The organism is Sorangium sp. So ce185 (assembly GCF_051526825.1).
In the GTDB taxonomy this organism is placed as follows: Bacteria; Myxococcota_A; Polyangia; order Polyangiales; family Polyangiaceae; genus Sorangium; species Sorangium cellulosum_D.
This window is the reverse complement of record NZ_CP150316.1, coordinates 6,430,001-6,660,686: the sequence shown is the minus strand read 5'-3', so window position 1 is coordinate 6,660,686 and position 230,686 is coordinate 6,430,001. Positions and strand designations below refer to the sequence as shown.

167 protein-coding genes (2 of these 167 cut by a window edge) are annotated in these 230,686 nt (G+C 71.7%); 81 read left to right on the top strand and 86 right to left on the bottom strand.

Annotated elements, in window-relative coordinates:
* The 8 genes in view from WMF26_RS24435 to trpA are tightly spaced (at most 14 nt apart) and all read left to right on the top strand, a layout consistent with a single transcriptional unit that may run on beyond the window.
* Positions 1 to 163, top strand: the 3' end of a protein-coding gene (locus WMF26_RS24435) for a DegT/DnrJ/EryC1/StrS family aminotransferase (protein ID WP_438002256.1). Its footprint begins 947 nt before the window's first position; only the last 163 of its 1,110 coding nucleotides appear in the window; its start codon lies beyond the left edge, outside the window; its stop codon occupies positions 161 to 163.
* Positions 156 to 1,025: a sugar phosphate isomerase/epimerase family protein gene (locus WMF26_RS24430; protein WP_438002255.1), complete on the top strand. Its 870-nt coding sequence runs from the start codon at positions 156 to 158 to the stop codon at positions 1,023 to 1,025. The genes WMF26_RS24435 and WMF26_RS24430 overlap by 8 nt, the downstream gene beginning before the upstream one ends.
* Complete coding sequence (locus tag WMF26_RS24425; RefSeq protein WP_438002254.1) at positions 1,022 to 2,344, top strand: M20/M25/M40 family metallo-hydrolase; 1,323 nt, start codon at positions 1,022 to 1,024, stop codon at positions 2,342 to 2,344. Before WMF26_RS24430 ends, WMF26_RS24425 begins: the two co-directional genes overlap by 4 nt.
* Positions 2,341 to 3,462 carry an Ldh family oxidoreductase gene (locus tag WMF26_RS24420; RefSeq protein ID WP_438002253.1) on the top strand — a complete coding sequence of 374 codons (1,122 nt, stop codon included), beginning with the start codon at positions 2,341 to 2,343 and terminating at the stop codon, positions 3,460 to 3,462. Before WMF26_RS24425 ends, WMF26_RS24420 begins: the two co-directional genes overlap by 4 nt.
* Positions 3,463 to 3,476: 14 nt before the next feature.
* Complete coding sequence (locus tag WMF26_RS24415; RefSeq protein ID WP_438002440.1) at positions 3,477 to 4,796, top strand: Gfo/Idh/MocA family protein; 1,320 nt, start codon at positions 3,477 to 3,479, stop codon at positions 4,794 to 4,796.
* 1 nt (position 4,797) lies between these two features.
* A complete protein-coding gene (trpD, locus tag WMF26_RS24410; protein ID WP_438002252.1) occupies positions 4,798 to 5,832 on the top strand; it encodes an anthranilate phosphoribosyltransferase in 1,035 nt (344 codons plus the stop codon).
* 8 nt (positions 5,833 to 5,840) lie between these two features.
* Complete coding sequence (trpB, locus tag WMF26_RS24405; protein WP_438002251.1) at positions 5,841 to 7,793, top strand: tryptophan synthase subunit beta; 1,953 nt, start codon at positions 5,841 to 5,843, stop codon at positions 7,791 to 7,793.
* A 2-nt stretch (positions 7,794 to 7,795) separates the two neighbouring features.
* Positions 7,796 to 8,593, top strand: a complete 798-nt coding sequence (gene trpA, locus WMF26_RS24400) for a tryptophan synthase subunit alpha (protein WP_438002250.1) — start codon at positions 7,796 to 7,798, stop codon at positions 8,591 to 8,593.
* A gap of 35 nt (positions 8,594 to 8,628) precedes the next feature.
* On the opposite strand, the gene WMF26_RS24395 is transcribed toward trpA, so the two are convergent.
* The 4 genes from WMF26_RS24395 to WMF26_RS24380 form a co-directional block, all read right to left on the bottom strand.
* Entirely contained in the window at positions 8,629 to 9,528 is a 900-nt protein-coding gene (locus WMF26_RS24395; protein ID WP_438002249.1) for a DMT family transporter, read from the bottom strand.
* A 210-nt stretch (positions 9,529 to 9,738) separates the two neighbouring features.
* Positions 9,739 to 12,510 (bottom strand): beta-propeller fold lactonase family protein, encoded by a 2,772-nt coding sequence (locus tag WMF26_RS24390; RefSeq protein ID WP_438002248.1) that lies wholly within the window; start codon positions 12,508 to 12,510, stop codon positions 9,739 to 9,741.
* Positions 12,511 to 12,837: 327 nt separating this feature from the next.
* Positions 12,838 to 14,295 carry an NCS1 family nucleobase:cation symporter-1 gene (locus WMF26_RS24385; protein ID WP_438002247.1) on the bottom strand — a complete coding sequence of 486 codons (1,458 nt, stop codon included), beginning with the start codon at positions 14,293 to 14,295 and terminating at the stop codon, positions 12,838 to 12,840.
* Between the two features lie 184 nt (positions 14,296 to 14,479).
* Entirely contained in the window at positions 14,480 to 15,430 is a 951-nt protein-coding gene (locus WMF26_RS24380) for a PAS domain S-box protein (RefSeq protein ID WP_438002246.1), read from the bottom strand.
* 345 nt (positions 15,431 to 15,775) lie between these two features.
* Here WMF26_RS24380 and WMF26_RS24375 point away from each other — a divergent pair, with 345 nt between their 5' ends.
* Positions 15,776 to 16,858 (top strand): transaldolase family protein, encoded by a 1,083-nt coding sequence (locus WMF26_RS24375; protein ID WP_438002245.1) that lies wholly within the window; start codon positions 15,776 to 15,778, stop codon positions 16,856 to 16,858.
* Positions 16,859 to 16,984: 126 nt separating this feature from the next.
* Here WMF26_RS24375 and WMF26_RS24370 read toward each other — a convergent pair whose 3' ends face one another.
* The 12 genes from WMF26_RS24370 to WMF26_RS24315 form a co-directional block, all read right to left on the bottom strand.
* Positions 16,985 to 17,878 (bottom strand): MurR/RpiR family transcriptional regulator, encoded by an 894-nt coding sequence (locus WMF26_RS24370; RefSeq protein WP_061627857.1) that lies wholly within the window; start codon positions 17,876 to 17,878, stop codon positions 16,985 to 16,987.
* Entirely contained in the window at positions 17,879 to 19,378 is a 1,500-nt protein-coding gene (locus WMF26_RS24365) for a CoA-acylating methylmalonate-semialdehyde dehydrogenase (RefSeq protein ID WP_438002244.1), read from the bottom strand.
* Between the two features lie 31 nt (positions 19,379 to 19,409).
* Positions 19,410 to 20,198 carry an SDR family NAD(P)-dependent oxidoreductase gene (locus WMF26_RS24360; protein ID WP_438002243.1) on the bottom strand — a complete coding sequence of 263 codons (789 nt, stop codon included), beginning with the start codon at positions 20,196 to 20,198 and terminating at the stop codon, positions 19,410 to 19,412.
* 7 nt (positions 20,199 to 20,205) lie between these two features.
* Positions 20,206 to 20,979, bottom strand: coding sequence for an SDR family NAD(P)-dependent oxidoreductase (locus WMF26_RS24355; protein WP_438002242.1), 774 nt, complete (start codon positions 20,977 to 20,979; stop codon positions 20,206 to 20,208).
* A 9-nt stretch (positions 20,980 to 20,988) separates the two neighbouring features.
* Positions 20,989 to 21,606 carry an ATP-binding cassette domain-containing protein gene (locus WMF26_RS24350; protein WP_438002241.1) on the bottom strand — a complete coding sequence of 206 codons (618 nt, stop codon included), beginning with the start codon at positions 21,604 to 21,606 and terminating at the stop codon, positions 20,989 to 20,991.
* Positions 21,603 to 22,292, bottom strand: coding sequence for an ABC transporter ATP-binding protein (locus WMF26_RS24345; protein WP_438002240.1), 690 nt, complete (start codon positions 22,290 to 22,292; stop codon positions 21,603 to 21,605). Before WMF26_RS24345 ends, WMF26_RS24350 begins: the two co-directional genes overlap by 4 nt.
* Positions 22,285 to 23,034, bottom strand: a complete 750-nt coding sequence (locus tag WMF26_RS24340; protein WP_061627852.1) for an ABC transporter ATP-binding protein — start codon at positions 23,032 to 23,034, stop codon at positions 22,285 to 22,287. Before WMF26_RS24340 ends, WMF26_RS24345 begins: the two co-directional genes overlap by 8 nt.
* The gene (locus tag WMF26_RS24335) at positions 23,021 to 23,998 is read right to left on the bottom strand and encodes a branched-chain amino acid ABC transporter permease (protein ID WP_438002239.1); all 978 of its coding nucleotides are present in this window, start codon (positions 23,996 to 23,998) and stop codon (positions 23,021 to 23,023) included. Before WMF26_RS24335 ends, WMF26_RS24340 begins: the two co-directional genes overlap by 14 nt.
* A 72-nt stretch (positions 23,999 to 24,070) precedes the next feature.
* Positions 24,071 to 24,976 carry a branched-chain amino acid ABC transporter permease gene (locus WMF26_RS24330; protein WP_438002238.1) on the bottom strand — a complete coding sequence of 302 codons (906 nt, stop codon included), beginning with the start codon at positions 24,974 to 24,976 and terminating at the stop codon, positions 24,071 to 24,073.
* 3 nt (positions 24,977 to 24,979) lie between these two features.
* Positions 24,980 to 26,269, bottom strand: coding sequence for an ABC transporter substrate-binding protein (locus WMF26_RS24325; protein WP_438002237.1), 1,290 nt, complete (start codon positions 26,267 to 26,269; stop codon positions 24,980 to 24,982).
* A complete protein-coding gene (locus tag WMF26_RS24320) occupies positions 26,266 to 27,165 on the bottom strand; it encodes an NAD(P)-dependent oxidoreductase (RefSeq protein ID WP_061627849.1) in 900 nt (299 codons plus the stop codon). The genes WMF26_RS24325 and WMF26_RS24320 overlap by 4 nt, the downstream gene beginning before the upstream one ends.
* Before the next feature lie 325 nt (positions 27,166 to 27,490).
* The gene (locus WMF26_RS24315; RefSeq protein ID WP_438002236.1) at positions 27,491 to 27,730 is read right to left on the bottom strand and encodes a hypothetical protein; all 240 of its coding nucleotides are present in this window, start codon (positions 27,728 to 27,730) and stop codon (positions 27,491 to 27,493) included.
* Positions 27,731 to 27,753: 23 nt separating this feature from the next.
* Between WMF26_RS24315 and WMF26_RS24310 the strand changes: the two genes are divergently transcribed.
* Positions 27,754 to 29,130 carry a porin gene (locus WMF26_RS24310; protein WP_438002235.1) on the top strand — a complete coding sequence of 459 codons (1,377 nt, stop codon included), beginning with the start codon at positions 27,754 to 27,756 and terminating at the stop codon, positions 29,128 to 29,130.
* 69 nt (positions 29,131 to 29,199) lie between these two features.
* Here WMF26_RS24310 and WMF26_RS24305 read toward each other — a convergent pair whose 3' ends face one another.
* Entirely contained in the window at positions 29,200 to 29,523 is a 324-nt protein-coding gene (locus WMF26_RS24305) for an ArsR/SmtB family transcription factor (protein ID WP_438002234.1), read from the bottom strand.
* 143 nt (positions 29,524 to 29,666) lie between these two features.
* Here WMF26_RS24305 and WMF26_RS24300 point away from each other — a divergent pair, with 143 nt between their 5' ends.
* Together WMF26_RS24300 and WMF26_RS24295 are read left to right on the top strand one after the other, a co-directional pair.
* Positions 29,667 to 30,401 (top strand): TetR/AcrR family transcriptional regulator, encoded by a 735-nt coding sequence (locus WMF26_RS24300; protein ID WP_438002233.1) that lies wholly within the window; start codon positions 29,667 to 29,669, stop codon positions 30,399 to 30,401.
* Positions 30,402 to 30,407: 6 nt separating this feature from the next.
* Complete coding sequence (locus tag WMF26_RS24295; protein WP_438002232.1) at positions 30,408 to 31,622, top strand: cytochrome P450; 1,215 nt, start codon at positions 30,408 to 30,410, stop codon at positions 31,620 to 31,622.
* Between the two features lie 66 nt (positions 31,623 to 31,688).
* On the opposite strand, the gene WMF26_RS24290 is transcribed toward WMF26_RS24295, so the two are convergent.
* The 3 genes from WMF26_RS24290 to WMF26_RS24280 form a co-directional block, all read right to left on the bottom strand.
* Complete coding sequence (locus WMF26_RS24290; RefSeq protein WP_438002231.1) at positions 31,689 to 34,424, bottom strand: bifunctional acetate--CoA ligase family protein/GNAT family N-acetyltransferase; 2,736 nt, start codon at positions 34,422 to 34,424, stop codon at positions 31,689 to 31,691.
* 280 nt (positions 34,425 to 34,704) lie between these two features.
* Positions 34,705 to 36,231: a hypothetical protein gene (locus WMF26_RS24285; RefSeq protein WP_438002230.1), complete on the bottom strand. Its 1,527-nt coding sequence runs from the start codon at positions 36,229 to 36,231 to the stop codon at positions 34,705 to 34,707.
* A 250-nt stretch (positions 36,232 to 36,481) separates the two neighbouring features.
* Positions 36,482 to 38,164: a hypothetical protein gene (locus tag WMF26_RS24280; protein ID WP_438002229.1), complete on the bottom strand. Its 1,683-nt coding sequence runs from the start codon at positions 38,162 to 38,164 to the stop codon at positions 36,482 to 36,484.
* A 314-nt stretch (positions 38,165 to 38,478) separates the two neighbouring features.
* Between WMF26_RS24280 and WMF26_RS24275 the strand changes: the two genes are divergently transcribed.
* On the top strand, positions 38,479 to 39,114 hold the full coding sequence (locus WMF26_RS24275) for a hypothetical protein (protein WP_438002228.1): 636 nt from the start codon (positions 38,479 to 38,481) through the stop codon (positions 39,112 to 39,114).
* Positions 39,115 to 39,189: 75 nt separating this feature from the next.
* Here the strand turns inward: WMF26_RS24275 and WMF26_RS24270 are convergent, their stop codons facing one another.
* Positions 39,190 to 40,017: a TetR/AcrR family transcriptional regulator gene (locus WMF26_RS24270; protein WP_437339369.1), complete on the bottom strand. Its 828-nt coding sequence runs from the start codon at positions 40,015 to 40,017 to the stop codon at positions 39,190 to 39,192.
* 1,095 nt (positions 40,018 to 41,112) lie between these two features.
* On the opposite strand from WMF26_RS24270, the gene WMF26_RS24265 reads away from it, so the two are divergent.
* Positions 41,113 to 44,499 carry a glycosyl hydrolase 115 family protein gene (locus tag WMF26_RS24265; protein ID WP_438002227.1) on the top strand — a complete coding sequence of 1,129 codons (3,387 nt, stop codon included), beginning with the start codon at positions 41,113 to 41,115 and terminating at the stop codon, positions 44,497 to 44,499.
* Positions 44,500 to 44,734: 235 nt separating this feature from the next.
* The gene (gene uxuA / locus WMF26_RS24260; protein WP_438002226.1) at positions 44,735 to 45,808 is read left to right on the top strand and encodes a mannonate dehydratase; all 1,074 of its coding nucleotides are present in this window, start codon (positions 44,735 to 44,737) and stop codon (positions 45,806 to 45,808) included.
* A 145-nt stretch (positions 45,809 to 45,953) separates the two neighbouring features.
* Here the strand turns inward: uxuA and WMF26_RS24255 are convergent, their stop codons facing one another.
* Both WMF26_RS24255 and WMF26_RS24250 read right to left on the bottom strand, forming a co-directional pair.
* Positions 45,954 to 46,670, bottom strand: coding sequence for a hypothetical protein (locus tag WMF26_RS24255; RefSeq protein WP_438002225.1), 717 nt, complete (start codon positions 46,668 to 46,670; stop codon positions 45,954 to 45,956).
* 215 nt (positions 46,671 to 46,885) lie between these two features.
* Positions 46,886 to 47,359 carry an SH3 domain-containing protein gene (locus WMF26_RS24250; protein WP_438002224.1) on the bottom strand — a complete coding sequence of 158 codons (474 nt, stop codon included), beginning with the start codon at positions 47,357 to 47,359 and terminating at the stop codon, positions 46,886 to 46,888.
* Between the two features lie 645 nt (positions 47,360 to 48,004).
* Between WMF26_RS24250 and rnk the strand changes: the two genes are divergently transcribed.
* From rnk to WMF26_RS24230, 4 genes are all read left to right on the top strand, one after another.
* Positions 48,005 to 48,427, top strand: a complete 423-nt coding sequence (gene rnk / locus WMF26_RS24245) for a nucleoside diphosphate kinase regulator (RefSeq protein ID WP_438002223.1) — start codon at positions 48,005 to 48,007, stop codon at positions 48,425 to 48,427.
* Between the two features lie 218 nt (positions 48,428 to 48,645).
* Positions 48,646 to 49,626: a mechanosensitive ion channel family protein gene (locus tag WMF26_RS24240; protein ID WP_438002222.1), complete on the top strand. Its 981-nt coding sequence runs from the start codon at positions 48,646 to 48,648 to the stop codon at positions 49,624 to 49,626.
* A 136-nt stretch (positions 49,627 to 49,762) separates the two neighbouring features.
* Positions 49,763 to 51,442, top strand: coding sequence for a protein kinase domain-containing protein (locus WMF26_RS24235; protein ID WP_438002221.1), 1,680 nt, complete (start codon positions 49,763 to 49,765; stop codon positions 51,440 to 51,442).
* 73 nt (positions 51,443 to 51,515) lie between these two features.
* Entirely contained in the window at positions 51,516 to 52,997 is a 1,482-nt protein-coding gene (locus tag WMF26_RS24230) for a PEGA domain-containing protein (RefSeq protein WP_438002220.1), read from the top strand.
* A 110-nt stretch (positions 52,998 to 53,107) separates the two neighbouring features.
* On the opposite strand, the gene WMF26_RS24225 is transcribed toward WMF26_RS24230, so the two are convergent.
* On the bottom strand, positions 53,108 to 56,764 hold the full coding sequence (locus WMF26_RS24225) for a hydantoinase B/oxoprolinase family protein (protein ID WP_438002219.1): 3,657 nt from the start codon (positions 56,762 to 56,764) through the stop codon (positions 53,108 to 53,110).
* Positions 56,765 to 56,954: 190 nt separating this feature from the next.
* On the opposite strand from WMF26_RS24225, the gene WMF26_RS24220 reads away from it, so the two are divergent.
* The gene (locus tag WMF26_RS24220) at positions 56,955 to 57,770 is read left to right on the top strand and encodes a hypothetical protein (protein ID WP_438002218.1); all 816 of its coding nucleotides are present in this window, start codon (positions 56,955 to 56,957) and stop codon (positions 57,768 to 57,770) included.
* A gap of 130 nt (positions 57,771 to 57,900) precedes the next feature.
* Positions 57,901 to 59,535: a protein kinase domain-containing protein gene (locus WMF26_RS24215; protein WP_438002217.1), complete on the top strand. Its 1,635-nt coding sequence runs from the start codon at positions 57,901 to 57,903 to the stop codon at positions 59,533 to 59,535.
* Positions 59,536 to 59,553: 18 nt separating this feature from the next.
* On the opposite strand, the gene WMF26_RS24210 is transcribed toward WMF26_RS24215, so the two are convergent.
* A complete protein-coding gene (locus tag WMF26_RS24210) occupies positions 59,554 to 60,510 on the bottom strand; it encodes a LysR family transcriptional regulator (protein WP_438002216.1) in 957 nt (318 codons plus the stop codon).
* A gap of 160 nt (positions 60,511 to 60,670) precedes the next feature.
* On the opposite strand from WMF26_RS24210, the gene WMF26_RS24205 reads away from it, so the two are divergent.
* Positions 60,671 to 61,525, top strand: a complete 855-nt coding sequence (locus tag WMF26_RS24205) for an SDR family oxidoreductase (protein WP_061625151.1) — start codon at positions 60,671 to 60,673, stop codon at positions 61,523 to 61,525.
* Positions 61,526 to 61,549: 24 nt separating this feature from the next.
* On the opposite strand, the gene WMF26_RS24200 is transcribed toward WMF26_RS24205, so the two are convergent.
* Both WMF26_RS24200 and WMF26_RS24195 read right to left on the bottom strand, forming a co-directional pair.
* Positions 61,550 to 62,494, bottom strand: coding sequence for a bifunctional methylenetetrahydrofolate dehydrogenase/methenyltetrahydrofolate cyclohydrolase (locus tag WMF26_RS24200; RefSeq protein WP_438002215.1), 945 nt, complete (start codon positions 62,492 to 62,494; stop codon positions 61,550 to 61,552).
* Positions 62,495 to 62,760: 266 nt separating this feature from the next.
* A complete protein-coding gene (locus tag WMF26_RS24195) occupies positions 62,761 to 63,567 on the bottom strand; it encodes a hypothetical protein (RefSeq protein WP_438002214.1) in 807 nt (268 codons plus the stop codon).
* A gap of 692 nt (positions 63,568 to 64,259) precedes the next feature.
* Between WMF26_RS24195 and WMF26_RS24190 the strand changes: the two genes are divergently transcribed.
* Positions 64,260 to 69,188, top strand: a complete 4,929-nt coding sequence (locus WMF26_RS24190; RefSeq protein WP_438002213.1) for an MG2 domain-containing protein — start codon at positions 64,260 to 64,262, stop codon at positions 69,186 to 69,188.
* Positions 69,189 to 69,240: 52 nt separating this feature from the next.
* Here the strand turns inward: WMF26_RS24190 and WMF26_RS24185 are convergent, their stop codons facing one another.
* Complete coding sequence (locus tag WMF26_RS24185; RefSeq protein WP_438002212.1) at positions 69,241 to 70,812, bottom strand: endo alpha-1,4 polygalactosaminidase; 1,572 nt, start codon at positions 70,810 to 70,812, stop codon at positions 69,241 to 69,243.
* A gap of 252 nt (positions 70,813 to 71,064) precedes the next feature.
* On the opposite strand from WMF26_RS24185, the gene WMF26_RS24180 reads away from it, so the two are divergent.
* Complete coding sequence (locus WMF26_RS24180; protein WP_438002211.1) at positions 71,065 to 72,594, top strand: sigma 54-interacting transcriptional regulator; 1,530 nt, start codon at positions 71,065 to 71,067, stop codon at positions 72,592 to 72,594.
* A gap of 18 nt (positions 72,595 to 72,612) precedes the next feature.
* Here the strand turns inward: WMF26_RS24180 and WMF26_RS24175 are convergent, their stop codons facing one another.
* The 6 genes from WMF26_RS24175 to WMF26_RS24150 all read right to left on the bottom strand — a co-directional run bounded on the left by WMF26_RS24175 (position 72,613) and on the right by WMF26_RS24150 (position 80,019).
* Complete coding sequence (locus WMF26_RS24175; protein ID WP_438002210.1) at positions 72,613 to 74,166, bottom strand: M12 family metallopeptidase; 1,554 nt, start codon at positions 74,164 to 74,166, stop codon at positions 72,613 to 72,615.
* 591 nt (positions 74,167 to 74,757) lie between these two features.
* A complete protein-coding gene (locus WMF26_RS24170) occupies positions 74,758 to 75,612 on the bottom strand; it encodes a formylglycine-generating enzyme family protein (RefSeq protein ID WP_438002209.1) in 855 nt (284 codons plus the stop codon).
* Positions 75,612 to 76,682, bottom strand: coding sequence for a hypothetical protein (locus tag WMF26_RS24165; protein WP_438002208.1), 1,071 nt, complete (start codon positions 76,680 to 76,682; stop codon positions 75,612 to 75,614). The genes WMF26_RS24170 and WMF26_RS24165 overlap by 1 nt, the downstream gene beginning before the upstream one ends.
* Before the next feature lie 4 nt (positions 76,683 to 76,686).
* On the bottom strand, positions 76,687 to 78,480 hold the full coding sequence (locus tag WMF26_RS24160; protein ID WP_438002207.1) for a serine/threonine-protein kinase: 1,794 nt from the start codon (positions 78,478 to 78,480) through the stop codon (positions 76,687 to 76,689).
* A 329-nt stretch (positions 78,481 to 78,809) separates the two neighbouring features.
* On the bottom strand, positions 78,810 to 79,289 hold the full coding sequence (locus WMF26_RS24155) for a hypothetical protein (protein WP_438002206.1): 480 nt from the start codon (positions 79,287 to 79,289) through the stop codon (positions 78,810 to 78,812).
* Between the two features lie 334 nt (positions 79,290 to 79,623).
* Positions 79,624 to 80,019: a VOC family protein gene (locus WMF26_RS24150; protein ID WP_061626224.1), complete on the bottom strand. Its 396-nt coding sequence runs from the start codon at positions 80,017 to 80,019 to the stop codon at positions 79,624 to 79,626.
* Between the two features lie 275 nt (positions 80,020 to 80,294).
* On the opposite strand from WMF26_RS24150, the gene WMF26_RS24145 reads away from it, so the two are divergent.
* The gene (locus tag WMF26_RS24145; protein ID WP_438002205.1) at positions 80,295 to 81,299 is read left to right on the top strand and encodes a hypothetical protein; all 1,005 of its coding nucleotides are present in this window, start codon (positions 80,295 to 80,297) and stop codon (positions 81,297 to 81,299) included.
* Positions 81,300 to 81,371: 72 nt separating this feature from the next.
* On the opposite strand, the gene WMF26_RS24140 is transcribed toward WMF26_RS24145, so the two are convergent.
* The 3 genes from WMF26_RS24140 to WMF26_RS24130 are packed head-to-tail and all read right to left on the bottom strand — an operon-like array spanning position 81,372 to position 85,066.
* Positions 81,372 to 82,346, bottom strand: coding sequence for a formylglycine-generating enzyme family protein (locus WMF26_RS24140; RefSeq protein ID WP_438002204.1), 975 nt, complete (start codon positions 82,344 to 82,346; stop codon positions 81,372 to 81,374).
* Between the two features lie 6 nt (positions 82,347 to 82,352).
* Complete coding sequence (locus WMF26_RS24135) at positions 82,353 to 82,943, bottom strand: hypothetical protein (RefSeq protein WP_438002203.1); 591 nt, start codon at positions 82,941 to 82,943, stop codon at positions 82,353 to 82,355.
* Positions 82,940 to 85,066, bottom strand: a complete 2,127-nt coding sequence (locus WMF26_RS24130; RefSeq protein WP_438002202.1) for a hypothetical protein — start codon at positions 85,064 to 85,066, stop codon at positions 82,940 to 82,942. Before WMF26_RS24130 ends, WMF26_RS24135 begins: the two co-directional genes overlap by 4 nt.
* 232 nt (positions 85,067 to 85,298) lie before the next feature.
* Between WMF26_RS24130 and WMF26_RS24125 the strand changes: the two genes are divergently transcribed.
* Together WMF26_RS24125 and WMF26_RS24120 are read left to right on the top strand one after the other, a co-directional pair.
* Positions 85,299 to 86,165: an alpha/beta fold hydrolase gene (locus WMF26_RS24125; protein ID WP_438002201.1), complete on the top strand. Its 867-nt coding sequence runs from the start codon at positions 85,299 to 85,301 to the stop codon at positions 86,163 to 86,165.
* 90 nt (positions 86,166 to 86,255) lie between these two features.
* A complete protein-coding gene (locus tag WMF26_RS24120) occupies positions 86,256 to 87,446 on the top strand; it encodes a cytochrome P450 (protein ID WP_438002200.1) in 1,191 nt (396 codons plus the stop codon).
* A 15-nt stretch (positions 87,447 to 87,461) separates the two neighbouring features.
* On the opposite strand, the gene WMF26_RS24115 is transcribed toward WMF26_RS24120, so the two are convergent.
* On the bottom strand, positions 87,462 to 88,328 hold the full coding sequence (locus tag WMF26_RS24115) for a fibrinogen-like YCDxxxxGGGW domain-containing protein (protein ID WP_438002199.1): 867 nt from the start codon (positions 88,326 to 88,328) through the stop codon (positions 87,462 to 87,464).
* Positions 88,329 to 89,108: 780 nt separating this feature from the next.
* Between WMF26_RS24115 and WMF26_RS24110 the strand changes: the two genes are divergently transcribed.
* From WMF26_RS24110 to WMF26_RS24060, 11 genes are all read left to right on the top strand, one after another.
* Complete coding sequence (locus WMF26_RS24110; protein WP_438002198.1) at positions 89,109 to 90,428, top strand: CmpA/NrtA family ABC transporter substrate-binding protein; 1,320 nt, start codon at positions 89,109 to 89,111, stop codon at positions 90,426 to 90,428.
* Between the two features lie 62 nt (positions 90,429 to 90,490).
* Positions 90,491 to 91,288: a nitrate ABC transporter permease gene (gene ntrB, locus WMF26_RS24105; protein WP_061624617.1), complete on the top strand. Its 798-nt coding sequence runs from the start codon at positions 90,491 to 90,493 to the stop codon at positions 91,286 to 91,288.
* A 5-nt stretch (positions 91,289 to 91,293) separates the two neighbouring features.
* Positions 91,294 to 92,124, top strand: coding sequence for an ABC transporter ATP-binding protein (locus WMF26_RS24100; protein ID WP_061624619.1), 831 nt, complete (start codon positions 91,294 to 91,296; stop codon positions 92,122 to 92,124).
* Positions 92,121 to 93,002 carry an ABC transporter ATP-binding protein gene (locus WMF26_RS24095; RefSeq protein WP_438002197.1) on the top strand — a complete coding sequence of 294 codons (882 nt, stop codon included), beginning with the start codon at positions 92,121 to 92,123 and terminating at the stop codon, positions 93,000 to 93,002. The genes WMF26_RS24100 and WMF26_RS24095 overlap by 4 nt, the downstream gene beginning before the upstream one ends.
* A gap of 290 nt (positions 93,003 to 93,292) precedes the next feature.
* The gene (locus WMF26_RS24090; RefSeq protein ID WP_438002196.1) at positions 93,293 to 95,062 is read left to right on the top strand and encodes a hypothetical protein; all 1,770 of its coding nucleotides are present in this window, start codon (positions 93,293 to 93,295) and stop codon (positions 95,060 to 95,062) included.
* Positions 95,063 to 95,118: 56 nt separating this feature from the next.
* Positions 95,119 to 96,357 (top strand): vWA domain-containing protein, encoded by a 1,239-nt coding sequence (locus WMF26_RS24085; RefSeq protein ID WP_438002195.1) that lies wholly within the window; start codon positions 95,119 to 95,121, stop codon positions 96,355 to 96,357.
* Between the two features lie 374 nt (positions 96,358 to 96,731).
* Positions 96,732 to 101,792, top strand: coding sequence for an AAA family ATPase (locus tag WMF26_RS24080; protein ID WP_438002194.1), 5,061 nt, complete (start codon positions 96,732 to 96,734; stop codon positions 101,790 to 101,792).
* Between the two features lie 173 nt (positions 101,793 to 101,965).
* Positions 101,966 to 103,006 carry a sugar-binding protein gene (locus WMF26_RS24075; RefSeq protein ID WP_438002193.1) on the top strand — a complete coding sequence of 347 codons (1,041 nt, stop codon included), beginning with the start codon at positions 101,966 to 101,968 and terminating at the stop codon, positions 103,004 to 103,006.
* Positions 103,007 to 103,083: 77 nt separating this feature from the next.
* Positions 103,084 to 104,607 carry a sugar ABC transporter ATP-binding protein gene (locus tag WMF26_RS24070; protein ID WP_438002192.1) on the top strand — a complete coding sequence of 508 codons (1,524 nt, stop codon included), beginning with the start codon at positions 103,084 to 103,086 and terminating at the stop codon, positions 104,605 to 104,607.
* Positions 104,608 to 104,643: 36 nt separating this feature from the next.
* Positions 104,644 to 105,792, top strand: a complete 1,149-nt coding sequence (locus tag WMF26_RS24065) for an ABC transporter permease (RefSeq protein WP_437339332.1) — start codon at positions 104,644 to 104,646, stop codon at positions 105,790 to 105,792.
* A gap of 433 nt (positions 105,793 to 106,225) precedes the next feature.
* Positions 106,226 to 108,811: a glycoside hydrolase family 15 protein gene (locus tag WMF26_RS24060; RefSeq protein ID WP_438002191.1), complete on the top strand. Its 2,586-nt coding sequence runs from the start codon at positions 106,226 to 106,228 to the stop codon at positions 108,809 to 108,811.
* A 26-nt stretch (positions 108,812 to 108,837) separates the two neighbouring features.
* On the opposite strand, the gene WMF26_RS24055 is transcribed toward WMF26_RS24060, so the two are convergent.
* From WMF26_RS24055 to WMF26_RS24035, 5 genes are all read right to left on the bottom strand, one after another.
* Positions 108,838 to 109,923: an NAD(P)H-dependent flavin oxidoreductase gene (locus tag WMF26_RS24055; protein ID WP_438002190.1), complete on the bottom strand. Its 1,086-nt coding sequence runs from the start codon at positions 109,921 to 109,923 to the stop codon at positions 108,838 to 108,840.
* 9 nt (positions 109,924 to 109,932) lie between these two features.
* Positions 109,933 to 110,310 (bottom strand): hypothetical protein, encoded by a 378-nt coding sequence (locus tag WMF26_RS24050; RefSeq protein WP_438002189.1) that lies wholly within the window; start codon positions 110,308 to 110,310, stop codon positions 109,933 to 109,935.
* Positions 110,311 to 110,518: 208 nt separating this feature from the next.
* Entirely contained in the window at positions 110,519 to 111,688 is a 1,170-nt protein-coding gene (locus tag WMF26_RS24045; RefSeq protein WP_438002188.1) for an ATP-binding protein, read from the bottom strand.
* Positions 111,685 to 112,965 (bottom strand): sensor histidine kinase, encoded by a 1,281-nt coding sequence (locus WMF26_RS24040; protein ID WP_438002187.1) that lies wholly within the window; start codon positions 112,963 to 112,965, stop codon positions 111,685 to 111,687. Before WMF26_RS24040 ends, WMF26_RS24045 begins: the two co-directional genes overlap by 4 nt.
* 187 nt (positions 112,966 to 113,152) lie before the next feature.
* On the bottom strand, positions 113,153 to 114,652 hold the full coding sequence (locus tag WMF26_RS24035) for a cobalamin B12-binding domain-containing protein (RefSeq protein ID WP_438002186.1): 1,500 nt from the start codon (positions 114,650 to 114,652) through the stop codon (positions 113,153 to 113,155).
* Between the two features lie 208 nt (positions 114,653 to 114,860).
* On the opposite strand from WMF26_RS24035, the gene pucL reads away from it, so the two are divergent.
* The 12 genes from pucL to WMF26_RS23975 all read left to right on the top strand — a co-directional run bounded on the left by pucL (position 114,861) and on the right by WMF26_RS23975 (position 133,355).
* The gene (pucL, locus tag WMF26_RS24030; RefSeq protein WP_061627932.1) at positions 114,861 to 115,706 is read left to right on the top strand and encodes a factor-independent urate hydroxylase; all 846 of its coding nucleotides are present in this window, start codon (positions 114,861 to 114,863) and stop codon (positions 115,704 to 115,706) included.
* 33 nt (positions 115,707 to 115,739) lie between these two features.
* A complete protein-coding gene (locus WMF26_RS24025; RefSeq protein WP_438002185.1) occupies positions 115,740 to 117,416 on the top strand; it encodes a lipase maturation factor family protein in 1,677 nt (558 codons plus the stop codon).
* Between the two features lie 250 nt (positions 117,417 to 117,666).
* A complete protein-coding gene (locus WMF26_RS24020) occupies positions 117,667 to 119,379 on the top strand; it encodes a DUF1592 domain-containing protein (protein WP_438002184.1) in 1,713 nt (570 codons plus the stop codon).
* A 1-nt stretch (position 119,380) separates the two neighbouring features.
* Complete coding sequence (locus WMF26_RS24015; RefSeq protein WP_438002183.1) at positions 119,381 to 120,757, top strand: DUF1552 domain-containing protein; 1,377 nt, start codon at positions 119,381 to 119,383, stop codon at positions 120,755 to 120,757.
* Between the two features lie 491 nt (positions 120,758 to 121,248).
* Complete coding sequence (locus tag WMF26_RS24010) at positions 121,249 to 122,406, top strand: GNAT family N-acetyltransferase (RefSeq protein WP_437948435.1); 1,158 nt, start codon at positions 121,249 to 121,251, stop codon at positions 122,404 to 122,406.
* Positions 122,407 to 123,175: 769 nt separating this feature from the next.
* Positions 123,176 to 123,319 (top strand): hypothetical protein, encoded by a 144-nt coding sequence (locus WMF26_RS24005; protein WP_437948434.1) that lies wholly within the window; start codon positions 123,176 to 123,178, stop codon positions 123,317 to 123,319.
* 299 nt (positions 123,320 to 123,618) lie between these two features.
* Positions 123,619 to 124,524, top strand: a complete 906-nt coding sequence (locus WMF26_RS24000; RefSeq protein WP_438002182.1) for an iron-containing redox enzyme family protein — start codon at positions 123,619 to 123,621, stop codon at positions 124,522 to 124,524.
* Positions 124,525 to 124,540: 16 nt separating this feature from the next.
* Entirely contained in the window at positions 124,541 to 125,533 is a 993-nt protein-coding gene (locus WMF26_RS23995) for an iron-containing redox enzyme family protein (protein ID WP_438002181.1), read from the top strand.
* Positions 125,534 to 125,652: 119 nt separating this feature from the next.
* Positions 125,653 to 127,185: a hypothetical protein gene (locus WMF26_RS23990; protein ID WP_437948431.1), complete on the top strand. Its 1,533-nt coding sequence runs from the start codon at positions 125,653 to 125,655 to the stop codon at positions 127,183 to 127,185.
* A gap of 174 nt (positions 127,186 to 127,359) precedes the next feature.
* On the top strand, positions 127,360 to 128,538 hold the full coding sequence (locus WMF26_RS23985) for an HlyD family secretion protein (RefSeq protein ID WP_438002180.1): 1,179 nt from the start codon (positions 127,360 to 127,362) through the stop codon (positions 128,536 to 128,538).
* 6 nt (positions 128,539 to 128,544) lie between these two features.
* Entirely contained in the window at positions 128,545 to 131,229 is a 2,685-nt protein-coding gene (locus WMF26_RS23980) for an ATP-binding cassette domain-containing protein (RefSeq protein WP_438002179.1), read from the top strand.
* Entirely contained in the window at positions 131,226 to 133,355 is a 2,130-nt protein-coding gene (locus WMF26_RS23975) for an ATP-binding cassette domain-containing protein (RefSeq protein ID WP_438002178.1), read from the top strand. The genes WMF26_RS23980 and WMF26_RS23975 overlap by 4 nt, the downstream gene beginning before the upstream one ends.
* A 21-nt stretch (positions 133,356 to 133,376) precedes the next feature.
* Here the strand turns inward: WMF26_RS23975 and WMF26_RS23970 are convergent, their stop codons facing one another.
* Entirely contained in the window at positions 133,377 to 133,850 is a 474-nt protein-coding gene (locus WMF26_RS23970; RefSeq protein WP_438002177.1) for an SDR family NAD(P)-dependent oxidoreductase, read from the bottom strand.
* A 250-nt stretch (positions 133,851 to 134,100) separates the two neighbouring features.
* Here WMF26_RS23970 and WMF26_RS23965 point away from each other — a divergent pair, with 250 nt between their 5' ends.
* A complete protein-coding gene (locus WMF26_RS23965) occupies positions 134,101 to 135,108 on the top strand; it encodes an NAD-dependent epimerase/dehydratase family protein (protein WP_438002176.1) in 1,008 nt (335 codons plus the stop codon).
* 114 nt (positions 135,109 to 135,222) lie between these two features.
* Complete coding sequence (locus tag WMF26_RS23960) at positions 135,223 to 136,917, top strand: RICIN domain-containing protein (protein WP_438002175.1); 1,695 nt, start codon at positions 135,223 to 135,225, stop codon at positions 136,915 to 136,917.
* 61 nt (positions 136,918 to 136,978) lie between these two features.
* Here WMF26_RS23960 and WMF26_RS23955 read toward each other — a convergent pair whose 3' ends face one another.
* The 4 genes from WMF26_RS23955 to WMF26_RS23940 all read right to left on the bottom strand — a co-directional run bounded on the left by WMF26_RS23955 (position 136,979) and on the right by WMF26_RS23940 (position 144,300).
* Positions 136,979 to 137,617, bottom strand: a complete 639-nt coding sequence (locus WMF26_RS23955; protein ID WP_438002174.1) for a hypothetical protein — start codon at positions 137,615 to 137,617, stop codon at positions 136,979 to 136,981.
* A 6-nt stretch (positions 137,618 to 137,623) separates the two neighbouring features.
* A complete protein-coding gene (locus WMF26_RS23950) occupies positions 137,624 to 139,027 on the bottom strand; it encodes a selenium-binding protein SBP56-related protein (protein WP_438002173.1) in 1,404 nt (467 codons plus the stop codon).
* Positions 139,028 to 139,311: 284 nt separating this feature from the next.
* On the bottom strand, positions 139,312 to 141,309 hold the full coding sequence (locus WMF26_RS23945; RefSeq protein ID WP_438002172.1) for a hypothetical protein: 1,998 nt from the start codon (positions 141,307 to 141,309) through the stop codon (positions 139,312 to 139,314).
* Between the two features lie 510 nt (positions 141,310 to 141,819).
* Entirely contained in the window at positions 141,820 to 144,300 is a 2,481-nt protein-coding gene (locus tag WMF26_RS23940; protein ID WP_438002171.1) for a heavy metal translocating P-type ATPase, read from the bottom strand.
* Between the two features lie 188 nt (positions 144,301 to 144,488).
* On the opposite strand from WMF26_RS23940, the gene WMF26_RS23935 reads away from it, so the two are divergent.
* Complete coding sequence (locus tag WMF26_RS23935) at positions 144,489 to 145,094, top strand: cadmium resistance transporter (RefSeq protein WP_438002170.1); 606 nt, start codon at positions 144,489 to 144,491, stop codon at positions 145,092 to 145,094.
* Positions 145,095 to 145,439: 345 nt separating this feature from the next.
* Complete coding sequence (locus tag WMF26_RS23930; protein ID WP_438002169.1) at positions 145,440 to 146,231, top strand: hypothetical protein; 792 nt, start codon at positions 145,440 to 145,442, stop codon at positions 146,229 to 146,231.
* A gap of 22 nt (positions 146,232 to 146,253) precedes the next feature.
* Here the strand turns inward: WMF26_RS23930 and WMF26_RS23925 are convergent, their stop codons facing one another.
* Positions 146,254 to 147,561 (bottom strand): sigma 54-interacting transcriptional regulator, encoded by a 1,308-nt coding sequence (locus tag WMF26_RS23925; RefSeq protein WP_438002168.1) that lies wholly within the window; start codon positions 147,559 to 147,561, stop codon positions 146,254 to 146,256.
* Positions 147,562 to 147,750: 189 nt separating this feature from the next.
* Complete coding sequence (locus WMF26_RS23920; protein ID WP_438002167.1) at positions 147,751 to 149,316, bottom strand: serine/threonine-protein kinase; 1,566 nt, start codon at positions 149,314 to 149,316, stop codon at positions 147,751 to 147,753.
* A 73-nt stretch (positions 149,317 to 149,389) separates the two neighbouring features.
* On the opposite strand from WMF26_RS23920, the gene WMF26_RS23915 reads away from it, so the two are divergent.
* The gene (locus WMF26_RS23915) at positions 149,390 to 153,616 is read left to right on the top strand and encodes a protein kinase domain-containing protein (protein WP_438002166.1); all 4,227 of its coding nucleotides are present in this window, start codon (positions 149,390 to 149,392) and stop codon (positions 153,614 to 153,616) included.
* A gap of 166 nt (positions 153,617 to 153,782) precedes the next feature.
* Complete coding sequence (locus WMF26_RS23910) at positions 153,783 to 154,634, top strand: hypothetical protein (protein WP_437948414.1); 852 nt, start codon at positions 153,783 to 153,785, stop codon at positions 154,632 to 154,634.
* 317 nt (positions 154,635 to 154,951) lie between these two features.
* On the opposite strand, the gene WMF26_RS23905 is transcribed toward WMF26_RS23910, so the two are convergent.
* Positions 154,952 to 155,752: a DeoR/GlpR family DNA-binding transcription regulator gene (locus tag WMF26_RS23905; protein ID WP_437948413.1), complete on the bottom strand. Its 801-nt coding sequence runs from the start codon at positions 155,750 to 155,752 to the stop codon at positions 154,952 to 154,954.
* Between the two features lie 187 nt (positions 155,753 to 155,939).
* On the opposite strand from WMF26_RS23905, the gene WMF26_RS23900 reads away from it, so the two are divergent.
* Positions 155,940 to 157,169, top strand: a complete 1,230-nt coding sequence (locus WMF26_RS23900; RefSeq protein ID WP_438002439.1) for an MFS transporter — start codon at positions 155,940 to 155,942, stop codon at positions 157,167 to 157,169.
* 72 nt (positions 157,170 to 157,241) lie between these two features.
* Here the strand turns inward: WMF26_RS23900 and WMF26_RS23895 are convergent, their stop codons facing one another.
* Together WMF26_RS23895 and WMF26_RS23890 are read right to left on the bottom strand one after the other, a co-directional pair.
* Positions 157,242 to 157,862 (bottom strand): class I SAM-dependent methyltransferase, encoded by a 621-nt coding sequence (locus tag WMF26_RS23895; protein WP_438002165.1) that lies wholly within the window; start codon positions 157,860 to 157,862, stop codon positions 157,242 to 157,244.
* Positions 157,863 to 157,911: 49 nt separating this feature from the next.
* A complete protein-coding gene (locus tag WMF26_RS23890) occupies positions 157,912 to 158,763 on the bottom strand; it encodes an alpha/beta fold hydrolase (protein WP_438002164.1) in 852 nt (283 codons plus the stop codon).
* 290 nt (positions 158,764 to 159,053) lie between these two features.
* Here WMF26_RS23890 and WMF26_RS23885 point away from each other — a divergent pair, with 290 nt between their 5' ends.
* The gene (locus tag WMF26_RS23885) at positions 159,054 to 159,812 is read left to right on the top strand and encodes a class I SAM-dependent methyltransferase (RefSeq protein ID WP_061626499.1); all 759 of its coding nucleotides are present in this window, start codon (positions 159,054 to 159,056) and stop codon (positions 159,810 to 159,812) included.
* Between the two features lie 29 nt (positions 159,813 to 159,841).
* Here WMF26_RS23885 and WMF26_RS23880 read toward each other — a convergent pair whose 3' ends face one another.
* Positions 159,842 to 162,133 carry a response regulator gene (locus WMF26_RS23880; protein ID WP_437339302.1) on the bottom strand — a complete coding sequence of 764 codons (2,292 nt, stop codon included), beginning with the start codon at positions 162,131 to 162,133 and terminating at the stop codon, positions 159,842 to 159,844.
* A gap of 744 nt (positions 162,134 to 162,877) precedes the next feature.
* Here WMF26_RS23880 and WMF26_RS23875 point away from each other — a divergent pair.
* Together WMF26_RS23875 and WMF26_RS23870 are read left to right on the top strand one after the other, a co-directional pair.
* On the top strand, positions 162,878 to 163,777 hold the full coding sequence (locus WMF26_RS23875; RefSeq protein ID WP_020736745.1) for an S-adenosylmethionine decarboxylase: 900 nt from the start codon (positions 162,878 to 162,880) through the stop codon (positions 163,775 to 163,777).
* Between the two features lie 596 nt (positions 163,778 to 164,373).
* Positions 164,374 to 165,846 (top strand): serine/threonine-protein kinase, encoded by a 1,473-nt coding sequence (locus WMF26_RS23870; RefSeq protein WP_438002163.1) that lies wholly within the window; start codon positions 164,374 to 164,376, stop codon positions 165,844 to 165,846.
* Positions 165,847 to 165,856: 10 nt separating this feature from the next.
* Here the strand turns inward: WMF26_RS23870 and WMF26_RS23865 are convergent, their stop codons facing one another.
* Positions 165,857 to 166,654, bottom strand: a complete 798-nt coding sequence (locus WMF26_RS23865) for a helix-turn-helix domain-containing protein (protein ID WP_061623445.1) — start codon at positions 166,652 to 166,654, stop codon at positions 165,857 to 165,859.
* A 121-nt stretch (positions 166,655 to 166,775) separates the two neighbouring features.
* Between WMF26_RS23865 and WMF26_RS23860 the strand changes: the two genes are divergently transcribed.
* Positions 166,776 to 167,174, top strand: coding sequence for a hypothetical protein (locus WMF26_RS23860; protein WP_438002162.1), 399 nt, complete (start codon positions 166,776 to 166,778; stop codon positions 167,172 to 167,174).
* A 13-nt stretch (positions 167,175 to 167,187) separates the two neighbouring features.
* Here WMF26_RS23860 and gstA read toward each other — a convergent pair whose 3' ends face one another.
* From gstA to WMF26_RS23825, 7 genes are all read right to left on the bottom strand, one after another.
* Positions 167,188 to 167,793, bottom strand: a complete 606-nt coding sequence (gstA, locus tag WMF26_RS23855; protein WP_437948405.1) for a glutathione transferase GstA — start codon at positions 167,791 to 167,793, stop codon at positions 167,188 to 167,190.
* Between the two features lie 27 nt (positions 167,794 to 167,820).
* A complete protein-coding gene (locus WMF26_RS23850) occupies positions 167,821 to 168,327 on the bottom strand; it encodes a GNAT family N-acetyltransferase (protein WP_438002161.1) in 507 nt (168 codons plus the stop codon).
* A 146-nt stretch (positions 168,328 to 168,473) separates the two neighbouring features.
* Complete coding sequence (locus WMF26_RS23845; RefSeq protein WP_438002160.1) at positions 168,474 to 169,166, bottom strand: Uma2 family endonuclease; 693 nt, start codon at positions 169,164 to 169,166, stop codon at positions 168,474 to 168,476.
* A gap of 191 nt (positions 169,167 to 169,357) precedes the next feature.
* The gene (locus WMF26_RS23840) at positions 169,358 to 169,960 is read right to left on the bottom strand and encodes a TlpA family protein disulfide reductase (RefSeq protein ID WP_438002159.1); all 603 of its coding nucleotides are present in this window, start codon (positions 169,958 to 169,960) and stop codon (positions 169,358 to 169,360) included.
* A gap of 4 nt (positions 169,961 to 169,964) precedes the next feature.
* The gene (locus WMF26_RS23835; RefSeq protein ID WP_438002158.1) at positions 169,965 to 173,114 is read right to left on the bottom strand and encodes an efflux RND transporter permease subunit; all 3,150 of its coding nucleotides are present in this window, start codon (positions 173,112 to 173,114) and stop codon (positions 169,965 to 169,967) included.
* 9 nt (positions 173,115 to 173,123) lie between these two features.
* Positions 173,124 to 174,518 carry an efflux RND transporter periplasmic adaptor subunit gene (locus WMF26_RS23830; RefSeq protein ID WP_438002157.1) on the bottom strand — a complete coding sequence of 465 codons (1,395 nt, stop codon included), beginning with the start codon at positions 174,516 to 174,518 and terminating at the stop codon, positions 173,124 to 173,126.
* A 1-nt stretch (position 174,519) separates the two neighbouring features.
* Complete coding sequence (locus tag WMF26_RS23825) at positions 174,520 to 174,864, bottom strand: hypothetical protein (RefSeq protein ID WP_438002156.1); 345 nt, start codon at positions 174,862 to 174,864, stop codon at positions 174,520 to 174,522.
* A gap of 214 nt (positions 174,865 to 175,078) precedes the next feature.
* Between WMF26_RS23825 and WMF26_RS23820 the strand changes: the two genes are divergently transcribed.
* The 3 genes from WMF26_RS23820 to WMF26_RS23810 all read left to right on the top strand — a co-directional run bounded on the left by WMF26_RS23820 (position 175,079) and on the right by WMF26_RS23810 (position 180,906).
* Positions 175,079 to 175,411, top strand: coding sequence for a YnfA family protein (locus WMF26_RS23820; protein ID WP_437339291.1), 333 nt, complete (start codon positions 175,079 to 175,081; stop codon positions 175,409 to 175,411).
* 902 nt (positions 175,412 to 176,313) lie between these two features.
* The gene (locus tag WMF26_RS23815; RefSeq protein ID WP_438002155.1) at positions 176,314 to 179,028 is read left to right on the top strand and encodes an RICIN domain-containing protein; all 2,715 of its coding nucleotides are present in this window, start codon (positions 176,314 to 176,316) and stop codon (positions 179,026 to 179,028) included.
* A 534-nt stretch (positions 179,029 to 179,562) separates the two neighbouring features.
* The gene (locus WMF26_RS23810) at positions 179,563 to 180,906 is read left to right on the top strand and encodes a tyrosinase family protein (protein WP_438002154.1); all 1,344 of its coding nucleotides are present in this window, start codon (positions 179,563 to 179,565) and stop codon (positions 180,904 to 180,906) included.
* Positions 180,907 to 181,085: 179 nt separating this feature from the next.
* Here WMF26_RS23810 and WMF26_RS23805 read toward each other — a convergent pair whose 3' ends face one another.
* Positions 181,086 to 182,720, bottom strand: coding sequence for an amidase (locus WMF26_RS23805; RefSeq protein WP_438002153.1), 1,635 nt, complete (start codon positions 182,718 to 182,720; stop codon positions 181,086 to 181,088).
* Between the two features lie 118 nt (positions 182,721 to 182,838).
* The gene (locus WMF26_RS23800; protein WP_438002152.1) at positions 182,839 to 183,954 is read right to left on the bottom strand and encodes a hypothetical protein; all 1,116 of its coding nucleotides are present in this window, start codon (positions 183,952 to 183,954) and stop codon (positions 182,839 to 182,841) included.
* A gap of 261 nt (positions 183,955 to 184,215) precedes the next feature.
* On the opposite strand from WMF26_RS23800, the gene WMF26_RS23795 reads away from it, so the two are divergent.
* Entirely contained in the window at positions 184,216 to 184,479 is a 264-nt protein-coding gene (locus tag WMF26_RS23795; RefSeq protein WP_438002151.1) for a hypothetical protein, read from the top strand.
* 92 nt (positions 184,480 to 184,571) lie between these two features.
* Positions 184,572 to 185,705 carry an acyl-CoA dehydrogenase family protein gene (locus tag WMF26_RS23790; RefSeq protein WP_438002150.1) on the top strand — a complete coding sequence of 378 codons (1,134 nt, stop codon included), beginning with the start codon at positions 184,572 to 184,574 and terminating at the stop codon, positions 185,703 to 185,705.
* A 21-nt stretch (positions 185,706 to 185,726) separates the two neighbouring features.
* Here WMF26_RS23790 and WMF26_RS23785 read toward each other — a convergent pair whose 3' ends face one another.
* The 3 genes from WMF26_RS23785 to WMF26_RS23775 all read right to left on the bottom strand — a co-directional run bounded on the left by WMF26_RS23785 (position 185,727) and on the right by WMF26_RS23775 (position 194,055).
* A complete protein-coding gene (locus WMF26_RS23785) occupies positions 185,727 to 191,747 on the bottom strand; it encodes an AAA family ATPase (RefSeq protein ID WP_438002149.1) in 6,021 nt (2,006 codons plus the stop codon).
* 61 nt (positions 191,748 to 191,808) lie between these two features.
* A complete protein-coding gene (locus WMF26_RS23780; RefSeq protein WP_438002148.1) occupies positions 191,809 to 192,795 on the bottom strand; it encodes a response regulator in 987 nt (328 codons plus the stop codon).
* A 651-nt stretch (positions 192,796 to 193,446) separates the two neighbouring features.
* Positions 193,447 to 194,055: a TolB family protein gene (locus tag WMF26_RS23775; protein ID WP_438002147.1), complete on the bottom strand. Its 609-nt coding sequence runs from the start codon at positions 194,053 to 194,055 to the stop codon at positions 193,447 to 193,449.
* Between the two features lie 143 nt (positions 194,056 to 194,198).
* On the opposite strand from WMF26_RS23775, the gene WMF26_RS23770 reads away from it, so the two are divergent.
* The 3 genes from WMF26_RS23770 (at position 194,199) to WMF26_RS23760 (ending at position 199,848) form a co-directional block, all read left to right on the top strand.
* Entirely contained in the window at positions 194,199 to 196,001 is a 1,803-nt protein-coding gene (locus WMF26_RS23770) for a hypothetical protein (protein WP_438002146.1), read from the top strand.
* A 526-nt stretch (positions 196,002 to 196,527) separates the two neighbouring features.
* Positions 196,528 to 198,516 (top strand): transketolase, encoded by a 1,989-nt coding sequence (gene tkt / locus WMF26_RS23765; RefSeq protein ID WP_438002145.1) that lies wholly within the window; start codon positions 196,528 to 196,530, stop codon positions 198,514 to 198,516.
* Positions 198,517 to 198,900: 384 nt separating this feature from the next.
* Positions 198,901 to 199,848, top strand: a complete 948-nt coding sequence (locus tag WMF26_RS23760; protein ID WP_438002144.1) for an AEC family transporter — start codon at positions 198,901 to 198,903, stop codon at positions 199,846 to 199,848.
* 159 nt (positions 199,849 to 200,007) lie between these two features.
* Here the strand turns inward: WMF26_RS23760 and WMF26_RS23755 are convergent, their stop codons facing one another.
* Complete coding sequence (locus tag WMF26_RS23755) at positions 200,008 to 201,558, bottom strand: Hsp70 family protein (protein ID WP_438002143.1); 1,551 nt, start codon at positions 201,556 to 201,558, stop codon at positions 200,008 to 200,010.
* 46 nt (positions 201,559 to 201,604) lie between these two features.
* Between WMF26_RS23755 and WMF26_RS23750 the strand changes: the two genes are divergently transcribed.
* The 3 genes from WMF26_RS23750 (at position 201,605) to sigJ (ending at position 203,373) form a co-directional block, all read left to right on the top strand.
* The gene (locus WMF26_RS23750; RefSeq protein ID WP_438002142.1) at positions 201,605 to 201,847 is read left to right on the top strand and encodes a hypothetical protein; all 243 of its coding nucleotides are present in this window, start codon (positions 201,605 to 201,607) and stop codon (positions 201,845 to 201,847) included.
* Positions 201,848 to 202,010: 163 nt separating this feature from the next.
* A complete protein-coding gene (locus WMF26_RS23745) occupies positions 202,011 to 202,442 on the top strand; it encodes a carboxymuconolactone decarboxylase family protein (protein WP_438002141.1) in 432 nt (143 codons plus the stop codon).
* A gap of 1 nt (position 202,443) precedes the next feature.
* The gene (gene sigJ / locus WMF26_RS23740) at positions 202,444 to 203,373 is read left to right on the top strand and encodes an RNA polymerase sigma factor SigJ (protein WP_438002140.1); all 930 of its coding nucleotides are present in this window, start codon (positions 202,444 to 202,446) and stop codon (positions 203,371 to 203,373) included.
* A gap of 9 nt (positions 203,374 to 203,382) precedes the next feature.
* Here the strand turns inward: sigJ and WMF26_RS23735 are convergent, their stop codons facing one another.
* On the bottom strand, positions 203,383 to 204,216 hold the full coding sequence (locus tag WMF26_RS23735) for a helix-turn-helix domain-containing protein (protein ID WP_438002139.1): 834 nt from the start codon (positions 204,214 to 204,216) through the stop codon (positions 203,383 to 203,385).
* A 208-nt stretch (positions 204,217 to 204,424) separates the two neighbouring features.
* Here WMF26_RS23735 and WMF26_RS23730 point away from each other — a divergent pair, with 208 nt between their 5' ends.
* Both WMF26_RS23730 and WMF26_RS23725 read left to right on the top strand, forming a co-directional pair.
* Positions 204,425 to 205,297 carry an NAD(P)-dependent oxidoreductase gene (locus WMF26_RS23730; RefSeq protein WP_438002138.1) on the top strand — a complete coding sequence of 291 codons (873 nt, stop codon included), beginning with the start codon at positions 204,425 to 204,427 and terminating at the stop codon, positions 205,295 to 205,297.
* 19 nt (positions 205,298 to 205,316) lie between these two features.
* A complete protein-coding gene (locus WMF26_RS23725; protein WP_438002137.1) occupies positions 205,317 to 206,099 on the top strand; it encodes an SDR family oxidoreductase in 783 nt (260 codons plus the stop codon).
* Positions 206,100 to 206,597: 498 nt separating this feature from the next.
* Here WMF26_RS23725 and WMF26_RS23720 read toward each other — a convergent pair whose 3' ends face one another.
* Together WMF26_RS23720 and WMF26_RS23715 are read right to left on the bottom strand one after the other, a co-directional pair.
* Complete coding sequence (locus WMF26_RS23720) at positions 206,598 to 207,518, bottom strand: transposase (RefSeq protein WP_438002136.1); 921 nt, start codon at positions 207,516 to 207,518, stop codon at positions 206,598 to 206,600.
* A 483-nt stretch (positions 207,519 to 208,001) separates the two neighbouring features.
* Complete coding sequence (locus tag WMF26_RS23715; protein WP_438002135.1) at positions 208,002 to 208,406, bottom strand: PEGA domain-containing protein; 405 nt, start codon at positions 208,404 to 208,406, stop codon at positions 208,002 to 208,004.
* Between the two features lie 403 nt (positions 208,407 to 208,809).
* On the opposite strand from WMF26_RS23715, the gene WMF26_RS23710 reads away from it, so the two are divergent.
* Positions 208,810 to 209,403 carry a hypothetical protein gene (locus WMF26_RS23710; RefSeq protein WP_438002134.1) on the top strand — a complete coding sequence of 198 codons (594 nt, stop codon included), beginning with the start codon at positions 208,810 to 208,812 and terminating at the stop codon, positions 209,401 to 209,403.
* Between the two features lie 484 nt (positions 209,404 to 209,887).
* Positions 209,888 to 211,336 carry an amidohydrolase family protein gene (locus WMF26_RS23705; protein WP_438002133.1) on the top strand — a complete coding sequence of 483 codons (1,449 nt, stop codon included), beginning with the start codon at positions 209,888 to 209,890 and terminating at the stop codon, positions 211,334 to 211,336.
* 140 nt (positions 211,337 to 211,476) lie between these two features.
* Here WMF26_RS23705 and WMF26_RS23700 read toward each other — a convergent pair whose 3' ends face one another.
* The 5 genes from WMF26_RS23700 to WMF26_RS23680 are packed head-to-tail and all read right to left on the bottom strand — an operon-like array spanning position 211,477 to position 214,836.
* A complete protein-coding gene (locus WMF26_RS23700; RefSeq protein WP_020736711.1) occupies positions 211,477 to 211,851 on the bottom strand; it encodes a hypothetical protein in 375 nt (124 codons plus the stop codon).
* Positions 211,852 to 211,903: 52 nt separating this feature from the next.
* On the bottom strand, positions 211,904 to 212,464 hold the full coding sequence (locus WMF26_RS23695) for a hypothetical protein (protein WP_437339267.1): 561 nt from the start codon (positions 212,462 to 212,464) through the stop codon (positions 211,904 to 211,906).
* Entirely contained in the window at positions 212,436 to 213,239 is an 804-nt protein-coding gene (locus tag WMF26_RS23690) for a ParA family protein (protein ID WP_437339266.1), read from the bottom strand. Before WMF26_RS23690 ends, WMF26_RS23695 begins: the two co-directional genes overlap by 29 nt.
* A complete protein-coding gene (locus tag WMF26_RS23685; protein WP_437339265.1) occupies positions 213,236 to 214,111 on the bottom strand; it encodes a DUF4388 domain-containing protein in 876 nt (291 codons plus the stop codon). Before WMF26_RS23685 ends, WMF26_RS23690 begins: the two co-directional genes overlap by 4 nt.
* Complete coding sequence (locus WMF26_RS23680; protein ID WP_438002132.1) at positions 214,111 to 214,836, bottom strand: tetratricopeptide repeat protein; 726 nt, start codon at positions 214,834 to 214,836, stop codon at positions 214,111 to 214,113. Before WMF26_RS23680 ends, WMF26_RS23685 begins: the two co-directional genes overlap by 1 nt.
* A 691-nt stretch (positions 214,837 to 215,527) precedes the next feature.
* Between WMF26_RS23680 and WMF26_RS23675 the strand changes: the two genes are divergently transcribed.
* Positions 215,528 to 216,286 carry a hypothetical protein gene (locus WMF26_RS23675; protein WP_061623771.1) on the top strand — a complete coding sequence of 253 codons (759 nt, stop codon included), beginning with the start codon at positions 215,528 to 215,530 and terminating at the stop codon, positions 216,284 to 216,286.
* Positions 216,287 to 216,622: 336 nt separating this feature from the next.
* On the opposite strand, the gene WMF26_RS23670 is transcribed toward WMF26_RS23675, so the two are convergent.
* The gene (locus WMF26_RS23670) at positions 216,623 to 217,006 is read right to left on the bottom strand and encodes a VOC family protein (RefSeq protein ID WP_061623770.1); all 384 of its coding nucleotides are present in this window, start codon (positions 217,004 to 217,006) and stop codon (positions 216,623 to 216,625) included.
* Positions 217,007 to 217,380: 374 nt separating this feature from the next.
* Positions 217,381 to 218,079: a fatty acid desaturase gene (locus WMF26_RS23665; RefSeq protein ID WP_437339263.1), complete on the bottom strand. Its 699-nt coding sequence runs from the start codon at positions 218,077 to 218,079 to the stop codon at positions 217,381 to 217,383.
* 197 nt (positions 218,080 to 218,276) lie between these two features.
* Between WMF26_RS23665 and WMF26_RS23660 the strand changes: the two genes are divergently transcribed.
* The gene (locus WMF26_RS23660) at positions 218,277 to 218,654 is read left to right on the top strand and encodes a hypothetical protein (RefSeq protein ID WP_438002131.1); all 378 of its coding nucleotides are present in this window, start codon (positions 218,277 to 218,279) and stop codon (positions 218,652 to 218,654) included.
* A 102-nt stretch (positions 218,655 to 218,756) separates the two neighbouring features.
* On the opposite strand, the gene WMF26_RS23655 is transcribed toward WMF26_RS23660, so the two are convergent.
* Complete coding sequence (locus WMF26_RS23655; RefSeq protein ID WP_438002130.1) at positions 218,757 to 219,194, bottom strand: hypothetical protein; 438 nt, start codon at positions 219,192 to 219,194, stop codon at positions 218,757 to 218,759.
* A gap of 636 nt (positions 219,195 to 219,830) precedes the next feature.
* Between WMF26_RS23655 and WMF26_RS23650 the strand changes: the two genes are divergently transcribed.
* Positions 219,831 to 221,666 (top strand): M2 family metallopeptidase, encoded by a 1,836-nt coding sequence (locus WMF26_RS23650; protein ID WP_438002129.1) that lies wholly within the window; start codon positions 219,831 to 219,833, stop codon positions 221,664 to 221,666.
* Positions 221,667 to 221,703: 37 nt separating this feature from the next.
* Here the strand turns inward: WMF26_RS23650 and WMF26_RS23645 are convergent, their stop codons facing one another.
* The 5 genes from WMF26_RS23645 to WMF26_RS23625 all read right to left on the bottom strand — a co-directional run bounded on the left by WMF26_RS23645 (position 221,704) and on the right by WMF26_RS23625 (position 226,839).
* Positions 221,704 to 222,504 (bottom strand): GNAT family N-acetyltransferase, encoded by an 801-nt coding sequence (locus WMF26_RS23645; protein WP_061623766.1) that lies wholly within the window; start codon positions 222,502 to 222,504, stop codon positions 221,704 to 221,706.
* Between the two features lie 265 nt (positions 222,505 to 222,769).
* Positions 222,770 to 223,408: a hypothetical protein gene (locus WMF26_RS23640; RefSeq protein WP_438002128.1), complete on the bottom strand. Its 639-nt coding sequence runs from the start codon at positions 223,406 to 223,408 to the stop codon at positions 222,770 to 222,772.
* Between the two features lie 237 nt (positions 223,409 to 223,645).
* Positions 223,646 to 223,951: a DUF3817 domain-containing protein gene (locus WMF26_RS23635; protein ID WP_438002127.1), complete on the bottom strand. Its 306-nt coding sequence runs from the start codon at positions 223,949 to 223,951 to the stop codon at positions 223,646 to 223,648.
* Positions 223,952 to 224,111: 160 nt separating this feature from the next.
* A complete protein-coding gene (locus WMF26_RS23630) occupies positions 224,112 to 225,344 on the bottom strand; it encodes a ferritin-like domain-containing protein (protein WP_438002126.1) in 1,233 nt (410 codons plus the stop codon).
* A gap of 97 nt (positions 225,345 to 225,441) precedes the next feature.
* Entirely contained in the window at positions 225,442 to 226,839 is a 1,398-nt protein-coding gene (locus tag WMF26_RS23625) for an alpha/beta fold hydrolase (RefSeq protein ID WP_438002125.1), read from the bottom strand.
* A gap of 248 nt (positions 226,840 to 227,087) precedes the next feature.
* Between WMF26_RS23625 and WMF26_RS23620 the strand changes: the two genes are divergently transcribed.
* On the top strand, positions 227,088 to 228,020 hold the full coding sequence (locus tag WMF26_RS23620) for a LysR family transcriptional regulator (protein WP_437339256.1): 933 nt from the start codon (positions 227,088 to 227,090) through the stop codon (positions 228,018 to 228,020).
* Between the two features lie 51 nt (positions 228,021 to 228,071).
* On the opposite strand, the gene WMF26_RS23615 is transcribed toward WMF26_RS23620, so the two are convergent.
* Complete coding sequence (locus WMF26_RS23615) at positions 228,072 to 228,776, bottom strand: DUF1349 domain-containing protein (RefSeq protein WP_438002124.1); 705 nt, start codon at positions 228,774 to 228,776, stop codon at positions 228,072 to 228,074.
* A 141-nt stretch (positions 228,777 to 228,917) separates the two neighbouring features.
* Here WMF26_RS23615 and WMF26_RS23610 point away from each other — a divergent pair, with 141 nt between their 5' ends.
* On the top strand, positions 228,918 to 229,358 hold the full coding sequence (locus WMF26_RS23610) for a hypothetical protein (protein WP_438002123.1): 441 nt from the start codon (positions 228,918 to 228,920) through the stop codon (positions 229,356 to 229,358).
* Positions 229,359 to 229,395: 37 nt separating this feature from the next.
* On the opposite strand, the gene WMF26_RS23605 is transcribed toward WMF26_RS23610, so the two are convergent.
* Positions 229,396 to 230,686, bottom strand: the 3' portion of a protein-coding gene (locus WMF26_RS23605; RefSeq protein ID WP_438002122.1) for a hypothetical protein. It continues 242 nt past the right edge of the window; the window shows 1,291 of its 1,533 coding nt (coding positions 243–1,533); its start codon lies beyond the right edge, outside the window; its stop codon occupies positions 229,396 to 229,398.

The following is a 230,686-nucleotide window of genomic DNA, read 5'->3' as shown; positions in this document are numbered from 1 at the left end:
CCTGCACCTGCAGCCGTGCTTTGCCCACCTCGGGCACGTGGCAGGCGACTTCCCCGGTGCCGAGACGCTCTCGCGCGAGGCGCTGGCGCTGCCCCTCTATGCAGAGATGACGGACGCCGAAGCGGATTACGTCGTCTCCGCGGTCAGGAGCTTCCATGCGTGAGGCGCCTCCCGTGCTCCTCGCCGGCGTGGGCGACGAGGCCTCTCCGGACCTCGACGGCCAGCTGGCGGCGCTGCGCCGCCTCGGCTTTCGGGGCATCGAGCTCCGCACCCTGGACGGCGTCGCCGTCGCCGACCTCGACCCCGCGCGCTTCTCCGCCGCCGCGCGCCGCATCGCGGACGACGGGATGAGCGTCGTGGCCCTGGCGAGCCGGATAGGCGGCTGGGCGCGCCCGGTCTCTGGGCCGTTCGGCCGCGACCTGGGAGAGCTCAGGATCCTCGCCGACCGCGCCCACGCGCTCGGCTGCAGGTTCATCCGCATCATGTCCTATCCGAACCAGGGGCTCGACGGCGCCGGCTGGCGCCGCGAAGCCATGCGTCGGGTCGCCGAGCTCGTCGAGCTCGCCGCGGCGCTCGACGTCACGCTCCTCCACGAGAACTGCTCGGGCTGGGCCTCCCAGGGCGTGGAGCAAACCCTCGCGATGCTGCGCGAGATAGCGAGCCCCCATCTGGGGCTCCTGTTCGACGTCGGCAACGTGCGCGTCGCGGACCAGGACCCCGTCGCGTTCCTCGGTCGCGTTCTCCCGCACGTGCGCCACGTCCACGTCAAGGATGTCGTTTGGGACGCCGACGGCGCCGCCCAGTTCACCTGGCCGGGCGAAGGTGAAGCCCAGCTCGCCGAGTGCCTGTCGATGCTCGAGGCGGCGGGCTATGCCGGCGCCATCGCCATCGAGCCGCACCTGGCCCACATCCCTCACCTCGGCATCACCGCCGACACAGCCACGCTGCGAGAGTGCTTCGTCGAGTTCGGCGGCCGCTTCGAGCGCATCGCCCGGACCGTCTGGCGCGCAGGGAGGAGTCAATGAACGATCCGCAGATCCGTTTCACCCCCGAGCACCTCGAGCACCTCCTCGGCTTGCTTGCGATCGACACGACGAGCCCCATGGAGACCGGCGTGCCGAGCGACATCCCGGACGCTCAGCGGGCCTTCCGCGACTTCGCGGTTTCCCGCGGCTTCACCGAAGCTTACCTGGGCGCTCCGTGCGCATCGGTCCTGAGCGGCGCGCACGTCCCGGTCTCCGTGCGTGAGGTGGCCGCGAGGATGGGCGGCGCGTTCCTCGCGTCGCAGCCGAACCTGGTCCTCCGCGCCGGAGGAGGCCGCCCGGCGGCTCGCACCGTGATGTTCAACCTCCACATGGACACGGTCGCTGGGCACGTCCCCGTCGCGTGCGAGGACGGGATCGTCACCGGCCGCGGCGCCGTCGACATGAAAGGCCCCGGCGTCGCGGTGCTCGCCGGCATCGAGGCGGCCATGCGCCAGGATCCCCGCCTCGCGGGCGAGATCCAGGTGCTCGTCCAGTCGGTCGCCGGCGAGGAAGGCGGCGCCATGGGCGTCTACGGGACCAAGGCCCTCGTGGACCTCGGCTACGTCGGCCGATTGAACGTCTTCGCCGAGCCGAGCGAGGGCCACTTCTTCGACCGTTCGACCACGTCGATGACGGCCCGCGTCTCGGTCGAGGGGGTCGGCTCGACCGACGACGCGCCCCACGCCGGCCAGAACGCCACGGTCATCCTCGCCGCCGTCTCCCTGCGGTTCGCCCGCGATCTGGTCGCGGACGTGCGTCGCATCGGCGGCAAGATCTGTGTCGCCGGCATCCACACCGGCAGGATGCATAACCGGGTTTACGGCGAGGGGGCGCTGCTCGTCAACTTCGCGTACTCCACGATGGCCCAGGCCGAGGCGATCGAGGAGGCGACCGAGATCCGCTTCGCGGAGGCCCTCCAGGGCCTCGCGACCGATTTCGCCGGCTCCGAGGTCCTCGGCGCGACGGCCTCGGCCGCGCGCGCCGTGACGCGGCTCGAATGGCTCAAGCGCCGCCTCCCGACGCTCGACAACCGCGATGAGGCCATGAGGCGCGTCCTCGCGGCGGCCGGCATCGGCCGGACGCCGCCCGCGCTCGCGCATCGCGCGTTCACCTGCGACGCCATGTGGGCGCAACGCCCCGACCGCTACACGGTCGTCTACGGCCCTTGCAGCCTGGAGCACAACCGCGCGCACGCCGACGGCGAGTTCATCGCCGTGGCCGACCTCGAGCGGTTCGCCCGCGAGGTCGAGGCCATCGTCCTCGCCTTCGGCGACCACTGTCGCAGCGGCGCCGCCCTTCTCGATGAGGAGTCGATATGAGCAAACTGAACATCTCTCTCGATGAGCTGCGGCGCTTCGCGGCCGACGCCCTGACCCGGGCCGGCCTCGCGCCGGCGCACGCCCGCATCGCGGCCGAGCCGCTCGTCTACGCGGACAAAAAGGGCTTCGATACCCACGGCATCGCCAATCTCGGCCGCATCTACGTGGCCAAGCTGAGGAGCGGCCGCATCCGCGGCGACGCCGAGCCGCGCATCCTCAAGGACGAGGGCGCGACGGCGCTCATCGACGGTCAGGACGGCCTCGGCCTCGTGACCGGCGTCAAGGCGATGCGCCTCGCGATGGACAAGGCGGCGGCGTACGGCGTCGGCGCCGTCGCCGTGCGCCGCAGCTCCCATTTCGGTCCGGCCGGCTACTACGCCGAGCTCGCGCTCGAGCGCGGCATGGTCGGTATCGCCATGTCGAACCTCGGCTCCCAGACGATCGCTCGCCCGCCGCATGGCGGGGCGAAGATCGTCGGGACCAACCCGATCTGCCTCGCCGCCCCCGGCGGGGAGATGCCGGCCTTCGTCCTGGATATGAGCACGACCGTCGTCTCGACCGGCAGGGTCCGCGCCGCGGCCCGCCTGGGCGAGCGCATCCCCGAAGGCTGGCTCGTCGACGAGCACGGCGCTCCGGTCACCGATCCGGCCTCGTACGACGCCGGCACGGGGCACCTCCAGCTGCTCGGCGGCCAGCCCGAGACCGGCGGGTGGAAGGGTCTGGGCCTGGCCCTCTGGGTGGACATCCTCTGCGGCGCCCTCGCCGGCGCCGCGGCCGGCCCGGATCCAGACCTCTTCGGCCCCTCGGGCGAGGCCCGCTCCCGCGACGATCGCGACGTCGGCCACTTCTTCCTCGCCCTGGACATCCGCCGCTTCGGTGAGCTGTCGGAGTTCCAGCGGCGAATGGACCGGATCCTCGCTGGCGTCGTCGAGTGCCCGGCCAACGGGCCGGGCCGGCGCGTCACTTACCCTGGATATCTGGAGCACGAGCGCCGCCGCGCCCTGCGCGTCGACGCGGTGAGCGTGGATTCCGACCTGCTCGCGGCGCTCGGCGGGCTGGCCCGTGAGCTGGGGATCAAGCCCCTCGAGACCCTCGTTGAAGAAGGAGATGCAGCGTGACGGTGCGTATCGGTATGATCGGTATGGGAGTCATCTCGAAGTTCTATGTCGCGGGCTTTCCGCGCGTGGACGGCGCGAAGCTGGTCGCCGTGTGCGACCTCCGGAAGGAGCGCGTCGCGCCCTTCGAGGCGCGCGGCATCGACGCGACGCTCGATTACCGGGAGCTCTTGGCCCGCGACGACATCGACGCGGTCATCATCAACGTCCCCAACGACGAGCATTACGCCATCTGCCGCGACGCGCTGGCGGCCGACAAGCATGTCTGCTGCGAGAAGCCTCTGACCATCCGCCGCGCGGACGCCGAGCGCCTCGTCGGCCAGGCGCGCGCCGCCGGCCGGACGTTGTTCACGGCGTTTCACCGCCGCTACAACGCCAACGTCGTGCGCGCGTTGCCGCAGCTCGCCGACCGGTCGCGCATCGCCGCGGTCACCGCCCACTACCTCGAGAAGATCGAGGAGCACGCGGGAGACGACCGCTGGTACCTCGATTCGCGCCGCTGCGGCGGCGGCTGCCTCGCCGACAACGGCCCGAACGTCTTCGACACGCTCGCCTCGTTCCTCGGCCGGATGGAGGTCACCCGCGCCGCGATCGAGCGCGACGGCGCCGGCATCGACCGCGAAGCCGACGTGGACCTCGTGAGCGCCGATGGCATCCCGGTGCACGTCCGCCTCGACTGGGCCTACCCGCGCGGCGAGCGAAAGGACATCGAGGTCTCGCTCAAGGGCGGCGAGCGCATCGCCATCGACATGCTCGCTGGCTTCGACGAGTTCAAGGGCTCTCTCTGGCACGAATACGAGGAGATCCTGCGCGACTTCGTCGCCACGATCGGGGCGGGCGGCTGCCACGGCGAGGACGGCCTCGACGCCGTGAGGCTCGTGAACGACGCTTACGCCGCGGAGGGGCCCGCCCGCACGGCGCAGGCGCGCAAGCGCGCCGTCCCGACGACGGTGGTGAAGCTCCTCCAGCACAAGCGGAGCGATCGCGGCTTCGTCATCGAGCGACACGCGACGCGCTGCGTGCGCGCCGGCGAGGTCCACGAGCTCGTCACCACCGATCAGGCGACCGCCGGGCCGGGCGACCGCGTCGACCGGGTGGGATTCCTCGGCTTCGTCGAGGCGCGCGCCGCCGGCGTCATCGAGCGCGGCGACCTCGTGGTCCACGGCGGCACCGTGATCGGCAGGGTGCTCGGCTTCGACGCCTGCCATTTCCCGAACCATTACAACGTCCTCGTCGCCGCCGCGGCGCCCGTCACCGCGGGCGAGCTCGGTCTCGCCGTCGAGGACACCGTGAAGTTCCTGCCGGGCGAGCCGTCGTCCGAGGGCGAAGGGCGCTGAGATGAAACCCATCGAGGTCCTGACGCGCGCTGCCGCCCGCGAGCACCTCCTCGCGAGCGAGGCGCGCGACGCCATGCTCGCGCTGCTCGACGGCGCCTTCACGCCGGCGCAGGCGGCGGCGTGGCTGTCGCTGCTCGCCTGCAAAGGCGAGACGGTCGCCGAGCTCGAGGGCTTCTTCGCCGCGCTGATGGCGCGCGCCGTCCGTGTCCCGCAGAGGGCCGATGCGATCGACACCGCCGGCACCGGCGGCGACCGCCACGCCAGCTTCAACGCCTCCACGGCCGCCGCGCTGATCGCCGCCGCCGCGGGCGCCGTCGTCGCCAAGGCGGGCAACCGCGCCGCCTCGAGCCGCTGCGGCAGCGCCGACCTGCTGGAGGCAATGGACATCGATATCGAGCTCGGGCCTGCGGAGGTGGACCGGTCGCTCGACGAGACCGGCTTTGCCTTCCTGTTCAGCCAGCGCTTCCACCCGGCGCTCCGCGGGCTCGCGCCGCTGCGCCGCGAGCTCGGCCTGCGGACGGCGCTCAACCTCCTCGGGCCGCTGGCCAACCCAGCCGCCCCCGCGCGCCGCGTCCTCGGCGTCGCCAAGCCGGCCCTCGTCGATCTCTACGCCGAGTTCCTCCCGGCGATCGGCGTCCAGCGCGCGCTGATCGTGCACGCCCGCGACGGCCTCGACGAGCTGAGCCTCGCCGCGCCGACCGACATCGCCGAGCTGCGCGACGGCGCCCTGCGCCGGTTCACGGTGACGCCGGAGGACCTCGGCCTCGCCCGCTGCGACCTCGCGGCGTTGCGCGGCGCAGGTCCGGCCGAGAACGCGGCGCTGCTCCGCGCGCTCTGCCGGGGCGAGCGCGGGCCTCTTCATGATTTTTGCGCCGCAAATGCAGCCGCGGCGCTGTACCTCGCCGGCCTCGCGAGCGACCTGCGCGATGGAGTCGAGGTCGCCCGGCGCGCCATCCGGTCGGGGGCGCTGGCTTCGCTTGTGGACAACCTGATTGCACGCTCGGCGACGCGCCGGAGCGCGGAAGGACTGCGATGATTCTCGATGTGATCCTCGAACACAAGCGCGGCGAGATCGCCGCCAAGGAGCGCCGCGTCCCGCGCGCCGCGCTGGAGCAGCGGGCCAGGGCGGCCCGACCGCCCCGGAATTTCGCGGGGGCGCTGCGCAAAGCTGGCGTGTCCGCCATCGCCGAGATCAAGCTGAAGTCGCCCTCGAAAGGCGTGTTCCGCGAGGGCTTCGACCCGGTGGCCATCGCCCGCGCCTACGCGGCGAACGGCGCCCGCGCCATCAGCGTGCTCGCCGACCGGGAGTTCTTCGGCGGCGGCCCCGAGATCGTCGAGGCCGTGGCGAACGACGCGGGGGTGAATGTCCCCGTGATGTACAAGGAGTTCGTCGTCCACCCGTACCAGGTGATCGAGGCCCGCGCCGCCGGCGCCGACGCCGTGCTGCTCATCGCGCGCGGCGTCGACGCGGCGCTCCTCACCGAGCTGATCGCGCTCGCGCGCTCGCTCGGCATGGAGGCGCTGGTCGAGACCTTCGACGCCGGCGAGATCGAGCGGGCCGTGCAGGCCGGCGCTCGCATCATCGGCGTCAACAACCGCGATCTGTCGACGTTCGCGGTCGACCTCGACAGGTCCCGCGCGCTCCGCCGGCTCATCCCGGCCGACGTGCTCGCGGTCAGCGAGAGCGGCCTCAAGAGCGCCGCGGACGTGGCCGCCGTCGCCGGCATGGGGTTCGACGGCATCCTCGTCGGCGAGGCGCTGGTCAGCGCGCCCGATCCCGGCGCGGCCCTCAGGTCGCTCCTTGGCTCCGCGGGGCCCGCGCCGGGGGTGTTCGGCGCGTTCGGCGGCCGCTTCGTCGCCGAGACGCTGATGCGCAATCTCGAGGAGCTCGAGCAGGGCTTTCTCCGCTACAAGGACGACGCGGAGTTCAACCGGACGCTCGGCGACATCCTCACGAGCTTCGTTGGCCGCCCGACGCCGCTCACGCCGCTCCTGCGCCTCAGCGAGTCCCTCGGCGGCGCGCGCATCTATGCCAAGCGCGAGGATCTCGCCCACACCGGCGCCCACAAGATCAACAACGCCGTCGCCCAGGCGCTGCTCGCGGTCCGGCTCGGCAAGCGCCGCATCGTCGCAGAGACCGGGGCCGGCCAGCACGGCGTCGCCATCGCGACAGCGTCGTGCCTGCTCGGGCTCGATTGCACGGTCTACATGGGGGCCGTCGACGCCGAGCGCCAGGCGATGAACGTCCAGCGAATCCGCATGCTGGGCGCCGATCTCCGGTTCGTCCACGCCGGCTCGAGGACGCTGAAGGACGCGAGCAACGAGGCCCTGCGCGACTGGATCGCCAACGTCGACTCGACGCATTACCTGCTCGGGTCCGCGGTGGGACCGCACCCGTTCCCCACCATCGTTCGCCACTTTCAAACGGTGATCGGCGCCGAGTGCCGGGCGCAGGTGCTCGAGCGCGAGGGGCGCCTGCCCGACGCCGTGGTCGCGTGCATCGGCGGCGGCAGCAACGCGATCGGCATCTTCGCGCCGTTCCTCGACGAGCCGTCGGTCGATCTCATCGGCGTCCAGGCCGCCGGCGGGGGCCTCGCGAGCGGGCTGCATGCGGCGTCGCTCCTCGCGGGCAAGGTCGGCGTCCTCCAGGGCTCCAAGACCTATGTCCTTCAGAATGACGACGGCCAGATCCTCGAGACCCACAGCATCGCGCCGGGCCTCGACTACCCGGGCGTCGGCCCCGAGCACGCCCACCTGCGCGACACGGGCCGCGTCCGGTACGTCGGCGTCGACGACGCGCGCGCCCTCGAAGCGTTCCAGACGCTCTGCCGCATGGAGGGCATCCTCCCGGCGCTCGAGTCCTCGCACGCGGTCGCGCACGCCCTTGAGCTCGCCCCGAGCCTCGGGCGCGACGCGATCCTGGTGGTGAACATCTCCGGCCGCGGCGACAAGGACCTCGCCTCGGCGATCGAACACATGCACAGAGAGAAAGCCTGATCATGAGAAAGCTCGAAGCTCGGTTCGCGGAGCTCTCTCGCCGCGGCGAGCGAGCGTTGATCCCCTACGTGACCGCCGGCCACCCGTCGCGCGAGTCGCTCATCCCGCTGCTCGCGGCGCTCCAGCGCGCCGGCGCTGACGCCATCGAGGTCGGCGTACCGTTCTCGGATCCGGTCGCCGACGGCCCGGTGATCCAGAAGTCCAGCCACGACGCGCTGGCCAATGGCGCGAGCCTCGCCTGGCTGCTCGCCGAGATCACCCGTGCCCGCGCGGCTTCCGTGTCGGTGCCGATCGTGCTGATGGGTTACAGCAACCCGTTCCTCGCCTTCGGTCTGGACAGGCTCGCCGCGACGGCGGTCCAGGCGGGCATCGACGGCCTCATCGTCCCCGATCTGCCGGCCGACTCCGCCGACCCCTGGCTCGACGTCCTGGGTGCCCACGGCCTCGGCGTCGCCTTCATCGCCGCTCCGACGACCAGCCCGGCTCGCCTCCGCGCGCTGGGCGAAAAGGGTCGCGGCTTCGTCTACTGCGTCTCCTTGAACGGCGTCACCGGCGTGCGGGACCGCGTGGCGGACGGGGTCGAAGCGCTTGTCGACCGCATCCGGTCCGCCACGGCGCTCCCGGTGGCGGTCGGCTTCGGCATCGGGACGCCGGCCCACGTCCGCCAGGTCACGCGCTGCGCCGACGGCGCCATCGTCGGCAGCGCGATCATTCGCCTCCTCGACGCGACGCCGGCGCCGGCGCGGCTGGCCGCGGTCGAGGGGTTCGTCCGCGAGCTCAAGGAAGCGACGCTCGGTTAGGGTGCTCGGGGCTGCCCCGAGCAGCCCCACACGCGCTAACGCTGCCGGGCCGCGCACAGGATCCCGCCGAAGATCAGCAGGATGCCGAGCCCGTGCGCGGCGCGGAGCTCCTCGTGCAACACGAGGTGGGACAGGATCAGCGCGCTCACGGGCAGGACTCCCGTGAAGACCGCCGCCGTGGCAGCGGAGACCTTGCTGACGCCCCGGTACCACAGGACGAAGCCGAGGACCGTGACGGCCAACGCGTAGTGCGCGATCGACAGCCAGCCAGCCATCGAGGCCCGCGAGAACGAGAACGAGCGGGCCTCGTAGACCGCCAGCGGCAAGAACAGCATGAAGCCGAAGGCGACCACCATGGTCGAGACCGCGAGGGGGCTGAGCTTCGCGGTCATGACCTTCCCCAGGATCGTGAACAGGCCCTCGCACACGACCGCTCCCAGGATCAGGACCGTGCCGAACAGGTGAGCCGAGCCGCGGGCGCCCTCCGCGCCGCCCTCTCCGCCGGAGCCGAGCTGGAGGGCGGCGATCCCGGCGACGCAGAGGCCGACGCCGGCCCATTTCCAGCGATTGAGCTGCTCACCGAGGATCAACGCGGCGAGGAGGGCGGTGACGCCCGGTGTCGTGCTGGTGATGATGCCGCTCTCGGAGGACGTCGTGTAGCGCAGCCCGTACAGGAGAAAGAGGCTGAACAGGAACACCCCCGTCAGCGCCTGGAGGAAGAGCACACGGTAGTCGCGCCAAACGAGGGCCGGCATGCGCTTCTCCTTGGCGAGCAGGAGGAGAATGAGCACGGGCATCGCCAGCCCGAAGCGCAGGCCCGAAGCCAGGAATACCGGGAACTCGCGGGTGATGATCTTGCCGGCCACGACGGAGCTGCCGACGAGGGCCATGGCGAGGGTGAGATCCAGGAACGGTCCAATGCTGCTTCTCTTCATGTTCCCGCGCTCTTCGGGCCGTGGAGAGGCCAGTCCGAGAGCGGTTGATGCAGATTGCAAACCGCACGCCATCGAGGCGTACGCCTCTCCAGGCCCCGTGGCCGCGCGGGCAGCGGCGCTCTGGTCTGGACGCGCTCGTCGGGTCGACGGCGATGGCCGCCCCGGCGCGTGCGCCCACGACGTGAGCGCACGCGCGGGCGCTGTCCCTGCTCAGCCTCCGGGGTGGCTCGCCGGATCCGCCGGATCGGTCTCCGCGTCCTCCTCGTCGCCGTCGAGCGCTCCATCGCCGTCGCGGTCGAGCGCCATCCGCACTCCCGAGCCCGGCGGCGCGCAGGTGTACGTCAGCGCGTGCCCCGGGGCCGCGAGCTGGCGCAGCGCCGCCGCGCCGATCGCCGCGCTCCCCGCCCGGTTCCGGCGGAACGTGCCGTCGCCCTGGTAGAGGAAGCCCGCCTCTTCGCCCTGCATGCGGCCTCTCACCACGAGATCGCACTCGCCCGCGCCGGCGCGCGCGATCAAGAGGTCCACGCGCTGCTCGGCCGCCGTGTCGCCGGCGCCGGCGAGCGTCGCCTGCTGGCCCACGATGGGCGCCAGGTTCGTATCGAACGCGTGCAGATACGAGGTCACCTGCCGGCGCAGCACGTCGCCCGCCTCGCCCGGAGGGAAGCCGGCGACCCCGGGCGCCTCGTTGAAGCCGCGCTGATCGTGGAAGCGGAAGATCGTATCCATCGTCCCGTCATGGCCGAAGCCGAACCCGCGGATCTGATCGCCCTGGAACTCGACGTCTCGATCGTTGAAGCGGGGGTTCTGCACCATGCCGAACATCCCCACCTTCTGATAGACGTTGCGCAGCTGGGCGACCTTGAAGCTCTGGAAGATGAAGTCGAACGTGTAGCGCCCGTCGGACCCGAAGAAGCCCGGGAATGGAACCCCATGCTCGGCGTTGCCCGCGGGATCGAGCACGTGGCACGTGCTGCACGCGCCGCCCGGCTCGGTGAAGAAGGCCTTGCCCGCCTCCTGGTCGGGGGTGAGCGTGTTGTCCAGCCGGCGAATGGGGTTGGGCGGATACATCACCTGGAGCATGAAGTCGGTGAACGCCTGCATGTCCGCCTCGGGGATGGGCGCGCTGCGCCCGAGCAGGCCGACGAAGGCGACGTTGAACTTCTTGAACGCCGCCTCCTCGTCGAAGGTGCCGCTGTCCGGCTGCGCGCTCGGCGCGTCGTTCCCGCCGGTGCGGTCCCCCCGCCAGTGCATCGGGCCGTGGTTGGCCATCCCGCGCAGGCTCTGCGTCGTCATCGGCCCCTTGAGGGCGGCGAACTCCGCGGGCTGGCCGAAGAGCGTCGGATCGAGGACGAAGGGCCCTGGCATCGGCGTGGTCGCCGCGTCCGGGTCGCCGAGGTCCCACGCCAGGCTGTCGACGTCGCCGAAGACATGGCAGCTCGCGCAGGCCGAGTCGCCGTGGCTCGACGAGGACGAGGCGTCGTAGAGGAAGCGGCGGCCGCGGACCACGCTCTCCGGCTCCGGGCTGTACATGGGCACGTGGGCGATCTCGGCCCGGGCGTCGAGGTCGATGACCGCGATGGAGTTGTCGAACCGCGTGAGGGCGTAGAGCTGCTTGCGCTCTTCGTCGAGCACCACGCCGGTCGGCCCGCCGCCGGAGACCGGGATCTGGCTCGCGCGCCTGGGCACGAAGGTGTCGGCCTCGAGCGCCGCGGTCGAGAAGACGCCGATCTTGTCCGAGCCGAGCGCGGCGACGTAGAGCTTCTTTCCGTTCCCCGAGACGGCCATGCCCTGCGGCAGCGCGAGGCTCTTCCGGCTCTCGGCGTTCGGGACCGGGGCGCAGCACGCGCCGTAGTCGATGTGCTTGTTCAGGTGCCGCGGGGCCACGGCGCCCGTCGTCGGATCGAGCACCGTGATGCGGTTGTGGTTGAAGCGGCCGCGCACGCTGTGGCCGGCGAAGACGCCGGGGCCCTCGAAGCGCTCCTCGTTGAACGCCTCGGTGTTGGCCACGTAGACGCGCCCGCTCACCGGGTTGACGGCCATGTTGTAGAGGACCGTGCCCACGCCCTGGAAGGCGCCCGCGGGGCCCGCGAGCTGCGCCGGCGGGTCGGCCATGGCGTCGAGGACGAAGACGTCCTTGTCGGGCAGCGCGAGGTTCACCTTGTCGTCCCAGGCTCGATTCAGCTCGTCCACCCAGTGCTGGCCGTTGAATTTGACGATGAGGGGCGCCGACGGCTGCGCCACCCCGGCGGCGTTGGTGGTCGGCGGGGGCAGGCCGAGGCCCAGGTTCACCACGTTGGTCTCGATCACCGTGGTGCGGTTGCCCGAGTGGAAGGCCGCCGCGTAGACGCGCGCGCCGTCGGGCGTGGCGGCGAGCGCGCGCGGCGTGTCGCTGAACAGGGTGACGATGGTGAGCGGCGCGGCGCTCTGGCTCGCCGCGGAGAAGACCCAGACGTCGGCGCGGCCCACGCCCGGCGTGGTGAGCGCCGGGTCGACAGGGCTGTTCTGGCCGCGGTGCGCGGTGGTGATGAAGGCGCGGTCCTTGCCAGGGCCGGCGAACACGATGTCGCGAGGCTCGTCGCCGACGAGCAGGGTGCGCGCCACGCGGGGCCTCCCGGGCCTCGAGACGTCGACCACGCTCACGCTGTCGGAGAGGTGGTTGACGACCCAGACCTCGTCGTCGCTGCGGGCCGCGACCGCGACGGGCTCCAGGCCGACGGCGACCGAGCCGCGGTGCACGAGCGTGCCCCGCCTGACCTTGAAGATCTCCAGCCTGTTGTCGGGCGTGTTGACGGCGAAGAGCGTCGACCCGTCGGGCGAGAGGGCGAGAGGGCGAACCTGGCCGCTCTCGAAGAGGGTGTAGGGCCGGGCGGGGGCGAGGGCGCTCGGGGCGCTCGCGGCGGCTCGGGATTCATCCACGGATGCGCCGGTGTCGCCGCAGGCGGCGAGGGCGAGCGCCGAGAGCGACAGGAGAAGGAGCTTCATGATGGGCACCTCGAAGGTTACGGGAACATTCAAGGATACCACCGACATCCAGGCTCCGAGCAATAGCGCCGAATCAGAATGAGATACGATTGTTTGGCAAGACACCTTTCAAGGGCGACAGCTCCTCGTGAATGGAATGCTCCACAATGTGCTACAGGTCCTCTGCGGTAGGGGCCTGGCCCACCAGGGCGATGCGATCGCGAAGGCGCCCTGTCGCCGTGGCGAGGGAGGGCGCATGTTGCGGCGCGGGCCGCGCGTCAGGGGCGCAGACTTGGCCGCCGGTCTCGGTCGGCGCTGGGCGTCGCGCCTCGGCTCGCGCGGCGAGGGTCACGCGGCGGCGGGCGTGGCCGGGCGGCGAATCAGCGAGAGGGCGACGTAGACTACGAACGAGATCGAGAAGCCCGAGAACCACGCGTAATGGTAGAAATCCATCCATGCGGCGGAGGCCGTCAAGACACCGACGGTGCCGAGGAAGCCGGGCAGATTGGGCAGGACGCCGGCGACGAGGGCGACGATCGCGATGGGGTTCCACCCGTTCGTGTACCAATAGGGCCCCTCTCGCTTGTAGAGCTGGGCGAGATCGAGCTTGGTCCGGCGGATCACGTAGTACTCTGCGATCAGGATCGCGCCGACGGGGCCGAGCAGCGCGGAGTAGCCGACGAGCCAGGTGAAGATGTACCCCGTCGGATCGCTGACGAGGCGCCAGGGCTGCATCAGGATCCCGAGGATGCCGGTGATGAGGCCGCCGGTGCGGAAGGAGATCCGTGACGGCCAGAGGTTCGAAAAATCGTTGGCGGGGCTCACCACGTTCGCGGCGATGTTCGTCGCCAGGTTGGCGATGCTGAGCGCCGCGAGCGAGACGATCAGGACGACGGGGCTCTCGAAGCGGGTGATGAGGACGACCGGGTCCCAGATGGTCTCCCCGTAGATGACGACCGTGGCCGACGTGACGGCGACGCCGATGAACGAGAAGAACGCCATGGTGGGCGGCAGGCCGACGGCCTGCCCGAGGGCCTGATCGCGCTGTGAGCGCGCGTAGCGGGTGAAGTCGGGGATGTTGAGCGCCAGCGTCGACCAGAAGCCGACCATCCCCGTGAGCGCGGGGAAGAAGAATGTCCAGAGCTGGCCCTCCTTGGGCTGCCCCGCCGCGAAGGACGAGGGCTTCTCGAGCATCGGGCCGAACCCGCCGGCGCGGCCATGCGCCCAGAAGAGCAAGAGCAGACCGAGGGCGATCAGCAGGGGCGCCTTGATGTTCAGCAGGATCCGGATCGACTCGATGCCCAGGTGGATGATCCAGACGTTGATGCCCCAGAACAGCAGAAAACAGGCGAGCTGGGCGGCGTTGATGCCGAGCGGCGTCGCCGGCATCTGCTCGATCGACGGCGCGAAGACGGCGACGATCTTGTAGATGGCCCACCCGCCGAGCCATGTCCCGATCCCGAACCAGCCGCACGCCACGAGGGCCCGGAGCACCGCCGGCACGTTGGCCCCTCGGACGCCGAACGCGCTCCGGCAGTAGACGGGAAACGGAATGCCGTACTTCGTGCCCGCGTGCGCGTTCAGGATCATGGGCAGGAGCACGATGACGTTGCCGAGGAGGATCGTGAGCTCGGCCTGAGCCCAGCTCATCCCCTCGGCGATCAGGCCCGAAGCGAGCATGTACGTGGGAGTACAGGCGCACATGGATATCCACAGTGCGGCGATGTCCTTCATCCCCCATTTGCGCTGATCGAGGCGCACGGGCGCGATGTCCTCGTTGATGTAGCGAGGGTCGACCTCTTCCATACCCCGTGAGCCGCCGCGAGCATTCTCGTTGGCGGCGGATTGCACGTCGGGCTGAGCGATCGTTTGCGCCATGATCGATCAGGCTACACGACGCGACGTGGGATTGGATAGAGGGTCGGAGATTCCTTGCTTCAATCCATGGGTTGCGCGGAGCCGAGAGCGGCCGCGTCGCGGAGGAGCCTTGCTAGCGGGCTTGACGCCCCGGGCCGGCGAGGCCGCGCTTCAGGGCGAACGCGATACCCTCCTTCAGGGTCCGCAGCGTCACGACGCCGCCTACACCGACGCCCAGCTCGACCAGCGTCTGCGCGATCCGCGGCTGGATGCCGGTGAGCACCACCTGCGCGCCGAGGAGCCGCACCGCCTTGGCCAGCCGGATCATCGCGTCCGCTACCTGGGTGTCGATCACGGCCACGCCGGTGATGTCCAGCACCACCGTCGTGGCGCTGTGCGCGATCACCCCCTGGAGGAGCGTCTCGAGCGCCGCCGCGGCGCGGGCGCTGTCGAGGAAGCCGATCAGCGGCATCGCGATCACCTGATCCGCCACCGGCATGAGCGGGGCCGACAGCTCGCGGACCATCTGCTCGAGCTTCATCGTCTTCTCCGCCACGCGCAGCTCGAGCTCGGCGTTGAGTCGCCGCACCTCCTCCTCGGCCTCCCGTCGATCGGTGACGTCGACGCCGACCGCCTGGAACTCGGCGCTCGCGCCCCCCTCGCCGAGCGGCGCGCGGTTGGTCCAGTGCAGCCAGCGGATCGACCCGTCGGGGCGCACGACCCGGTGCTCGGTGTGGACGATCGGGTTCTCGGGGCCGAGCTTCGCGAACTGGCGATCGAGGACCCGCTGATCCTCGTCGGGGACGAGCGGCGTGAAGCTATGACCGATCAGCTCCTCCCGCGTCTTGTCGAAGTACCGACAGTACACGTCGTTGACGAAGGTCAGCGTGCCATCCATCCGGAAGCGGCAAATGAGCTCGGTCTGGTCCTCGACGATGCCCCGGTAGCGCGCCTCACTCTCGCGCAGGGCGGCCTCCACGCGCCCTTTCTCGGCGAGCTCCCGCTCGAGCTCGGCGTTGCGCCGGCGGAGCATCTCCAGTTCCACCTCCGCTGTACTGCCACTCCTCGCTTCGCCATCGTTCATGATCCCGTGGCCCCTCGGAGCGCCGACGGACGGCGCCGTTCTCCGCCAGCGTACCAAAAGCACGGTCGGCTCGGGTGAACTTCGTCCGTGCGCTCGCCCTGCGCAGCGCCTCCGACCCCGCACGACCCGCACATTCGATCGACGCACGCGAGCGCACCGTCACCCAGCTTCGTGGCTCACGGCGGCCGTCCCCGTCCTCTCTCCGAGCGACGTTCGTCTCCTGTGTTGGCTGCTTTACCTTCTCAACCGCGCCGTCCTTCTCCTCGAGGCTGCGGCCGGGCTCCCTGATGTGGAATTTTTATTCTGACCATTGCCGTTGTTTAGAAAATATGTTCCAATGTCACCATGTCCACCAAGTTTCGCAGCCCCCTGCACGAGATGGCCTCGACCACCCCCACGGACTTCTGGTGCGACTCTTGCGCGGTGGGCGAGCTCAAGTACGCCCTCGAGCACGGCGCGGTCGGCGCCACCAGCAACCCCACCATCGTCGCCAGCGTGCTCAGGACCGAGTTCGGCGCCTGGAAGGCGCGCGTGGAGGAGCTGATTCAAGCGCAGCCTACGTGGACGGAGGCGCACATCGCCTGGGAGGTGATGGAAGCGATGTCCGTGAAGGCTGCCAGCCTGCTCACACCCGTGTTCGAGCAGACGGGAGGCAAGAAGGGCTGGTTGTCGATTCAAACCAACGCGGAATTTCACAAGAGTCCTCATGCGCTCGTGAGCCAGGCGCTCCGTTTCGCGTCGCTCGCCCCCAACCTGCAGGTGAAAATTCCGGCCACGGTGGCCGGCATCCAGGCCATCGAGGAAGTGACGGCGGAGGGGGTCAACGTCAACGCCACCGTCTGCTTCACGGCGCCGCAGGCCGTCGCCGTCGCCGAGGCCGTCGAGCGAGGGCTCAAGCGCCGTGAGGCAGCCGGACGTCCCACGGACGACATGGTCCCGGTCTGCACCATCATGGTCGGCCGACTCGACGACTGGCTCAAGGTCGTGTGCGAACGACAAGGCAAGGTGCCGACCCCCGGCACGCTGGATTGGGCCGGCATCGCGGTGTTCAAGAACGCGCTCAAGACGTTCAAGCAGTCAGGTTACCGCACGCGCCTGCTCGCCGCCGCCTATCGTCATCACCTCCACTGGTCGGAGCTGGTGGGCGGGGACGTCATCCTCACGATTCCGCCGGAGTGGCAGCGCAAGTTCAACGCCTCCAAGCTCCCGGTCACCCCGCGCATCGACAACCCGGTTCCGCAGCAAGCCATGACCGAGCTCTCCGAGCAGCTCGAGGACTTCCGGCGCGCCTACGACCCCAAGGGTATGACGGTGGCCGAGTTCGACGGCTTCGGCGCCACCCGTCGCACGCTGCGCACTTTCCTCGATTCGTATTACGGGCTGCTCAGCTTCATCCGCGACCTGCGCATCCCGAATCCGGACGCGTGAGCTGACCAGCGCCGGCCGGCGGCTGGAGCGGGCGGGCTGCCGCGTCGCAGCTCGCCCCGCCGGCTGCCCCCGCGTCGCCGCACCTCACCCGGACGCTCGCCCAACGCCCGGCGGTGCGCGAAGCCGTCAGGCCGATCGCTTCGACTTCTTACCGTTGCCGTGGCTGCGCTTGGCTTCCACGGCGCGGCCGACGCCGACGACGAGCGCGACGGCCAGCGTCATGGTGACGGCGAGCGAGCGGAACATGCCGACCGAGGCTTGCTGTACCTCCAGGCTTACGTCGGCGTGCTCGGCGAGCGGGCTGAGCGGGCTGTCGGTCAAGGCGACGATCTTGACGCCACGCTGCTTGGCTTCACGCACGACCTGCGCCACGTCCGGCGAATAAGCCTTCGAGCTGATGGCGATGATGACGTCGCGATTCGTGGCATGGCCGACCTGCTGCATGAACATGCCGCCCACGCCGTCCACCAGCACGTTGCGCACGTTCATCTGGCTGAAGGCGTAGGCCAGGTAGCAGGCGATCGGGAAGGAGCGGCGGTGCGCCACCACGTACACGATCTCGGAGTCCGTGATCAGCTTGTAGGCCTGGTCCAGCAGCGGCCCCATCCGCCGCTGCTGCTGCAGCCGGCGCAGCCCGACCATGTCCGCTTCGACGAACTGGTCGAGCAGCGCCCTGGCGTCGCCCCTGACCTCTTCGCTCGGAGCGCCCTCGGTGCCGTCGAGGGAGCGCAGGCGCTCCTTGTAATCCGGCATGGCGTCGGTCAGCCGCGTGCGGAACACGCGCTGCATGTCGCTGTAGCCGGAGAAGCCGAATTCCTGGGCGAAGCGGATGAGGCTGCTGGGTTGCACGCCGGCGCGCTGCGAGACCTGCGCGATGGTATCGAGCGCGAGCTCACTGGGGTTGTCGAGAGCGTGGCTGGCAATCTGCTGGAGACGTTTGCTCAGGCTGGGGAATTGTTTGATGATCGCTTTTTCCAGCTGATCGTACGTCTCCGGATGCGTAGCTTCGCTCTTCTTCATTCATTTCACCGTGGGCATCGCGAAGCTCGCCCCGACGCTGGCCCCTCGCGGCCAGCGCGACGTGACGGTCTTCAGGCGCGTGAAGAATCGGACACCCTCCGGACCGTGCATGTAGTGATCGCCGAACAGCGAGCCCTTCCAGCCGCCGAAGCTGTGGAACGCCATCGGCACGGGGATCGGCACGTTCACGCCCACCATGCCGATCTGGATGCGCTTGGTGAACTCATCCGCAGCCTCGCCGCTGCTGGTGAAGATGGCGCCGCCGTTGCCATAGCGGTGGGCATTCACCAGCTGGATGGCGGCGTCAAGCGTCGGCACGCGGACGACGGCGAGCACCGGGCCGAAGATCTCTTCCTGGTAGATCTTCATGGACGAGGTGACGTGGTCGAACAAGCAACCACCCAGGAAGAAGCCGTCCTCGGCTCCGGGAACTTTGAGGCCGCGCCCGTCGACCAGCAGCCTGGCGCCTTCCTTGACGCCGAGGTCCACGTAGCCGGAGACCTTCTCGAGGTGCTGCTTGGTGACCAGGGGCCCCATGTCCAACCCCGGCTGGTCGCCGGGTCCGATCTTGAGCGCCTTGATCTTGGGGATGAGCGCGTCGACCAGGCGGTCGCCCGTCCCGGGGCCGACGGCGACCGCCACCGAGATGGCCATGCAGCGCTCGCCCGCCGAGCCGTAGGCGGCGCCCATCAGCGCGTCGACCGTGTGGCTCAGGTCGGCGTCCGGCATGACGATCATGTGGTTCTTGGCGCCGCCCAGAGCCTGCACCCGCTTACCGGCTCGCGTCGCGCGCTGATAGACGTCCTCGGCCACGGGCGTGGAGCCGACCAGGCTGATGGCCGCGACGTCCGGATGCTCGATGAGAGCGTCGACGACCTCCTTGTCGCCGCTCACGACGTTGAACACGCCCGGCGGCAGCCCAGCCTGCGTCCACAGCTCCGCGAGGCGCAGCGACAGCGACGGCACCTTCTCCGACGGCTTCATGATGAAGGTGTTGCCGCAGGCGATGGCGATCGGCGCCATCCACAGCGGGATCATGGCCGGGAAGTTGAACGGCCCGACGCCGGCGCACACGCCGAGCGGCTGGCGAAAGGACCAGCTGTCGACGCCGCGCGCCACGCCCTCCGAGTACTCACCCTTGAGCAGCTGCGGAATGCCAGCGGCGAACTCGACAACCTCCATGCCGCGCGTCACGGAGCCCCGCGCGTCGTCGAGCACCTTGCCGTGCTCGGCGGTGACGAGCGCCGCCAGCTCGTCTATATGCCGGTCGATCTGGCTCTTCAGCTCGAACATGACGCGCGCGCGCCGCACCGGCGGCGTCGCCGACCAGCTCTCGAAGGCCCGCTTGGCGACCGCCACGGCGCTCGACACCTCGCCGGCCGTCGACATCGGCACCTGGCTCGTGACGGCGCCGAGCGCCGGGTTGAAGACGTCGCCCCACCGCTGCGTGGAGCTGTCCGTCATCTTGCCGCCTACGTAGTTCTGCAGTTTCTTGATCATGGCTTCATTACCTATCGAGGCCCGTGCCGCCCTATTGGCAGGCCGTCAGGCCTCCGTCCACGTACAGGATCTGCCCGGTCACGAAATCGCTGCCGGGGCCGCAGAAGAACAGCGTCGGTCCGACGACGTCCTCCGGCTCCGCGACGCGACCGAGCGGGATGCGCTCGAGCAGCTTGGCTCGTTGCTCGGGGCTCTTGAGTACATGTTGCGCCATCTCGCTCTGCACGAAGGTCGGCGCCACGCCGTTCACGTTGATGCGATGCGGCGCGAGCTCCACCGCGTGCTGTCGGACGATCATGGCCAGGCCGCCCTTGCTCGAGGTGTAGGCCGAATAGCCTTTACCCTGCAGGGCCAGGGAGGCGCGCACGGACAGGATGTGCACCTGGCGTCCGCCCTGTCCTTGCTGCACTTGACGCCGCGCGACGGCCTGCCCCAGGAACATGGCCGCCTTCAGGTTGAGGTCGATCACGCTGTCGAAGCTCTCCTCGGTCGCCTCGAGCACGCGCTGCTCGCGATGGATGCCGACGGCGTTGACCAGGATGTCGCAGCGCCCGAAATGGTCGCAGACCGCGTCGACCGAGCGCCCGATGTCCTTGACCGAGCGGGCGTCGAAGGCGACGCCCTCGGCTTCCGCCCCGGTAGCGAGCACCGAGTCCGTCACCGCGCGCAGCTTGCGCTCGTCGGTGCCGCCCACGACCACCTTGGCGCCGGCGTGGCCCAGGCCGCGCGCGATCGCCGCGCCGAGCACTCCGGTGCCGCCCGGTACGTACGCGACCTTGTCGAGCAGGGCCCTCGAGAGCTGGGGCGCGGTGGTCGTCATGGTGGCCTCAATCCAGGTGCAAACCGCCGTTGATATCGAGCAGCTCCCCGGTGATGAAGCCAGCCAGGGGCGAGGACAGGAAGACCACGGCGTGCGCGATCTCCTCCGGCTCGCAGAAGCGACCGACGGGGATCTGCTTCAGCGTCTGCTGCCGCTGCTCCTCCGTGAGCTGCTCGGTGATCATCTTGGTCTTCACGTACGCCGGCGCGATGGCGTTCACGGTCACGCCGTGCGGCGCCAGCTCTCGGGCGAGCGAGAACGTGAGCCCGCCGAGCGCGCCCTTGGACGCGGTGTAGGCGGTGCCGGCCGTGAGCCCGCCGGTCTTCATGGCCACCGAGCACATGTTGATGATGCGGCCCCACCTGCGCTCGCGCATGGAGGGCGCCCACGCGCGGCTCAGGTGGTACGGTCCGTCCAGGTTGACGGCCATGATCTTGCGCCACTCCTCCGGCGTGGTCTCCGCCAGCTTGTGATTGGAGAGCACGCCCGCGTTGTTGACCAGGATCTCCACCGCCCCGACGCGCTCGCGCACGTCGGCGCACGCGGCCTCGACCTGCGCCGAGTCGCTCAGATCGAACAGGATCGGGTAGGCGCCATCGCCCAGGGAGGCCGTCACCGCATCGAGCGCCGCGCGATCCGCGTCCGCCAGCACCACGCGGTGGCCTTCGGCGAGCAAGGAGCGCGCGATCGCCGCGCCCATGGCGCCGCCGGCGCCCGTCACCATCGCGACGCGGCTCGGGTTGTTCGTCTTGTCCTTCGTGTCGATTCTCGTTGGAGTCATCTTCGTTGCTCAACAATCCGCGAGCGCGCCCAGGTAGTCGCGCACGCCCGTATGTTCCAGCAGCCTGCCGTACGTCGGCAGCTCCGCGACATGACCACCGGCCACGAACAGGAAGCGCTCGCAGTGGTCACGCATGATATCGATGTGAAACGGCTCGTAGGGATGCACGCACAGCATGACCACGCGGCCGCTGGCGCGGAGCTGCTTGAAGAAGCTCAGCATGAAGCCGATGTACCCGTCTTGCGTGCTGAACTGCGGCTCGTCGAAGATGTGCACCAGCGGGTAGTCGGAGCCCGCCGGCTGCAGCATGAAATCGGGCTTGGTCTTCTTGACCGAGCGCACCTGATACGACTGGTGATAGTGAATGACCATGCGGTCACGCTCGCGGTACTTCACCGTTTGAATATCGCGCCCGCCGCACAGGATTTGCCCGCTGGTCGGCGCGTTGCTGCCCGACAGCATCTCGAACAGGGTCGTCTTGCCGGCGCCGTTCGGCCCCATCACGCCGATGATCTCCGGCCCTTCGATCGTGAACGAGGCGCTGAGGCTGAACGTCTGCTTCCTGGCGAACAGGCCGCGCGAGTACGTCTTCTTCAGGTTCCGCACCTCGAGGACCGGCGTCGTCATGACAGCTCTCCCAGCAGGCGTGCGTCCTCTAGCAACGCCTTGGCCGGCCCGTGGTGCACGACGCGGCCGCCGCGGATGATGTACGCGCGATCGCACACCGCCAGCGCGCTGCGCACGTTTTGTTCCACCACCAGCACGCCGATGCCCTCGTCGCGCAGGCGTGCGATGGTCTTCATGACGTCCTGCACCAGCTTGGGCGCCAGGCCTTGCGACGGCTCGTCCAGCAGCACCAGGCCGGGGCCGCCCAGCAGGGCGCGGCCGATGGCGACCATCTGCATCTCGCCGCCGGAGAGGTTCTCGCTGTCGCGATCGAGCAGGTACTCCAGCGCAGGGAACAGGCCGAACACCTCCTTCTCGCTCCAGCTGCGGAACGCCGTCTTCTTCTTGCCCAGCTGAAGGTTGGTCCTCACCTTGAGCGCGGGGAAGATGCGGCGATCGTCCGGCACCCAGCCGATGCCGGCGCGAGCGATGTCGCTCGTGGCCGCGCGCGTGATCTCGCTGCCGCCGAAGCGGATCGCCCCGCGGCGCGCCGGCGTGAGACCGAGGATGGAGCGCAAGACGGTCGTCTTGCCGGCGCCGTTCGGCCCGAGGAGCGCCACGGCCTCGCCCTTGCCGACGCTCAGATCGACGCCGAACAGCGCCTGCGTCTCGCCGTAGAAGGTCTCGATGCCCTGGATTTCAAGCATCCGCCGGCGCTCCCAGCTTCGCCCGGCGCACCCACGGATCCGAGCGCAGCTCGTCCGGCGTGCCCTGCGCGATCACCTGGCCCCAGTGGATCACCGACACGCGGTCGGCCAGCCGGAACAAGAAGTCCATGTCGTGCTCGATCATGACGATGGTGAAGCGGCGCTTGAGCGTGAGGATCAGCTCCAGCAGCCGGTCGCGCCCTTCGGCGCCCATGCCTTGCGTCGGCTCGTCGAGGAAGAGCACGCGCGGCTCCGCCGCGAGCGCCACGGCGATCTCGAGCGCGCGGCGCTGGCCGTAGGACAGGTTGATCGATTTGCTGTCGAGGCGCTGGCCGAGCCCCACCTGCTCGACGACGCGGATCGCCTTGTCCATGGCAGCGGAGTCGGCGGCGACGCTCTTGAACGGGTTCATGCCGGAGCGGCGCATCTCCGGCACGGCGAACAGCACGTTCTCCAGCACCGTGAACTCGTCGAACAAGCTCATGATCTGGAACGAGCGTGCCACGCCCCTCTGCGCGATCTGCCGCGGCGACAGGCCGGTGATGTCCTGTCCATCCAGCAGCACCTGCCCGCGATCCGGCGGGAAGTGACCGGTGAGCACGTTGAAGCAGGTCGACTTGCCGGCGCCGTTCGGGCCCATGATGCCCGACAGCTGGCCCTGCTCGAACGACAGCGTGATGTCCTCCAAGACCACCCGGTCGCCGAAGCGCTTGCTCAGGTGGATGGCCTCAAACAGAGCCATTTTCAGCCTCCGTGGGCAGCGGCTCGGGTCCCGCCGCGCGAGATCGGCGCGAGAGCCTGGCGCGGTAATGCTGGTACGCGCCGGCGATGCCTTCGGGCTGGAACAGCACCACCGCCATGAAGAGCAAGCCGTACCAGAGCAGCCAGGTCTCGGTCGCGGCGCCGAGCAGGTCGCGCGCGACGATGAACACCAGCGCGCCCAGCACCGGCCCCCAGAAGCTCACGGTGCCGCCGCCGATCAGCACCGCCATGACGACGAAGCCGGAGCTGTGCACGCTCATCACGTCCGGATAGGCGCTCTCTTGCGCCATGGCCAGGAGCCCGCCGGCCAGCCCGGCGAACACGCCGGAGAGCGCGATCACGGCCCACTTCGTGAGCCACACGTTGTAGCCGACGAAGCGCGCGCGAGGCTCGTTCATGCGGATGGCTTGCAGCGCCTTGCCGAACGGCGAGTGCACCAGGCGCCACAGCGCCACGATCGCGAGCGCCAGGATGGCGAGCACCACGTAATAGAGCGCGGCGTTGTCCTTCAGCTCGAGCCCAGCCAGCGCCGGCCGGCGGATGTTGAGCAAGCCGTCCTCCCCGCCCGTGATCGAGTGCGCCTTCATGGCCACGAACCAGAACACCTGCCCGCAGGCGATGGTGAGGAGGGCGAAGTAGATGCCGCGCCGGTGCGCCACGAGCGCCCCGACGAGCGCAGCGCCGAGGCCGCCCGCGGCCGCGCCGAGCGCCAGGCAAATCAGCGGGTTTTGCGACCAGCTCAGGTAAGACAGGCCGTAGGCGTAGGCGCCGACGCCGAGGAACGCGCCCTGGCCGAACGCGGGCAGGCCCGTGTAGCCCATGAGCAAGTTGTAGCCGAGGGCGTACAACATCCAGATCGCGACCTCGATGCCGAGGTACTGGTAGAGCCCGAGGTGCTCGGCCCAGAGCGGGAAGCTCGCCATCGAGGCCAGCGTGATCAGCATCGGCCTCGTGACCCAGGCATGCCCGCGAGCCTGGCGGCCTCTGGCGGTGACGGGTGTGTAAAGCGGCATCGCTCAGGCCTCGAGCGCGCTCTTCTTACCCATCAGCCCGCGCGCGCGGACGCTGAGCACCAGGATGAGCAAGAGGTACATGGACATGACCGACCACTCGGCGGCGTATCCACCGGTGATGCCGACCGTGACGCCGACGAGCAGCCCGGCGAGCACGGCGCCCCAGAAGCTGCCGACGCCGCCGAGCACGATGATGAGAAACGAGGGAATCACCGCGTCCACGCCCACGTGCGGGCGCAGGCCCCAGATCGGCGTCAGGATGATGCCGGCCAGCGCCGCCAGGCCCGCGCCCATGGCGAACACGAACAGCCGCAGTCGACCGATGTTGATGCCGAGCGCGCGCACCATCTCGGCGTCGTGCGCGCCGGCCTTCACGCGGGCCCCGTAGGGCGTCTTCTCCAGGAACAGCCACACGAGCGCCATCATCACGACGCCCAGAAAGGCGGCGAAGAACCGATACTTGGAGTAGATGAGGTCACCGGCCATGAACGCGCCGTTGACGGCCTCCGGCACCGGCAGGCTCTTCTCGCCCGGGCCCCACACGATGCGAATGCCTTCTTCGAGCACCAGGGAGGCGCCGAAGGTGAGCAAGAGGCCGTACTCGGACTTCTTTCCGTACGTGCGGCGGATACAGCGCTCCAGGCCCATGCCCACGACGCCGAGCAGGAGCGGCGCCACGATCAGCGCCAGCGCGTACCTGAGCGCCAGCGGCAGCTCCAGGTACGCGCTGGCCGCCTCGCCCATGAACCCGGGATTGATGATCTCCACCGCCAGGTAGGCGCCGAGCGCGAACAGCGAGCCGTGCGCCAGGTTGATCACCTCCATGACGCCGACGATGAGCATGAAGCCGAGCGCCAGCAGCCCGAACAGAATGCCGAGCGAGACGCCATTGATCAGGTGGGGCAGCACGGCTTACGGCTCGTAGACGGGCGTCGACTCGAGCGGCTCCAGCTTGCACTTGGCGTCCGCGTCCTTGTCGACGACCTGGCTCGGATCGGTGTGGCTGAGGATCTTGAACAGCGCGTCGGGGTTCTGGGAGTCGAGGTCGGCGGTGGCCAGGTAGATCGTCTGCTGCAGCTGGTGCGTCGCCGGGTTCATGTAGGCGTCGTGGTGCTGCATGCGCTCTTTGGCTGAAATTCTCAGGCCCTCCAGCTCTTTGATCACCGCGTGGTTCTTGGTCGTCTTGGCGCGCTCGACCGCCTCCAGCAGCGAGCGGGTCGCCCAGTAGCCGTTGTAGAACACGTTGCCCGGCGTCTTGATCTTCGAGTCGGGGTTGGCCTTGGCGTACCTGGCGTTGAACTCCTTGACCCCGGGCAAGTCGAGCCCCTGGTACCAGGTCGTGCCGAACACGCCGAACAGGTCCGTGCGCGGCAAGCCGTAGATGTCCGGCCAGTCCTGCTGGTTGTTGATCCAGGCGTACTTGTCGCCCAGCTTCATCTGCGCGACCTGCGCGCGGAGGGCCTTCAGGTCGTCGCCGCCGACGGCAGCGGCGATGACGTTCGGCGCCTTCTGCTGCACCTTGAGCAGGATCGCGCTGAAGTCACGCGTGCCTTGCGGCACCAGGATCTCGTCGATGATCTCGCCGCCGCTCTCCGTCACCACCTTCTTGGTGGCCTTGGCGGTGTCGTGACCCCACACGTAGTCGTTGGTGAGCAAGAGCCACTTCTTGCCGAACGCCTCGATCGCGCCCTTGGCGGAAGCCTGGGTGAAGTTGCTGCCGTTGGCGTCCCACACGAACTTCACGCGGTGGCAGTTCTCGCCGGCCTCCGTGGCGGAGCTGCTGTTCGTGTTGAGGTAGATGACGCCGTACTTCTGCGCCACCTGCGAGATGGCGTTGGCCACGCCGGAGCTGACGCCGCCGACGAGGAAGGCGACCTTGTCCTGCTTGATCATGCGCTCGGCGACGCGGGATCCCGTCGCCGGCGTCGTCTCGGTATCCATGTGCACCCACTTCACGGGCCTACCGAGCACGCCGCCTTTGGCGTTGGCCTCGTCGATGGCCATGAGGATGCCGCGCTTGTCGGAGTCGCCGCTGTTCGCGTACTGGCCGCTGGCGTCCGCCGTGATGCCGATCACGATCGGCGGCTTGCCTGTTTCCGCCTGCGAGGACGAGGCGCCCTCGGCGCCCGCCTTCTTGCCGCACGCCGCGGTGAGCGCGCACAGCGCGCCCACCGCCGCCAGGTTCAAGGCGCGAGAGGTCATTTTCCGAGCTCGACGCTGTTCTGCTTGCAGTGGGAGGCGACCATGTGTCCGACGAGCCCGTCCGCGTAGCCGGAGTTGAGCGCGGACACGAGCGCGTTGAGCACCGCAGGCCCCATCGGCGCCGTGAGCGGGACGTCCGCCACCATGCGGTTGTAGTAGCGGAGATCTTTGGCGGCGTTGGCGAGCGTGAAGTTGAGCCCGCTGAAGTCGCCGCTCTCGAGGATCTTCGGCACGATCAGCTGGAAGATGCCGCTGTTGGCGCCGCCGCTGCCCACCACCTTGGCGAATTTGCCGAGGTCGACGCCCGTGGCCGCGCACGCGCACAGCGCCTCCGCGATCAGCGCCGCGTGCCCCATCGTGATGAGGTTGTAGATGAGCTTGGTGCGAGCGCCGGAGCCGACGCCGCCCATGTAGAAGATGTTCTCGCAGAACGCTTCCAGCACCGGCCGCACCTCGGCGAACGTCTGCTCGTCGGCGCCGACCATGGTGTTCAGCTTGCCGGCCTCGGCGTCCTTCGGGCTGCGCGCTAGCGGTGCGTCGGCGTAGGACGCGCCGAGCGCCGCCAGGTCGTTCGCGACGCGCTCGCTCATGGCCGGCTCGCTCGTGGAGCAGTCGAGCAGGATCATCCCTTTTTTGAAGGCACCCAGGAGCCCGTCCTGTCCGTACACGACCTGCTCGACCTGCGGAGCGCCGGTCACGCACAGGAGGACGAGGTCGGAGGCGTCGGCGATGGCGCGCGGCGTCTTGGCCTCGCTCGCGCCTTGCGCGAGCAGGTCTTCGATCGGCTTGCGATTCCTGTGAGCCATCACGGTGACGGGGAAACCCTTGGCCAGGAGGTTCTTGGCCATGCCGTGTCCCATCAAACCCACTCCGACGAACCCGATCTTCTTTGCCATGATGGACTCCTACCAGGGCGCTGATCGCAGGATCTTCGCCTCCACGCGCTCTGATTTGCTCTCGCCAGCGGCTCTGGCCCAGGGACCTTTCTCGTAGAATATTTGTTCTATTTTGTCAACCGGTAGAACGAGGTCCGACAGCGGTTTTCAGAGGGGGTCTGGTACAGGCCCGAGCTCGCCCGCAGCGCTCGTGGCACAGGATGTGCCTGGGGCGCTCGATGGGCGCCCACCGCCGGAGGGCGAGCGCGTGAGAGCGTATAAATGCTCATAATCATTAAATATTTTGCGCTCGTGCCGTCTGGGCGCAGTGAGTTTGCATATTTATTCACTTTGATGCGCCGCCCACCGACTCGACTTGCGCCGTCGAATCGTTGATGCCCTGCGCCAATGTCGACGGGAGCTGGCCGAGCGCATTGCCGCCGCTCCGAGCGCCGTTCGGTGGAGTTGCTTGGAATTTTAATTTCAAAATTTTGAAACTTGGACTATTCGTTCCGGCTGCTGCGTGCGCCGCCGGCTGCGCTCCACGCCGGCCTTCGTTCGAGACCCAGGCAGAGGAGAGCGACAAACGTGCTTCATTCAAAGAGAGTCGTGCGAGCCCTCGTGGTCTGCGCGGGCGTCGTGCCCGCGCTGCTGTCCTCGTTGCCGGCGCGAGCCGAGATCTTCTTGCTCAAGAAGGAGAAGGCGGACGACTGGGAGGTCTCGACCAACGGCCGCGTCGACGCCTACCTCAACTGGATCGGCGGCGAGACGATCGACGCGGATGGCCTGGGCAACAAGGTCGACCCCGACGACCCTGCCTCGACCGAACGGTACATCCTGGTAGGACCGCAGATCTCGATCCGCGGCAACCCGACGCCCGCTGGCGCCGTCGGCAACACCGTCACTGACACGGATCTGAACACGTTCCGCATCCGCGGCGGGTTCGCCAGCACGATCCTGGCGTTCAACGTCTACAAGCAAGTTTTGCCGGACGTGAAGCTCACCATCAAGCTGGCGTTGTGGGCGGGCATTCAGAACGCCCAGAACAACAACGTGCGCCAGTTCAACGACGCGGCCTCGGTGGACTTCCGCGAGCAGTATGTGGACCTGTCCGGCAGCTGGGGCGCAGCGTGGGGCGGCCGCCGCCTCGGCCTGTTCAATCGCGGCGGCATGAGGATGAACTGGGCTCTGATCCACCAGCACGGCGTGGGTCACCCGTGCAACGTGGACTCGTCAGGGGCGGCCACCTGCGGCCACACGGGCGTGGGCTCGATGTTCCCGTCTCGTCACGCGCAGCTCGGCTACGCCACGCCGGAGCTCGCCGGCGTGCAGCTCTCGGTGGCGGCGCTCGACCCGGCCATGATCGACGCCTCCTGGAACCGCACGATCGCGCCCCGCTTCGAGGGCGAGCTCACCTTTCGCAAGGTGCTGGACGACAAGCCCGCCGTGAAGGACGAGGTCAACGCCTGGCTCAACGGCCTGACGCAGATGGTCGGCCGCACCAAGGAGTCGCCGAGCAACCCGGACGCGCAGGACCCTGGGATTCCAGCGGACGCGGTGCGCAACGTGTGGGGCGCCGGCGGCGGCGCCTGGGGTCGTTACGCCGGCTTCGGCATCGGCGCCACGGGCTGGTTCGGCGAGGGCCTCGGCACCGCGTGGGCGCTCGGCAACACGGCCATCGACAGCATCGGCGAGCTGCGCATGCACTACGGCTACCTGGCAGCCGCGAACTACCGCGCGGGCGATTTCGAGGTCGCGGTCACCTATGGCTCCACCAACGTCGTGGAGACGGATTGGGACAAGGCCGCCTCGAACCCGGTCAAGATCAGCGTGATCGAGGAAGTGCGCGGCATCGGCGGTAAGATCGCCTACTACATGACCCCTGTGGTGTTCTCGATCGACGGCATGAATCTGAAGCACACCTGGCATCGCGGTGAGACGCAGGACGCCAACGTCGTCAGCGCCGGCGTGCTCGCAGAGTGGTAGCTGGAAGCAGCGCGTCGCCTCCGCGCAGGTGCGCGTCGCGATCGGCCTGGGACTGGTAGCCGATCCGGCTCACCCCTTCTCTTCGTCGCGTTGGATCTCGGCCCGCATGTCGTCGAGCTGCTCGAAGCGCTCGTCCGAGATGTCCCGGAAGCGCTCGAGCCAAGCGCCGAGCTCGCGCAGCGGCGCCGCGCGCAGCCCGTAGATGCGCTGCTGCGCGCGGGGCTGGACGCCGACGAGGCCGGCGTCCCGCAGCACGCGCAGGTGCTTCGAGACCTGAGGCTGCGCGAGCGGCAGGCGATCGCAGATCTCGCCGACCGGCAGGGGCCCGGCGCGAAGCAGCTCGACGATGCGCAGGCGGGTCGGATCGGCGAGCGCCGCGAAGGTCTGCATCATCGACAAGTTATATTCCAATTACAGTATATTCCTGTCAAGGAACATACGTCGAAGGGCGCTGAAATCCAGGTCTGTGCATCCTGACTGCTCGACGCTTGACCAATTTTCGAAATCGGTCATTTATCAAGGCGCGGAGGGCGAGGGTGGCCGACGGAGATTTCTCGAAGCAGCGGCAGCGGGCCGAGCGGATCCTGGATGCAGCGGCGGAGCTGGTGCTCCGCTGGGGGTACAAGCGCGTCACCATCGACGAGGTCGCCAAGCGGGCGAACATCGGCAAGGGCACGGTCTACCTGCACTGGAAGACGCGCGAGGCGCTCTTCCTCGCGGTCCTCGCGCGCGACGCCCTGCGCATGTTCGACAGGTTCGCCGAGGTCATCCGCGAGGATCCGGCGGAGATCCTGCTCCACCGCGTGATGCGGCGCAGGCTCCTCCTCCTGGAGGAGTATCCGCTGCTGCAAGCGCTGTTCTCTCGCGACACCGAGGTGCTCGGCAGCCTCATCAGCGACAGCACGGCGCGGCCGCTCCAGGCGCACAAGCTCGCTTACCTCCGCGAGTATTGCGGGCTCCTGCGGTCGCACGGGCTGCTGCGCACCGACGTGGATCTGGACGCCCAGATCTACGCGATCAACGCGGCCGTGTTCGGCTTCTACCTGATCGATCCGCTGCTCCCGGCCGAGGAGAGGCGGTCCATCGAGGACCGGGCCGACATGATCGCCTCGATGGTGCGCAGGGCCTTCGAGCCCCCGGAGCCCCCCGAGCCCGGCGTCGTGCGCGCGCTCGCGCCCGCGATCATCGACCGCTTCGAGCAGCTACGCGCTGACTACGCGCAGTTCGCACAGGGCAACATCACCTCAACGCGGGAGAGCCCCGAGGAGTGATCCGATATGAGCACAACCGACGTGACCACCCAGCCGACCCAGACCACGCTGGACGCCTTTCTGACATGGCTGCGCAACGCGCGGGAGTCCACCCCGGTTCTTCACGACGAGAAGCAGCGCATCTGGCACCTCTTCCGTCACGCCGACATCCTCCGCGTGCTGTCCGATCCGGCGACGTTCTCGTCGGACATGTCCAAGTTCATCCCGCCGCAGGCCGACTTCGACCTGTTCTCCAGGGGCAACTTCGTCCGGATGGACCCGCCGAAGCACCGGAAGCTCCGCGATCTCGTCAGCCAAGCGTTCACGCCGCGCGTGGTGGCGGGGCTCGCCCCGCGGATCGCGGCCGTCACCGGCGAGCTGCTCGCCGACGTCGGCGACGCCGAGCGCTTCGACCTGGTCGGGAGCCTGGCCCATCCGCTGCCGGTGATCGTCATCGCCGAGCTGCTCGGCATCCCGACCGCGGACCGCGCGGCCTTCCAGGCCTGGGCCGACTCGCTGCTGTCGAGGGAGACCCAGGGCCCGGGCCAGTTGCCGGATCAGGCCATGTTGGACCGCCTCGGGCCGGTGCTCGGCGAGATGAACCGCTACCTCCTTTCGCACATCCAGCAGCGCCGCGAGCGCGTCACCGACGATCTCATCGGCCAGCTGGTGCGCGCGGAGGTCGACGGGCACCGCCTGGAGGACGAGGAGATCGTCGGCTTCGTCGGCCTGCTGCTGATCGCCGGGCACATCACGACGACAGCGCTCCTCGGCAACGCGATCCTCTGCCTCGACGAGCACCCCGCCGCGGCGGCGGAGCTCCGGGCCGACCCGGCGCGGATCCCGGCGGCCATCGAGGAGGTGCTCCGCTACCGCCCGCCGTTCCCGCGGCTCGCCCGGCGGACCACGAAGGAGGTCGAGCTCGGCGGGGAGCTGGTGCCCGCCGATCAGCTGATCCTGCTGTGGATCGCCTCGGCCAACCGGGACGGCGCCCACTTCCAGGACCCCGACACCTTCGAACTCCACCGCAAGCCTAACCAGCACCTGAGCTTCGGCCACAGCATCCACTTCTGCCTCGGCGCCCCGCTGGCCAGGCTCGAGGCGAAGATCGCGCTGGAGATCCTGCTCGACCGGTACCGGACGATCGCGGTCGCCCGCGACGATCGCTGCGAGTTCCACAACCCGTGGAGCATGATCAGCGTCCGGCGACTTCCCGTGGACGTCCAGCGGAGCTTGCGCTGAAGCGGGAGGCAGCGCGCGCCGGCCGAGGGGCGGTTTCCGAGCAAGCGCGCCCGCCCAGCGCCCGCCCTACAGGAGGAGCTCTGCCCTCGAGGTCGAGTCCTCGAGATCGCGGGTGATCCGGAAACCGAGCTTCTGCGCGACGCGCTGCATCTCGATGTTCTCGGCGAGGATGTCGGCGCTGATGCGGCAGAGCCCCTCGTCCCGGGCGATCTGCACGAGGAGGCCGAGGAGCCGCGACCCGAGCCCCTTTCGCTGGTGCTCGTCGCTGATCAGCAGGGCGAACTCCGAGTCGTTGGTGCCGGGCAGCTTGCTCAGCCGGCCCACCCCGATGATCTCGCGATCGGCGCCGTCCGCGGGCGGCTTCTCGACGACGAGCGCCATCTCGCGGTCGTAGTCCACGAAGCAGACGCGCGTCAGCCGCTCGTGCGCGGTGCGCAGGTCGAGCTGCATCGGGTAGAAGTACCGGAGCCGCACCGTGCGCTCGGAGAGCGTCTGGTGGAACTTGACCAGCAGCGGCTCGTCCTCGGGGCGGATCGGGCGGATCGTGAACGCCTGTCCGTCTCGGCCCTTCAGCGCCGTCACGTACTGCGTCGGATACGCGCGGATCGCCGACCGGGGGAGCGCCGACTCGGGGGTGTCCGCCGGGTGCAGGACGACGCGGGCGTCGAGGGCGATGATCCGCTCGGCGCTCACGGCCAGCGGGTTGATGTCGATCTCGCGGATCCACGGCTGCTCGATCACCAGCTGCGAGAACCGCACGAGCAGGTGCTCGAGCGCCGCGAGGTCCACCGGCGCGCGGCCGCGCACGCCCTTGAGGGCGCGGTAGATCTTCGTCTGCTCCATCATGCGCCGGGCCAGCGTCGCGTTGAGCGGCGGCAGGCCGAGCGCGCGGTCCTTGAACACCTCGACGAGCTGCCCGCCGGCCCCGAACAGGAGCACCGGGCCGAACTGCGGATCGATCGAGCTGCCGAGGATGATCTCGTAGGCGTCCTTCAGGGAGATCATCGGCTGGACCGTCACGCCCTGGAAGTGCTCCGCGCCGGCCTTCTGCGAGACGCTCTCGTGGATCTCCGCGAACGCCCGGCGGACGGCGTCGTCGTCGCGCAGGTTGAGCTTCACGCCGCCCACGTCGGTCTTGTGCGTGATCGTCGCGCTGTACAGCTTGAGGACGGCCGGATACCCCATCTCCCTGGCGATGGCCGAGGCCTCTTCGACGCGCTGAGCGACGGCGGTCTGCACCGTCGGGATGCCGTACGCCGCCATGAGCTGCTTCGACTCGAACTCATCCATGAGCGTCCGGCCCGACGCGCGGACGCCGGCGACGAGCGCCGCGGCCTTCTCGCGATCGACGTTCTGCGCGCGCTCATCCATGCTCGGCGTCTCGTACAGGCCGCGCAGGTTGTACGTGTAGCGGTACATGGAACAGAACGCGCGCGCGGCGGTGTCGGGGTACTCGAAGGTCGGGATCCCGGCGCGGTTCAGGATCGACTTGCCCGCCTCCACCTCGGCGCCGCCCATCCAGCTGGCCAGGACCGGCTTGCCCTCGACGTGCGCGTGCTTGCGCACGGCCTCGGCGGTCTCGGTCGATTCGGTCATGTCCTGCGGCGTGAGGATGACGAGCACGCCGTCGTTGTTCGGGTCCTTGGCGCAGATCTCGAGGGCCTTCTGGTAGCGGTCGGCGCCGGCGTCGCCGAGCACGTCGACCGGGTTGTTGCGGCTCCAGGCGGCGGGGAGGAAGCGGCTCAGCTCGCCCAGGATCTCCGGCGAGATCGGCGCCAGCTCGCCGCCGTGGGCGACGAGCGCGTCGGCCGCGAGGACGCCCGGGCCGCCGGCGTTGGTGACGACGCACAGGCGGTTATTGCGCGGCCGCGGCTGCTTGGCCAGCGTCTCGGCCATCGAGAACAGGTCCGCGATGTCGTTCACGCGCAGCACGCCCACGCGCCGGAACGCCGCGTCGAGCACCTCGTCCGAGCCGGTGAGCGAGCCCGTGTGCGAGGCGGCCGCCTTCGCCGCCGCCTCGCTGCGGCCGGGCTTGATCACGATGATCGGCTTGTTCAGCGCCACCTCGCGGGCGGCCGACAGGAACGATCGCGCGTCGCCGATCGACTCCATGTAGATGAGGATGCTGTTCGTCTTGGGGTCGTTGCCGAGGTAGTCGATGAGGTCGCCCCAGCCGACGTCGAGCATCGAGCCGATGCTGACGAACGCGCTGAAGCCGACCTGTTCCTGGAGGCTCCAGTCGAGCACCGCGGTGCAGAGCGCGCCGGACTGGCTGATGAACGCCACCTTGCCCGGCCGCGCCTGCCCCTTCGCGAACGTGGCGTTGAGCCCGCCTATCGGGTTCATGACGCCGAGGCAGTTGGGGCCGATGATGCGCATCTTCCCGCGGGCGCGCTCCATGATCTGCCGCTCGAGCGCGACGCCCGGAGGGCCCATCTCCTTGAAGCCGGCGGAGATGACGGTGGCGCCGGGGACGCCGGCGTCGACGCACTCGCCGAGCAGGCCCGGCACGCTCGCGGCCGGCGTCACGATGACCGCCAGGTCCACCTTGGCGGGGACGGCCGCGATGTTCGGGTAGGCCTTGATGCCGAGGACGCTGGGCCGCTTGGGGTTCACCGGGAAGACGGTCCCGCCGAACGGGTTGCTGATCAGGTTCCAGAGGACGGTGCGGCCGACGGCGCCGCTGTTCTCGGTCGCGCCGATGACGGCGACGTTCCGCGGCTTGAAGATCGGGTCGAGGCTCTGAAACTCCTGGCGAAGCACGTCGTGGGCGCGGTCGGTCGTGGGCAGGGGATCAGGCATGACGCTCCTCGGGGGGCTCTGCTTTCGGTGGTCGCCGAGGGCGCTCCTCGGCGCGTCGTTCGGCGGCGACGGCGGCTGTCTTGCCACGCGGTCGGGCTCGGCGCATCGGCCGTCTCCCGGAGGATGCGAGAAGCAGATTCTGTGCCCCGAGCAGGCTCTGCTCGGCCGGCAGGCTCAGCCATCGAGTCGTCACGGCCTCGCCATCAGGGGCAGCGCTGGCCGTGTCGCCCGGGCGAGCCGCGGAGCTTTGGCTCGCAGCCCGACCGGCGCGGCGGCCGGCTCAGTCCCAGATGTACTGCATCACGTCGAACGAGTCCTTGTGCCAGACGAAGATGCCGTCGCTGAGATAGTGCGGGTGATGCTCGCCGCCGCACATCACGTAGCCTTGCAGCGGATCGCAGTGCGGGGCGCCGAAGAGGTGCCCGGTCTCGTGGACGGAGATCAACTGGCTGACGCCGACGTTGAGAGCGGAGCTGAACTGCCCGCTCACCTGCACGCCGAGCCACCCGCACGCGGCGCCGCCGCCGTACTCAGGCGTGAGGCCGATGAGGATGTCGAACCCGTGGTGGTCGGGATCGGTGTAATTGCCATTGAGCTCGTCGATGTCCCAGTCGCGGGTCAGGCCGAGGGCGGTGCGCCCGTAGGCGCCGACGTGCTCGCAGAAGCCGCCGCTCGACGGGTTGTTCGGGAGCCCGCCGACGGCGTGGAAGATCTGCCGGATGCCCATCATCTGATCGAAGCCGTTCGGGTAAAGCACGTACGAGCCCGAGCTCGATCCCGGGCTCGACGGGGTGAAGAGCTCGGTGGGCCGCGTGAACGCGTTGAGCAGGTAGGCCTCGGCCGTGCCGGTGTAGCCGATCGCGTCAAAGTAGTCCTGGTCGTAGACCACCGCGTTGAAGAGCACGTCGCTCGCGCCGATCGTGAAGGCACCGCCGGTGAAGGAGGTGTCGATGGACGCCGTGCCGCCCGCCGGCTCGACGCTCACGCCGGAGAGGGTGTAGGCGCTGCGGCCGAGGGCGAAGCGCTTGCCCTGCGCCGTGTCGACGAGGATCGGCCCCGACGTGAGCGTGACCTGCTTCGTCTCCCCGGCGGCGAGCGAGGTGCTGACGCTGCCCGCCTCGACGTTCGTGAAGTCGTTGAACCGGGCGCTCGTGACGCGGGGCCGGAGCACGACCGTGCCCGCCGCGGTGCCGGGGTTCGTCACCGTGAGCGTGATCTTCAGCGGGTCTCCCTTCACGGGCGCGAGGCCGGCCGGGTTGGTCACGGCCACGGCCGTGACGTTGGGCTCGAACCCCGCGGTGGCGTTCACGACGTCGAGCCGGTCGAGGAGGTGCGGCCCGCTGTTAGCCGGCACGTTGACGGTGACGGAGAACGACAGATCGGACGCCCCGGCGGCCAGCGCCAGCTGGACCGCCGAGGGCACGTTGAACGAGAGCCGGTGGAACGTGCCCTGCGCGAGGTTCGTCAGCGGCTTGGTCCCGAGGCTCTCCGACACGCCCTTCGAGGGCGCCTGCACCGCGAGCGTGACCTCGCCGGCCCACCAGGGGTTCGGCTGCACCGACGGCACGCGCACGTCGAGCGAGACCACGCTCTTGATCGGCTCGGTGATGTTGAGCTGCCCGCTCTGGACCACCGTGTACGCAGCGTCCGCGACCGAGAGCGAGCTCGCGCCCTCGACCCGCGTGGTGCTCAGCGACAGCGTGCCCGCGCTGGCCGACCAGCCGGTCAGCGTCTCGAACCCGAGCACGGCGGCCGCGGCGGCGCTGAGCTCCGAGGCGGACTCCCCGCAGTCCTCGCAAGAATCCACGTCTCCCTCGAAAGCGCAGCCCGACGACATGATCCCCAGGCAGAATGCAGCTGACAAGTACGAATAACGCATTCGAATCCTCCTCAAAACGGTGCGGCCGGGCACGATGGGCGCCTCTCTCTCTCGGCCCATTCGCAGCCAGTCCTATAATGTAACTCGATTGCGATTGGTCAAGATCGTTTGTTGCAAAGTGCGAGTCGTCCGCTTCGACGACGTGTGTTTGGAGGGGCCATGGCCATCGGCGGGGCGCTCAGAGCCCGAGCGCGAGCTTCGCGGCGGCGTACGACCCGGCGTGGGGGATCTCCATGGCGTCGAGCACCGGCGCCATGTCGACGCCGCCCGCGGCCTCCGTGAAGTAGACGAGGATGCTGTTGCCCGTCTGCGCCACGTTCTGCGTGCAGCTGTTGAAGCCGTACTGGTGCTGCGGATGGAAGATGCCGTGCATGAAGCTCTCGGTGAGCAGCCCGGCGTTCTTGACGTGCCAGAAATAGCAGTTGCCGATGTCGTGCGTCCTCGTGAGCTCGGTGCAGCCGGTGTCGAAATCGATGCCGGTCAGGCCGATGGGGCCGAAGTCCTCGACCGGCAAATACCCCGTCAGGTACGCCAGCGCGTCGGCGATGCCCTCGTTGAGGCACGAGTCGTCGCCGAGGAACGACGAGCGGATCTCGTTGTACAGCTCGTGCGCGTTCTCGTGGGCGAACCGCGGCATCGCCGCGTTCGGGATGCCGCCCTTGTACGCGATGAACGGCGGGTTGCCGTAGTTGATCGTGACCGTCCCGTTCCCGAACGACCAGTTTCCTTCCCCCTGGACCCCGCCCAGCTCGGAAGGCATGAAGAACGCGTTTAGCTTCTCCGAGGTGACGCCGGTCATCGCGCGCTCGATCGCGACCGCGTCCTGCCCCTGCGCGTGCAGATCGGCCGCGGCCGTCCCCGTGCCGTACGAGGGGTGGCGGTAGAACACGCTGTCCACGGTCGCCGAGGTCAGCTGCGTGCTCTCGAACGTCACCGGCGTCGTCCCGCTCCAGACCGGCGCCACGTCGTAATAGCTGAGCAGCACGTCGAGGTCGGAGCGCAGCACGACGCTCGGCGCGTACGAGTACGATATGGTGTTATAGCTCACGCTGGCCGAGCCGGAGACGTGGCGCAGCACCGCCCCCGCCGGCAGCATCATCGGCAGGTACACGCCGCTGATCGGCTTGCCGTTCACGTTCGGCACGACCGTGGTTTGCCGGGTCGGCGTGCACAGCGGGTTGCCCTCCGGGCAGACGTGGACCACGACGGGAGCGGCCGCCGCGCAGGGGGCCGTGTCGCAGTACTCGAGCCACGGCGGCAGCGGCGCCGCGGCGACCGGCGGGGCGGCGTCGACGACGTCCAGCCGATCGAGGAGGTGCGGCCCGCTGCCGGACGGCACGTTGAGGGTGATGGTGAACGACCAGTCGGACGCCCCGGCGGACAGCGCCTGCTGGACCGCCGAGGGCACGCTGAACGAGAGCCGATGGAAGGTGCCCTGCGCGAGGCCCGTCAGCGATCGCGTCCCGAGGCTCTGCGACACGCCCTTCGAGGGGGCCTGCACGGCGAGCGAGATCTCGCCGGCCCACCAGGGGTTGGGCTGCTGCGCCGGGACGCGGACGTCGAGCGAGACCGCGCCCTTGATCGGCTCGTCGATGGCGAGCGGCGCGCGCTGGATCACCGTGTACGTCGCGTTCGCGACCGAGAGCGCGCTCTCGCCCTCGCTCCGGGTGGCGCTCAGCGACAGCGCGCCCGCGCTCGCCGTCCAGCCGCTCAGCGTCTCGAACCCGAGCGCCGCCGCCGCGCCGGGGCTGAGCGCCGAGGCGGCCTCGCCGCAATCGTCACATGAGGCGGCCTCTTCCGCCGAGCAAGCGGACAAGAGGACGCCCAACCAGACTGCCGCTGGTGCGATCAGATACCGCATTCGATTTCTCCTCGAGCGAAGTCGCCGGCTGCCAGGTCGCTCCTCCGGCGCAGCTGGTGGATAGGAGTCGTCCTGTGGGCTGTCAAGCGCGCGTATACGCGGCGATCCATGCGTTCATTCCGGAGATGATGCCTGTTAATTATTCTTAATTAGTGTTGCGCTCCGGTGAGCGTTGACTGGCCACCTTCTCGTCCTGTCGGACCGGCGGCGCGGACGGCCGCGGCCCGCCCGCGCGGCGCTCGCCCCTTCGTCGCGACGACGCGGCCCCCGGAGCGGATGCCGGCGAGCGGCGCGCCAGGTACACTCGACGCGCCATGACTCAGGCGGATCTCCCGACCAGGCTCTCTCCCGAGGAGGCCGACGCGCTGTGGGCGCGCCAGGCGGCCCTGCAGGCCGAGGCGTCCGAGGTGCTCGCGGCGCTCGATCTGCTCGCCTGCGCCTCGCGCCTCGGCGTCCCGGAGCCGATCGGCAGCGCCGCCTCCGGGCTCATGGTCTTCCGCGACCTCGACCTCGGCGTCCGGTGCCGGGCGCCCTGCGCCCGCGAGGTGTTCACGGCGCTCTTGCCGGTGCTCGCGCACCCCGGCGTCCATGAGGTCCACTACCGCGAGGAGACCGGGGAGCGCAGCCCCTCGGGGAAGCCGCAGGATCAGCGCCACTACCTCGTGCTGCGCTACCGCACGCCCGCGGGGCACGTCTGGAAGATCGATATCTCCGTGTGGCAGTCGGACGCCCCGCGCACGCAGCTCGAGTCGGCGCGGCGCCTGCGCGATCTCGACCCCGCGCTGAGGCAGGCGATCCTCTGGATCAAGGACGTGTGGTCCCGCCGGCCCGAGTACCCCGACCAGATCGGCGGCGTGGACGTCTACGCGGCGGTCGTGGAGCACGGGGTGCGGACGCCGGCGGAGTTCTCGGCCCACCTCGCGGCGCGGAGCTCCGCCGTGGGCGCCTGACGCAGGCCCGGGCTGCGCTCGCCGCGGGCCGGCGAGGCCGCCGTGAGGGCAGGGGCCTTTAGGCTCCTCTCGCCCTCAGACCCGGCCTTCGCCCGGGCCGCCGCGCCGCTCCGCGATCAGGAGCGCGACGGCATCGAGGATGCGCTCCACGCCGAAGTGAAATGCGTGCTCCGGGCTTGACGCCCCTTGATAGGCCTGACCCGCGGATTGCCCGACGCGCGTCGCCACGGGGAACCGCTTCGCGTCGATGACCTTGTCGAGCAGCGGGGCGGTGGCGACCCACCACTCCACGTCCGTCATGCCGCTCTCCTGCCGCGTGCGCCGCGCGCTCGCCTGCGCTCGCGCCGCGCCCTCGACGTGCGTGAGCAGGAGGGTGAGCACCGAGTCCATCTCCACGTCGGTGAGGCCCAGGCCGTCGAGCGGCCGCAGCTCGGCCTCGTACTTGAGCGAGGCGTTCGGCCCGATCACGGGGCGCCCCCCCACGATCTCGAGCAGCCACGGGTGCCGCTGGTAGAGCTCCCAGTTGCGCGCGGCGATGTATCCGAGCGACGCGCGCCACCCGCCCGGCTGCCGCGACGGCGCGTCCACGTCGTCGTAGAGGTCGCCGTAGACCGTGTCGACCATGAGATCGGTCAGCTCGGCCTTGCCGGGAACATGCGTGTAGAGCGACATGGTCCCGACGTTCAGCCGGTCGGCGAGGTGCCGCATGGAGACGGCCTCCAGCCCGCGCGCGTCGGCGAGCTCGATGGCCGCCGTCACGATGGCGCGCACGGTGAGCCCCGACCGGCCGGGCTTGCCGTGTGCGCCCCAGAGCAGCGCGAGGCTCCGCGCCGGGTCGGCCGCGCGCCCTTCACCCTCGCGCTGCGCGCGCTGGCTGGCCGGCTTCGCGGGGCCCTTCCTCATCGAGACGCCCCCGCGCCCTCGAGCCCGACAGCGGCCCGCCGAGCCGCACCGTCTGTGGTGCACATCACGGAACGCCGCATCGGCGGGAGTATGGGCGGGAGCGGAGCGGCACGTCAACGCAAGACGGCGCCGCCAAGCCGGCCTCCGCGCGGCGCCCCCGCGCGCGGCGCGCGGTGCGCGGCGCGAGCGATGAGAGCCTCATGGGCGCGCGCCCGGAGCGCCCGGAGCGCCCGGAGCGCCCGAGCTGCGGCGTGTCACGCGCGGCTTCCCGTGCCCGGCCAGCGGGTGTAAGAGCGGAGCGTGCCTCACCTGATGTCTGTCCTGCTCCCGCTCGCCGCGGCTCGCCGCGCCTCCAGCGGCGAGCCCGGCGGAGGCTCCGGGCCGAGCGGCGCGGGCGCAGCCGGTGGCGGCTCCGGCGCGGGCGCCGCCGGCGAAGGGGAGGGGGGAGACAGAATGATTCGAGGATGTCAAGACCGAATCACCGCGCCTGCAGCGCGCGACCGGAGATCCCTTGTGCGAGCCGCTCGCGCTCCCGGAAGAGGGATGAGCCCTCGATGATGTCTCCGCGCCTCGCGGGGCCCGCCTCCGGCCGGTCGCGTCGGCCGCGCGCGGCGGCCGGCATCTCGCGAGCTCGGGAGTGACGAGCACGTGAGAGAGGGCGAAGGCGGGGAGTTCCGGCCGCGCGCCGAGCGGCGCGGATCTCGGCGAGCTGCCCGTTCGGCGAGGCCCTTTCGCGCGCCGCAGGCGGCGCCGGCGCGATGAGGGTTGTGTCGCTCACGTCCTACCACGGAAGCGCCGATGGTGAGATCAAAACGGACCTTGGCGGGAATATCAACAACGCCTAAATCTCATCAAATCCGTCGGGTTACTTACGGGCTCGAAGGCCGACACTGCTGGAAGAATTTTCGAGCCGTGGTCGACAGACCCGCGGCTCCGTGGATTCAACACGAAGCGGACCACTGCAGGCGCACGTCTTCGAGGGACATCGGTCAATGCACAGGAGCGGCCTGCCACGGCGCCGGATGACACGGCCGGCGCTCGGCGCGGGCGAGCCGACCAACACCGGTCAGCCGCATCAACGAGGAAAACACCGTCATGAGCTATGCACGCATTGCCATCAGGAAGGGTCGAATCGGACCCTCGCTACTCTGCTTGTTGCTCCCCCTGTCGCTCGCCGCGCTGACCGCCTGCGGGTCGGACGGCGAGAACGGCGAGCCCGGCGAGCAAGGTCCGCCGGGCGAGCAGGGGCCGCCGGGCGAGCAGGGGCCGCCGGGAGAGGACGGTAATCCGGGGGAGAACGGTGTGTCGGACGGGCCAGGGGCCGACCCGGGCAAGTACGTCTCGACCGAGGGTGGCGCGGGTCGCTTCGCCCTGGCCGTGAACGGCAAGGTCCCTCCGCTGGTCGTCAGCGACGACGATTACGCGGGCGTGCGCCGCGTCGTGGACGACCTCGCGGCGGACATCCAGCGCGTGACCGACGCCCCGGCGGAGGTCGAGAACGAGATCCCGGAGTCGGCGTCCGAGGTGGTCATCATCGGTACGCTGGGCAAGAGCCCCCTCATCGATCAGCTGGAGGAGAGCGGGAAGCTCGACGCCTCGGCGCTCACCGGGAAGTGGGAGACCTTCGTCACGCAGATCGTCGAGGACCCGGTGGAGGGCGTGGAGCGGGCGCTCGTGATCGCGGGCAGCGATCAGCGCGGCGCGATCTTCGGCGCGTACGACCTCTCCGCGCAGATCGGCGTGTCGCCCCTGTACTGGTGGGACGACGTCCCGCCCCAGAAGAAGGGCGCGCTGTACGTGCTGCCCGGGGCCCACACCCAGGGTGAGCCCGCCGTGAAGTACCGCGGCTTCTTCGTCAACGACGAGAACCCCGCGACGGGCAACTGGGCGGCGAAGATGTTCGGGCCGGGCAAGGCGCCGAACTACCCGGGCGGGCTCAACCATCTCTACTGGGAGAAGGTCTTCGAGGCCGCGCTCCGCATGAAGGCGAACTACATCTGGCCCGCCGTGTGGGGCCGGGCGTTCGCCGAGGACGACCCCGAGAACCACAAGACGGCGACGCGCTACGGCATCGTGATGGGGACCTCGCACGAGGCCCCGATGATGCAGGGCATCGAGGAGTGGAATCGCCACGTGGTCCCGGAGGTGAAGGACGCTCAAGGCAACGTCGTCACCCCGAAGACGGACCCGTACGGCGGCACCGGCGACTGGCGCTTCTCCGTCAACGCCGAGGCGCTGAAGAAGCACTGGACCAAGGGCATCCAGCGGATGCACGACGAGAACATCGAGGGCGTCGTCACGCTCGGCATGCGCGGCCCCGGCGACGTGAGCCTGCCCCCGGGGGACGGCATTCCCTTGATGCAGGACATCATCGCCGCCCAGCGGGAGATCCTCGACACGATCATGGATCAGGACGTGGAGACCATTCCCCAGGTCTGGACGCTCTACAAGGAGATCCAGGGGTACTGGGACGCCGGCATCCGCGTGCCCGACGACGTCACGGTGGTCTGGGCCGACGACAACTGGGCCAACATGAAGCGCCTGCCAGAGCCCGGCAAGCAGCGGGCCGGCGGATACGGCCTCTACTACCACTTCGACTACGTCGGCGGCGGCCGCAACTACAAGTGGGTCGACACGACGCTCCTGCCCAACGTCTGGGAGCAGCTCCACCTCGCCTACAACTACGGCGTGGATCGGCTCTGGGTGGTCAACGTCGGCGACTTCAAGAACGAGGAGCTCCCGCTCCAGTTCTTCCTGGACTACGCCTGGAACCCGGAGCGGTGGCCGGTCGAGCGCATCGGCGAGTGGTACGAGCGGTGGACCGAGCAGCAGTTCGGCCCGGACTACGCGGACATCATCGCCGACATCCTGCACGGCTACTCGCTGCTGCAGTCCGATCGCAAGCCGGAGCTGACGAACCGGAAGATCACGGTCGATTACGACCTCCTGTACTCCGAGCCCACGACCCAGCAGCCGGACCCCGACACCGCGGCCGTCACGTACGACGACAGCGCCAGCCCGTTCAGCCTCACCAACTACCAGGAGCTCGAGCAGGTCGCCGGCGAGTGGGAGTCGCTGGCCTCGCAGGCGGAGTTCGTGGCCAAGCTCCTGCCGCACGAGGCGCAGGACGCCTATTTCCAGCTCGTGCTCTACCAGGTGAAGGCGACCGCCAACCTGTACGCGCTGCGCCTGGCGGGCTTCAAGAACAAGCTCTACGCGGCGCAAGGGCGGGCGGCGACCAACGACATGGCCGCCATCGCGGAGGCGCGGCTCCAGGACGACCTGGCGCTCTCCTACCACTACAATCACGATCTCGCCGGCGGCAAGTGGGAGGGCTTCCAGACGCAGCCGCACATCGGCTACGGCGCGCCTGGCAACCCGTCCTGGCAGCAGCCCGAGTACCAGTACAACAACATCCAGGAGTTCATCTGGCCTGAGCTCGTGTCGATCGAGGTGCCCGCGGCGGCGGAGCTCGGCGTGGCGATCGACGGCTCGAGCGACTACTGGACGGCGGGCGGGGGCAGCGAAGAGGAGCCCGTGCTGCCGTCGTTCAGCCCGTACCAGACGGCGCCCGAGCAGTACATCGAGGTGTTCAACCGCGGCAGCGAGCCGCTCGAGTACACGATCGAGGCCGAGCTGCCCGTCGACTGCCCCGCCGGCTGGGCCAGCTGGGGCGGCGGCGCCCCGTGCCCGCCCTGGCTGACCGTCTACCCGAGCCACGGCGTCGTCGACAAGGAAGTGCGCGCCACGGTGCGGGTGGACTGGACCATGGCCCCCACGACGTACCCCGACCCCGCGGATCCGTCGAAGCAGCTGCCGCTCCAGTTCCCGCTCGAGATCCCGATCACGGTGAGCGGGTCCGACGGCAGCTCGGTGGTGGTCAAGGCGCGCGTCGAGGACCCGAGGAAGCTCGACTGGAAGCCCAACCGCTACATCGAGGCCAACGGCTATGTGTCGATGCAGGCGGAGCGCTACAGCCGCGCGATCGAGACGGACGAGATCTGGTGGAAGCAGATCCCGGACATCGGCCGCACCGGAGACGGCATCACGCCGTTCCCGGTGACGGCGGCGGCCCAGCAGCCCGGCGGCAACTCGCCTCGGCTCGAGTACGACATGCACCTCAAGAGCAGCGGCGAGGTGAACGTCTACGTGTACGTGTCCCCCAGGAACAACTTCCAGAACTGGAAGGACGGGATGCAGTACGGCGTGTCGATCGACAACGGCGCGATCCAGCGGGTCAACATGACCCACGCCGTCGACCTCAACGGCAATGGCAACAAGATCTGGGAGCGGCACACCTCGGACAACGCCAACATCATGCGCACCAAGCACACGATCAGCGCGCCGGGGGATCACGTCCTGAAGTTCTGGATGGTCCACCCTGGCGTGATCCTCCAGAAGATCGTGGTGGACACGGGTGGCGTGAAGGACAGCTACCTGGGCCCGCCCGAGAGCTACTGGATGGGCAAGGGGACGGAATAGTCGCGCGTCGGCTGTAAGCGACCTCGGAGGGCCCGCTGCGCACGGGGTGCGCGGCGGGCCCTCGCCGTTTGTGGCGCCCCGCGCTCGGCGCCCGCGATCCCTTTGCTCGGCGTGCGGCTGGCTGTACGATGCCCGGCGCTCGCGGCGAGGAGCGCCGCGCCGCTCTGCCCCGGATCTACCCCGGATCGAGGCCGCGCCGCGCGCTCCCGCGCGCCCGCTCGAGGAGATCGCAACGATGAAGATGACCTTTCGCTGGTACGGAGACAACGATCCCGTCAAGCTGGAGTATATCCGCCAGATCCCGGGCCTCTACGGCATCGTCTCGGCGATCTACGACGTGCCGGTGGGCGAGGTGTGGCCGGTCGAGAAGCTGGAGGCGCTCCGGGCGCGCATCGAGGGCGTCGGGCTGAAGTTCGAGGTGGTGGAGAGCGTGCCGGTGCACGAGGACATCAAGCTCGGCAAGCCGACGCGCGAGCGCCTGATCGACAACTTCTGCCAGAACATCCGCAACTGCGCGGCCGTCGGCGTGAAGGTGATCTGTTACAACTTCATGCCGGTCTTCGACTGGACGCGCACCGAGATGGCCAAGGAGCTCTCCGACGGCTCGCTGACCCTGGCCTTCGACGCCGGGGCCGTGGCGAAGATCGACCCGGAGCAGGGGATCGCGCTGCCCGGCTGGGACGCCAGTTACAAGCCCGAGGAGCTCCGCGCCGTCCTCGGCGAGTACAAGAACGTCGATGAAGAGGCGCTGTGGGCGCACCTCGAGCACTTCCTCCGGCGCATCATCCCGGTCGCCGAGGAGGTCGGCGTCCGCATGGCCATGCACCCGGACGACCCGCCCCGGCCGATCTTCGGCCTGCCGCGTATCGTCAAGAACCGCGACGACCTGATGCGCCTCGTGAAGATCGTCGACTCCCCGGCCAACGGCATCACGCTGTGCTCCGGCTCGCTGGGCGCGGACCTGTGCAACAGCATCGTATCGCTCGTGCACGAGTTCGGCGGCATGGGCCGCGTCCCGTTCGGGCACATGCGCAACGTGGCGGTCCAGGAGGACGGCACGTTCTTCGAGTCCGCCCACCTGTCCTGCGAGGGCTCGCTCGACATGGCCGCCATCGTGAAGGCGTATCACGACGTCGGCTTCGACGGCTACGTGCGCCCGGACCACGGCCGCATGATCTGGGGCGAGACCGGCAAGCCGGGCTATGGTCTGTACGACCGCGCGCTGGGCCTGGTCTACCTCAACGGCCTGTGGGAGGCGACGAGCAAGCTCTCGCGCGGGAGCGGCGACAAGGGCGTCGGTCCAGCGTGAGCGGGTAGGGGTGGCGGCGGGGCGTAAGCGCCCAGCCATCGCCATGGGCGCTAGTTCCGCGCGTATGCTCCGTGGCCCGGAGGGCAGTGCGCAGGGCGCCGGAGCAGGTGTGGAAGACGCCGGCGGCGCGCGAGCGCCGCGTCGATCAGGGGTGAAGCCCGCAGCTGTCGGCGCACTTACCGCGCACGCACGAAAGCAGCTCATCGAAACAGGCCGTGCTCAGGAGGGGAACACCTTCAGGGCAATAGTCCCCCCCCGACTCGATGAGGACGAAGACGTTGAACTGATCGTCTTCCGAGGAGCAGGCGGAATCGATCAGCCCGCAACCGTCCATGCAGCCCGGGCAGGATGACCCCTCGAAGCTGAAACGCGAGCAGAAGTCGTCCTGGGTGATTGGCGGCTCGGGCGGGAACGGGGACTCTGCCTGGCGCCCGTCGAGCGCGGCGAACACCAGCCGTGCGGGCTCCTGGTCGGCGCTCTTGCTGAAGCCGACCTCGCAGCGCAAGGAGGCCGAGGACGCCAGATTCACCGACGGGCACGGCTCCGTGATCCATTGAAAGGACTCCGAGCCGAGCGTGAACCCATCCATGCTCTCCACGGAGAAGCTCGCCGGTGTCACGGGCAGCGGCAACGTATCCTGGTTCCTCAGGATCAACGAGACCCGCAGCGCCGACGGGCTCTGGCTCCATTCGACGATCTCGAGCGCCACGACGTCGTCTCCTGGCGCGGTCGTGCCGGCGCCCGTGCCACCGGCCCCGGTCGTGCCGCCGCCCGCGCTGCCGGGCGCGTCGTCCGGCGATCCGCCACAGGCGGCGAGCAGGGCGAGCGAGGCGATTGTCCATCGATGAGCGAGTCTGTTCATGTCAACCTCCATGGCCTCCCCTCATGAAAGGGCACCCATCAGCCCATATACCAGGTCGAGCGCTCCCGACACGAGCCGTCGAGGCGACCTGCCCCGCGTCGGCGTCGCCTCGCATCGTCGCGATCCCCTCGCCGTCATGCTCCTCTGTGCCTGGCGCCCTTCGCTTGGTTCACGAGGCCCCGACCTGGTCGGGTCGCCACGCCTCGCTCCAGGGCTCAGGACGAGCCGCTCGCGCCGTCGAGCCTCTTCATGCCCCAGGCCAGATCCTCGCGCACCCAGCCCTTCCCGCCCTTTTCGTCGATGATCTGGAGCCAGCGCCCCTTGCGATCGAGGACCTTGAACACCTCGCCGCGCTCGGCCTGGAACGCGACCTCCGCGGAGGTCGTCGGCGCCTCGCGGATGTTGCCCCGCGTCGCCTTGATCACGATCGTCTTGACCCGGGCCAGCAGCCGATCGGCCACCCACGCGAGATCGCCCTCGAAGTCCTTGATCTTGCACCACCCGCCCTCGCGCTCCAGGACCTTGACCGGGTAGTACCGGGTCGCGGTGAACTCGACGGGCTCGCGCGTGGACGGGCCCGCGCGGAAGTTCGCGACCGGGACCTTGACGCTGAGCATCTCGGCCTGCGCCGCGCTCGGGAGCGCGACGACGAAGAAGAACAGAACTGGCACCATCGGCCGGATGTTCACGTTTGCCTCCTCTGTGGATGTCCATGCGGCCGCGACGGCCCTGGCGCGGAGCGATGCCGTCATGGGCTCGATCCCGGTCGCCGCGATCGCGCGCGGTGATGCGCACCGGCGCGCGCCCGCGCCGACCGGCCTCGTCCGAGGCGGGCGGCGCGGGCGCGGCCGCCGTCGTGGGCAAGCGTCGCGCCATCGAGCGGCGTGGCTGGCCCGCCGTCCGCCGCCGGCGCGGGCACGAGCGCGGCGCGGCCAGCGGCGCGGCCGATTCGCGTCGGCGGCGGATGGCACGGAGACGCGCAGCGCCTGGAAGACGTGAAGCGCTGGTCGATGGCTCGCGGAAGACCACCGTGCTACCGTCTGAGCGGAATGAACGCCCGCCTGCATCTCGAGTCGTGTTCGCGGCGTCGCCGCGGCGCGCGCGGCGCGTTCCTCCCCCTGCGCGCCCGGCTGCTCTGTCCGAGGTCGCCCGCACGCTCGTAAGGGAGCGGTCTCTCGGCGCCTTTCGCCGGCCGCTCCCGGGATGAAGCGCGGGTGTCGTCGAGCACGCCCGCGTCCGGACGAGCTGGACGGGCGCGCCCGCCGGCCTGCTCGCCCCGCGCGGGCCGCCGGCCGCGGCCTGGCTCGAGTCGACAACACAAGGAGATCCTGCTCATGGCACCTCACACGAACCCCATCGTCATCACCGAGTTCGACCGCCAGCGGCTCACGCGGCTGCTCGAGGCGCTCCGCGAACGGCCAGGGGCCGAATCGCCGAACCTGGAGGCGCTCGAGATCGAGCTCGAGCGCGCGGACGTCGTGAAGCCGCACGAGATCCCGCCGGACGTGATCACGATGAACTCCAGGGCCCAGCTCGTCGACCTCGATACGAAGGAGGAGCTCTGCGTGACCGTGGTTTTTCCCGGGGCCGCGGAGGTGAACAGCGGGCGAATCTCGGTGCTCGCGCCGATGGGGCTCGCGCTGCTCGGCTGTCGGGAAGCAGAAGAGGTGGAGTGGCCCACGCCGAGCCGAACCCGCCGACTCCGGATCGACCGCGTCGTCTACCAGCCCGAGGCGTCCGGTCGCTTCGATCTCTGAGGCCGCTGGCGCTGGCCCGCGCGCCTCGGCGAGCGCTGGCCGCGACGCCCGGGCGCGCGACCGCTGCGACAATTCGACTCCTCTGCGACATCGTGTCGCACCGTCCGGCGCGCGGCGCGTCCGCCGCGTCACCGCGCGCGCCCGCCGCCGGACCTCGCACCCCCCGCGCTCGCTGGCATATGGGTTGCGGACGTCATGCGGAGGAGGTGCCATCCCCCATGGCGCAGCTCGACTCTTGGCTCGACGTCACATCCTGGCGGGACGTTCTCCGGCGCGCCGTCGCGTGGGTCATCCACGCCTTGCCGACGGCGCTGCTGCTCCTCTTCGTCGCGCTCGTGCTGCTCAAGGGGCTCCACGTCCTGTGCAGGCGCGTCGAGGTGTCGTTGATGAGGCGCAGCCGCAGCGGCGACGTCAAGTCGGTGCGCGAGATCGAGAGGCGCTCCGAGGCGCTGCTCGGCATCATCCGGACGACCGGGAGGGTCGTCATCGGGGTCGTGGTGGCGATGATCCTCCTCGTCCAGCTCGGGGTCGACATCGCGCCGCTCCTCGTGGCCGCCGGCATCGCCGGTCTGGCCATCGCCCTCGGCGCGCAGGAGCTCGTGCGCGACGTCATCTCCGGCTTCTTTCTGCTCCTCGAGAACCACCTTCGGCCCGGCGACGTGGTGAGCGTCAACGGCACCTCGGGTGTCGTGGAGCACATCGGCCTCCGCACGGTCTCGCTGCGCGACGACGCCGGAGTGGTGCACGTCTTCCAGAACGGGAAGATCGACGCGCTCTCGAACATGACCAAGGAGTGGTCTGCCCTGGTGTTCGACGTGGCCGTCGCCACCACGGAGGACGTCGACAGGGCGATGCGGGTGATGCGCGAGGTCGCGCGCGAGCTCCAGGAGGACAGGCGCTACAGGGCGAGCATCCTCGAGCCGCTGGAGCTCGTCGGCGTGGAGTCGTTCGACGAGCGGGCGGTGGTCGTCCGCGCGCGCATCAAGACGCAGCCGGCCGAGCAGTGGCAGGTGGGCCGAGAGTACCGGAGGCGCCTCGCGAAGGCGTTCGGCGCGCACGGCATCGAGATGCCGCCCGTCCACCGGACGAGCCACGCGGCCCAGGCAAAGCCTCCGCCCAGGGCCGAGGCGAGGGCGGCGAACGGCGCGGCGAGCGGCGAGAGCGGGGCGCGGTTCGAGGGCGCCGGCGCGCAGGGGTGACGCGCGCCGCGGCGCGCGGCAGGTCGCCCGCCGGGACAGCGCGGCGCGCCGGCCGAGGCGCCCGCCCACCGCGGTGTCTGCGCCTGAGCTGCGCCTGATTTGCAGCCGGGCGCCCTTCGACCTACCCTGCTCCGCCTTGGAAGGCGAGATCGTCGACCGCAAATACCGCCTTACCCGCTTGATCGGCGAGGGAGGGATGGGCTGCGTCTACGAGGCGCGGCAGACCGACTCCGGCGAGCGGGTCGCGGTGAAGCTCATCAGCTCGCAGAAGCGACGGGAGAGCGGCACCGCGCTCGGCCGCTTCCAGCGCGAGGCGCGCGCCGCGGCCGGCATCGAGACCCCGCACATCGTTCGCCTGCTCGACGCCGGGACGGATCCCGCGACCGGCTCGCCGTACCTCGTGATGGAGTACCTCCACGGGGAGGACCTCGGGCAGCTCTTGCACCGCCTCGGGCCGCTCCGGCCCGACGTCGCGCTGCGCATCGTCGTCCAGGCGTGCCTCGGCCTGCAAAAGGCCCACGAAGCCCGGGTGATCCACCGGGACATCAAGCCTGCGAACCTGTTCCTGGCGCGCTCCGACGACGGGGAGATCGTGGTCAAGCTCCTCGACTTCGGGATCGCGAAGATCAAGCCGTCGGAAGGCGGCGTGACGACCGGGCTGACCACGACCGGGAAGATGCTCGGGTCGCCGCTCTTCATGGCGCCGGAGCAGATCGAGGACATCCGCACCGTCGATTACCGCACCGACATCTGGTCGCTCGGCGTCGTCCTGTACGCCGCGCTGGCGGGGAACGCGCCTCGTCATCAGATCGCCTCGATCGCGCGCCTCTTCGTCCTCCTGTGCACGGAGCCGGCCCCGCCCATCCAGGACGCCGCCCCGTGGGTCCCGCGCGAGATGGCCGCCGTGGTGCACCGCGCGCTGGAGCTGAAGATGGGCGACCGCTTCCAGAGCGCGGAGGAGATGCTCGCCGCGATGCTCCCGCTGGTGCCCGGCGGCCACGCGCTGCGGGAGGAGATGCTCGTGGCCGTCACGGACGAGGAGCGCGCCGTGCTGGCGCCGAGGCTCGACGTCGGCCACGCGGCGCGCCGGGAGGGGAGCCTGGCGAACGCCGCCGAGGGCCGCCCGGGCGACTCGACGACGGACGGCGGGCGCGGCCGCGCCGCGGTCGCGACGTCCGGCGCTCCGATGACGAGCGGGGCGGCGGGCGGCGCGTCGGCGACCGGCGCCGCGGCGCTGTCCCGGGCGCCGGCGGTCCTGCTCGCCCTCGGCGTCGCGGGCGCGATCGCGTATTTCGCGGCGCCGCGCGCGGCGGAGCCGGGCGCCGACGCCGCCGTGGCCGCCGGCACGGCCGCGGCCAGCGCGGCGACGGCAGCGCCTGCGGCGAACGAAGTCGCGGCGGCCAGCGCGTCGCCCGTGGCCAGCGCCGCGTCCGCGACGCCGCCGGAGGCGACGGATCCTGCGCCGGTCGCCCTCAGGCGGGTCGTCCTGGCCGTCGCGCCCAGCGACGCCGCCGTGGAGGTCGACGGGGTGCCCGCCGATGTGCGCGGCGGGCTGGTCGAGATCTCCGGTGTGCTCGGCAGCAAGCACCGCGTGCGCCTCGTCCGCGCGGGGGCCGAGCGGGTGGAGGAGGTCGCCGTGACCGAGGACGGCGCGTCTCCGGCGCGGCTCGCCCTCGATGTCCCGGCGGCCCGCGCGAGCGGCGCGCCGCCCGCCAGACCGCAGCCGCCACGCCGGCCGGCGCCGGCGCCGGCGAAGGAGCCGTCGGCGCCGCCCAGGCCGCCGGCGGACCCGCTCGTCCCGAGCACGCTCCAGTAGCCGGCGGCGCCCAGAACCAGGTTGCGAGAAAGGGACAGGGTTCCTGTAAGCTGCGGGCGTCGCATCCTCGATCATGCGAATCCGGATCTGCCCCCCCCGACGCGCCGCTGCGGCCGTCGCATTGCTCCTCGCCGCGTGGGCGGCGCCGCTCTTCGCGCAGGGCGCCGGACGCGCGCAGCCCGCCGCCAGCAGGCCTGCGGCTGCGCCTTCCGGCGCCAGCGGGCCCGCGGCCAGCGCGCCTTCGGCCGCCGCGAGCGCGCCGTCCGCCACCGCGCCCGCCGCCGGGGCGCCCGCTGCCACCGCGCCCGCCACCGGCGCGCCTTCTGCCGGCGCGCCTTCTGCCGGCGCGCCTTCTGCCGGCGCGCCTTCTGCCGGCGCGCCTTCTGCCGGCGCGCCTTCTGCCGGCGCCGCCGCCGAGGCCGCCGCGAAGGCGGACGCCGAGGCCCGCTTCCAGCGCGGCCTGCGCATGTACAGGGCCGAGGCGTGGGAGGCCGCGGCGGCCGAGTTCCTCGAGTCGCGGCGGCTCTTCCCGACGTGGGGGGCCACCTCCAGCGCCGCGCGCTGCTTGCAGAAGCTCGGGCGCACCACCGAGGCGCTCGATCTGTTCGAGTCGGTCCTCGCCGACTTCGACGACGTGCTCCCGGCCGACGCGAAGCAGGCGGCGCTCGCCGAGGTGGAGCAGCTGCGCGAGCTCGTCGGCGCGATCGCGATCGAGGGGGGCGCGCCCGGCGCGGTGGTCCTCGTCGACGGCGAGCGCCGCGCCGAGCTGCCGCTCCCGGCCCCGCTGCGCGTCGCGGCGGGCGCGCACACGGTGCGCATCCAGAAGGACGGCTTCGAGCCGTTCGAGGCGCGCGTCGACGTCCTCGGCCGGAAGACGGCGCGCGTCGCGGCGAGCCTCAAGGCGATCGAGACGCGCGGGCGCCTGCGCATCTCCGAGATCACGGGCAAGCAGCTCGGCGTCGCGCTCGACGGCGTGCGCGTGGGCACGACCCCCTGGGAGGGCAAGGTCGAGCCCGGCGCGCACGTGATCGTGCTGTTCGGCTCCGACGGCTTCGGGACGCCGCCGACCACGGTCTCCGTCAAGGCGGGCAAGGTCGTCGACGCGCCGCTCCGGGCGGTGAAGGCGCGCCCCATGCTCACCGCGGCCGACCCGGTCGAGCTCGACTACAAGAAGGGCGACCCCATCCCCCTCGGGTACCGCCTCGAGACGAACGCGCGCGGCGGGCTCATCTCGGCGGGAGCGACCATCCTCGGCGTGGCCTACACGCCGTTCTCGGTCTCGGGCACGCTCGCGGGCTACCCGGTCCTCGCCGTTCCGGTGGCCGGTCCGCTGATCCACGCGGCGCGGGTGGCGGACAGGGGGGACGAGGCGATCTTCGTGATCGACGGCGTCTTGCAGGCGGCGGGCCTCGCGATGATCGCGAGCGGCATCCTGGTCCGGAAGACGACGCTCGTGCGCGAGGACGTCGCGCGCTCCGGCCCGCGCCTCCTCGGCGCCGCGCCCGCCCGGCTCGGTCGCGACGGCCTCGGCGTCCAGGTGGTCGGCGGCTTCTAGCCTCGACGCGGACACGGCCGTCGGCCGCCGGGCCGCGGCCCGCGTCGAGACGAGGGCGCGCGCCGCGGAGGCGACGGCGCTCCCGCCCCGCTCCGTGGCCGCCCGCGCGCTCAGCCCGGCGCGGGCGCTCCGTATCCGCCGCCCCCGGGCGTCTCGATCACGAACACGTCGCCGATCCCCATCTCGACCGACCCGATGTGCGGCAGCACCTCGGTCGAGCCGTCCGCGCGCACCACGACGTTGCGCCCGGGCGCGCCCGCGCCCCCGCCGGCCAGGCCGAACGCGGCCGTCGAGCGCCCGTTCGACAGGATCGACGCCGTCATCGGCTCGAGGAAGCGCACGGCGCGCGTGCCGCCGTCCCCGCCCGGAAAGCGCCCGGCGCCGCCCGAGCCCGCGCGGATCTCGTAGCGATCGATCCGCACCGGGAACCGGTGCTCGAGCACCTCGGGGTCGGTCAGGCGCGAGTTCGTCATGTGCGTCTGCACGACGCTCGTGCCCGGGAAGCCGCGCGCGCCGCCCGCGCCGAGCTCGATGCCCGCGCCCGAGCCGCCCGAGATCGTCTCGTAGTACTGGACCCTGTCGTTGCCGAACGTGAAGTTGTTCATGGTCGGCTGGCTGCTGGCCAGCACGCCGAGCGCGCCGTACAGCGCGTTGGTGACGCAGGTCGACACCTCCACGTTGCCGGCCACCACCGCGGCGGGCGGGCGCGGGCTCAGCATCGAGCCCTCGGGGACGATCACCTCGATGGGTTTCAGGCACCCGGCGTTCAGCGGGATGTCGTCGTCGACGAGCGTGCGGAAGACGTAGAGCACGGCGGCCATGGTCACCGCGCGGGGCGCGTTGAAGTTGTTGTCCATCTGCGCCGACGTGCCGGTGAAATCCACCACCGCCGAGCGGCGCGCGCGGTCGATCCGGACGGAGACCGCGATCGTCGCGCCGTTGTCGAGCGGCAACGTGAAGCGCCCGTCGCGGAGCAGCGCCGGGTCGAGCCGCGCGATCGCGAGGCGCACGCTCTCCTCGGCGTTGTCCTGCACGTGCTTCATGTAGGCGTGCACGGTCTCCAGCCCGAACTGGGCCACCATCGCCGAGAGCTCCTGCGCGCCCTTCTCGTTCGCCGCGATCTGCGCGCGCAGGTCGGCGAGGTTCTGCTGCGGGTTGCGCGCCGGATACGGGCCGCTGCCGAGCGCCGCGAGGATCTCGGCCTCGCGGAGCCGCCCGGCCTCGACCAGCTTCACGTTGTCGAGCAGGACGCCCTCCTCCTCGATCGTCCTGGAGAACGGCGGCATGGATCCCGGGGTGATGCCGCCGATGTCGGCGTGATGCCCGCGCGAGGCCACGTAGAACAGCGCGCGGGCGCCCTGGTCGTCCCAGACCGGCGTGACCACCGTCACGTCGGGCAGGTGCGTGCCGCCGTGGTAGGGGTCGTTCAGCACGTAGACGTCCCCCGGCTTCATCCCGGGGTTCCGCGCGATCACGGTCCGGATCGACTCGCCCATCGAGCCGAGGTGCACCGGCATGTGCGGCGCGTTCGCGATCAGGTTGCCCTCCGCGTCGAAGAGCGCGCAGGAGAAGTCGAGCCGCTCCTTGATGTTGACCGAGTGGGCGGTGTTCTGCAGGCGCAGCCCCATCTGCTCGGCGATGTTCATGAAGAGGTTGTTGAACACCTCCAGCATCACCGGGTCGACCTCGGTGCCGACCGCGCGGCGCTCGGGGCGCGGCGCCACCCGGGTGAGCGTCATGTGGCCGAGCGCGGTGATCTCGGCCTGCCAGCCGGGCTCGACGACCGTCGTGGCGTTGGCCTCGGCGACGATGGCGGGGCCGTCGATGACCGCGCCCCGCCCGAGCCGCTCGCGCCGGTACAGCGCCGCGTCGCGGAAGGCGCCCTCCGCGAACATGCGCGCGCGCGCGTCGGCCTCGGGGCGGTGCGGGCGCGCGCGCGTGTTCGCGGCGGGCCGCTCCTCGGCGGCGTCGCCCGGCCCGATCGCCTCCACCGACACGCTCTCCAGGACCAGCGCCTTGTCGGGCATCAGGAACGCGAACCGCTTGCGGTAGGCCGCCTCGAAGGCGGCGCGGATCGCCTCCGCGCCGCCGTACGGCACGACCAGGGCGGTGTCGGTGCCGTCGTAGCGCACGTGCGCGCGCTCTCGCAGCTGCACGCGCTCCGGCGAGAACCCTTGCCCCACGAGCTCGGCCTCGGCGTCGCGGCCGATGCGCGCGAGGGCCTCGCCCGCCGCGGCCAGGCCGGCCTCGTCGAGGCGCCGCTCCACCGCGGCCTCGCGCATCGCGCTCTGGTCGGAGAGGCCCATGCCGTAGGCGGACAGGACGCCCGCGAGCGGGTGAACGAAGACGCGGCGCATGCCGAGGGCGTCGGCCACCGCGCAGGCGTGCTGGCCGCCGGCGCCGCCGAAGCACTGGAGGGTGTACTGCGTGACGTCGTAGCCGCGCGCCACGGAGATCTTCTTCACCGCGTTCGCCATGTTCGCGACGGCGATCTGCAGGAAGCCCTCGGCCAGCTGCTCCGGCGTGATCGGGCGCGACGTCTCGCGGCGCACCTCCTCGGCCATGGCCTTGAAGCGCCGCTCGACGACCTCGCGGTCGAGCGGCTCGTCGGCGCCGGGCCCGAACACGCGCGGGAAGAAGTCGGGCTGGATCTTGCCGAGCATCACGTTGGCGTCGGTGATGGCCAGCGACCCGCCGCGGCGGTAGCACGCCGGGCCCGGGTTCGCGCCGGCCGACTCCGGGCCCACGCGCAGCCGCGCGCCGTCGAAGGTGAGGAGCGAGCCGCCGCCGGCGGCCACGGTGTGGATGCTCATCATCGGCGCGCGCATGCGCACGCCGGCCACCTGCGTCTCGAAGGCGCGCTCGAGCTCGCCCGCGTAGTGCGACACGTCGGTCGAGGTGCCGCCCATGTCGAAGCCGATGACCTTCTCGTGCCCGCCCGCGAGCGCGGTGCGCACCATGCCGACGATGCCGCCGGCCGGGCCGCTCAGGATCGCGTCCTTGCCCTGGAACCTGCGGGCGAGCGTCAGCCCGCCGCTCGACTGCATGAAGTAGAGCGGCACGCCCGGCATCTGGCTGGCCACCTGCTCGACGTAGCGGCGCAGGATGGGCGAGAGGTACGCGTCGACGACCGTGGTGTCGCCGCGCGAGACGAGCTTCATGAGCGGGCTGACCTCGTGCGAGGCGGAGACCTGGATGAAGCCGACCTCGCGCGCGATCTCGGCCGCCCGGCGCTCGTGCGCCGCGAAGCGGTAGCCGTGCATGAAGACGACGGCGCAGGCGCGGATGCCGGCCTCGAACGCCTCCTCCAGCGCGCGGCGCAGCGCCGCGCCGTCGAGCGGCTCGACCACCTCGCCCCGCGCGTCGACGCGCTCACGCGCCTCGATCACGCGCTCGTAGAGGAGGTCGTGCAGCACGATGTGGCGATCGAACAGGCGGGGGCGGTTCTGGTAGCCGATGCGCAGCGCGTCGCGGAAGCCGCGCGTGGTCACGAGCGCGGTGCGATCGCCCTTGCGCTCGAGCAGCGCGTTCGTGGCCACCGTGGTGCCCATCTTCACGCACGCGACCTCGGCGGGGGTGATGGCCCGCCCTGGCGGGAGGCCGAGCAGGCGGCGGACGCCCTCGACCGCCGCGTCGGCGTACTGCTCGGGGTTCTCCGACAGCAGCTTGGCGGTCGTGAGGGAGCCGTCGGGCCGCCTGGCCACGATGTCCGTGAACGTCCCGCCGCGGTCGATCCAGAACTGCCATTGGCTCGAGGTCGACGTCATGGTTTGCGCTCCTTAGCTAGCGTCTCTTCCGCCGTTCGCCCGTGCGGATCCTGCCTCTACCCGCCGCCGCGGCGCTGCACGACGGCGGCGCGCCGGCGCGCACCCCGACCAAACCGGGGTTCAGCGCTGTACAGCCGTTCGCGCGGCGTGGTAAACGCCTGAGCAGGTCTCAGCGAGAGAGCCTGCTCGAATGGCCAGCCAGAAACCCCTTCCGAACGTCACCGCCGCCCGCGCCGCCGGGCTGGCCGCGCTCCTCGACGCGACGGATCCCGCCGCGGCGGACGAGCGCGCCGGGATCGCGGAGCGGCACTTCGAGCGGGCGCGGCGGGCGCGAGCCGCGCGGCGCCAGGCGCCCGCGACGCCCGACGCCGGTGCCCCTTCACCGCCCGGCGGCGCGCCGGCCGCGGAGAGCGCGCGGGAGTACCTGCACGCCGCGCCGACCCGCTCGCCGGTGCTGAACGCCTTCCTGAACGAGCTCGGCGCCGAGCGCGAGGCGCTCGTGCCGGCGAACGTCCACGTCTTCGACGAGCACACGCTCGCGCCGAGGCTCGTCGAGATCGCCCGCGAGCGCGTGGTCTCCATGCTGCTCGCCGTGGGCAGGACCGACGTCGCCCTGACCCTCGCGCAGATGCCGCGGATCGCCAACGAGCGCGCCGCGCGGCTCTTCATGCGGCAGGCGGTCCACGTCGGCGGCGATCTCGGGGCGATCACGCGCGACTACGCGCGGCACTACCGGCGCTCGGGCGCCCCGGACCGCGACGACCAGCGCGCGGCCTGCATCATGGCCACGTTCGCCGGGCGCCTGAGCGCCATGGCGGAGAAGCTCCTCGGCCCCCACGTGCGCGCCGAGCTGCGGGCGGCGCTGGAGCAGCTCACGTCGCAGGGCGGCGCTCCCGCGCGGCGCGCGCGGGCGAGCGAGCTCCGGGCCCCGCAGGGCGCCGGGCGCGCCGCCGCCCCGACGGCGGCGCTCGGCGCAGGCGCGACGAGGCGGCCGAGGGGCAGGTAGGCGGCTCGCCCTCTCCTCGGCCGGATCCTGTTGCGAGGGGCCCGTTCGTTTGCTTCGTTGGGTGCGAGGCGGCCCGGAGCTCAGGCTCCCGGGGCCTCGGGGACGTCATCCCAGCGAGAGGCCGAGGCTCATGAGTTCGCTCGCAGAAGGCAGTGTCATCGCTGGAAGATACCGCCTCGAGCGGATGCTCGCGCGGGGCGGCATGGGGGCGATCTGGGTGGCCCGGCACGTCCAGCTCGACGCCGCGGTGGCGATCAAGCTCATGGCGCCCGAGTACGCCGCCTCGTCGACCGCGCGGGCGCGCTTCGAGCGCGAGGCGAGGGCGGCGGCGCAGCTCAAGATCCCGAACGTCGTCCACGTGCACGACTACGGGATCGAGGGCGAAACGCCGTTCCTCGTGATGGAGCTCCTCGACGGAGAGGACCTCGAGACGCGGCTCGCGCGCGAGGGGCGCCTCTCGCTGTCGGCCACGCTGAGCGTCGTCGCGCAGGTGTGCAAGGCCCTGCGCCGCGCGCACGAGACGGGGATCATCCACCGCGATCTCAAGCCGGCGAACCTGTTCCTCGCGCGCCAGGACGACGAGGAGATCGTGAAGGTCCTCGACTTCGGGATCGCCAAGGCCCAGGGCACGCTGCTCGCCGGCAAGGAGACGAAGACGGGCACGCTCGTCGGCTCGCCTTACTACATGAGCCCCGAGCAGGTGCGCCGGAGCAAGACCCTCGACTGGCGCAGCGATCTCTGGTCGGTCGGGGTGATCGCTTATCGCTGCGTCACCGGCAGGCTCCCGTTCCCGGGCGAGGAGATCGGCGAGGTGTTCGTGGCCATCTGCACGGAGGACGTCCCCCTCGCGTCCAGCCTCGCGCCGGAGCTCGGGCCCGAGGTGGACCGGTTCTTCTCGCGCGCGTTCATGCGCGAGCCGGAGCGCCGGTTCCAGAGCGCGAGCGAGCTCGCCGAGGCGTTCAGCGCGGCAGCCGCCTCGCCCGGGGCGGAGACCGGAGCCCCACGGCCGCCGGCGCCCGCGGGGGGCGCAAGCCCGGGCGTGATGGGGGCGAGCCCAGGCGCGATGGGGGCGAGCCCAGGCGCGATGGGGGCGAGCCCAGGCGCGATGGGGGCGAGCCCAGGCGCGATAGGGGTGAGCGCAGGCGCGATGGGGGTGAGCCCAGGCGCGATAGGGGTGAGCCCAGGCGCGATGGGGGTGAGCCCAGGCGCGATGGGGGCGAGCCCAGGCGCGATGGACTCGGACGGCGCGTTCCGATCCACGCTGCCGGCCGCCCCAGGGGCCCTCCCGTGGGGCGCGCCGGGCAGCGGCGCCGGCCCGGGAGGCGCACCGGCCTTCCAGGAGACCGCCAGCACCCTGGCGCCGTCCGGAAGCATCCTCGTCGTGCCGCCGGGCAGCGGCCGCCGCGGCTGGGTCCCGCTCGCCTTCGGCGCGAGCGTGCTCGCGCTGGGGCTCGTCACCTACGCCGTCCTCCGCGCCACCGCGCCGAGCGACGCGCCGGCGTCGCGACCCGATCCGGCGGGCTCGCCTGCTTCCGCGGCCGCGCAGCCCACCACACCGACCTCCGCGGCAGGGCCCTCGGCGGCGGCGACGGAGCCCTCGCCGCCGGCCGCTCCCAGCGCCTCCGCCGCGGCGAGCGCGCCTTCCACCCCCGCCGCGCCGACCAGCGCTTCCGCACCCGCGCCGCATTCACCAGCCCCACGGAGAGGCACCCCGCAGCCCGCCAGGCCGAGGACCGCTCCCGACGATCCCACCGATCACATGTGATCTCCTCGCGGGGGCTCCTCACGCGCTGCTTCGATCGGCGCCCGGCCCTCCCGCCCGCCGGCCGCGCAGCGCGGGACCCAGCCGCTCGCGCACGAGGTCGACGAACACCCTGACCTTCGGCGACAGGTGCCGCGTGCCGGGATAGACGACGTGGAGCGGCACGTCGGCCGGGCTCCACGCGTCGAGCACGCGCGAGAGGCGCCCCTCGCGCACGTCCAGCTCGCACCGCATGGCCGGCAGCGCCGCGATGCCCACGCCCGCGAGCACGATCCGGTGCAGCACCTCGAGGTTGTTCGCCGTCGCCCGCGGCGTCACGCGCACCTCCGCGCGCCGCGCGCCGCGGTGGAGCACCCACCGCGCGCCGGGCGGCTCCCCCGCGCGCGCCCCCGCGGACACGAGGACGTCGTGCCCCGCGAGGTCGGCCGGCGCGCGCGGGGCGCCGCGCCGCGCGAGGTACGCGGGCGCCGCCACGAGGTAGCGCGGAAGCGCCCCGAGGCGGCGCGCGACGAGCGAGGTGTCGCTGGGCGCGCCGAACCGCAGCGCCACGTCGAACCCCTCGGCGACGAGATCGACCACGCGATCGGTGCAGACCACCTCCACGCTCGCCTCGGGGTGATCGCGCAGGTACTCGGCGACCACGCCGCCGATCCACCCGAAGTGCAGCGGCGCCGTGATCCGCAGGAGCCCGCGCGGCCCGTCCTGCATCTGCGTCACCGTCCGGTCCGCCTCGTCGAGATCGGCCACGATGCGCGCGCAGCGCTCGTAATACGCCGCGCCGACGTCGGTGAGGCTGAGCTTGCGCGTGGTCCGCCGCAGCAGCTGCGCGCCGAGCCGCGCCTCGAGCTCGGACACCTTCCGGCTCACCGTCGACTTCGGCATCCCGAGCTCGCGCGCGGCCCGCGTGAAGCTGCCCGCCTGGACCACCCGGGTGAAGACAGCGATCTCGTTGAGGTCGGGCAGCATCGATTGTCCCATGTATGGAACGAGTCTTCCTACAGGTCCACACTAATCAAGCGCATGAAACAGTCGTAGGTTCGCCCCAGAACGGGTGGCTCGGCCCGGTCGAGAGCGCGATTCGGCGGCTCGACCGCGATTCACGGATCGATCCGAGGAGCCCACCTGGAAGGAGACACGCATGTACTTGGTCACGGGTGCCACCGGGAACGTCGGCAAGGAGCTCGTCGAGGAGCTCCTCGCCGCGGGCGAGAAGGTCCGGGTCTTCACGCGCGACGAGCGCAAAGTGGCCCACTGGGGGGCCAGGGTCGACAAGGCCGTGGGCGACCTCGCGCGACAGGACACGATCGCGCCGGCGCTCCAGGGCGTGAGGGCGGCGTTCCTGCTGCCGGTCGCGGAGGCCGACGGCATCGATCACGTCCGAGGCTTCCTCGCGGCGGCGCAGGCGAGCGGCGCGCCCCGCGTCGTCCTCCTGTCGAGCATCAGCGCCGGCGCGGCGGAGGTCGAGCTCGCCCGCCGCCACGCCGAGCGGGAGCACCTCGTCAGGTCGTCCGGGCTCCGCTGGACCTTCGTCCGCCCCGGCACGTTCATGTCGAACACCTTCCAGTGGGCCCGGTCCATCCGGGCCGAGCGCGTGGTCTACAACCCGCACGGGGACGGCAAGACCGCGCCCATCGCGCCGCGCGACATCGCCGCGGTCGCCGCGCGCGCGATGACCACGGAAGAGCTCCTGGGACAGGCGCTGGAGGTGACGGGCCCCGAGCTCCTCAGCACGCCGGATCAGGTCGAGATCCTCGCACGCGTCCTCGGCACGCCGCTCCGGCGCGTGGATGTCCCGGTCGAGGCCGCCCGGCGGAGGATGATCGAGGCCGGGGCCCCCGCGTCGCTCGCCATGGCCGTCGGCGAGCTCATGGAGCGCATCCGCGCGGGCAAGGGCGCCTTGCAAACCGACACCGTCGAGCGCGTGACGGGGCGGAAGCCGAGGACCTTCGAGGCCTGGGCGCGCGAGCACGCGCGGGTGTGGGCCGGGGGCTGACGCGAGCGAGCGCGGGCGCCGGGCTCACCCGGTCGGGTGGGTGTTCTTGTAGAGACGCAGGCTGTTGCGGATCGCCATCGTCACGGTCATGGGGCCGACGCGCGGAACGAACACGCTCGCCTTGGTCTGGATGTCGTCGCTGAAGTTCTTGAAGGTGGAGAAATTGATGCAGAGGCTGCCCTCGCGGATCTCGGAGGCCTGCACGTGGGGGAAGCTCCGCGAAGGCACGCCGGTCACCACGATGTCCGCCTGCCGCAGCGCGCCTGCCCGGTCCACCATCGTCTCGTGCACCTCGTGCGTGCCGCCGGACGAGCTCGGGACGAAGAGCAGGGCACCGTCGATGTCGAACGAGGTCACGTGCGCTCCGTCATGCGCCATCATGCTCGCGAGCGGCCTCCCGACGACCTCGCTGCGGTTGAAGATGCACACGCTCCTGCCCTCGAGCGGCCGCTCGCCCTGGCCGAAGAAGCCGGCCGCCTCGACGAGCTTGAGGATGGCCAGCGGCGTGCAGGGCAGGATCGCCTTCTTCGTCTTCGCCTCATCCAGGAAACGCTGGTTCCCGTACAGGCAACGTGCCCAGTACGTGTGGAGCCCCTCGATGTCCTTGGACGGATCGACGCTGTCCCGCAGATAGACGTCCTGCTCCGTGCCGAAGATCGGGTAATAGACCATGATCCCGTGCACGCCCGCGTCCTCGTTCGCCGAGCGGATGGCGGACTCCGCGCTGAGCCGCGTGGCGTGGCGGATCTCGAAGCGCACCCCCACGTCCTCGCACGCCTTGCGCGTGTACTCGGCATACGTGTACGAGGGCCCGTGATCCGCCGCGAGCACACCGACCAGGAACAGCGGCTCAGGCAGGGCGGCGAGCTCCGCCCGGATCTCGCGACGGAACGTCTCGGCCACCGCGCTCGGATCGAGAACCCTGGTCGCGCCCGTGTCCCGGCTCGGCGGCTTGTCGTGTGGATCCATCGGGGGGCGGAGACGAGCACGCGCCAGCATCGATGTCAAGGCTCCGACGGTCAGCTCTCTCTCTCTCGGCCGGCGCGAGCTCGACTCGGACGCTCCCTGGCATGGAGTCCCGCGCCGCCCTCTTCCTGGCCTCTTCCTGGCCTCTTCCTGGCCCTGAGCGCGCGAGCGCGGGCCTCCTCCACGAGCGCGCGAGGGCCGGGAAGAGGGCGCGCCGAGAGCGGCGCTCCGGTCGAGAGGAGCGTCGGTGAGCGGCCCGGCGCGCGCGCTCAGCGGGAGGGGCGCTGCCGCTCCGCCGCCGCGGCCGCGCCCGCGTCGACGGGCTCGGCGGCGCGGCGGCCTTCGGCCTCGCCGGGGCCGCTCGCGCCGGGGACGTTGAGGACCATTCCGCCCTTGTCGCGCAGCTCATCGACGAAATCCGCGCCGAACACCTCCTCGGGCGTGTCTCCGTCGAGGCCGCCCATGCCCGAGAGCCCCTCGAGGTCCGCGAGGTTCCCGTCGCGGCGCCTGGGCGCGGGGCGCGACCGCAGGACGTCGTCCCGGGTCACCGTCAGCGCCACCACGTCCTCGCGCATCACGTCGATCCACGACGCGGGGAAGTCGGCCTCGGCGCCCGCCGGGCCGCGCACGCGGAGCCGCGAGATGTCATTGCCGGGGTCGTTCGCGCCGATGCCCACGAGCTGCACCTCGGCCTCATCGGCGGTCATCACCCGCGTCTCGGGGCCGAGCTCGACCGTGTCGTCGGTGACCCCCAGCGCCTCGTCCAGCGCCTGCCTCTGCTCGGGCGGCTGCGGGACGAGCGAGGTGTCGACCCGGCCCGCCGGCTGCGCCGTCGTCCGCCCCTCGTAGTACCGAGGCAGCGAGAGGAGCTCGTCTCGCCCCGGCCGCAGGCGCAGCTGGCCCCCCGCCGTGCCCTGCACGAGATCCATCGAGACCAGGAGCTCTTCGCTCGAGAGGGGCGAACGGAGCACCACATGGGTCAACACGCCCCGTTCCCGGTCGACAAGGACCCGGTCGAGCACGCCCGCGTCGAGGCCGCCTCCCGCGATCACGGGCATATCGAAGTCGATCTGCATGGTTCCTCCTGAGCGAAGCGCCTCTTGCTCGAACGGGAGCCTTGGACGCTCGGACGCCGATGTCCAGGGGAGCGCCGGCGAGCGTCCGCCCCGGCGCAGGAACATCGCCGGCGCGCCGTCCGCCTCGCGCACCGCCGCCGATGTCGCGCGCCGAGCGGGCGACCCCGTCCCATGGGCCGGGCCCGCGTGATGTCATGGAGGGGGCGAATGCGAACACGCGATCTCGATAGGCGATGTGGCCAAGACCAGCTGTCCTGTGCACGGCCATCGGATCGGTCGTGGTCAACTTTGCCCAGAGAGAGTCCACATGAAGGCGGGAAGGCGGGAAGATCATTAAGGTTTTCTTCCAGCCTTCCCGCCTTCATGTTCAATTTTGACCACTGCTATCGGCTGCTGCTGCGCCGCCACCATCGATGACGCGCGAGGCGCTTCACGGCGGCCGCGCCTTGCGACCCGCGCCACGTGCGGCCGCGACGCGCCGCCGTCGCCCCCGCCGCGAGCGCGGGGCCCGCCCCCACGAGAGCAGCGCCGGACGCCCCCCGGGAGCCGGATCCGGGGCACAAGGTGGCACAGCTCCCGGGACGACCCGCGTCTATTCCCGCGAAATTACTGCTTCGATAACCTGGTACATCCCATGCAACCTACGCGCCGGCCGCTGGGGTGTGCCAGCGCCGTTCGGGAGGACTGGATTCATGCGCGCACGCTTCGATGCATTTCGCCGACGCTGGAGCTCACCCCACCTGCTGGCCGCGCTGGCGCTGGCGCTCGCGGGCGCGGGCGCGGGGGCGGCTTGCTCCTCCGATGAGGAGGCAGCGCCGCCCTTCGGCCGCCCCGATCAGCCGCGGAACGGCACGATCGAGATCGACGAGGCGAAGCTGCGGGGCGTGATCGAGGAGGGCGACCTGCTCCTCCAGATCCCGGTGCGCAACCTGACCGCCGGGGCGACGCGCGGCCACCTGCGCGTGACGCTCGTCGATCTCGGCGCCGACAAGGAACAAGGCACGACCGAGGTCGACGTGGACATCTCGAGCTCGGCCGCGGCGACCGCGGAGGCGCGCCTGCAGGCGCCCGCCGTGAGCGACCAGCCGGGGCTCGCGCGCTACCTCGTCCGCATCGACGACGGGTCGGAGGAGGGGCTGCTCGTGACGCGGAGCCTGCTGCGCGTCATCCCGCCCTACGACGTGCAGCTCGAGGGGCCGGCGCGCGTGGTGCGCGGGCGCGCGGCGAGCTACCGCGTGCGGGCGACGGACGCCTTCAGCCACCAGCCCGTGCCGAGCGTGGAGGTCGAGCTCGCCGTGGGCGAGGGGGCCGCGGCGCGGGAGCTCCGCGGGACGACCGACGCGCTGGGCGCCGCGGTGTTCGAGGTGGAGCCCGGCGACATCGGCGATCTCCCCGTCGCCGCGCGGGCGCTCGGCTTCGGCGTGAGCGCGGTCGTCGACGAGCAGGTCACCGTCGAGGGTCCCGGCCCGAAGCTGCTCCTCACCACCGACAAGCCGCTCTACAAGCCCGGCCAGACGATCCACCTCCGCGCGCTCGCCCTCGAGCGGGGGAACAACGCGCCGCTCGCCCGAGAGCCGGTCACGTTCGAGGTGGAGGACGGCAAGGGCAACAAGATCTTCAAGAAGCCGATCGCGACCGACGCCTTCGGCGTGGCCGCCACGACGTTCCAGATCGGATCGATCGTGAACGTCGGCGAGTTCAAGGTGCGCCTCGTGAGCGGCGAGACCACGACGGAGAAGATCGTCACCGTGGGGCAGTACGCGCTGCCGAAGTTCGAGGTCGCCGTGAAGACCGACCGGCCCTGGTACAGCGCGGGCGACACGCTGACCGGCACCATCGACGCGCGCTACTTCTTCGGCAAGGACGTCGCCGGCGGCAGCGTGACCATCGAGGCGGCGTCGCTGGACGTCGGTCAGACGACGTTCCAGCGCATCATGGGCACGCTCGACGCCAAAGGGCATTACGGGTTCAGCCTGACGCTGCCGCAGCACCTCGCGGGCCTGCCGCTGGAGCAGGGCGACGCGGCGGTGACGCTCACGATCACCGTCGCCGACACGGCGGGGCAAGAGGTCACCAAGGCAATCCCGGTGAAGGTCGCCGCGGACGTCGCCTCCCTCGTGCTCGTGCCCGAGGCGCGCGAGCTCGTCCCGGGGGTCCCGAACACCCTGCTGCTCTTCGTCACGGATCCGCTCGGCGAGCCCCTCCCCGAGATCGATGCGGTCATCACGGCGCCGGACGGCGCGCGGCTCACCGCGCGCACCGACGCCTTCGGCCAGGCCGCGGTGAGCTTCACCCCGCCGCCGGGCGCGGCGGACGGCGAGTTCTCGGTCCGAGCGACGGTCGGTGAGAAGGCGGTGCAGCAGAAGTTCTCGTTCGCGGCCCAGGCGGGCGGCGAGCACCTGATCGTGCGCACCGATCGCGCCGTGTACGAGGCCGGCGAGACGATCGAGGTCGCCATCGAGTCGAGCGAGGAGACCGGGAGCGTCTATGTCGACTGGCTGAACGACGGCCAGGCGGTCGACATGCGCTCTCTCGAGCTCGAGGGCGGGCGCGCCCGCTTCAGCATGCCGGTCGACGCTGGGCTGCTCGGCAACAACCGGGTCGAGGCGTACCTGGTCGACGACGACGGCAACCTGGTGCGCTCGGGCCGCACCGTCTTCGCGCGCGGCGACTCGGCGCTGAACATCGAGGTCGACGCCGACAAGCCCCTGTACGCGCCGGGAGAGACGGCGACGCTGCGGCTCTCGGTCAAGGACGACGCCGGCAACCCGAAGGTCGCGGCGGTCGGCGTGCAGGTGGTCGATCAGGCCGTCTTCGCGCTTGTCGACGCGCAGCCCGGGCTGCTCCGCACCTATTTCGAGCTGGAGGACGAGTTCGCGAAGCCGAGCTACCAGATCCGCGGCCCCTCGGCGAACCTCCAGAACCTCCTGTTCAGCGCGACCGCGAGCGAGGACCCCGAGCAGGCCGAGGCCGCGCAGCGCACGACCCAGGCGTCGCTCGCCGCGCTCGCCGGCACGTCGGTGACCGGCCTCCAGGCGCGCACGTGGCCGGCCGTGCTGGCGAAGGTGAAGACCGAGCTCGAGCCGTTCTACGAGCGCCAGAAGGGCGCGCTCCGGCCCGTGCTCGCCGAGGCCGCGGCGGTCGCCGTGGAGGACGTTCGCAAGCTCGGCTGCGATCCAACGCAGTACTACTGCGACGGGCAGGGCGAGGTCGCCGCGCTGTTCGCGGGCCGGATGGCCGAGCACCTCCGCGCCTTCGACGTGTGGGGCAACGCGTACCGGGTGAGCTCCACCTGGAGCGGGCTCACGGTGCTCTCGTCGGGGCCCGACGAGGTCGCGCAGAGCGCGGACGACGCGGCGATCGCGTTCGAGTTCGCCGATCTCGGGGTGGACGTGCCCGCGCCGAATTGGCCCGAGGCCGCCGAAGGCGACGGCGACTGGGCCAACGGGGGCGCCAGCGCCGGGGCGGGCGGCGGCGGCGTCGTCGGGGACCCCGGCGGCGGCGGCGAGAGCGGGCCGCGCGTCCGGCGCGAGTTCCCGGAGACCCTGTATGTCAACCCGAGCGTGATCACGAACTCCGACGGCACGGCGACCCTGAGCATCCCGCTCGCGGACAGCATCACCGAGTGGCGGCTCTCCGCGCTCGCGAACTCGGCCGACGGCAAGCTCGGCGGCGTGCAGAGCGGCTTCAAGGTGTTCCAGGACTTCTTCGTCGACGTGAGCTTCCCGGCCACGCTCACGCGCGGCGATGAGGTCGAGTTCCCGATCGCCGTCTACAACTACCTCGAGACGCCGCAGACGGTCGATCTCAGCCTCCAGCCGGGGAGCTGGTACACCGCGCTCGGCGCGACGACCGCGCAGGTGTCGCTCGCGCCGGGCGAGGTGCGCGGCGTCCGGTTCCCCGTGCGCGTGGACACGGTGGGCGTCAACGCGCTCACGGTCACGGCGCGGGGCACCGAGGGCGCCGACGCCGTGGCCCGCACCGTGCGCGTGGTCCCGGACGGCAAGCCGTTCGCCGAGAGCAAGTCCGGGATGGTCGAGGCGGGCAGCGTCACCCACGCGCTGTCGTTCCCCGAGGGCGCGGTCGTCGGCTCGAACCAGCTCTATCTCGAGATCTACCCCGCGTTCCTGTCGCAGGTCGTGAGCGGCATGGACAGCATGCTCCAGGTGCCGTCGGGCTGCTTCGAGCAGACCACCTCGACCACCTGGCCCAACGTGCTCGTGACGCAGTACATGAAGCAGACGGGTCAGATCACCCCGGAGATCCAGATGAAGGCCGAGTCGCTGATCTCGGCGGGCTACCAGCGCCTGCTCACCTTCGAGCACGCCGGCGGCGGGTTCTCGTGGTTCGGCGAGCAGGACGGGCACCCGTACCTGTCGGTCACCGCGTTCGGCGTCATGGAGTTCGCCGACATGATCAAGGTGCACGCCGTGGACGAGGCGATGCTCGCCCGCACCGTGGCATGGCTCGCCGGCCAGCAGAAGACGGACGGCACGTGGGAGGGCGATCAGACCGAGTTCTTCAGCTTCCACACGGGCACGCTCCGCAACAGCGCCTTCGTGCTCTGGGCGCTCGCGAGCGCGGGGTACGAGGGGCCCGCGATCGCGCGGGGGCTCGAGTACCTGGGCAGGTCGTTGCAGCCGGCGACCGACGACCTGTACACGCTCGCCATCGCGGCCAACGCGCTCGCCGTGGCCGCGCCCTCCGGCGCGCTGACCGACCGGGTGCTCGACGCCCTCGACGAGCGCAAGACGGCCGAGGGGGGCGCGATCTTCTGGGACGACGGCGGCACGCAGACCGCGTTCTATGAGGTCGGGGACGACGCCAAGGTCACGACCACCGCGCTCGCGGCGCACGCGCTGCTCTCCGCGGACGCGCACCGGTCGAGCGCCGACGGCGGCGTGAAGTTCCTGACCGAGTCGAAGGACGCGAACGGCAACTTCGGCTCCACCCAGGCGACGATCTGGAGCCTGCGGACGCTGCTCCTCGCCGCGAGCAAGGGCAGCGAGGGCGCCGTGGGGTCGCTGGCCGTCGCGGTCGACGGCGAGGCGGTGAGCACCGTCGCCCTGCGCGAGGACCAGGCCGACGTCATGACCACGGTCGACCTCACGCACCTCGCGACCACCGGCGCGCACGAGGTCACGCTCGCGTTCGAGGGGGAGGGGAAGCTCAGCTACAACCTGGTGAGCCGCCACCACCTGCCCTGGAGCGCGGTCCCGAGCGACGGGGGAGGGCCGCTCTCGGTCAGCGTGAGCTACGACAAGACCGCGCTGTACGTGAACGACATCGTGACCGCGTCGGTGGACGTCCGGAACACGACGAGCTCGGCGCAGAGCATGATCCTCGTGACGGTGGGGCTCCCGCCGGGCTTCCAGGTCCTGACCGAGGATCTCCAGCAGTACATCGCGGCGGGCCAGCTCTCGAGGTTCGAGATCACGGGCAAGCAGCTGATCCTGTACGTGAAGGAGATCCCCGCGGGCGCCGCGGCGAGCTTCGATTACCGGCTGCAGGCGACGATGCCTGTCCGGGCGGAGGACGGCGGCGCCGAGGTGCACCCGTATTACCAGCCGGAGCAGCAGAGCTTCTCCGGAGCGCAGGTGCTGGAGGTGAGGGGGGAGTGAGCGGCTGACGGGCGACGGCGCTGGCCGCCGGTGGGCGGCCAGCGCTCGCGGATCAGGGGCAGGCGACGCGCCAGGCGTCGAGATCGAGCCGCTTGATCAGCGTCGAGAGCCCGAGCGGCTTCGTGTCGGCGCAGACGGCGTTCGCCTGCGACGCGGCGACGTACTCCGCGTGGAAGACCGCCTTGCCGGCGCGGATGAACGGCGTGAGCATCTCGCACTCGTCGTACGCGTGGCACTCCTCGTTGAGCGCCCAGTCGAAGTGTCCGACGAGGTCCCTCACCTGATCGAGGTCGTTCTTCAGGCCGATGGACAGCCCGCGCGCGTGCGCCTCGGCGGCCAGGAAGCGGTTGTAGTCGAGCTGCGTCGCCGCGGTGAGCGGGAAGCCGGAGCCGTTGGTGTAGCCGTCGACGTTGTCGGGCTCCACGCCGTCGCAGCGCTTCTGCACCGCCAGGTCGAGCCGGGCCTTCATGACGTCGCGCACGCCGGCGCTGCGGGTGTCGAGCCACCGCTCGCCGGGCCACCCGTCGAGCGGGTTGCCGAGCGCCGCGGCGGGGAACCTCGACGCGTCGCTGCGCCAGTCCTCGGAGCTCCCCGCGCTGAAGTAGCAGATCACCTTTTTCCCGGCCGCGCGCAGGGCGTCGATGGTCGCCTGCGGGGCCTCGAAGAGGTCGATATCGTACATGGCGACGTCCAGGCTGGTGTCGATGGTGCCCGTGAGCTGCCACTGCCACGTCGTCCCCGGGGCGGGCACCCAGACGCCGGTACCGCCACCGGAGCCGCCGGAGCCGCCGGAGCCGCCGCTGCCGCCGGAGCCGCCGCTGCCGCCAGAGCCGCCGCTGCCGCCGGAGCCGCCGCTGCCGCCGCTGCCGCCGCTGCCGCCGCTGCCGCCGGAGCCGCCGCTGCCGCCAGAGCCGCCGGAGCCGCCGGAGCCGCCGGAGCCGCCGCTGCCGCCAGAGCCGCTGCTGGTCGCACCGCCGCTGCCGGTCGAGCCGCCGCCGGTCGCGCCCGTGAGGACGAGATGGTCGAGCTGCGAGCTGTCGGCGGAGCTGGCCGTCGCATACCGGATCTTGAGCGCCCCGCCCGACACGAACCTCGCATGAGGCGCCGGCAGGCTCAGGCTCGCGCTCGTCCAGGACCAGTCGCCCGCGAACGCGTTGTCGCCGATCGGAACCCACGCGCCGGCGGCCGCGTCCCAGGCCTCGAAGGTCCAGCGCATCGCCGACTTCGCCGGGCCGCGGTAGTTGACGCCCAGCGCGAGCGACGAGAGCTGCGCCGCCGACGTGCCCGCGGGGAGCGCGTACTCGCACGTCGCGCTCGTCCTCGGCGCGAACTCGACGTATTTGCTCCACACGTCCTGCTCGCCCGTGAGATCGGCCGTCGCGAGCGCGGCGGCCGTCTGCCCGGCGCCGATCCTGCCGCGGCTCACCGTCAGCTTCGAGCACGCCATCGTGAAGGCCCCGCTGACCGCGTCGCCGCTCGCCCCCGAGGCGACCTCCGCGTCGACGGCGGGATCCGCGCCGCACCCGGCGGCGGCGAGCGCGGCGGTGAAGCACACGACGGCGTGGGCGCGGCAAAGCGCGCTGCGGATCGCGAGAGCGGACGCCGGACGGCTGGAATAAGTCATGGATTCTCTCCTGGTTCGTGGGCTCGTGAAGCTCGGCGCACGTCGGCGCAGGGCGTCTCGCGACGCACCGGTCCCCGCGATGGCTCCCGGCGACGGCGGCTCCCGCATCGTCTCCGTGCGCGCCGGAGCGGCATTGCAAGGCGGAGGCCAGCGCGCGGCCGGCGCCTCTCCCCGCGATCTCGCGCCCGCGCCGCGCGGCGCCGTCGCTGAGGGTTGCGCAAGCTTCGTACACGTGCGCATCCTTCGGACGGCATGGCGGAGCGAGATCCTCGTCGACAGCCGGCCCCTCCGTCCGGCGAGGCGCCGCCGCCCCTCGGGGCCGAGGTCGCGACCGAGCTCGAGGCCGCGGAGGGCGCCGGAGGCCGGACGCCGCAGGGGCAGGCGTCGCTCATCGTGCGCACCGGCGACGGCGCGGCGCGGGTCATCGACCTGACCGACGGCGACGCGGTCGCGATCGGGCGCGCGCCGGAGTCGACGGTCTGCGTGGACGACCCCCGCGTCTCGCGCAACCACGCGCGCATCGCGCGGCGCGGCGACGCCCTCGAGCTCATCGATCTCGGGAGCCGCAACGGCACGTCGGTGAACGGCGCCGCCGTGCGCGGGGGCGAGCGGCTCCTCGCCGGCGGCGACGTGATCCGCGTCGGCCCGGCCGAGATCGTCGTCGCGATCGCCGCGCCAGCGCTGCTCTCGCGGCCCGCGCCGGCGGAGGTCGCGCCGGCCGGGGCGGCGGACGCGCTCTCCGGCGCCGGCTTCGTCGTCGCGGACGAGGCGATGGTGAAGGTCTTCCAGGTGGTGCAGCGCCTCGCGCGCGCCCAGACGACGGTCCTCGTCCTCGGCGAGACGGGCGCGGGGAAAGAGGTCGTCTCCGAGCAGATCCACCGCGCGAGCCCGCGCGCCGGCGGCCCGTTCGTCCGGCTCAGCTGCGCGGCGCTGCCCGAGACGCTGCTCGAGAGCGAGCTCTTCGGCCACGAGAAGGCGGCGTTCACCGGGGCCGATCGCCGCAAGATCGGCTATTTCGAGGCGGCGCAGGGCGGCACGCTGCTGCTCGACGAGGTCGGCGAGCTGCCCCTCGCCATGCAGGCCAAGCTGCTGCGCGTCCTCGAGAGCCGGCGCATGGCCCGCATCGGCGGCACGCAGGAGATCGAGCTCGACGTGCGCGTCGTGTGCGCCACGCACCGGGATCTCCCGGCCGAGGTGGCGGCCGGGCGGTTCCGGCAGGATCTCTACTATCGCATCAGCACGTTCGTCCTCCGCGTCCCGCCGCTCCGCGAGCGGCGCGCCGAGATCGCGCTGCTCGCGCACCGCTTCGCGCAGCAGGTCGCCGAGCGCATGGGGGAGCCGGCGCCGCGGTTCGCGCCCGCCGCGATGCGGCTGCTCGAGGCGCACGCGTGGCCCGGCAACCTGCGCGAGCTGCGCAACGCGGTCGAGCACGCCGTGGTGCTGGCCGAGGGGGGCGTCATCGAGGTCGAGCACCTGCCGGCCACCGTGGCCGGAGCCGACGCGGCGCCGGCGAGCGTGGGCGCGCCGGCGAGCGTGGGAGCACCGGCGAGCGTGGGGGCGCCGGCGAGCGTGGGGGCGCCGGCGAGCGTGGGAGCGCCGGCGAGCGTGGGGGCGCCGGCGGAGGGCGCGCCGATGCCGGCGCGCCTCGCCGAGCTGGAGAAGAAGAGCATCGAGGACGCGCTCGCCGCCGAGGGGAACAACCAGACGCGCGCGGCGAAGCGGCTCGGCATCTCCCGGCGCGCGCTGCTCTACAAGCTGGACAAGTACAACCTCCGGCGGTGAGCGCGGGAGCGTTGCCCCTCAGCGCCAGTGGAAGTCCCAGTCCTGGTTGGCCGCGTCTGGCCAGCACGGGTACATGCCGACCTGCGCGCCGGGATACGAAGCGCCGCCGAAGATATCGACGCACTGCCCGAGCGACTTGATAGGACCGTTCAGGTAAAAGTACTCGTTGTAGAGGCCCTGGCCGCAGCCGTCCCACAAGATGATGGGGGACCCCGGTACGGGCATGCCGCCGGACACGTTGAGGCAGCGGTCGACGGCGAACGTGGCCTTGATCTCGCCGGCGAGGAAGCTCAACGTCTGGTACGATGCGGTGTTGATGCACGGCTTCAGCGTCGGCCGCGTGCCGAGGGCCGGGGTGCCGGGCGGCACGTCGACGCAGAGGTTGGTGCCGGTCAACTGCAGCCTGCTCGTCGCCGTCGCCGTCCAGCGCTCGCGCGTCGACGGCACCTCGCCGCAGCGGCGCACCTCGAGCATCGCGCCGGCTGTCGTGCCCGTGGCGACGACGCACATGTTGCCCATGGCCCGCAGGCGCATGCCTTCGAACGAGAACAGCTCGTTGGGCGCGCCATCGATCAGGCCCCACGAGATGAGCGGCGTTCCGGAGGTCGGCGAGACCACGCCGCCGCTGACGTTCATGGCGAGCATCTCTCCGTCGAGGGTCGCCCGGAGGTGGTTCCCGCCGGAGGAGTGCGGCAGCTTCGACCATGTGTCGTTGGGGGCGTTCATGCACTGCCACGCGAGGAGGTTCTTGCCCCACTCGGCCGTGCCGCCGTCGATGTTCAGGCAGCGGCCTCCGAGCCCCACGATCGAGCCGCCGTGCTTGCGCCCATAGACGTTCTGTGCGCCGATGACGTCCCAGGGAGACAGCGTCCGACTCGTGTCGGCCAGATTGCCGCAATACGTGGCCGCCATGATCGAGTCGGTGTCGGCCACCGGCGTCGCTTTGCTGGCGCCGGCGTGGGCGACGCCGCAGTAGCCGCTCGGCAGGCAGACCTTGCCGTCTCCGCTCGCGCACTGGGCATTGGACGTGCATTTCATGCATTGCCCCGTCCAGTCGTCGCGGTCGAACTCGTGCGAGAAGCCGAGCGCGTGTCCGAACTCGTGCATGGCGACGACCTCGACGCGGCTGTCGGTCGTGTCGAGCGTCATGTGCCGCGCGCTGCTGGGCCCCGGATAGCCCACCCCGCTGTGGCTGCCGCCTCCCGCGGTGAGGTGGACGACGAGATAGCCGTTCGTGTTCGAGCCGCAGGGGCCCCAGTCTTCGAACTTGATGTCTGCCGCCCGCTGCCACGAATTGTCGACCGCGTCGCGGGCTCGAGCGAAGTACTGGAAGCGCCGCTCTCGCTCGGCGTTGGGCACCACGTCGTCGATACGGTAACACACCGGCACCCAGCCGCCGGGCCAGGGGGTGCCGACCAGCTGGAGCGCGTCGTGGGTCGACGCGATCGGCTCCTCGTTCGCGGCCGCTTCGTAGCCCGGCTCGCTCGGTCCGCAGCCGGCGAGGGCGGCGGAGATCGAGGCGATGGAGGCGGCGGCATGGCGCATGACGAGCGATGCAAATTTATGTTTCATCGAATGTGTCCTTCGTTCTTCTGGCTGCATGAAAGCGAATTTGTGTTTCATTGAATATGTTCTTCGTTTTGCTGGCTGCATGAGATCGGATTTGTGTTTTATTGAATGTGTTTTTCGTTCTGGTGGCTGTATGAGATGTCGAATCGAATCGCACGGGCCGGCGAGCGCTCGGACGCGCCGAGCGCAACGGCTCCGCGCTGGATGAGGGAGCTCGCGGGCGGCGTGAGCCCGACGTGGCTGGACTCGAGCAAGGCTGTTCCGAGCCTCGCCAGTCGGCCTGCGCCGGGCGGGATCGCCGCGAGCGCCTCACCGTCGTCGAGAGAGGTTTATGCGCGCCGCCCGCCGCGGCTGACATCGCGTGTCGTCGCCTTCATCGCTCGCTCCCCGGCGGCCGCGCCGCTGCCGGCCCGAGGCGCCCCGCCGGGAGGGCGCTCCTCGGCGGGGTCACGCTCGCAGGTGTCCTTCAGCCCCCGGATGCGCGCCCGATCGAGGCCCTCGGCCCGCGGCACGCAGCCAGCGCGCTCCGTCGCCGTCGGAATTCGTACCGCCCGGTCAGCGAGCCCTGGCGAGGTTCCTCGCGCGCGCCGCTAGCTAGCCGCTACAGCAGCGGAACCCGATCGTGTGATCCGTGTCGGCGCGCTCCCGCACGTCGCGCGCGTCGCACCGGAGCTCGTCGGGCGAGCCCCCGCTGTCGAACGCTCCGCCCCGCGTCCGGCACAGGTCGCCTGGGCCGGTGTCGTCCGAGCACGCGTCTTCCCACTCGCGGACGTTGCCGCTCATGTGCTGCAGGCCGAAATAGCCGCCCTCGCACGCCATGCTGTCGTCGTCGCCGACCGGCACGGTCGCCACCCCGTCGCCGTTGCAGTGCTCCGTGTCGAGCTCGCCGGTGGAGTGTTGGAGCGTGCCTCCGTGGCTGCACGCCTCGAACCACTCGCCCTGCGCCGTGTCGCCGCCGTAGGGCAGCGGGCCGCCGTGGATCTCGCCGCAGAGGCGCTTGCCGAGGCTCTTGCAGTAAGCGCGGGCGTCGCACCAGTCGACGCAGGTGGCGGGGTGCAGATCGTCCTCGCTGCGCGTCTTGCACACGTCGGGCGCGCCGGGCCCGGTGTCGAACGCGAAGCTGTCGTTGAACAGGCAGAACGGCTCCTGCGCGGCGACGTCCGGCTGCGCGGCGAGGAAGGCGCGGTAGGCGGCGTTCGACACCTCGGTCCGGTCGACGCAGAACGAGCTCTCGATCGTCACCATGCCGACGGGGCACTGGCAGACGTCGGTGACGCACGAGGACGTCGCGCAGTCGGCGTCGGCCTCGCAGGGCTGGCCGTACAGGCACGAGGCGTTCGCGGCGCCCGGCTCGCAGGTGAGGCCGTGCAGCGGGCGCACGAGCGTGCACGCCGAGGCGAGGGCGGCCGCGAGGGCGGCCGCGGCGGCGTGGGCCGGCCGGAGGCGCATCAGAAGGCCCCCTCGACGCCCGCGGCGGCGCCGCCGACGAACGGCCGCAGCGCCGGTCCGGGCGCGGCGGCGCCGGCGTTCGGCGCCCTCGCCGCGGCCGGCCGCGTCAGGTAGAGCCACGTCGCGGCGCCGAGGGCGAGGACGCCCACGCCGAGGCCGACGTCGGCGATCGCGTGCTGGACGCGGATGGCGCGCACGTCGTCGCCGGGGCAGCGCGGGGCGCACGTGGCGCGCAGGTCGGCCTCGGCGCTCAGCGAGAGCGCGCCGGCGACGGCGAACACGGCGAGCCCCGCGGCGCCGAGGGCGCCGGAAGCCCACACGAGCCCGGGGACCGCGGGCTCCTCAAACGGGGCGGCCGGCGGGGCGGACGGTGCGGGCCGCGCGGCCGTGGGCGCGGGCCGCGCGGCCGTGGGCGCGGGCGGCGCGGCCGTCGGCGCTGTCGGCGCGGGCGGCGCGGCTGTCGGCGCGGCCGTCGGCGCTGTCGGCGCGGCCGTCGGGGCGGGGGGCGAGCCGGTCGAGGCGGGCGTCGGCGCGGCCGCCGGCGGCGGCGGAGAGGCCGGCGCGCCGGCCGAGGATGCGCCCAGGGTCACGGTGATGGCGCGGTTCTTCTCGCCTTCGCGGATCAGCACGCGCTCCTCGACGGCGGGCCCCGACGCGGGCTCGTACCGGAAGGTGTGCGGGCCGGGATCGACCGGCAGCGCCTTGCCGTCGAGCGCCGCGGCGAGGGGGCGCCCGTCCACGAGCACGCGCACGTCGAGCCGCTCCCGCCCGTGCGCGTCCTTCGCGGCGATGACCACGGTGGGCAGGCTCTTCTCGACCTCGGCGAGCCATGGCCCGCAGTCGGCGACGGCGGCCGCCGGGCAGGTGGGCTGCGAGCAGGCGATGAGCGCCTCCCGCGCGGCGAGGAGCTTGCCGTCGCGGCGGAGGCCCTGCGCGCGCTCGTAGGCGGCGGCGCACGCCCGCTTGTGAGGTTGGGCGTCAGCGCGGGCGCCGGTGAGGGCGAGCGCCGCGGCGACGGCGAGGGCGAGCGGGCGCGCGGGCCGCGCGCGGGCGGGAGAGGGGGCGTTCATCGGGTCACATGCACTCGGGCTTGAGCCGGCGTATGCCGGCCTTGTCCACGGTGTAGGGCGGAGAGCAGCGCTGGGCGTCGGCGCCGGCCGGACGCGGCGCGGGCGCGGGGGCGCGCGCGCTCGCGGCGGTGCGCGCCGGCTTGCGGGCGGGCGCGGTCGCGGCGGCGCCCGACGCCGGCGGCGTGGTCGCCGCGCTGCCCGGGCTCGGCGCCGACGGCGTGGTCGCCGCGCTGCCCGGGCTCGGCGCCGGCGGCGGGACGGGAGCGGCGGGCGTGGCGCTCGTGACGTCCGCCGGGCCGGGTGCCGGCTGGACCGAGGCCGGTGGCGCGCCCGGCGCTCCGGCGCCGGCGGGCTGCGCCGCGGGCGTGTGGGCCGCGCTCGCTGCGTTCTCCGGCCCGGGCGGGCCGCGGCGCGCCCACTGCACGGCGAGCGCCGCCGCGCTGCCGAGGAGCACCGCGCCGAGCAGCGCGAGGACCGGCCGCGCGCGCCTCGACGTCGCAGCGGGCGGAACGTCGCGCGGCCCGCCGTCTCCCGGGGAGAGCGCCACGGAGAGCCCGCTGGACGTGGCGGACCCCGGCGGGGGCGCTGCCGCGAGGACGACCTCATCGAGGGCGCTCGTCGGGATCGCGGGCGCGGTCTCGGCCAGGCCGCCTGCGCGCGGGCCCGTCGACCGGGGCTCGTCGCGCCCGCTCTGGAGGTCGCGCCCGCTCTGGAGGTCGCGCCCGCGCGCGCTGCCGGGCTCGCGGCCGCTCTGCATGCCGGGCTCGCTCGACCCGCCGCGCGCCCGCGTCCCCGCGCCGGCCGCCGCCGCGCTGCCGGAGGCCGCCGCCGAGGCGCCCTCGATCTCCGCGACGCGGGCCGCCCGCCGCGCGAGCGCGTCGCCGGCGAGCTCTTCCACCCACTCGCCCACCGCGCGCGGCGACGCGAGCGGGACCGCGTCCTCGACGGCGATCGCGAGCTCGCGGGCGGTCGGGTACCGGCCCTCCGCGTTCCGCTCGAGCGCCCGGAGGACGATCGCGTCGAGGGCTGGCGGCACGTGCGCCGCGAGCGAGCTCGGGGGCGGGATCGGCCGCTCGAGCACGGCCCCGAGGATCGCGGCCTCGTCGCCGCCGTCGAACAGCCGCTGGCCCGCGAGCGCCTCCCAGAGGACCACGCCCGCCGCGAACACGTCGGTCCTCCGCGTCACCTCGCCGCAGAGGATCTGCTCGGGTGCCATGTAAGCCAGCTTTCCTTTGATCTGCCCGCCGCGGGTGGTGCTGAGCCGCCCGCGCGCCTTGGCGATGCCGAAGTCGAGCAGCCGCGCCGTCCCGTCGACGCCGACGAGCACGTTCTCGGGCGAGACGTCGCGGTGCACGATGCCGAGCGGCTCGCCGGACTCGCTGCGCGCCTCGTGGGCCGCGTGCAGCCCGTGGAGCGCTCCGCACGCGATGCTCGCGACGACGGGGATCGGCGCCGGCGCGCCGCGGTCGCGCGCCGCCCGGAGCAGGCGCGCCAGCGACTCGCCCCGCACGTAGTCCATGACCAGGAACGCCTCGTCCTCGGCGACGAGGAGGTCGATCGTGGCGACCACGTTGGGGTGCTGGATGCGCGCGACGATGCGGGCCTCGTCGCGCAGGCTCTCGGCGATCTCGGGCGCCGCGGCGAGCTGGGGGTGCAGCCGCTTGATGGCCACGGTGCGCGCGAACCCCGCCTCGCCGACCAGCCGGCCGAGGTGCACGGACGCCATCCCGCCGGACGCAATCGGGCTGTAGAGCAGATACCGCCCGATTTGCCTCGGATGCGACGGCTCCGACCACATGCCCGGGCGATGATACACGAGCGCGCCCGGCGCCGCCGCTCGCGAGGACGGCCTCGCCCGCCGGTGCATCCGCGAGCCTTGCGGAGCCGATCTCCTGGATCGAGCGCTCTCGCCCGCGGCGCTCGCCGCGAGGGTCGAGGGGCCGGGGGAGAAGGGGGCGGTGAGCGCGCCTCCGGAGCCCGCCGAGGCGGGCCCCGGAGGGTGCGCAGGGGGCAGGCGCCTGCGCGCGGCGGAGCGCCGTGACGAACGACACGGCTCGGCCCCGCGGACCCACGGGCGCGAGGAGGCCATGGGCTCGCTCGGCGGCGCCGCGAGCAGGGCGGCTCGGATCAAAAGGGGATGGTGATGTTCTGGTGAAACGTGAGCGTCACGACGCCGATGCCGGGGATGTACCTGGTCATGACCGGGCCCTGGCAGGCCATGTCCCAGGAGGTGTCGAACCTCCAGGGGAAATATCGGATGTGGAGGACGCCTGTCGGCGAGACGTCGATATTGAGCTCATCGGCGCTCTCGGCGTCGAACCGCTGGTCCGGATCGGCGGCGGAGCTGCGATCGGAGAACAGCTGATCCGCGCGGCCGACGAGGGCGCCGCCGTCCGTTCTTTTGAGCCATCCTCTGGAGTGCGTCACCTGCCGGACGCCGTCGCGGTGGATCGTCATGTCGATCTCCCACCCCAGCTGGCCGTAGATCCGAGACACCCTGTCCTGGACGAGAGCGCGGCAGCTCTCGTCGGCGCGCGCGAGCGGCTCGACGGCCGCGGCGCTGGCGAGGAACGTGAACAGGGAGAGCAATGCAGTGCGAACGATCATGGGATCTCCTTTCGTCGGTGGCGTCGCGCGGCGAGGTCGGGGGGCGCATCCGCCCCCGAAGATCTCACGTGCAGGCGGGGAGCCGAGGAGACCCTGGGTCTCTCAGCCCGCCTTCCTGCCTCGTGCTCGGAGCGGACCGCCCGCCCGCGACATCCCCTCTGCGGCGCACGCCAGGCGCTGAGGCCGGCGCTCCTCGCCGCGCGCTCCCTCTACGCGGGAGCGCCGGGCGGGTTTCGCCGATCGAGGTGATGGTGGGGGCTGCCCGGCCGGCGCTGTCGGGCGCCTCGCCCGCGCTCGCCCCGCGGCTCGGCTCCGGTGCGCGCGGGCGGGGACGTCAGCCCTGCAGCGACGTGCTCGGCTCGACGAAGCAGAGGCGGTAGCCGTCCGGGTCGGTGACGACGACCTCCCGGGTATGCCACGGCTGGTCGCGCGGGCCATCGACGGCGGCGCCGGCGGCCGCGGCGCGCGCGGCGATGGTCTCGATGCCGAGGTCGCCGGTCGCGCTGAAGCAGACGATGACGCCGAGGCCGCGCTGGCCGGCCAGCGAGACCCCCGGCGGCGTCGCCACGAGGAAGAGATCGGCATAGCGCGCCCAGCGCAGGTGAACGAACACCGGATCCTGGTGAACGCGGGTGAAGCCGAGGAGCTCGAAGAACGAGGCGGAGCGCTCCGCGTCGGCCACGAGGAGCTTGACGTAGGCGGGCATCACGTAGGGATCGTCGCTGTGCATGGTGGCTGGGCGCGAAGGTGCGCCGCGCCGGGCCGGAACGCAAGCCGCGCGCCTCGGGCGGCGCAGGCGTCCGCGGGTCGCGCCCTCGGCGCCCCCGGGCGCCAGACGGTCGTCTCGGTCCGGGCCGGCGCGCCAGACGCGGCCGAGCATCGGTGTCGATCGAATGTGTGAATGAAATTGTTTGGTCTCCGTAATGCCCCTCGACACCGCTCGTGACGACGCGCGCGATGCCGCAAAGTGTCCGTTGGAGCCCTGGTGTGGTATCGGCGGCAATCATGCATTTCCGGCTTGATCAGCTCGCCAAGAACATCCTCCGGGACTTCTTCGTGCTCGTGGGCGCAGCCGAGACCGAGGTGGAGGTGCCGGCCGGGGACGCCCAGCGGATCGACGTCTGGCACGTGCCCGATCCGGCGCTATTGCGCGCGCACCCCGAGATCGAGCCGGGCCTGCTCCGCTCGATGGCGGCCGAGGCGGGGATGGTGGAGGTGTTCAGCGCCGCGCCGGGCGCGGCCGAGCTCCACGGCTGCATGCGCAAGCGCTACCAGTGGCACCACACGCTCGAGCTGCGAGCGGAGCGCGCGCTCCAGCTGCCGTCGGCGTGGATCGTGAGCGCCGGGCGCCCGGACGGGGTGCTGCGCGACTTCGGTTTCGTGCAGGACGCCTCCGGGCTGGAGGGGCTCTATGCGGGGCCGGCGCCGGGGTGGCGGATCCATGCGGTGGTGATCGCGGAGCTGCCGCGCGTGCGGGGGACGGTGCTGCTGCGCTTGCTCGGCGCGCCCCGGGTGCGCCGAGCGGCGCTGCGGGATCTCGCGGCGCTCCCCGGGGACGCGTGGGAGCGCCGGGTGGCGATGCCGTGGCTCGTTCGGTTAAGCTTCGAGGTGCCGGAGCAGCTCCTTCCAGGGCTGCCCTCCGAGGAGAGGGATTTCGTCATGGAAACCCGGGAATGGTTCGAACAGTTCACCGCGCGGAAGGTCGCGGCGGGGGTGGAAGCGGGGCTGAAGGAGGCGGTGAAGGAGGCGGTGAAGGAGGCGAAGAAGGAGGCGAAGAAGGAGGCGGAGAGGGAGGCGGAGGAGGCGAAGAGGGAGGCGGAGCAGCGCACGCGGCTTCGGTTGACGGCGCGGATGTGCGAGCTCCGGCTCGGCAGGCCGCTCACCGAGGCGGAGATCGCGGCCCTCGGGGAGCGGCTCGCCCGGCTGCAAGAGACCCGGGTGGCGGAGGTGTTGCTCTCGTCCTCGGCGGAAGCGCTGGCGACCTGGCTCGCCGATCCGAACGCGACGTAGCGCAACGGCGCCGGGCGACGGATCCCCCGGACCCGACGGACGCCGGCTGACGCGGCGCGATCTCGATCTACGCTACGGGGCCGCCTGCGCCGCCGGCTCGACGACGCAGCGGATGCCGAGGAACCCGCAGCGGTAGGTCGCCTCGAAGCCGCCGGGCCGCGCCGTCCTGACGAGCGGCGGGATGCCGTCACGCCAGCTGCCGCCGCGGGCGACGCGCATCTTGCCCTTGCCGTCGTTGGCGCTCGTCGTCCACTCGAAGACGTTGCCGGCCAGGTCCTGGATGCCCTGGGGGCTGGCGCCGGCGGGGAAGCTCCCCACGTCGCACGCGGTCTTGCGCACGGTGCCGCCGCCGGACCAGCAGAGCTGATCCTTCGGGGCCTCGCCGCCCCACGGGTACGGCCGCGCCTCCTCGCCGCCGCGGGCCGCCCACTCCCACTCGTCGTCGCGCGGCAGCCGCTTGCCCTGGGCCGCGCAGTAGGCCTCGGCCTGCGCGAAGTCGACGCAGACCATCGGCTGCTTCTCCTTCCCGGCGACGCCGTACGTCGACGCCTCCTTGGCGCAATTCGCCAACGTATCCGTGCACTTACCAGCCTTGACGCACGCGGCGTAGGCCTCGGCGGTCACCTCGGTCCTGTCCATGCAAAGGTCCGCCACGGCGGCCTTCACCTTCAGCGGGCCCATCACGAAGCTGCCGCCTGGGACCCGGGCCATGCCGTCCGGGCATCCGTCCGAGGGGGGCGACGACGGGGCGGAGGCCTGCCCGCTGCCGGCCTGCGCAGCGGCCGTATCGCCGCCGGCCTGCGCGGCGGTCGCGCTGGCGCCGGCCGGCGCCGGGGCCGCGTCGGACCCGGGCTGGGGCGACGCCGGGGCGGTCGCCGCGCCGCCGGAGGCGCTCGCCGGCGCCGCCTGCGCAGCGGGCGAAGGCCCGGCGGGCCCGGCGGGCGGGGGCGAGGCCGGGGAGGCGCCGCACGCGGCGGCGAGGACACCGCACGCGACGGCAGGGAAGAACAGCGCGGAGACGACGAGGGGCGTGCTGTGGGATCGCATGGTGTCTCAGGAGGCGGTCACGGTCGGCGCCGGCTCGTCGTCGAGCCATTGCTCCTGGACGACGATCGCCGGCAACAAGGTGAACGGCCCGTCGTAGCCAGGGCCGAAGGTCAGGATCTGGATCACGCGCCGATCGCCGCGCCGGATCGGGAACATCACCTCGCCGCCGCGGGGGAGCTCGCTGCCGCCGCGGGGCGGATCGATCCAGAAGGCCACGCCCTCGGTCTTCCCGCCGAGCAGCGAGATGGCCGAGACGGTGAGCTCGGGGCAGCGGATGCGCAGCCACTCCCTCGTCCGGTAGGCGCGGCAGCCCGCGGCCGCGGGGCCGGTGCGGGAGAGGCGGACGCGCGGCGCGGCCTTCCACTCGGCGGCCGTGGGCTGCTTCGACGGCTCGGCGGGGAACGGCTCGGCGTCGAGGGGCCGCTCCTCGCCGGCGTCGGTCGCTGCGGCCGAGCGCCCGCCGTCCTGCTGCGCGCTCGCCGGGGCAGCGGCCGAGCGCGCGCCGTCCTGCTGCGCGCCGGAGGTGCCGGCCGCCGCCGCCAGGACGCCGGCCATGCCGGCGGCCATCCAGGCGATCCACGCGAAGCGCAGCCTCATAGCGTCTCCAGGAACGCCACGAGCGCCGCCCGATCCTCGGGCGACAGGTGGCTGGTCTTGCCCATCCAGTCGGCGTTCTGCTCGATCAGCTCCGCCAGCGTGCCGGCCCGCCCGTCATGCAGGTAGGGCGGCCGCCCGCCCACGAAGCGCAGCGACGGCGTCTTGTACTCGGGGCGCGGATCCTCGTCGTACCCCGGCAGCGGCGGCCGCTTCGGCATCGGGTACGCCGTGCGATCGGTGTAATCGCTCGCGGGCACGTGGCAGCGCGAGCACTTCGCCTCGTCGCTGTGGAAGATCTCCCGGCCGCGCTTCGCCCGCTCGTCGGGGGCCCCGTCGCCGCGCGGCGGCGTCACCAGGCCCCGGCGGAGGAACATCGCGAGGTACGTGGCCCTGGCCGCGAGGCCGGCCTGCGTGTGGTCGATCGGCAGCCCGCCCCAGCGGTGCAGCCCCATGCCCGTCTGGAGCCTGCCGACGAGATCCTCGCTCTCGCCGTGCCAGCCGTACGGCCCGGCCGCGCCGACGTTGCCGGCGAGCATCGGGGTGCGCCGCGGAAACCCTTTCCTCTTCGCGACCTCCGGGATGTTCTCCGGCCGGCCGACGAAGTTCGCGTGCTCGCCGTCGGCCGTGCTGAAGGTCGCCTCGCGCCAGACGTACCCGTCGTCGCGCCCGTCGGGGTGGCACCCCGCGCAGCCGAGATTGCCGCTCACCGTGCCGTCGAGCGCGTTGTAGAAGAGCCGGCGCCCCTTCGCGACCTCGGGGCCGAGCGGATCGTCGGCGAGGTGGACGAGCGCCGCCGGCCCCTCCGCCGCCGGCCCCTCCGCCGCCGGCCCCTCCGCCGCCGGATCGCGCAGCCGGAGCGCCGCCACGTCGCCGGTCGAGCGGCAGAACACCCACGCCGTCGCATCGTCCGCGGACAGCGCGAGGCCGGTCGGCGCGCCGCACGTGCCGGCCACGCGGATGTGCGGGTCGTAGCGGCCGCCGACCGGGTAGCTCTTCACGATCGCGAGCGTCGGATCCACGGCGGTCGCGTCCACCTCGAGCACGAGGTCGTCGCCCTCGCCAGCGACGAGCAGCGTGCGCGCGCGCTTGCGGTAGACCGCGGCGCGCGGCTGGGTGACGGGCGTGACGCTCGCGCCCGGCAGCGTGATGACGCTCTCCGGCGTGATCACCTGCTCGGCGAACGCCGACCGGAGCACCGGCAGGTTGCCGTGGTGCGGCGGGGCGAGCGGCTCGTCCCGGCCGGTGATCAGCACGTCCACGGTCGCCGCGCCGAACCACGCGGCGTGGCCCATGGCGCCGAGCGCGTGCCGCGCCGCGAACAGCCGCCGCCCGTCCTCGGAGAGCGCCAGCGCATAGCCCAGCGACGCCGCGAGCCGCTCGCCCGACGGGGCGCGCAGCGGCGACGCTGGCAAGGCGACGCGCCGGACCCTCGGCGCCCCGCCGAGGTCGTCGATCCGCGTGAGATCCGCGCCGACGAGGTGGCTCACGTACGCGGCGCTGCCGTCGGGCAGCACGGCGACGCCCCGCGGCTCGCGCGCCACGTCGACCGTCCACCTCGCCCTCCCGGCCTCGAGGTCCACGGCCGAGACCTTGTGCGTCCACGCCGACGTCACGATCGCGGTCTTCTCGTCCGGCGTGACCGCGATGCCCCACGCGTCGGCGGGCAGCGGCACGCGGCCGACCTCGACGAGACCGGCCGACGCGTCCGGCCTGAAGATGAGCAGGAGCCCCGGGTCGCGGACAGTGGCGAGCACGCGCGCCTCGCGCCCGCCGAGCGCGAGCACCTGCGCGGGCCGCCCCGGCGCGGGCACGCCTGCGCCGGGGCGCGCGGGATCGAGCGGCAGCGGCACGACGCGGACGACGCCGTGATCCTCGTCGGCCACGTAGAGCGCGTCCTCGCGCGCCGCGCGGGCGAGGGCGCCCCCCTCGCGGACCGGCGCGCGCACGGGCGCGGCGCCGGGCGGCGCCGGCGGATCGACCGGCGCGCCCGCGCTGCCGATCGGGGCGCCCGCGCTGCCGGCCGGGGCAGCGCCCGCGTCCGCGGCGGGGGCGGGGCCGCGGGAACAGGCGCTCGCTGCGAGCGCGAGGAGTGCGGCGAGAGAGCGTGTCGCGGGGCGGCGCAAAGGGATCGCCGGATCTTCGCCCGCCCTCGCGTCCCGGGTCAACGGCCCGGCGGCGCGCCGCAGCACACCGGCGCGGGGCCGATGCGCGGCATCGAGCGCGCGCCGCTCCCCCAGGGCGCCGGGGACGCCCCGCCCAGCCCGGACGAGCGACGTGAAGCGATCGAGCGCCGCGGCCGACGATCTCCACGCGGCGTTTGATCCGTGAGCTCGAGCGAGCTATCGCCGCCTGGGTATGGAATCAGCATCTCTGTCGGGACATGGCATCTCGGACGGCGCCGACGCACCTCGGTTCATGGAGGCGAACGGCGCCCGCCTCGCCTATGCAGAGCAGGGGCAGGGTGCTCCGGTGGTGTTCTTGCACGGGGCGGCCTCGGATCATCGGATGTGGGACCGTCACCGCGCCATCGTGGGCCAGCGGTACCGGGCCATCGCTTACAGCCAGCGCTATTTCGGGACCGGCGCGTGGGACCCGAGCTGGCCCCCGTTCGGCGTGCAGACGCACGCGGACGATCTCGTCGCGTTCCTCCGCGGCCTCGACGCGGGGCCCGTCCACCTGGTCGCGTGGTCCTATGCCGGTCACGTGGCCTTGACCGCGGCGCTGAGCCACCCCGAGCTGCTGAGGAGCGCTTTCATCTACGAGCCCGGGGTCCCCTCGTACGTCACCGATCCCGCCGAGCTGCGCGCGCTGGGGGACGACCTGAACGCCATGTTCGGCCCGGTCTTCGGGGCGGTGCAGCGCGGCGACAGCCGAGAGGCCTTGAGGCTCCTGCTCGACGGGTCGGGCCAGCGCCAGGGGTATTTCGACGCGCAGCCCGCGGAGCGACAGGCCGTCAACCTGGACAACGCGCGGACCATGCCGCTCCTCCTCTCGCAGCCGCAGCCGCCAGCCATCACGTGCGGGCAGCTGGCGGGCCTGAAGGTGCCGGTGACCGTCGCCCATGGCGAGCTGTCGCGGCCCACGTTCAGCGTGGTCTCCCGCGCGGCGGCCCGCTGCATCCCCGGGCAGCACCTGGTGGCCCGCGGGGCCACCCACATGTGGCCCGAGGAGGACCCGCCGGCGTTCTGCGCCGCGGTGATGGGCTTCCTCCAGGGCCGCTGATCGGCGCCTTGCGGCGCGCCCTCGCGTCGGGCGACCATGCCCGCTCCATCCCTGACTCCATCCCTGACCCGCCCGGGAGGTCCTCGATCCATGAGCGAACGGCTGAACCTGATGTCCCCCGCGATGCTCGCCGACCCGTACCCCACCTACGCCGAGCTGCGGCGCGACGCCCCCGTGTGCCAGGTCGATCCGGGCGGCTTCTGGGCGGTGACCCGCCACGACGATGTCATCGCCGTCCTCAAGGACACCGCGCTGTTCTCGTCCGAGGGGTTCCGCGCCGCCACAAAGCCTGCGTGGCTCGGGCACAACCCGTTCGGCGACTCGATGCTCGTCCTGGATCCGCCGGCGCACGGCCGCCTGCGGTCGCTCGTGAACCGCGCCTTCACGCCCGCGGCCATGGCCCGCCTGGAGGCGCGCGTGCGCGCGTTCGCCGAGGACATCGCGGCGCGCTTGCCGCTCGGCCAGCCGATCGACTGGGTGGAGTCGCTCGCCATGCCGCTCCCCGCGAGCGTCATCGGCGAGCTCCTCGGCCTCGATCCCTCCCTCCACGCGCGCTTCAAGCGCTGGACCGACGACCTCACCAGCATCAGCCCGGTCACGCCGGACATGACCGCGCGCATGGAGGAGATCCGCACCACCGTGCGCGAGGCGGAGCAGTACCTGACCGAGGTGCTGGCCAGCCGCCGCCGCGCGCCCGCCGACGACATGGTGACGGACCTCCTCCGCGCCCAGGTGGACGGCCAGTCGCTCACCGACGCCGAGCTGATGAGCTTCCTCTTCCTGCTCCTCGTCGGCGGCCTGGAGACCACGGTGCACCTCCTGAACCACAGCGCGCTCCAGCTCATCGCGCACCCGGAGGTGCTCGATCGCCTGCGCGCGGATCCGGCGCTGATCCCGAGGTTCATCGACGAGGTCCTGCGGTACGAGCCGCCGGTGCGATCGGTGTACCGGCTCGTCATGGCCGACACCGAGATCGGCGGCGTGCGCCTCCAGAAGGGCGCGAAGGTGCTCGTGATGATCGGCTCCGCCTGCCGGGACGAGGCGCACTTCCCGGACGCGCACCGCTTCGACATCGACCGGGGCGGGGTCACGCACCTGCCGTTCGGGCACGGCATCCACTTCTGCCTGGGCGCGCCGCTCGCGCGCCTCGAGGCCCGCCTCCTGTTCACGGCGCTCTTGCCGCGCGTCCGCCGCCTCTCACCGGCCGGGCCGCCGGAGTGGCGGCGCGCCCTCTCCATGCGCGGGGTGACGTCGCTGCCCCTCGTGGCGCACCCGGCCTGAGCGCGCCGGGCGCGCTCACCAGCGGGCCCAGCGCGAGATCCGCTTGACCCGCGTGTAGGGGCTGCCGTCGTCCGAGAGCCCGAACGACGTCGCGCTCAGGGTCCTCACGTGCGGCCCCCAGCCCTCGTCCTCGATCGGCGCGTCGTCGTCCGCGCCGAGGTTGTAGACGAAGCAGTGCCCGTAGTGCTGCGTGACCCCCACGTAGGAGCTCGCGCAGTTGCCGTCGCCCTTGGTGTCCGCGTCGAAGTCCGCCGACGACCACCCGGTGGCGAACTGCCACGTAAAGAGCTCTTCCTCCCCGGAGACGCGGATCGGCGTGAGGAGGTGCATGTCCGCGGTATCGATGCCCTCGGCCGTCGCGCGCATGACCTCGGCGACCGTCCCGGCGATGTCCTCGATCTCGTCCCGGTATTCCCGGCCAACGACGTACAGGGAAGGCTGGTAATGGTTGCCGGCGATCGACGGCTCCCCCTTGGCGCTGAGCCGATCGGCATACAGGATCTTCCAGAACGCGATCGTGGCGCCGTCCGCCGCGCCGACGCTGTTGTAAACGAGCGCCCACCGATCGTCGTCGGCCGCCTCACCGCAGTAGGCCTGAAACGGCTCCTGCGGGCCGGAGCCGTCGGGGTCGAGCGTGTAGACGCCGCCCGGCGCGCTGGCCGGGACGGCGCCGCACCGCGCGTAGACGCACCCCTCGCTCACCTCGTCCTCGCACCCCACGGCGGGTCCGCCGCCGGCGCCGGCGCCGCCGCCGGAGCTCTCCCCGCCCGCGCCACCGCCGTCCACCAGGTGAAACGGCTTGTCGAGCCCGGCCACGGCCGTGCATCCGCAGGCCATGAGGCACGCCGCCGCCCACACCCATGTAGCGGACCCGCTCGTCATCTCCGTTCCTCTCCCTACCGCATCATGCCGTCACGCCCTGCATGGCGATGCGCCGCGCGGCGCGGACGCTACCGTCTCACCTTCGGCCTGGCAAGCCGCGCACACGGATCGGCCGGCCGCCCGAGCGCGCGAGCGAGCCCGGTGCAGGGGAGAGGCCCGCGAAGGCCGCCGGCGCCCGCGCCGCGGCGGCCCGCTCGGCCGGCCGGCCCCGGCGCGGCGCCAGCCGGAGCCGCTCGACGCGCCGGCGCCGCGGGACGGAGCGCGGACGCCGCTCGTCCCTCGTCGCTCGGGACGCGGCCATGACCTCTGCAAAGGATCTCGGAAGAGAAGAAGACAAACCGAAAAGGCGCCAAGAGCGCCATAGACGAAGGCGACGCGAAGACAGCAAATCAGTCGTCGACATCGTCGACATCGTCGACCGCCGGCCCAGCGTGGGCGTTCCGTCCTGGCGCCGGCTCGCTGCCGACAGGCGATCGACGCGCACGACTCGAATGCAGAAAAAATATCCCACAGAAACTTGAATGAAACACGCATCCATGCATCGTCCTTAGCGGATCATGGGCCCATGTAGGGTCGAACCCATCCGGGCGCACGCCCGCGGCGAGATCGATCTCACGCCGTCGCTCCGCTGCGGAGCTGGCCTGGCTCACCCTCGGACCAACAGGCGATTTCCACGGGCGGCGCCTCTGGAGCGCAACCGTCCGTTCCACCCCGACCGGCGGGCGCGCGCCGCTCCACGCGCCCGCGGCTCCGCGGTCATTCCCAGCAAAGGACGATCGAATGAAGAGACGAGAACCTTCGCGTGAGGAACCGAGCGGAGCGCCCCTCCGCCGGCGGCGCTTCCTCGGCGGCGCCCTCGGGCTCGGGGGAGCGGCGCTCCTCCCCGCCTGCGGCTCGCGCTCCGACGAGCCGGGGCCGCCGGCCGCGAACGCCGCGCCGCTCGTCGCGACCGCCGACACGCCGGAGGTGTCCGATCTGCGCTTCGGCATCATCGCGCTCACCGACTGCTCGCCGCTCGTGATCGCCCACGAGAAGGGGTTCTTCAAGAGATACGGCATCAACTCGACCATCGTGAAGGGCGCGAGCTGGGCGGCGATCCGCGACTCGCTGTCGAACGGGGACCTCCAGGCGACGCACATGCTCTTCGGCATGCCGCTCGCCTCGACGATGGGGCTCCTCGGGTCGCCGAAGAAGCCCATGATCATCCCGTGGCTGCTCAACCGCAACGGCCAGGCGATCACGATGAAGAGCGACCTCAGGGGCAAGGTGGCCGGGGATCCCAAGGCGCTCCAGCCGTTCGTCGAGGAGGCGAAGGCGAAGGGCGCGCCCATGACCTTCGCCATGACGTTCCCGCCGGGGACGCACGCCATGTGGACCCGCTATTTCCTCGGCGCGGGCGGCGTCCACCCGGACAAGGACGTCGCGCTCGTGACCATCCCGCCCGCGCAGATGGTCGCCAACATGAAGGTGGGGAAGATGGACGGGTTCTGCGTCGGCGAGCCGTGGGGCGCCAGGGCCATCGCCGATCAGATCGGATACACCGCCGTCACCACGCAGGAGCTCTGGAAGGACCACCCCGAGAAGGTGTGCGCGTTCACCGCGGAGTTCGCCGACAAGAACCCGAAGACGGTGAAGGCGGTGCTCAAGGCCCTCCACGAGGCGAGCGCCTGGCTCGACAAGCTCGACAACCGCCCCGAGCAGGCGGACATCGTGTCGAGGCCCACGTACATCAACTGCCCTCCGGAGCTCATCCTCGGCCGGCTGAAGGGGCAGTACGACTACGGCGACGGCCGCAAGAAAGAGGACAAGGATTACATGATCTTCAGCGACCGGGGCTGCAACTACCCGCAGCCGAAGTACGCGCTCTGGTGGCTCAGCCAGTTCCGGCGCTGGGGCATGGTGGAGGGGAGGCCGGACTACGAGGGCGTCGTCAAGCAGGTCATGCGCCCGGACCTCTACGAAGAGGCGATGAAGGAGCTCGGGGTCGCGCACGGCGGCCCCGATGACCGGCCCGAGACGCTGTTCGACGGCGTGACGTTCGATCCCAAGGACCCCGAGAAATACGCGACGTCGTTCCCGGTCAACGCCCTGAAGGGGTGATCCCCGACATCGCCGGGAGCCGACGGGGAGCGCGGCGGAGGGCCACGGCGAAGGAGTGCTGCATGAGCGAGGCGAAAGCGATCTCTCCCAGGATTCGAGTCGACCACATGATCCTGCCCCTCTTCGGGGTGGCGTGCGTGATCGGGCTATGGGCCGCCGCGAGCAGCCTGTGGGCCCAGACGCTGCCCTCTCCGCTCAAGACGTGGGAGGTGAGCAGGCCCTACATCTTCGAGCCGTTCGAGAAGCGGGGAGAGCTCGACCAGGGCATCCTCCGCTTCACGTGGTACTCGCTCCAGCGGGTCGCGAAGGGCTACACGCTGGCGATCCTGCTCGGGACGCCGATCGGCTTCTTCCTCGGCGCCTCGAGGCTGTTCAAGTCGAGCTTCGATCCGATCATCCAGATCCTCCGCCCCGTGTCCCCGCTCGCGTGGCTCCCGCTCGGCCTCGTGCTCTTCCAGAAGCCGGACCCGGCCGGCGTCTTCACCATCGCGATGTGCTCGATGTGGCCGACGGTCCTGAACACCGCGCTCGGGGTGCGGTCGATCCCGCAGGACTACATGAACGTCGCCCGGGTGCTCCGGCTCTCGCGCATGAAGACGCTGCTCAAGGTGCAGCTGCCCGCCGCGCTGCCGTACATGTTCACCGGCTTCCGGCTCAGCCTCGGCATCGCCTGGCTGGTGATCGTGGCCGTGGAGATGCTGACCGGCTCGCCTGGTGTCGGCGGCTTCCTCTGGCAGGAGTACAACAGCCTCATCTACGAGCACATCATCCTCTGCATCATCACCATCGGGGTCGTGGGTTTCCTCCTCGACGCGCTCATGAGCCTCGTCGAGCGCAGGCTCAAGCTGGCGGGAGGGTGACGGCGATGGCGCTCGTCAAGCTGCGCAACGTCGACAAGAGCTATGGCGCCGGGGCCACCCGCACCGAGGTGCTCCGGGACATCGACCTGGAGATCGAGAAGGGCGAGTTCGTCGCCGTCGTCGGCTACTCGGGGGCCGGGAAGACGACCCTCATGTCGCTCATCGCGGGGCTACAGCGGCCGGACGCCGGCGTGGTGACCCTGAACGGTAAGCCGATCGAGGGGCCGGGGCCCGACCGCGGCGTCATCTTCCAGAACTACTCGCTCTTGCCCTGGCTGACGGTCTACGAGAACGTCTATCTCGCCGTGGACCAGATCTTCTCGGCCTGGTCCGCGGAGAAGAAGCGGGAGCACGCCGAGCGCTACATCGCCATGGTGAAGCTCACCCCGGCCCGCGACAAGAAGCCGGCGCAGCTCTCCGGCGGCATGCGCCAGCGCGTCTCGGTGGCGCGCGCGCTCGCCATGGATCCGGAGATCCTCCTGATGGACGAGCCGCTCGGCGCGCTCGACGCGCTCACGCGCGCCACGCTGCAGGACGAGATCGCGCGGATCTGGCGGGCCACCCAGAAGACCGTGCTCCTCATCACCAACGACGTCGACGAGGGCATCCTCCTCGCCGACCGGATCGTCCCGCTCAGCAAGGGCCCGGGCGCCACGCTGGGCCCCAGCGTGATCGTCGATCTCGATCGCCCGCGAGATCGCAAGGCCCTCAACCGCGATCCGCGCTTCAAGGAGATCCGCGGCGCGGTCATCAACTACCTGCTCGGCCCGGGCGCCGGGCCGAGCGCGGGCAAGGGCGTGCCCGGCGCAGCGCGGAGCGCGGAGGCGGTCGCATGAAGAAGTATCTCGAGATCTGGAACGTCACCAAGACCTTTCCCACCCCGAACGGCCCCGCGGTCGTCGTCCGCAACTTCGACCTGAACCTGAGGAAGGGCGAGTTCCTGTCGCTCATCGGCCACTCCGGCTGCGGCAAGTCCACGGTGCTGTCGTTGGTCGCGGGCCTCAGCGAGATCACGAGCGGCGGCATCGTCCTCGCGGGCCGGCAGATCCACGGGCCCGGCCCGGACCGCGGGGTCGTGTTCCAGTCGCCGTGCCTGCTCCACTGGATGACCGCGCTCGAGAACGTCCTGCTCGGCGTGGAGCAGGTCCACCGGCAGAAGAGCAAGAAGGACTGCATCGAGATCGCGACGCACTACCTCGAGCTCGTCGGGCTCGAGGAGTCGATGCACAAGAAGCCGCGCGAGCTGTCCTCCGGGATGCAGCAGCGGGTCGGGCTGGCGCGCGCCTTCGCCCTGTCGCCCAAGATGCTCTTGCTCGACGAGCCCTTTGGCATGCTCGACTCGCTGACCCGGTTCGAGCTCCAGGAGGTGCTCATGAACCTGTGGGCCGATGACCAGAAGACCGCGCTGATGGTCACGCACGACGTGGATGAGGCCCTGTTCCTGTCGGACCGCATCGCGATGATGACGAGCGGCCCGGGGGCGCGGGTGGGCGAGATCCTGGAGGTGCCGTTTCCGCACCCCAGGGACCGCCAGGCGGTGCTCGACGATCCCATGTACTATCCTCTCCGAGAGCGGCTGATCGCGTTCCTGGAGGGACAGGCGCACAAGGACGAGCCCGCCGCGGACAGCGCGCAAGCGCCTGCTCCGGAGGCCGCCGTGAAGACGGGACGGTTCTGGACCGCGCTGTGGAAGGGGAGCAGGTCGTCGGCGTAGCCCCGCGGCGCCATCGCTGCTTCCTCGTGAGCGCGCTCGGCGTCGGACCTCACCGAGGTGCGGTGTGCGGGCGCGCTGACCGTTCAAGGCAGAGCTCGCCCCGTCGCGGAGAGTCGCAGCGCGCGGCTGTGCGCGCTGCGCTCAACGAGGCTCACCACCTCCGACAAAAGTGAAGGAGATGGTCGCCCTAGAGAACAAAAGCCATACGGACAAGCTGCAGTTGCGCGAATGTATCTTTCTCCGATCGCGTCGGCTTCACCCAGCGATCGAGCGGGGGAAAGTGTATGCGCGTGTCTCGAATCTTCGCGGCTGTCGGTATGGTATGGCTCGCCGCCGCGTGCGGCTCGACGGGCGGCACGGGTTCAGGAGGGGGAGGCGGCGTCTCCGCCTCATCGGGGATCTCGACAGGCACCGCTGCCGAGGGCAGCGGGGCCTCCGGCGGGGCCAACGCAAGCAGCGCGGGGGTGGGCGGCGCGGGCGCCGCGACCGGCTCCGGGGAAGGCGGCGCGGGCACCGGCGGCGACGGTGCAGCTGCGGGAACGGGCGGCGCGGCCGCGGGCACCGGCGGCGGCGGCGCGGCCGCGGGCACCGGCGGCGCCGGTGCGGGCGCCGGAGGCGCGGAGACGGGCGGCACGGGCGGCGCGGGCGGGCCCGACACGGGGGTCGAGGTGCCGACCTGCGAACCCTACGGCGCCGCGTGCGCGAGCTCCGGCGACTGCTGCTCCGGCATCTGCGACAGCGCGACGAGCACCTGCGCCTCGCCCCTCAGCGTCTGTCTGGGGCCGGGCGCGGTCTGCGACGAGGCCTCCGACTGCTGCAGCCTCAACTGCACCGCGGGCAGGTGCGGCGCGGCCGCCTGCCTCGTCGACGGGTCCGACTGCACGGAAGGCGGGGCTGCCTGCTGTAGCGGCATGTGCGTCGGCGGGACGTGCAGCGACGCCAACGGCGACGCCGCGTGCCAGACGGGCGGCAACCTGTGCACGGAGGACAGCCAGTGTTGCTCCCGGCTCTGCGGGCGCGACGGTCGATGCGTCCTCAACTCCTCGTTCTGTGTGCAGCGCAACGATGTGTGCACGAGCGACAGCGACTGCTGCACCGGCGTGTGCGTGAAGCGGAGCGCGTCCGACGCCGCAGGCTACTGCGGCGAAGAGCCGGACACGGCCAGCCGCTGCAACAGCGGCGGCATCGACGGCGCCGTCTGCGACGGCTGCGGATTCTGCTGCAGCCGCGTCTGCGCGCCGTACGGCCCGACCGGGATCTCCGTCTGCCAGCCGCCGAGCGGCTGCCGAGTGAACGGCGCCCTGTGCAGGCGCAACGAGGACTGCTGCGGCGGCGATCCCACCGCCGACCTGCCGGGCGCAGGCAACGTGGTCTGCGACACGTCGGGCGACCCGGCCGGGGAGATCGGCCGCTGCCGCAACCCCATGATGTGCACGCCCCAGGGCGGCGTCTGCCACTTCAAGGACAGCTACTGCTCCGATACCTCGACCAGCGCTCCCAACAACTGCTGCAGCTACCTGGGGCGCGCCAGCAACTGCCGCCTCGACGCCCTGGGCGTGCCGCGCTGCAACGCGCTGACGGAGTGCCGCGAGGCCGGCGACGACTGCGCCTCTTCCGACGACTGCTGCGACGGGGCGCCGTGCGTGCCGAACGCCGACGGACGGCTGCAGTGCTATGGCACCCCCGGAGAGCCGACGCCCCGGTGCGTGACCGAGGGTGGACCCTGCACGAACAACGGCGACTGCTGCGTCGGGACGACCTGCGAGCTCGATCCGGGCTCCGGCTCGGGCACGTGCAGGCCCCCGAGCTCGTCGTCGGCCACAGGCGCCGGCGGCGCGGACAGCACGAGCGCGACCGGCGGCGCGGGCGGCGCGGACAGCACGAGCGCGACCGGCGGCGCGGGCGGCGGCAGCACGAGCGCGACCGGCGGAACCGGCGGATCGGGCGGCAGCACGCCGGTTTGCGCGGAGTACGGCCAGCTCTGCGGCGCGACGTCCGAGTGCTGCAACGCCGGGGCGGTGCAGTGTTACAACGGCATCTGCCGCATCCCTCCGGGGTGACGCGGCGTGCGAACCCGCTCACCCGCGTCGATGCACCCGTGTCGAGGAGAATGGATATGACCGGCAAGATACGCGCGATCTGCGCTCGCTCCTTGTTCTTGACGTCCCTCGGGCTCCTCGGCTGGGCGCTCGCGTCGGGCTGCTCTGGATCGACGCGCGGAACCGGGACGAGCGGCGACGCCTCCGGCAGCGGCGGCGAAGGGGGAATCGCCTCGGGCGGCTCCGGCGGGACGGCCGGAGACTCCTCCCTCGGCGGCGGCTTCTTCGGCGCCGGGTCGGGCGGCGGCGGCCCGGGCGGAGGGGACGGCGGCGGAGATTGCGGCGGCCAGCAGGTCGACGCGGCGCCGCGGGAGGTCCACCTCGTGATCGTGCTCGATCGCTCGGAGAGCATGACCAAGGGCTGGGAGGCGAGCGACCGCTGGACGATGGTGAAGGGCGCCCTCGGCACCGCGCTCGACGCGATCCAGGGCAGGATGTCCGTCGGGCTCCAGCTCTTTCCCACCGACGATCACTGCGGCCTGGATCCGGGCACGGATCTGAGCGTCGCGGTGGCTCCGGGCGCGACCTCGGTCCCCGCCATCAAGGCCCGGCTGGAGGCGACCGCGCCCGGCGGCGCGACGCCGACCGCGGACGCCCTCGAGCGCGCCCTGCGGTACCTCACCGAGGGCGCCGGCAGCGCCCTCGAGGGCGACAGGTACGTGCTGCTGGCGACCGACGGCGGCCCCAACTGCAACCAGGATCCGGCGATGACCTGCCCGGCCTCGACCTGCACCACGAACATGGATGGCGACTGTCCGGCGGTCGTCGAGAACTGCTGCTCCGGGGGCGCGGCGGACGCGTGTATGGACGACGCGCGCACCGTGCAGCAGGTGAGCGACCTGCGCGCGGCCGGCATCAAGACGTTCATCGTCGGCATCCCCGGCACGACCGCCTACGCCGATGTGCTGGACGAGCTCGCCGCGGAGGGGGGGACGGCCACGTCGGAGAGCTCGCCCCGCTACTTCGAGGTGGTGGACGCGGCGAGCCTCGGCGAGACGCTGACGAGCATCACCCGCGACCTCGTGAGGAGCTGCGAGCTCGCGCTCGAGACCGAGCCGCCGGACCGCGCGAAGGTCAACGTCATCATCGATGGTGAGGTGCTGCCGAAGGCGGGCGACGACGGCTGGGATTACGACGATTCGACGACCCCACCGACCGTCGTGATCAAGGGCGCGACGTGCGAGCACGTGAAGTCCGCGGGGGTCGAGAGCGTTCGTGTCGAGTTCGGTTGCCCGACCGTCGAGGAGCCGCGCTGACCCCGCGCCGGCGCCGCGCCCTCCCGGCGCGCCGCGCCATCGATCCATGACTATCTCTCAGAGCTCGCCCACAACCCATGGCGCATTGCGCTAACGACGCACCGTGCCCTGCGTCGCCGGCGCAGGCGCCAACCGCACGCGAGGGCAAAATCCGTCCCGGTCGAGTTTTACCAGCACAAAAACTGTAATTGTCGATGGTGAGCGAATTAACCCGCCCGAATTCGCTCAAGATCCGCGGACGAGCGATCTAGACAGAATCCGCCCACAGTGCGATTCTGCTAGGCCACCGTCCGTCCCTTCTGCTCGGCGCAAGCGCTCTGCAGACCGGACGGTCCTACGCCTGGCGAGGTGAGATGCTCTCCGCAACCTGTACCGTGAGCCAGCAGATTTACAGCGACTCGAGCTTCGAGGTGTTCGAAGGCACCTGGGGCGATGAGCGCAAGCCTGCTGTCTTCAAGGTCCTGAAGAGCGAGTTCCCGAGCTCGCGCGAGCTCGCGTCGCTCCGGCACGAGTACAACGTCCTCCGCGAGCTCGACGTCGAGGGCGTCGTCAAGGCGTATGGGCTCGAGAAGCACAAGAACGGCCTCGCCCTCGTGCTCGAGAGGCCGAGCAGGACGACGCTCCACGACGTCCTGCGCGCCGGCCGGCTGGAGCTCAAGCCGGCCCTGACGATCGCCCGCTCGGCGGCCCGGGTCCTCGACGAGATCCACCGCCGCAAGGTGATTCACAAGGACGTCAAGCCGCACAACATCCTGGTCGACCCGGATTCGCTCAAGGTCCACTTCGTCGGCTTCGGCATCGCCACGCTCCTCCCGCAGGAGACGCAGCAGGCGGTGAGCCCCGAGGCGCTCGAGGGGACGCTCGCGTACATGTCGCCCGAGCAGACCGGCCGGATGAACCGCGTGATCGACCGCCGCACCGATCTCTACTCGTTCGGCGTGACCCTCTACCAGATGCTCACCGGCGTCCTGCCGTTCAACGAGAGCGATCCGATGGATCTCATCCACGGGCACATCGCGCGCACGCCCGTGCCCCCGCCCGAGCGGGTCCCGGGCGTGCCCGAGGCGGTGTCCCGGATCGTGATGAAGCTCCTCGCCAAGAACGCGGAGGACCGGTATCAGAGCGCCTTCGGCCTGTTCGCCGACCTCGACGCGTGCCTCCGCCAGCTCTCGACCTCCGGCGCGGTGGCGCCGTTCGCGCTCGGCCAGCGCGACATCCCGGACACGCTGCGCATCCCGCAGAAGCTCTACGGCCGCGCCGAGGAGGAGCGCGCGCTGCTCGCCGCCTTCGAGCGCGCCGCCGGCGGGGAGGGGGAGCTCCTGCTCGTGTCGGGGTACTCGGGCATGGGCAAGTCGGCCCTCGTGAACGAGATCCACAAGGCCATCGCCCAGCGAGGCGGCTATTTCACCGCCGGCAAGTTCGACCCGCTGAACCGCGGCGCGCCGTACACCTCCCTCGCGCGGGCCTTCCGGGAGCTCATCCGGCACATCCTCACCGAGCGGCCGGAGCAGCTCGCGCGCTGGAGCACGGAGCTCGCCCGCGCGCTCGGCACGAGCGGCCAGCTCCTCGTCGACCTCATCCCGGAGCTCGAGTGGATCGTCGGCCCGCAGCCCCCGGTCCAGAAGCTCCCGCCGGCGGAGTCGCAGGGCCGCTTTCACGCGATCTTCAAGGCGTTCGTCCGCGTCTTCGCGACCGCCGAGCACCCCCTCGTGCTCTTCCTCGACGACCTCCAGTGGGCCGACCCCGCGTCGCTGAAGCTGCTGGAGGTCCTGGCCACGGATCCGGAGCGCGGCTACCTGCTCGTGATCGGCGCCTACCGCGACAACGAGGTGTACGCGGCGCACCCGCTGCGGGTCGCGCTCGGCGAGATCGAGAAGGCGGGCGCGCCGCCGCGCGAGCTCAAGCTGCGGCCGCTCGCCCTCGCCGACGTTGTCGAGCTGCTCTCGGACGCGCTCTCGGCGGCGCGCGACGAGGTCGAGCAGCTCGCCCGCGTCGTGTTCGACCGGACCCAGAGCAACCCGTTCTTCGTGCGGCAGTTCCTGGCCTCGCTCCACGCCGAGGGCCTGCTCCGCTTCGAGGCGGGCGCGTGGACGTGGCACATCGAGAGCATCCGGCGCCGCACGGTCACCGATAACGTCGTCGAGTTCATGGCGCGCAAGATCGAGGAGCTCGATCCCGAGCTCGTGCGCGTCCTCCGGCTCGCGGCGTGCATCGGGCACGAGTTCGACCTGCGCACGCTCGCGGTCATCAGCGAGCGGCTGCCGCACGAGACCGTGGCCGCGCTGTGGAAGATCCTGCAAGAGGGCCTGATCGCGCCCGTCGACGCCGATTACCGCCTCGCCCACGCGACCGACGGCGACGCGCGGGCCGGCGTCGACTGGCGCGTCACCTACCGCTTCTTGCACGATCGCGTCCAGCAGGCGGCCTACTCGCTCATCGGCGAGGATCGAAAGAGGGAGGTCCACCTCAGGATCGGGCGGCTCATGCTCGCGAGCATGGAGGGCGCCGCGCGGGAGGAGGCGCTCTTCGACATCGTGAACCATTTCAACATCGCGGCGCCGATCGTCACCTCGCCCGCGGAGCAGGCCACGGCCGCCGAGCTGAACCTCGGCGCCGGCAGGCGGGCCAAGGCGGCCACCGCCTACGAGGCCGCGGCCGGCTATTTCCGCGCGGGCATGGCGTTTCTGCCCCGCGGCGGCTTCGACGACAGCTACGAGCTCGCCCTCGCGCTCCACCGGGAGCGCGCCGAGGTCGAGTCGCTCTGCGGCGCGTTCGACGAGGCCGAGCGGCTGTGCGCCGCGGCGCTCGAGCGCGCCCGGACGGCGATGGACAAGGTCTCGATCCACCTCGTCCAGGCGAATCAATACCTGCTCCAGTGGCGCAACCACGAGGCGACCCTGGTCCAGAAGGCCGGCCTCCGGCTGCTCGGGTGCCCGATCCCCGAGGACCGGGGGGAGGTCGCCGCGCTGCTCGAGCAGGAGCTCGAGGCGGTGCCGGTCCTGCTCGCGGGGCGGAGCATCGAGGAGCTCGCCCACGCCCCGAGGACGACGCGCCCCGAGCTCCCGGTGACGCTGGAGCTCCTCGTCAACCTGTTCTTCGGAGCCTACAACTCGAGCGATCAGACGCTCGCGAACCTCGCCATCGTGAAGATGGTGACGCTCTCGCTGCAGCACGGGAACAGCGACATGTCCGCCTTCGGATACGTCGCGTACGGCATGGTGGTGGGCCCGCTGCTCGGCGAGTACGAGACGGCCTATCGGTTCGGCAGGATGGCCATCGAGCTCGCGGAACAGCTCGACAACCTCGTGCTCCGGGCCAAGACCTACCACATCTTCTCCGCGGACGTGCACAGCTGGACGCAGCCCCTGCGGAGGGCGGATCCTTATTACGACCGCGTCTACGATCTCGGGCTCCAGGCCGGCGACTGGACGGCCATGGGCTACATGATCAGCCAGAGCGGCTCGGACCGGCTCACCTACGGGATGTCCCTCGCGGAGCTCTCCCAGCTCACCGAGGTGCACCTCGCGTTCCTGCGGCGCGCCCGGAGCCACGACATCATCGATATCCTGCTCGCGGGCGTGATCCAGCCCATGAAATGCCTGCAAGGGCTCACCAAGAGCCGGCTCAGCTTCGATGACGGCGCGTTCGACGAGGCGTCCTACACGGCGAAGCACGGCGGCTCTCCCTACCACATGGGGTGGCTGTATTACGCCAAGATCCGGAATGCGTACCTGTTCGGCGACCGGGCGAGCTATCCCGATCTGATGCCGAAGCTCGCCGTGATCGAGGGCGCGCTGCCCACGCACGCGAAGGTGCCCGAGGCGACGTTCTATGCGGGGCTCATGCGGATCGCCGCGCTGGAGGGCGCGGAGGGCGAAGGGCGGCGGGAGCACGAGGAGCAGCTCGGGCGGCTCCTTGGGCGGATGAAGCGCTGGGCGGACGCCGGGCCGGACAACGTACGTCACAAACACCTGCTCTTGCTCGCCGAGCAGGCCCGCGTCGAGGGGCGCCGCGCCGAGGCCATGGACCTCTACGAGCAGGGCATCGAGGCCGCGCGGCAGGCCGACTACATCAACAACCAGGCGCTCGGGAACGAGCTCTACGGCAGGTTCTGGCTCGCCCAGGGCAGGGCCGAGTTCGCCGGCATCTACCTGCGCAGGGCCGTTTACCTGTACGAGCGCTGGGGGGCGAGCGCGAAGGTCCAGGCGCTGCGCGAGGAGCTCGCGCCGGCCGCCTCGTCGGCCGCGGACGGGGCCGTCGCGCTCTCGCCGACGAGCACCGCGCTGCCGGGGCTCGTCGCGGGGGAGAGCTTCGACCTCGCCACGGTGCTGAGGACCGCTCAGGCCATCTCGAGCGAGATCGTGCTGGACAAGGTGCTCGATCAGGTGCTGCGCAGCGTGATCAGGAGCGCCGGGGCGAGCCGTGGGTTCTTGATCCTCTCGCGCGGCGAGGTGCTCACGGTCGAGGCGATGATCTCGCTCGACCCCGACACGGTGAGCCTCGGGCTCGCGATGCCCCTGGAGACGCGCCTCGATCTGGCCCGCGCGGTCGTGCACTACGTGGCGCGCTCGCGCGAGGCGCTCGTGATCGGCCGGGCGGAGGACGACCCGCGCCTCGCCGGCGATCCGCACGTGATCGCGCGCCGGCCGAAATCGATCCTCGGCTTGCCGCTGCTGCACCAGGGCCGGCTGAGCGGCGTCCTGTACCTCGAGAACCACCTCGCCGAGCACGCGTTCACCGCCGACCGCATCGAGCTCTTGCGGCTGCTCTCCTCGCAGGCGGCGGTGGCGGTCGAGAACGCGCTGCTCTACGCGGACCTGGAGGCCGTGAGCGCCGAGCTCCGGGCGGCCAACGAGCGCCTGGAGCGGGAGGTCGAGGAGCGCACCGAAGAGCTCTCGCAGGCGAACGAGCGCCTCTCGGCGCAGAGCGACGAGCTCCGGGACGCCAACCTGCGCCTCCTCCACGAGCTCGGTGAGCGCGAGCGCGCCGAGGAGGCGAGGGCCCAGCTGCAAGAGGAGGTGATCCGGTTCCAGCGGGAGAAGATCTCCGAGCTGTCGACGCCGCTCGTGCCGATCACGAACGACGTCATGGTCATGCCGCTCATCGGCACGCTGGACGAGGAGCGCGCCGCGGACGTGCTTCAGACCCTGCTCGACGGCGCGACGCGGAGCGGCGCCCGCGTGGTCATCATCGATGTCACGGGGATCAAGGGGGTCGATCACCGCGTGGCGAACGCGCTCATCAATGCGGTGAACGCCCTCCGGCTGCTCGGGACGCAGGCCGTGCTGACCGGCATCCGCGGCGAGGTCGCGCAGGCGCTCATCCGGCTCGACATCGACATGTCGCGCCTCGCGATCCGCGGCACCCTGCAGAGCGGCATCGCCTACGCCATCGGCCGATCCGGCGCCCCGAGGGTGTCGCGAACGCGCGCCTAGGGACGGCCCGGAGGTCCGTTCGTCGAATCGTGTAGACACGTCCGGAGCGGATGGCGCATCATGAGGTCGCCAGTCCGCCAGGGGGTGCCTGCTTCATCGTGTGCCGTGCGGCGACACGAGGCGTCGGGATCCGCCGAGTCGGGCGGCTCCGCGCGGGTGGAGGGGTGAGGCGCATGAAAAAGAGCATCGGACGGTTCATCGTCGGGGTCTGCGTGGCGGCGGCGCTCGCGGCCCTGGGCTGCGACAACAGCGGCGCCGGCAGCGCGCCGGGCGCGTCGGGAGAGCGCGCGAAGCCGAAGCTCGCGTACATCACGAACGGGGTCGCCCCGTTCTGGACCATCGCCGAGAAGGGCGTCATCGACGGCGCGAAGGAGTATGACGCCGAGGTGAGCGTCGTGATGCCGAGCGACGTGAACGACCAGATGCAGCGGGTCGAGGACCTCCTGATCCGCGGCGTCGACGGCATCGCGATCAGCCCGATCGACGCGGAGAACCAGGTCCCGCTGCTCAACAAGGCGGCGGCCAAGACCAAGCTCATCACGCAGGACTCGGACGCGCCGAAGAGCGACCGGATCGTGTACATCGGGATCGACAACTACGTCGCTGGCCGGATGGCGGGGCAGCTCGTGAAGGAGGCGATCCCCGGCGGCGGCAAGGTGGCCATCCTCGTCGGCCGGCTCGAGGGCGACAACGCCCGCAAGCGCCGCCAGGGCGTGCTCGACGAGCTGCTCGATCGGAAGGACACGAGCGGCGGGAACGACCCGCTGAACCAGGAGCTGAAGGGCGAGAAGTACACGATCATCGCGACCCTGACGGACCAGATCGACGCCGCCAAGGCGAAGAGCAACGCCGAAGACATGATGTCGGCGCACCCGGACCTCGTGGGCCTCATCGGCCTGAACGCGTACCACACGCCGGCCCTGCTCGAGGCGGTCAAGCAGGCCGGGAAGATGGCCTCGATCCGGGTCGTCGGCTTCGACGAGCAGGACGCGACGCTGCGCGCGATCCAGGACGGCGAGGTGGTCGGCACCGTGGTGCAGAATCCGTACATGTACGGCAAGGAGTCGGTGCGGGTGCTCGCGGCGCTCGTGCGGGGCGACACCTCGGTCGTGCCCCCGGGCGAGTTCATCTCCCTGCCGGCCCGGCAGATCCGCAAGACCAACCTGCCCGAGTTCTGGGCGGATCTGAAGCAGAAGGCGGGAAAGGCCGAGTGAGCCCCGGCGGGCCGCGCGGCGCCGCCGGCCCCGGCGGGCCCGCGCCGCGCCGCCCGATCGACGACCCCCTGACGCGAATGACAGCCTCCTCGCCCGACCCGGACAGGGCGCCGCTGCTCGAGGCGCGCGGCCTGACCAAGCGCTTTCCCGGCGTGCTCGCGCTCCACGACGTCCACCTCGCGCTCGGCCGCGGCGAGGTGCTCGGCATCGTCGGCGAGAACGGCGCCGGCAAGAGCACCCTCATGAAGATCCTCGCGGGCGTCGAGGCGCCCGACGCCGGCGAGATGCGCCTCGACGGGCGGCCGGTCGCGCTCGGCTCGGTGCGAGAGGCGCTCTCCCGCGGGATCGCGCTCATCCACCAGGAGCTCAACCTGGCGGAGAACCTCGATATCGCCGCCAACATCTTCCTCGGCCGGGAGCCGCGGCGGGGCGGCTTCATCGACGAGCGCAGGATGGAGCGGGACGCGCGGGCGATCATGGCGCGGGTCGGCCTCGCCTGCTCGCCGCGCGCGCTCGTCGGCGGCCTGTCCCTCGGGCAGCGTCACCTCGTGGAGATCGCCAAGGCGCTCTCCGCGAACGCCCGGGTGCTCATCATGGATGAGCCGACGTCGTGCCTGTGCCCGCCCGAGGCCGAGGCGCTGTTCGAGGTGGTGCGGGAGCTCCGAGCGGGCGGCATCGGCGTCGTGTACATCTCTCACCGCCTCGGCGAGGTGACGGCGCTGTGCGATCGCGTCCTCGTGCTGCGCGACGGCGAGAACGCGGGCGAGCTGCCGCGCGACGAGATGAGCCACGATCGCATCGTGCGGCTGATGGTGGGCCGCGATCTCTCCCAGTTCTATCCGCACGTCCCGCACCCGCCGGGCGAGCCGGTGCTCGAGGTCTCGGGCCTCAGGACGCCGAGGCACCCCGAGCACGCGCTCTCCTTCACGGTGCGCGCCGGCGAGATCGTCGGCGTGGCGGGGCTGCTCGGCGCGGGGCGCACGTCGCTGCTGCGGACGCTGTTCGGCGTCACGCCGGCGGCCGGGGGCGCCGTCCGCGTGGCCGGGCGGGCGTTCACCCCGCGCACCCCGCGCGACGCCATCGCCGCCGGCATGGGCCTGGTCCCGGAGGACCGCCAGCAACAGGGCATCATCCTGGAGATGGCGATCCGGGCGAACGTGAGCCTGCCGAGCCTCGGCGCGGCGCAGCGCTACGGCGTCCTCGATCGCGCGGGCGAGCGCCGGATGTCGGCGCAGATCGTCCGCGAGCTCGGCGTGCGGACGCCGACCGACGTGCAGCCGGCGCAGCACCTCTCCGGCGGCAACCAGCAGAAGGTGGTCATCGGAAAGTGGCTGTCGATGTCGCCGCGCGTGCTCCTGCTCGACGAGCCGACCCGCGGCATTGACGTCGGCGCAAAGCACGAGATATACCAGCTGATGGAGCGATTGGCCGCGAGCGGCATGGCCACCTTGTTCGTCTCCAGCGACATGGAAGAGGTGATGGGCATGTCGGATCGTGCGCTGGTGATGCACGAGGGGCGCATCGCCGGGGAGCTCGGCCGCGCCGAGCTCCGCGAGGAGGCGATCATGCAGCTCGCGACCGGCAGCGACGCCGCGGCGTGACCCGGAGCCATCGGGCGGGATCGAGGCCAGAGGAGCATGCCTGTGACGACGACTCGTGATCTCCTGACGCGCGCGCGCGACAACGCGCCTGCCGCGCCCGCGCCGCTCGCGACGAGCACGCGGCGGAAGGTGCTCGGCGTCTTCTGGCTGCTCGTCGCCGTGTCGCTCGGGACCGCGCTCCTGAACGGCAGGTTCCTCCTGGCCGACAACCTCGAGAACCTGATCCGGCGGACGGCGCTGTTCGGCATCCTCAGCATCGGCGCCGGCTTCGTGATCATCACGGGCGGCATCGACCTGTCGATCGGCTCGGTCGTGGCGCTCGCCGGCTGCATGCTGCCGTGGCTCCTCGCGGTGGAGCGCTGGTCGCCCGCGCTGGCGGTGCCGCTCTTGCTCGGCATCTCGCTGTGCATCGGGCTCGCGCACGGGCTGCTCATCACGAAGCTCCGGCTCCAGCCGTTCGTGGTGACGCTCTGCGGGCTCCTGCTCTACCGGGGCACCGCGCGCGGGATCTCGGGCGATCAGACGCAGGGGTTCGGCGTCGGGTTCGAGTCGCTGCGGTACCTGTCGGTCGGCAGCCCGTTCGCCATCCCGGTGCCGTTCCTCTCGTGGATCTCGGAGGGCCGCTTCAGCCCCTACGCGGTGAACCCGTTCACGGGCGCGAGGACGCGCCTCGATCCGATCACGTGGATCGACATCCCGATGCCGTTCCTCCTGTTCCTCGGGATCGCGGTCGCGGCGTCGATCTTCCTGAACCGCACCATCTACGGCCGTTATCTGATGGCGCTCGGCCGCAACGAGCAGGCCGCCCGCTACAGCGGTGTCGACACCGACAGGATGACGATCCTCGCCTATGTCCTCTGCTCGGTGCTCTCCTGCTTCGGGGGCATGCTGTTCGCGCTGGAGGTCAACTCGGCCCAGCCGGTCGATTTCGGCAACTTCTACGAGCTCTACGCCATCGCCGCGGCCGTGCTGGGCGGCTTCAGCCTGCGCGGCGGCGAGGGGGCGGTGATGGGCGTGATCCTCGGCACGGCGCTGATGCAGGTGCTGCGCAACTCCATCAACATGCTGGGGGTCCCGACCCAGATCGAGTTCGCGGTCATCGGCGCCGTCATCCTGATCGGCGTCATCGCGGACGAGCTGGCCAAGCGCTACGCGGCGGCGCGGCGCAAGCTCGCCGGCTCGTGAGCGCCTGAGCGCGCGGCCTCACGCCGCCGAGAACACCGCGTCGACACGATGCGTAAGGCGCATCGTCGCAGTCCTCGCCTGGAGCCCGGCATGGCGGCGCGCGAGAGCGCGTTGTTTGCGTGCTAAGCTGAAAGATTGCCGGCGTTCCACGCGGCGCAGGAGCGAGCAGAGCGCAGGGGGCCGCTGCCGCGGATCGCCTGCACCACGTGGAAACATCAATCAAGTCGCTGGCTTACGGCAGCCGTGGAGAGCCCTCGCGCGGCGGCTGCCCGGGCGGAAAGGGGATGGCGTGATGCGGAACCGGATTTCTTGTGGAGCTATAATTTGTCATCTGGCACTGGGGCTGGCGGGCTGTGCGGTCGGCGCGGAGGAGGCCTCGTTCGGGGCGTCGGCCGTCCCGTTTGAACAGGGCGGCGAGGCGGCGGCGAGCGATGTGAGAGCCGCCGCCGCCGGCCTCAGCGCGGCGGGCGCGGGGGCAGCGTCGGTGTGGGGGCCTGCCGAGAAGTCGTTCCTCGGCACGTCGACGACCTCGGCCTCGCGGGTCTACTTCACCGGGTACCGGGGCATCGTGTCCGAGGTGTTCTATCCGGTGCTCGACACGGTCAACACCGTCGACCTGCAGTTCATGGTGGGCGATACGGCGAAGACGTTTGTCGACGAGGAGAAGCAGCAGCAGAGCTACACCGTCACCCAGCCGGACAAGCGATCCATGCGGTGGCAGGCGGTCACCAGCAACATCGCCCACAACTGGCGGATCACCAAGAGCATCTTCACCGATCCGGGGCGCAACTCGCTGATCCAGCGCGTCCAGTTCGACGCGCTGAACGGCAGGAACGTCACCCAGTTCAACCTCTACCTGCTCCACAACCCGGCGATGGACAACTCCGGGGGCGGCGACACGTCGAAGACCGTGGCGGCGGGCGGGCGCACGATGCTCGTCGCCTCGGAGAACAACCGCTTCTCGGCGCTCGCCACCTCGCAACCGTGGAAGACGCTGACGAGCGGCGGCCTGCCGATGGTGTCGAGCGGCTTCGTCGGCGTGACCGACGGCTGGACCGACCTGCTCGGCGGCAGCTCGGACAAGACGATGAGCTGGCGCAACGACCTCGCGAGCGGCGGCAACGTGGCGCAGATGGGCTGGGTCGATCTCGGCGCGAGCGCGGTCACCAGCGTCTCGTTCGACGTGGTGCTCGCCTTCGGCGCCACCGAGGCGGAGGCGACGACCACCGCGAACGCGACGCTCGGCAGCAACCTGAGCACCCTGCGGACGACCTACGACAGCGGGTGGAACGCCTACGCGAGCGGGCTCGACAACCAGGGCGGCACCGCCGACGATCAGTATTACCTCGCGGCGATGTCGCTGAAGACGATCCAGGACAAGTCGAACGGCGCCATGATCGCCGGGATGGGCACGCCGTGGGGCGAGACCAACGGCGACGCCAACAACGGCGGCTACCACCTGGTCTGGCCGCGCGACCTGTTCAAGTTCGCCAGCGCGCTGGTGACGGCCGGGGACACGGCGACCGCGACCTCGGTGGTCAATTACCTGTTCAACACGCTCCAGCAGTCGAGCGACTGCGGGGTCGCCGAGTACAACGCGACGGGGTGCCCGCAGGGCTACAGCCGCGTCGGCCGCTTCCCGCAGAACGCCTGGGTCAGCGGGTGGCAGTACTGGCAAGGCACGCAGATGGATGAGCAGGCGATGCCGATCATCCTGGCCTGGCGCCTCGGCCCGTCGGTGTACAACCCGCTGTGGTCGAAGATCAAGAAGACGGCCGACTACATCGTCAACACCGGCCCCTGGACCCAGCAGGAGCGCTGGGAGGAGAACTCCGGGTACTCGCCGTCGACCATCGCCGCCGAGATCGCCGGCCTCGTCTGCGCCGCCACGATCGCGCGCGAGAACGGCGATACGACGAGCGCGGCCCGTTACATGGCCGCCGCCGACTACTGGCAGCAGAGCGTCGACCGCTGGACGTTCACGACCACCGGCTTTCACGAGGTGAACGGCCAGCACAGCTATTATAACCGCATCAACCCGTCGCCGCCGAGCAACACCGGAACAGGGCGGCAGCGCTATAACCCCGTGTCCGGGCCGGACGCGGCGATCTCGTTCACGATCGGCAACGGCGGCGGCACGCACGATCAGCGCTACATCGTCGACGGCGGGTTCCTCGAGCTCGTGAGGATGGGGGTGAAGCGCCCGGACGACGCGTCGATCGTCGCGACGATGAAGATCTACGACAAGATCCTGAAGCGGACCATCGCCGGCAAAGGGGACGCCTGGTTCCGCTACAACTACGACGCGTACGGCGAGGAGAACGAGGCGGACGGCGGCGGCAACTTCGACGGCAACGGCGGCCGGGGCCGGCTGTGGCCCATCTTCACGGCCGAGCGCGGCATGTATGAGATCGCCCTCTTCGGCCTCGGCAGCAAGGGCAGCCCCTACCTCACCGCGGTCAAGGCGTTCTCGACGCCGCAGGGCTTCATCCCGGAGCAGGTGTGGAGCGAGACGACGAACGTCACCGGCTGGGTCGTCGAGAAGCCGTCGAACGCCACCGCGGGCACCCCGACGAGGTCGATGAGCCCGCTGAACTGGGCCATGGGCGAGTACATCAGCCTGCTGGCGTCGATCCGCGCGGGCAAGGTCGTCGACATCCCGTCGGTGGTCTGCAGCCGTTACAACGCCTGCGCCGTGCCGCCCGCGTCAGGCCAGGCGAGCGTCGTGTTCAACGTGACCGCGAGCACCGTGGTCGGTCAGCACGTGTACGTCACCGGGAACACCGCGGCGCTGGGCAACTGGAATACCGCTCTCGCCATCCCGGTCGATCCGCGCAGCTACCCGGTGTGGACGAACCGCGTCAACCTGCCGGCCAGCAGCGCCCTGCTGTACAAGTACTTCCGCACGAACGTCGATGGCTCCGTGACCTGGGAGAACCTGCCCGGCGGGGGCAATCGCACGCTGAACACCCCGGCGTCCGGCGGGACGCTCACGCGAAACGACACCGTGAGCTGGTAGGGCCAGGGCGGCGCGGGCGAGGCCCCTCAGGGCTGCATGAGCCCGCGGATCACCTGCTCGGCCTGCTCGACGAGCGCCGCCACGAGCTCGGCCGCCGGCCGCGGCCTGGCGAGGGCGGCGCTCTGCCCGGCCCAGAGCGACAGGTAGTCCTCGCGCCCCGCCGCGGCGGCGGCCCGGCGGATCGGCTGCGTGAGCCAGTTCTGGACCGGATACTCCGGGATCTCGTGCTCGTGCGGCGTCAGGGCCTCGACGAACGCGTTGGGGATGCCCCGCGCGGTGCGGCCGGAGAACACGCGGGTGAGCACGGTCGTGCGCGCGCGCGGCGAGGCCAGCGCGCCGCGGTGGCCGGCGCTCGCCCCCGACTCCTCGCAGGCGAGGAACGCCGTCCCGATCTGCACCCCGCTGGCGCCGAGCGCGAGCGCCGCCGCGACGCCGCGGCCGTCGGCGATGCCGCCCGCGGCGACCACCGGGGCCCGCACCGCGTCCACCACCTGCGGGACGAGCGACAGCGTGCCGACCAGCGACTCCCGCACGGGCCGCAGGAACGCGCCCCGATGTCCGCCCGCGTCGCTGCCCGAGGCGACGATGATGTCGACCCCGGCCTGGTCGAGCGCGACCGCCTCGTCGACGGTGGTGGCGGTGCCGATGACGGCGATCCCGCGCGCCTTCGCGCCCTCGATGACCGGGGCGGGCGGGACCCCCATGACGAAGCTCAGGGCTTGCGGCCTCGCCTCGAGCGCGGCCTCGACCTGCTCCTCGAAGCGCGGGGCGAACGCGCTGGGCACCTCGGGGTCGGGCAGGTCGAGCTGCCGCAGCATGGGGCGCAGGCGCGCCACGTGCCGCTCGAGCTCCGCCGCGTCGATGGTGGTGGGCTCGCCGGGCTGGGGCACCCAGAGGTTGACCGCGAACGGGTGCGGCGTGAGCCGCCGGAGCTCGGGGATGAGGTCGCCGATCTGCGATGGAGTCAGGGCGTGCGCCCCGAAGGAGCCGAGCCCGCCGGCGTTCGAGACGGCGGCCGCGAGGGCGGTGGTGGACAGGCCGCCCCCGAAGGGGCCCTGGATGATCGGGAGACGGAGGCCGAGCTGTCGGGTGAGGCGGGTATCGGTCCACATGGCAGGGCTCTAGGTGGGGCAGAGGGTCGAGACGTCGATCGGGCACTCCAGCGTGCGGAGCCACGCGTCGGCGAGCGCGTCGACCGCGGCGGCGCCGGCGCTGTCCGTCGCTGCCTTGATGACGTCGATGAGGTCCTGCGTCCGCGCGGCGGTCCCCACGTTCGCCCTGTAGAAGTCGCCGAGGGCCTGGTCAAGCGCGCCGACGCCGATCGCGTCGGCCACCTCGCGGAAGAAGAACGCGCCCTTCATGTAGGGCACGGACGACCAGAGCGGGTCGGTCATGATATCGATCTCGTTGCAGGTGTCCGGCAGCGCGATGGTGTTCTTGGCTTCCGCGGGGTCGCAGACGCCCTTGAGATCGCACTCGTACGACGGCCAGACCTCCACGCCGAGCTCCTCGAGCTGCTGGCCGCGCCAGCGCCGCCATCACCGCCGCTGCCTGCGCGTTCGTCGTCGCCGCAGGCTGCCGCCGCCGCGAGGGTCGCCGAGGTCACGATCGATAACCAGAGGGGAGTGCGCCGCATGCCTTCGCTCCTGGAGCAGGAGCGCGCATGCTAGGCGACCGCGAATCGCGCTCGAAGAAAGCTGCGTCGTTTCAGCTGCTCCTCTCGACGGCCAGCGGCAGCGTGAAGAACACCCGCGTTCCCCGGCCGAGCTCGCTCTCCACGCGGATCGCGCCGCCGTGGCGCTCCACGAGGTTCTTGCAGATCGAGAGGCCGAGCCCCGTGCTCTTCTCGCCGCCCGTCGTCCGGGTGCTCGTCCTCCGGAACTTGCAGAACAGGCCGCTGATCTCCTCCGGGCGGATGCCGAGGCCCTGATCCTCGATCACCACCTCGACCGCCTGGCCGAGCCGCCGCGCGCGCACCGTCACCGTCGTGCCCGGATGAGAGAACTTGAAGGCGTTGCTGAGCAGGTTGCTCAAGACCTGCTCGATCCGCTCGACGTCGCAGCGGACGGGCGGGAGATCGGCGGGCGCGTCGATGGCCAGGGCGATCTGCTTGCGGCGGGCGCCGTGCTCGTTCAGCGACATCGCCGCCGCGATCAGGCCGCGCAGGTCGGCGTCCTGCAGGCGAAGCGCGATGTTCCCGTGCTCGAGCGTCGTGATGTCGAGCAGATCCTCGAGCAGCTGCAGCGCGAACTCGGCGTTGGCCTGGATCTTCAGGAGGTGGCGGCGCGCGTCCTCGCGCCCGGCGGAGGCGCCCCCGAGCTGCATCGCCGAGAACCACTGGATCGCCGCGATCGGATTGCGCAGATCGTGCGCGGCGATGCCCACGAGCTCATGGCTCCGCTGGCTCTGCTCGGCGAGCCGCTCGTTCTCCCGGCGGAGCCTCTCGGCGCTCGCCTCCAGGCGATCGAGGCGCCGATTGCGGTCGCAGAGCCGATCGTGCTGGGCGAACGCGTCCCGCACGACGGCGGCGAGCGCCGGCGGATCCCACGGCTTGGCGATGAACCGGTACACGCCGCCGTCGTTGATGGCCTGGATCGCCGCGTTCGTGTCCGCATAGGCCGTCATGAGGAGCCGTACGGTCTCCGGAAACTCGGCCTTGACCGCCGCGTAGAGCTCCGTACCCGTCATGCCCGGCATCCGCTGATCGCTGAGGACGACGGGGATGGCCCGCGCGCGCAGGAGCGCATGGCCCTCTTCGGCGCTCTCCGCGGTGAGGACCTCGTAGTCGCGCCGGAGCTCGCGGCGGAGCGCCTTCAGGGTCTCGCGCTCGTCGTCCACGATGAGCAGGGCGCGGCGCTCGCCGGGCGCGCTCGTCATCGATCGAGCTCCTTCGGCAGCGTGATCGTGAAGGTGCTCCCGGCCCCCGGGGTCGAGCGGACCGCGAGCGTGCCCCCGTGCTGATCCACGACGATCTTGTGCGAGATCGTGAGGCCGAGCCCCGTGCCCTGGCCGACGGGCTTGGTCGTGAAGAACGGATCGAAGATCCTGCCGAGGACGTCATCGGTCATCCCGGCGCCGTTGTCCTCGAACTCGAGGGCGACCTGGCGCCCCTCGTCCCGCGCGCGGATCGCGATGCGGCCGTTCCCCGGGCCGCGGCACTCGACCGCCTGGGCCGCGTTGATGAGCAGGTTCAGGAACACCTGGCTGAGCTCCGCCGGCTTGCACCGCACCTTCGGCAGGTCGTCCCACGCCACCGTCACCTGGACGCCGCCGCTCCGCAGCGCTGGGCCCGCGATCGCGAGGGTGCTCTCCAGGCTCTCCCGCAGGTCGGAGCGCTCCACCTCCGCCTGGTCGAGCCGCGCGAAGGTCCTGAGATCCTCGACGATCTTCTGCACGCGCGCGAGGCCGCCGAGGGTGCCTTTCACGAGATCGCCCGCGTCCTCGCGGAGAAACTCGAGGTCGGCGTCCTCGCGGAGCGCCGCGGCGACGCCCGGCACGTCGCCCGGGCGCTCGCCGAGCGCGGCCGCCTCAAGCGCCTCGTAGGCGGCGAACAGCCGCACGAGCGACGCTCCCAGGGTGTGCACGTTGCTGCGGACGAAGGCGAGGGGGTTGTTGATCTCGTGGGCCACGCCGGCGGCGAGCTTGCCGAGGGCGTTCATCTTCTCCGAGTGGACGAGCATCGATTGCGTGGCGCGCAGCTGCCCGAGCGACCTCTCGAGCGCCTTCTGCTCGGACACGAGCCGCCGCTGGAGGCTCGTGATCCTCGAGTTGAGCGCGGACACCTCGGCGACCACGCGCTCGAGCTCGACGACGTCGAACTCGGCGAGGATCAGCAGCGCATCGTCGAGCCGCCACACCTCGCCGCGGACGCTGTGCGCGATCGAGCGGAGATCCCCGAAGTGCAGGATGCCGCGGTGGACCGGCGCGTCGTCGCCGCGCGCCGCCCCGGCGAGCTGCGGAATGCTCGGGCTGACGAGGCGGGCCGGCTCATCCTCGCGCCCGAGCAGCCGGCGCATGCCGCGGTTCGCGAGCCGGGGCGCGCCGTCCGGCGCGAACACGCCCACCGCGAGCGCGGTGGAGTCCATGAGGAACGAGCCGGCGAGCTCTGCGACCCTGCCGTCGAGCTGCCCTGTCGCCGGCAGGGCCAATCCCATCTCTTCTTCGTCATCTCCTGTGCTTCGCGGCTCGCGCGGTGCCATCGGACTTCGGGCCTCTTGTTCCGGTGGGAACGACCTGTTCTTGGCAGGCCGGCGCGAAGCTCGCTAGACGAAACGCACCGCGGTGGCGCCGCAGCCGCTCGCCCGCCCTCGCGGGCTCGGCGCCGGGGCGCGCCGGGCAGGGTCATGCGGCGCGCGCGGTGAGGAGCTGCTCCGCCGCGCCAACGGCCCCCTTGGCGGTCAACGCCGAGCCGTCGGCGCCGACCTGCCTCCAGAGGTCGGAAACGGCGCAGAACGGCCGGCCGCCGGCCAGGACGACGACCCCCTTGCACCGCTCGTCGCGGCGCGCGGCGGCGATGAGATCGCCGACGCTCGCGAGGTGCTCGCCGAGCGCGGCCGAGACCGCGAGGACGTCGGCCTTGCAGCGGACGACCGCGTCAATCACGTCCTGGGCCGGCGTGCTGGCCCCGAGATAGAAGGTGTCCCACCCCGCCATCTCGAAGAAATCGGCGACGAAGCGCGCGCCGATCTCGTGGAGGTTGCCGTCGACCGCGGTGGCCACGAGCCGCAGGCCGGCGCGATCGGAGCTCGGGACGAGCGGGTACAGCTGATTGATGACCATCTGGGTGACCGCCGTGCAGTAGTGCTCCTCGGCGATGCTGAGCTGATGGAGCTGCCACAGCCGGCCCACCTCGTACTGGCACGGCTGCAGGACGTGAGCATAGATGTCCCCGATCGGCGTGCCCAGCTCGACCGCCTCCCGGATGAGCCTCATGGCCTGCCGCCGGTCCCGCTGGAGGAGCGCGTCGAGGTAGCCGCACGCGAGCACGCCGAGCGGGGCCTCGGGCCGGACGAAGCTCGGAGGCTCGACGCGCACCGAGGTGAGCCGATCGATCGCCGCGGACAGGTACCTCCGCGGCGCCTCGGCGAGGTGCTCCGGCAGCGCGATCGCGAGGACGTCGCCGAGCGCGCCGAGGTGGCCCACGAGCTCGGCGGGGTCGAGGCCGAAGCCGACGAGCAGCGCCTGCGCCCAGTCGGCGTACGCGCTGAAGAGCTCGGGCGACCCCAGCTCGACGGCCGCGGCGAGCTGCGCGAGGTGGCGCCGGGCGTCCTCCAGGCAGCGGGCGCGCCGCTCGCCGTGGGCGAGCGCGTCCGCCGGCCGCCGCGCGTAGCTGAGCGCCACGCTCATCGCGGCGACGCGCGCCGCCGACATGCGGAGCGCCTCCGCCGCCGAGGCGGCCTCGCCGGGCGCGGGACCGGCCGGGGGGACGGCCGCCAGCGCGGCCGGCGTCACGAGGGGCGCGCCGCCGAGGCGCCGCCGGCCGGCGGCGAGGACGCCTTGCGCGAGCGCGGCGAGCGCCGGGTCGAGCTGCTCGCCGATGCTCTCGCCGAGCGCTTCCAGCGCGGCGGCGAGCGCGCTCCTGGGGACGCCGAGCCCCTCGAGGAGCACCGCCGCGAAGGCGCAGTGCTCGCCGAGCTCCTCGTCGACCCCGGCGCGCAGCGCCGCCGCGAGCGCGTCGATGTGCGCGCCGAGGTCCAGGTCGCACCGCGCGAGGGCCTCGCGGGCGCCGGGGGCGACCTGCGCGGCCGCCGCGCCCTGCAGGCGCCCGAGCGCGGCTGCCGTCAACGCTTCGCGGGAGGCGAGGAGTCGATCCGCCGCCCTGTCGCGCTCTGCGATCGCCATATCGACCCATCTTGCGACGCGCGCTCGCCGGCGCACGTCCCGTATCGCACGAGCCCGCCCGGGGCGTTCCGGCGGGCGGCGCGCGCCTTACTGCGGGCGTTGCCCGCGCCGGCTGCCCGCCGGGCTTGAGCGGGCGTCCCGCTTCAAGGTACGGTATCTCTCGCATCGCAACGAAGCGTCGTTGCCCGGGCGCGGGAGCTGAAGAACGATGTCGATCTCCTTGGTGCGGAACAGCTACGGCAAATCGAGGGTGCGGCTCGTCAAGGTCCGCCGCGCGGACGGGCGGCACGAGCTCACCGACATCGACGTCGACATCCAGCTCGAGGGCGATTTCGACGACGCCTACACGCGGGGCGACAACAGCAAGGTGCTGCCCACGGACACGATGAAGAACACCGTGTACGCCCTCGCCAAGGGCCACCCGGTCGAGCCGATCGAGGACTTCGGCGTCCTGCTCGCCGAGCACTTCCTCGGGAAGGCCCACACCCGGCGGGCGCGGGTCGCCATCGCGGAGAACGTCTGGTCGCGCATCGACGCGGGCGGCGCGCCGCACCGGCACGCCTTCCTCCGCGCCGGGGCCGAGCGGCGGACCGCGGAGATCACGGCGGGGCCCGGCGGGGTCGAGATCGTGTCCGGCATCGAGGACCTGCTCGTCCTCAAGACCGGCGGCTCGGCGTTCTCGGGCTTCCCGCGCGACAAGTACACGACGCTCAAGGAGACGGAGGACCGCATCCTCTCCACGCTCATCCTGGCGCGATGGCGCGCGGCGGCCCGCGACGAGGCCCCCACGGCGACCTGGGAGCGCGCCCGACGCGCCCTGCTCGAGACGTTCGCCGAGCAACACAGCCTCTCGGTGCAGCACACCATCCACGCGCTCGGGGAGGCCGTGCTCGCGGCCTGCCCGGCCGTCGACGAGCTGAGCCTCTCGCTGCCGAACAAGCATTGCTTGCTCGTCGATCTCTCGCCCTTCGGGTTCGGCAACGACAACGAGATCTTCGTCCCCGTCGACGAGCCGCACGGCCTCATCCATGCCACGATGAAGCGCGGTGGATGACCGGCGCGCAGGGGGGCTATCCTCTCGCGCCCGATGGCTCGCGAAGCACCGCCCCCCGCCGCAGCGCCGGCCGACGAAGCAGCGCCGGCCGACGAAGACGACGGCGCGTTCCTCCGCCGCATCCGGAGCCACCCGCTCCGCCGCTTCCTCGGCCCTCCGCGCACGTACCTGCTGACGCGCTTCGTCCTGCTCCGCCTGCTCGGCTTCGTCTACTTCATCGCGTTCTTCTCGCTCGCCCGGCAGCTCGGCCCGCTCCTCGGCCCGGACGGGCTCCTGCCGGCGGACCGGTTCCTCGAGCGCCTCCTCGCCGTGACCGGCTCGCCCGGCGCCGCGTTCCGCCGGCTCCCCACGCTCTTTCTGTGGCTCGGCGCCTCCGAGGGCGTCCTCCTCGCCGCCGCGTGGGCCGGCGTCGCGCTGTCGCTCGCCGTGTGCGCCGGCGTCACCAACGCGATCGTGCAGCTCGCGCTCTGGGCGCTTTACCTCTCGTTCGTGCACATCGGGCAGGTCTTCTATGGCTATGGCTGGGAGCACCAGCTCGCCGAGACCGGCTTTCTGGCCATCTTCCTCTGTCCCGTGCGCGGCCTCCGCCCGTTCCGGTCGCCGCCGCCGCCGGTCGTGGTGATCTGGCTCTTCCGCTGGCTCATCTTCCGGATCATGCTCGGCGCCGGCCTCATCAAGCTCCGGGGCGACCCCTGCTGGCGCGACCTCTCGTGCCTTGTCTATCATTATGAGACGCAGCCGGTGCCGAACCCGCTGAGCTATTACCTTCACCAGCTCCCGCGGCCGGTGCACGCGCTCGGCGCGCTGTTCAATCACCTCGTCGAGCTGGTCGTCCCCTGGTTCGCGTTCGGCCCCCGCCGCGCCCGGCACGCGGCCGGCGTGCTCCTCGTGCTCTTCCAGGTCCTGCTCATCGCGAGCGGCAACCTCTCGTTCCTCAACTGGCTCACCATCGTCCCGGCGCTCGCCTGCTTCGACGACGGCGCCCTCGGCCGGCTCCTCCCGGCGCGGCTCAGGGAGCGCGCCGCGGCGCTCTCGCAGGAGCGCTCGCCGTCCCGCGCGCACCGCGCCGCCGCCGCCCTGCTCGCGGTCCTGGTGCTCTGCCTCAGCGTGAGCCCGGTCATGAACCTGCTCTCGCCGCGGCAGGCGATGAACGCCACGTTCGACAGCTTCGGTCTGGTGAACACCTATGGTGCGTTCGGCAGCGTCGGCCGGGAGCGCTACGAGGTGATCTTGGAGGGCACGAGCGACGAGGCGCTCGGGGAGGGGACGCGGTGGCTCGAATACGACCTGCCGTGCAAGCCGGGCGACGTGCGCCGGCGCCCGTGCGTCATCACGCCGTACCATTACCGCCTCGACTGGCAGATCTGGTTCGCCGCCTTCGGGAGCTACGAGAGCGAGCCGTGGCTCGTTCATTTCATCTACAAGCTCCTCACGGGCGACCCGGGCGCGCAGCGCCTGCTCGGGACGAACCCGTTTCCCGGCGCGCCGCCCCGGTACATCCGCGCCGAGCTCTACCGGTACAGCTTCACCCGCATCGGCGACGGCAGCGGCGCGTGGTGGCGCCGCGAGCGCGTCGGACCGTACCTGCCGCCGCTGTCCGCCGACGACCCGGCGCTGCGCCGCTTCCTCGCCGCTTACGGATGGCTGCCTGCCTCCCGCGCGGCCGCGCCCGCGAACGACGGGAGGAGCGGAGTCGAGGACACCCGGTAATCCTCCGGAGCGCGCGCGGCGCGCCGGCGCTCCCCCGGAGCAGCCCGGCGCCCGGGCGCGGTCCGATTTCTGGCGCGCTCGTGATCAAGGCGCCCCAGCGCGGGCATTCAGGGGATCGCGGTCCTGGTTTCGGCGCGGTGGCGCGGAGAGACACGATAGCTTCGGCGTGAGTGCAATTTTCTTGGCCCGAGTCGCCGAGCGCGTTCCGAAACTTCACCGTAGGTGGTGAACGACGGTAGGAGGTCACGGTATGGCTGACTTAAGGGTTCGTCGCTGGCGAGGCTGTCTCGCGGCCACCGCGACGCTCGCGCTGACGCTCGCGGCCGGGTGCGACGGGACGATCGGAGCGGCGGGCGCCGGCGCCGGGGAGGACGTCCCGGGGTCCGGACAAGGCGGTCCGCAGGCGTGCGCGGGGACCGAGCGGCTCCTCGCGCCGCAGCGGCGCCTGACGCGATTCGAATACAACAACACGGTTCGAGATCTGCTCGGAACGTCGCTTACCCCTGCCGATCAATTCCCGGTGGACGAGGTCGCCGGCGGGTTCAACAACAACGCGTCGGTGCTGACGATATCGTCGCTGCACGCCGAGAAATACTTGCTGGCCGCCGAGGCGCTCGCGGCCGAGGCCGTGGCGGGCGATCTGTCGAAGCTGTTGCCGTGCGACCCGGCCGCCGTCGAGGGCCAGGCCGAGGCGGAGGCGGCGTGCGCGCGGAAGTTCATCGAGACCTTCGGCCGCCGCGCGTACCGCCGGCCGCTCGCGCCAGAGGACGTCGACCGGCTGATGCGCGCCTACGACGCCGGGCGCACGGGCGGGTCGCTGCGCGAGGGGATCGAGGTGGTCATCCGGGCCGCGCTGCAGTCGCCGAAGTTCCTGTTCCGCCTGGAGCTGCGCCACGATCTCGACGGCTCCGCGCCGAAGGTGCGCCTCGATCCGTACGAGATGGCGTCCCGCCTCTCCTACCTCGTCTGGGCGTCGGGCCCCGACGACGAGCTGCTCGCGGCCGCCGAGGCCGGATTGCTCGAGACCCGCGAGCAGCTCGCCGAGCGAACCCGCGCGATGCTCGAGAGCCCGCGGGCGCGCCTGGCCATTGCGGAATTCTACAAGCAGTGGCTCAACCTCGGGAGGCTCCAGACCATCGTCAAGCAGGAGAGCGCCTTCCCCGGGTTCGACGACGAGCTCGTCGCGGGGATGAGCGCCGAGACGCCCGCGTTCATCGAGCACGTGCTGTGGTCGGGGGACCGGAAGCTGTCGAGTTTGCTCACGCTGCCCGTCGGCTTTGCCACCGAGCCGGTCGCCGAGCTGTACGGCGTGTCGGTCCCGCCCGGCACGACCACGCCCCAGCTCGTCGAGCTCCCGCCCGAGCAGCGCGCCGGGTTGCTCACGCAGCCCGCGTTCCTGGCCGTCCATGCGCACCCGGATCAGACGTCTCCGGTCCTGCGCGGCAAGGCGATCCGGCAGAAGTTCCTGTGTTACGATCCGCCGCCGCCCCCGGACGACGTCGACCTCACGCCGCCCACGGGCGAGGAGGGCGCCACGGCGCGCGAGCGGTTCCAGCAGCACTCCTCCGACGCGTCGTGCGCCGGTTGCCATCAGCTGATGGATCCCATCGGCTTCGCGTTCGAGAACTACGATGCTGTCGGCGCGTACCGCACCGAGGAGGGCGGGCAGGTGATCGACAGCTCGGGCGAGATCTTCCGGTCCGCGGACGTCGATGGCCCGTTCGTCGGCGTCCGCGAGCTGGCGGAGCGGCTCGCCGGGAGCGAGCAGGTCCGCGAGTGCCTCGCGACGCAGTGGTTCCGCTACGCGGCGGGCCGCTTCGAGACGGACGGCGACGGCTGCTCGCTCGACCGGCTGCGCGGCGGGTTCCACGCCTCCGAGGGCGATCTCGTGGAGCTCATCGTGGCCACCACGCAGACCGAGGCGTTCATGTTCCGCAGCGCGATCGCGGCAGAGGAGGAGTGAGATGAGACAGCGAATGATCTCCAGGCGGCGGATGCTCCAGGGCGCGCTGGCGGCGACGGCGACGATCCCGCTGCTCAACTCCGAGCTGGCCCGCGGGGACGAGACCACCGCGCCCAAGCGCTTCGTGGTGTTCTACACGCCGAACGGCACGCTCGAGTCGCAATGGATGCCCCAGGGCACCGAGACCAACTTCACGCTGAGCCCGCTCTTGCAGCCGCTCTCGCCGTTCAAGGCGAAGCTGATCCCGCTGCGCGGGATCAACATGAACGTCGTGGTCAACTCCAACATCGGCTCCGAGCACGCGCGGGGCATCGGCGGCCTGCTCACGGGGCGGGCGCTGCTCCGGGGCAATTTCCGGAGCTTCAACTCCAACAACGCCGGCTGGTCGTCGGGGATCTCGCTCGACCAGCACATCGCGAACAAGCTGAAGCCCCCGACGCTGTTTCGCACCCTGGAGCTCGGCGTCCAGGTCCGCGACGCGGAGGTGCGCGGCCGGATCTGCTACGCCGGGCCCGATCAGCCGATCCCGCCGCGCGAGGATCCCTACGACACGTTCGAGCAGCTCTTCGGGGCCTCGGTGCCGGGCCAGGGCCAGGGCAGCTCCGAAGCGCTGGATCGGCTGCGCGCGCAGCGGCGGACCGTGTTCGACATCCTCCGCGAGGACATCGCCGACGTGCGGCCCCGCATCGGCCGGGAAGATCGCGTGAAGCTCGACGCGCACCTGCAGTCGATCCAGGACATCGAGGCGCGCCTGGCCGGCGGCAGCTCGTCGAGCGGCGGCGGCCCGACCCCGGGCACGAGCTGCCAGGGCCCCGCGCTCGGCAATCGCATCGACCTCTCGGACGACGCGAACATGCCCGCCATCGGCAAGCTCCAGATGGACATGGCGGCCGCGGCGCTCGCCTGCGATCTCACCCGGATCTGCACGATCCAGTGGTCGTACGCCGAGAGCGAGCACCTCTACCCGTTCCTCGATCTCCGGGGGAACCACCACGCCATCTCGCACCAGTGGGACGCCGAGGGCAAGGCGCAGTACTCGAAGATCCACACGTGGCTCGCCGAGCAGCTCGCCTATTTCCTCGGCAAGCTCGACTCGTACCAGGAAGGGGATCGCACCCTCCTCGACAACACCGTCGTCCTGTGGGTGACCGAGATCAGCGAGTCGACGCAGCACGCGCTCACGAACATGCCGTTCTTGCTCGCGGGCAGCGCGGGCGGGGTCTTCCGCACCGGCCGCTTCGTGGACTACCTGGCGAACGGCGGCTCCCCCCGCCAGCTCAACGACCTGCTGGTCACGATCGCGAACGCGATGGGGACCGACGACACTACCTTCGGCGACCCCGAGTACAGCACCGGGCCCCTCCCGGGTCTCACCTAGCCGGCGCTCCGGGAGGCGATCGCGATCGCGAACGCGTCACGTCGGGGTTCCGCCCACGCAGGCGAGAACGGTTAGGCTCAAGTTCCAGCACAGACGGATTCTGACGGCCCACACATCGCCGTCCCCGACGGGAGCACAACCAGCGGGGACGCAGGGCTTGCGCGCGTCCCTCCTCTGGCTGTACTCTGCACCACATGGGGGGGGGGGCGTCCTCGGTGGCATCCAACCGACATCGTGTTCATCCGGCCACCGCGGAAGCGCGAGCGACGCCTGGGATGGGCGCTGGGTCCTCGGGCGCGCAGGGGTCGAGCGTGCCCGCCAAGCGCCCGGGGCGCGGTCCACGGTCGAGGCTCGGGGGGCTGGAGAGACCGCCGTGCGCCCGCATGGAGGTGCGCAGCTGACCTGTTGACGCAGGACGTGGCACGTCGGCGTGATGTCGCTCGAGCTGCGCCGGCCAGGCCATGTCATCGAAGGCGGAAGGACCAAACACGATGCAACAGCTGACCATCGGAATCCTCGCCGGGATGGGGCCGCGATCGACGGCCCCGTTCATCGACCTCGTGCTCACGGAGTGCCAGGAGCAGTACGGGGCCAAGGACGATATCGACTTCCCGAAGATGATGATCTGCTCGCTGCCGGCACCTTTTTATCCGGATCGCGCCACGGATCATGCGGCGATGGAGGCCACCCTCCGCGCGGGGCTCGAGGGCCTGGCCAGGACCGGCGTCGATTTCATCGCGATCCCCTGCAACACGGCGCACATCTACTACCCAAAGCTCTCGGCCTGCATCGACGTCCCGCTGCTGAACATGGTCGAGCTCGCGCTCGACGCCGTCCCGGAGCCCGCGCGCTCCATCGCGCTGATCGCGGCACGTCCAACCGTCGAGTCCGGCATCTATCAAGACGGCGTTCGCCGGCGCGGCGGCCAGCCGATCGACGTCGACTGGCAGCGAGAGGTGGACGCCTTGATCGGCGCGACGAGGACCTCCAGGGATCCCGCCCTGTTCCGCGCGCGCTGGGACAGCCTGCTCCGGCGGGCGAAGTCGGCCGGGGCCGATGCCGTCCTCCTCGCCTGCATGGACCTCAGCGCCATCAAGGCTCACATCGAGACCGATTTGCACCTGATCGACGCGGGGCAATGCCTGGCTCGCGGGATCGTCGCTCGGTGGTTGTCTCGCCGCCGCGCCGTCGCGCTCGAAGCAGAGCGGAGCGAGCATCGCCGCGGGCGTTACAGGGTGTCCACGAATCCACAAGAGCTCGACGTCGCCGCCATCCACGCCTATCTCACCCGATCCTACTGGTCCGCCGGCATCACGAGAGAGTTGGTGGCGCGGTCGCTCCAGGGGTCGATGTGCTTCGGGCTCTTCGACGAAGATCGTCAGGTGGGCTTTGCGCGGGTGGTCACGGATAACTCGACCTTCGCGTATCTCTGCGATGTGTATGTGCTCGAGGAGCACCGCGGGCAGGGGCTCGGCAAATGGCTGGTCGGCCTCGTGGCAGAGCATCCCACCCTCAAGAAGGTCCGCCGCTTCGTGCTCGCCACCAAGGACGCGCACGGTCTTTACGCCAGGTTCGGCTTCACGCCCTTACCGGCGCCCGAGAGGTACATGGAGATCTTTCGGCCAGAGGTGTACTGGCCGACGAGGTGATCAGAACTGGGAAGAAGATCTCCTCGGAGTGGGTTGGAACGGCCGGCGCTCTCGCGCACCGCCAGGGCGCTCACGGGGTGAACATTTCGTAGTCCGGGTCGATTCCTGGGGAGGGGACCACGCAGAGGATCAACGACGCGAGAGGCCGATTTCCTTTCACGCACTGCGCCTCGTTCGTGCCTGGCTGCCCCTCGTAACGCAGATTGGCGGCGCGGCTGGCGCAGCCGCGGGCACCGGTGTTGCTCGGCGAAAGCCGCCGTTGCTTGCCAGCAATCCGATGCGAGCGCTGCCGACGGAGGCGTGTCCGTCGACGTGCGGCGCGTGCGTCGAGCCTCGCCCGCGACACGAGCGAGCTCAAGCACGCGTGAACAGGCTATGTGAAGAATGATTCCATTTAACAATAATTAACGATCGTCGACGGCTCATCTATGCGCCGTGCTCCGCCGGTGCCGCGCTAAACTATTGAAATCATTCGGCGGCTCCCTCCCCGCGCGGCATGCGTGATTATTCCCATAAGCTTGTTTCCCGCAGATTTCGCAAGGCGGCGGCCCGCGCGAAAGCTCGTGGAAAATTGACCCAGGCTCTGCACAGGCTCTGCCCAGCCTATGAAGGAGCGCTGGATGGTTGCACCGAATTCGAATGGCTGGATTCGCGCGATGTGATTTCTATTTTAGATTTTGACACGTCGATGTTCATGTAGTACCGATTTCCTCCGTTGCGCTCCTATGGTGGGAGCGCATTGCTGCGTTATGCAGCCGTGGAGGAAACTATGTCGAATAAGGTCGAGACCAAGGTCGAGAGCAACGTTGAGAAGGCCGAGGCCAAGCCGGCCGCCACGACCGAGACTCGCGCCATGCGCATCCGCCTGAAGACGGGCGTGATGGCGGGCCCGGTCGTCGCCGTGCATCTGTGATGGCGATCGGCAGGTAGTGGTGTCCCGGAGAGGTGCGGCCGCGCTTCTCCGGGGCAGTTGCCGGACGTGTGTGCCGCCGCATTTGTCTGGATCTGTCGATCCGGCGCTGTGAGGGCTCCGGCCGAGACGAAGGAGCGTGTCCGCTTCCCGGGGCGCTCCTTCGCTTCGATCGGCGCCCTAACAGCTCGAACCTTGAGCCGAGGGAGAGCAATTCCGTGTTGGAATCAACCAATTTTCAGCCGCGCTTAGTCTGCGATGTCTCCGTCAAGAACGACGAGATCTCGCTCGTCCGGGACGGGGTGGAGTTCGCCCTGGAGCCCGAGGGATCGTCCGCCGAGGAGCTTCGAGGCTTCCTCAAGGCGCTGGACGGCAGCCGGACCGTGAGCGAGCTCCAGCGTGGGCTGGACACGGCCCAGCAAAAGCGGTTCGGGACGCTGCTGCAGGATCTCGAGCGCTTCCGGCTGCTGGACGACGTGGGTACGGTGACGATGCGCACGGGCTCGCAGGCGCTGCTCGAGCTCGAGGATCTCGCCAATGCGCTGATGGAGAAGAGCATCAACCGCAACGTCTTCTGGGTCAACGTGCTGGGCGATCCGGAGCGCTGCCCGAAGAGCGCGTTCTACGGCCTCGCCATCGAGAACTACCACTTCCTCTACCGGGAGAGCCTCTTCGACTCTCCGGTGCTGCCCTACGTCGCGAGCGCCAAGGTTCGCCAGCTGATGAACGAGTTCTACTGCGAGGAGTACGGGCACGACGAGATCATCATCAAGGCGATCTTTGCCCTCGGCATCAGCCGCGAGGACGTGCAGGACATGATGCCGCTGGCCGAGACGCTGGCGCTCTGCAACGCCCTGTCGTACTGGGCGTCCAGCGATCCCATCTTCTTCTTCGCGACGCTGGGCGTGCTCGAGGGCAAGGATCCCGAGGTGGATCTCTTCATCGAGGCCTGCGAGAAGGCCGCGCTCCCGCCCAAGTTCATCAAGCCGATGCGGGATCATTCGGACATCAACCGCAAGGGGGAGCACGGGAACCTGACGCGCCTCATCTTCGCCGAGATCCCCTACGTGGATGACGAGACGATGGGGCGGCTGCGGCGCCAGATGCGCCTCTTCGTCGAGATGTACGACGACTTCTACACCGCCATCTGGAATTTCTACTCCCCGAGGACCGGCGCGGACCTCGTGCGCAGGATGTCGACCATCTGACTTCGAGGCGATCATCATGACCGTGACGACAAGTTTCTTCCAACAGCCGCGCCTGCGCGAGGCCGTCACCCTGCAGGCGAACAGCGAGAGCTGCCTCCTCCGTTACCGGGACGAGGAGTACGAGATCGATCTCGCGCCCGAGACGCGGGACGACTCGGTGCGCCTGCTGCAGCTGCTCCTGCATGGCGGGAAATCCATGGACGAGCTCTCGAGCGAGCTGCCGTCGCTGTCCCACGAGGTGGGCCGGGTCTGCCGGGATCTCGACCGCTTCGGCCTGCTCACGGAGACGGTCTACAAGCCGTTGGAGGCCAAGCGGGGCGCGCAGTTCTACCGAGAGCTGCAGCGCTTCATCGAGCGCGTGCGGCGCAAGTACACCACCCGCTCCTTTTACCAGGGCCTCGTGGACGGCACCCTGGGGCGCCAGCAGCTCATCGGTTACGCGCTCGAGTACTACCATATCGTGCGCATGTGCCCGGGGCTGCTCGCCCCGGCGCTGGCGTACCACGAGTCGAGGACGACGCTGCGCATCTTGCAGGATTTCTTCGTTTCGGAGCTCAATCACGACCGGTTGATCGAGCGGTCCCTGGCCGCCGTCGGCGTCCAGCGCAAGGACCTCGACCGGCTGGTGCCTCTCCCGATGACGTTCACGATCTGCTCCTCCCTCGGGGTGTACGCGCGCCAGCATCCGCTGTCGTTCAAGGCGGCGCTGTTCCTGTTCGAGGAGGTGAGCGACGAGTTCCACTCCGCCTACAAGAAGCGGTGCATCGAGGTCGGCCTGCCCGAGGCGTTTTACAAGCCCATCCTCGATCACGCGTCGATCAACGACGACGGAGATCACGAGCAGATCAGCGAGGCCCTGTTCGCCGAGATCCCGTGCATCTCCGACGAGGAGCAGAAGGCGGTGCTGCGCCACATAGGCATCCTGGTCGAGTCGATCGTCCTCATGGATGGCCAGATCGTCGACTATTACGGGAAGCCGGGGAGCGTCATCCCTCGCGCCTGGGACTGAGCCGGCCAGCGGAGGGGCCCGCGGCGGCGGCCCCGGCGCTCCTCGCGCCTCCCGCGGGAGCGAGCCCTGAACGGCTGTGGGTGTGCTTGCTGCGTTTCTCTCGCTGAGGAGTCAGTGATATGGAAGCCTGGAACATTACAAAGTACGATTCTCCTTATCTCGCGATATCGGGCGTGCGCCTGGACGACGCCACCGGAGAGGTGCTCGTCACGGCCGACGTCAACGAGTACGTGATCGAGCACGGGGAGGGCACGGCCGCGCGCGACATCGTGAGCCGGCTCGACGCCCTGCGAGAGCCCGGCTCGAAGGTGTGGAAGGAGGTGCTGTCCGCCCCCCCGGAGTCTGACTGGCGTGATCTGCTCCAGACGATGGATTACCTGGGCTTGCTGCGCGACGCGGCGCCCGAGGTGAGGGATCGCCGCGACGCCGAGATCGCGAAGCTGCGCGGCTGGATCTCCACCTGCGTCGAGCAGGTCTTGACGGACGTGGGGCCCGGGGGGCGCCAGGCGCTCCTCTCCAACGTGCGGGCTATCCGCCAGCATTTCCTCGGCCTGACGTTGGATCTGTCGCGTACCCTGCCGCTGGAGCGCCCGCTGCCCGCGACGGACCAGAGGCCGCTCAGCTCTCCCGAGATCCTGGCGCTCGACAACTTCTATCAGCAGATCGCCATGGTGCAGGGGCTCTACCAGCGCGGTCAGGCGCCGCTCTCGCTCGTGTCCTGCACGCAGGCGCTGCTGTCGCTCGAGGCGCAGCTCACGGGCGCGCGGGCAGGGGAGGTCGTCCTCGACGAGCTGATCAGCGAGCTGACCGGCGGGTCGTATTCGACCCCGGACGCGCAACGCCACCTCAACGGGCTGGCGGAATGCCTCGTCAGCGGCGCGGATCCTTCCAGAGCCAAGCGCTTCTGCGTCGCGACGTACGAGCCGAAGGAGTGCCTGACGGGCATCGGCTTCATGCTGGAGGTCGAGCGCGTGGCGCGCGACGTCACGAGCCGCGTCGGGACCCCCGCGTACCTGAAAGAGCTCAACGCGCCGGACGCCGATCTCATCCTGGTGCACGGGCGCTACCTGCAGGACTACCACGTGACGACCCGTTTCCCGGAGATCATCGCGGCGATCCTGCCCAAGCGGCTCAACGCGACGCTGCGCGCGAAGTCGTTCCGGTACTACGCAGAAGAGGTCGGGCACGACGTGCTCGAGTACCAGAGCTGCCGCGAGCTGGGCCTGTCCGATGAGGAGATCCAGAGCGCGCAGCCGCTGCCCCTGCATTTCGCGTACGTCGACGTGTTCACGCAGCTCGGCGTGCTCGACCCCGTCGCATATGCGGTGTCCATCTTCATCACCGAGGGTGTGCTCGGGGTCGATTCTCCGCTGGACGAGCCGTACAAGAGGCTCGTCGGAGAGTTCATGGCGCTCGACAAGCACATCCTGCTCAACGAGAAATACCACCATACCAGCATTCCGCGGCTGTTCATGGCGGAGGTGAAGTCGGTCTCCCCCGCGATCCAGCGCCTCGCGATGAGCTACATGCTGCTCGTGCTCGAGCTCAACTATCGTGCCTGGGATGATCTGCTGGACCATTACCTGCGGGGCGACCAGCGGTTCTTGCGCGTGCTGCCGAAGGTCATCATCAAGCGCAAAAAAGCGGCCTGAGCCCCGCGGGGACGCGTCTCGCGCCACCCTCGTGGTACCGTCGAGGCAGGGCGTCCCCGCCGGCGTCGGGCGGGGACGGCTCCGCGCCTGCCGCGCCGTGAGATCGCGGGCCCGCCAGCGCGTCCTCCCCGCTGAAGGCACGCCCTCCCACTCGCACTCGTACACAACAGCGGTATGTCTGCACCTTTTCACCGTTCCCTTCGCGCCCTGGCCGTCGACGGAGCTCGCCGCCCGATCCAGGTGCTGGCCGTCGCCGTGCTGCTGTGTGGCCTGTGGGGCGCGTGGTTCTTCCTCTTTCGCGTCTCGGTCTATGCGGTGAGCTCCGAGGCGCGCGTCGAGGTCGAGGTGGCCACGCACCCGATCGAGCCGGCCGTCGAAGGGCGGGTGGTCTCGTCGAGCCTGGTGCTCGACAGGTCGGTCGAGGCGGGGGAGGTGCTCCTCGTGCTCGACGCCAGGGCCCTGGAGATCGAGCTGTCTGCAAAGCGGGTTCGCGTCGAGAGCATCACGGGGCAGCTCGGGCCGCTGGAGCGCGAGGTCGAGACCAAGACGCGGGCGCTCGGCGAGCACGAGCGGGTCGCGCGAGCGCAGGTCGCAGAGGCGCGCGCCCGGCACCGCGGCGCCATGGTGCTCGCCGATCATGCCCAGTCCGAGGCGCAGCGCTCCGCGGTGCTCCGGGAGCAGGCGCTCGTCTCGGCGGCCGACCTCGCCAAGATGGTCTCCGAGGGGCAGGTGCAGCGCGCCAGCGCCGAGGCTCTGGAGGTGGCGGTCGGCCGCATCGACGCGGAGAGCCGCCTGAAGCGGAGCGAGATCGAGGCGGAGGTCGCGGAGCTCTCGCGGGAGATCGAGCTCTTGCGCGGGGAGAAAGCGCAGGAGCTCGTGGCGATCGAGGCGCTGCAGCACGAGATCGATCTGCGGAGCATCCGCGCTCCGATCAGCGGCAAGCTGGGCGAGATCGCGGTGCTCCGGGCCGGCGCTGTGGTGACGAAGGGGGCCCGGCTCGGCGCCGTCGTTCCCCCCGGGCGGCTGCACGTCACCGCCGATTTCCCGCCGGACGTGGTGCTCGGGCGCGTTCGCCCCGGCCAGGCGGCCCGGCTGCGTTTGGCCGGGTTCCCGTGGGCCGAATATGGCACGCTGCCGCTCGCGGTGGAGAGCGTCGGCAGCGAGGTGCGCAACGGCAAGGTGCGGGTGGAGCTGAGCATCGCGGGCAGCGGGCCGCCGGCGATCCCGATGCAGCACGGTCTCCCGGGCACCGTGGAGGTGGAGGTCGAGCGGGTCCTGCCTGCGGAGCTCGTGCTCCGCGCCGCGGGCCGGATGCTCGAGCGTGGCTGGGCGGGCGACGGGGCGAGCCGCTGATCCGCGATGACGCGTCGGCGCTTTCTCGCCCCGGAGGTCGTGCAGACGTCGGCCATGGACTGCGGGCCGGCGTCGCTCAAGTGCCTGCTCGAAGGGTTCGGAGTGCACGTCAGCTACGGCCGGCTGCGCGAGGCATGCCAGACGGACGTCGACGGGACATCCATCGACACGATCGAGGAGGTCGCGATCGAGCTCGGCCTGGAGGCCGAGCAGGTGATGATGCCGGTCGACCACCTCCTGCTCCCCGAGGCACAGGCGATCCCGGCGATCCTCGTCGTGCGCGTGCCGAGCGGGGCCCCGCACTTCGTCGTGCTCTGGCGGCGCTTCGGGCCGTTCGTGCAGCTCATGGATCCCGCGTCGGGCCGCCGCTGGATCACGTGCCGCGGGCTCCTCGAGGACGTGTACCTTCACACGTCGTCGATCCCCGCCTCGGACTGGGCTTCGTTCTCGGGGTCGCCGGCGTTCCTGCGGGCGCTCCGCGAGCGGTGCACCCGCGTCGGCGTCGATGACGGCGGGGCTCGGCTGGTCGGCGAGGCCCTCGCGGAGGCCGGGTGGATGGGCACGGCGAGGCTCGACGCCGCGGTGAGGATGGTCGACTCGATCACCGCGTCCGGCGGCCTGAGCTACGGCCCGAGGGCGGCTCGGCTGCTCGAGCACCTCGTGCGCGAGGCCAGGGCAGCCGCGGCTGAAGGCGACGAGACCTCGGTCATCCCCGAGATGTTCTGGTGCGTCCGGCCCGCCCCGGAGGCGCCCGACGGCGTCGAGCGCCTCGCGCTGCGCGGGGCGGTGCTCGTCGCGGTGCGCGGCGTGCGGAGCGCAGCGGCGGGCGACGCGGTCCCCGCCCCGGCGCCGCGTTCTCCGGAGCTCGCAGCGGCGCTGCGGGAGCCCGACGCGCGCCCTGGCCGAGAGCTCATGCGCCTCGTCCGCGAGACCGGCCTGCTCCCGACCTCGATGCTCGCCGCCGGCATCGGCGTCACGGCGGTGGGGGTGGCTGCCATGGCGCTCTTCTTCCAGAGCCTGCTCGACGTGGGCGCGCGGCTCGCGCGCTTCGAGCAACGCCTGGGTGCGCTGGCCGCGCTGCTCGTCTTCCTGGGCGTCCTGCTGCTCCTCGAGGTGCCCATCGCGCTCGGCACGGGCTGGCTCGGGCGCCACATCGAGGCGCGCCTGCGCGTCGCCTTCGTGCAAAAGATCCCTCGGCTCGGGGACCGCTACCTCCAGAGCCGCCCGACGTCCGACATGGCCGAGCGCTGCCACAACAGCCACAGGCTCCGCCAGATCCCCGAACTCGCCGGCAGGTTCTTGCGCCACACCCTGGAGATCGTCCTCTGCGCCGTCGGCATCGCCTGGCTCGACCCGGAGAGCGCCCCGGCCGCGTTCGCCGCGTCCGCCGCGGCCATCCTGGTCCCCCTCGTCGTCCAGACCCCGCTCATGGAGCGCGACCTGCGCGTCCGCAACCACGCCGGAGCGCTCACCCGTTTCTATCTCGACGCGCTGCTCGGGCTGACGGCCGTCCGCACGCACGGCGGAGAGCGGCTGGTCCGCAGGGAGCACGAGGGCTTGCTGGTCGAGTGGGCGAGGGCTGCCACGGGGCTCCTGCGCGCCGTCGTGGCGACGGATCTCGTCAGCACGCTGATCGCCCTCGGCTTCGCCGTGTGGATGTTCGTCGGCTGCCTGCACCGCATGCAGGGCACGTCGGGCGCGCTCCTGCTCCTGTTCTGGGCCTTGAACATCCCGGCGATCGGGCAGGAGATCGCCCTCCTGGCCAGGCAGCTCCCGCCGCTGCGCAACGTCGCGCTGCGGTTGCTCGAGCCGCTCGGAGCGCTGGAGGAGCGTCGCGAGCCGAGCGGCGACGGGCGGGCCGAGCCCCCGCTCGACGAGGGCGCGCCCGTGGCGCTGCGCTTCGAGGGGGTCGAGGTCGTCGCCGCCGGACACCGGATCTTGAGCGGCGTCGATCTCGCGATCTCGCCGGGCGAGCACGTCGCGATCGTGGGCGCGTCCGGGGCGGGCAAGTCGACGCTCGTGGGCCTGCTCCTCGGCTGGCACCGCCCCAGCGCGGGCCGTGTGCTGGTCGACGGGGAGCCGCTCGGCGCCGCCCGGATCGAGGCGCTGCGGCGGCGGACGGCGTGGGTCGATCCCTCGGTTCAGCTCTGGAACACATCGTTCCTCGACAACCTGGCGTACGGCGCCGGCGGCCTCGATGGCGTCGGGCGCGTGATCGAGGAGGTCGAGCTCTCGCGCGTGCTCGAGGCGGTGCCGAACGGCCTGCAGACGTCGCTCGGGGAGGGCGGCGCGCTCGTCTCCGGAGGGGAAGGGCAGCGCGTGCGGCTCGGCCGCGCGCTCTTGCGCGCGCGCCCGCGGCTCGCCCTGCTCGACGAGCCGTTCCGCGGGCTCGACCGCGATCTTCGCCGCGCGCTGCTCGCGCGGAGCCGCGCGGCGTGGGCAGGCACGACGATGCTCTGCATCACCCACGATCTCGCGGAGACGCACGTGTTCGATCGCGTCGTCGTGATCGACGAAGGGCGCGTCGTCGAGGACGGCGCTCCCGCCGAGCTCGCGGCGCGCGCCGGCTCGCGATATCGCGCCCTGCTCGACGCCGAGGAGCAGGTCCGAACGGAGATCTGGACGAACGCCGCATGGCGCCGGCTGCGGATGGCCGGTGGCCGCGTCGTGGAGCAAGGGCGCGCCTCGTGAGCGTCCTCCCGGCGCAGGTGTGCTGGCCTCTGCACCGTCTGGGAGAGGCGCTGGAGGTCCTGGCGCGCGCGGCCGGGCTCCCCGTGCGCGCCACGGGGGTCCCCGCGCCGCCTGCCGATCTCGTTCAGCCCGGGGGGCTCGCGCTCACGCGTTGGATGGAAGGCGCGGCGAGCTGGCTCGGGCTCGAGGCCGAGTTCGTCGAGGCCCGCCACAAGGACGTGGACGATCTCGTTCTCCACGCGGGGCCGGCCATCCTGCGGCTCTTCGGCCCCGAGCCGCGCTTTCTCGTCCTCGTCGGGGCCCGCCGGGGCAGGGTGCGCCTCCGCACCACGGAGGACGAGTCGATCGAGGTCGCGCTCGAGGCTGTGCGGTCGGCCTTCTGCGAGATCGTCGAGACGCCGCTCCTGCCCGCGGTCGAGCTCGCGCTCGAGTCCGCCGACGTTCCTCCGCGAAAGCGCGATCGCGCGCGCCGCGCGATCCTCCGCGAGCAGCTCGGCGGCACCGTGATCCGGGGGTGCTTCCTGCTCCGCCGGTCGCCGGACACCGGGCTGCGAGGGCTGCTCGCGCAGGCGCGGTGGGGGCGAAAGCTGGCCGTGCTCCTCCTCGCGCGCGCCGTCGAATATGCCGTCTTCCTGCTCTCCTGGTGGGTCGTGGGGAGCAGCGTGCTGGGCGGGCACCTCGAGCTGTCATGGCTGATCGCGTGGGCGTTCCTGCTCCTCAGCACCTTGCCGTTCAGGGTCCTGTCGGGCTGGCTCGCGGGGCTCGTGGGGGTCGAGCTCGGCAACGTGATCAAGCAGCGGCTCCTGTCCGGGTCGCTGCTGCTCGAGCCGGGCGAGATACGGCACGAGGGCGCTGGGCAGCTGCTCGGCCGGGTGATCGAGGCCGACGCCCTCGAGGCGCTCACCGTCGGGGGCGGGCTGATCGGGGTGGTGGCCGTGGTCGAGCTGATCATGGCGGCGTTCGTGCTCGGCTCCGGGCCGAACGGGCTGGCGCAGCTCCTCGGGCTGCTCGCCTGGGCAGGGCTGACCGCGATCGTCGCGGCGATCTACCTGCAGCAGCGCCGGCGATGGACGCGGGCGCGGCTGGAGATGACGCACGCGCTCATCGAGAAGATCGTGGGGCACAGGACCCGGGTGGCGCAGGAGGACCCGGAGCGCTGGTACGAGGCCGACGACCTGGCGCTCGAGCGCTACCTCGCTTCGTCGAGGCGGCTCGATCGCGTGCACGCCTTGCTGGCGGCCGTGGTGCCGCGCGGGTGGCTGTTCGTGGGCGTCGCGACGCTCGGGCCTGCGTTCGTCGCGGGGACGGCGGAGCCTTCGGCCCTCGCGGTGGCGCTCGGGGGGATCCTGCTCGGCTTCCGCGCCTTCCGCACGCTCGTCACGGGGCTCGCGGATCTGCTGGGCGCCGCCGTGGCGTGGGAGCAGGCGGCGCCGCTCCAGCGCGCGTCGGCCCGCGCGGAGGTGACGACGACCGCGGCGCTCGCGACCGTCTCGCGCCGGCTCGCCGCGCCGAGCGAGATCCTGCTCGACGCGCAGGCCATCTCGTTCCGGCACGCCGGGCGACACGCGCCTGCGCTGCGCGACTGCAGCCTGAAGGTCCACGCGGGGGAGCGGCTCCTGCTCGAGGGCGCCTCGGGCAGCGGCAAGTCCACGTTCGGCGCGATCCTCGCGGGGCTGCGCGTCCCGAGCCAGGGGCTCTTGTTGATTCGCGGGCTCGACAGGTCCACGCTCGGCCTCGCGGGCTGGCGCCGCCACGTCGCGTCCGCGCCTCAGTTCCACGAGAACCACATCCTCTCGGCGCCGTTTGCCTTCAACTTGCTGCTCGGCCGGCAGTGGCCACCCCGGATCGTGGACCTCGAGGAGGCCGAGGATCTCTGCCGTGAGCTCGGCCTGGGGGGGCTGCTCGACCGGATGCCGGGGGGCATGATGCAGATGGTGGGTGAGACAGGCTGGCAGCTCTCGCACGGAGAAAAGAGCCGAATCTATGTAGCGCGGACCATCCTCCAGGGGGCGGACCTCATCATCCTCGACGAGAGCTTCGCGGCGCTGGATCCCGAGACGCTCCGGCTGGCGCTGGATTGCGTGATGGCGCGCGCGCAGACGCTGCTGCTCATCGCGCACCCGTGAGCGCTCTCGCGCCCGCCGCGGTCAGCGGGCGGCGGGGCGCGCCAGCCGGTCGAGGACGGGCGAGCGCGCGGCGGCGAGCAGGCCATGCAGGCCTGCGGCGAGCACGCGGTCCGGGACCGAGCGCCGCAGCCCGAGGAGCAGCTGCGCGTCGCGGCCGACGATCGTGCGGAACGACGGCGAGCGCGCCTCGAGCAGCCGGACGATGGCCCGCGCGACCGCGTCGGGCGGCGGCGCCTTCGTGACGTTGCTGACCACGAGCCGATCGAGCGCGCGGGTCAGCCGGACATACGGGCTTTCGCTCGACACGCCCTCTCCCTGTCGCTGGTTCTCGAAGAACATCGGCGTCCGGTGGATGCCCGGCTCGACGATGCACACGTCGATTCCGAACGGCTTCACCTCCCATCGCAGGCCTTCGCTGAACCCCTCGACGGCGTGCTTCGTGGCTGCATAGACGCTCGTCCTCGACGCGCCGGTGATGAGGACGATTTGACCCATGAGCTCACCCATCCTCGTTGTGCACGGAAGATCGCGCAGCGCGCTCTCCACGCTGCGCCGGCCCCGCGTGCTCGCCTCTCGGGCCGCAGCCCGCGTTCCGACCTTCGATGACCGAAATAGCTCCGCGAAATCCCTGGTTCGAGGCCACGCGCCCGCCGGCGCCGCGCCCTCCGAGGTCTTGCATTTTTGCCGCCACCGCTTGCAGTTTCCGGCCGTTGTCTTGCGCCGTTGCAAGGACCATCTTGGGCTCATGAACAACGCATCGCCCACCCCGGGCTCCTCTTCCCAGCTCCACGTCGTGCTCGGCGCCGGCCAGATCGGCCCGCGCGTCGCGGATCTCCTGCTCGCGCGCGGGCATCGCGTGCGCCTCGTGCAGCGCACCCGCCGCGCTCCGGAGCGGCCGGGGCTCACGTCGGTGTGCGGCGACATCACCGATCTCGCCTTTGCCGAGGAGGCCACGCGCGGCGCGAGCGTGGTCTACGATTGCATGAACCCGCCTTACCATCTCTGGCCCACGCAGCTCCTGCCCATCGCGCGGGGCGCCGTGCACGGCGCGAGCAAGGCGGGCGCGAAGCTCGTGGCGCTCGATTGCCTCTACATGTACGGCGTGCCCGACGGGCCCATGCGCGAGGGCTCGCCGCGCCGCCCTTGCAGCAAGAAGGGCGCGCTGCGCGTCGACCTCGAGGAGATGCGCCTCGGGGCCCAGCGTCGCGGCGACGTGCGCGTCGCCATCGGGCGCGCCAGCGACTTCTTCGGCGCCAACGTGCCGCTGTCCGCCTGGGGCGAGCGCTTCTATACGCGCGCGCTCGCCGGAAAGGCCGTGGAGTGCCTGGGCGATCCCGACATGCCCCACTCCTATACGTACGTGGAGGACGTGGCGCGCGGCCTCGTGACGCTGGGCGATCGGGAAGAGGCCATGGGCCACATCTGGCACCTGCCGACGGCGCCCGCCGAGAGCACGCGCGCGCTCGCGCGGCGCCTCGGCCGCGCGCTCGGGGTCGAGGTGGAGGTCGCGCGGGTCCCGCGCATCGCGCTGCGCGCGGTGGGCCTGTTCTCGCCGTTCGTGCGCGAGGCCGTCGAGATGGCGTACCAGTGGGACGTGCCTTATGTCATCGACGACACGCGATTCCGCGAGACGTTCGGCTGGTCGGCGACTCCCGTGGAGCGGCAGGTCGCGGACGTCGCGGCCTGGGCCCGCAACCGGTACAACCTCGCCGCCCCGGACGCCGCGCCGGGGATTCCGGCGGGCGCGCGCTGATCGGCCGGCACGAGCGGCCGAGTTCGTCGAGGCTGGGTGTTCGCACGAGAGCGGAACATCCCAGCGCTGCCATAGCGCGCGAAGGCCTTGACAAGCCTGGTTGAAGGAATCGAGATGGTGCTCCTTCTGGAGGGCATCATGCGTCTCGATTCCTTGTCTCCGATGGTGTGCCTGCTGGTCGCGGGCGTCGGCCTCGCGGCCTGCGATGCCGGTACGGCCGAGGGCGCCGGGAGCGCGACACCCGGGGACGGCGTCACCTCGGGGGTCGGCGCCTCCGGCGGCGGCGGCGCGCCCGGCGGCGGCGTCACCTCGGGGGTCGGCGCCTCTGGCGGCGGCGCCTCTGGCGTCGGCGGTGGACACGGCGACGGCGGCGCGCCGGGCGACGGCGGGTCTGCCGGCGAGGGCGGTGGCCCGGAGCCGCTCCCGCCGGTCGGGCCTTTGGTCAACGGCATTCAGTGGGCCGACACCTCGGGCAATCCCATCCAGGCGCACGGGGGCGGGGTGATCAAGGTGGGCTCCTATTACTACTGGTTCGGCGAGAACCGGAACCCGGACGGGACGTTCTATGCCGTGTCCGCTTACCGCTCGTCGGACCTGCGGCGCTGGGAGCTCAGGAACCATGTGCTCACCATGGATTCCGACGAGGACCTCGACCCGGCCAACATCGAGCGGCCGAAGGTGGTCTACAACGCGTCCACGGGCAAATACGTGATGTGGATGCACTGGGAGAACGGGGTGAACTACGGCGAGGCCCGGGCCGCGGTCGCGAGCTCGAGCACCGTGGACGGCGACTACACGTATCACGGCAGCTTCCGGCCGCTCGCGGGCACCGGGGTGACCGATCACGGCAAGCCCGGGTACATGTCCCGGGACTGCGGCCTCTTCGTCGACGACGACGGCAAGGGCTACTTCATCTCGGCCTCGAACGAGAACTACGATCTCAACCTTTATGCGCTGACCCCCGACTACCTGGCCGTGGACCGGCTGGCTGCGGTGCTGTTCCCCGGCGGACACCGGGAGGCGCCGGCGCTGTTCAAGCGGAACGGCGTCTATTTCCTGCTGACGTCCGGGGCCACGGGCTGGGACCCCAACCAGGCCAAGTACGCGACCTCCCGCTCCCTCGAGCGCGGCTGGTCGACGATGACCAACGTCGCCGACGGCACGACCTACCACTCTCAGTCGACCTACGTGCTCCCGGTCCAGGGCAGCGCGGGGACGGCCTACCTGTACATGGGGGATCGCTGGGCGGGCGCCTGGGGCGGGCGGGTCAACGACTCGACCTATGTGTGGCAGCCGATCTCGTTCCCCTCGGACACGACGATGAGCATGAGCTGGAACAACACGCTGACCATCGACACGGCGGCCGGCAGCGTCACCGGGGCGACGAACCGCTTCAAGCTCATGAACAGGAAGAGCGGCAAGGTGATGACGGTCGCCGGCGCGTCGTCCGAGGACGGGGCCGCGGTAATCCAGAGCGCGGACGACGGCGGAGACAACCAGAAGTGGACCCTCAACTACAACGGCGCGGGCTACTTCCGGCTGACCAACCTCAAGAGCGGCAAGGTGCTGGACGTCCCCGACGAGTCGAAGAGCGACGGGATCGCGCTGAAGCAATGGACGGACCACGACGGCGACAACCAGGCGTGGCTCTTCATCGATCTGGGCGGCGGCGACCTCCAGATCCGGAACAAGAACAGCGGCAAGCTGGTCGGGGTCGTCCAGGGCTCGACCGAGGACGCCGCCGCGATCGAGCAGCGGGGGAGCAGCGGCGGCGAGGAGCAGCGGTGGCAGCTCGTCGTGGTGAATTGACGGCGAACTGACGGCGAACTGACGGCGAACTGACGGCGAATCGACGGGCGGGCGACCGGCGTCAGAGCACGATCGCGATGACGCCGGCGCCGATGAGCGCGGCAGCCCACGCCCGATCGAGGTTGAACCAGGCCGTGCGGAGGATCGCGACGCCGAGCCTGTGGTAGACCACGAGCGCGACCGCCGCGGCCGCCGCCATCATGGCGGCCGTGTGCACGAGGACGGCGGCGAGGTAGCCCGCGGGGCTCGTCAGCGACAGGCCAGCTGCGTTGTGACACCCGGCGCCATGGCACGGCGCCGGGTTGTCCGCGCCGAGCAGGAAGACCGGGAGCAGCATGAGCCCGGCGCCGTGCGCGGTGGCCATCAGGAAGGACCACCAGGTCAGATCGCGGAAGCCGACGCGCATCCCGACCCACCTCGGGTGGCGCGGCCTCACGAGCTTGAGCGCGCCGAACGCGATCAGCGCGATCGCCGTGATCCAGCGGAGCGCCGCGGCGGGCACGCTCGCGAGCCCGAGCCCGAGCAGCGCGACCGTGACCCCGATCGAGGCGGCGTGGCCGAGCGCGATCGGCACGAGCGCCCGCCGCACCGCGCGGCCGCTCTTCTCCTGGAGGCCGAGCGCGACCGCGAACAGCCAGCCCATGCCCGGGTTGATGCCATGATAGGCGCCGAGGAGCGCCAGGGTGAGCCAGGGCGTCATGGCGAGCTAGGGATAGCAGAACGAATCCGAGGACGCGTCGCCCCCCTCGAGCCGCACCTGGTGAGGGCGCAAGGGGCCGAAGTCGACGAAGAACTCGGGGTCGAGCGCGATGCCGCCGCCGGGGGCCGCGTCGACCTTGGCCATCCAGCCGCCCACGCCTTCCGGATAGAACTGCTCGTCCCACGAGGCGTAGAGCGAGTTCGTGAAGTAGATGCGCCGCCCGTCGCGGCTCACCTCCACCATCTGCGGCCCGCCGCGCAGCGGCCCGGAGCGGCGGTGCGCCGCCCTGCGGACCACGCCCCCGAGGTGCACCGAGCCGGTCAGCTTCGGGTGGAACGGGTCCGACACGTCGTACTGGCGGAGCTCGCCCGTGCCCCAGCAGGACACGTAGAGGAACCGGTCGTCGAGGGAGAGGTTGATGTCGGTGATGAGGGGCGGGACGGCCTTGAAGCCCTTGAGCAGCGGTGGCAAAAGCTCGGGCTCCGCGGGCTCGGCCGGCACCTCGATGACCTTGCGGATCGCCCACCGGTCGCCGTCGCGATGCCAGAGCCAGACCGAGGCGGAGAGGTCCTTGACGCTCACGACGACGCCGACGAAGCCATAGGCCTTGGTCGGGTCGTGCGCGGGGCGGAGCTCGAGCGCCATCTGGTGCTCGTCGCCGAGATCCAGCGCCTGGAGGTGCTTTCGCTTCCGGAGATCCCAGACATGGATCTTGTGGCCGTATTTCTTGCCGAGCAAGAGCTCCGGATTCACACCGTCTTCGATCATCTTCGGCGTCCCCCACTCGCTCGTGAGCAGGGTGTCGTGGCCGAGGTGCCACCAGAAGTCGTAGTGGAGGAACTGCGGCCCGCGGTCGATCTCCCAGCGGCCGAGCACATCGAAGCTCTCGCAGTCGAGCACGAAGATGCCCCCTGGCCCTTCGCCCTCGGGGTTGCCGAGCGCGCTCACGTAGATGCCGTCGGGCCCGCAGTGCAGCGTGTGCGGGCGCGAGTAGCCGGCCCGCTTGGCGATCTCCTCGGCCCGGACCGTGTGGACGAGCTCGGGGCGGCGCGGGTTTGGCTTGACGTCGAAGACGAAGATGTTCGATGAGCGGAGCGCGGGCAGCAGGAGGAAGCGGCGCTCCACGTGGGGGTGCGGCGCGTACGGGCACAGCGAGGCGCTGCAGGCGTTCCAGCCCGAGTGGTGGAGCTCGTCGCCGTAGGTCGGCAGCTCGTTGACCGAGACGAGGGTGCCATACTCAGGCGACCTCGGGTCGAGGTCGACGACCGTGAGCGCGTCGTGGCGATGGTTGCCCGGGCGCTTCAGCGCGGCGCCGGCGTCGAGCGCCGTCACGTAGGCCAGCCGCTCGGGCGGCGCATCCATCGCCAGGCGCGGCGACGGGTAGAAGGTGGGATCCGGACGAAAGCGCATGCGCTGCGTCTCCTTGAGTTCTGGCGTTCGCGTGTTCTCCGGGGGCGCCGCCGCCGTTCCCGGCGGGACCGGCGCGCGACGCTCGCGGCGTGAGGCGGTGATGGACGGTTCGTTGCCGGGTCGATGCGCTTCGTCCACACGGCGGCGCCGCGCATCGACGTGGACCCGATCGGAGCGAGGACGTGCGTCCGTTATAACAGACGCCGCGGGCGGGATCTACGGTGGCGGTGGGCTTCCGGCGGCGCCGGGGCCCCGTGTTTGGCGGGGAGGTGCGGCGGGGCGCGCTACGAGCGCGCGCGGCTGCGGCGCGCAAGCGCGAGGCCCGCGAGCGCCGCGGCGAGCGCGGCGGCACCGCCGGCAGAGCCCGCCGGGCCCGAGGTGCTGCACCCCGCCCCGGCCGGCGCGATGTCGGCGCCGGTGTCCGTGTCGACGTCGCCGAGCAGCGCGGCGCCGTCGGCCGACACCGGCAGCGCGTCGGGCTCGTGCAGATCGCGAGCCCACACCGTCGCGTCGAGCGCCTCTCTCTCGGCGAACGACGTGGACAGCACCTCGCGCCCGCCGAGGCCCTCCTCCCGCGCGAGCTCCTCGATCCCCGTCCCCGTCGCGGCCAGCTGCGCGGCGGCGCTGGCCGGGGTCGAGACCTCGAACAGCGTGTTGCCGATGGTCACATACCAGCTCCCGTCGAGCCAGCGGCCGTGCCCGAGCTCGGTGCTGATCTGCTCCGGAATTCCCCCCGGCCGGCCGATATAGCGCTTGCCTTCGTACAGGAACAGGACCTCGCCGGCGTCGCTGATACCGTCGTGGCCGACCCGGAGCTTCGCCTGGTCGAACCGGCTCGACTTCGGGAAATCGCTGATCTGATGCTGCTCGCCGTCGGGCGTCCGCAGCCAGATCTGGTTGGCGTCGCCATCGCTCTTCAGGAAGGCGGCGTAGCCCGCGTGCGCCAGCAGCCCGGCAGAGGTGTGGGTGAGCGAGTCGCCGAGGAACACCTCCTCACCTTCCGCGGTGTAGAGGTAGCTCGAGCTCGTCATCCCATCCCACCACCGGCCGACGACGTTCGTTCCGTCGATGATTGGCCGCTGCAGGTTGCCCGCGTGATCCCCGAGGAGCGCGTTGCCCGGCCCGACGATGGACGCGCTCTCGTAGGTGCCGAAGAAGACGCCGCCCGACGCCGCGACGTCGGCCTGGAACGGCGATCGGCTCCCCGGGTTGTACCAGAGGGTCCGGTTCGTGCCCGTCGACAGCGTGTGCTCGTGCGCCCAGTCGTCGTTGTACGACGTCCACACCGCCGTATCGCCGTTCACGGCGTCGAGGCGCGGCGTGATCGTCGCGCTCGCGACCTGGCGCCGTACGCCGTCGGCCCAGGAGAGAATGTAGCCGGTCGCCGACTGGTACACGCACCCCGACGGCGTGAGCGCGCCGTAGACCGTGCCGAGCTGGGGAGCCGCCCCTTCCGGGATGGCCTCGATCCACGTGATCTCGTGGGTGTTGCGATCGAAGATCCCGACGCGACGAAGGTAATCCAGGAAGAGGAACCGGGTGGCGTCGAAATCGAGGATGGTGCCGGGAGCGCGCTGGACGGCGGTGAGCCTCGGGCTGCGGTCGACGTGGATGGGGCCGACCGTCCTTGTGACGTTGGGGCCGACCCCGACGTTGGCCGAGACCGTGAGCGTGTACGTCTTGCCCGACGGGAGCCAGTTGCCGTTCCTGCCATTGGCCTCCTTGACGTACAGCCGTCCCGGGACGGGCTGCGGGTGGGGCGACCCGTCGTTGTTGTCGAACCCGTAGCTTCCGCTATCGGTGTCGAACCGCGCCGAGAGCTGCTTGCACTCATAGGGCGGCGTCGGGATGCACTTCGCTTCGAAGCGCCAGCCGGCCGTGAGGGTGTCGTGCGGCAGCACGTTCCACACCACGGTCGGGGGCGCGTACTGGTGCACGATGCCCTCATCGCTCGCGCCCTCGCCGAACGTGTCGTACGCGTTGACGGTCACGACGTAAGGGCCGTAGGGGAGCTCGCCGCCGAGCTCGCCGAGATCGAACGCGCCCTCGTAGTAGCCGTCTCCCGTCGGCGTGAGCTCGATGGTGAGGCCCTCGAACTCCGCCTCGACGTAATAGATTTCGTCAGGGGACGACGCGGCGACGCGCACCGGGACGGTGCTGCCCTCGATGAGCGTGTGGTTCGGCTGGACGATGTCGACCGTGACGGCGGCGTCAGCGGCTTGCGCCGCGAGGAGCACGGTAAGAGCAACGGCTGTGCCAGTGTGCCGGTGGTAAGTTCTCATAGATCCTCCGTATTTCTGAGACTTTGGTGCGTACGCTGCTTCTAGCATTCACCCCGTCGGCGCGGGGCGATGCTGCCGCGGATTGCGTGTGGGCGTGCGGCGGAGCGCCCGCGCGGCAGAAGAGCGTCCGGGCCTGGCGTGTCCTCCGCAGGCTTGCGCCCGGAGGAATCCGGCGCGGCGAACCCGAACGGCGCGCCCGGCTTCTTTGTGCGCCGCGTTGGGCAGCGGGATGACGCGGGCGGGCGAGCCCTGACTCGTGCCGCCGTCACGCGTGCGCTCCTCACCGAGGTCTAGGTATCGATGCCAGTCCAGGTTTCGCCAAGGTCGATCTGGACATCGAGCATGAATTCAACGCCGTCGAGAACGGGTCGAGTGGGATATGGTCCTCATCGCGAGGCGATCTCGGTCTCCTCCGACCGGGTGGAGCCGCTCGACCGCCCGCGCGCCATCGCCGCGCGCGGAGGTCGGCGCGCGATGCGGAATCCCGACATCGAGCGTTCCTTCGCGACGTCAGCCGCGGCCGAACGCGCGCAACCTGAGGGAGTTGGCGAGCACCGACACGCTCGACAGCGACATCGCCGCGCTCGCGAGGACGGGGGAGAGGAGCCACCCGGTGAGCGGGTACAGCAGGCCCGCCGCGATCGGGATGCCGAGCACGTTGTAGATGAACGCCCAGAAGAGGTTCTGGCGGATCGTGCGCAGCGTGGCGCGCGCGAGGTCGAGCGCCACCGGCAGGCCGGCGATCCCACCGCGGAGCAGCGCCACGTCGGCGGACGCGACCGCGACGTCCGCGCCGCTGCCGAGCGCGACCCCCACGTCCGCGCCGGCGAGCGCGGGCGCGTCGTTGATGCCGTCGCCGACCATGGCCACCCGGCGGCCGGCGGCCCGCTGCTCGCGGACGATCCTCGCCTTGTCCTCCGGCCTCACCTCCGCGAACACCGCGCGGATGCCGAGCTCCTCGGCGACGGCGCGCGCGGCGCCCGCCCGATCGCCGGTCACCATGGCCACCTCGACGCCGAGCTGCCGCAGGGCCGCGATGGCGCGGCGCGCCTCCTCGGTCGGCCGGTCGGCGACCGCCACGAGCCCGGCGAGCCGCCCGTCGACGGCCACGAACGACGGCGTGCGGCCCTGCGCGGCGAGCCGCTCGGCCTCGGCCTCCAGCGCGCCGGTGTCGATGCCCGCCCGGCGCAGCCACGCCGCGGTGCCGGCGCGCACGACGCGGCCCGCGGCGCGCGCCTCGATGCCGTGGCCGATCTCCGCGCGGAAATCCGAGGCCGCCGGGAGGCCCACGCCGCGGCCGCGCGCGCCCTCGACGATCGCCCGCGCCACCGGGTGCTCGCTCTGGAGCTCCGCGGCCGCCGCGAGGCCGAGGAGCTCCGCCTCGCCGTGGCCCGCGAGGGCGACGACGTCGGTGAGCTCGGGCCGCCCCGAGGTGAGCGTCCCGGTCTTGTCGAGCAGCACCGTGTCGACGCGGCTCGCCGCCTCGAGCGCCGCGCCGCCCTTGACGAGGACGCCGAGCTCCGCGCCGCGCCCCGTCCCGACGGCCACGGCCGCCGGCGTGGCCAGGCCGAGCGCGCACGGGCAGGCGATCACGAGCACCGCGACGAACCGCTCGATCGCCGTGGCGAGGCCCGCGGCGGTCGGGTCGACCGCGAGCCACGCGACGAAGGCGAGCGACGCGACGGCGGCGACGACGGGGACGAAGATGCCGCTCACCACGTCGGCGAGGCGGGCGATCGGCGCGCGCGACCCCTGCGCCTGCTCCACGGCGTCGACGATGCGCGCGAGCGCGGTGTCCGCGCCGGTCTTCGTGACGCGCAAGGTGAGGGCGCCGCTCTGGTTGAGCGTCCCGCCGAGCACGGCCGAGCCCGCGGTCTTGTCGACGGGCATGCTCTCGCCGGTGAGCATCGACTCGTCGACCGCGGACGCGCCGCGGACCACCTCGCCGTCGGTCGCGATGCGCTCGCCGGGCCGCACCAGCACGAGGTCGCCGGGCGCGAGCGCGGCGGCGGGCACCTCGTCCTCGGCGTCGCCGCGGAGGCGCCGCGCGGTCTTCGGCTGCAGCGCCACGAGCCCGCGCACGGCGTCGGCGAGCCGCTTCCGCGCGCGCGTCTCGAGGAGCCTGCCGATCAGCACGAAGGTGACGATCGCGGCCGCGGCCTCGAAGTAGACCGGCGGCAGGTGGCCGTGCTCGGCGTGCGGGAAGAGGCCCGGCGCCACGACCGCGGCGGTCGAGTAGAGCCAGGCGGCGCCGGCCCCGAGGCTCACGAGGGTGTTCATGTCGGCGGCGCGGTGCCGGAGCGCGCCGAAGGCGAGGCGGAAGAACCGGCGACCCGGCCCGAGGATCACGACCGTGGCGAGCGCGAGCGAGAGCCAGCGCCCGAAGGTGCCTTCGAGCGCCGGGAGCGCGCCGTGGGACATGGCCACGGCGAGCAGGGGGGCCGTGAACAGGGCGGCGATCGCGACGTCGCGCCGGAGCGCGCGCCGCTCCCGCTGCTCGGCCGCGTCCATGGCGGCGGCGCGCTCGGATGCGGCCGGGTGCGGGCGCGGCGGCGGAGCGGCCGCGGATGCTGCGGTGGCGCCGGCGTCGGCGGATGCTGCGGTGTCGCCGGCGTCGGCGGATGCTGCGCCGTCGGCAGATGCTGCGGTGACGCCGGCGTCGGCGGGCGCTGCGGGGGCGCCGCCGAGGGCGGAGGCGTCGGGCACCTCGGGCACCTCGTAGCCCGCCTCCACGATGGCGTGGGCCAGCGCGGCCGGCGTGGTCGTCCGCGCGTCGTAGGCGATCGTCGCCCGCTGGGTCACGAGGTTGACCGTCGCCTCCGCGACGCCGGGCGTCGCGCGCAGCGCCTTCTCCACGCGGCGCACGCACGCCGCGCAGGTCATGCCCTGAACCGGCAGGTCCGCCCGGGCGCGCTGCTCCACGGTCGCCGCGTTCGCTCCGGGCGCGGCCGTCGCCCTGGTCGGCTCCGCGGGCTGGGGGGTCGTCGTCATGGCCTCTCCATTCCACTCCACGAGCGCGCGGCTCGCCTCCCGTCCGCCTGCGCAGGCGCAGCCGCTCCGGCCACGCTATCTACCCCGGAACGGCCGACACGGCTCCCGCGGCCGCAGGGCCGAAGCCGCACCGGCCGCGCCGCGGCGCGGGTTGGCCGGCCGCGGGAGGTGCTATGCCCGCAGGCGCCATGGAGCAGATCCTTCCGGCGCTCGGGGTGAGCGTGGTCGTGTTCGTCTCGACGAACATCGACGACATCCTCCTGCTGTCGGCCTTCTTCGCGGACCCCGGCTTCACCGCCCGCCAGGTCGTCGCCGGCCAGTTCCTCGGCATGGCGGCGCTCGTCCTGGCGAGCGTCGCGTGCGCGCTGCTCGCCGTTCGCGTGCCGGACGGGTGGATCGGCCTGCTCGGCCTGGCGCCCCTCGCGCTCGGCCTGCGGGGCCTCTGGGCGCTCCGACGGGGCCCCGAGGCCGACGACGACGACGAGGAGCCGCCCGGCGGCGCGGCGGGGTTCAAGGCGCTCGCGGTGGCGAGCGTGACCATCGCGAACGGCGGGGACAACCTCGGCGTCTACATCCCGCTGTTCTCGAGCACCCCGGAGCACGTCCCGCTCCACGCGGCCGTGTTCGCGGTCATGACCGGCGCCTTGTGCGCGCTCGGCCACCGCCTCGTCCACCACCCGGTCCTGGGCAGCCGCATCCGGCGCTACGGCCGGGCGGCGCTGCCGTTCGTCCTGATCGGCCTGGGGCTCTGGATCCTGTCCGACGCCCTCGCGCTCGCCCGTCCAGCGGGTTGACCGGCCGCGGGAGAGGGCGCTCGTTGCCTGCCCCGGGCTGCACCTGCCGCCTGCTGCAGCCAGCACCCGGGCGCCGGGAGCGCCTCCGCCGCCGACCGCCGCGCTCGCCGCTCGCCGCGCGCGGGCACCCCCGCACCTCCACGGAAATCAGGGCCCTCCGAGGCGGCGATCGCCCTCGCCTCGGCCCGCGCCGCGCGTGGCGCGATGCCTGCTTGAGAGCGCGCGGCGGCGGCAGGGCGACATCCCCCCGTGCACCTCGCCCGCCGTCGAGTGTGACCACCATGTTTCAAGCAAGAACCGAATCATCCGTGACCGCGCACGATCGCGAGCGCACAGGAGGCCACCTTGCCGGTCGCGCGTTTTGATGCCGCGGGCAAGCTCGCCGTCGACGAGGCGCTCCAGCGCGGCGAGGCGGTCGTCCTGCCCACCCCGTCGCCGCTGGCCTACGTGATCGCGGGGAAGACGGCCGCGGCCGTGAACCGCGCGCGGGGACGACCTCACAACCACCCCGTCGCCGCGTGGGAGCCGCGCCTCGACCGGCTCGCGCCGCACCTCGCGCTCGACGAGGCGGAGCGCCGCCGCCTCGGCTGGCTGCTCGCGGTCGAGCGCGTGACCGCCCTCGTGCCGCAGGCCCGCGACGTGGCCTCGCCGAGCTGGCTCGAGCCCGCCGCGAGCTACGGCATGGCGCTCCTCTTCGGCGTCACCTGGGAGCCCATCGCCTGGCTGCTCGAGCGCCACGCGCCGCTCTTCGTGAGCAGCGCCAACCGCGCCGGCGCGCTGCCCGCGGTCGACCTGCGGCAGGCCGTCGCCGCCTTCGGCCCCGAGGTGTGGGTGCTCGACGGCGACGCGCTGCGCGAGCGCGCGCGGCCGCACGCGTCCACGACGACGCTCCGCTTCGTCCCTGGCCGCGGCTGGGAGATGCACCGGCGCGGCATCCAGGACTCCCTCCACGCGACCGCCGGGCGGAGCGACTACCTCGTGGACGTCCTCGCGCGCGCCGACGCCGCCCTCCACCGGAAGCCGCTCCCCAGGCGGCAGGACGGGCGAGGCGGGCGCCCGCTCCGGCGCTCGCGGAGCTCGGACCGCGACGGCCCTGGCCTCGGGCGGCCCCATCGCGCGCGGCCCGAGGCGTCGTGAAGCCCCGGGCGGCGCGTCGCGCTCACGGCTCGGTCGCCGTGACCCCGTGCCGGCGCAGGAGCTCCCGCAGGTAGTTCCGGTCCATCCGGCCGGCGCGCGCGGCGTGGGAGAGGTTCCCCCCGTTGGCCCGGATCAGCGCCCTCACGTACGCCCGCTCCCAGCGCGCCACCGTGCGCTCCTTGGCCTGGCGGAACGAGAGCTCGAGGTCGTCCGGCCGGAGCGCCTCATCGTCGTCGCCGACCTCCCGCGCCGCGGGGCAGCCCTCGCCGATCGCGGGATCGCCGGTCAGCACGGCGCGCTCCACCGCGCTGCGCAGCTCGCGGACGTTGCCGGGCCAGTCGTGGTGGAGCAGCCGCTCCACGAGCTCGGCCGGCGGATCCGCCTTGTCGGCGAACTGCCGGTAGTAATGCGCGACGAGCAGCGGGATGTCGTCCCGCCGCTCGCGCAGCGGCGGCACGCGGAGCCGGACCACGTTGAGCCGGTAGAACAGGTCCGAGCGGAAGGTGCCGCGGTTCACCTCCTGCCGGAGATCGCGGTTCGTGGCCGCGATGATCCGCACGTCGAGCGGGACGGTATCGAGGCTGCCGATGCGGCGGATCGAGCGCTCCTCGAGGGCGCGCAGCAGCTTCGGCTGGAGGTCGAGCCGGAGCTCGCCGATCTCGTCGAGCAGCACCGTGCCCCCGCGCGCCGCCTCGAAGGCGCCGGCGCGCGCCTGGTGCGCCCCCGTGAACGCGCCCTTCATGTACCCGAACAGCTCGGCCTCGATGAGCGTGGGCGGGATCGCGCCGCAGTCGATGACCACGAACGGCCCGGCCGCGCGCGGGCTCTTCTGGTGGATCACCTCGGCGAGCAGCCCCTTGCCGGACCCGGTCTCGCCCTCGAGGAGCACCGTGGCGTCCGCCGCGGCGATCCGCGGGATCATCGCGAAGAGCCGGCGCATCGCCGTGCTCTGCCCCAGCACCCGCCCGGAGAGCTCCGCGTCCCCGAGCGGCTCGTGGACCTCGTCGGGCAGGTGATCGAAGCGCAGCGACGTCTGGCCCACGCCGAACGTGGCGCCCGGGGTCAGGTACGCCGCCTCCACGCGGAAGCCCCCGAGCACGATCCCGTTCGTGCTGCCGAGATCGCGCAGCTGGTAGCCCTTGGGGGTCGCGGCGATCACGCAGTGGTGGCGCGACACCGACGGATCGGTGAGCACCAGGTGATTGCCGGCCGCGGTGCCGATCGCGAGCTCCGGCGCGTTGGCCACGTGGGAAGCGCCCTGATCCGGGCCGCTCACCACCTGCACGCTGAACCTGCCGAACGTCACCTCGCGCGGGTGGACCTTCAGCACGGTGGTCGCGTCCTCGCCTGATGTGGGTATCGGAGTGCGGATCACTCTCACCAGCTTACCATGTCGAACGTCGCCTGAGCGGTGTCCCGGACATCGCACATGCGGTGCAGACGCGGGCACGCAGCTGCTGATGGCCCCCGCAGGCAGCACCCAGGATGGACTTTTCCGGCGCGGTGCCGGAGCGCGCCGCTACCGCGCTGCGGTGGGCTCGGCCCCGGCGAGGACGAGCATCGTCCCCTCGAGCGCCGTCGGCCCGGCGACGATCCCGAGGCCCGCGACGACGTCGGGCGAGGCGAACACGCCCGCCTGCGCCCCTTCGGGCGCCCAGCCGCCGACCTCCGCGAGCTCGCCGCCGAGCAGCTCGCCCGAGGGGCCGAGGAGCAGCTCCCCCGTGTGGAGGCACAGGCGCACCTGCACCCTCGGATCGCGCCCGGGGCGGCCCTCGAGCCGCCGGAAGATCCGGAGCGCGGCGTCCACGGCGCGGCGGCGCGCCTCGGCGTCGGCGTCGGCGTCGCCGGGGCGCTCGGCGGTGAAGAGCAGGCTGCTGCCGGTCTCGGCCCCGGGGGACAGCCCGGCCTCGGTGAGCTCGGCGGCCACGAACGGCAGGATCGCCTCCAGGTCCGCGAGCAGCCGATCGTCCGGCGCGTCGAGCGCCTCGGGCGCGGCGCCCACCTCGGCGTAGACCGCGACCCCGGGGCGCGCGCGCGCGCCGCTCGGCGCGTCGCTCGCGCCGCGCGAGGCCTCGAGCGCGCCGCGGAACTCCTCGAGGAAGGCGCCGGGGCTCGGGGGGCGCGCCGCGGGGTCCTTGGCGAGCGCCCGGAGGATGACCTCGTCGAAGCCCGTCGAGAGCCGCGCCTTCGCGCTCGGGCGCGGCGGGCTCGCGAACAGGTGCAGCTGGCGCAGGAGCGCGCCGATGTCCCCGCTGAAGAGCGGCTCGCCGACGAGCATGCGGTAGGTGAGGGCGCCGAGCGCGTAGACGTCCGCCCGGACGTCGACCGGCTGGCCGAGGAGCTGCTCGGGGGCGACGCTCGAGGGGCTCCCGAGGACCTCGCGCGAGGAGGTCAGCGACGGCCCGGGCGCGTCGAGCAGCTTGGCCACCCCGAAGTCGAGCAGGACGACGCGGCGGCGGTCGCCGTCCTCCTCGAGGAAGACGTTCGACGCCTTGAGGTCGCGGTGCACGACGGCCTGCGCGTGCGCGGCCTCGAGCGCGTCGCAGAGCGGCTCCAGCACCGCGAGCGCCTCCTCGGGCGACAGCCGGCCGCGCGACCGGAGGTGCTGATCCAGGCTGACCCCGGCGAGCAGCTCCATGACGTAGTAAGGCCGCCCGTCCTCGAGCTGCCCCTGCTCGAAGACCCGGACGATGCCGGGGTGCTCCAGCCGCCGGACCGTCTCCACCTCCCGCTGGAAGCGGATCACCACGTCCGGCTGCGCGCTGAGCTCCGGGTGCAGCACCTTCACCGCGGCCGGCGCGCCGCGGTCCGCGTGCCGGGCGCGGTAGATCACGCTGAAGCCGCCCGCGCCGAGCGGGCCCTCGATCACCCAGTCGCCCGCCCGCTCCCCGGGCATCAGGCCGTCCAGCGCGAGGCCGCCGAGCGCCGCCGGCGGGCGCGCGGCCGTGGCGGTCGGCGTCATCGGCGTGAGCGTGATCGGCGTGGCCGCGGCGTCGGGCTCGGCCGAGGCCGGCTGCGCGGTCCGGACCGTGCGCTCGCTGGGGATCCCCGCGCTGGGGAGGGTGTCGGGCTCTTCGCTCACCATGGACCGGCCGGGCGACGGTACCATAAGCGCGGCGGCGAGCTGACGCCCTCCGCCGGCCCCAGGGAGCAACGACGTGTCCCGCTGCCCACAGTGCCACCGCCGGCTCCCCCCGGCGGGGGCTTGCCCTCGAGACGGCGGGACGGCGCCGCCGTCGGCCGAGCGCACGCCCGCGCCGGGGCCGCCGCGCGTCCCGGGCTTCCAGGTCGGCGGCTTGCTGGGGCAGGGCGGCTTCTCCGCCGTGTGGTCCGCGCGGCGCGAGGCGGATGGCCTCACCGTCGCCCTCAAGATCGGCCGCTCCTCGCGGCCGACCGTCCAGGCGCGGTTCCGGCGCGAGGCGGGCGCGCTCCGGCTCATCGGTCCGCCGCACGTCCCGCGGGTCCACGCCGAGGGGCGGCTCGACGACGGCCGTCCCTGGTTCGCCATGGACCTCGTCCCCGGCGAGACGCTGGCCGAGGCGCTCGCGGCGCTGCCCGGGCCCCCGGAGCCGGCCTGGGCGGCGGCGAGCGCGGCCGCGCTGCTCGACGCGCTCGCGGCCGCGCACGCGCGCGGCGTCGTCCACCGGGATCTCAAGCCGGAGAACGTGATCTTCACGCCGCCCCGGGCGCGCCCCGGCGCGGGCCCCGCGCGCGCGGTGCTGCTCGACTTCGGCCTGGCGCGGCCCGCCGGGGCGCCTCGCCACGACGACGAGATCGAGATCACGCGCGGGGGCACGGTCGTCGGCACGCCCGAGTACATGGCGCCCGAGCAGCTCCGCGCGGAGGCCGACCTCGACGAGCGCGCGGATCTCTACGCCGTCGGCGCGATCCTGTTCGAGCTGCTCACCCTCAGGCCGCCGTTCGTGGGGGACACGGGCGCGGTGGAGCACGGGCACCTCACGCTGCGCCCGCCGCGGCCGGGAGAGCTCGCGCCCGTCCCCGAGGCCCTCGAGGAGCTCGTCCTTTCGTGCCTCGCCAAGGATCCCGGCCGCCGGCCCCCGAGCGCGGCCCGCCTCCGCCGCGCGCTCGACGAGGCCTGCGCGCTCGGCGCCGGCGCTGCCGCGGAGCGCGGCGTCGCTGCCGCGGAGCCCGGCGCTGCCGCGGAGCCCGGCGCTGCTGCGGAGCGCGGCGCGGCCGCCGCGGAGCCCGGCGCTGCCGCGGAGCCCGGCGCGGCCGCTGCCGCGGAGCCGACCTCGCGGCCCGCGATCGCGCCGGGGCCGCCCTCTGGCCGCGGGGGCGGAAGGCTCATCGCCGAAGGGCTCCAGCCGGCCGTCGTGCTGGTCGCGGAGACCGGCGCCGCCACGCCGATCGTGGTCGCCGCGCTCGCGAGCCGCAGGGGGATCTGCGTCCGCCAGCGCCGGCGCCGCTACACCGCCGTCTTCTCGGCCCGCGACGCCGAGGATCCGGTCCGGCTCGCGCTCGCCGCCGCGCGGGAGCTCGTCGAGCGGCACGGCGCCCGCGCCGCGCTCCACCTCGCGGGCGTCATCATCCGCCCGCGCGAGAAGGCTCCGCCCGGCGTGTACGGCGCGGCCGTGGATCGCCCGGAGACCTGGATCCCTGCGGATCCCTGGTCGGGCGTCGCGCTCACCGAGGAGTTCGAGCGCGCCCTCGTCGAGGCCGAGGCGACCATGACCCCCACCTCGCCGCAGGGCGCGCCGGCGGCGGAGCTCGAGGCGCCGCCGCCGACCACGGTCGGGCGGGGCGACGTCATCGCGGCGCTCGAGGCGAGCGCCGCCGCGGCGTTCAGCGGCGTGTGCCCCGCGCTCGTCACGGTGCTCGGCGACGACGGCCTCGGCAAGAGCCGGGTCGCGGCCGAGGCGGCCGCCGTGGCGCGGCGCCTCCGCCCCGGCGCCGCGGCGCTGGTCGTGCGCGCGGCGCAGCCCCTGCCGGGCGAGGCGAGCAAGGACACCGCGGCGATCCTGCGCTTCGCGCTCGCCGCGCCCGCGGCCGCGCCGGCCGATCCTCGGGCCTTCTGCGAGGCGCGGCTCGGCCCGGAGATCGGCGGCTCGACGTTCGCGTCCGTGGCCGCGGCGCTCGGGTGGTCGCGCCCCGGCGCCGCGCCCGCCCGGGCGCCGCACCACCTCGCGCGGGCGATCGCCGAGGGGCTGCGCCGCCGCGCGCGCCGCGCCCCCGTCGCGGTGATCGTGGACGACGCGCAGTGGGCGGACGTCACCGTGCTCGACGCGCTCGAGGTCGCGACGCTCGACGGCGCCGGCGTGGCGCTCTGGGCGGCGGTCGTCGCGCACCCGCGCTTCGAGCGCTTCCGCCCGACGTGGGGCGCGCGCACGCAGCGCGCCGACCGGGTGACGCTCGCCCCGCTCGACGAGGTCGCCGCGGCGGACCTCGCGGCGCAGCTGCTCCTGCCGGCGGCGTACCCGCCCGCCGACGTGCTCCGGGGGCTCGCCCGCTGGGCCGGCGGCAACCCGGGTTGCCTCGCCGCGATCATCCGGTCGCTCAAGCAGGCCGGCCTCGTGCGCCGCCGCCCCGGGGGCGGCGACTACTGCGTCGAGGCGGCGGAGCTCGACGGCCTGCCGGTCTCGCCCGCGTGGCAGTGGCTGGCGATGCGGCAGCTCGGGGCGCTGCCGCAGGAGGTCGCCGCGCTCGCGCGGCTCTGCGCCGTGCTCGGCGAGTCGTTCACCCGGGCCGAGCTGGAGTGGGTGCAGGACGCCGTCGATCGCGCCGGAGGCGCCGGGACGCCGGTCGACGCCGGGTACGGGCTCGGCGTGCTCGTCGAGCAGGGCGTCATCGGGCGCCGCGCGGGGGGTGACGGCGAGCGCGCCGCGCCCGGCGAGGGCGACGGTCGCCGCGCGCGGGGGGAGGGCGAGCGGTGGTGGTTCCAGAGCGGCCTCTTTCGCGACGCGGTGTACGAGACGCTCGATCCCGAGCACCGCGCGCAGATCCACCGGCACGCGCTCGCCTTCTGGCGGGCGCGGGTCGAGCGCGGGCGCCCTCCCGCGTCTTCGGCGGCGCCGCGGGCCGCCCCCGTCGCGCCCGCGGAGCTCGCGGCGCAGCCGGGGCCGGAGGAGCTCGAGCCGCTCGCCCGGCACGCGGGCGCGTGCGGGGCGGGGGAGGAGGCGGCCGAGGCGCACCTCCGGCTCGGGGATCTCGCGTTCGCGCGGCACCGGCACGTCGAGGCGGAGCGCTGCTACACCGCCGCGCTCAAGCTCGCCGGCGAGGGCGATCGCCGCCGCCGTGCGCTCGCGCTGGCCGGCCGAGGCCGGATCCGGTACCGGCTCCACCTCATCGAGGAGGCCCTGGCCGACCTCTCCGCCGCGCTCGAGCTCGCGGACGACGAGCTCCGCGCGGACGTCCTGCTCGAGGAGGCCACCGCGCTCGACTGGACGGGCGCCTACGAGGCGTCGTCGCGGCGGCTCGAGCTGGCGCGGCCGCTCGTGGAGCGCGCGGGCTCGCCGCGGCTCTCGGCGCGCCTCTGCGTGGCGGAGGGGCGCACGCGCCTCAGGCGGGGCGAGGTCGCGGAGGCGATCGCGCTCCTCTCGGAGGGGGCGTCGCTGGCCGAGTCCGCGGGCGACGAGGAGAGCCGGATCATCGCGCTCGTGCTGCTGTCGACCGAGCTCGCGCACGCGGGCCGCTTCGCCGAGGCGGAGCGGCAGGCCGAGGAGGCGATCGCGCTCTGCGAGCGGGCCGAGGATCTGCCGCACCTCTGCGTCGCGATCATGAACCGCGTCGTGCTCTGGGCGCTGAAGAAGGAGCTCCCGCGCGCGACCGCGGACCTCCGGCGCGCGATCGCGCTCGCGCGGGAGATCGGCAACCCGTGGCTGGAGCGCGTCGCCACGTACAACGTCGCCGAGCTGCTCTACTGGAGCGATCAGCAGGACGAGGCGCTCTCGCTGGCGCGCCGCGCGCACACGCTCGAGCAGCGGTTCGTGGATCGCCCCGTGCCCGAGTGCTCGCTGCTGCTCGCGCGCATCCTCGCGGCGCGGGGCGACCTCGGCGAGGCGCGGCGCCTCGTCGCGTGGATCGCCGCGTCGTGCCCGCCGGAGCCGTCCGCGAAGGCGGCGCACGGCTGCTACCTGATGCTGCGCTGCCTGCTCTCGGACGGTGGCGACGGCGTCGCGCCGCGCGACCTGCTCGGCGGCCTCGACGAGGCGGAGCTCGAGGCCGGCCCGTTCCAGTTCGCCGACGAGCTCCTCGAGGTCCTCTACTGGCGCGGCCGTGCGGCAATCCGCCACGGTGCTGTCGAGGTCGCTGTCGCGAGCCTGAGCAGGGCCCGCGCGCTGCTGTCGGAGCATCCGGCGTGGCGCTCGCGGTTCGACGGGCTCGCGCTGCGGCTCGGCGCGCCGCAGGCCGCCGCGAGCCGCTGCTGACCACGCCGCTCCCATCACCGCTGAGCCTGGTTGCGGCGATGGCGGCGCGACGGCCGCCCGCGCGGACGATCGGCCGGACGCGGCCACGGATCGGGAATTGCTTAGGAGTGGCCGCTGAACCGGGTGCGATGCGCACGCACGTGCGCCTTAACTGGAGGATGAGGTCATGCTTCGCGTAAGGATCGATGCTGCCGGGGTGATCGGTTTCTGCGTGCTTGCGGTCGGGTGCGGTGCGGCGCCGGCCGACGAGGGCGAGTCGGTCCTGGTCGCGGAGCAGGAGATCATCGTGATGAACGGCCTCCAGCCGGCCTATTTCTGGAAGCCCTCGACGCAGCGGGCGCTGCGGGCGCTCGCACAGGCGCCGCTCCCGGCCGGGCTGGACAGCGGCGGTGGGGCGGCGCTCCTCGAGAGCGAGCAGGGCAGGCACCTCGTGGAGCGCGTGGTCGCCTGCGCCCTGCCGGCGGGGGCGGCGGTAGCGGCGCCCTTCGGGCAGTCGTTCGCCGGGTGGATCGGGCTCGCGCCGTCGTGGGCCACGTCGCCGCTATCGGACGGCGCGTCGCGGCGCTGGGTGACGGCGTGCTTGCTTCAGTCGCTGAACGCGCTGGGCGCGCCGGTCGCCGTCCACCTGACCGGCGGCCACCCGGGGCTCGCCGACGCATCGGACAGCGAGGCGTCCGAGTACACGGTCCGGGATGCGATCATGTTCGGCGATCTCTTCGAGCCGGCCCGTCCGACCGCGTTCGCCTGCGCCGACAACGCGCTGATCGACGACTGCGGCGTGGCGCTGAGCGCGAAGACCCTCGAGCGCGTCTGCGGGCAATCGCCCACGTGCGGGCTCACCCTCCTTGGCCACTGCAACGCGATCTGCGACCGGGACGGCGCGGGCGCGTCGACCTGCTGGGCCCCCCGGAGCGGGGTTTACCCGGAATCGATCGCCTCGAGCCTGGAGCCCCTCGTCGCGCTCTCCTCGGGCGGCCTGACGTGCGGTGTCCTCGGGCTGGTCTCCGGACTGCTCTAGAGCGGCGGTCACCCGCTTCGGATACGGGCCCATCTCGGCGTTTTCGGTGCTCAGCGCACCGGAGTGCGCTTCCGCGCCGAAAACGCCGAGCTGGACCCGTCTCCTGTGCGGGTGACCGCCGCTCTGTGACGCATGTGCAAGAGAGGGGCGAAAACCGATCTAGAGCGGTTTCAGCCGCGTCTGATACAACGTGCGTCGTCTCCCATCCCCGTCTTCCGTCTTCCGTCTTCCGTCTTCCGTCTTCCGTCTTCCGTGCTCGTCCTTCGTGCGCGTGCGCGTGCGCGATTCCCCGGAGTCAGCGTGGTGTTGGAGCGCCGCTACGCCGGCTCCTCCTCCAGCGCCTGCGTGATGGTGACCCCCGCCTCCCGATAGGGAGCGAGCGCCTCCTTCGACACCCCGCGCTCGGTGAAGAGCCACGTCAGCTCGCCCAGCGGCGCGACGACGTACGGCGACACCGTGCCGAGCTTGTCGGCGGTCGCCAGCGCGACGACCTCCGCCGACGCCTCGACCATCGCCCGCTTCACGTACGACTCGTCCAGATCCACCGTGGTGATACCGAACGCCGGATCCAGCGTGCAAACGCCGAGATAGCAGAGGTCCGCCCGGATCTGCCGCACCCCCGCGATGGTCACCGCATCCGCGGCGGCCAGCGGATCCTTCCGCATGCGCCCGCCGAGCAGCACCACCTCGACGCGCGGGTGCTCGGACAGCGCGATCGCCACAGGAGGGCTGTTGGTCACGACCGTCGCCTCGAGATCGCGCGGCAGGTGGCGCGCCACAGCCACGTTCGTCGTGCCGCTGTCGATGAACACCACCTGACCCTTCTTGATCAACGTGGCCGCCGCCCGCGCGAGCTCGTCCTTCACGCGCGGCTGCTGCCGCTCGCGCGCAGGGAAGCTCGGGTTCACCCGGGCGAGCGGCAGGCCGCCGCCGTGCACCCGCTGCAGCAGCCCCTCGTTCGCCATCTCGCGCAGGTCGCGCCGGATCGTGTCCTCCGAGACGCCGAACGCACGGCTCAGCTCGGCCGCCACCACCTTCCCGTCGCGTTCCAGTACAGCGAGAATATGCCGCCGCCGTTCGGCGACCATGAGCCCGGAGCTGTCTGCGTTGTTTTGCACGTTTGTTCCTGTTTGTGCACGAGCATCCTTGCGAAGGCCGTGTTCGGCTGCAAGATTCTTCCTTGATGTTCACGATAATGCACGAAGATTCTGGAACGCTTCCTGCTCACCCTGCCGTCCGCTGGACGGCCTTCCTCGATCGGCGCAGCGCCCGCGCCCCGTCCGGCCCGGCGCGGAGGGTGCCGTGATGCTCGCGCCCCCAGCATCCGCCGGCGACATCGCGCGCGCCCGGCGCGCCGTCTCCGTGATGTTCGTGGCGAACGGCATCGCCTTCGCCTCCTGGGCCGCGCGTGTCCCCGCGGTCCGCGAGCGGCTCGCGCTGCGCGACAGCGCGCTCGGCCTCGCCCTGCTGGGCGTCGCCGTCGGCGCGATGCTGGCCTTTCGCGCCGCCGGGCCGCTCATCGCCCGCTTCGGCAGCCGGCGCGTCACCCGCGTCTCGGCCGTGCTCCTCTGCGCGGCGCTGCCCCTGCCGGCGCTCGCGCCCTCCTTCGCCGCGCTCGTCGCCGCGCTCCTGCTGCTCGGCGCGAGCAACGGCCTCATGGACGTCGCCATGAACGCGCAGGCCGTCGAGGTCGAGCGGCGCCACCGCAGGCCGATCCTCGCCTCGTTCCACGGCATGTTCAGCCTCGGCGGCCTCGTCGGCGCGTCCCTCGGCGCGCTCGCGGCCGACCGGGCGGTGTCGCCCGCGGCGCACCTCGTCGCGATCGCCGCCGTCCTCGCCGCCGCCGTCACCGCCGCGGGCGCGGCGCTCTCGGCCGACGCGCGCCTCGAGGCCCCGGCCCCGGCCGCCGATGGCGCCCCCGCGGAGCGCCGCTCGACCCGGCTCCTCCTGCTCGGCCTCATCGCGTTCTGCTCCTCCATCGGCGAGGGCGCGATGGCCAACTGGTCGGCCGTCTACCTCCGCGACGAGCTCCACACCACCGCGGCCGTGGCCGCGACCGGCTACGCCGTGTTCTCGCTGGCGATGCTCCTCGGGCGCTTCTCCGGGGACGGGCTGACGCAGCGGTTCGGCGCCGCGCGGCTCGTGCGCTCGGCCGCGCTCCTCGTCGCCGCCGGGCTGGGCGCGGCGCTGCTCGTCAACGTCCCGATCGCCATGCTGCTGGGCTTCGGGTGCGTGGGCGCCGGCCTGTCCGTCGTGGTGCCGCTCGTCTTCCGCGCCGGGGCGAGCGCCCCCGGCGTCGCGCCGGGGAGGGCGATTTCGACGCTCGCCACCATGTCCTACGGCGGCTTCCTCGTCGGGCCGCCGGCGATCGGCCTCGTCGCCGACCTCTTCACCCTGCGCGGCGGCCTCGTCCTCGTCGTGGCGCTGGTCCTCGTCATCGTCGCCCTGGCCCCGGCCGTGGCCCGCGGCTCCGCCGCCGGCGCGCCCGCCCCGTGCCCGCCCGCGTCCTGCCGGCCCGCGCTCAGGGCGCACTGACGCGGACGCCGTCGCCGCCGGTCGGAGCGCAGGGCCGGAGCGCCGGGCCGGCGCTCGACGGCGCGGCGCCCCTCAGCGCTTGCGCCACACCGTCGCCAGCCACGGCTGCTGCTCGCGCGGCCGGCCCGCGGGGCGGTAGTAATGCTCGATCTCCTCGAACCCGGCGGCGCTCACGTGCTCCCGCCACCGCTCGAGCGACCAGTAGCAGCCGTAGCGGTCGCCCGACCACCCCTCGCGATCGTCGCCGCGCGGGTTCGAGCTGAAGAGCACGCCGCGCGGCCGGAGCGCGGCGTAGAGCTCGCGGAGCACGCGCGGCAGCTCGCGGCTCGGCACGTGGAACAGCGACGCGTTGGCGAAGATCCCGTCGAAGCGCTCGGCCCCGAGATCGAGGCGCAAAAAATCCTGGTGGAGCACCTCGCACCCCGCGTGCTGCCGCGCCATCTCGACGAACCGCGCCGACCCGTCGAGCCCGACCGGGATGTGCCCCGCGGCGCGGAACGCCGCGAGGTCGCGCCCGGGGCCGCAGCCGAGATCGAGGATCGTGAACGGGCCCGCCCCCTCCAGCGCCGCGAGGAGCGCCGCGCGGTTCTGCGAGACGTCGTGATCCCGCGTGCCCTCCCAGAACGACAGGGCGTGATCGTCGTAGTGACCGAGGGTCCTCGCGGTGAGCCGGGAGAGGTCGTCGTCGCGCATGGCGGCAGTGTGCGCCGGGCGCGCCGCGCCGCAAAGGCGGGGCGCCGCGTCAGGGGGCGTCGAGCCAGGCCTCGAGCGCCGCGGCGAACGCGGCCGGGGCGTCGAGCATCAGCCAGTGGCTGGTCCCCGGCAGCACGACGGACGTCAGCGCGGGCCGCAGCACATGCAGGCTCAGCGGCCACGCGTTCGACGGGGCGAGGATGGCGTGGGCGCGGGCGCCCGGGGCCGCGAGGTAGCGGTCCAGCGCGCTCGCGGCCTCGAACTCGAGGAGGTGGCGGGACATGTCGAGCATCTGGTCGTGCGGCACGGCGGCGGCGCGCGAGAGCACCGTCTCCCGCGTCGCGGGCGTGCTGCCCGCGAGCGCCTCGTCGAAGGTGGCCACCGCGGTGTCCCGCCAGCCGTCCGCCTCGAGCGCGGCGATGTAAGGCGTGAAATGCTGCGCCTTGCCGGCCGCCGGGACCTGCGAGAAGTCGCGGGGCGGGTCCGCGAGCACGAGGCGCGCGACCCGCTCCGGATGGGCGGCCGCGGCGGCGAGCGCCACGAGCGCGCCGTAGCTGTGGCCGACGAGCGCCACGCGGGGGAGCGCCAGGGCGTCGAGGACCGCGAGCACGTCGGCCGCGCACGCGGACGGAGCGTAGTCCGCGCCGGCGGGGGGCTCGGACGCGCCGTGCCCCCGGAGATCGATGGCCACGGCGCGGCGCCGGCCAGAGGCGTGCGCGAGCGGCGCCTCCCAGAAGCCGGCGTGGGCGACCATCCCGTGCACGAGCACGACCGGCAGCGCCTCGCGCGCGGGATGAGCACCCGCGGCGGGATGAGCGCCCGCGGCCGGATGAGCGCCCGCGGCCGGATGATCAACGACGTGGAGCGCGCCCGCAGGGCCCGCGATGGTCAGGGAACGCATGTGCGTCGGCTACCTCGGTGTGTATGGCCGCGTGACGGAATCGCGCTGCGCTGCGCGGGCGGAGCGTAGGCGAGGCGCTCGTCCGAGGCAACGCCGCGCGCGGCTGCGTCTGCCGGCGAAGGCGCCGCGCGCGAGGAACATGGGGCCGCCGTCGCACGCGATCTCGTCGACTCGTCCATCGCCGTCGGCGTGGATCGCGGCGTCGGAGAGGGCGCGGCCGCCTCGTCGTCGCGGCGCTCCGGATGCCTTCCGGTTGACGGCGCCGGAGGGCCCGTCGGATAAGCAGGGCCATGAAGAACGAAGCGGCATGGCGAGAGACGAAGTTCGTCCGGCGGGGCGGCAGGCTGCGCGCGTCGACCGACCTGCGGGACGTCATCATGGGCTCGCGCCTGACCGGCGACTGCATCGCGAGGCTCTACGACGAGTACCTTCCCCGGTACGCGCACGGGGCCGCGGCGGACCTCGGTTGCGGGACGGTGCCGCTGTACGGGGCCTACCGGAGCCATGTCTCGTCCGTGATCTGCGTGGACTGGAGCAATTCGGCGTTCGAGACGCCGCACCTCGACTTCGAGTGCGATCTGAACGGCGCGCTGCCGCTGGAGGATGCCTCCCTCGACACGCTGATCCTGTCCGACGTGCTCGAGCACATCGCGCGGCCCGAATCGCTCTGGGCGGAGATGGCGCGGATCCTGCGCCCTGGCGGCGTCGCCTTCGTGAACACACCGTTCTTCTACTGGGTGCACGGCGAGCCCTACGACTACTACCGGTACACCGAGTTCGCGCACCGTCGTTTGGCGGAGCAGGCCGGGTTCGAGGTGCTGGTCATGGAGCGCATCGGCGGGCTTTTGGAAGTGGCGTGCGACGTCTTCGCGAAGAGCGCCTCCGCCGTTCCCGTGGTGGGGAATCCGATCGCGGCCGTGGCGCAGGGCGTGGTCAGCGCGTGGTCCCGGTCGTCGCCCGGCCGGAAGGTCGCGCACTGGAGCGGCAGGAAATTCCCCCTGGGGTACTTCCTCGTCGCGCGCCGCCTCCCGGCGCCGCCGCAGCCCTAGGGGACCCGCGCCCCTCGGGGGCGGGGAGGCTACGCCTCGGCGCGGTGGAGCTCCTGCACGAGCGCGGCGAGCCCCGGCGGCGACGACGTGAAGTGGATGCGCACCACGTCCTCGGCGCGCGGGTCGAGCTCGATCACCTTCGCGTGCAGCTCGCCGCCGAGCTGCTCGGCGAGCGCGACGGACGGGTGGAGCTGGAGGTTCGTGAACGGCGCGGGCCGCGGGTGCAGCCGCAGCACGGCGCCGAAGGGGGAGAGCCCGAGGATGAAGGCGGACTGCGGCTCGCCCTCGACGCGCTTGCCGGCGAGGCGCGCGCACACGACCGGCAGCGGCGACGAGAGCGCGAGGATCTCGACGCGCCGCTCGGGCAGGTACAGCCGCTCGGGGTTGTCGAGGCCGAGGAGCTCGTGGACGAGGACGCGGTTCGAGAACCCCTTGACGGCCAGCGCGTGGCTCTGGCCGAGCAGGAGGCCGGCGCCGGCGGCCCGGCGCGTGGTGTCCGCGATGAGGATCTGGCGGCCCACCGTGCACGACTCGATGCGGGACGTCAGGTTCACCTGCGCGCCGACCACGCCGTATTTCGTGCGCGCCTCGGAGCCGATGTTGCCGACGACCACCGGCCCGGTGTTGAGCGCGATGCCCATCTGGAGCGTCGGCAGCCCCTCCGCGCTGTTCTTCTCGTTCACCGCGTCCATCGCGATCTGCATCTCGAGCGCGCAGGCGACCGCCCGGCGGGTGTCGTCGCCCGTGGCGAACGGCGCGCCGAAGAGCGCGAGGATCGCGTCGCCGATGAACTCGATGATCGTGCCGCCGCGCGCGATGATGATGCGCGCCATCTCGCCGAGGTAGCCGTTCAGGAGGCGCATCACGACCTCGGGCGGCATGCTCTCGGTCATCGTGGTGAAGCTGCGCAGGTCGGTCATCATGATGGTGACCTCGCGCTCCTCGCCGCCGAGGAGCTGGGCCTCGGGCGAGGAGAGCAGGCGGTTCACCACGTCGTCGCTCAGGTAGCGGCCGAACGTCTTGCGGATGAACTCGCTCTTGACCGACAGCTCCGCGGCGAGCTGCGACAGCTGCTCGCGCGAGCGCTTCAGCGTGAGCTGCGTGTCGAGGCGCCCGAGCAGGATGTCGAAGTCGATGGGCTTGGTCACGTGGTCGTTGGCGCCGAGCTTGAGCGACTCGACGACGTCCTCGCTCGCGCCCCGCGTGGTCACCATGATCACGGGCAGCTCCGCCGCCGACCGGCTCTGGCGCAGGGCGGAGAGCACGCCGAGGCCGCTGATGCCGGGCATGTTCACGTCGAGCAGCACGGCGTCGAAGCGCTCGCGCGCGGCGAGCCCGAGCGCGCGCGGGCCGTCCTCGGCGGCGACGGCGCGGAAGCCGTTGTTCTGCAGCACGCGGCAGAGCACGTCGCGGTTGCCCCGGCTGTCGTCGACCACGAGGATCGCGCCGCGCCCGCCGCCCTCGAGCTCGGCGTGGAGCGCGGGCTCCTCGCGCGGGGAGGCGACGTTGACGTTCACGCTCGAGGGCGCGTCCTCGTCGCCGTTCTCCATCGCCTGCACGATGCCGAGCAGCTTCCGCGAGGCGAGCTCGATGTTGCGGATGTCCTCGATATGCTGCGGCGCGACCTTGCCCTGAAGCGACGCGACGAGCAGCCGCGTGTAGCCGAGGATCTGGTTGATGGGCGTGTACGGGTCGTGCCCGCCGCCGTGCGGCTCGTGGAGCCGCTGCGGCTCGCGCGCCGCCGCCGGGCGCGCCGACGGCTGGTGCGAGGGCGGCGCGGCGGGCGTGACGCGCCTGCCCGGCGACGAGGCCGGCGCGTGGCCGCGGCCCCCGTCCTCGTGGCGCGACATCTCCGGCACGCGCGAGCTCGGCGGATCGGGCGGCTGGGTCGCGGGCATGGTGGGCGGCCCCTCCGGCGGGTCCCACCGATCGAACGGATCCTGCAAGGTGTGGCCGCTGCGCGCCGCGGCCGGGCCGAGCGGCCGATCGCGCCAGCGCGCGTCCGGCGCGGGGTGGCCGCCGTGCACCGCGCCCGTGGCGCTCGGCCGATCGCGCCGCACGCGCGCGTCGGTCGGGAAGTGGCTGCCGCGCGCCGGGGCGGCCGGGTGCTGCGGAGGCGGGAGGGTGCTGCCGCCGCGGTTCGACGCCGGCGCCGGCGGCAGGCAGCTGCTGTTGTTGCGCGCCGGGGGCGGCGCCGGCGGCACGTAGCTGCCGCTCGTGTTGCCGCGCGACGGGATCGTCTCCGGCGGGGTCCCTCGCGACGACACTGGGCTGACCGGTGCCTTTTTGTTCGCGTCCTTGTCGGAGGGGGATCGGGTCATAGCTACGGCGATTCTACGCCTGCGCGCGTCCGGGCAACGATGGATGACACCTGGGCTTCAATTTTTATCGCACCTCGACACCGTGATCCATGGCGGGTGGATTTCCTCCGCCGGCGCAACCCGCGCTCCGAGGGCGTCCGGGCTGTCCGGGTGAACTCGTTCAGTGAGCCGGCACCCCGAAACCGAGAGAGGTGTTGGCCTCCTCCCGGGTCAGCTGGCCTGTCGCAGCGCGTGATGACAGGCACGTCTCGGACGCCGAGCTCCCCATGGAAGTCGTCCGGTCCCCGCGACTCCCGCGCTGCATGACCGACATGAGCGCCGCCGGTCGCGCGGCCAGGAGGGGATTCGCCTCATGGTCTGTGCGCGATCCATCACGGCATCTCGAAGCCAAATGAAAGACTTTTTTTGAAGTCAAGCGTGTCCTCTCGTCCCGCGAGCCTCGCTGGCGGCTGCTGGCGTCCGCGGGCGCGGGCCCGTCGCCGAGGGGCGCGGGGGGCGGGCGAGCGCTGCAGTGTCGAGCGCCGTCCCGGCGGGCTCATCGTGCTCGGCGAGGTGAGCCGATGCGTGAAACCGCAGCGGATCGCGGCCATGGCCGCACGACAGCCATGTTTGTATCCTGCTTCCCCACCTGATCATCGGGTGGCGCACACGCGCGCGGGCGGCGGAACGCGGCGCGCGAAATTTCTCCGATCGCGCCTGCTCCGTGTGGAGTAGCATCGCTCAACTCGTCGACGAAGGGGCAACATGCATAAGGCACGCAAGAACCTCACCCATTTCACGATGGATGGCTTCCACGGCTTCCGGAGCCGTTTTGATGACGTGAAGCTGGCGCAGGAGCTTCTGGAGGAGGTGCCCGGCGTGCTCCGGCTCAAGCCGGTGATGCCTCCCTTCATCCTGCCGTACTACAACGGGGTCGTGGCCGAGGACTGCGGCATCAGCGCCTTCGTGCTGCTGCTCGGCGGCCACCTCACGATCCACACCTTCAGCTTCCGCGAGTGCTTCTTCGCGGATCTGGTGTACCCGGGGGCCTTCGATCCCCAGCGCGTCCAGATGATGCTCCAGACGACGCTGCCGTGCCGCAGCGTGTTCACGCAGACGGTCGATCGCGGCGAGGGCGGCGATCTCCAGGAGCGCCGGGGGCACGAGGTGGTGAGCCCCGAGGCCGACTTCGGGCCCCACCTCTTCCTGCAGTTCAGCCCGTACCGCGGGCCGACGTCGCTCGACGCGCTCTTCGACATCTTCGATCACCTGCCCGCGAAGATCGGGATGACGCCGATCATGCGGCCCTTCGTGGTGAAGACCGCCACGAAGGACGGGGTCCCGGTGATCAGCGCGATGGTGATGATCGCCGAGTCGCACATCACGCTGCACATCTTCCCCGACAGCGACGAGGCGTTCTTCGATCTGTTCAGCTGCAAGTTCTTCGACGTGGAGCCGGTCGTGCGGGTGCTGGCCGAGCAGCTCGGCGGCAACGTGACCGAGCAGGTGCTCGTCCCCCGCGGCCAGCGCTACCTGCAGCTCAGGACCGAGCGCCCGCACGTGATGAGCCACGTGAACCAGTGGCTCGCCGCCTCGCACCCCGGCGTCTACGCGCGGATGCCGGGCGACGGGGGGCCGCTCGGGCCGAAGCCTTCGAAGGGCTGAGCAGGGGATAGGCCCCGAGGGCGCGAGCGCGCGGCCGCGCGGCCAGGGCGTCAGGCAAAGAGAACGGCAAGAGCAGCCGTCGAGACAGAAGCAGCCGCCACGAGGAGAGAGGGATGGGCTTCATCCTCTCTCTCCTCTTGGCATTTCGGTTTTGTGCCTCTTCATCCATGCCCTCGTCGGCTGGCCGCGGCCTACCACGGCGAGACGACCTCGCCGGACGAGGGCCAGGGGGCGATTCCCTTGCTCCCCGTCGCCGTGTGCGATGAGCGCGTCTCCGGGATCTCCCGACATCTCCGGCGCCGGAGCATGAATCCGACCGAAGGGGCGATATTTGTGCTCCTGTGCGCCCATGCGCCGACATCGGCGCATGGGCGATGCGCGTACACGTCGCTAACCCCTCGTTATCGCCCGGGAATCCTCGGCGATGTCGGCGTCGATGCGCCCGGCGGTGACCACGAGCGCGGCGCCGGGGGAGAGCACTTGTTTCTCTTGCAGAGCGTATGAAGGCGTCGTAGTGATCTAGGTACGCGAGTTTTGGGCTAGAGCTGACATGAACCACCAGCTCGGGCCTCTTCGAGTTAAGGAGTAGCAGAGGTATGCCCCTGCACACCGGACAGATGGTGACCCCTGCGCTGCGGCTCGTACGCATCCTCCGGCGGGGCGGGATGGGGAGCATCTGGGTCGCCGAGCGCCTCCCGCTGAAGGCGCAGGTGGCCGTGAAGTTCATGTCGCCCGAGTTCGCGGACGACCCGGGCTACGTGGAGCGGTTCCGGCGAGAGGCGGTCGCGGCGGCGCAGATCACGAGCCCGCACGTCGCTCAGGTCCTCGATCACGGGCTCACGGCGGAGGGCATGCCGTACATCGCGATGGAGCTGCTCCGCGGCGAGGACCTCCGGGCCCGCATCCGCCGCCTGGGCCGGCTGCCGCTCGGCGAGGTGGCGCGCATCGTGACGCAGGCGGCGAAGGCGCTGGGGCAGGCGCACCGGCTCGGCATCGTCCACCGCGACATCAAGCCGGACAACCTGTTCCTGACCGAGGTGGACGGGGAGACCTTCGTCAAGGTGCTCGACTTCGGTATCGCCCGGCGGGCCCGGGACATGCGCGTCACCTCGACCGGGAACGTCGTGGGGACGCCGCTCTACATGAGCCCCGAGCAGCTCATCAGCTCGAAGGACCTCGATTTCCGCGCGGATCTCTGGTCGCTCGGCGTCGTGGCCTACCACGCGATCACCGGGCAGGCCCCGTTCTTCGGGGATTCGCTCGCGGCGCTGACGCTGCTCGTGCACACCGCCAAGTTCAAGCCGCCGAGCGCGCTCCGGCCCGAGGCGCCCCCCGCCCTCGACGACTGGATGCGCAAGGCCCTGCAGCTCGACCCGACCGCGCGCTTCGGGTCCGCCAAGGAGATGGCCGACGCGCTGGAGCGGGCGCTCTCGCCGCGCAAGCGCGGCGCCGAGGCGTGGGCCACGACCGGCGACACCGGCGCGGAGAGCCCGATCACGATGCGCGTCCCGAGCGCGCCGGAGACCGCGGTCACCCGGCGCCACCCCGCGCCGGCGCCCTCGCCGTTCGCGCTGGCGGAGACGGATCCCTGCGAGGCCGACGTCCCCGATCGCACGACGACGGTCATGATGACGACCGCGAGCCGCAAGAAGCTCAGGCCGCCCTCGGTGCGGCTCGCCACGGCCGTCGCCCTCGGCGTGATGCTCGCCGGCGCCGGCGTGCTCCTCGGCGCCCGCTACGGCGCGCCCGTGGCCGACGGCGCCGCGCTCGCCGCCGTCGCCCCCCGCGCCGCCGCGATGACCGGCCCGGCCGAGGCGACGCTCCTCGCCAGCGTCGTGGAGACGCAGCGGCAGCTGCGCGCTCCGGAGATCCCGGAGCCGGCCCCGGCCAGCGCCGCGGCGACCCAGGCCGACGCCGCGCCGGCGAGCGAGGCGACCCGGCCGGCCGCGAAGAAGCCCGCCGCGCGCCCCGCGCGGACCCCGGGGCGGGCCAAGCCTGCCCCGTCGACGGTGCGGGTCAACCGGCGCATCAAGCCCTTCCCCCGCAACGACATCGCCATGCACCGGTAGAGCGCCGACGTCAGCGCGCGCGCAGCGCGTCCGCGGTCGCCTGGTCCGCAGGGAAGAACGACTCGACCGCGAGCTCGGACAGGGTGACGTCGACCGGCGTGCCGAAGACCATCGTCGTGCTGAGGAAGCTCAGGACGCCGTGCTCCGTCCGGAGCCTGAGCGGGACCGCGATGGCCACCGGGCTCGGCTCGCGGCCGGGCTCCGGGCGCCGCGAGCCCTCGGGCGGCGGCGGATAGCGGCTGAGATCCTCGAGGAGCTTCACCAGGACGGGGTCGGCGCTCACCTCGATCTGGCGGCGCAGGCGGGCGAGGAGGTGCGCGCGCCACTCGGCGGCGTTCTCGATGCGCGGCGCGAGGCCCTGGGGGTGCAAGCTCAGGTGCAGCACGTTGATCGGGGGCCGGAGCAGGGCAGGGTCGGCGCCGGCGAGGAGCGGGCCGAGCGCCCCGTTCGCGGCGACGAGGGTCCAGTGCCGATCGATGGCGACCGCCGGATACGGCTCGTGGCCCGCCAGCACGAGATCGACCGCCTTGCGCGCCGCCGCGAGCGCGGGATCGTCGAGGCTGCGCTCGGGATAGAGCGGCGCGAACCCCGCGGCCACGAGGAGCTGGTTGCGGTCGCGCAGGGGCACGTCGAGGCGCTCCGCCAGGTGGAGCACCATCTCGCGGCTCGGCTGCGCGCGGCCGGTCTCGAGGAAGCTCAGGTGTCGCGTCGAGATGTCGGCCTGACAGGCGAGATCCAGCTGGCTCATGCGGCGGCGCTGGCGCCACTCGCGCAAGAGACCCCCGACCGGCGGATGGGCGCTCATCATCGAGAGCGACCCTAGCACGCCGGAAAATGACGCCCATTACCTGGGAGGTAATCGACCCTGAGCCCGGCGACGCGCATCGTACGCCGTGTCGGAGCACGACTCCCAGCGAAAGGAACTCGCCATGTCGTTCATGACCTCTCCTCGTTTCCTGCGCCGCGTCCTCCTCGCCGATGCCGTCGTCAGCGGCGCCACTGGCCTGCTCATGGTCGCGGCCGCGGCGCCGCTCGCCGGCCTCACCGGCCTCCCCGAGGCGCTGTTCCGCTGGGCCGGCGCGAGCCTGCTGCCGTTCGCGGCCCTCGTGGCCTGGCTCGGCACGCGAGAGAAGCCGGCCCGCGGGGCGGTCCTCGCCGTGGTCGTCACGAACGCGCTCTGGGTCGTCGACAGCGTGCTCCTCCTCGCGCTCGGATGGTTCGAGCCGACGGCGCTCGGCTATGCGTTCGTCGCGGCGCAGGCGCTCGCCGTGGCGCTCTTCGCCGAGGCGCAGGCGCTCGGGCTGCGCCGCGCGCAAGCGGCGGCCTGAGCGGCAGCGCGCGCTACTTGCCCTTCTCGGCCGCGATGGCGGCCTGCACGGCGGGGCGGGCGCCGACGCGGTCCTTGTACTGGCCGAGGCCGGGCCAGCCGCCGAGATCGACGCCCGCGGACCGCGTCCAGGTGAGCACGGTGAAGAGGTAGCCGTCCGCCACCGTGAACTGCTCGCCGAGCAGGTACGTGGCGCCGTCGAGCCGCTGCGCCACGTAGCCGAAGCGCTGGGCCAAGTAGGCCCGCGCCGCGCTCTTCTGCTCGTCGGGCACCCTCGGCTTGAAGAGGGGCGCGAACTGCTTGTGCAGCTCGGTGCCGATGAAGTTGAGCCACTCCTGGAGCCGGTAGCGCGCGAGGGTGCCTGCAGGCGGCGCGAGCCCGGACTCGGGCCTTCGATCGGCGATGTACTGGACGATCGCCGGCCCCTCGGTGAGCACCTCGCCGCCCTCGATCTCGAGCGCGGGGACGTAGCCCTTGGGGTTGATCAGGGTGAAGTCGGCGCCGGATCTCGTCTTCTTCGTGCCGAGGTGGACGCGCTCGAGGTCGAACTCCAGGCCAGCCTCGCGCAGCGCGATGTGGGGAGACAGCGAACACGTGCCGGGGCTGAAATAGAGCTTCATCGTGGCCTCCGTGACGAGGGAGGGGCGTCAGCGCGGCGGCTCCGCGCCGCGGGGCGGGGCAGGTTCGATCAGCGGATCGGCGTAGACCCCGGGGGTGGAGTCGGGGATGAGCGTCGCGCCGACCGTGCGCGCGTAGAACTCGACGGGCCCGACGCCGCCGATGATGCCGTAGGCATAGCCCATCTGCGCGAGGCCGTGCAGCGAGGCGAGGAGCAGCGCCTTGCCGACCCCCTGGCCGCGCTCGCTGTCGGCGACGCCGGTCGGGCCGAAGAAGCCGCGGCGGGTGCACTCGTAGGCGGAGAAGCCGATCACCTCGCCGCCGCGGATGGCGAGATAGACGCTGACGGGCTTGTTCGCGTAACCGACGCTGATCTCATCGGCCCAGTAGGTCGTGAAGTGCTGCTCGACGAACCGCCGGACGCGCGTGATCTCGTAAGGCGCCGCGCGCCGGACGACCACGGAGGCCCGGCGCATGGCCTCGAGCGCCGGTTCGAGCGGCGGCAGCTTGAGCAGGTTGACGAGCATGTCGGACATGGGCCCTCCCGAGCGAAGAGATGACGAGCGCGGAGAGCGGCCCGGAAAGCGGGCCCGCTCCGGCCGGCGTTCTACCAGGATCGGGGCGAGCGGGCGATGCGACGGCGCGCGGGCCGCGCTGCAGCGGGGCGCGCGGGCCGCGCTGGCTACTTCAAGGTGTCGGGATCGACGCCGAGCTCCCTGAGCTTCTCCGCCAGACGCGCCGCCCGCTGCTCGGCGGACTTGGCCCGCTCGGCGAGCTCCTTGCCCGCGGGCACGAGCTCGCCCTCGCGGGTGAAGAAGCGGAGCTGCCCCTGCTCGACGCCCAGGAACAGCTCGAGCTGCGCGCTCCAGAGCCGGCCCGCGGCGTCGGGAGAGAGCGGCTCGTACTGCCCGTCGACGAGGTGGAAGCCCGAGAGCTCGAGCGTCTCCGGGTGGAACCAGAAGTAGTCCGGCGTCCGGAAGACGTCCTGGTACGTCTGCTTCTTGAGACCGCGATCGATGCTCTCGGTGCTGTCCGAGAGCACCTCCACGATCACGTTCGGATACCGGCCGTCCTCCTCCCAGACGACCCAGCTCTTGCGCGGCCTCCGCTCGGTGCCGAGCACGACGAAGAAATCGGGACCCCGGAAGTGCTCGGACTTGAGCTGGCGAGGGCTGAAGTAGATCGTCAGGTTGCCGGCCGCGAAGAAATCCGTCCGCTCCTTCCAGAAGAGCTCCAGGCTCTCGAGCAGCAGGAGCATCTGGATGAGGTGCACATAGCTCTCCATGGGCGGCTCGTTGCTGTCCAGATCGGCCGGAGGAGCGACGACGTCCGGGTCGACGATCTCCGCCGGCATCGAGAAGGCCAGGGACGTCATGCCTCCAGCCTGCCGGAGGATCCACACCGCAGCAAGGTCCGCGGCGCATCTTCTCAACCCGGCTCGGGCTTACGGATCGAGGCATCGTTCAGTTCGAGATCGGCATCCGGCTGCGTCTCGCGGGGCGTCCGTCCTGCAGGGCGCCGCGCAGCGCTCGCCGACGCCGCGCGCCGCCCGCCCGGCAGCGCCGCTCAGCGCGGCGGCGCGTCCGGCGCCGGCGGCCACGACCCCGCCTGCCCGGTCACGAGCAGCCGCGCTTCGGGCGCCCTCCAGTCGCGCGCGCCCGTGAACCGGAGCGCCAGCGTGCCGTCCGGGCGCACGAGGAACGTGTCGGGCAGCGTCGAGACCCCGAGCCGCCGCCCGAGGGCGGGCGAGCCGGCCCGCACGACCTCGGGCGGCACCTCGCCGTCGAAGAAGGCGCGCACGACCTCCCAGCTCTCGTCGACGCTCACGGCCACGAGCTCGACGCCTCCGCCCCGCTGGAGCTCCCGGCCGAGATCGAGCAGGGCAGGGAGCTCGGCGCGGCACGGCGCGCACCACGTCGCCCAGAGGTGGAGCAGCACGGCCCGGCCGCGCAGCGCGCTCAGGCGAAGCTCGCTCCCGTCCGGCCGCGTCAGGACCTCGTCCGGCGCCGGCTCGGCCCCGGAGAGCGGCTCGTGCGCGAAGGGGCGCCCCGGCCGCCCCGCGCCGCGGCGGTGCTCCACCGCCCAGTAAAGGCCCACCGCGAGCGCCTGGAGGAGCATCAGGACGCCGGCGGCGCGGGAGGCAGCGCGGAGGTGCGGGTGCGCGCCCATGGAGCTACTCCGCGGCCGGTGGCAGGGCCGCCGCGGCGCGCGGCGCGGGGCCGGCGGCGCCCGGAGCGGCGTCAGGGCCCGGGGCGGCCGCCGCCCCCTCGCGCGCGGTGCCCACGACGCTGTAGAGCACCGGCAGGACGAGCAGCGTGAGCAGCGTGGAGGAGATCACGCCGCCGATCACGACCGTCGCCAGAGGGCGCTGGACCTCGGCGCCGACGCCCGTGTTCAGCGCCATCGGCACGAAGCCGAGCGACGCGACGAGCGCCGTCATCAGGACCGGACGGAGGCGCCGCTCGGCCGCGAGCTCGATGGCCGCCCGCACCGGCATCCCTGCCGCGGTGAGCTGCCGGACGGTGGAGACGAGCACCATGTCGCCGAGCACCGCGACCCCCGACAGCGCCACGAACCCGACGCCCGCGGAGATGCTGAAGGGCAGGTCGCCGAGCCAGAGCGCGACGACGCCGCCGATCGCGGCGAACGGGACGCCCGTGAAGACGCGGATCGCGTCGAGGAGCCGCCCATATGTGACGTAGAGCAGGAGCAGGATCAGCCCCAGGGCAACGGGCACGACGACGAGCAGGCGCGACTGCGCCCGCTCGAGGTGCTCGAACTGCCCGCCGAAGCGGACGTAGTAGCCGGGCGGCAGCTCGACCTCCCGATCGAGCCGCGCGCGCGCCTCCTCCACATAGGTGCCCACGTCGCGGCCCCGGACGTTCGCCTGCACGACGATCCGGCGCTTCGCCCACTCGCGGTTGATCGCGGTCGGCCCCTCGGTCGTGCGGATCTTCGCGAGCCGCGCGAGCGGGATGCGCTCGCCGCCGGCCGCCGTGACCAGGATGCGGCCGATCGAGGCGGGGTCCTCCCGGTAGCGATCGTCGATGCGCAGCGTCACGGGGAAGCGGCGCTCGCCCTCCTGGAGCTGCCCCACCTCGCGCGCGCCGAGCGCCTCGACGACATCCAGCACGTCGGCGGCCGCGATGCCGTGCCGGGCGATGGCGGCGCGGTCGACCTCGATCTCGAGCACGGGCTGCCCCGTGACCTGCTCGGTCACCACGTCCGCGGCGCCGGGGATCCCCTTGAGGACGGCCTCGATCTCGCGCGCCTTCTGCTTCAGCGTGTCGAAGTCGTCGCCGAACAGCTTCACCCCCAGATCGGCCCGGATCCCGGCGACCATCTCGTTGACCCGCATCTCGATCGGCTGCGTGTAGATGACGCGCATGCCCGGCATCCCCGCGAGCTCCGACTCCATCGCCTGGACGAGCTCGTCCTGCGTCGCGGCGCGCTTCCACGCCTCGCGCGGCCTCAGGGTGATGAACATGTCGGACAGCTCGAGCCCCATCGGATCCGTCGCCACCTCCGCGGTGCCCGTGCGGGTCCAGACGCGCTCGATCTCGTCCGGGAACCTCTCGAGCAGGACCCGCTCGAGCCGGGTGCCGTAGCGGATCGACTCGCCCGCCGAGACCCCCGAGAGCCGCACGGTGTTGGCGACGATGGTGCCCTCGCGGAGCCGCGGCACGAACTCGGCGCCGAGCCGGGTCGCGAGGAAGACCGCGTTGCCGAGGAGCAGCGCGGCGCCGGCGAGCACCGCCCAGCGTCCCCTTAGCGCGAGCTGCAGCGCCGGTCGGTAGGCCCGCTTGAGGAGGCGCACGAGCGCGTTCTCGCGCTCCTCCATGCGACGCGGCAGGAGCAGGCTCGCGAGCACCGGCATGAGCGTGAGCGACAGGATCATCGAGCCGACGAGCGCGAAGATGACGGTGAGCGCCATCGGCCGGAACAGCTTCCCCTCCGCCCCCTCGAGGGCGAGGATCGGCAGGTAGACGATCATGATGATGAGCTCGCCGAACATCGTCGGCTTGCGCACCTCGATCGACGCGTCGCGCACGACGTCCGTCGCGCTCCGGTCGCCCGCGTCCTCCGAGAGCCGCCGGACCGAGTTCTCGACCATGATCACCGAGCTGTCGACGACGAGGCCGAAGTCGATCGCGCCGAGGCTCATCAGGCTCCCCGCCACGCCCGCGCGCAGCATCAGATCGAAGGCGAAGAGCATCGACAGGGGGATGGCCGAGGCCACGATGAGCCCGGCGCGGAGGTTGCCGAGGAAGGCGAAGAGCACCGCGACGACGAGGAGCGCGCCCTCGATCAGGTTCTTCTCGACGGTGCCGAGCACCTCGTCGATGAGCTCGGTGCGGTCGTACACGACGGCGACGTCGACGCCTTCCGGCAGGCTCTTCTCGACCTCCGAGAGGCGCGCCTTGAGCCGCGTCGTGACGTCGTGGCTGTTCTCGCCCATCAGCATGAAGCCGAGGCCGAGCACGACCTCGCCCTGGCCGTCCGCGGTGACCGCGCCCCGCCGGATCTCGCGCCCCTCGACGACCCGCGCCACGTCGCGGACCCGGATGGGGGCCCCGCCCTTGGCGGCGACCACGATGTCCTCGATGTCGCTCACGCGCGTCGCGATGCCGATGCCCTGGATGAGGCTGGACTCGCCGGCCTGGTCCAGGGTGCCCCCACCCACGTTGGCGTTGTTGCGCTCCAGCGCTTCGGAGAGGTCGTGGAGCGCGAGCCCCCGCGCCGTGAGCTCCGCCGGGTCGACGAGGACCTGGATCTGCCGCTCGTCGCCGCCCCAGGCGTTGACCTCGGCCACGCCGCGCACCGAGCGGAGCTGCGGCGCGATGACCCAGTCGTGGACCGTGCGCAGCTCGCTCAGCGACTTGCCCTTGCCCGTGACCACGTAGTGGAACACCTCGCCGAGCCCCGTGGCGACCGGGCCGAGCTCCGGGCGCTCAATGCCCGGCGGCAGCGTCACGGTCTGGAGCCGCTCCATGACGACCTGACGGGCCAGGTAGATGTCCATCTCGTCCTCGAACCGGGCCGTGACCTGCGAGAGGCCGAAGCGGGAGAGGGAGCGGACCTCCTCGAGCCTGGGCAGCCCCGAGATCGCCTGCTCGACGGGCGCCGTGATCTGGCGCTCGATCTCGACGGGCGAGAGGGCAGGGGCGACGGTGTTGATCTGCACCTGCACCGGCGTCGTGTCCGGGAAGGCGTCGATCGGCAGGCGGCGGAGCGCGAGGACGCCCGCCAGGGAGAGTCCGATCGAGGCCAGGATCACGAGCAGCCGGTGGCGGAGCGACCACGTGATGACGGCGTTCAGCATGGCCGCGCCTCAGTCCTCGCCGCAGCAGCCGGCGCCGATGCTCTCCTTGAGGGTCTCTGTCTTGAGCAGGAAGCTCCCCTCGGTCGCGACCTCCTCGCCGGGGCGCACGCCCTTCGTCACCTCGACGAGATCGCCCTCGGTCGCCCCGATCTCGACCCGCCGCGCCTCGAACTGGTCCTCCGCGAGCCGGACGAACACGAGCTTCACCGTCCTCGCGCGCTGGACCGCGGCGCGGGGCACCATGACCGCGGCGCGCGCGGGGGCGAGGATGCGCGCCCGGCCGAACATGTTGGCCCGCAGCGCGCCGCCCGGGTTCGCGAGCGGGACGCGCGCCTTGGCCGTGCGCGTCGCCGGATCGATGGCCGGCGCCACGTACGTGATCTCCCCCTTGAGCTCGCGCCCCTCGAGGCCGTCGACCTCGATGACCACCGGTTGCTTCAGCGAGACGGCCGGGAGGTCGGTCTCCGGCACGTCGAGCTCCGCCCACATGCTCGACACGTCGACCACCTCGAACAGGGTCTCCTCGACGCCGACGAGCCGGCCCACGGTGGCCTTGCGCTGGGTCACGACGCCGGCGAGCGGGGTCGTGAGCGTGTAGCCCCCGGTCCCGCCCGCGCTCGCGCCCACGACGGCCAGGGAGGCCGCGAGCGAGGCGCGCTCGGCGCGGGCGGCGTCGAGCTCCTGCTGCGCGGCGAGGACGCTCTTGCGCGCGGCGAGCCCTTCCTTCTCGAGCTGCTCCTCGCGCTGCATGTTCTCCTCGGCGACCTTGAGGCGCGCCACCGCGCCGGCCAGCCGCGATCGATCCGCCCCCACGTCGGCGCTGTCGATGACGGCGAGCGGCGCGCCCTGCTTGACCTCCGACCCCACGTCCACGAAGAGCTTCTGGACGACGCCCGGCGCGCGCGCGTTGAGCTCGGCGACCTTGAGCGCGTCGTAGACGATCCGGGCGGTGACGGGGATCCCTCCGCCGCCCTGCCGCTCGACGGCCTTCGCCGTGAGGATGCCGGCGAGCCGGGCCGTGTCCTTGGTCTTGAATCTGATCTTGGTCCCGTCGGCGGGCGCGCCGTCGCTCGCCACGTCGGCCGCCGGCTTGCCGCCGCGCTCGGGGTGGCAGATGGGGCAGATGGACTCCGGGAGCTCGTGCTCTTCGCACCAATCCCCCTTCGCCTGGAAGACCGGGGCGAGCTTCGGATTGCACTTCGTGCAGAGCGCCGCGAGCACGCCGTGCTCCTTGCACAGCGCGCCCTCGGCGGCACGGCCCGCCGCGGGCTTAGCGCCGGCCTTCGCCTGCTCCTCGGCCGGAGCGGCGTTGTCGGCCTCCCGGCGCCCGCATGCCGCCTCGCACGAGAGGAGGGCGGCGAGGATCGGGATCAGGGCGGCGTGGGCGTGGGTGCGGCCGGCCATGTCAGCTCTCTTTCGGCGGTCTCACGATCTTGAGGTCGGGGTTGCACTTCAGGCACTGCGACTCGGGCAGGCCGTGCTCGGCGCACCAGTCGCCGGTGGCCTTGAAGGCCGGGATCAGCTCCGGGTTGCAGCGGCTGCACTGCGACTCGGGCACGCCGTGCTCTCCGCACCAGTCCTCGTGGGAGCCGGGCTTCACGTCCTTCGGCGCGTGCGCCGCGTTCGCGGGCGCCAGCGCGGCCCCGGCCGCCTGCTCGGTCGCGCCCTTTCCGGCGCCCGGCGCCTCCTTGGAGCACGCGGCGCCGAGGGCGAGGGCGCCAATCACGAGCGAGATGAGATGGATCTTCATGCTTTCTCCGCCTGATCTTCGTACTGCCGCCGAGCCGGCGCCGCCGCTCCCGCGCGTCGCTGGGCCGACCCGGCCCCGCGTACGCGCGCTCTGCCGCCGGGGAGCGAGGCTGCTGCCGGGGGCGCCGGAGCACGTGCCGGCGGAGCGTACCATGCGTCGTCGAGAGCGCGAGCGCGACCGGCCCGAGCTCCGTCCTTCCTGGTAGGCTCGGCGTATGCGCGCTGCGCTCCTGTTCCTCGCCGCGGGCCTCCTGGAGATCGGGGGCGGGTACCTCGTGTGGCTCTGGCTGCGCGATCAGCGCGGCGTGCTCCTCGGCCTCGCCGGGTTCGCCGCGCTCGCGGCCTACGGCGTCATTCCCACGCTGCAGGCGGCCGAGCACCCGTTCGGCCGCGTCTATGCCGCGTATGGCGCCGTGTTCATCGCGCTCTCCATGCTGTGGGGCTGGGGCGTCGATCGGAAGCTCCCCGATCGACGGGACTGGATCGGGGCGGCGATCTGCCTCGTCGGCGCGGCGATCATGCTGTGGCCGCGGGCGCCGCGACGTTAGCGCCGCGTCGCCCGGATCCCGCCGATGGGCCTGACGGGGAGAATTTGAACACAGAGGTACGTAGGGCACAGAGGGGAGAAGAAAGAGAGTCATTCCTGTGACTCCGTGACTCCGTGGCTGTTCTATCGATGACATCGGGGACGAGCCTGGGGCGGTGCGGTGCTGGCGAGTCGCTCCTCGACTCCCCGCCTCGAAACATCCTTCGCGCTCCGAGCTGCCGGCGCGGCGCTCGGCGGACTCTGGCGCACGGGCCTGGATCAATCCGTCGAGGGTGCCCAGGGCGCGAGGACGCCAGCGAATCCAGAATTTTCTTATCTCGCGGTGCTCTGCGCGCCCTGGCGCCGTCGCGTAAAAATTCTTTTCCTGACGTCCTGATCGCCTCGGTTGGCTCGTATCCGCGCCGTCCAGTCACCGCGTCCAACGACCGGCCAGCCTGGATTTCTGCAGCCGCTGGGGCGCGCGATGACCTGGTCGCCGGCGGATCCATTTGGTCGCGTTAACGTTCTCATTTCGAACGAGGCTCAAGCAGTTCAATCTCACGGGCGGCAGAGCCCATCTGAGCCCCGGTCGATGTCGGATATTGCGCTACCCAACATCACCTAAAAAACGCGGTTGTTGTGACTTCGGAATAGTCACGTCGGCTCGCAAAACACCGCGAAATGCAGGTTCGCCTTGACGGGCTAGCCAACATGAAACAATAACTATCCTCGTCGCAGTGCCTGACCGAACACGGACCGAGCCCACTCGCTCCGTGGACCTCGAGAGCGAGATTCACCGGAGGGCAACCGCGGCGGTACCTCGGCAGCCTTCACCGCGCGGCGAGCGCATCCGATCAACGAAGGGCAGCGTCGAGCTGTAGAGAGATCGGCTTTTTACCTGGTTAACATAATGAGGAGAATCACATGAGATTCGCATCCAGGCAACTCTTGCTTGCCGCCGCGACGGGCCTTCTCGCCGTGTCCTGCGTCGGCCTGGCGGAGGACTACGAGGACGAGGAAGGCGGCGTGCTCGACGAGGGCCTCACGATCGACCCGAGCGCGGTCTACACGATGGTCGGCGTGCAGAGCAACAAGTGCGTGGAGATCCGCGGCGGGAGCACGGCGAGCTCGGCGGCCGCGCAGATCGCCTCGTGCCGCAGCGGCGACACGAGCCAGCAGTTTCGGGTGGAGTCTGCGGGGAGCAACTACTACCGGCTGCGCAACGTGAAGAGCGGCCTCTGCCTCGGGGTCAACGGCTCGTCGACGTCGAACGGCGCCACCATCGTCCAGTCCAGCTGCGGCAACGCCACGAGCCAGCAGTTTTCTATCGCGGACGTCTCCTCGACCGTTCAGCGGTTCACGAACCGCGCCAGCAACAAGGTGCTCGACGTCATGGGGCGGTCGACAGCGGACGGCGCCAGCCTCCACCAGTGGAGCTGGGCCAACGGAGACAACCAGAAGTTCTCGCTCAAGGCTGTGGGGGGCTCGTCGAGCTCCTCGACGTCGTCGAGCTCGACGACCACGTCGAGCTCCTCGACCACCGGGACCGGCGGCGCGGGAGGCACGGGGGGCGCGGGCGGCGCTGGCGGCGCGGGCGGCTCCGGGGGTGCCGGGGGGACCGGCGGCGGCGGCACCGGCGGGTCGGGCGACGTCGGCGTCGCCCCGGCGTCCGGCTGCGGGCTCGGCTACAGCCAGCTCCCGAACGGCAAGGGCGGCGTCAACGTCGAGCCCGTCTGCATCCCGAAAGAGATGAACTTCAACATGGCCGCGTCGCTGGAAGCCTTCAAGACGACGGTCTATCCGCTGCTGCAGACCAACTGCTCTGGCTGCCACAGCTCGACGGGCAAGGCCCAGGCGCCCCTCCACTCCGACGTCGATCCGGCGCTGGCCCACGAGTACGCGCTCACGCGCGTGAACTTCAAGAAGCCGGCGGACTCCAAGCTCGTCGTCCGGATGGGCATCGACCGGCACAACTGCTTCGGCTCGAGCTGCAGGGACGCGAACACGCAGATGCTCTCCGCCGTCACGGCGTGGGCCAACGCCGTCGCGCCGAGCCTGCCGACGACCCCGCGCCCCGTCGCGGCCGGCGAGCAGGTCACCGAGGCCCAGGTCAAGTCGTGGATCGCGACGGACAAGGCCACCGTCCCCGCTGCGGACGCGGAGTTCATCAAGTACGCCTCGCTGCACGAGATCCACAACAAGGGCGCCACGGCGGAGGAGATGAACGTGGCCCGCGTCGGCCTGTCGAAGGCGCTGAACTCGACGGCGCGCTGGGCTCCCAGGATCGTGAACCCGGTCGACATCAACGGGAAGGGCATCGTCTACCGCTTCGATACCCGCAGCTACTGGGGCTACAACAAGGGCGTCACGAAGCTCCACTTCGGCGGGTCGGACGACGACGTCTTCTTCGGGAGGACCAGCGTCAACTACCTGGGCGAGCCGGTCGGCTCCGACGTCACCTTCCGGGAGAAGTACCGGTATACGTCGGACGTCCAGGTGGATCCGAGCTTCGCGCGGCTGGTCTGGGGGCGCGTCCTCGCCGGCAACGTCGAGGGCGCCACGGACGGCGGCGTGCTGCCGCCCTACGTCGACGGCTTCAAGACGGATTACATCGAGGCGAGCCAGCTCGTCTACACGCTGACCCGTCCGGACGTCTACAACGCGATCATGGCGATCCCCTGGTATGCGCACGACCTCGAGACCGAGCTCGGCGTCATCAAGGACCAGGGGATGAAGTCGTACGAGTACATGCTCACGAAGCAGGCCATCACGGTCGACTCCCGCATGTACTTCAGGGCCAAGACGCGGCGCGGCGGGTACTACTGGAAGACCTGGGACGTCTTCACCGGGCAGCTCGACGGCGGCGTGAACACGATCGAGCAGGCGTGGGAGACGGGCCAGATCCGGTTCCCCTTCTGGGCGCACCCGATCCCGAAGTTCATCAGCGGGACCGGCATCGGCGGCTCGGCGAACAACTGGAGCTTCATCGCGACCCTGGCCCAGCCGCAGGGCACCGAGCCGCCGGGGTGCGATGGGCAGCCGAGCTACGCGGGCGGCGGCTACGTGAACTGCCGCTACTACACCGGGACCGACGGGCTGCAGCAGTCGGCGGAGGAGGTCATCTGGGATCTGCCGAACGGCCTGCAGGGGTACTCGCTGTGGGGCGGCTTCAACCAGCGCCGCGTGGACGCCTTCGTCAACATCGTGCGTGATCCGCGCATCCAGCGGAACGCGTCGGACGCGCAGATCAACAGCACGGTGGGCTTCGCCACCCAGGACCGCCGCCTGAACACCGGCAGCTCCTGCATCGGCTGCCACGCGGACGGCATGAACCGCGGCAACAACGATCTGCGCGACTGGCTGGACGCCGGCGGCGAGCGCCTGCCGAAGGGCGAGCACGGGGTCGACGGGTGGATCAACGACGCTGCGGTCGTGTCGCAGGTCAAGGAGCTGTACCCGCCCTCGAGCGTCATGCGGTCGCGCATGGAGGACGACCGCCGCGTCTTCCTCGCGGCGATGGCGAAGATCAAGAGCGAGATGGTCCTCGGCGCGGACAAGAACGTGTACGTGGAGCCGACGATCTGGACCATCGAGTGGGCGCAGAGCTTCTACAAGTACGCGCCGACCCGCTCCAACTGACGCAGCGAAACGCCCTGTCGGACGGCCGCCGCCCGGCGGCTCGTCCGGCAGAGCGTCCGCGAGCGCGCGTGCAGGAACACGTGCTCGCCGATGTACGGCGCGCCCTCCACCAGGCGCACCGCGAGGTCGGTCGCTGCGCCACGCGGTGATGCCAGGACGAGCCATGCGTCTGCGGCCGCGCTGCCGGCGCACGATTCGAGGAGCTGCTCCGGCTTTTACAGGTAGTCCAGGCGGGCCGCGAGATCGTGCGCCGGACGCCGCGCGGCCCTCACCGCCCCCGACGATTGCCGCTCAGCGCGGCTCTCTTTATGTTTCTCACGAGCAAAGCGCAGCGGCCAAGAGGCTCGCCGCGCTCGAGAGCTCGCAGGCTCCGGGCTCGACCACGGAGCGGCGCTGCGGCGGGGCTGTAGAGGGGGCGTCATGGAGGTCAAGGGCTTCGCGAGTGCGGCTTCGAGCGGGTTCATACGTCGCGACGTCTACAGCCTCTCCCCGGAAGGCCCTGAGATCGCGGCGCTCAGGCGGGGGATCGCCGAGATGCAGCGTCGATCTCGGGTCGATCGCCGCGATCCGACCGGCTGGGTCTACCAGGCCGGGATTCACGGGTGGCCAGACGGTGGAAATCCGCTCCCCGGATGGAACGCGTGCCAGCACAGCAGCTTCTTCTTTCTCTCCTGGCACCGCATGTATCTCGCCCGATTCGAGCGGATCCTGAGGTCCGCCTCCGGAGATCCGGGCTTTGCGCTCCCGTACTGGAACTACTCCGCCGCCGGCAATCGCGCGATACCGGCCGCGTTTCGAAAGCCCGGGGATGCGTCCAACCCTCTCTACGCCGAGGAGCGCGCAGCGGGCATCAACCAGGGAGCCCTTCTCCCGCCGTCTGCGGTCACGTTTTCGTCGGCCTTCCGCTTGACCAACTTCAGCGCTCGGCCCGGGACGCGTGTGAGCTTCGGTGGGGAGGCGCTCCGGCAACCCGGGCCAGGCAGAGGTCGCGCCGGGGAGCTCGAGCGGCAGCCGCACAACGTCGTCCACGGCATGGTGGGCGGTCAGGATGGCTGGATGAGCTACACGGAAACGGCCGCGCAAGATCCCATCTTCTGGCCGCACCACGCGAACATCGACCGATTGTGGAAGCGCTGGCTCGACCAGGGCGGAGGGCGCGGCTACCCAGGACGCTCGGAGGACGAGGAGGCCTGGTGGCGCCTCAGCTTCGATTTCGTCGACGAGAACGGCAGCCTCGTGCGGATGACGGGCGAAGAGATCACCGACACGGTCCTCCAGCTAGGCTACCGCTATGACGATGATCCGCCGCCGCTCGCGACGGTTCGCCTCGCTGGAGAGAGCAGCGCTGCTGCCAGGAGCCCGGAGCTCGCCGCGGCCGTCCGCGGGACCAGCAGAGCGCCGATCGCGCTCGGGGCCGAGCCGGTCTCGGTGCTGGTCGAGATGTCGCCCGAAGACGTCGCCGTCCTCAGGACCCTCGCGACGAAAGAGCTCGTCGAGACGCAGATCGTCCTGAGCCTCGAGGGCATCGCGTTCGAGCGGAACCCAGGTGTCACCTATGAGGTTTATCTGAACCTCCCCGAAGGGACGCCGCCGGACTACCAGAGCCATTACTACGTGGGCAACATGGGGTTCTTCGTCGCGCGCGGCCACGGGCACCCGCACGGGCCGGCCACCGTCGACCAGGCCTTCGACGTCACGGCCCACGTGCGCACGATGGCCGAGCGCGGCGAGTGGGCGGACGTTTCACCGAAGGTGAGCTTCATCATGCGTGAGCTCATCCCGCCGGGTGGCGCAGAGAACATGTCGGCCGCAGCCGCGGGGAGATCCACGCCAGTCGTGCGCGTAACGATCCGGCGCGTGGTCATCGCGACCGCATGAGCCCTCGGGAGGTCGAGCATGGGCACCATGGAATCCTCGGTTCGGAGCGCCGCCCTCGGGGGGGCGTGGACGTCGAGAGAGTCGCGCGATTGGATGGCTGGTCTCTCGTCCGGTGACCGCCCCGGGGACGGCCTGGCGCGGCGGTGCGCGCGGCCGGAGCTCGGCGTCCCGCGCGCCGGCTACAGCGTCAGCTCGGCCTCGACCCTGTGCCGGGTCGCCTGCTCGTAGTCATAGGCATACCCCAGCAGGCGGGGCTCGCTCCAGAGGGGGCCGACGAAGATCAAGCCGAAGGGGGCGCCGTTCTCGTACTGGCCAGCAGGCACGACCACCCCGGGCAAACCGGCGATGTTGATCGCCGATTCCGTGGTCGCCGCGTAGGTGTCCGCGCTGAAGAGCTCCGGGATCACCTCGTAGGTCTGCGGAAACGCCAGGGCATCCAGATCGTGCTCGGCCATCACGGCGTCGAAGAGGCTCAGGTACTGGCCCCGAAGGGCCCAGAAGCTCGATAGATCGGGCGGCGCCTCCGGGTGAAGCAGCGAATCCGCGAGGACAGGGAGCTTCTCGACGTACCAGAACAGCGGGCCGCCGTCCTCTTGAAACGGAGATACCCCCGCGATGAGCGACAGCTCGTCGATCGAGCCGACCACGCCCCCGTCGAACGTCAATCCCGCGAGGTATCGCTGGAAGTCGTGGGCGAGCGACTCCGTGCCTCGCATGTCGTAGGGCTCGCCGGGCAAGGCCAGCTCGGCGAAGCCGCTGCCGGCGAAGGGATCGTCGACGACGGTCGCGCCCTGGCGCTCGAGCTCCAGGACGGCGCGCGCGTAGAGATCCGCGGTCTCCGGCGACAGGGCGCTCGAGCGAAAGCCCGGGCCGTACAGCCCGATCCGCTTCCGGCGAAGGGCAGTCTTGCTGAGCTCGCTCGTGTACCCGTGCGGGGGCAGCCGGCCATCGGAGGCGCTCGTCTTGGGGTCCTCCGGGCTGTAGCCGGCCAGCACGTCCATCACCAGGGCCGCGTCGAGGACGGTCTTGGCGATCGGCCCTGCGACGTCCCTCGTGCTGCCGGCCAGCGGCACGATGCCCGCCGTGGGGACCAGGGCGAACGTCGGCTTGACGCCGACGAGGCTCTGCGCCGCCGCGGGGTTCTGGATGGAGCCCCCCGTCTCCTCCGCGAGGCCCAGCACCGCGAAGCTGGCGGCCACCGCCGTGGCGGTCCCGCTGCTGCTCGCGCCGGGCGCCAGGTCCCTGTCGACGGCGTTGTACGTGGGACCTGCCCAGCTGCTGTTGGCCCGGGTCCCGTCGTCGCTGAAGGCCGGGATGTTTGTCTTGCCGAGGATGATGGCGCCCGCTCGAATCAGCCGCTCGACGACGACGGCGTTCTCGATCGGGAACAGATCGACGCCGCCCGCCGCGGCGCTGAGGGGCGCCCAGCCGGCCGTCGACGGCAGCCCGACGACGTCCATCGATTCCTTGATGACCACCGGGATCCCCGCCAGCGGGCCGAGCGGCTCGCCTTTCCTCCGCTTCCTGTCGATCGCGCGCGCCTCGTCGAGCGCGCCCGGGTTCAAGAAGGTGAAGGCGTTGTAGGACGGCTCGTACTGCTCGATCCTGTCGAGGTAGGCCTGGGTCAGGGCCTCTGCGGTGTAATGTCTGTTCCTGTACGCCTTCTGGATCTTCGAGATCGTGAGCTCGGTCACGTCGATGTGGTGGGCGCGGACAGGGCCCGCCGCCGCGGCGGCGTCGCCGGGGTTCCCCAGGACGACGCCAAGCAACATGGCGGCGATCCACTCGCCGCCTGGACGTTTGTGCTTCTTCATGAAGGATCGCTCGCTCTCGGTTCAAGACGCAGATCGCGTCAGTTTATCGAGCTGTACTATACAAGAAATTCGTCCCGAGGCTGCTCGACTTTCGATGCGTACGTCCAGCGGCCCGGCGTCACTTGATGATGGCCGGATCCTCGATCGTGAAACACTCGATCGAGGACGCCGCGTATTTCAGCGCGTTGTACCAGAACTGCGAGATCTGAAAGACCTGCGCCGCCGATCTCTCGTAGCAGGGGCTGTTCGGGTCCATGTACATCTGGGGATTGATGCACGCCGCCGTCCCGAGCCACTGGCCCGAATAGGTCACCCACTCGTCGCCATACGCGACGACGTGGCCTTTGCCGACCTCCTTGTGGACCGCGAAATTGTTCGTGCCGTCGGTGCAGTCGACGGTCGCCGTCGTCGATTTGATCGAGCGCGCGATGTAGGCGCCGACGCTCTGGATGTCCTTGCCGATCGGCGTGTCCTGGTTCCAGGTGCCCACGCTCCCGGGGAGGGGGCCGCCGAGCGGCACCGGGCCGCCCCAGCAGTTGCAGTTCGCGCAGTTGGTCCGCGCAGGATCCAGCACGCCGTCGGCGTTGAACTGGATGTCCGTGAACGAGAGGAGCTGGTTGGTCGCCGTGACGTCGTGGATCATGCACCCCTGTCCATTGCACTGATAGCCGCTCAGCGCGATGAGACCACCTCCGCTGTTGACCCAGTCCTCGAGCGCCTTCACCTCGTCAGGCGTGAACTGCCAGGGCTGCCCGTCGTCGTTCTGCGCGCCCTTCGTCACCATCCACTGGAGCAGGATCACGTCGTACTTGGCGAGGAACTCCGGCGTGAGCGTGGGCTTCTCCATGTTGTAGTTGTCGACCTGGGCCGTGCTCTGCGTGTTGAGCCAGGTCTGGAGCGCCGTGGTGCTGTCGCTGCTGCACGGGCCCCAGACGCCCTCATGGCCGATCGACGCGATGTTGATGCAGGTGCAGTTGCCCTCGTCATCGCAGGTCGTCTGATGCCCGGCGTCAGCCGGCGGCTCGCCGCCCGGACCCGAGCTCGTCAGCCCGATCTCGCCGCCAAAGTCGCCGCTGCTGCTGCTGACGGCGCCGGGGCCGCTCGCGCTTTGCCCGCCCTCGCCATTTCCCGTGTTGTTGCCGTTGCCGCCGCCGCTCGCCGAACAAGCGATGACCGGCAGCCAGGAGGCCGCGAGCGCAGCGCAGAAGCGAGTCACGAAACGAAGTCTTGCCATGATCCAGAGACTATCATTCCCGCGCTGGCCGGAGGCCTGAAAGCGTGAGGCAGCCCTCTGCCCGCAGCGGCCCCGCCAGCCCCCCCGCGCGGCAGCTCCGGCGTGAGCGCTGCCCCATCCTCTACCGACCGGAGTTGCGGTTCAGCAGCGTCACGAACATGGCGGTCGGTCTGCGCGGCGCGTCAGACGAAGAGTTGCGCGCGGGTGGTGTGGGTGAAAGAATTTGACGCGAGAGGAACGGTCGAGAGGGTCCGAGGAGAATTGAAATTCAACGAGGAGGCTGCCGAGAGGGTCCGGGGAGAATTGAAATTCAACGAGGAGGCTGCCGAGAGGGTCCGGGGAGAATTGAAATTCAACGAGGAGGCTGCCGAGAGGGTCCGGGGAGAATTGAAATTCAACGAGGAGGCTGCCGAGAGGGTCCGGGGAGAATTGAAAATCAACCCGACGCCGCCCCGCGGCGGGGCGGTGCTGGCCGACCGCCTGGTCGAGGCGCGCGCGAGGGCGCTCCGCGTGCAACGCCCATAAATCAATGATTCCAATGGCTTGCGCGGATTTTACGGCCGGCCGCGGCCCGCGCCGGGTTCCGGGGGAGCCGCCGCAGCCTACACTGCCGTCGCATGTCCCCCGCATCGCCCACGCCGCCCGCCGGGGCCGACGCGATCGCGCCGCTCGAGCGCGCCCGCGAGCTCGCGGCGCTCGTGCTCGCTCCGGCGGCGAACACCACGGATCAGGCCGATAGCGTCCCGCGCGAGCACCTCCGCGCGCTCGCGGGCGCCGGTCTCCTCGGGATCGCGACGCCCGCGCGCTACGGCGGCCTCGGGGCGCCGGCGCGGGTCGCGCGCGAGGTCCTGGAGATCCTCGCCGGCGCCTGCGGGGTGACCGCGTTCGTCCAGATGCAGCACGCCACCGCCGCGTGCCCGCTCATCGCGCGCGGCGACAACGAGGCGCTCAAGGAGCGCGCCCTGCCTCGCCTGGCCTCCGGAGAGCGCCTCTGCACCGTGGGCTTCTCGCACGTCCGCCGCCCGGGACCGCCGATGGTCCGGATCGAGCCCGACGGCGACCACGTACGACTCGACGGCACCGTGCCGTGGTTGACCGGCCACGGGCTCGCCGACGACGCGGTCATCGCCGGTACGCTCCCCGACGGCCGCCTGATGTACGTGCTGACGCCGCTCTCGGCCGGCGACGCCATCGAGGCGTCCGCGCCGCTCCGCCTGAGCGCGATGAACGCCTCGGCCACGGTGTCGCTGACGCTGCGCGCGCTGCGCGTCGGCCCCGAGCAGGTGATCGCCACCGTGACGCGCGAGCAGCAGGCCGCCCGCGACGTGGCGGGCCTGCTGACGCCGGCGGCGCTGTCCCTGGGCGCGGCCGGCGCCGCCGCCGCCCTGCTCGCGTCGCTGGCCGAGCGCCGCGGCGACGCGCAGCTGGCCGGCGCCGCACGGGCGCTCGAGGACGAGCGGGAGGCCGCCCGCGCCGAGGTGAACGCATGGGCGGACCAGCCCGAGGCCGAGGGGTACGCCGAGCACGCGGTCCGCGCCCGCGCCTCGTGCGTCGATCTCGGCGTCCGCGCCGCGCACGCGGCGGTCGCCGCGACCGGCGGCAGCGCGAACCGCCTGGACCACGCCGCGCAGCGCCTCTTCCGCGAGGCGATGCTCTACTCGCTCACGGCCCAGACGCGCGATCTGCAGGCGGCGACGGTGCAGCGGCTGCTCGGCCGGGGCGCCGGCGCGATCGACCGCGCGCGGCCGTGAGGGCAGGGGCCGCGCGGCGCCCTACGCCGGTTCCTGGGGAGCCGCGCGACCTTCTTCGATGCGGTCCGCGCCGCCTTCGGCGTACGCGCCGACGAACTCCCGCAGCTTCCGGGTCTGGTAGCCGCGCGCGAGCGCCGTGAGCTGCTCGATCCAGGGCGTGAGCCGCGGGTCGTGCAGCCGGAGCCGCTCCGCCTCTTCCAGGATCCTGTGCACGAGCCCCTTGCTCGCGAGCGCCGACAGCGTGGCCAGGTCGTCGGCCGAGGGCGGCGTGAGGCGCCCGCCGTCGCCGTCGCCGTCGGCGGCCCGCTCGGCCGGCGAGCCCTGCGCGGGCGCCTCGTCGCGGCGGAGCCACTCGACGCCGAGGAGGCGCGATATCTTGTCGAGGAGGGCGCCCGCCTGGATCGGCTTGGGGAGGAAGTCGTCGCAGCCGGCAGCGGCGCACTTCTGCTGCTCGGCCTCGGCGACGCTCGCCGACGAGGCCAGGATGGCGACGCCCCGGAGCTCGGGCATGCGCCGGAGGCGGCGCGTGGCCTCGCAGCCGCCCATGCCCCGCATGTACACGTCCATCAGGATGAGCGCCGGCGCGCGCTCGGCGGCCACGCGCAGCGCCGCTTCGCCGCCGTCCGCTTCGCACAGCTCGAAGCCGAGCGGGCCGAGGAGCCCGCGCACCACGGCGCGATTCTGGGGGTTGTCGTCGACGATCAGGATCGTGCGGCGCTCCCCCCGATAGCCGACGATCGCGTCCCACCGCCGGGCCTCGCCCGGGCTCGCCGCCTGCTCCGCGGGTCGCGCCTCGGCGAGCGGGAGCGTCACGGTGAACGCGCTGCCCTCGCCGACCTCGCTCTGCACCTCGATCGCCCCGCCCAGCTGCTCGACCAGCTTCCTCGTGATGGCGAGGCCGAGCCCGGTGCCCTCGCTCCTCGCGCCCTGCTCGCCCACCTGCTCGAAGGGCTCGAAGATGCGCGACAGGTGCTCCGCGGCGATCCCGGGACCGGTGTCCTCGACGCGGAAGCGCACCATCCGCCCCGCGGGGACGCGCTCGTCCAGCACGTCGACCCGGAAGAGCACGCCTCCGCGCTCGGTGAACTTGATGGCGTTGCCGAGGAGGTTCAAGAGCACCTGCGTCAGCCGCTTCTCGTCGGCGCGGACGGCCTCGAGCGCCGGGCCGCGCAGCTCGTGGGTGAACGCGATCCCCTTGGCCTCGGCGCGCACGCGGCACAGGTCGACGACCATCTGCACGAGCGCAGGCAACCGGACCACCGTCACGACGGCGTCCATCTTGCCCGCCTCGATCTTGGCCAGCTGCAGCAGGTCGTTGATGAGCGAGAGCAGGTGCTGGCTCGATTTCTGGATGACGCTCAGCCCGTCCCGCCACGCCGGCGGGAGCTCGGGCGTCCGCTCCAGGATCTGCGCGTAGCCGATGATGCCGTTGAGCGGCGTGCGCAGCTCGTGGCTCATGCTGGAGAGAAAGTCGCTCTTGGCCTGGCTGGCGCGCTCCGCCGCCTCCTTGGCGACGCGGAGCTCGGCGGTGCGCTCCTTGATCTTGGCCTCGAGGTCCCGGTAGAGGAGGGCGTTCTCCACGGCGATCGCGGCCTGCGCGGCGAGCATCGACAGGAGCTCCACCCGCCGCTCGGGGAACGCCGCGGGCACCTCGCGGTGCTCGAGGTAGAGCACGCCGAGGAGCCGCCCTCGATGCGAGAGCGGCAGCGAGAGGAGCGAGAGGACGGGGTGCGCGGCGAGGTACGGATCGGCCGCGAAGCGCGCGTCGGCCCGGGCGTCGTCGGCCACGACCGGCTCGCTCGTGCGCGCGACGTAGTTCACGACCGTCCTCGCGATGTCCGCGCTCTGCGAGAGCGGCTCGGACAGGCCCGTCTCGATCCGGCCTCCGTGCACCGAGAGCCGCGCCACCAGCGAGAGCTCCTCGCCCTCGGCCAGCAAGAGGGCGCCGCGCTGCGCCCCGGCGCTCTCCAGCACGAGCTCCATCAGCCGGCCGACGACCCGCTCGGGGTCGAGCTCGCTCGACAGCGCCCGCGCCGCGCGCACCGCGGTGTTCACGTCGAGCTGCGCGCCGCCGGCGACGCCGGTGGTGGTCAGCGTGGAGACGCCCGTCGTGAGGCGGCGCTCCGCGGCCGAGGGCTGAGCCGGCGCGCGCAGCAGGGCGGGCCACCTCGCCTCCAGGTGGGCGACGACGGCGTGCGCGCCCCAGCGGAGATAGGCGTCCCGGGCCTCGCGCAGGTACAGCGCGCCGATGCGGCGCCTGCCCGCCTCCAGGTGGAACTCGGCGGAGAGCTGGGCCGCGAGCGCCTCGATGTGCAGGAATCGCTGCCCGCGCGCGAGCTCGATGGCCTCGTCGTACCTGGCCATGGCCTCGTCGGTCTTGCCTTGCACGCGGGCGTGCTCCGCCTCGAGGAGGCGCAGCTTGTGGAGGAAGTTGTCCGCGCTCCCCTCGGCGAAATACCGGAGTCGCGCGAGGCCGTGCTCGATGTGCTCGCGGAGCCTGGCCCGCTCCTCCGCGTCGGTGACCTCCAGCCAGCACCGCGCGGCCGCGAGCGCGAGCCAGAGCGGCACGTCGGTCACCGGCGGAAAGCCGAAGATGGACATGCGGAACTGCTCGGCCTCCCGAGCTCGCGCGAGCGCCATCGGAGCGGCGCCCGCGGCGAGGAACAGGTGGGCCTCGAGGATGCGCGCGAGCTCGGCCGCCATCACGTCCCCGTCGGCCAGGAGGGAGCGGGACCCTCGTGAAAACGGCTCTTCCGAGCGGAGCCTCCCCGCGCCGTCCGCGGTCGACAGGAGGCCGCACCACGAGGCGACCGCCTCGAAATAGTGGGTCCCGAGCGCGGTGCCCGCGCGCTGCATCAGCCCCCAGCGGGCCGCGCGGTGCGCCTCGATCTGGCCGAGCGGCTGGCCGCGCCACACCCGGTAGTAGAACAGGTCGCCTTCGAGCCCCCAGCTCGCCCCCTGGAACGAGCCGACCTTCAGGCCGGTCGCGCAGGTCCGCTCGAAGATGGGCGCCATCTCGTCCGCGGGGCGGACGTAGGCCGTGTACTGGCCCTCGAAGGACAGGCACTCTGCGAGGAAGGGGGACGCCACGCGCTCGGCCGCGCGCACGCCAGGCCCGACCCAGCTCGCGGCGCGGCGATAGAGCCCCGTGGTGAGCGACCACACGTTGGCGAAACAGACGATGATGAAGGGAGAGACCGGCGTGAGCACGCCCTGCCGCCGCACCCGGTGCACCGCGCGGACGATCACGAGCGCGGACAGGATCGGCTGGCCGCCGATCGCCGCGCAGACCATCAGGTGCATCGTCAGCGCGTCGACGAGCACGTGCGCCGGCGATGGATCGGGGGGCATCCGGTCGAACGCCTCCGGGTCGCCCTCGAACCATCGATCCAGCTCGGCGGACTCCTCGAGGAGCGCGGCGCGGCGGGCCTCGTCGGTGTCCGGAAACACGACGTCCTGCTCCGCGAGCGCGGCGAGCCCCAGCTCCACCCCGCGCGCGAACTGGCCTGCTGCCTGGATGCAGCGGACGCGGAGCTCCTGCACCGAGAGCCTGGCCAGCGCCGGCAGGGGCATCGCGAGCAGCCGTGCGGACCGCGCCTCGACGTCGTCGAACTCCCGCATCAGGAAGGCGGCCTCGAGCCGCTCCAGCGCGAGCTCCGCGGACAGCGCCGGGTGCTCGCGCCACGCGTCGTCGCCGAGCAGCGCCTGCCCCGCCTCGGCGAGGCTGGCGAGGAGCCGGTGCGAGCTCGCCGCCTTCGCGGCGCGGGCGGCCTCGAGGTTCAGGCGCGCGAGCGACGCGCGCTCGTCCTCGGCGTCCATCCGCGCCGCGCCCAGGTTCAGGTGCCGCACCAGCTCCAGGAGCTGCTGCGGTGTGCCGCCCTGCGCCCGGTGCCGCGCCCAGAGCCGCCGGCCGATCTCCAGGTGCGCCAGGACGCGCTGCTCCGGCGAGGCGCGCTCGTAGCTCGCCTGTTGCACGCGGTCGTGCAAGAAGCGGTATTCCGCGTCCGGCGCGCCTTCTCCGCTCTGCCCCAGCGCCTGCGCCGTCCGGTAGGCTCCGTCGGCCGGCACCAGGAGCTCCTCCTGCAGCGCGGGCCACAGCGCTCCGGTCACCCGGGCGCGCTCCCACCCGCTGAGCCGCTCCAGATCGTGGAGGTGGAACGTGTGCCCCGCGCACGCCGCGAGCCCCAGGAGCTGCTGGGTCGCCTCGGGCATCTCGCGCACCTTGTCCGTCAGGAAGGCCACGACGTTGTCGGTGATCTGCGCCTGCTCCAGGTCCTTTTGCTCCCAGCGCCACGCGCCGCTCTCCGGGTCGCGGACCACCTTGCCCTGCTTGTGCAGCGAGAGCAGCAGTTGCTCCATGAAGAACGGGTTTCCTCGGGTCTTGTGCCACAGCACCCGGGAGAGCGGCTCGACCCCCGTCACCTCGCTGTCGAGCGCCCGCGCCGCCCACGCTTGCACGTGCGCCTCCGACAGGGGGCGCACCGACATCCTCGACACCCTCGCTCCGCTCTCTTCCACCGACGAGACGAGCCTCCACAGCGGGTGCTCGGGGGGCGCCTCGTTGTCGCGGTAGGCCGCGATCACCAGGAGATCGCCGCGCTCCGCGTCGGTGAGCAGCGTCTTCAGGATCTCGAGCGTGGCGCTGTCGGCCCACTGCATGTCGTCGAGGAACATCACGAGCGGCGCGTTCGGCGCCGTGACCGCCCGCACGAAGTCGAGCCAGGTGAGCCGCTGGCGGGCGAGCACCTGATCGCCCTGCACCGGCGGCACCGGCGCGAGCTCGCCCATGATCCGGTCGAGCTCCGGCACCACGTCGGCGATGAGCCGCGCGTTCTCGCCGACGTCGGCCTCGATGCGCTCCCGCCACGCGCTGAGCACCGGCTTCGGGCTCGCCAGCCACTGCTGCATGAGCGCCCCGAACGCCTGCGCCATGGCCGCGTACGGCGTCGACCGCGCGAGCTGGTCGTGCTTGCCCGAGATCAAGAGGCCGCGCCCTCGGGCCGCGATGTCCCCGTAGACGGTGCGCACCAGCGCCGTCTTGCCGATGCCGGACGGCCCGCCGATGAGCACGAGCTCCGCCGCGCCCTCGGCGGCGCGGGCGAAGCACGCGCCGAGGCGCTCGCGCTCGCGCTCTCGCCCGACGAGGACGTCGGGCAGCCGCAGCTTGTGCGAGAAATCCCTGCTCCCGAGCGGGAACCGCTCCACCGCGCCGCGCTCGCGCCACAGGCGGAGCGCGCGCTCCAGGTCTTCCGCTGCGCCCCGGGCCGTCTGGTACCGCCGGTCGGGGTTCTTCGCCAGGAGCCTTCCCGCGATGGCCGCGACGCCCGGGGGCACCTCCGGGGCGACCTCGTCGAGGGCGGGCGGCTCCCTGGCCAGGTGCGCGTGCACCAGCGAGAGGGGGTCGCGATCGGTGAACGGCAGCCGACCCGAGAGCGCCTCGAAGAGCGTCACGCCGAGCGAGTACAGGTCGGTGCGCGCGTCGATCGCCCGCGCCGTGCGGCCCGTCTGCTCCGGCGACATGTACGCGAGCGTCCCCTCGAGCCCTTCGGGGATGCTCGCCGCCGTCGCCTCCAGCGGCAGCGACGAGGCGATGCCGAAGTCGAGCAGCTTGACCTGCGAGTACGCCGCATCGACGAGGACGTTCTGCGGCTTGACGTCCTTGTGGGTCACGCCCGCCGCGTGCACGGCCTCGAGGACCCGCGCGAGGAGCGCGCCGAGCCTCAGCCCCGCGTCCACCGGCAAGCGCCCTCGCTCGGCGAGGACGCGATCCAGCGACCGGAGGCCGGGGTCCTCGAGCGCCAGGCCGACCGCGCCGCCCTGCTGCACGAGCTCCCGCGCCCGCGGCACCCCGGGCACCGCCCCGAGCTGCGTCAGGATCTGATGCTCATGCAGGAGGCGCCCCGTCACGCGCGAGCTCGGCTCGGGCGTCGCAGGGAGCTTGAGCACCACCCTGTCGCCCGAGGGGCGATGGACCGCGCGGCACACGCGGGTCTCGGTCCCTTCGTGCAGCACCTCCCCCACAGCGTAGTCTCTGAGATCCATCCCGGTTCAGCTCCTCTTCAGGTCCGGCGGAGATGCCGGGGAACGACGATTCATCAGGACATCAGAGCTCGCGCGCGCGTCGACGACGGCCGCGCGTCCGCAGCGCGTGCTCCACGCCCGACTGCAGGGTGGCCTTGGTCACGACGTGATCGAGGTGCAGGTCGAGCCGCACGAGCGTCTGCGCCGCCTCGGCGCGGATGCCGGTGACGACCGTTCGCGTGCCGAGCAGCGACAGCCCCTTCGCCGCTTGCACGAGCATGTGGGCGACCGTCTCATCTACCGATCTGACGCCGGTGATGTCAATGATGAGGTGGTCCGCCCCGCGCTCGCTCGCGCCGTGGAGCGCGGTCTCGACCGCCTGCCTGGCGCGCTCGACGTCCACCGTGCCGACGAGGGGCATCACGAGGATGCCATCGATGATCGGGATGAGCGGGGCGGAGAGCTCGAGGAGCCGCTCCCGCTGGGCCGCGATGATCTGGTCTTGCAGCGCGGCCCTCGCGGCTTCGGCGCGCTCGCTCTGGAGCAGCTGGTCGGAGAGCCGAGCGTTCGTGTCGCGCAGCGTTTGCACGGCGTCCGCCAGCGCCTCCTCGGCCCTGGCGCGCTCCCGGATCTCCTCCGAGAGCCTCCGATTCTGCTCCTCGACGGCCCGCGTCGCGCGCCGGAGCGAGATCTGCGTGTGCACCCGCGCGAGGAGCTCGGTCTTCTCGAACGGCTTGGTCACGTAGTCCACGGCGCCCACGCGGAAGCCCTGGATCCTGAACTTCGCTTCGGCGAGCGCCGTCATGAAGACGACGGGGATGCTCCGCGTCGCCGGGTCGGCCTTGATGCGCTGGCACGTCTCGAACCCGCTGAGGCCAGGCATCAGCGCGTCGAGCAAGATGAGATCTGGCTGAGTCAGGCAGGCCAGCTCGATCGCCTCCTCGCCGTCGCACGCGACGGCGACCTCCAGCCCATCGGAGATGAGCGCGTCCGACAGCACGTTCAGGTTGTCCGCGCTGTCGTCCACGATGAGGACGAGCCCGGCGGGCCGAGATTCTTGCGCTTGCATAGGTGTCTGCCAGTCTCAGGGGGCCCGAAGGCGCCTCCTGGGCTTGGCCGGCGTGTCCCGCCGGACGGCGAGCGAGCAAACGCACGCGCGGTGAGCTGGCATCTCTGTCACGGAAGGCATCTTTCTGGCATCTTGACGTTCGTACCATGGGATGGCCGGCGTTAACACGTCTTTTGTAGGCTGTAGGCGGCGGGCGATTGGGCGGGGGTAGGCTGAGCCACACCGGGCGTCCCATCATGCACGCACGCCCACGTCGGTCACACGTCGGTCACGTCGGCGCTGCTGCCGGCTGACCTCGGCGTGGTCCGTGCCGAGGCGGTTCGGACGCCCAGCGCGGCCTCATTGCCGTCGCGTGTGGCCGCCGCAAAGATCGGCTGATCGATGGCGTGGGTCAAGGTGGGTGCGAGAGCGCTCGACCCCATGAGCCGATCGAGGGGCGGGTGGGCCTCGACGAATCAGGGGATCGCCGCATCGCCGCGTCCCGCAGCCGACCGCGAACGATGCCGTGGGTACGAGCGGGATAGAGAATGGGTCGAGTGCCATGCTCGCGGGGTCCCGCTCGGTCTGGTTCTCTTCAAACGCTTCTGGGTCTCTCGCTGTGGCGGAAATGGGGTGAGGTGAAGCCGGACCGGGTTGAGGGCAGGCGTCTGTTCATGGTGCGATGCGGCGTGTTTCGTAGATGTCGGTCCCGCCGGAGCGCTCCGAGGAGAAGAAGAGGATGGACCCGTCCGGCGACAGGTAGGGATCGTTCTCGCGCGCGTCGGGAACGTTCACCTCCTCCAGCGGCTGCGGCGGTTCGAAGGTGTCGTTGGTCCCCGGCCGTCGCGCCCAGTACAGGTCGTCCCCTGAACGGAACAGGATCTGCCGGCCATCATCGAACAGGAAGGGCGCCAGCTGGTCGCCCGCGTCGTTCAGCTCGGCGAGCGGGACGAACTCGCCCCATTCGTCCAGCGGGCGCTCGCGGGACGCGATCGCGAGGTCCCAGCCCTGGGTATCAGGCCCGTTCAGCCCGACCACGACGCGGAGCTCGGGCAGGTCGACGTGCGGGTTCATCGCCTGCGTGCCGTCGTCGTGACCGGGATTGAGCGCGTCAGGTTGGGGCGCGGGGGCGCGAGCAGACGGCGCTGCGACCCCCTGATGCAGGAGCCATCCGCGACGTTCGTGCGGCTTCTGGAGCGCTCGTCGATATCGGCAGAAGCCCGCGCCGGATCCTCGGGCCGTACTGTTCTCCGGGGTGAATGCGCGCGCGCGTCGCGGCATCTAGCACATCGTCGCCTGAGTTCTCCGGGGTGAATGCGCACGCGCGTCGCGGCATCTAGCACCTCGTCGCCTGAGCTCCGCCCGCGTCCAGGAGCGGGGTAGCGCTCGGGATATCTGTTGCCAATCAGCGAAAGATGGAGCGCATGGGATACAAAGGCACCGGGGTATGGCATGGGCTCAGCGGGGCCGCGATGCTAAGAATGATGCTGGCGATCGGCTGCACGATCGAAGTGGGGGGCGGCGGCGGCGGCGGCGGAGAGCCGGCGACGGGCGGCGGCGGCCAGGGCGGCATCGGCGGCGGCGAGCCGGCGACGGGCGGCGGCGGCGGCGGCGGAGAGCCGGCAACGGGCGGCGGAGGAGAGCCGGCGACCGGCGGCGGCGGCGGAGGAGAGCCGGCGACCGGCGGCGGCGGCCAGGGCGGCATCGGCGGCGGCGGAGGAGAGCCGGCGACCGGCGGCGGCGGCCAGGGCGGCATCGGCGGCGGCGGAGGAGAACCGGCGACTGGCGGCGGCGGCGGCGGCGGAGAGCCGGCGACCGGCGGCGGCGGCGGCACAGCTGTTTGCGTGCCGGGGTCACAGCTGAGCTGCTACTCGGGGGGCCCCGGGACGCAAGGGGTAGGGCTCTGCACCGCCGGCGTCCAAACCTGCCTGCCAGACGGCTCTGGCTATGGCTCGTGCACCGGCGAGGTCACGCCATCGGCCGAAGACTGCGCCACGAACGCCGACGAGGACTGCGATGGCGTCGGGCAATGCGCGCCTGTGCCGCTGTGGTCCGCCGGTCTGGGCGGCGCTGGCAGCGACGCCGCGTACGCCGTCGCCACCGACGCCGCGGGCAATCTCTATGTGACGGGCTGGTTCGAGGGGACGGTCGATTTCGGCGCGGGGCCGCTCGTGAGCGCAGGAGCCAACGACGTGTTCTTGCTCAAGCTCGACCCGGCAGGCCATGCGATATGGAGCAGGCGATTCGGCAGCAGCGATTACGGGGAATCAGGAACCAAGATCGCGCTCGACGCGAGCGGCAACATCCTCCTCGGCGGGGATTATGGCGGCGCCTTCTTCGACGGTCCGCCGCCCGTCGACTTCGGCGGCGGCCCGCTCCCCTGGAACTATGATTTCTCCACGAGCGCCGTCTTCTTGGTCAAGCTCGATCCGGACGGGAACCACCTCTGGAGCCGCGGGCACATCGTCCCGACCGGCGCGTTCTCGGTCAACCTACGAGACATCGCAGTCGATGCCGCGGGCAACTCCGCTGCACTGCTCGCCTACCCGAGCTCCGTCGATGACGGCATGAGCTTCTTGACGTACAACGCGGCGGGCGAGTACATGTGGGGGTTTACCCATCGGACGTTCGTCAGCTCTCCAGGCGGCGTCGCCATGGACAGCGCCGGCAACGTTCTGGTGGCCGTGGCGCACTCGTCGGGCGCGGGGACATGTCCCTGCGACTACGCCTTCCGCGTCGAGAAGCGGGTCCCTGCGGGCACCGTGCTCTGGCGAAAGGTCGTGTCCGGACCGGACGCCTGGGACGACGGTGGCGAGGCAAAGGATATCGCCGTCGATCCCGAGGACAATCTCCTGATCGTGGGCCGCAGCCTGGGAAATCTGGATCTGGGCGGTGGACCAATCCCCGCCGGGACGCACTTCGTGGTGAAGATGAGCCCGCTCGGCGACTACATCTGGCACCGAGAGGCACCGAGTGACGCCGTGTTCGCGGACTCCGCCGGGAACGTCATCGTCCTGGGAGAAGGGTCGATCGTCAAGCTCGATGCTTCCGGCGCGGAGCTCTGGCGCCGCACGTTCACGGGCACGCCGGCCACGATTCGAGGCCTGGCGACCTATCACGACGACCGACTCGTGCTCGTCGGCGACTTCACGGGTACAGTCGACTTCGGCGCCGGCCCGCTCACCGCCGCAGGCAGGGACGGCTTTGTGACGGTCCTAGCTCCCTGACGTACGCGATCGCGCTTGCGTCAGGGGTGACGGATCCCGGTGTCCGCGAGCTCCCACGACGCCGGAGCCGGCGCTCGCTGCGCCATCCCACCCGCGCCGTCCTGCCAACCTGGGTCGGGTCGGCCAACCTGGGTCGGGTCGGCCAACCTGGGTCGGGTCGGCCAACCTGGGTCGGGTCGGCCAACCTGGGTCGGGTCGGCCAACCTGGGTCGGGTCGGCCAACCTGGGTCGGGTCGGCCAACCTGGGTCGGGTCGGCCCGGCCAACCTGGGTCGGGTCGGCCAACCTGGGTCGGGTCGGCCAACGTGGGTCGGGTCGGCCAACCTGGGTCGGATCGCGCGCACCGCTGCACACTTCCAGCCTGACCAAGCTGGCGATCCGCGATCCCCGCGCATCCCGAGAAAGCGCGGACTTCGAGCGCGCGCCGAGGAGCCCTCCAGGCAGACCAGACGCCGCTCGGCCGGGGGAGGGAGGGCAGGGTGAGCGAAAGGGCGCGCTTCTTGACGAAGTAGGTTAGAGTGCGCGCCATGCCTGATTTCGCCAAGCTCGCCGCCGCGTGCACGATGGCCCGCGGCCTCGCCATGGACGCCGTCCACGCCTGCTCCTCCGGTCACCTCGGCCTGCCGCTCGGGGCCGCCGAGATCGGGGCCGCTCTCTATGGCGACCTCCTCCGTCACGACCCGAGCGAACCGCACTGGCTGAACCGCGACCGCTTCGTCCTGTCCGCCGGCCACGGCAGCATGTTCCTGTACGGCTGGCTGCACCTCTCGGGCTACCCGGTGTCCATCGACGACATCCGCCGCTTCCGGCAGTGGGAGTCGAAGACGCCCGGCCACCCGGAGTACCACTACACCGAGGGCGTCGAGGCGACGACGGGCCCGCTCGGTCAGGGCGTGGGCAACGCGGTGGGGCACGCGGTGGCCGCCAAGATGCTGGCCGCCCGCTACAACACCCAGGAGCACACGATCTTCGATCTCACCGTCTGGTGCCTCGCCGGCGACGGCTGCCTCCAGGAGGGCGTGGCCGCCGAGGCGGCCGCCTTCGCGGGACACTTCAAGCTCGACAACCTGATCCTCATCTACGACGCCAACGACGTCACCCTCGACGCCATGGCCGTGAAGACCCAGAGCGAGGACACGTCCAAGCGCTTCGAGGCCTACGGCTTCGAGGTGCTCCACATCGAGCAGGGCAACGATCTGCAGGCCGTCCACCGGGTGCTCGGCCAGGCGCGGGCGTCGAAGAGCGGCAAGCCGAAGTTCGTCGTGGCCCACACCCTGATCGGCAAGGGGATCCCCGAGGTCGCCGGGACGCAGAAGGCGCACGGCGAGGGCGGCGCCAAGTTCGTGGACCAGGCGCGCAAGAACCTGGGGCTCCCGCCGGAGCACTTCTACGTGAGCGAGGAGGTCAAGCAGTTCTTCGCGAAGCGCAAGGAAGAGCTCGGCAAGGCGCGCGCGGCGTGGGAGTCGACCTTCCAGGCCTGGCGCGCGAAGAACCCGGAGCTCGCGCAGAAGCTCGACGAGGGCACCTCGCGGAAGGTGCCCGCCGATCTCGACGCGCGCGTCCCCGCCTTCGCCGCCGGCACCAAGGTCGCCACGCGCAAGGCCGGCGAGACCGTGCTGCAGGCCGTCGCCGAGGCGGTGCCCGCGCTCATCGGATCGAGCGCGGATCTCTACGGCTCGACGTTCAACTACATCGCGTCGAGCACCGACTTCGATCCGGAGCACCCCGGCGGCCGGAACATCCGCGCGGGCATCCGCGAGCACGGCATGGGGGCGATCCTGAACGGCATCGCCTACCACGGCGGCCTGCGCCCGAGCGGCGCCACGTTCCTCGTGTTCGCGGACTACCTGCGGCCGAGCATCCGCCTGGCCGCGCTGTCGCACCTGCCGGTCATCTACATCTTCACGCACGACTCGGTGGGCGTGGGCGAGGACGGGCCGACGCACCAGCCCGTCGAGACCGTCGCCGGGCTGCGCGCCATCGTCGATCTCGACGTCATCCGGCCGGCGGACGCCGAGGAGACGGCCGGCGCCTGGATCGCCGCGCTGGAGCGCACCGACGGGCCGACGGTCCTCGCGCTCACGCGGCAGGCCGTCCCGATGCTGCCGGGCGACGCCGCCGCGAAGCGCGAGGGCGTCCGGCGCGGCGCCTACGTCCTCGTCAAGGAGACGGCGGCGCTCGAGACGATCCTCATCGCCACGGGCAGCGAGGTGCAGCACGCGGTCGAGGCCGCCAAGCGGATCGGCCCCGGCGTCCGCGTCGTCTCGATGCCGTGCGTCGAGCGGTTCGCGCGCCAGGACCGCGGCTACCGCGAGGCCGTGCTGCCCGCGGCGTGCACGCGGCGCGTCTCCATCGAGGCCGGCGTCACCTTCGGCTGGCACCAGTGGGTGGGCTCCAAGGGGCTCGCCCTCGGGATCGACCGCTACGGCACGAGCGCCCCCGGCGACATCGTGATGGACCGGCTGGGCATGAATCCGCAGGCCGTCGTGCAGGCGGTGCAGGACCTCGTGCCCTGAGCCTCGGGAGAGCCGCCCGCCGAGACGCCAAGGACGCCAGGGAGCAGCGCTCTCTCGGCGTCCTTGGCGCCCTTTCCTCTGCTGTTCCGCCGGTCGCCGGCCGGCTATAGTCCGCCGCGGTGCGCTGCCGGCTCTGCACTTCACCGCTCGCTTACATCCATGGCCACGCCGCCTGCGTGAACGGCCGCTGCCCGATGTTCGGCGCCAATCAGGCCGAGTGCTGCAGCGGCGAGACCGCGGAGAGCTGCCCTGCCGCGGCCGACGACGGCGCTGCGCCGCGGTCGCCGACCGGGAGTCCGGGAGGGCGCGCGCCGTGACGCGAGCCGCTCGATCGACGAGAGCCCTGGAGACGCGAGCGCTGGACGCCGCGCGCCGCGGAGCTACATGCCGCCCGTGCCGTCGGGCGACCTGATCTCGCAGCTCCTCGCCCTCTTCGCGGTGCTCGGGGTCGGCGTGCTGCTGCGCGCGCTCGGCCGCGGCGGCCAGGCGGACGCGGCAGCCCTGAACCGGCTTGTCATCGACGTGACCACGCCGGCGCTGATCGTCTCCGTGCTGCGCCGCTCCGGCATCGGACACGGCGCGTGGGGCGCCGTCGCCGCATCGACGATCGCGCTCTTCGCGTGCGCCCTCGCGGGCGTCGCGGTCGCGCGCGCCCTCGGGCTCCCGCGCGCCACGCAGGGCGCCGCGGGCCTCGTCGGCAGCTTCTCCAACACCGGGTTCCTCGGCGTCCCCGTCGTGCTCACCCTCTACGGGCGGGCGGGCGACGCGGCGGGGACGGCGATCCTCGTCGACAGCATCGTCACGATGCTGATGCTCTGGACCTTCGGCGTCGCGCTCGCCGCGCGCATGGGCGCGGGCGGCGACGTGGACGCGCGGAGCTTGCTCCGGGTGATCCTGCACCCCAACGTGCTGTCGATCGCCGCCGGGCTCGCGCTTTACGCGCTGCCGATCCCCTTGCCGACGTGGGTGGAGCGCGCGCTCGACGCGCTCGGGAGCGCGACCCCCACGCTCGTGTTCCTCGCGCTCGGCCTGAGCCTCGACCTGCGCTCGCTGCGCGGCCGCGTGCGGCCGCTCGTCGCCGTCGCCGCGGTGAAGCTGCTCGTGGCCCCGGCGGTCGCGCTCGGCGCCGCGGTCGCGCTCGGCCTCCGGCGGCCGGTGTCCGAAGTGGCGGTGCTGCAGTCGGCCATGCCGACCTCCATGGTGTCCGTCATCGTCGCCGCGCGGTACGGCTGCGACGGCCAGTTCGCCGCAGCCACCGCGGTCGTGACGACGCTCGGGGCGCTGGCGACCCTGCCGGCCGTGATCGAGGCGCTGCGCCGGCTCCTCGCGTGACGCGCGTGACGCGCGTGACGTCGGAGGATCGCGGGCGAGGCCGCTTCAGATGGCGATCCTCGCCCGAGGCGCTGCCCCGGTAGCGCGGCGCCGTCCAGCGAGGGCGCGGCGCGCGCGGCCGAGATCAGCGCGGATGCCTCCAGGCCGCGGCCGGCGCGGTCACGCGCCGACCTGATAGACGCGCTGGTAGCCCGCCTCGACGTCGGTGATCGTCACCTCGACGATGCCGTGCGAGGTGATCGCGTACTGCTCCTCGATCAGCGGCCCCTCGTTGGTCATGCGCTGCACCGGCACGGCGGCGATCTCGGCGGCGCGCTCGCGGAGCCGCCGGTCGAAGGGGAACACGACCTCGTTGAACGCCGTGATGTCGCCGTGGGGCACGCCGAGCCGGTCGAGCGCGGCGCACTCGACGAACCGGTAGCGGCCGACGTTGTGCGCCGCGCGGTACACGCGCCGCGAGACCACCGGCGCCTCGTGGCTCGACGGGACGCGCGCCTCCCGGTCGAAGATCGGGTCGAACACCACCTCCTCCCCGCCGCTGCTCTCCCGGAACACCCCGAAGTGGCGCGACAGCCGGTCGGACAGCTCGAAGCCCGCGTCCTCGTCGACGGCGATGGCGAGCCCCATCGCGATCGCCGCTGAGGGGTAGGGGGAGCGATGGACGCGGCGCCCGAAGCGCTCGCGCAGCGTCCGCGCGACGACGGGCAGCGAGCTCGCGCCGCCGACGACGTAGATCCCCGCGATGTCGGCGAGCGCCTCGCCCGCGCCGGCGTCGAGGCGCGCGATCACCGGCTGCATCGCGGTGATCGTCGCCTCCACGAGCGGCACGCACCGGTCGTAGAAGTCGGAGGCCGAGATCGTCACCTCGTGCGCGGGCGCGAGCTCGCCGAGGCACGCCTCCAGATCGATCACGATCCGCCGGGAGTTCGGGTTGAGGCGCTCCTTCGCCTCGCGGCACTGGTCCGCGAGCGCCGCGAGCGCGCGCGCCGGCAGCGCCTCGCGCTCGATCTTGGCCGCGGCGAGCGCCATCTCGCTCAGCGCGGCGTCGAAGTCGTCGCCGCCGAGGTGGTTCAGCCCCGCGGTCGTAACGGCGTCGTGGCTCCGCCCGGTCATGTGGACCAGCGAGGCGTCGAACGTGCCGCCCCCGAGGTCGTACACGACGATGTGCTCGCGCTTCGACGTGATGGTGCTGCGGTAGCGGTGCGTGTACTCGAAGCCGGCGGCCGAGGGCTCGTTCAGGAGCGCGATGACCTCGAAGCCGGCGCGGCGGAAGGCGTCGAGCGTCACGAAGCGCTGCGTCCCGTGCGCGTTCGCCGGGGTCGCCACGACGCAGATGAGGCGCCCGTCGTCGTCCTTCTTCTTGGGCCGGTTCGACCGGTGCAGCACGGCGTCGCGGAGCGACCTCAGGAACAGGGTGAGGAGATCGAGCACCCGGAGCTTCGTCCCGCCGATCTCGACCTCGAAGTCGGGCGACGCGCGCGGGCCCGAGAGCACGCGCTTGAACGAGCGGAGCACGGTCCACTCCGGGTCCGAGGCGACCGCGAGGGCGTCGAAGCCGAACCGGAGCTCCCCCTGCCGCTCGGCCGCCACGGAGGGGTAGAAGTCCACGGGGTCCCCCGCCGTGTCCTGGAAGCTGATGACGGGGTAGTTCCCGCGGTCGCAGCACGCGACCACGGTCCGCGTGGTCCCAAAATCGATCCCGAGTCGCAAGGCGGGTCTCCTCCGGCCCGCATGCTGCCACACTCGGCCTCCCGCGGTGCAGCTCGCTGCACGCGGCCCGCGGGAATGTCGGGGCAATGGCCGCGACTTCACGAAGAAGGAGTACGACGGCAACCCCGTCAGCCGGCTGCACCTCCGCGTCCTGCCGCGCGACGGGGCGCCCTACGAGGTCACGATCGACTGGATCGCGCACACCGAGCTCATGATGCTGAGCCCCGGGCGCGTCGTGCCGGTGAAGGTGCACCCGAGGAAGCCCCGGGCGGTCGTGATCGCCGCCTGAGCGCGCGGCGCGCCCCTCGCCGCGAGTCGGTTGTGCGCTGTAAAATTCTTGTGATATGAAAAATTGCGCTGAGCGAGCGCCGGGTCGCCCAGGCGTCACAGGCGGGGAGGCTGGATCGTCGTCAGGTGGAGGGGCCCGCGGGCCCCGGACAAGGAGAACCACCGTGAGCGACAGAACCGCTGTGAAATACGAGCAGGAGATCCCGGACGTGCTGCAGGCGCTGGCCGGCGTGCACAAGGCGATGGACAAGCACGGCTTCGACAGGAAGATCATCCACCTCGTGCAGCTGCGCGCGTCGCAGATCAACCAGTGCGCCTTCTGCGTGAAGATGCACACGCGGGAGGCGCGCCAGGACGGCGAGACGAACGAGCGGCTGGACCGGGTGGTCGTGTGGGAGCACGTCAGCGATTTCAGCGAGCGCGAGCGGGCCGCGCTCGCCTGGACCGAAGCGCTGACCGTCCTCGATCGTCGGACCGACTATGCGGCCTTGCGCACGCGACTGCGGGAGCACTTCTCCGAGCAGGAGATCGGCGTCCTGACCTCCGCCGTCGCCATGATCAACCTGTGGAACCGCATCCAGGTGTCGAGGCACTGAGATGACCCAGGAGGACGACGTCGCGGCGTTCGAGGCCACGAGGCCCATGCTCCTCGGCCTCGCCTACCGCATCCTCGGCTCGCGCGCGGAGGCCGAGGACGCGGTGCAGGACACGTTCCTGAAATGGCAGAGCGCCGACAGGAGCGCGATCGAGAACCCGGCCTCGTGGCTCACGACCCTGTGCACGCGCCGGTGCATCGATCTCCTGCGGGCCGCCCGCAACGCCCGTGTCGACTACGTGGGAGCCTGGCTGCCAGAGCCGATCCACGCGTCGACCGCGGGCGAGCCTGGCGAGCGGCTGTCGCTCGCGGCGTCGCTCCAGACGGCGTTCCTGCTGGTGCTCGAGCGCCTCACCCCGAAGGAGCGGGCGGCGTACCTGCTCCACGAGGTGTTCGACGTGTCCTACCCGGAGATCGCGGCGACGCTCGGCCTCCAGGAGACCACGTGCCGCAAGCTTGTCTCGCGGGCGCGCGCCAACGTGGCGCAATCGAAGGTGCGGCACACCACCCCGCTGGACCGGCAGGAGCAGCTGCTCGCCGCCTTCCAGACGGCCGTGGCGAGCGGCGGAACGGAGCAGCTGTCGGCGCTGCTCTCGGACGAGGTCGAGCTCTGCGCCGACGGGGGCGGCAAGGTGCCGACCCTGCGCGAGGTCCTGCGGGGCAAGGCCGAGGTGCTCGAGTTCGTCGGCCGCGCCCTCCACGCGTACTGGGGCGACTACACGTGGGAGGCGACGGACATCAACGGGGGCCGGGGCGTCGTCCTGTGGAAGGACGGTTCGGCCGTGGGCTGCGTGTCGTTCGCCTACGACGAGCACGGCGCGGCGACGAACGTCTACATCGTGCGCAACCCCGACAAGCTGGCCCGCCTGGGCGAGGGCGGGGGCGACGGCGGAGGCGGGGTCGCGCCGGGCGGCGCGGGCGAGGCCGGCTGATCGGGCGGATCAGCGCCTGGGCGAGCGGCGCGCCAGCGCCGTGGGCGTGACGCCGAGGACGCGGCGCATGCACCGCGCCATGTGGCTCTGGTGCGCGAACCCCGCCTCGATCGCCACCTGGCTGGCGGGCAGGTCGCCGCGCGCGAGCAGCGCCTTCGCGCGCTCGACCCGGCGCTGGACGACGTACTCGTGCACCGGCAGGCCCGTCGACCGCTTGAACAGGGTCTTGAGGTGCGAGGCGCTGATCTCGGCGACGTCGGCCAGCCGCTCCAGGGACAGGTTCTGGTCGAGGTGCTCCTCGATGTAGGCCGTGACGCGCCGCAGCTGCTGCGGCGACAGCCCGCGTTGCGACCGGGCCGGCGCGGCGAAGCGGCCGAGCAGGTGTACGGCGAGGGCGAGGCCGAGGCTCTCCGCATAGAGGAGCCCGTTCGGGTGGCCGGCCATGCGCTCGGCGTCGAGCGCCCAGGCGATGTGCTCGATCTGCGGATCCCGGAGCTGGTGGCGCAGATCGAGGCCGGCCGTGTCGGGGTCGCGCCCCATGTCCATGGCGGCGCGGCGCACGAGCGACGCGGGCAGCTCCAGCAGGAGCGAGGTGTTCGGGTCGTCCTCGTGCCAGACGTCCGCGAACCCGGCGGGGAGGACGTCGGTGTCGCCGCGCGTGTAGAGGAACCGGTGGACGCCGCACGAGCCGCGGACCGGCGGGCCCGTGAGCATCCTCAGCCGGTGGTTGGACGAGGGCTCGAGGGCGACCACGCCGCCCGGGGTCTCGAGGACATCGACGCGCGGCCCGAGGCGAGGCCGGGGCGCGCTCGCCGCGTGGTCCTGTGTGCCGGTGGCTCGCATCGACGGCGAGTATTCACCGGCGTCCGGCCGCGCGCCAGACCACCGGCGCGCGGGCGCCCCGCAGCGCGGGCTGCGCGGGGCGGCCCGCCGCTGGCCGAACGTGCTCTCCGCGCGTCCAAACGTGCGCGACGGGCCGGCGCGCGGACCGCATCCATGGCGAGCGCCAACGCCTGCCATGGACGGCGGGCGCGTCAACGGAGGACATCCTATGAGTGAAGTCTCGGTTATCGGCCTGGGTCGCATGGGCATCGCGCTCGCCGGGGCGCTGCTCCGGAGCGGCGCCCGCGTTACCGTCTGGAATCGGACGAGCGCGAAGGCCGAGCCGCTGGTCGCGGAGGGGGCGGCGCTCGCGTCGAGCGTCGCAGCCGCCGTGCAGGCGAGCTCGGTCGTCGTGGTCTGCGTCGCCGACTACCAGGCCACGTACGGGCTGCTGGAGGCGACCCAGGTTGCCGCCGCCCTCGCCGGAAAGGTGCTCGTTCAGCTGAGCACAGGGACGCCGAAGGACGCGCGCGACGGGGAGGCGTGGGCGAAGGCGCGAGGGGCCGATTACCTCGACGGCGCCATCCTGGCTATCCCGAGCCAGATGGGAAAGCCCGAGAGCAGCATCATCGTCTCGGGTTCGGCCACGGCGTTCGAGAAGAGCAAGGCGCTCCTCGAGCGCATGGCCGGCACCGTGTCGTACCTCGGCGGGCAGGTGGGCTCGGCGTCGGCCCTGGACCTGGCCTTCATCTCGTTCGTCTTCGGAGGGCTGGTCGGCTTCTATCACGGCGCTCGCATCTGCGAGAGCGAGGGCCTGCGCGTGGGCGATTTCGGTTCCATGATCGCCGACGTCGCGCCGGCCGTGGGCGGGATGATCAAGCAGGACGGCGACGCGATCCAGGTCGGGACCTACGAGAGCCCGGAGAGCTCGCTGGAGATGTGCGCGCGAGGCGCCGAGATCGTCCTGCGACAGGCCCGGGAGGGGAGGATCGACGCCGTGATTCCGGCGTTCACCCAGGGGCTCTTCCGGAAGGGCGTCGCCGCGGGCTACGGCGCCGAGTCTCCGGGCGCGCTGATCAAGGTGCTGCGGGAGGCAACCTGAGTTGCTGAAAGGACGGGTCATGAAGAGCTACGCAGGGAAGAAGGCGGTCGTCACCGGTGGGACCCACGGCATGGGGCTTGCCACGGTCAAGGCGCTCCTCGACGGAGGCGCCGAGGTGCTGCTCACCGGCAAAAACGAGAGGAATGTCGAGGCGGCGCGGCGCGAGCTCGGTTCGAGGGCGAACGTGGTGCGATCGGATATGGGGAGCATGGCGGACATCGACGCGCTCTTCGCGATCGTGAGGGACACGCTCGGGCAGAGCGACTTGCTGTTCGTCAACGCCGGTGTCGCGAGCCTGGAAACGCTGGACCAGGTGACCGAGGCCTCGTACGACTGGACGTTCGGGGTCAACACGAAGGGGGCGTTCTTCACGGTACAGCGGCTGGTTCCGCTGATGCGGGATGGAGGAGCCATCGTCTTCACGACGTCGATCGCCAACGAGGGCGGCAGCCCCGGCATGAGCGTCTACGCGGGATCGAAGGCGGCGCTGCGGTCGTTCGCGCAGGTCTTCGCGGCGGAGCTGCTGCCGAGGCAGATTCGCGTGAACGCGGTGAGCCCCGGGTTCATCAAGACGCCGACCATGGGCATCGCGGGCGCATCCGCGGAGGCGCTGGCGGCCTTCGAGCAGGAGGGCCGCGAGGTCACCCCGATGAAGCGAATCGGCACGCCCGATGAGGTGGCTCGCGCCGTGCTGTTCCTTGCCTTCGAGGCGACCTTCACCACGGGCGTCGAGCTGCCCGTCGATGGCGGCCTCGGTCAGGGCATCGTGACGCCTCACGCGTCACCTGCCCCGGTCACCTGACCCCGTCACGTCACCTGACCCGGGTTCACCGGCCTCCTGCCTACCCGACCCAGGTCGCCTACCCGACCCCGCCTACCCGACCCAGGTTGGTTGACCCGACCCAGGTTGAGGTTGACCCAGGTTGAGGTTGACCTGACCCAGGTTGAGGTTGGCCCCACCCAGGTGAGGTTGGCCCCACCCAGCCTGGTGCGCGTCACCCGAACCGAGGGGTACCCCGCGGGCGAAACCCCGACGGCGGCGCGGCCGGCCCAGGGCAACCCATCAATCCGGGGGCTTCGACCGGCGGCGGAACAGTCGCTGTCGTTCAAGCAGAGACGCGGCGGCTTGGCTCCGCGCCATGCTGACGTGGCGCGGCATGACGCATACGCGGCCATCCTCGGAGCGCTTCACCGCGGACCCGCCACCCGCTCCGCCCCCATCACACGCACGTTCCCCAGGACCATGCGGAGAAGTGTCCCTCTCCAACCCGTCGCGCGCGCTCTCTCTCCGCGTGCGGTGCTATCCCGTGCTCACCGGGTCATCGACGCTGGCGCCGTGAAATGTGCACATCCACCACGTCCCCACCGGGAATAAAACGCTGCGCACGCCAACACGCCATCGTTCGAGCGCAGCACGGTACGACGCGCGAAACGCGCGTACGGCGGCAGCAGCGGTTCGCCAGGCGTCGCCCTGGTCACGGCCGACGGCAAATGTCGGATTGCGCCCGCGCAGGCCCTCGGAGCTTGTGGCTCGCTCATAAGGCGATTTTTTAGTGACTTGCTCGGCGCCCACGAAGCGGAGCCCTCTCCGCTCCATGTCCGCATGCGCAAGCTCTTCCTGGCGCTCGAGCTCCGCAGCGACCTGACGGCGAAGGCTTTCCGCATCCTCCGGCGCGATGTCCGGCGGCAGCGCCAGCGGCAGCGTCGCTTCCTCGACCCACTGCGGGTTCGCCGGGTCGAGATACACCGAGGGCCGTGTCGCGCGCAGCACGCCACGGCCGAGCTCACCCACATGTACCTTGACGCCCGGCCATTCCGTCGCATGCCGGACCAGACCAGCGGCCACAGGGTTCGCGAGCACGTAAGCGATTTTTTCGACCACCGCGGCCGGCGTCATCAGCCGTACCACGCTCGTGGCCTCGTGGTCCCATACGGGCCCTTCCCACTCGCGCAACACCTTCGTCCCCAGAGCGACGAGGCGGTGGAAATACTGCAAGAAGCGCGGCAGTACGCCCTGCACATCGGTCACCACGAGGTGCAGATGCGTCGACATTGCGCAAAGAGCGTGAACCTCGACGCCGTAGCGGCGGGTTGAGACTGCGAGGGCGTAGACCAAGAGCTGGTTGATGGCCGCATCGGGGCGCAACAGGAAATGACGGCGTAGGACGCGACGGGTGACCAGGTAAGTTGCGCCGGCAGCGATCTCGCGAGGCTGGCTCATGGTTGGCGTGCAGAAGCAAGCGTTGTACCGTGATCCGGTGTGAATCATTTCAAGGGGTTGCCACCGCGCGGTGGGTGGCGGCCGCGGATTCCGCCGCTTTCCGCCACCCTTGGCTGAAGCGCGTCACCATGGCTATCCGCGCTGCGTCGCGTTTCGCAATCCGCACGCGCAGAAGCGTTGCCGACCTGGCGTTGCCGACCTGGGTGGGTGGTCGCTGCCGACCTGGGTTGGGTGGTCGGTGCCAACCTGGGTTGGGTGGTCGCTGCCGACCTGGGTTGGGTGGTCGGTGCCAACCTGGGTTGGGTGGTCGCTGCCAACCTGGGTTGGGTGATCGGTGCCAACCTGGGTTGGGCGGTCGGTGTGACGCGACACGAGGTCAACCCGGGTCGGAGTGCCCCACACGAGGTCAACCCGGGTCCGGAGCGCAGGTCAACCCGGGTCCGGAGCGCCCGGAGCGTCCAACCCGGGTCGGGTCCGGGTCCGCTATTTCCTCTCGCCCGGCTTGTCGCTCTTGGCGTCGCCGCCGCCGCCGCTCTCCTGGATGGAGGGCGGCGGGTCCGACTGGACTGTCTTCGCGTCGCCGGGCTCCAGCGTCACCATCATCGTCCGGTTGCCGCGCTCCGGGTCCACGAACGTCACCTCGTGCGTTCCCGGCGCGACCTTGCGCCCCGTGATCGGCGTCGTCCCGATGGGCTTACCGTCCAGCAGGATCTCGGTTGCTTGCGCCGAGACCACGTCGAGCATCGGCGCGTCGTCCAGCGGAGGCTCGGGCTCAGGCTCGGGCTGGGCCGCGATCGGCGCGGGCTGCGGAGGCTCCGGCGGGGGCTTGGGGGCCCCGCCGCAGCCGGCGAGCGGTATGACGAGGAGAAGAGCGGCGACACGGAGCATGCGCCGGAGGCTAGACACGAAATCTCGCGCGAGGAAATGGCTCGGCGACATCGCGCACGCGCCGCGAGCGCCCGGAGCCCGGACGTTGCCTTGTCCGCCCGGCCCAGGTACCTCTGGTCGCCATGCCGACCGTGGCGATCCGCGGAACGGGGAACCCGCGACAGCCGGCGGAGCACGTCGACCGCGCGTTGACCGAGAGCCCCAGCAGGGCCCGCGAGCAGCCCGCGGACGCTCGCATCCCATTTCTGATGGCGCGGCACATTTCGACGAATCCCGCCGCGGACCACGACCTCGACCGCGACAGCGGCTCGCGCACCACGATCTCGGCGATCCGCACGCGGCGCCTTGCGCTCGAGAACGCCTGCGTCGCCGGTCAGACGACGAGGGGCGACGGAGGGCTCTGATGGCAGCGCCGTCCTCGTCGCGGCTCCGGGTGATGGGCGGCCTCGCCGCGGTGGCGTTCGTCGTCCACGGCGGCAACCACGTGCGGCGGGGCTCACCGCACGACCTGCTCTGGATGTGCAACGTCGCGCCCCTCCTGCTCGCGACCGGCTGCTTTCTCGCCAAGCCAGACCTCGCCGCGATCGCGGCGCTGTGGCTCGCCTTCGGCACGCCCATCTGGCTGCTCGACATCGCGACGGGCAGCGGGCTCCTGCTGACCACGTTCCTGCCGCACGTGCTCTGCCCGATCCTCGCCGTCGTCGCGGTGCGGGAGCTGGGCCTCCCGCACCGCGCCTGGCTCAAGGCCACCGCGGCGCTGCTCGCCCTGGTAGGGCTCACGCGCGCGCTCACGCCGCCCGAGACGAACGTCAACCTCTCCCACCGCGTCTGGGCGGGCTGGGAGGCGCTGTTCCCGCGCTACGATCTGTTCCTCGCCCTCGTGGCGGCCGCGGCGGCGCTCACCTTCCTCGCCATCGATCGCGCGCTCGCGGCGTGGCTCGGCCCGCAGCGCCGGCGCGCCGCGGGCGGCGCGACCCGCGGGGCGAGCACCACCTGACGCGCGATCTCCTCCTCGTCCTCGACCCAAGCACGTCGAGCGAACCCAGCCGCACCGCGCGAGCCGAAGGCGGCGACCCTGCGCGACGAGGTCCCGCTCGCTCGCCTCCGACGCGGTGATCTCGCGACCATCGCTTCCTCGACGAGGTCGGCTCCCCGCCGAGCGCGCGAGCGCTCCATCGACGCGACCCTCCACGCGAAGACGCCGCACGTCGATCGCCGGACCGATCGCGGCGCCCCGCTGGTCGAGCTCGCCACCGCTCGGGATGCTCACCCGCCGCGCGCGTCCCTGCCTTGCCGCGCGCGCCCGGCCGCGTCACGACCCAGCCATGCGTCGCGCGTGCGAGCTCCAGCAACCTCGCGCGTCGGCCGACGCGGTCCGACCCGAGATCGCGCCAGCCGTCGACCGCGACACGGGCGATGATCCCGTTTCACCGTGACGCGCCGCTGTGAACGCCTGAGCCGGAACCAACAGGAGCCACTCGATGAAGAAGAGCCTACCTGACGATGATCTCCGCCTGCCGGTGAAGCTGGACTCCACGAGCAACGGTGAGTACTGGCCGCGAGCCCCGGACGCGGCGCTGCGCGAGGCGCAGCGGAGCGCGATGGAGAGCGCGCTCGACAACGCGCGCAAGCTGGGGATGAGCCGGCGCGAGTACCTCGCCAGCACGTGCGGCGCCGCGACCGTCTTCCTCGCGCTGAACCAGCTGGGCTGCGGGGGCGGGCGCTACCAGGTCACGAAGGAGTCCACGCTCGACCCCGCCGCCGCGAACGAGAAGCTGACCGGCAAAGAGTTCATCTTCGACGTGCAGACGCACGAGGTGAGCGCCGACCGGGTCTGGTGGAAGGAAGGGCAGCCGTCGCTCGCGGACTTCCTCAAGACGACGCCGCAAGCGGACTGCGGCGCCCCGGCCTGGGCGCGGTGCTTCACCGATGACGTGCTCATCCGCGAGGTCTTCATGAACAGCGACACCCAGCTCGCCGTGCTGACCGGCCTCTGGGGCGATCCGCTGCCCATGCTCACCGAGGAAGCCGCGCGCACGCGGGAGAAGGTCGCGCAGCTCGGGCGGGATCGGCTGCGCATCCACGGCGTCGTCCAGCCGACCATCGCGCCCTGGGAGAAGATCGCCGACGAGATGCGCAGGCAGGCCGAGACCATGAAGCTCAGCGCGTGGAAGCTCTACACCGTGTGGGGACCGACCGGCGAGGGCTGGTGGCTGAACGACGAGGTGGGCCGGAGGACGATCGAGCACGGCATCGCCCTCGGCATTCCGATCTTCGCGGTGCACAAGGGGCTCCCGCTCTCCGGAATGAACCCGGAGTACACGCGGCCGAAGGACGTGGGACCGGCGGCGCGCGCGTTCCCGAAGGCGACGTTCCTCATCTATCACTCCGGCTATGAGCCCGACATCACCGAAGGCCCGTACGACCCGAAGGCCACGCGCGGCGTGGACGCGCTGATACGCTCCCTCGAGGAGAACGGCGTCGGGCAGAACGGGAACGTGTACGCCGAGCTCGGCTCCACGTGGCGCGAGGTGATGAAGAAACCCGACGAGGCGGCGCACGTCCTCGGCAAGCTGCTCAAACACGTGGGCGAGGACCGGATCCTCTGGGGGACCGACGCCATCTGGTTCGGCTCGCCGCAGGATCAGATCCAGGCATTCCGGGCGTTCGAGATCACCCCCGAGCTCCAGGAGCGCCACGGGTACCCGGCGCTGACCCCGGAGCGGAAGGCGAAGATCCTCGGCCTCAACGCCGCGCGCGTGTACGGCGTCGACGTCGCCGCGGTGCAGGGCGCGCAGGCCCGCGACGAGGTGAGCCGCGCGCGCGCGGAGTACGCGAACGCGCCGATGCCTTCGTTCCAGACCTACGGCCCGCGGACCCGCCGGGACATGCTGCGCCTGCTCGATTTCACGCGCGGCCTGCCGGACTAGCGGCGAGGCCTGCGCGCGGCGCGCGCGGCGCCCACGCCGTACGAGCGGCTGCGCGCGTCGAGCCCTCTTCGCGACGTGTCCCGGGTGCGGCGCCGGATTTCTGTGGTGCGTTCGGAGCGGGAGCGAGCGGGCTCGGCAGCTCAGGGCTCGTACGCCTGCGCGATGGTCTCGATCATCCGCGGGATCGCGACGGAGATGAGGATCCCGAGGTTCGCCCGCTTGTTGTCCACCAGCATGCCCTGGAGCAGCTTGCCGTGGTTGACCACCACCACGGTGTGGTTGCCCGCCATGTCGAGCATGTAATACCGCCCGAGGGGCGGGAAGTTCGAGTCGCGCAGCGAGCTGTCCAGCTCCTCGGTGATGCGCGTGAAGAGGGCCACCGCCACGGGCTGCTGGTTGAAGCCGGCGAGCGACAGGCCCGCCGTGCGCTCCCAGATGTCGCTGGCGAGCAGCCCGTCGCGAAGGATGTTGCGGAGGTCGTGGACTGCCGCCTCGAGGACTTTGGTGTCGATCATCGTGCTTCCGTCGCTCCTGGGCGCGCGCGCCCGCATTGAAAATCCGGATGTATCACAGCCCGCGCACGGTCGTCTCGAGCGCCTCCTTCAGCTGCTCGAGCGCCCGCGTGGAGAGAGCCTCGTCGCCCACGGTCCCGAGGCAGAAGCCGCCGCGCGCCGTGCGCGTCTCGACCCAGGACATCATCTGCGCGCCCAGCCAGAGCGCGCCCGCCGTGGCGTCGACGCCAGGGACGGTGCGGACGCCGACCAGCGCCGAGAGCAGCGGGCCCACGAGGGACACGTGCGCCTCCGAGATGCCGTGCGCCGCCAGCGTGAGGCCGTTGTCGTCGGCGACGAAGGCGCCCGCGCACGCGTGGTGGGCGAGCGTCCAGGCGACGAGCGCGTCGAGCCGGTCGGCCGGGTTGTCGGAGGTCTGCACGAGGCGCGGCACCTCCTTCGGCGCCTTGGGCGCCGCCTTCGCCGGCGCGGGCGGCGCCTTCGCCGGCGCGCCGGCGCGCGACGACCCCATGGCGCTCACGAGCGCCGCCGGCTCGCGCGCGGGCGTCGCCGACACCCGCGCGAGCAGCGAGCTCACCCGCTGCGCGTCAGTCCACGAGACGGATCGGACCGTCATCCTCGCCTCCTGCCGTGGTGCCAAGGCGCTCCTCGATCTCGGCCACCAGCTTGTCGAACACCGCCGAGACCGCCGGCGGGCGGCGGCTGAGCAGGCCGAGCGGCACCCCCGCGCGGCTCGCCTGGAGGAACGTGCTGTCGCGCGGGACCGCGGTGTCGAAGACCTGGTCGCGGTAGAGCGACCACAGCTCCTCCAGCGAGGCCAACAGCACCGGATCGCGGAACGAGCTCATGGTGCCGACCACGCCGAGCAGCGAGCAGGCGGAGCCGATGTCGCGGAGCCGCGCCAGGAGCTCGAGCAGCCGGGGCAGGGCCCGCAGCGCGAGCGGCTCGCACTGCGCCACGGCGACGACGTGGTCCACCTCTTCGAGCGCGAGGCGCGACATCCCGCCGAGCCCGGCCGGCGTGTCGAAGAGGATCAGGTCGAAGTCGCGCTGGCTCTGCTCCAGGATGCGCCCCACGAGGTTGGCCTCGCGCGCGTTGACGGAGAAGCGATCCTCGTCGAGCGCGTCGACGGGGCCCATGGGCAGGAGACAGAGCTCCGGGAGCCGCGTCTTGACGAGCCCCTCGAGCGGGGGGCCGCCGCGCGCGAGGCTCGCGGCGAGGCCGGGGCGGTCGCTGACGCCGTCGAGCGACATGCCGATGGCGCCCTGCAGATCCGTGTCGACGAGGAGGGTCCGCGCGCCTCGGCGCGCGAAGGCGAAGGCGCAGTTGAGCGCCACGGTGGTCTTTCCGACTCCGCCCTTCAGGCTGGCGAATGCGATGGATCGGGTCATTTGGGGTATCCGAGCTTGCGTAGCTGTTCCAGGTTAGCGCGCACGAGACTGGATGCGGGGTCGAGGGTGGAGAGGTCGGTGAGGACGCGGGCCGCCTCGCTGTAGCTGCGTTCCATGAGGAGGCGCCGCGCGTCGGCGTTGAGCTGCTTGACGCGCGCCGCGCGCTGCTCGGGCGAGAAGAGCGCGACCTCGATCCGCCGCGAGGAGATCGGCGGCGGCATCTCCACGCAGCCCTCGTCGATCCGGCGGAGCGAGTCGAGCACGAGCTCCGCGAGATCCTTGAAGATGGTGCGCTCCTTCGTCGAGCTGACGGTCGGGTTGACACGCACGCGCATCTCCGGGCGAATGAGCCGCGCGAACGCCTCCTCGCCCACGCCGAGGCCGTCGAACGCCGTCCACACCTGGCCGCGCCGCACCTCGATGAGGCCCACGTCGCCGCTCTCGTTGCTGACCACGAGGACGTGCGAGTCGCCGGACATGCAGATCATCTGCAAGAAGTCGACGGGCACGAAGTACATCCCGATCGGCGCCGACTGCGCGCCCGCGGCGTGCCCCATGAGGACGAGCGTCTCCTCGGCGATGGGCCACGTCACGCGCGTGACGTTCATCGCCCCCGGGACCTCCACGCCCTCGTTCACGGCGAGCACGAGGCGCGCCGTGCGGCGGAGCAGCTGCGCGACGGCGTCCTCCGGCCCGCCCGGGAGCGACGGCGCGTAGATGATGAGCTCCGCGCTCTCGGCGCCCTCGAGCGCCTGCTCCAGCTCCTCCCACGTGGCGGCGCCGATGGCGCTCACCGGCGTCTGCCCCGCGATGACGCGAATGCACCGCATGCGCTCGCGCAGATCGGGATCCGCGACCACGACGATCGGCATCAGCCTCCGAGGTCGCGCCGCGCTCGGCGCAGCATGACGGACGACGCCGAGTCGCCCGGACGCATGCGCGCGCAGGCCTCGAAGGCCTCGATCGCCTCGTCGTAGCGGCGCTGCACGAACGCGGCGGTGCCGCGGGCGAACGCCTCGCGGTAGCGCCGATCCTCCTCCGTCTCATAGACCCGCGGCGTGAAGGGCGCGCTGGTCGGGGCGGGCGGCTCCGGCGCTCGCCGCTGCAGCCCGCGCTCGGGCATGGTCGGCGGCCCCGGATCCGAGCTGACCGCGGACGGCAGCGTGTCCATCTGCCGGCGCCAGGACTGCGGTGTCCTCTCGCTGAAGGGCGACGCCACCTCCCGCCCCGTGTAAAGGCCGACGAGCACCTGCAGCGTGCGGAGCCGCCCGAGCGGGCACATTTGCACGATGTCGTCGAACGTCGACGAGCCATCGATGTACCGCGCCACCAGGAGCGCGTCGGGCGAGCGGCCCGCCGACACCGGGATGGGCCCCGCCACCTGATCGAGGCCGCCGAGCCGCTTGGCGTAGGCGCCCGCGAGGAACTCTTTGATCCGCTCGATGCTGGTCTGCAGCTCGCGGTCTTCGGGCGCCTCCGCGCGCGCGCGGTACAGCACCGCCAGCGCCTCCTCGTAGCGCTTCTCACGGACCAGCCGCACGATCTCCGCGCGCACGGGTGTGCTCTTCGGGACCTCGCGGCTTTCGGGTTCCATCATCCAGGCCGATTCGTGTTGGTCTTTCACGGCACAACTCGGCAAGCTACATGCCTCGACCGCCGACCTTCAAGCGGTTTGGTAGCGCCTCCGCGGCCGCCGCCCCGGCGGCGCTGTCCACATCGGGATCGCCGTCGTTCAGGTGCGAGCGTGTGGGACCAGTCAGGGCCCCACTCTGAGAACATGGGTGCTGCGACATGGGCCCATGTGGAGGCCATGGAGGCTCGTACCCGCGCGACTCTGCCCATTTCTTCAATGCGTGGCGGGTCGGCCCGCCGGCGCTCTCGGACGCCTGCCGAATAAATCGCCGCGCAATCACCATAAGAGGAATGGGTGTCGCACATGGGCACCCATTCGCCCACCCGGCTACCGAGCTCGATTTCGGTGGAGATCGCTGAAGATACTGGATGCAGCTTACGCGGAACTTGCGCTAGAGTGGGTTCACCGAGTGGAAGCACCCCCCAACGTTACGTAACGTCTGAGGTGGTTCGTGGGAAATTCCAAAAATCAAGCTCGGAATGCAGCGAGGGGGGGTCGTGCAGGATTTCAACCAAGGTGAGATCCAGCCGCAGCGTCCATGGGGGGTACGCCGTGGTCTTGTCTTGTCGCCTCACGAAGCGCATACGACGCTTGGCTTACGCAAACAGAGGGATCGTTCGACCAACTGACACCACCAGCCGAAAGGAGATCGCTTATGCGGCAGGTCTTGCGGCACATCTTCCAGAAGAAGCAGGCATACGCTCGTCTACCCCTGTTCGAGCGCATGCGTGATGAGCGGCTCGATCCGAGCGAGCGGCTCGCCTTCTATCCGTGCATGGCTTTCTTCATCATGAGCTTCGGTGATCTGAACAAATTCGTGCTGAGAAAGGAGCCCGCGGCGGACGAATACCAGGAAATGGTGAACGTCCACACCCGCGAGGACGACCATCACTGGCCGTGGTACCTGGAGGATTTGACCAAGCTGGGCTACGACGTCGAGGGGCGGAGCTCGGATCTGATGCACTTCCTCTGGGGCGAGGAGACGATCGAGAATCGGATCCTCACCGCGCGGCTCACCGAGCTCATCAAGGGCACGACGGGCCTCGAGCGGCTGGTCATCATCGAAGCGATCGAGGAGACTGGCAACGTCCTCTTCAGCGCGATGCTTCCCCTGGCGGAGGCGCTGGAGAAGCGGCTTGGAACGCAGCTGCGCTACTGCGGCCCGTTCCATTTCGAGCGCGAGTCGGGCCACACGGTGGACGCCGATCACGCCGCGCTCGCGAGCATCTCCCTCGACGCGGAGACGCGCGCGCGCTACAAGGCGCTCGCGGACGAGGTGTTCGCGCTCTTCGAGCCGTGGACGCACGAGCTCCTGCGCTATGCCGTCGCGCACCCCGCGGCCATCCCCGCGGCCGACCCCGAGACGGACGGCGTGAGCCAGATCATGACCCGCTCGTCAATCCTCGCCGCGTGAAGCAGCGCGGTTGAGCTCTCCAGCTTCGCCTTCGCGGCCCCCTCCACGATATCCATTCCATCGCGCTCGCCACGCGCCGCGCTCTCTGCACAAGACGCTGCGCATGGCGCTGATGTCCTCGTTCCCCCATGGCGGTGAGCGCCCCCATGGCGGTGAGCGCCCCCATGGCGGTGAGCGCCCCCATGGCGGTGAGCGCCCCCATGGCGGTGAGCGCCCCCATGGCGGTGAGCGCTCCCATGGCGGTGAGCGCCGTCCGACGAACGTCGACGTCGAGCGCCGCCGCTCGGAGCTCCGGCGCGATCGGCGCCGGCCCGCGGGGCGGGCGGCGCGCCGGGATCAGCCGCCGCTGCCGTAAGGACGGGTGATGATCTCGAGGTAGTGCCCGGCGGGGTCGGGGAAGTACACGCCGCGCCCGCCGTCGTGATGGTTGATCTCGCCGGGGCGCTGCGCTCTGGGATCGGCCCAGTACGGCAGCTTCCGATCGCGGATCCGGCCGAAGATCTCGTCGAACTCGGCCTCGCTGACCAGGAACGCGTAGTGCTGGGGGTGCACCTCGTCAGGGGTGTCGATGAAGTCGAGCGTGACGTCGTTGTCGAGCCGCACCGTGAGGAAGTGTCCGAACGGCTCCGGGGCGGGGAGGCCCAGGATCTCCGTCATGAAGGTGGCGGACACCTTCTTGTCCTTCGCGGCGACGATGGTGTGGTTCAGCCGGACGGTCATGCGCGCGTCTCCCTTCCGCGGCGCTCGAGCAGGCCTTGCGGCCGCTCGGGCGAGGCCATCATTTCACGCGTCGGCCTGGTGTCGTTCATCTCTCTGTGCCCTCCATCCAGCCGAGCCCCGCCGACCGAGCCGCTGCACGAGGCCCGCCGCGCGTGCCCGCCCGGGAACAGGGCGAGCCTGCCACGGTGGGTTCACGCGAGCAACCTCGCCGGCCTGGGCGTGCCGCCCAGCGCGCCATCCCGTCTTTGCTGTTCTCCTCCGCTCGTCGGTCACGTGACCTCCTCACCGCCGTATCGTCGCGGTCACCTGTCCGAGCGGCGCAGGGGCCCGCGGCGCTCGAGCGGAATCGAGGACGGTTTGCAGGGGCGATGGCCTCATGCGCGGTCGGGGGAGGGGAGGGCGAGGCGGCTGCAGGGGAGGTTGGGGATGCGGTGGTGGCGCTCGTGGTAGCCGAGGCTCAGCGCGATCGGTGAGCGGGTGAAGGCGAGCCGGCGCGCGGCGGCCAGCATCCAGGCCGGGGCGTTGTGCGGGACGTGCGCGGCCCACACGGCCATGGTGAGCTGGAGGCACGTCGCGGTGGCCGCGACGGCGAGGAGCGCCGGCCGCCGCGAGGCGAGCAGGAGGGCGAGCGAGGCGAGGTTGAGCGCGGTCTCGGCGAGCTGGCAGCGGCGGCCCGAGGGGCCGGCGGCGCGGAACGCCTCGACGCGGAGGGCGAGGGCGCTGAGCGGGGCGCCGAGGAGCGCCCGCGGGAGGGGCAGGCGCGCGGGGGCGCCCTCGGCGTCGTCGGGCGCGAGAGGGCGAGCGTGATGGCGCAGGTGCATCAGCCGCAGGGCGTGGCCGCTCATGAGCATGAGCGCGGCCGAGAGGGTGAGGGCGAGCTCGTTCGCCTTGCGCGGCAGGCGGAGGGCGCCGTGGGCGACGTCGTGCATCAGGGCGAAGGAGGCGAAGAAGAGCGCGCCCTCGAGGGCCGCGGCGAGCGTCGCGCTCTCGATGCGCGCGGCGAGGCCGACGCCGGAGGCGCAGAGGCTGACACGGGCGATGTGCAAGGCGAGGTCGCCGAGGCGAGGTTGCATGGCGCCCTCGGGGTGCGATCGCCGTGCCAGGGAGCGCGGGCCGGCGCGGCGCGGGCCGCGGCGGCGCGTCCGATGCACGCGGCGCGCGCGGCGCGACCTCCGGTGTCCACGCGGGCGGCAACCCGGGTGTCCACGGCGTGGACAGCCACGAAGGCGTGTGGACAGCGAGGGGCCGAGATGCGCTTCAGCTCGCGCTCGTGCCCAATGTCCAGTTTCACGGCGCGTTCTACGCGTTCTTCGTCGCGCTCTTCGTGGCCGATATCGGTGTGGCGATGGTCGATGTTGCCGTCGAGCCGGCGTCGCGGCGCAGCCAGGGAGGGCTGCCCGCCGGGGAGTACATGATGCAAGGCCGGGGCGTGGAGTTCTCGACGTCGTATATGTACGAGGTGCGCTGGGGGGCGTTCGGACGGTGGTTCGACCGTGCGGTGTTTCGGCCGCTGTTTCAGCGCGCGACGGAGCGGAGCTTCCGGCGGCTGGAGGAGCGGTATTTCCCCGAGGGGGCGTCGCGGGTCGCGGGGGCGCGCGGGAGGAAGCCGGTGCACTTTCTCGGCTTCGGAGGCGAGCCGGCCGGGTGACGCGCTCGCGGGCTGTCGGGGATGGTGCCGTCCGACTCAGGTTGAGCGACCCGGCCGAGGTCGGGGTGGCCCGGGGTGGCGCAGGTTGGGTGGGCGACTTGGTCAGGAGCGAGCGCCTCGAAGCCGCGCGCCGACCCAGGCGCACGGCAGCGCGATCGCGATGTTCGCGAGCGAGTACCACGCGGGGCCGTGCTCCCACATCATGACAGCGCCCAGGGTAGCGAGAGCGAGGCCGACGAAGCCGAGGGCGAGCGCGTGGCGCATCGGGCGAGCCGGAGCGAGCCGGGCCGCGACGTAGCAGCCGGCGGCGTTCAGCGGGATGCGGTAGGCGAGCGCGAGCACGAACAGCACGTCGGCCATCCGTTCCCCGTGCGGCGGGAAGACGCCGGATGCGTGCAACGCCAGGTCCACGACGGTAGTGAGGACGGCCGTCGAGACGAGGCCGCAGAGCACCGCGCCGACGCTACGGAGCATGGTTCTAGTCCGGGCGGAATCTGTCGTGACGGTGAGCGTTGCTTGAAGAGTTTCGCTGGTGTTCATGGGGTCCTCGTCCGGGTGATGGAACGCCGTCCTCGGCGCTACACGGGGATGTCGGAGCCGCCGGCGCGCCCTCGACATCGGCGGTGACGATTTTTCGACGACCCTGGTCGACCGACCCTACCGGCCGATCTGACCCGGGTTGAGGGTGGCCGACCCGGGTTGCGGCGACCCGACCCGGGTTGGGCGGCGGCGACGACCCGACCCGGGTTGGGTGCTTGCTCCGCCCACAACTCGGCCTCCACGTTCGGGAGCCGGAGCGCGTGCATCGGTCACGCCACCCGGGACTCCATGGCGTCCGGCAGCTGGACCGCTCTCGGCTCAGTGATCTGCTCGCGCCGCGGGGATCGGTACAACGCCATCGATCCCAACGTCATCGTCGATCAGGCAGGCACGCGACCTTGAGCGATGTCGCGGCGAGTGGGCATCCTCCAGGCTGACGTGACGGCGTGAAAGGAGCGGAGTTTGCCGCATGTCAGCCCTTCGCGAGGCGGCACCCCGAGGATTGCTCGAGCGGCCGAGCGGCCTTAGAGGCCCCACCAGGATCGCGGCGCCGAAGCGCACCCCGCGCCCTCTGCGCGTCCGGGGTGGGGGGACCCTCGCACGCTGGAGCTGCCCGCGATCGAGGAGCGGCGGGAAATGGTGCGCATGGTTCAGGTGTTGGTCGTCGCCTTGCCGTGCGGCGCGCTCGCGCTCACGGCGGCCTGCTCCGATCCCAGCCCTCCGCCGCGGCCGCGGCCCGGCTCACAGCCCGCGGCGGAGGAGGCCCAGAGATTCATCGAACAAGCGGAATCGGAGCTCCACGAGCTCAGCACCCAGAACAACCGGGCCGCCTGGGTCGCGTCGACGTACATCACGGGCGATACGCAGGTCCTCGCGGCCGCGGCGAGCGCGAAGCTGCTCGGCGCGCAGACCGACTACGCCAAGCGCGCGGCCCGCTATCGCGACCTCGATCTGCCCTACGACGTCCGCCGGCGGCTCGATCTCCTGCGCACCTCGCTCACCCTCTACGCGCCCGCCGACCCCGCGAAGACCCAGGAGCTCGCGACGATCGCGTCGGGGCTGGAGGCCACGTACGGCGCGGGCAAATACTGCCCCTCGGCCGGCCAGTGCCTCGATCTCCAGGAGCTCAGCAGGATCATCGCGAAGAGCCGGGATCCCGAGGAGCTCAAGCGAGCGTGGGTCGGCTGGCGCACGGTCTCCGCGCCGATGCGCGGCGACTTCACGCGGCTCGTGGCGCTGGCGAACGAGGGCGCCCGCGAGCTCGGATTCAAGGACACCGGCGACGCCTGGCGCGCGAAATACGAGATGCCGCCAGAGGCGCTGCCCCGGGAGGTCGACCGCCTCTTCGGGCAGGTCAAGCCGCTCTACGACGCCCTCCACTGCTACGTGCGCGGCCGCCTCGCCGCGCGCTACGGCGAGGACGTCGTGCCCGGCGCGGGCCCGATCCGGGCCGATCTGCTCGGCGACATGTGGGCCCAGGACTGGAGCAACATCCACGATCTCGTCGCGCCCCAGGGGGTCGCGCCGATCTACGATCTCGACGCCGCGCTCCGCGCGAAGGGGTTCACGCCGATCGAGATGGTGAAGACGGGCGAGCGCTTCTTCGTCTCGCTCGGGTTCGATCCGCTCCCGGCCACCTTCTGGGAGCGATCGCTCTTCGTCAAGCCGGCGGATCGCGACGTCGTCTGCCACGCGAGCGCGTGGAACATCGACGACGAGGAGGATGTGCGCATCAAGATGTGCATCGACGTCACGGCGGACGACTTCCAGACGATCCACCACGAGCTCGGCCACACCTTCTATCAGAGGGCGTATAACCACCTCCCGTGGCTGTACCGCGACAGCCCGAACCCGGCGTTCCACGAGGCCCTCGGCGACACCATCGGGCTGTCGGTCACGCCGGCGTACCTCCAGCGGATCGGGCTCGTGGACGAGCTGCCCCCGCCGTCGAGCGATGTCTCGCTCCTCCTCCGCGAGGCCCTCGCCAAGGTGGCCTTCCTGCCGTTCGCGGTCCTCGTCGACCGGTGGCGCTGGGGCGTCTTCTCCGGGGACATCCCGCCGGCGGAGTACAACAAGGCCTGGTGGGATCTCCGGAGGAGATACCAGGGCGTGACGCCGCCGGTGCCCCGCTCCGAGGCGGACTTCGATCCCGGCGCGAAATACCATGTGGCGGCGAGCGTCCCGTACATCCGGTATTTCTTCGCGCATATCCTCCAGTTCCAGCTCCACCGCGCGCTCTGCGAGGAGGCGGGGCACAAGGGGCCGCTCCACCGCTGCACGATCTACGGCAGCGAGCAGGCCGGCGAGCGGCTCCGGCGGATGATGGAGATGGGGCGGAGCCGGCCGTGGCCGGAGGCGCTCGAAGCGGTGACCGGATCGCGGCGGATGGATGCGGCGGCGATGCTCGACTACTTCGCGCCGCTCAGGGGCTGGCTCGATCGGCAGAACCGCGGCAGGACGTGCGGATGGTAGGCTGCGGCCGGCGCGGCACGCGCGCGCCGCCCGGGCTTCAGGCCTGCGGCGGCGTGTAGAAGGCGAAGCGCGTGACCGCGCGGTAGCCCATCCCCTCGTACACGGGACGCCCCATGTCCGTCGCGTGGAGGACGGTCCTCTGGATGCCCGTCTCGCTCAGCGCGTCGTCGAGGCAGCCGCGCATCACCGCCTCGGCGTACCCTTTGCGCCGGTGCTCGGGCGCGGTGACGACGAAGCCCACGTAGCGGATCCCCTCCACGATGAACGTCGCCGCGGAGCACACGGGTTGTTCGCCCACGTAGCCGACCCGACCGAACGCCCGGTCGCCCCACATCGCCTCGTGGGCCACGGAGGCGCGCCCCGCCGGGATCGGGACGCTGTAGGCCGCCGCGTTGAGATCCGCGATGGCGGCGCGCGTCTCTGCGTCGGCGACGCGCCGGAGATCGAGGCCGGAAGGTGTGCGCCGCGGCGGGGTGATCGCGTCGGCCACCATGCCCAGGAGCGACACGGCCGGCGTGAAGCCGAGCCGGCCGAGGAGCTCGGCGGCCGCGCCCCCGTCGCCGCCGGGCGACCAGCTGTCGGACAGCGCGAAGAGCCACGGCACGCCGCCGGCCCGGGCGAGCTCGACGGCCCTGCGCGCCCGGCGCTCGAGATCCTGGAGGTCGGTGGCCGGCGAGGAGAGCGTGGCCATGTTGATCAGGATCATGTCCGTGCCCGAGAGGACGACGGTGACGCCGTCGGTGTGCTCGATGCGATGGCCGGGGAGACCCTGGCTGAAATAGGTCCAGGCGGCCACGAACTGAGCGTTGGACTCTTCGATCTCGATCGGGTCGGGCATGCGAAACCTCCTCGGAACGGAGAGTAGCCGGAACTGGGCGTCCGGGAATAGGGCCGCTCTCGCGCTGCGTGTGGAGCGATGGTGCTGGGCCGCCGGTCGCGGTGGGGCGCTCCGTCGGAGGAGATGAGGTGGCCTGTCCGGTAGGAACTCTGAGAGGGGGCGGCTCGGCACCACGACGCGCGCTCGCAAGGGCGCAGACCGCGGAGAGATCGCGCGCGGCGAGATCGCCGGGATCCGCCGTGGCTCGCTCACGCCTCGGGCCGCCTCACGGCTCGATTTCTTCGAGCGTGTGGCAGTTGTTGCACGAGAACTCGCCCGTCATCGTCGTCGGGTCGAACCTGGGGACCTGGAGCAGGTCGGCCATTGCGGGTACGACTTCGTTGAACATGAAATCGGTCCACTCCTGGCGCTCCGGGTGCTCCGGATCCCCCACCCACTCGAGGAACCCTTCCTCGCTGGCCGGGAGCGGGGCGATCGCCGGGCTCGGCATCGCGTAGGCGCGCTCGACCGCGTCGTCCCCGTGGCACGTCGTGCAGTCGAAGGTCTCGTACTTTGCGTCGTACGCGACGAAGACCTCCTTCATCCGGGGCATGACGACGGTGGTCATGTACGCGGTGCGCTCCTCGAAGGTCATGTCCTTCCACGCGACCTGATCGGGCTCGCCGCCGCCCGCGCCGCCGCCGCCCGCGCCGTCCGCGCCGCCGCCGCCCGCGCCGTCCGCGCCGCCGCCGCCCGCGCCGCCGTCGTCCGCGCCGCCGCACGCAGCGACGAACAGGCACGCCGCCATCGAGATGCGCCTCATGACCGCGCGGCCTCTTCTCGTCCAGCGATCGGACCGTGTCGCGTGATCCGGGGGCTGCGCGTCCGTCCTCGCCTCGTTCGTCGCCGGTTCCGCGGTGTTCATGGATCGCATCGTCGTGTCTCCTTGGGCTCGAAGCAGGCCGTCCGGCCGTTCCGGACCGGATGCGCCCTGGTTCTATCGTCACGACGAACGGGCGGACGCAGGATCGACACGCCTCTCGATCTTTTTTATATTCTCTTAAGTATAAGAATTTATTGATTTTTTGCGAGAGCGCGGCGTCCGGCTGCGGCGGGGCGGGCCCGCGATCCCGGGATCGCGCCGTCTCCGCGGCCGCCTGGCCTAGGACGACGGCAGGGCCGCCTCGATCTCGCGCCGCAGCGAGCGATCGAAGACGAACGTCCCGAAGGGGACGATCGACGACACGAAGGCGAGCAGCGAACGCCCGAGCGACCACCGGCGCCGGACGGCGGCGTGGGCGAGCGCGGCGAGGAACAGCACGAAGAGGAGGCCGTGGGCGCTGCCGACGACGCGAACGGCGAGCGGCTGGCCGGCGAGGTACTTGAGCGGCATCGCGATGAAGAGCAGGAGGAGATACGACAGGCCTTCGAGGATCGCGATGAGGCGGAGCTGGCGAAGCGCGGTCATGACGGCAACGTAGGGCAGGGGGCAGGGGCTCGTGGAGTTCTTCATCGAGCACCGGCGTCGTGCTCGCGCCTTGACGTAGGCGCGGCGTGGCGAGGAATCCAGGGGCGAGGCTACGCCGGAGCGTCCGGGACGGCGATGGCCGAGCGTCGGTGCGGCCGAGCTACGCCGGGGCGTCCAGGTCGGCGATGCCCGCGGGGGCCGCGGGCGGTGCGGGCGGTGTGGACAAGAGCGCCTCTGCGCACGGCGCGATGACCTCGCGCACGGCGTCGAGGTGGCAGCGCGCCCGCTCCGCCTCGGTGAGCCGGCCGTGGTCGTGCCAAGCGGCGGCGTCGATCCCGGCGCGCTCCGGGCCCCGGGCGGCGCGCACGGCGGCGAGCGCCTCGTCGAAGGCGCGGGCCACGGCGGCGCGCACCGGCTCGCCGCCCCGCGCGACGGCCCAGCGCACGAAGGCCCACGCGAGCTCGGCGTGGGCGGCCTCGTCGGCGGCGATCCGGTCGAGGGCGCGGCGCACCTCGGGGTCGAGGGCGTGGCTCCGCTGCGCGCCGGCCTGGAGCGCGGCGAGCGTCTCGCCCACGCAGCCCTCGCGCACCGCGCTGGCCGCGGCGCCGGCGAGCGTGGGCGCGTCGAGCGCGCCGTCCAGCGCGAGCGTCCCCGGGCCGAGCGACCGGCCGGCGTAGCGGCTCGCGAGGGTGAAGCAGGCCCGGGCGTGATGCAGCTCGTCCGAGAGGGCGCGCTGCGCGGCGTCGATCAGGGCGGGCGGCGCGCCGAGGGCGAGCAGATCGAGGGTGAAGCGCGCGAAGGATGCGACGGACGCGTGCTCGAGGCGCGCGTCGGCGAGCCACGCTTCGGCGAGGGCGGCGCGCGTCGCGGGGTCGAGCGCGAGCGGCGCGTCCGGCGCGGCGGAGAGCACCCAGTCGGCCCGCGCCTCGACGCCCGCGAGGCGCGGCTCGCCGCCCACGAAGAACGGGCGGCCGCAGGCGCCGACGCCCAGGTTGTTGGTGTCGTAGCAGCACTGGCCGTCCTCCAGCCGGCCATGTTCGTAGACCACGCAGGACACGGGGTTCGGGTGGTACTGGCTCGGGCAGGTCGCGGCGCTTCCCCCCGCGCCGCCGGCCCCGCCAGCGCCGGCGTTCGCGCGGACCTCCTCCGGCGGGAAGCACCTCGTCTCACCGACCTCGCCTTGTCCGCCGGAGCCGCCCTGTGCGCCGGAGCCGCCCTGTGCGCCGGCGCCGCCCTGCTCGCCGGCGCCGCCGGTTCCTCCCGCCCCGCCGGTCCCACCTGCGGTCTCCGCGCCGCCGCCGCCGCCGTCCTGGCAGCCGAGCGCCAGCGACAGGCCGGTGAACACGCCGGCTCCCACGATATGCATGATGCGCGCGCGCAGCTCTCTGTTCATGGCGCTGAGCCTCCCTGCGACGTGCCGTCGATCGGCACCGGAACCCTTCTTATACCCATACCTCTCAAACAGACGACCGGCGTCGTCTGCCAGGTCGTCAGCGGGCGTCGCCGAGCGCGGTGGTCCGTGCGGTCGGGCCCGCAGGGACGAACGCGCGGATCTCCGCGATCATCACCTCCGCGGCGTCCTCGAAGAAGAAGTGATCCGCGTCGGGGAGCTCGATCGTCTTGTGGTCCGGGAAGGCGGCCTCGAAGCGGGCGAGATCGCTGCGCGGAAACCCGACGTCCTTCAGCGCCCAGAAGATGAGCGCTTTTCTGTCCGCGAGCCGGGGCAGGCCGGCTTCGACCTCCGCGAAGTACTCGGTCGCGGCCGTGATTTGCCCCGGATAGAAGGCCGCGATGCCGCGGCGATCGAGCGGGAGAAACGGCCGGAGATAGACGTCGGCGACCTCGGCGGGCAGCTCCCGCACGATCCCGTTGTCGATCCCCAGCGCGGCGAAGCCGTTGAAGTTCACCTGCGCGAACTCGCCGATCGGCCCGCCGACGATCCTCGAGAATTTGCCGCGCGGCGTGCTCGCGCTGGTCGGCCAGGCCCACGTGCTCCCGAGGACGACGCGCCGCACGAGCTCGGGCCGGCGCCCGGCGAACCCCAGGCCGATGGGGCCGCCCCAGTCCTGCATGACCAGGGTCACGTCGCGGAGGCCGAGCCGATCGACGAGCTCCTCGACGACGCGGCTCTCCTCGCCCGGCGTGAAGCCGAATCCGGCGGGCGCCTCGGACAGGCCGAAGCCCGGGTAGTCGAGCGCGACGCACCGGTACGAGCCCCGGAGCCCGTGAATGAGCTCGCGCCACTGGAACGACCACGCCGGGTTGCCGTGCAGGAAGAGGAGCGTCTCGCCCTGACCCTCGTCCACGTAATGGACGCGCGCTCCGCTCGGGAGCTCGACGAACCTGTGATCGACGTCGAACATCGCGCGCGGGATCTCGAACGCCATGCCTCGCGGACCGCGCGGCGCGGCGCGTTCGCTCGAGAGCGCGCCGGCGACGCCGACGAGCTCGACCGCGCCGAGGATCGCGACCGCCGCGGCGGCGGCGCGCGAGGAGCGCGGCCGCTCGACGAGGCGAGGGACGAGCAGGGCCAGCGCGACCGCGGCGCAGGCCACGGCGGGGAGCGCGGCGGCGGCGAGGCCGCGCGGCCCCGCCAGGATCATCCCCAGGAGGACGCTCGCCGCGAGCCCGGCGAGGCTCGCCGCCAGGATCGAGCGCGGCCGCGCCGAGCGCTCGGCGAGGGCGTGGTAGAGGAACGCCGCGGCCACCGCGACGAGGGCGCACGCGGGGGCGACGACCGCGTACCGGAGCGCGGGGAAGAAGGCGATGCCGCGCGCATGCGGCACCGCCAGGACGGCCATCGTGGCCAGCAGGACGACGCAGACCGCCGCGGCCAGCCCGGCCCGAAGGACGCGCAGCACCTCCGCGCCGGTTCCTCCCCTCGTCATCGTGTCGCTCGGAGTCGCTCGTGCTTCGCTCTTCATCGTTTCCTCCCGTGGGTCGAGGCGGCCGTGGCCGCGGCGGACGCGAGGCGCACGCCGGCCGGGCGAGCTGTGTCGCTCGCCGCAGGACATCGCGCGATCGCCGCGGATCTCTCGGCGCTGGGCCGGCTCAGCCGGCGACGGACCGCCGCGCCGACGAGCCCATCATGTGCCCGGCGACGTCATGTCTCCAATACATGGTATTCATCTGAGCCATGCAGGATGGACATGACGCGCGCGATCTCTCCGCCGTGGACCTCAACCTGCTGGTGGTGCTCGACGCGCTGCTCGACGAGCGCCACGTCACCCGCGCCGCCGCGCGCCTCGGCATGACCCAGCCGGCGTGCAGCCACGCGCTCGGCCGGCTGCGCCGCGCGCTCGGCGATCCGCTGCTGGTGCGCGGGACGGGCGGCGCGATGGTGCCCACCCCGCGCGCCGAGGCCCTGGCGCCTGGCCTGCGCGCCGCGCTGCGCGGCCTGGCCAGCGCGATCCGCGGCGAAGCGCGCTTCGATCCCGGAGCGGCGCGGCGCACCTTCCGGATCGCCACCGGCGACTACGCGGAGCTCGTGCTGCTGCCGCCGCTGCTGTCGCTCCTGGCCCGGGAGGCGCCGGGCATCGACGTGTGGATGCTGCCGCTCTCGCTGACCCAGGAGGGGGTGGTCGCGCAGCTCTCCTCGGGCGCCGTCGACGTCGTGATCGGCCCTCCTCGCCGCGGCTGGCCCGAGGGCCTCTACCTCCGCCCGCTCTTCGACGAGCGCTTCCGCTGCGTGGTGCGGCGCGGCCATCCGGCGGCGCGCAGCGCCCTCACCCTCGACCGCTACTGCGCGCTCTCGCACCTCCTCGTGGCGCCGCGCGGCACGCCGGGCAGCCTGGTCGACGACGCGCTGGCGGCGCTCGGGCGCAGCCGGCGCGTCGCCGCGACCGTCTCGCACTTCCTGGTGGCGCCGCACGTCGTCGCGGCCACCGACCTCATGGCCACCCTGGGCGCCCGCATCGTCGACGCCGCCGCGGCGCCGCTCGGGCTCGCGGTGCTGCCGCCGCCCCTCGAGCTGGCGGGCTTCTCGTTCGCGATGATCTGGCACGAGCGCACGCACCACGATCCGGCGCAGCGCTGGCTGCGCGACCAGCTCGCGAGGGCGGCGTCCTGACCGCGGGAGGCGGCGGCTGGACGCCGCGCGGGCCTCCGTGAGGCCCGCCCGTTACGACATGTATGTGAGCGGCGAGGCGATGCCGGTCCGCGGCGGCATCTGACCGGCGCGCGCCAGCGCCGCGTCGCTCTCGACGCTCTCGACGCTCTCGACGTCTCCGCTGCGCAGATCGCCGAGCCGGCGCGGCGTGAAGCGGATGTCGTCGAAGACGGCGGTGCAGCCGTCGCCCGCGGGCGACTGGGCCGAGAAGCCGACGGCGAGCTCGGTCGTGCTGCGGAGCGAGAAGCTGCGGAGCAGGTGCCAGCTCGCCCCGTCGGTGGAGGCGTGGAACGCGCACAGGCGCCCGAGCCGAGAGACGCGCAGCCAGACGTGGTCGCCGTCCACCTCGAAGGACCTGCGATCGTCCGACAGGCCGCGGGTCACCACGGAGGCGACCGTCGGCACGCGCTCGGGCGACAGCTCGAAGCAGAGCTTGGCCCACGCGCGCTCGTGCGCCCAGAGCAGCAGCACGCCCGCGTCGTGCGCCGCCGCGAAGCCCACCGTCACCCGCGCGCTGGCGAGGAAGTCCCCCTGCGGCGTCCCGAGCAGGCGCGGCGCGTTCAGGAGGCCGGTGGTGCGCTCCGGATCGAGGAACAAGTCGGTCTTGCCGCCCGCCGTGACGGTCAGGCTCGATGCCTTGCCAGTGCTCCAGCTCCTGGGCGGTACCTCCCAGCGGAGCGGCGTCGGCAACGGCGCTAGGTGTACGGGCTCACTCACCTTGTATGCCTCCCCCCTTCATGACAACCATAGTACCGGAGTCTCTTCCTGTCTTGTTGTCGAATCGTTCCGGTGTGTATGCAGGATCTCAGGCCCATGCGAATTACCGCCCTTCTGGTGTCCTGCTGTATGGCTGTAAGCGTGGCCGGTTGCTTGAAGGCGAGGCGCGGTCCGCCCGAGTTCCTGGTGGGCGCGCGGCCCGTGCCCTCGTCGGGAGGCGGCTCCTCTTCGGCGGGCGGCTCCTATGCGGACGCCGCGGCGGTGCTCGCCGCCGCGGCCGGGGCGGCGGCCGTGAACCGCGAGATCTACGACACCTGCTACGCGATCTGTGAGCCCGGGACGGCGTGCGATCCTGCGACGGGGCTGTGCGTGCGGTTGCCGTGCGGCGGGAAGTGCCCTGCCGATCGCCGGTGCAAGGTGGTGGAGGGGAAGGAGGCTTGCGTCCTCGGCGAGCCCGACCGCGGCGTCGTGCGTGGTCCGGTCGCTCCGGGGGCAGGGCACGCCGGGCCGGGAGAAGCGATGGGCGAGGCGGCAGGGGCCGCGGAGGCGGCGGGCGGCGCCGAGGGGGCGGGCGCGAACTGACGACAGGGGCGCGGGAGCGCGGCTCGTCGGGCGGCGATCACCGTCGCCGCGACAGATCGAGCAGCGCCCTCGCGCGCGAGTACGCGATGTACGGGTTGTCCCCGGAGCCGCCGAGATCGTCGTTGTCCTCGCCCGCGCCCTGCGGCCTCACCGGGATCCAGAGGTAGTCCGGGTGCAGGGCCTTGCCGTTCACGCCGTTGGCGAAGGCGGGGTTCTTGATCCACTCGCCGCCGAGCACCGTCAGCCGATCGTCGAGCTCGAGCACGTAGTGGAGCTCCGAGTTGAGGATCGGGACGTTGCGCAGCGCGGGCGGCCGGAGGAGGTCGGCGGCGCTCACCTCGTCCGAGATCATCCCGTAGCGCGCCCCGACGCGGACGAAGCGCCTGGCGTTCGGGTTGAACACGTAGTTGTAGCAATCGGCGCCCTGGTACCCGCCGTTACAGACGAGCCGCGCCGCCTCCTGCGCGCTCACCTCCGCCATCGTGTCGATGGTGAACGAGGTGACCGGGTAGCTCCACACCTCGCGGTGCCACGTGTAGTCGACGACGAACGAGCGCTGCGCTCGCCCGCTCGACGCGGAGCTGATGGAGCTCGCGCCGAGCCCGAGCAGGCCGGTCATGGCCACGTGCATCGTCCCGGGGTTCAGGTCGCGGCACGCCGGATCGACCGGCCTGCCGTAGACGTCGCGCAGGACGAGGTCTTCCCGCGTCTCGCAGCGCCGCCCCGACACGGTGGCGGAGTCGTGGTGGTACACCTCGGTCATGAGCGCCTCGATGTCCGCCGTGCGGAACAGGATGCACCCGCGCTCGACCGACGCGCACTCGACAAGCGTGCTGCCGGAGACCTTCACCCGGATGTCGCGCAGCGGCGGGCCGCCGCCCTCCGCGACGACGTAGGCCGCCCAGCCGTTGCAGTGTCCCCACCAGTACTCCGGGGTCACGCCCTGGTACAGGCCGTGGTGCGTCAGCTCCCAGTACGTCGTCGGCCCTGCAACCCGCGTCGCCCGCGGCGCCGCGCGCGCGCCCTCCGGCAGGCCCGCCTCGCCGGCGGCGGCGCCCGCGGGCGGCTCCAGCGACCGCGCCTGCCCCGCGTAGAACAGGAGATCGTACTTCTCCGCCGGCGAGAGGTTGTCCGGATCCGACGTCAGATCGCCGTAGTTCTTGACCGCGGAGTTCCAGCGGTCGGCGATGCCGTTCCTGCTCTGGGGCCACCACTGCGAGGCGAAGGGGCCCGTGGACTGGCCTTGCAGCAGGGTCGAGTTCAGCGCCGCGTAGGTTCCCCGGAGCTCCGGGTGCAGTCTCGTGGGGAGGTTCGCGGCGTCCATGGGC

Coding starts and splice junctions, on each gene's coding strand:
- WMF26_RS24430 (WP_438002255.1), top strand. CDS start 156: ATGCGTGAGGCGCCTCCCGTGCTCCTCGCCGGCGTGGGCGACGAGGCC.
- WMF26_RS24425 (WP_438002254.1), top strand. CDS start 1,022: ATGAACGATCCGCAGATCCGTTTCACCCCCGAGCACCTCGAGCACCTC.
- WMF26_RS24420 (WP_438002253.1), top strand. CDS start 2,341: ATGAGCAAACTGAACATCTCTCTCGATGAGCTGCGGCGCTTCGCGGCC.
- WMF26_RS24415 (WP_438002440.1), top strand. CDS start 3,477: ATGATCGGTATGGGAGTCATCTCGAAGTTCTATGTCGCGGGCTTTCCG.
- trpD (WP_438002252.1), top strand. CDS start 4,798: ATGAAACCCATCGAGGTCCTGACGCGCGCTGCCGCCCGCGAGCACCTC.
- trpA (WP_438002250.1), top strand. CDS start 7,796: ATGAGAAAGCTCGAAGCTCGGTTCGCGGAGCTCTCTCGCCGCGGCGAG.
- WMF26_RS24395 (WP_438002249.1), bottom strand. CDS start 9,528: ATGAAGAGAAGCAGCATTGGACCGTTCCTGGATCTCACCCTCGCCATG.
- WMF26_RS24390 (WP_438002248.1), bottom strand. CDS start 12,510: ATGAAGCTCCTTCTCCTGTCGCTCTCGGCGCTCGCCCTCGCCGCCTGC.
- WMF26_RS24385 (WP_438002247.1), bottom strand. CDS start 14,295: ATGGAAGAGGTCGACCCTCGCTACATCAACGAGGACATCGCGCCCGTG.
- WMF26_RS24380 (WP_438002246.1), bottom strand. CDS start 15,430: ATGAACGATGGCGAAGCGAGGAGTGGCAGTACAGCGGAGGTGGAACTG.
- WMF26_RS24375 (WP_438002245.1), top strand. CDS start 15,776: ATGTCCACCAAGTTTCGCAGCCCCCTGCACGAGATGGCCTCGACCACC.
- WMF26_RS24370 (WP_061627857.1), bottom strand. CDS start 17,878: ATGAAGAAGAGCGAAGCTACGCATCCGGAGACGTACGATCAGCTGGAA.
- WMF26_RS24365 (WP_438002244.1), bottom strand. CDS start 19,378: ATGATCAAGAAACTGCAGAACTACGTAGGCGGCAAGATGACGGACAGC.
- WMF26_RS24360 (WP_438002243.1), bottom strand. CDS start 20,198: ATGACGACCACCGCGCCCCAGCTCTCGAGGGCCCTGCTCGACAAGGTC.
- WMF26_RS24355 (WP_438002242.1), bottom strand. CDS start 20,979: ATGACTCCAACGAGAATCGACACGAAGGACAAGACGAACAACCCGAGC.
- WMF26_RS24350 (WP_438002241.1), bottom strand. CDS start 21,606: ATGACGACGCCGGTCCTCGAGGTGCGGAACCTGAAGAAGACGTACTCG.
- WMF26_RS24345 (WP_438002240.1), bottom strand. CDS start 22,292: ATGCTTGAAATCCAGGGCATCGAGACCTTCTACGGCGAGACGCAGGCG.
- WMF26_RS24340 (WP_061627852.1), bottom strand. CDS start 23,034: ATGGCTCTGTTTGAGGCCATCCACCTGAGCAAGCGCTTCGGCGACCGG.
- WMF26_RS24335 (WP_438002239.1), bottom strand. CDS start 23,998: ATGCTGATCACGCTGGCCTCGATGGCGAGCTTCCCGCTCTGGGCCGAG.
- WMF26_RS24325 (WP_438002237.1), bottom strand. CDS start 26,269: ATGACCTCTCGCGCCTTGAACCTGGCGGCGGTGGGCGCGCTGTGCGCG.
- WMF26_RS24320 (WP_061627849.1), bottom strand. CDS start 27,165: ATGGCAAAGAAGATCGGGTTCGTCGGAGTGGGTTTGATGGGACACGGC.
- WMF26_RS24305 (WP_438002234.1), bottom strand. CDS start 29,523: ATGATGCAGACCTTCGCGGCGCTCGCCGATCCGACCCGCCTGCGCATC.
- WMF26_RS24295 (WP_438002232.1), top strand. CDS start 30,408: ATGAGCACAACCGACGTGACCACCCAGCCGACCCAGACCACGCTGGAC.
- WMF26_RS24290 (WP_438002231.1), bottom strand. CDS start 34,424: ATGCCTGATCCCCTGCCCACGACCGACCGCGCCCACGACGTGCTTCGC.
- WMF26_RS24280 (WP_438002229.1), bottom strand. CDS start 38,164: ATGCGGTATCTGATCGCACCAGCGGCAGTCTGGTTGGGCGTCCTCTTG.
- WMF26_RS24275 (WP_438002228.1), top strand. CDS start 38,479: ATGACTCAGGCGGATCTCCCGACCAGGCTCTCTCCCGAGGAGGCCGAC.
- WMF26_RS24270 (WP_437339369.1), bottom strand. CDS start 40,017: ATGAGGAAGGGCCCCGCGAAGCCGGCCAGCCAGCGCGCGCAGCGCGAG.
- WMF26_RS24265 (WP_438002227.1), top strand. CDS start 41,113: ATGAGCTATGCACGCATTGCCATCAGGAAGGGTCGAATCGGACCCTCG.
- uxuA (WP_438002226.1), top strand. CDS start 44,735: ATGAAGATGACCTTTCGCTGGTACGGAGACAACGATCCCGTCAAGCTG.
- WMF26_RS24255 (WP_438002225.1), bottom strand. CDS start 46,670: ATGAACAGACTCGCTCATCGATGGACAATCGCCTCGCTCGCCCTGCTC.
- rnk (WP_438002223.1), top strand. CDS start 48,005: ATGGCACCTCACACGAACCCCATCGTCATCACCGAGTTCGACCGCCAG.
- WMF26_RS24240 (WP_438002222.1), top strand. CDS start 48,646: ATGGCGCAGCTCGACTCTTGGCTCGACGTCACATCCTGGCGGGACGTT.
- WMF26_RS24230 (WP_438002220.1), top strand. CDS start 51,516: ATGCGAATCCGGATCTGCCCCCCCCGACGCGCCGCTGCGGCCGTCGCA.
- WMF26_RS24225 (WP_438002219.1), bottom strand. CDS start 56,764: ATGACGTCGACCTCGAGCCAATGGCAGTTCTGGATCGACCGCGGCGGG.
- WMF26_RS24220 (WP_438002218.1), top strand. CDS start 56,955: ATGGCCAGCCAGAAACCCCTTCCGAACGTCACCGCCGCCCGCGCCGCC.
- WMF26_RS24215 (WP_438002217.1), top strand. CDS start 57,901: ATGAGTTCGCTCGCAGAAGGCAGTGTCATCGCTGGAAGATACCGCCTC.
- WMF26_RS24210 (WP_438002216.1), bottom strand. CDS start 60,510: ATGGGACAATCGATGCTGCCCGACCTCAACGAGATCGCTGTCTTCACC.
- WMF26_RS24205 (WP_061625151.1), top strand. CDS start 60,671: ATGTACTTGGTCACGGGTGCCACCGGGAACGTCGGCAAGGAGCTCGTC.
- WMF26_RS24200 (WP_438002215.1), bottom strand. CDS start 62,494: ATGGATCCACACGACAAGCCGCCGAGCCGGGACACGGGCGCGACCAGG.
- WMF26_RS24195 (WP_438002214.1), bottom strand. CDS start 63,567: ATGCAGATCGACTTCGATATGCCCGTGATCGCGGGAGGCGGCCTCGAC.
- WMF26_RS24190 (WP_438002213.1), top strand. CDS start 64,260: ATGCGCGCACGCTTCGATGCATTTCGCCGACGCTGGAGCTCACCCCAC.
- WMF26_RS24185 (WP_438002212.1), bottom strand. CDS start 70,812: ATGACTTATTCCAGCCGTCCGGCGTCCGCTCTCGCGATCCGCAGCGCG.
- WMF26_RS24180 (WP_438002211.1), top strand. CDS start 71,065: ATGGCGGAGCGAGATCCTCGTCGACAGCCGGCCCCTCCGTCCGGCGAG.
- WMF26_RS24175 (WP_438002210.1), bottom strand. CDS start 74,166: ATGAAACATAAATTTGCATCGCTCGTCATGCGCCATGCCGCCGCCTCC.
- WMF26_RS24170 (WP_438002209.1), bottom strand. CDS start 75,612: ATGCGCCTCCGGCCGGCCCACGCCGCCGCGGCCGCCCTCGCGGCCGCC.
- WMF26_RS24165 (WP_438002208.1), bottom strand. CDS start 76,682: ATGAACGCCCCCTCTCCCGCCCGCGCGCGGCCCGCGCGCCCGCTCGCC.
- WMF26_RS24160 (WP_438002207.1), bottom strand. CDS start 78,480: ATGTGGTCGGAGCCGTCGCATCCGAGGCAAATCGGGCGGTATCTGCTC.
- WMF26_RS24155 (WP_438002206.1), bottom strand. CDS start 79,289: ATGATCGTTCGCACTGCATTGCTCTCCCTGTTCACGTTCCTCGCCAGC.
- WMF26_RS24150 (WP_061626224.1), bottom strand. CDS start 80,019: ATGCACAGCGACGATCCCTACGTGATGCCCGCCTACGTCAAGCTCCTC.
- WMF26_RS24145 (WP_438002205.1), top strand. CDS start 80,295: ATGCATTTCCGGCTTGATCAGCTCGCCAAGAACATCCTCCGGGACTTC.
- WMF26_RS24140 (WP_438002204.1), bottom strand. CDS start 82,346: ATGCGATCCCACAGCACGCCCCTCGTCGTCTCCGCGCTGTTCTTCCCT.
- WMF26_RS24135 (WP_438002203.1), bottom strand. CDS start 82,943: ATGAGGCTGCGCTTCGCGTGGATCGCCTGGATGGCCGCCGGCATGGCC.
- WMF26_RS24125 (WP_438002201.1), top strand. CDS start 85,299: ATGGAATCAGCATCTCTGTCGGGACATGGCATCTCGGACGGCGCCGAC.
- WMF26_RS24120 (WP_438002200.1), top strand. CDS start 86,256: ATGAGCGAACGGCTGAACCTGATGTCCCCCGCGATGCTCGCCGACCCG.
- WMF26_RS24115 (WP_438002199.1), bottom strand. CDS start 88,328: ATGACGAGCGGGTCCGCTACATGGGTGTGGGCGGCGGCGTGCCTCATG.
- WMF26_RS24110 (WP_438002198.1), top strand. CDS start 89,109: ATGAAGAGACGAGAACCTTCGCGTGAGGAACCGAGCGGAGCGCCCCTC.
- ntrB (WP_061624617.1), top strand. CDS start 90,491: ATGAGCGAGGCGAAAGCGATCTCTCCCAGGATTCGAGTCGACCACATG.
- WMF26_RS24100 (WP_061624619.1), top strand. CDS start 91,294: ATGGCGCTCGTCAAGCTGCGCAACGTCGACAAGAGCTATGGCGCCGGG.
- WMF26_RS24095 (WP_438002197.1), top strand. CDS start 92,121: ATGAAGAAGTATCTCGAGATCTGGAACGTCACCAAGACCTTTCCCACC.
- WMF26_RS24085 (WP_438002195.1), top strand. CDS start 95,119: ATGACCGGCAAGATACGCGCGATCTGCGCTCGCTCCTTGTTCTTGACG.
- WMF26_RS24075 (WP_438002193.1), top strand. CDS start 101,966: ATGAAAAAGAGCATCGGACGGTTCATCGTCGGGGTCTGCGTGGCGGCG.
- WMF26_RS24070 (WP_438002192.1), top strand. CDS start 103,084: ATGACAGCCTCCTCGCCCGACCCGGACAGGGCGCCGCTGCTCGAGGCG.
- WMF26_RS24065 (WP_437339332.1), top strand. CDS start 104,644: ATGCCTGTGACGACGACTCGTGATCTCCTGACGCGCGCGCGCGACAAC.
- WMF26_RS24055 (WP_438002190.1), bottom strand. CDS start 109,923: ATGTGGACCGATACCCGCCTCACCCGACAGCTCGGCCTCCGTCTCCCG.
- WMF26_RS24045 (WP_438002188.1), bottom strand. CDS start 111,688: ATGACGAGCGCGCCCGGCGAGCGCCGCGCCCTGCTCATCGTGGACGAC.
- WMF26_RS24040 (WP_438002187.1), bottom strand. CDS start 112,965: ATGGGATTGGCCCTGCCGGCGACAGGGCAGCTCGACGGCAGGGTCGCA.
- WMF26_RS24035 (WP_438002186.1), bottom strand. CDS start 114,652: ATGGCGATCGCAGAGCGCGACAGGGCGGCGGATCGACTCCTCGCCTCC.
- pucL (WP_061627932.1), top strand. CDS start 114,861: ATGTCGATCTCCTTGGTGCGGAACAGCTACGGCAAATCGAGGGTGCGG.
- WMF26_RS24025 (WP_438002185.1), top strand. CDS start 115,740: ATGGCTCGCGAAGCACCGCCCCCCGCCGCAGCGCCGGCCGACGAAGCA.
- WMF26_RS24020 (WP_438002184.1), top strand. CDS start 117,667: ATGGCTGACTTAAGGGTTCGTCGCTGGCGAGGCTGTCTCGCGGCCACC.
- WMF26_RS24015 (WP_438002183.1), top strand. CDS start 119,381: ATGAGACAGCGAATGATCTCCAGGCGGCGGATGCTCCAGGGCGCGCTG.
- WMF26_RS24010 (WP_437948435.1), top strand. CDS start 121,249: ATGCAACAGCTGACCATCGGAATCCTCGCCGGGATGGGGCCGCGATCG.
- WMF26_RS24005 (WP_437948434.1), top strand. CDS start 123,176: ATGTCGAATAAGGTCGAGACCAAGGTCGAGAGCAACGTTGAGAAGGCC.
- WMF26_RS23995 (WP_438002181.1), top strand. CDS start 124,541: ATGACCGTGACGACAAGTTTCTTCCAACAGCCGCGCCTGCGCGAGGCC.
- WMF26_RS23990 (WP_437948431.1), top strand. CDS start 125,653: ATGGAAGCCTGGAACATTACAAAGTACGATTCTCCTTATCTCGCGATA.
- WMF26_RS23985 (WP_438002180.1), top strand. CDS start 127,360: ATGTCTGCACCTTTTCACCGTTCCCTTCGCGCCCTGGCCGTCGACGGA.
- WMF26_RS23980 (WP_438002179.1), top strand. CDS start 128,545: ATGACGCGTCGGCGCTTTCTCGCCCCGGAGGTCGTGCAGACGTCGGCC.
- WMF26_RS23970 (WP_438002177.1), bottom strand. CDS start 133,850: ATGGGTCAAATCGTCCTCATCACCGGCGCGTCGAGGACGAGCGTCTAT.
- WMF26_RS23965 (WP_438002176.1), top strand. CDS start 134,101: ATGAACAACGCATCGCCCACCCCGGGCTCCTCTTCCCAGCTCCACGTC.
- WMF26_RS23960 (WP_438002175.1), top strand. CDS start 135,223: ATGGTGCTCCTTCTGGAGGGCATCATGCGTCTCGATTCCTTGTCTCCG.
- WMF26_RS23955 (WP_438002174.1), bottom strand. CDS start 137,617: ATGACGCCCTGGCTCACCCTGGCGCTCCTCGGCGCCTATCATGGCATC.
- WMF26_RS23950 (WP_438002173.1), bottom strand. CDS start 139,027: ATGCGCTTTCGTCCGGATCCCACCTTCTACCCGTCGCCGCGCCTGGCG.
- WMF26_RS23945 (WP_438002172.1), bottom strand. CDS start 141,309: ATGAGAACTTACCACCGGCACACTGGCACAGCCGTTGCTCTTACCGTG.
- WMF26_RS23940 (WP_438002171.1), bottom strand. CDS start 144,300: ATGACGACGACCCCCCAGCCCGCGGAGCCGACCAGGGCGACGGCCGCG.
- WMF26_RS23935 (WP_438002170.1), top strand. CDS start 144,489: ATGGAGCAGATCCTTCCGGCGCTCGGGGTGAGCGTGGTCGTGTTCGTC.
- WMF26_RS23920 (WP_438002167.1), bottom strand. CDS start 149,316: ATGGTGAGCGAAGAGCCCGACACCCTCCCCAGCGCGGGGATCCCCAGC.
- WMF26_RS23910 (WP_437948414.1), top strand. CDS start 153,783: ATGCTTCGCGTAAGGATCGATGCTGCCGGGGTGATCGGTTTCTGCGTG.
- WMF26_RS23900 (WP_438002439.1), top strand. CDS start 155,940: ATGCTCGCGCCCCCAGCATCCGCCGGCGACATCGCGCGCGCCCGGCGC.
- WMF26_RS23895 (WP_438002165.1), bottom strand. CDS start 157,862: ATGCGCGACGACGACCTCTCCCGGCTCACCGCGAGGACCCTCGGTCAC.
- WMF26_RS23890 (WP_438002164.1), bottom strand. CDS start 158,763: ATGCGTTCCCTGACCATCGCGGGCCCTGCGGGCGCGCTCCACGTCGTT.
- WMF26_RS23885 (WP_061626499.1), top strand. CDS start 159,054: ATGAAGAACGAAGCGGCATGGCGAGAGACGAAGTTCGTCCGGCGGGGC.
- WMF26_RS23880 (WP_437339302.1), bottom strand. CDS start 162,133: ATGACCCGATCCCCCTCCGACAAGGACGCGAACAAAAAGGCACCGGTC.
- WMF26_RS23875 (WP_020736745.1), top strand. CDS start 162,878: ATGCATAAGGCACGCAAGAACCTCACCCATTTCACGATGGATGGCTTC.
- WMF26_RS23870 (WP_438002163.1), top strand. CDS start 164,374: ATGCCCCTGCACACCGGACAGATGGTGACCCCTGCGCTGCGGCTCGTA.
- WMF26_RS23865 (WP_061623445.1), bottom strand. CDS start 166,654: ATGATGAGCGCCCATCCGCCGGTCGGGGGTCTCTTGCGCGAGTGGCGC.
- WMF26_RS23860 (WP_438002162.1), top strand. CDS start 166,776: ATGTCGTTCATGACCTCTCCTCGTTTCCTGCGCCGCGTCCTCCTCGCC.
- gstA (WP_437948405.1), bottom strand. CDS start 167,793: ATGAAGCTCTATTTCAGCCCCGGCACGTGTTCGCTGTCTCCCCACATC.
- WMF26_RS23850 (WP_438002161.1), bottom strand. CDS start 168,327: ATGTCCGACATGCTCGTCAACCTGCTCAAGCTGCCGCCGCTCGAACCG.
- WMF26_RS23845 (WP_438002160.1), bottom strand. CDS start 169,166: ATGACGTCCCTGGCCTTCTCGATGCCGGCGGAGATCGTCGACCCGGAC.
- WMF26_RS23840 (WP_438002159.1), bottom strand. CDS start 169,960: ATGGGCGCGCACCCGCACCTCCGCGCTGCCTCCCGCGCCGCCGGCGTC.
- WMF26_RS23835 (WP_438002158.1), bottom strand. CDS start 173,114: ATGCTGAACGCCGTCATCACGTGGTCGCTCCGCCACCGGCTGCTCGTG.
- WMF26_RS23830 (WP_438002157.1), bottom strand. CDS start 174,518: ATGGCCGGCCGCACCCACGCCCACGCCGCCCTGATCCCGATCCTCGCC.
- WMF26_RS23825 (WP_438002156.1), bottom strand. CDS start 174,864: ATGAAGATCCATCTCATCTCGCTCGTGATTGGCGCCCTCGCCCTCGGC.
- WMF26_RS23820 (WP_437339291.1), top strand. CDS start 175,079: ATGCGCGCTGCGCTCCTGTTCCTCGCCGCGGGCCTCCTGGAGATCGGG.
- WMF26_RS23815 (WP_438002155.1), top strand. CDS start 176,314: ATGAGATTCGCATCCAGGCAACTCTTGCTTGCCGCCGCGACGGGCCTT.
- WMF26_RS23810 (WP_438002154.1), top strand. CDS start 179,563: ATGCAGCGTCGATCTCGGGTCGATCGCCGCGATCCGACCGGCTGGGTC.
- WMF26_RS23805 (WP_438002153.1), bottom strand. CDS start 182,720: ATGAAGAAGCACAAACGTCCAGGCGGCGAGTGGATCGCCGCCATGTTG.
- WMF26_RS23800 (WP_438002152.1), bottom strand. CDS start 183,954: ATGGCAAGACTTCGTTTCGTGACTCGCTTCTGCGCTGCGCTCGCGGCC.
- WMF26_RS23790 (WP_438002150.1), top strand. CDS start 184,572: ATGTCCCCCGCATCGCCCACGCCGCCCGCCGGGGCCGACGCGATCGCG.
- WMF26_RS23785 (WP_438002149.1), bottom strand. CDS start 191,747: ATGGATCTCAGAGACTACGCTGTGGGGGAGGTGCTGCACGAAGGGACC.
- WMF26_RS23780 (WP_438002148.1), bottom strand. CDS start 192,795: ATGCAAGCGCAAGAATCTCGGCCCGCCGGGCTCGTCCTCATCGTGGAC.
- WMF26_RS23775 (WP_438002147.1), bottom strand. CDS start 194,055: ATGCCGCGACGCGCGCGCGCATTCACCCCGGAGAACAGTACGGCCCGA.
- WMF26_RS23770 (WP_438002146.1), top strand. CDS start 194,199: ATGGGATACAAAGGCACCGGGGTATGGCATGGGCTCAGCGGGGCCGCG.
- tkt (WP_438002145.1), top strand. CDS start 196,528: ATGCCTGATTTCGCCAAGCTCGCCGCCGCGTGCACGATGGCCCGCGGC.
- WMF26_RS23760 (WP_438002144.1), top strand. CDS start 198,901: ATGCCGCCCGTGCCGTCGGGCGACCTGATCTCGCAGCTCCTCGCCCTC.
- sigJ (WP_438002140.1), top strand. CDS start 202,444: ATGACCCAGGAGGACGACGTCGCGGCGTTCGAGGCCACGAGGCCCATG.
- WMF26_RS23735 (WP_438002139.1), bottom strand. CDS start 204,216: ATGCGAGCCACCGGCACACAGGACCACGCGGCGAGCGCGCCCCGGCCT.
- WMF26_RS23730 (WP_438002138.1), top strand. CDS start 204,425: ATGAGTGAAGTCTCGGTTATCGGCCTGGGTCGCATGGGCATCGCGCTC.
- WMF26_RS23725 (WP_438002137.1), top strand. CDS start 205,317: ATGAAGAGCTACGCAGGGAAGAAGGCGGTCGTCACCGGTGGGACCCAC.
- WMF26_RS23720 (WP_438002136.1), bottom strand. CDS start 207,518: ATGAGCCAGCCTCGCGAGATCGCTGCCGGCGCAACTTACCTGGTCACC.
- WMF26_RS23715 (WP_438002135.1), bottom strand. CDS start 208,406: ATGCTCCGTGTCGCCGCTCTTCTCCTCGTCATACCGCTCGCCGGCTGC.
- WMF26_RS23710 (WP_438002134.1), top strand. CDS start 208,810: ATGGCAGCGCCGTCCTCGTCGCGGCTCCGGGTGATGGGCGGCCTCGCC.
- WMF26_RS23705 (WP_438002133.1), top strand. CDS start 209,888: ATGAAGAAGAGCCTACCTGACGATGATCTCCGCCTGCCGGTGAAGCTG.
- WMF26_RS23700 (WP_020736711.1), bottom strand. CDS start 211,851: ATGATCGACACCAAAGTCCTCGAGGCGGCAGTCCACGACCTCCGCAAC.
- WMF26_RS23695 (WP_437339267.1), bottom strand. CDS start 212,464: ATGACGGTCCGATCCGTCTCGTGGACTGACGCGCAGCGGGTGAGCTCG.
- WMF26_RS23690 (WP_437339266.1), bottom strand. CDS start 213,239: ATGACCCGATCCATCGCATTCGCCAGCCTGAAGGGCGGAGTCGGAAAG.
- WMF26_RS23685 (WP_437339265.1), bottom strand. CDS start 214,111: ATGCCGATCGTCGTGGTCGCGGATCCCGATCTGCGCGAGCGCATGCGG.
- WMF26_RS23680 (WP_438002132.1), bottom strand. CDS start 214,836: ATGATGGAACCCGAAAGCCGCGAGGTCCCGAAGAGCACACCCGTGCGC.
- WMF26_RS23675 (WP_061623771.1), top strand. CDS start 215,528: ATGCGGCAGGTCTTGCGGCACATCTTCCAGAAGAAGCAGGCATACGCT.
- WMF26_RS23670 (WP_061623770.1), bottom strand. CDS start 217,006: ATGACCGTCCGGCTGAACCACACCATCGTCGCCGCGAAGGACAAGAAG.
- WMF26_RS23665 (WP_437339263.1), bottom strand. CDS start 218,079: ATGCAACCTCGCCTCGGCGACCTCGCCTTGCACATCGCCCGTGTCAGC.
- WMF26_RS23655 (WP_438002130.1), bottom strand. CDS start 219,194: ATGAACACCAGCGAAACTCTTCAAGCAACGCTCACCGTCACGACAGAT.
- WMF26_RS23650 (WP_438002129.1), top strand. CDS start 219,831: ATGGTGCGCATGGTTCAGGTGTTGGTCGTCGCCTTGCCGTGCGGCGCG.
- WMF26_RS23645 (WP_061623766.1), bottom strand. CDS start 222,504: ATGCCCGACCCGATCGAGATCGAAGAGTCCAACGCTCAGTTCGTGGCC.
- WMF26_RS23640 (WP_438002128.1), bottom strand. CDS start 223,408: ATGAACACCGCGGAACCGGCGACGAACGAGGCGAGGACGGACGCGCAG.
- WMF26_RS23635 (WP_438002127.1), bottom strand. CDS start 223,951: ATGACCGCGCTTCGCCAGCTCCGCCTCATCGCGATCCTCGAAGGCCTG.
- WMF26_RS23630 (WP_438002126.1), bottom strand. CDS start 225,344: ATGAACAGAGAGCTGCGCGCGCGCATCATGCATATCGTGGGAGCCGGC.
- WMF26_RS23625 (WP_438002125.1), bottom strand. CDS start 226,839: ATGACGAGGGGAGGAACCGGCGCGGAGGTGCTGCGCGTCCTTCGGGCC.
- WMF26_RS23620 (WP_437339256.1), top strand. CDS start 227,088: ATGCAGGATGGACATGACGCGCGCGATCTCTCCGCCGTGGACCTCAAC.